The 224,347-nt window shown below is 65.1% G+C and carries 200 protein-coding genes, 1 tRNA gene, 1 other RNA gene and 3 pseudogenes (1 of these 205 cut by a window edge); 72 read left to right on the forward strand and 133 right to left on the reverse strand.

What is annotated here, in order from left to right:
* Positions 1-47: 47 nt before the first annotated feature.
* The 4 genes from bioB to NOG11_RS00020 all read right to left on the reverse strand — a co-directional run bounded on the left by bioB (position 48) and on the right by NOG11_RS00020 (position 6,553).
* Positions 48-1,013 carry a biotin synthase BioB gene (gene bioB, locus NOG11_RS00005; protein WP_256617565.1) on the reverse strand — a complete coding sequence of 322 codons (966 nt, stop codon included), beginning with the start codon at positions 1,011-1,013 and terminating at the stop codon, positions 48-50.
* 144 nt (positions 1,014-1,157) lie between these two features.
* The gene (locus NOG11_RS00010; RefSeq protein WP_256617566.1) at positions 1,158-2,267 is read right to left on the reverse strand and encodes a PQQ-dependent sugar dehydrogenase; all 1,110 of its coding nucleotides are present in this window, start codon (positions 2,265-2,267) and stop codon (positions 1,158-1,160) included.
* A 279-nt stretch (positions 2,268-2,546) separates the two neighbouring features.
* Positions 2,547-4,646, reverse strand: a complete 2,100-nt coding sequence (locus NOG11_RS00015; protein ID WP_256617567.1) for a S9 family peptidase — start codon at positions 4,644-4,646, stop codon at positions 2,547-2,549.
* 161 nt (positions 4,647-4,807) lie between these two features.
* Positions 4,808-6,553: a DUF4153 domain-containing protein gene (locus tag NOG11_RS00020; protein ID WP_256617568.1), complete on the reverse strand. Its 1,746-nt coding sequence runs from the start codon at positions 6,551-6,553 to the stop codon at positions 4,808-4,810.
* Between the two features lie 275 nt (positions 6,554-6,828).
* Here NOG11_RS00020 and NOG11_RS00025 point away from each other — a divergent pair, with 275 nt between their 5' ends.
* On the forward strand, positions 6,829-7,404 hold the full coding sequence (locus tag NOG11_RS00025; protein WP_256617569.1) for a DsbA family protein: 576 nt from the start codon (positions 6,829-6,831) through the stop codon (positions 7,402-7,404).
* Here the strand turns inward: NOG11_RS00025 and NOG11_RS00030 are convergent.
* The 4 genes from NOG11_RS00030 to NOG11_RS15060 are packed head-to-tail and all read right to left on the reverse strand — an operon-like array spanning position 7,401 to position 9,459.
* Positions 7,401-7,823, reverse strand: coding sequence for a Fur family transcriptional regulator (locus NOG11_RS00030; RefSeq protein ID WP_256617570.1), 423 nt, complete (start codon positions 7,821-7,823; stop codon positions 7,401-7,403). The genes NOG11_RS00025 and NOG11_RS00030 overlap by 4 nt on opposite strands.
* 1 nt (position 7,824) lies before the next feature.
* Positions 7,825-8,259 carry a GNAT family N-acetyltransferase gene (locus NOG11_RS00035; RefSeq protein ID WP_256617571.1) on the reverse strand — a complete coding sequence of 145 codons (435 nt, stop codon included), beginning with the start codon at positions 8,257-8,259 and terminating at the stop codon, positions 7,825-7,827.
* Complete coding sequence (gene tsaB, locus NOG11_RS00040; protein WP_256617572.1) at positions 8,256-8,864, reverse strand: tRNA (adenosine(37)-N6)-threonylcarbamoyltransferase complex dimerization subunit type 1 TsaB; 609 nt, start codon at positions 8,862-8,864, stop codon at positions 8,256-8,258. The genes NOG11_RS00035 and tsaB overlap by 4 nt, the downstream gene beginning before the upstream one ends.
* A gap of 10 nt (positions 8,865-8,874) precedes the next feature.
* Entirely contained in the window at positions 8,875-9,459 is a 585-nt protein-coding gene (locus NOG11_RS15060) for a NifU family protein (protein WP_370468186.1), read from the reverse strand.
* A 167-nt stretch (positions 9,460-9,626) separates the two neighbouring features.
* Between NOG11_RS15060 and NOG11_RS00055 the strand changes: the two genes are divergently transcribed.
* Together NOG11_RS00055 and NOG11_RS00060 are read left to right on the forward strand one after the other, a co-directional pair.
* Complete coding sequence (locus NOG11_RS00055) at positions 9,627-11,591, forward strand: coiled-coil domain-containing protein (RefSeq protein WP_256617573.1); 1,965 nt, start codon at positions 9,627-9,629, stop codon at positions 11,589-11,591.
* A gap of 76 nt (positions 11,592-11,667) precedes the next feature.
* Positions 11,668-13,986 carry an NADP-dependent malic enzyme gene (locus NOG11_RS00060; RefSeq protein WP_256617574.1) on the forward strand — a complete coding sequence of 773 codons (2,319 nt, stop codon included), beginning with the start codon at positions 11,668-11,670 and terminating at the stop codon, positions 13,984-13,986.
* Between the two features lie 17 nt (positions 13,987-14,003).
* Here the strand turns inward: NOG11_RS00060 and NOG11_RS00065 are convergent, their stop codons facing one another.
* Positions 14,004-14,861, reverse strand: coding sequence for a helix-turn-helix transcriptional regulator (locus NOG11_RS00065; protein ID WP_256617575.1), 858 nt, complete (start codon positions 14,859-14,861; stop codon positions 14,004-14,006).
* A gap of 192 nt (positions 14,862-15,053) precedes the next feature.
* Between NOG11_RS00065 and NOG11_RS00070 the strand changes: the two genes are divergently transcribed.
* Positions 15,054-15,695: a hypothetical protein gene (locus tag NOG11_RS00070; RefSeq protein ID WP_256617576.1), complete on the forward strand. Its 642-nt coding sequence runs from the start codon at positions 15,054-15,056 to the stop codon at positions 15,693-15,695.
* 294 nt (positions 15,696-15,989) lie between these two features.
* Here NOG11_RS00070 and NOG11_RS00075 read toward each other — a convergent pair whose 3' ends face one another.
* The 3 genes from NOG11_RS00075 to NOG11_RS00085 form a co-directional block, all read right to left on the reverse strand.
* Complete coding sequence (locus NOG11_RS00075) at positions 15,990-16,559, reverse strand: ActR/PrrA/RegA family redox response regulator transcription factor (RefSeq protein ID WP_256617577.1); 570 nt, start codon at positions 16,557-16,559, stop codon at positions 15,990-15,992.
* Positions 16,556-17,887, reverse strand: a complete 1,332-nt coding sequence (locus NOG11_RS00080) for an ActS/PrrB/RegB family redox-sensitive histidine kinase (protein WP_256617578.1) — start codon at positions 17,885-17,887, stop codon at positions 16,556-16,558. Before NOG11_RS00080 ends, NOG11_RS00075 begins: the two co-directional genes overlap by 4 nt.
* Positions 17,888-18,372: 485 nt before the next feature.
* The gene (locus NOG11_RS00085; protein ID WP_256617579.1) at positions 18,373-19,137 is read right to left on the reverse strand and encodes a class II aldolase/adducin family protein; all 765 of its coding nucleotides are present in this window, start codon (positions 19,135-19,137) and stop codon (positions 18,373-18,375) included.
* Positions 19,138-19,309: 172 nt separating this feature from the next.
* On the opposite strand from NOG11_RS00085, the gene ispH reads away from it, so the two are divergent.
* Both ispH and hpnH read left to right on the forward strand, forming a co-directional pair.
* Positions 19,310-20,281, forward strand: a complete 972-nt coding sequence (gene ispH / locus NOG11_RS00090; protein ID WP_256617580.1) for a 4-hydroxy-3-methylbut-2-enyl diphosphate reductase — start codon at positions 19,310-19,312, stop codon at positions 20,279-20,281.
* 47 nt (positions 20,282-20,328) lie between these two features.
* On the forward strand, positions 20,329-21,501 hold the full coding sequence (gene hpnH, locus NOG11_RS00095) for an adenosyl-hopene transferase HpnH (protein ID WP_256617581.1): 1,173 nt from the start codon (positions 20,329-20,331) through the stop codon (positions 21,499-21,501).
* 125 nt (positions 21,502-21,626) lie between these two features.
* On the opposite strand, the gene NOG11_RS00100 is transcribed toward hpnH, so the two are convergent.
* The 6 genes from NOG11_RS00100 to hpnC are packed head-to-tail and all read right to left on the reverse strand — an operon-like array spanning position 21,627 to position 28,398.
* Complete coding sequence (locus tag NOG11_RS00100; RefSeq protein ID WP_256617582.1) at positions 21,627-22,742, reverse strand: zinc-binding dehydrogenase; 1,116 nt, start codon at positions 22,740-22,742, stop codon at positions 21,627-21,629.
* 60 nt (positions 22,743-22,802) lie between these two features.
* The gene (locus NOG11_RS00105) at positions 22,803-23,447 is read right to left on the reverse strand and encodes a phosphorylase family protein (RefSeq protein WP_256617583.1); all 645 of its coding nucleotides are present in this window, start codon (positions 23,445-23,447) and stop codon (positions 22,803-22,805) included.
* Positions 23,447-25,375, reverse strand: coding sequence for a squalene--hopene cyclase (gene shc, locus NOG11_RS00110; protein WP_256617584.1), 1,929 nt, complete (start codon positions 25,373-25,375; stop codon positions 23,447-23,449). Before shc ends, NOG11_RS00105 begins: the two co-directional genes overlap by 1 nt.
* Before the next feature lie 7 nt (positions 25,376-25,382).
* The gene (gene hpnE, locus NOG11_RS00115; RefSeq protein ID WP_256617585.1) at positions 25,383-26,645 is read right to left on the reverse strand and encodes a hydroxysqualene dehydroxylase HpnE; all 1,263 of its coding nucleotides are present in this window, start codon (positions 26,643-26,645) and stop codon (positions 25,383-25,385) included.
* Entirely contained in the window at positions 26,645-27,538 is an 894-nt protein-coding gene (locus NOG11_RS00120) for a squalene/phytoene synthase family protein (protein WP_256617586.1), read from the reverse strand. Before NOG11_RS00120 ends, hpnE begins: the two co-directional genes overlap by 1 nt.
* A complete protein-coding gene (gene hpnC / locus NOG11_RS00125; protein WP_256617587.1) occupies positions 27,535-28,398 on the reverse strand; it encodes a squalene synthase HpnC in 864 nt (287 codons plus the stop codon). Before hpnC ends, NOG11_RS00120 begins: the two co-directional genes overlap by 4 nt.
* 89 nt (positions 28,399-28,487) lie before the next feature.
* Between hpnC and NOG11_RS00130 the strand changes: the two genes are divergently transcribed.
* Entirely contained in the window at positions 28,488-29,642 is a 1,155-nt protein-coding gene (locus NOG11_RS00130; RefSeq protein WP_256617588.1) for a glycosyltransferase, read from the forward strand.
* On the opposite strand, the gene NOG11_RS00135 is transcribed toward NOG11_RS00130, so the two are convergent.
* Genes NOG11_RS00135 through NOG11_RS00145 form a run of 3 tightly spaced genes read right to left on the reverse strand, consistent with a single transcriptional unit; the run spans position 29,624 to position 32,594 of the window.
* Positions 29,624-30,574 carry an NAD-dependent epimerase/dehydratase family protein gene (locus NOG11_RS00135; protein ID WP_256617589.1) on the reverse strand — a complete coding sequence of 317 codons (951 nt, stop codon included), beginning with the start codon at positions 30,572-30,574 and terminating at the stop codon, positions 29,624-29,626. The two genes, NOG11_RS00130 and NOG11_RS00135, sit on opposite strands and share 19 nt — an antisense overlap.
* Positions 30,571-31,521: an SMP-30/gluconolactonase/LRE family protein gene (locus NOG11_RS00140; RefSeq protein ID WP_256617590.1), complete on the reverse strand. Its 951-nt coding sequence runs from the start codon at positions 31,519-31,521 to the stop codon at positions 30,571-30,573. The genes NOG11_RS00135 and NOG11_RS00140 overlap by 4 nt, the downstream gene beginning before the upstream one ends.
* Entirely contained in the window at positions 31,518-32,594 is a 1,077-nt protein-coding gene (locus NOG11_RS00145) for a sulfotransferase family protein (RefSeq protein WP_256617591.1), read from the reverse strand. Before NOG11_RS00145 ends, NOG11_RS00140 begins: the two co-directional genes overlap by 4 nt.
* A gap of 230 nt (positions 32,595-32,824) precedes the next feature.
* On the opposite strand from NOG11_RS00145, the gene NOG11_RS00150 reads away from it, so the two are divergent.
* From NOG11_RS00150 to infB, 5 genes are all read left to right on the forward strand, one after another.
* Positions 32,825-33,556: an MlaA family lipoprotein gene (locus tag NOG11_RS00150; protein WP_256617592.1), complete on the forward strand. Its 732-nt coding sequence runs from the start codon at positions 32,825-32,827 to the stop codon at positions 33,554-33,556.
* A gap of 12 nt (positions 33,557-33,568) precedes the next feature.
* On the forward strand, positions 33,569-36,115 hold the full coding sequence (locus NOG11_RS00155) for an MMPL family transporter (RefSeq protein WP_256617593.1): 2,547 nt from the start codon (positions 33,569-33,571) through the stop codon (positions 36,113-36,115).
* Complete coding sequence (locus NOG11_RS00160) at positions 36,112-36,708, forward strand: MlaC/ttg2D family ABC transporter substrate-binding protein (protein ID WP_256617594.1); 597 nt, start codon at positions 36,112-36,114, stop codon at positions 36,706-36,708. Before NOG11_RS00155 ends, NOG11_RS00160 begins: the two co-directional genes overlap by 4 nt.
* 237 nt (positions 36,709-36,945) lie before the next feature.
* Positions 36,946-37,569 (forward strand): DUF448 domain-containing protein, encoded by a 624-nt coding sequence (locus tag NOG11_RS00165; protein ID WP_256617595.1) that lies wholly within the window; start codon positions 36,946-36,948, stop codon positions 37,567-37,569.
* A 194-nt stretch (positions 37,570-37,763) separates the two neighbouring features.
* On the forward strand, positions 37,764-40,376 hold the full coding sequence (gene infB, locus NOG11_RS00170) for a translation initiation factor IF-2 (RefSeq protein WP_256617596.1): 2,613 nt from the start codon (positions 37,764-37,766) through the stop codon (positions 40,374-40,376).
* 85 nt (positions 40,377-40,461) lie between these two features.
* On the opposite strand, the gene NOG11_RS00175 is transcribed toward infB, so the two are convergent.
* From NOG11_RS00175 to NOG11_RS00235, 13 genes are all read right to left on the reverse strand, one after another.
* On the reverse strand, positions 40,462-41,229 hold the full coding sequence (locus NOG11_RS00175) for a hypothetical protein (protein WP_256617597.1): 768 nt from the start codon (positions 41,227-41,229) through the stop codon (positions 40,462-40,464).
* Between the two features lie 97 nt (positions 41,230-41,326).
* On the reverse strand, positions 41,327-42,286 hold the full coding sequence (locus NOG11_RS00180; protein ID WP_256617598.1) for a glutathione S-transferase family protein: 960 nt from the start codon (positions 42,284-42,286) through the stop codon (positions 41,327-41,329).
* Positions 42,287-42,344: 58 nt separating this feature from the next.
* Positions 42,345-43,217, reverse strand: coding sequence for a class A beta-lactamase (gene bla, locus NOG11_RS00185; protein WP_256617599.1), 873 nt, complete (start codon positions 43,215-43,217; stop codon positions 42,345-42,347).
* A gap of 31 nt (positions 43,218-43,248) precedes the next feature.
* Positions 43,249-43,755 (reverse strand): ribosome maturation factor RimM, encoded by a 507-nt coding sequence (gene rimM, locus NOG11_RS00190; RefSeq protein ID WP_256617600.1) that lies wholly within the window; start codon positions 43,753-43,755, stop codon positions 43,249-43,251.
* Between the two features lie 9 nt (positions 43,756-43,764).
* Entirely contained in the window at positions 43,765-44,178 is a 414-nt protein-coding gene (gene rpsP, locus NOG11_RS00195; protein ID WP_256617601.1) for a 30S ribosomal protein S16, read from the reverse strand.
* 3 nt (positions 44,179-44,181) lie between these two features.
* Complete coding sequence (locus NOG11_RS00200) at positions 44,182-44,598, reverse strand: hypothetical protein (RefSeq protein ID WP_256617602.1); 417 nt, start codon at positions 44,596-44,598, stop codon at positions 44,182-44,184.
* Positions 44,595-46,073 (reverse strand): signal recognition particle protein, encoded by a 1,479-nt coding sequence (ffh, locus tag NOG11_RS00205; protein ID WP_256617603.1) that lies wholly within the window; start codon positions 46,071-46,073, stop codon positions 44,595-44,597. The genes NOG11_RS00200 and ffh overlap by 4 nt, the downstream gene beginning before the upstream one ends.
* 164 nt (positions 46,074-46,237) lie before the next feature.
* Positions 46,238-46,756, reverse strand: a complete 519-nt coding sequence (locus NOG11_RS00210) for a GNAT family N-acetyltransferase (RefSeq protein ID WP_256617604.1) — start codon at positions 46,754-46,756, stop codon at positions 46,238-46,240.
* Between the two features lie 5 nt (positions 46,757-46,761).
* Positions 46,762-47,223 carry a methyltransferase family protein gene (locus NOG11_RS00215; protein WP_256617605.1) on the reverse strand — a complete coding sequence of 154 codons (462 nt, stop codon included), beginning with the start codon at positions 47,221-47,223 and terminating at the stop codon, positions 46,762-46,764.
* Positions 47,216-47,707, reverse strand: coding sequence for an asparaginase domain-containing protein (locus NOG11_RS00220; RefSeq protein WP_256617606.1), 492 nt, complete (start codon positions 47,705-47,707; stop codon positions 47,216-47,218). Before NOG11_RS00220 ends, NOG11_RS00215 begins: the two co-directional genes overlap by 8 nt.
* On the reverse strand, positions 47,704-49,056 hold the full coding sequence (locus NOG11_RS00225) for a dicarboxylate/amino acid:cation symporter (protein WP_256617607.1): 1,353 nt from the start codon (positions 49,054-49,056) through the stop codon (positions 47,704-47,706). The genes NOG11_RS00220 and NOG11_RS00225 overlap by 4 nt, the downstream gene beginning before the upstream one ends.
* A gap of 213 nt (positions 49,057-49,269) precedes the next feature.
* Positions 49,270-51,366, reverse strand: coding sequence for a prolyl oligopeptidase family serine peptidase (locus NOG11_RS00230; RefSeq protein ID WP_256617608.1), 2,097 nt, complete (start codon positions 51,364-51,366; stop codon positions 49,270-49,272).
* A gap of 23 nt (positions 51,367-51,389) precedes the next feature.
* On the reverse strand, positions 51,390-51,920 hold the full coding sequence (locus tag NOG11_RS00235) for a CC0125/CC1285 family lipoprotein (protein ID WP_256617609.1): 531 nt from the start codon (positions 51,918-51,920) through the stop codon (positions 51,390-51,392).
* Between the two features lie 128 nt (positions 51,921-52,048).
* On the opposite strand from NOG11_RS00235, the gene hemH reads away from it, so the two are divergent.
* From hemH to NOG11_RS00250, 3 genes are all read left to right on the forward strand, one after another.
* Positions 52,049-53,071, forward strand: a complete 1,023-nt coding sequence (hemH, locus tag NOG11_RS00240) for a ferrochelatase (protein WP_370468205.1) — start codon at positions 52,049-52,051, stop codon at positions 53,069-53,071.
* The gene (locus NOG11_RS00245) at positions 53,059-53,973 is read left to right on the forward strand and encodes a histone deacetylase family protein (RefSeq protein WP_256617611.1); all 915 of its coding nucleotides are present in this window, start codon (positions 53,059-53,061) and stop codon (positions 53,971-53,973) included. Before hemH ends, NOG11_RS00245 begins: the two co-directional genes overlap by 13 nt.
* Positions 53,974-54,962: 989 nt before the next feature.
* On the forward strand, positions 54,963-55,133 hold the full coding sequence (locus NOG11_RS00250) for a hypothetical protein (protein ID WP_256617612.1): 171 nt from the start codon (positions 54,963-54,965) through the stop codon (positions 55,131-55,133).
* Positions 55,134-55,161: 28 nt separating this feature from the next.
* Here the strand turns inward: NOG11_RS00250 and NOG11_RS00255 are convergent, their stop codons facing one another.
* The 8 genes from NOG11_RS00255 to rho are packed head-to-tail and all read right to left on the reverse strand — an operon-like array spanning position 55,162 to position 63,206.
* Positions 55,162-56,196 carry a threonine aldolase family protein gene (locus NOG11_RS00255; RefSeq protein WP_256617613.1) on the reverse strand — a complete coding sequence of 345 codons (1,035 nt, stop codon included), beginning with the start codon at positions 56,194-56,196 and terminating at the stop codon, positions 55,162-55,164.
* Complete coding sequence (locus NOG11_RS00260) at positions 56,196-57,068, reverse strand: ParB/RepB/Spo0J family partition protein (protein WP_256617614.1); 873 nt, start codon at positions 57,066-57,068, stop codon at positions 56,196-56,198. The genes NOG11_RS00255 and NOG11_RS00260 overlap by 1 nt, the downstream gene beginning before the upstream one ends.
* A 1-nt stretch (position 57,069) precedes the next feature.
* Positions 57,070-57,855 carry a ParA family protein gene (locus NOG11_RS00265; protein ID WP_256617615.1) on the reverse strand — a complete coding sequence of 262 codons (786 nt, stop codon included), beginning with the start codon at positions 57,853-57,855 and terminating at the stop codon, positions 57,070-57,072.
* On the reverse strand, positions 57,852-58,481 hold the full coding sequence (gene rsmG / locus NOG11_RS00270) for a 16S rRNA (guanine(527)-N(7))-methyltransferase RsmG (protein ID WP_256617616.1): 630 nt from the start codon (positions 58,479-58,481) through the stop codon (positions 57,852-57,854). The genes NOG11_RS00265 and rsmG overlap by 4 nt, the downstream gene beginning before the upstream one ends.
* Positions 58,474-60,321 (reverse strand): tRNA uridine-5-carboxymethylaminomethyl(34) synthesis enzyme MnmG, encoded by a 1,848-nt coding sequence (gene mnmG / locus NOG11_RS00275; RefSeq protein ID WP_256617617.1) that lies wholly within the window; start codon positions 60,319-60,321, stop codon positions 58,474-58,476. The genes rsmG and mnmG overlap by 8 nt, the downstream gene beginning before the upstream one ends.
* A 9-nt stretch (positions 60,322-60,330) precedes the next feature.
* On the reverse strand, positions 60,331-61,617 hold the full coding sequence (gene mnmE / locus NOG11_RS00280; protein ID WP_256617618.1) for a tRNA uridine-5-carboxymethylaminomethyl(34) synthesis GTPase MnmE: 1,287 nt from the start codon (positions 61,615-61,617) through the stop codon (positions 60,331-60,333).
* The gene (locus NOG11_RS00285) at positions 61,614-61,856 is read right to left on the reverse strand and encodes a DUF6489 family protein (RefSeq protein WP_256617619.1); all 243 of its coding nucleotides are present in this window, start codon (positions 61,854-61,856) and stop codon (positions 61,614-61,616) included. Before NOG11_RS00285 ends, mnmE begins: the two co-directional genes overlap by 4 nt.
* A gap of 54 nt (positions 61,857-61,910) precedes the next feature.
* Complete coding sequence (gene rho / locus NOG11_RS00290) at positions 61,911-63,206, reverse strand: transcription termination factor Rho (protein WP_256617620.1); 1,296 nt, start codon at positions 63,204-63,206, stop codon at positions 61,911-61,913.
* Between the two features lie 56 nt (positions 63,207-63,262).
* Here rho and NOG11_RS00295 point away from each other — a divergent pair, with 56 nt between their 5' ends.
* Positions 63,263-63,385, forward strand: a complete 123-nt coding sequence (locus NOG11_RS00295) for a hypothetical protein (RefSeq protein ID WP_256617621.1) — start codon at positions 63,263-63,265, stop codon at positions 63,383-63,385.
* A gap of 126 nt (positions 63,386-63,511) precedes the next feature.
* On the opposite strand, the gene NOG11_RS00300 is transcribed toward NOG11_RS00295, so the two are convergent.
* The 3 genes from NOG11_RS00300 to hemE form a co-directional block, all read right to left on the reverse strand.
* The gene (locus tag NOG11_RS00300; RefSeq protein WP_256617622.1) at positions 63,512-65,551 is read right to left on the reverse strand and encodes a S9 family peptidase; all 2,040 of its coding nucleotides are present in this window, start codon (positions 65,549-65,551) and stop codon (positions 63,512-63,514) included.
* Positions 65,552-65,629: 78 nt separating this feature from the next.
* Positions 65,630-66,079 (reverse strand): protoporphyrinogen oxidase HemJ, encoded by a 450-nt coding sequence (gene hemJ, locus NOG11_RS00305; RefSeq protein ID WP_256617623.1) that lies wholly within the window; start codon positions 66,077-66,079, stop codon positions 65,630-65,632.
* 161 nt (positions 66,080-66,240) lie between these two features.
* Entirely contained in the window at positions 66,241-67,287 is a 1,047-nt protein-coding gene (gene hemE / locus NOG11_RS00310) for a uroporphyrinogen decarboxylase (protein ID WP_256617624.1), read from the reverse strand.
* Positions 67,288-67,583: 296 nt separating this feature from the next.
* Here hemE and NOG11_RS00315 point away from each other — a divergent pair, with 296 nt between their 5' ends.
* The 5 genes from NOG11_RS00315 to dnaQ are packed head-to-tail and all read left to right on the forward strand — an operon-like array spanning position 67,584 to position 71,183.
* On the forward strand, positions 67,584-68,447 hold the full coding sequence (locus NOG11_RS00315) for a pyruvate, water dikinase regulatory protein (RefSeq protein ID WP_256617625.1): 864 nt from the start codon (positions 67,584-67,586) through the stop codon (positions 68,445-68,447).
* On the forward strand, positions 68,444-69,037 hold the full coding sequence (locus tag NOG11_RS00320) for a Maf family protein (protein ID WP_256617626.1): 594 nt from the start codon (positions 68,444-68,446) through the stop codon (positions 69,035-69,037). Before NOG11_RS00315 ends, NOG11_RS00320 begins: the two co-directional genes overlap by 4 nt.
* Entirely contained in the window at positions 69,031-69,864 is an 834-nt protein-coding gene (aroE, locus tag NOG11_RS00325) for a shikimate dehydrogenase (protein ID WP_256617627.1), read from the forward strand. The genes NOG11_RS00320 and aroE overlap by 7 nt, the downstream gene beginning before the upstream one ends.
* Positions 69,861-70,457 (forward strand): dephospho-CoA kinase, encoded by a 597-nt coding sequence (gene coaE / locus NOG11_RS00330; protein WP_256617628.1) that lies wholly within the window; start codon positions 69,861-69,863, stop codon positions 70,455-70,457. The genes aroE and coaE overlap by 4 nt, the downstream gene beginning before the upstream one ends.
* A gap of 27 nt (positions 70,458-70,484) precedes the next feature.
* Positions 70,485-71,183 carry a DNA polymerase III subunit epsilon gene (gene dnaQ, locus NOG11_RS00335; RefSeq protein WP_256617629.1) on the forward strand — a complete coding sequence of 233 codons (699 nt, stop codon included), beginning with the start codon at positions 70,485-70,487 and terminating at the stop codon, positions 71,181-71,183.
* Between the two features lie 3 nt (positions 71,184-71,186).
* Here dnaQ and NOG11_RS00340 read toward each other — a convergent pair whose 3' ends face one another.
* From NOG11_RS00340 to NOG11_RS00385, 10 genes are all read right to left on the reverse strand, one after another.
* Positions 71,187-72,023, reverse strand: coding sequence for an ExeA family protein (locus NOG11_RS00340; RefSeq protein ID WP_256617630.1), 837 nt, complete (start codon positions 72,021-72,023; stop codon positions 71,187-71,189).
* 40 nt (positions 72,024-72,063) lie between these two features.
* Positions 72,064-74,442: a tetratricopeptide repeat protein gene (locus NOG11_RS00345; protein ID WP_256617631.1), complete on the reverse strand. Its 2,379-nt coding sequence runs from the start codon at positions 74,440-74,442 to the stop codon at positions 72,064-72,066.
* Positions 74,443-74,541: 99 nt separating this feature from the next.
* Positions 74,542-74,787, reverse strand: coding sequence for a DUF1674 domain-containing protein (locus NOG11_RS00350; protein ID WP_256617632.1), 246 nt, complete (start codon positions 74,785-74,787; stop codon positions 74,542-74,544).
* A 102-nt stretch (positions 74,788-74,889) separates the two neighbouring features.
* Positions 74,890-75,477, reverse strand: a complete 588-nt coding sequence (locus tag NOG11_RS00355) for a DUF4282 domain-containing protein (protein ID WP_256617633.1) — start codon at positions 75,475-75,477, stop codon at positions 74,890-74,892.
* 192 nt (positions 75,478-75,669) lie between these two features.
* Positions 75,670-78,468 (reverse strand): DNA polymerase I, encoded by a 2,799-nt coding sequence (polA, locus tag NOG11_RS00360; protein ID WP_256617634.1) that lies wholly within the window; start codon positions 78,466-78,468, stop codon positions 75,670-75,672.
* A gap of 61 nt (positions 78,469-78,529) precedes the next feature.
* A complete protein-coding gene (locus tag NOG11_RS00365; protein WP_256617635.1) occupies positions 78,530-78,913 on the reverse strand; it encodes a response regulator in 384 nt (127 codons plus the stop codon).
* The gene (locus NOG11_RS00370; protein WP_256617636.1) at positions 78,910-79,983 is read right to left on the reverse strand and encodes a PAS domain-containing protein; all 1,074 of its coding nucleotides are present in this window, start codon (positions 79,981-79,983) and stop codon (positions 78,910-78,912) included. Before NOG11_RS00370 ends, NOG11_RS00365 begins: the two co-directional genes overlap by 4 nt.
* A gap of 96 nt (positions 79,984-80,079) precedes the next feature.
* Positions 80,080-81,384 carry a polyhydroxyalkanoate depolymerase gene (locus tag NOG11_RS00375; protein ID WP_256617637.1) on the reverse strand — a complete coding sequence of 435 codons (1,305 nt, stop codon included), beginning with the start codon at positions 81,382-81,384 and terminating at the stop codon, positions 80,080-80,082.
* Between the two features lie 130 nt (positions 81,385-81,514).
* Positions 81,515-82,096, reverse strand: coding sequence for an SCO family protein (locus tag NOG11_RS00380; protein ID WP_256617638.1), 582 nt, complete (start codon positions 82,094-82,096; stop codon positions 81,515-81,517).
* A 390-nt stretch (positions 82,097-82,486) separates the two neighbouring features.
* Positions 82,487-83,647, reverse strand: a complete 1,161-nt coding sequence (locus NOG11_RS00385; RefSeq protein ID WP_256617639.1) for a spore photoproduct lyase family protein — start codon at positions 83,645-83,647, stop codon at positions 82,487-82,489.
* Between the two features lie 310 nt (positions 83,648-83,957).
* Between NOG11_RS00385 and NOG11_RS00390 the strand changes: the two genes are divergently transcribed.
* A complete protein-coding gene (locus tag NOG11_RS00390; protein ID WP_256617640.1) occupies positions 83,958-85,283 on the forward strand; it encodes a DEAD/DEAH box helicase in 1,326 nt (441 codons plus the stop codon).
* Positions 85,284-85,380: 97 nt separating this feature from the next.
* Here NOG11_RS00390 and NOG11_RS00395 read toward each other — a convergent pair.
* From NOG11_RS00395 to rimP, 6 genes and pseudogenes are all read right to left on the reverse strand, one after another.
* A pseudogene (locus NOG11_RS00395) lies at positions 85,381-86,156 on the reverse strand (IS5 family transposase).
* A gap of 157 nt (positions 86,157-86,313) precedes the next feature.
* On the reverse strand, positions 86,314-86,937 hold the full coding sequence (locus NOG11_RS00400; RefSeq protein WP_256617641.1) for a 2OG-Fe(II) oxygenase: 624 nt from the start codon (positions 86,935-86,937) through the stop codon (positions 86,314-86,316).
* On the reverse strand, positions 86,930-87,730 hold the full coding sequence (locus NOG11_RS00405) for a glycosyltransferase family 2 protein (protein ID WP_256617642.1): 801 nt from the start codon (positions 87,728-87,730) through the stop codon (positions 86,930-86,932). The genes NOG11_RS00400 and NOG11_RS00405 overlap by 8 nt, the downstream gene beginning before the upstream one ends.
* Before the next feature lie 44 nt (positions 87,731-87,774).
* Positions 87,775-90,291 carry an ATP-binding protein gene (locus tag NOG11_RS15065; RefSeq protein ID WP_256617643.1) on the reverse strand — a complete coding sequence of 839 codons (2,517 nt, stop codon included), beginning with the start codon at positions 90,289-90,291 and terminating at the stop codon, positions 87,775-87,777.
* Between the two features lie 185 nt (positions 90,292-90,476).
* Complete coding sequence (gene nusA, locus NOG11_RS00415; RefSeq protein WP_256617644.1) at positions 90,477-92,054, reverse strand: transcription termination factor NusA; 1,578 nt, start codon at positions 92,052-92,054, stop codon at positions 90,477-90,479.
* Between the two features lie 369 nt (positions 92,055-92,423).
* Positions 92,424-92,981, reverse strand: a complete 558-nt coding sequence (rimP, locus tag NOG11_RS00420) for a ribosome maturation factor RimP (RefSeq protein WP_256617645.1) — start codon at positions 92,979-92,981, stop codon at positions 92,424-92,426.
* A 128-nt stretch (positions 92,982-93,109) separates the two neighbouring features.
* Here rimP and NOG11_RS00425 point away from each other — a divergent pair, with 128 nt between their 5' ends.
* Positions 93,110-94,093 carry a glycosyltransferase family 2 protein gene (locus tag NOG11_RS00425; RefSeq protein WP_256617646.1) on the forward strand — a complete coding sequence of 328 codons (984 nt, stop codon included), beginning with the start codon at positions 93,110-93,112 and terminating at the stop codon, positions 94,091-94,093.
* On the forward strand, positions 94,090-96,072 hold the full coding sequence (locus NOG11_RS00430; RefSeq protein WP_256617647.1) for an AMP-binding protein: 1,983 nt from the start codon (positions 94,090-94,092) through the stop codon (positions 96,070-96,072). The genes NOG11_RS00425 and NOG11_RS00430 overlap by 4 nt, the downstream gene beginning before the upstream one ends.
* On the opposite strand, the gene trmB is transcribed toward NOG11_RS00430, so the two are convergent.
* The 3 genes from trmB to NOG11_RS00445 form a co-directional block, all read right to left on the reverse strand.
* Complete coding sequence (trmB, locus tag NOG11_RS00435) at positions 96,059-96,775, reverse strand: tRNA (guanosine(46)-N7)-methyltransferase TrmB (RefSeq protein ID WP_256617648.1); 717 nt, start codon at positions 96,773-96,775, stop codon at positions 96,059-96,061. The two genes, NOG11_RS00430 and trmB, sit on opposite strands and share 14 nt — an antisense overlap.
* A gap of 146 nt (positions 96,776-96,921) precedes the next feature.
* Positions 96,922-98,085, reverse strand: a complete 1,164-nt coding sequence (metK, locus tag NOG11_RS00440; RefSeq protein ID WP_256617649.1) for a methionine adenosyltransferase — start codon at positions 98,083-98,085, stop codon at positions 96,922-96,924.
* A 94-nt stretch (positions 98,086-98,179) separates the two neighbouring features.
* Positions 98,180-98,497: an ArsR/SmtB family transcription factor gene (locus NOG11_RS00445; protein WP_256617650.1), complete on the reverse strand. Its 318-nt coding sequence runs from the start codon at positions 98,495-98,497 to the stop codon at positions 98,180-98,182.
* A gap of 173 nt (positions 98,498-98,670) precedes the next feature.
* On the opposite strand from NOG11_RS00445, the gene NOG11_RS00450 reads away from it, so the two are divergent.
* The gene (locus NOG11_RS00450) at positions 98,671-99,666 is read left to right on the forward strand and encodes a zinc-dependent alcohol dehydrogenase family protein (protein WP_256617651.1); all 996 of its coding nucleotides are present in this window, start codon (positions 98,671-98,673) and stop codon (positions 99,664-99,666) included.
* Positions 99,667-99,871: 205 nt separating this feature from the next.
* On the opposite strand, the gene putA is transcribed toward NOG11_RS00450, so the two are convergent.
* From putA to ybeY, 5 genes are all read right to left on the reverse strand, one after another.
* Complete coding sequence (gene putA / locus NOG11_RS00455; protein WP_256617652.1) at positions 99,872-102,997, reverse strand: bifunctional proline dehydrogenase/L-glutamate gamma-semialdehyde dehydrogenase PutA; 3,126 nt, start codon at positions 102,995-102,997, stop codon at positions 99,872-99,874.
* Between the two features lie 227 nt (positions 102,998-103,224).
* A complete protein-coding gene (locus tag NOG11_RS00460) occupies positions 103,225-103,692 on the reverse strand; it encodes a helix-turn-helix domain-containing protein (RefSeq protein WP_256617653.1) in 468 nt (155 codons plus the stop codon).
* Between the two features lie 98 nt (positions 103,693-103,790).
* Positions 103,791-105,386 carry an apolipoprotein N-acyltransferase gene (gene lnt / locus NOG11_RS00465; protein ID WP_256617654.1) on the reverse strand — a complete coding sequence of 532 codons (1,596 nt, stop codon included), beginning with the start codon at positions 105,384-105,386 and terminating at the stop codon, positions 103,791-103,793.
* Positions 105,383-106,333 carry a hemolysin family protein gene (locus NOG11_RS00470; protein ID WP_256617655.1) on the reverse strand — a complete coding sequence of 317 codons (951 nt, stop codon included), beginning with the start codon at positions 106,331-106,333 and terminating at the stop codon, positions 105,383-105,385. Before NOG11_RS00470 ends, lnt begins: the two co-directional genes overlap by 4 nt.
* Before the next feature lie 48 nt (positions 106,334-106,381).
* On the reverse strand, positions 106,382-106,843 hold the full coding sequence (gene ybeY, locus NOG11_RS00475) for an rRNA maturation RNase YbeY (RefSeq protein WP_256617657.1): 462 nt from the start codon (positions 106,841-106,843) through the stop codon (positions 106,382-106,384).
* A gap of 104 nt (positions 106,844-106,947) precedes the next feature.
* Between ybeY and NOG11_RS00480 the strand changes: the two genes are divergently transcribed.
* Positions 106,948-108,063, forward strand: coding sequence for an NAD(P)-dependent alcohol dehydrogenase (locus NOG11_RS00480; RefSeq protein WP_305888824.1), 1,116 nt, complete (start codon positions 106,948-106,950; stop codon positions 108,061-108,063).
* Positions 108,064-108,076: 13 nt separating this feature from the next.
* Here the strand turns inward: NOG11_RS00480 and NOG11_RS00485 are convergent, their stop codons facing one another.
* The gene (locus tag NOG11_RS00485) at positions 108,077-109,045 is read right to left on the reverse strand and encodes a PhoH family protein (protein WP_256617658.1); all 969 of its coding nucleotides are present in this window, start codon (positions 109,043-109,045) and stop codon (positions 108,077-108,079) included.
* A 214-nt stretch (positions 109,046-109,259) separates the two neighbouring features.
* Between NOG11_RS00485 and NOG11_RS00490 the strand changes: the two genes are divergently transcribed.
* Positions 109,260-109,727, forward strand: a complete 468-nt coding sequence (locus NOG11_RS00490; protein ID WP_256617659.1) for a CreA family protein — start codon at positions 109,260-109,262, stop codon at positions 109,725-109,727.
* Position 109,728: 1 nt separating this feature from the next.
* Here the strand turns inward: NOG11_RS00490 and NOG11_RS15255 are convergent, their stop codons facing one another.
* The 4 genes from NOG11_RS15255 to NOG11_RS00505 all read right to left on the reverse strand — a co-directional run bounded on the left by NOG11_RS15255 (position 109,729) and on the right by NOG11_RS00505 (position 112,886).
* Entirely contained in the window at positions 109,729-110,094 is a 366-nt protein-coding gene (locus NOG11_RS15255; RefSeq protein WP_440590415.1) for a DUF7668 domain-containing protein, read from the reverse strand.
* Positions 110,095-110,103: 9 nt separating this feature from the next.
* Positions 110,104-110,754 (reverse strand): immunity protein Imm33 domain-containing protein, encoded by a 651-nt coding sequence (locus tag NOG11_RS00495; protein ID WP_370468187.1) that lies wholly within the window; start codon positions 110,752-110,754, stop codon positions 110,104-110,106.
* A gap of 7 nt (positions 110,755-110,761) precedes the next feature.
* Complete coding sequence (gene miaB / locus NOG11_RS00500; protein ID WP_256617661.1) at positions 110,762-112,066, reverse strand: tRNA (N6-isopentenyl adenosine(37)-C2)-methylthiotransferase MiaB; 1,305 nt, start codon at positions 112,064-112,066, stop codon at positions 110,762-110,764.
* 88 nt (positions 112,067-112,154) lie between these two features.
* Positions 112,155-112,886, reverse strand: a complete 732-nt coding sequence (locus NOG11_RS00505) for a TspO-related membrane protein (protein WP_256617662.1) — start codon at positions 112,884-112,886, stop codon at positions 112,155-112,157.
* 153 nt (positions 112,887-113,039) lie between these two features.
* On the opposite strand from NOG11_RS00505, the gene NOG11_RS00510 reads away from it, so the two are divergent.
* On the forward strand, positions 113,040-114,632 hold the full coding sequence (locus tag NOG11_RS00510) for a mechanosensitive ion channel family protein (protein ID WP_256617663.1): 1,593 nt from the start codon (positions 113,040-113,042) through the stop codon (positions 114,630-114,632).
* Positions 114,633-114,636: 4 nt separating this feature from the next.
* On the opposite strand, the gene nudC is transcribed toward NOG11_RS00510, so the two are convergent.
* The gene (gene nudC / locus NOG11_RS00515; RefSeq protein ID WP_256617664.1) at positions 114,637-115,548 is read right to left on the reverse strand and encodes an NAD(+) diphosphatase; all 912 of its coding nucleotides are present in this window, start codon (positions 115,546-115,548) and stop codon (positions 114,637-114,639) included.
* 150 nt (positions 115,549-115,698) lie between these two features.
* On the opposite strand from nudC, the gene NOG11_RS00520 reads away from it, so the two are divergent.
* The 8 genes from NOG11_RS00520 (at position 115,699) to NOG11_RS00555 (ending at position 119,859) form a co-directional block, all read left to right on the forward strand.
* Entirely contained in the window at positions 115,699-117,006 is a 1,308-nt protein-coding gene (locus NOG11_RS00520; RefSeq protein WP_256617665.1) for an alpha/beta fold hydrolase, read from the forward strand.
* A gap of 51 nt (positions 117,007-117,057) precedes the next feature.
* On the forward strand, positions 117,058-117,855 hold the full coding sequence (locus tag NOG11_RS00525; protein WP_256617666.1) for an alpha/beta hydrolase: 798 nt from the start codon (positions 117,058-117,060) through the stop codon (positions 117,853-117,855).
* Between the two features lie 56 nt (positions 117,856-117,911).
* Positions 117,912-118,008: signal recognition particle sRNA small type (gene ffs / locus NOG11_RS00530), an RNA gene on the forward strand.
* 120 nt (positions 118,009-118,128) lie between these two features.
* A complete protein-coding gene (locus NOG11_RS00535) occupies positions 118,129-118,413 on the forward strand; it encodes a SemiSWEET transporter (RefSeq protein ID WP_256617667.1) in 285 nt (94 codons plus the stop codon).
* A gap of 83 nt (positions 118,414-118,496) precedes the next feature.
* Entirely contained in the window at positions 118,497-118,895 is a 399-nt protein-coding gene (locus NOG11_RS00540) for a hypothetical protein (protein ID WP_256617668.1), read from the forward strand.
* Between the two features lie 11 nt (positions 118,896-118,906).
* The gene (locus NOG11_RS00545; RefSeq protein ID WP_256617669.1) at positions 118,907-119,308 is read left to right on the forward strand and encodes a hypothetical protein; all 402 of its coding nucleotides are present in this window, start codon (positions 118,907-118,909) and stop codon (positions 119,306-119,308) included.
* Entirely contained in the window at positions 119,305-119,535 is a 231-nt protein-coding gene (locus NOG11_RS00550; protein WP_370468188.1) for a helix-turn-helix transcriptional regulator, read from the forward strand. Before NOG11_RS00545 ends, NOG11_RS00550 begins: the two co-directional genes overlap by 4 nt.
* Positions 119,536-119,859: a hypothetical protein gene (locus tag NOG11_RS00555; RefSeq protein WP_256617670.1), complete on the forward strand. Its 324-nt coding sequence runs from the start codon at positions 119,536-119,538 to the stop codon at positions 119,857-119,859.
* Here NOG11_RS00555 and NOG11_RS00560 read toward each other — a convergent pair.
* Together NOG11_RS00560 and NOG11_RS00565 are read right to left on the reverse strand one after the other, a co-directional pair.
* Entirely contained in the window at positions 119,844-120,695 is an 852-nt protein-coding gene (locus NOG11_RS00560; RefSeq protein WP_256617671.1) for a hypothetical protein, read from the reverse strand. The two genes, NOG11_RS00555 and NOG11_RS00560, sit on opposite strands and share 16 nt — an antisense overlap.
* Positions 120,696-120,784: 89 nt before the next feature.
* Positions 120,785-121,357: a class I SAM-dependent methyltransferase gene (locus NOG11_RS00565; RefSeq protein WP_256617672.1), complete on the reverse strand. Its 573-nt coding sequence runs from the start codon at positions 121,355-121,357 to the stop codon at positions 120,785-120,787.
* 64 nt (positions 121,358-121,421) lie between these two features.
* On the opposite strand from NOG11_RS00565, the gene NOG11_RS00570 reads away from it, so the two are divergent.
* The 4 genes from NOG11_RS00570 (at position 121,422) to NOG11_RS00585 (ending at position 124,607) form a co-directional block, all read left to right on the forward strand.
* Positions 121,422-123,020: a DNA polymerase III subunit gamma/tau gene (locus tag NOG11_RS00570; RefSeq protein ID WP_256617673.1), complete on the forward strand. Its 1,599-nt coding sequence runs from the start codon at positions 121,422-121,424 to the stop codon at positions 123,018-123,020.
* A gap of 69 nt (positions 123,021-123,089) precedes the next feature.
* Positions 123,090-123,413 carry a YbaB/EbfC family nucleoid-associated protein gene (locus tag NOG11_RS00575; RefSeq protein ID WP_370468206.1) on the forward strand — a complete coding sequence of 108 codons (324 nt, stop codon included), beginning with the start codon at positions 123,090-123,092 and terminating at the stop codon, positions 123,411-123,413.
* 141 nt (positions 123,414-123,554) lie between these two features.
* Positions 123,555-124,160, forward strand: coding sequence for a recombination mediator RecR (gene recR / locus NOG11_RS00580; protein ID WP_256617675.1), 606 nt, complete (start codon positions 123,555-123,557; stop codon positions 124,158-124,160).
* 87 nt (positions 124,161-124,247) lie between these two features.
* Positions 124,248-124,607, forward strand: a complete 360-nt coding sequence (locus NOG11_RS00585) for a hypothetical protein (protein WP_256617676.1) — start codon at positions 124,248-124,250, stop codon at positions 124,605-124,607.
* Positions 124,608-124,677: 70 nt separating this feature from the next.
* Here the strand turns inward: NOG11_RS00585 and NOG11_RS00590 are convergent, their stop codons facing one another.
* Positions 124,678-125,004 carry a hypothetical protein gene (locus tag NOG11_RS00590; RefSeq protein WP_256617677.1) on the reverse strand — a complete coding sequence of 109 codons (327 nt, stop codon included), beginning with the start codon at positions 125,002-125,004 and terminating at the stop codon, positions 124,678-124,680.
* 1 nt (position 125,005) lies between these two features.
* On the reverse strand, positions 125,006-126,406 hold the full coding sequence (gene ahcY, locus NOG11_RS00595) for an adenosylhomocysteinase (RefSeq protein WP_256617678.1): 1,401 nt from the start codon (positions 126,404-126,406) through the stop codon (positions 125,006-125,008).
* 119 nt (positions 126,407-126,525) lie between these two features.
* Here ahcY and NOG11_RS00600 point away from each other — a divergent pair, with 119 nt between their 5' ends.
* A complete protein-coding gene (locus tag NOG11_RS00600; protein ID WP_256617679.1) occupies positions 126,526-127,116 on the forward strand; it encodes a G protein-coupled receptor family protein in 591 nt (196 codons plus the stop codon).
* A gap of 65 nt (positions 127,117-127,181) precedes the next feature.
* Positions 127,182-128,060 (forward strand): dienelactone hydrolase family protein, encoded by an 879-nt coding sequence (locus tag NOG11_RS00605; RefSeq protein WP_256617680.1) that lies wholly within the window; start codon positions 127,182-127,184, stop codon positions 128,058-128,060.
* On the opposite strand, the gene NOG11_RS00610 is transcribed toward NOG11_RS00605, so the two are convergent.
* The 5 genes from NOG11_RS00610 to NOG11_RS00630 are packed head-to-tail and all read right to left on the reverse strand — an operon-like array spanning position 128,053 to position 132,529.
* Positions 128,053-129,051 (reverse strand): FAD-dependent oxidoreductase, encoded by a 999-nt coding sequence (locus NOG11_RS00610; protein ID WP_256617681.1) that lies wholly within the window; start codon positions 129,049-129,051, stop codon positions 128,053-128,055. The genes NOG11_RS00605 and NOG11_RS00610 overlap by 8 nt on opposite strands.
* Entirely contained in the window at positions 129,048-129,941 is an 894-nt protein-coding gene (locus tag NOG11_RS00615; protein ID WP_256617682.1) for an SDR family oxidoreductase, read from the reverse strand. Before NOG11_RS00615 ends, NOG11_RS00610 begins: the two co-directional genes overlap by 4 nt.
* The gene (locus tag NOG11_RS00620) at positions 129,938-130,372 is read right to left on the reverse strand and encodes a low molecular weight protein-tyrosine-phosphatase (protein ID WP_256617683.1); all 435 of its coding nucleotides are present in this window, start codon (positions 130,370-130,372) and stop codon (positions 129,938-129,940) included. Before NOG11_RS00620 ends, NOG11_RS00615 begins: the two co-directional genes overlap by 4 nt.
* On the reverse strand, positions 130,369-130,749 hold the full coding sequence (locus tag NOG11_RS00625; protein ID WP_256617684.1) for a DUF1622 domain-containing protein: 381 nt from the start codon (positions 130,747-130,749) through the stop codon (positions 130,369-130,371). Before NOG11_RS00625 ends, NOG11_RS00620 begins: the two co-directional genes overlap by 4 nt.
* Positions 130,733-132,529: a DUF885 domain-containing protein gene (locus NOG11_RS00630; RefSeq protein ID WP_256617685.1), complete on the reverse strand. Its 1,797-nt coding sequence runs from the start codon at positions 132,527-132,529 to the stop codon at positions 130,733-130,735. The genes NOG11_RS00625 and NOG11_RS00630 overlap by 17 nt, the downstream gene beginning before the upstream one ends.
* Before the next feature lie 86 nt (positions 132,530-132,615).
* On the opposite strand from NOG11_RS00630, the gene NOG11_RS00635 reads away from it, so the two are divergent.
* Positions 132,616-134,820, forward strand: coding sequence for a primosomal protein N' (locus NOG11_RS00635; RefSeq protein WP_256617686.1), 2,205 nt, complete (start codon positions 132,616-132,618; stop codon positions 134,818-134,820).
* A 130-nt stretch (positions 134,821-134,950) separates the two neighbouring features.
* Here the strand turns inward: NOG11_RS00635 and NOG11_RS00640 are convergent, their stop codons facing one another.
* From NOG11_RS00640 to NOG11_RS00685, 10 genes are all read right to left on the reverse strand, one after another.
* On the reverse strand, positions 134,951-135,634 hold the full coding sequence (locus NOG11_RS00640; protein ID WP_256617687.1) for an SDR family oxidoreductase: 684 nt from the start codon (positions 135,632-135,634) through the stop codon (positions 134,951-134,953).
* 91 nt (positions 135,635-135,725) lie between these two features.
* The gene (locus NOG11_RS00645) at positions 135,726-136,916 is read right to left on the reverse strand and encodes an acetyl-CoA C-acyltransferase (RefSeq protein WP_256617688.1); all 1,191 of its coding nucleotides are present in this window, start codon (positions 136,914-136,916) and stop codon (positions 135,726-135,728) included.
* A 365-nt stretch (positions 136,917-137,281) separates the two neighbouring features.
* Positions 137,282-138,037 (reverse strand): Rho termination factor N-terminal domain-containing protein, encoded by a 756-nt coding sequence (locus tag NOG11_RS00650; protein ID WP_256617689.1) that lies wholly within the window; start codon positions 138,035-138,037, stop codon positions 137,282-137,284.
* A 58-nt stretch (positions 138,038-138,095) separates the two neighbouring features.
* A complete protein-coding gene (locus NOG11_RS00655) occupies positions 138,096-138,806 on the reverse strand; it encodes a HesA/MoeB/ThiF family protein (protein ID WP_256617690.1) in 711 nt (236 codons plus the stop codon).
* A 20-nt stretch (positions 138,807-138,826) separates the two neighbouring features.
* On the reverse strand, positions 138,827-139,282 hold the full coding sequence (gene dut / locus NOG11_RS00660; RefSeq protein ID WP_256617691.1) for a dUTP diphosphatase: 456 nt from the start codon (positions 139,280-139,282) through the stop codon (positions 138,827-138,829).
* A complete protein-coding gene (locus tag NOG11_RS00665; RefSeq protein WP_256617692.1) occupies positions 139,279-140,619 on the reverse strand; it encodes a bifunctional folylpolyglutamate synthase/dihydrofolate synthase in 1,341 nt (446 codons plus the stop codon). Before NOG11_RS00665 ends, dut begins: the two co-directional genes overlap by 4 nt.
* Positions 140,620-140,854: 235 nt before the next feature.
* Entirely contained in the window at positions 140,855-141,790 is a 936-nt protein-coding gene (gene accD / locus NOG11_RS00670; protein WP_256617693.1) for an acetyl-CoA carboxylase, carboxyltransferase subunit beta, read from the reverse strand.
* The gene (gene trpA, locus NOG11_RS00675) at positions 141,787-142,584 is read right to left on the reverse strand and encodes a tryptophan synthase subunit alpha (protein ID WP_256617694.1); all 798 of its coding nucleotides are present in this window, start codon (positions 142,582-142,584) and stop codon (positions 141,787-141,789) included. Before trpA ends, accD begins: the two co-directional genes overlap by 4 nt.
* A 79-nt stretch (positions 142,585-142,663) precedes the next feature.
* Positions 142,664-144,388: a choice-of-anchor X domain-containing protein gene (locus NOG11_RS00680; protein ID WP_256617695.1), complete on the reverse strand. Its 1,725-nt coding sequence runs from the start codon at positions 144,386-144,388 to the stop codon at positions 142,664-142,666.
* A gap of 95 nt (positions 144,389-144,483) precedes the next feature.
* Positions 144,484-146,835, reverse strand: a complete 2,352-nt coding sequence (locus NOG11_RS00685) for a zinc-dependent metalloprotease (protein ID WP_256617696.1) — start codon at positions 146,833-146,835, stop codon at positions 144,484-144,486.
* A 142-nt stretch (positions 146,836-146,977) separates the two neighbouring features.
* Here NOG11_RS00685 and NOG11_RS00690 point away from each other — a divergent pair, with 142 nt between their 5' ends.
* Positions 146,978-147,343: a hypothetical protein gene (locus NOG11_RS00690; protein WP_256617697.1), complete on the forward strand. Its 366-nt coding sequence runs from the start codon at positions 146,978-146,980 to the stop codon at positions 147,341-147,343.
* 132 nt (positions 147,344-147,475) lie between these two features.
* Here the strand turns inward: NOG11_RS00690 and trpB are convergent, their stop codons facing one another.
* The gene (trpB, locus tag NOG11_RS00695) at positions 147,476-148,726 is read right to left on the reverse strand and encodes a tryptophan synthase subunit beta (protein WP_256617698.1); all 1,251 of its coding nucleotides are present in this window, start codon (positions 148,724-148,726) and stop codon (positions 147,476-147,478) included.
* A 92-nt stretch (positions 148,727-148,818) separates the two neighbouring features.
* On the opposite strand from trpB, the gene NOG11_RS00700 reads away from it, so the two are divergent.
* Positions 148,819-149,223, forward strand: a complete 405-nt coding sequence (locus NOG11_RS00700) for a VOC family protein (RefSeq protein WP_256617699.1) — start codon at positions 148,819-148,821, stop codon at positions 149,221-149,223.
* Here NOG11_RS00700 and NOG11_RS00705 read toward each other — a convergent pair.
* From NOG11_RS00705 to ihfB, 3 genes are all read right to left on the reverse strand, one after another.
* Complete coding sequence (locus NOG11_RS00705; RefSeq protein ID WP_256617700.1) at positions 149,195-149,851, reverse strand: phosphoribosylanthranilate isomerase; 657 nt, start codon at positions 149,849-149,851, stop codon at positions 149,195-149,197. The genes NOG11_RS00700 and NOG11_RS00705 overlap by 29 nt on opposite strands.
* A complete protein-coding gene (locus tag NOG11_RS00710; RefSeq protein WP_256617701.1) occupies positions 149,851-150,189 on the reverse strand; it encodes a LapA family protein in 339 nt (112 codons plus the stop codon). Before NOG11_RS00710 ends, NOG11_RS00705 begins: the two co-directional genes overlap by 1 nt.
* Positions 150,190-150,261: 72 nt before the next feature.
* Positions 150,262-150,549, reverse strand: a complete 288-nt coding sequence (gene ihfB / locus NOG11_RS00715) for an integration host factor subunit beta (protein WP_256617702.1) — start codon at positions 150,547-150,549, stop codon at positions 150,262-150,264.
* A 445-nt stretch (positions 150,550-150,994) separates the two neighbouring features.
* Here ihfB and NOG11_RS00720 point away from each other — a divergent pair, with 445 nt between their 5' ends.
* Positions 150,995-151,744, forward strand: coding sequence for a class I SAM-dependent methyltransferase (locus tag NOG11_RS00720; protein ID WP_256617703.1), 750 nt, complete (start codon positions 150,995-150,997; stop codon positions 151,742-151,744).
* Positions 151,744-153,249, forward strand: a complete 1,506-nt coding sequence (gene ubiB / locus NOG11_RS00725) for a 2-polyprenylphenol 6-hydroxylase (protein WP_256617704.1) — start codon at positions 151,744-151,746, stop codon at positions 153,247-153,249. Before NOG11_RS00720 ends, ubiB begins: the two co-directional genes overlap by 1 nt.
* 149 nt (positions 153,250-153,398) lie before the next feature.
* On the opposite strand, the gene NOG11_RS00730 is transcribed toward ubiB, so the two are convergent.
* Positions 153,399-154,178 carry an outer membrane protein gene (locus NOG11_RS00730; RefSeq protein ID WP_256617705.1) on the reverse strand — a complete coding sequence of 260 codons (780 nt, stop codon included), beginning with the start codon at positions 154,176-154,178 and terminating at the stop codon, positions 153,399-153,401.
* Between the two features lie 218 nt (positions 154,179-154,396).
* On the opposite strand from NOG11_RS00730, the gene coaBC reads away from it, so the two are divergent.
* Both coaBC and NOG11_RS00740 read left to right on the forward strand, forming a co-directional pair.
* On the forward strand, positions 154,397-155,620 hold the full coding sequence (coaBC, locus tag NOG11_RS00735) for a bifunctional phosphopantothenoylcysteine decarboxylase/phosphopantothenate--cysteine ligase CoaBC (protein ID WP_256617706.1): 1,224 nt from the start codon (positions 154,397-154,399) through the stop codon (positions 155,618-155,620).
* A gap of 67 nt (positions 155,621-155,687) precedes the next feature.
* Positions 155,688-156,092, forward strand: a complete 405-nt coding sequence (locus NOG11_RS00740; protein ID WP_256617707.1) for a VOC family protein — start codon at positions 155,688-155,690, stop codon at positions 156,090-156,092.
* On the opposite strand, the gene NOG11_RS00745 is transcribed toward NOG11_RS00740, so the two are convergent.
* The 7 genes from NOG11_RS00745 to NOG11_RS00775 all read right to left on the reverse strand — a co-directional run bounded on the left by NOG11_RS00745 (position 156,089) and on the right by NOG11_RS00775 (position 163,481).
* The gene (locus NOG11_RS00745; RefSeq protein WP_256617708.1) at positions 156,089-157,219 is read right to left on the reverse strand and encodes an alkaline phosphatase D family protein; all 1,131 of its coding nucleotides are present in this window, start codon (positions 157,217-157,219) and stop codon (positions 156,089-156,091) included. The genes NOG11_RS00740 and NOG11_RS00745 overlap by 4 nt on opposite strands.
* Positions 157,220-157,248: 29 nt before the next feature.
* Positions 157,249-158,655: a M28 family peptidase gene (locus tag NOG11_RS00750; RefSeq protein ID WP_256617709.1), complete on the reverse strand. Its 1,407-nt coding sequence runs from the start codon at positions 158,653-158,655 to the stop codon at positions 157,249-157,251.
* A gap of 231 nt (positions 158,656-158,886) precedes the next feature.
* On the reverse strand, positions 158,887-159,723 hold the full coding sequence (locus NOG11_RS00755; RefSeq protein ID WP_256617710.1) for an alpha/beta hydrolase: 837 nt from the start codon (positions 159,721-159,723) through the stop codon (positions 158,887-158,889).
* A gap of 52 nt (positions 159,724-159,775) precedes the next feature.
* On the reverse strand, positions 159,776-159,931 hold the full coding sequence (locus NOG11_RS00760; RefSeq protein WP_256617711.1) for a hypothetical protein: 156 nt from the start codon (positions 159,929-159,931) through the stop codon (positions 159,776-159,778).
* 207 nt (positions 159,932-160,138) lie between these two features.
* Positions 160,139-160,714, reverse strand: a complete 576-nt coding sequence (locus NOG11_RS00765) for a GNAT family N-acetyltransferase (protein WP_256617712.1) — start codon at positions 160,712-160,714, stop codon at positions 160,139-160,141.
* A 254-nt stretch (positions 160,715-160,968) separates the two neighbouring features.
* The gene (mdh, locus tag NOG11_RS00770; RefSeq protein ID WP_256617713.1) at positions 160,969-161,931 is read right to left on the reverse strand and encodes a malate dehydrogenase; all 963 of its coding nucleotides are present in this window, start codon (positions 161,929-161,931) and stop codon (positions 160,969-160,971) included.
* Between the two features lie 251 nt (positions 161,932-162,182).
* On the reverse strand, positions 162,183-163,481 hold the full coding sequence (locus NOG11_RS00775) for a serine hydrolase domain-containing protein (RefSeq protein ID WP_256617714.1): 1,299 nt from the start codon (positions 163,479-163,481) through the stop codon (positions 162,183-162,185).
* A 182-nt stretch (positions 163,482-163,663) separates the two neighbouring features.
* Between NOG11_RS00775 and NOG11_RS00780 the strand changes: the two genes are divergently transcribed.
* Positions 163,664-163,825, forward strand: a complete 162-nt coding sequence (locus NOG11_RS00780) for a YqaE/Pmp3 family membrane protein (protein WP_256617715.1) — start codon at positions 163,664-163,666, stop codon at positions 163,823-163,825.
* Positions 163,826-163,829: 4 nt separating this feature from the next.
* Positions 163,830-164,264: a DUF4112 domain-containing protein gene (locus NOG11_RS00785; protein WP_256617716.1), complete on the forward strand. Its 435-nt coding sequence runs from the start codon at positions 163,830-163,832 to the stop codon at positions 164,262-164,264.
* Positions 164,265-164,349: 85 nt separating this feature from the next.
* Here the strand turns inward: NOG11_RS00785 and NOG11_RS00790 are convergent, their stop codons facing one another.
* On the reverse strand, positions 164,350-165,876 hold the full coding sequence (locus NOG11_RS00790) for an alanine/glycine:cation symporter family protein (protein WP_256617717.1): 1,527 nt from the start codon (positions 165,874-165,876) through the stop codon (positions 164,350-164,352).
* Between the two features lie 189 nt (positions 165,877-166,065).
* Here NOG11_RS00790 and NOG11_RS00795 point away from each other — a divergent pair, with 189 nt between their 5' ends.
* Positions 166,066-168,594 carry a DUF305 domain-containing protein gene (locus NOG11_RS00795; protein WP_256617718.1) on the forward strand — a complete coding sequence of 843 codons (2,529 nt, stop codon included), beginning with the start codon at positions 166,066-166,068 and terminating at the stop codon, positions 168,592-168,594.
* A 208-nt stretch (positions 168,595-168,802) separates the two neighbouring features.
* On the opposite strand, the gene zapE is transcribed toward NOG11_RS00795, so the two are convergent.
* A complete protein-coding gene (gene zapE, locus NOG11_RS00800; protein ID WP_256617719.1) occupies positions 168,803-169,936 on the reverse strand; it encodes a cell division protein ZapE in 1,134 nt (377 codons plus the stop codon).
* A 28-nt stretch (positions 169,937-169,964) separates the two neighbouring features.
* Here zapE and NOG11_RS00805 point away from each other — a divergent pair, with 28 nt between their 5' ends.
* The 3 genes from NOG11_RS00805 (at position 169,965) to NOG11_RS00815 (ending at position 173,041) form a co-directional block, all read left to right on the forward strand.
* Positions 169,965-170,942: a threonine ammonia-lyase gene (locus NOG11_RS00805; protein WP_256617720.1), complete on the forward strand. Its 978-nt coding sequence runs from the start codon at positions 169,965-169,967 to the stop codon at positions 170,940-170,942.
* Between the two features lie 88 nt (positions 170,943-171,030).
* Positions 171,031-171,657, forward strand: a complete 627-nt coding sequence (locus tag NOG11_RS00810; RefSeq protein ID WP_256617721.1) for an EipA family protein — start codon at positions 171,031-171,033, stop codon at positions 171,655-171,657.
* Between the two features lie 88 nt (positions 171,658-171,745).
* The gene (locus tag NOG11_RS00815) at positions 171,746-173,041 is read left to right on the forward strand and encodes a phosphoribosylglycinamide synthetase C domain-containing protein (RefSeq protein ID WP_256617722.1); all 1,296 of its coding nucleotides are present in this window, start codon (positions 171,746-171,748) and stop codon (positions 173,039-173,041) included.
* 858 nt (positions 173,042-173,899) lie between these two features.
* Here the strand turns inward: NOG11_RS00815 and NOG11_RS00820 are convergent.
* From NOG11_RS00820 to NOG11_RS00855, 8 genes are all read right to left on the reverse strand, one after another.
* A complete protein-coding gene (locus NOG11_RS00820; protein WP_256617723.1) occupies positions 173,900-174,721 on the reverse strand; it encodes a succinate dehydrogenase iron-sulfur subunit in 822 nt (273 codons plus the stop codon).
* A gap of 96 nt (positions 174,722-174,817) precedes the next feature.
* Positions 174,818-175,645, reverse strand: a complete 828-nt coding sequence (locus NOG11_RS00825) for a class I SAM-dependent methyltransferase (protein ID WP_256617724.1) — start codon at positions 175,643-175,645, stop codon at positions 174,818-174,820.
* Between the two features lie 5 nt (positions 175,646-175,650).
* Complete coding sequence (locus NOG11_RS00830) at positions 175,651-176,199, reverse strand: hypothetical protein (RefSeq protein ID WP_256617725.1); 549 nt, start codon at positions 176,197-176,199, stop codon at positions 175,651-175,653.
* Between the two features lie 66 nt (positions 176,200-176,265).
* Complete coding sequence (locus NOG11_RS00835; RefSeq protein WP_256617726.1) at positions 176,266-176,598, reverse strand: hypothetical protein; 333 nt, start codon at positions 176,596-176,598, stop codon at positions 176,266-176,268.
* Positions 176,599-176,693: 95 nt separating this feature from the next.
* A complete protein-coding gene (gene sdhA, locus NOG11_RS00840; protein WP_256617727.1) occupies positions 176,694-178,496 on the reverse strand; it encodes a succinate dehydrogenase flavoprotein subunit in 1,803 nt (600 codons plus the stop codon).
* A 19-nt stretch (positions 178,497-178,515) separates the two neighbouring features.
* Positions 178,516-178,854 carry a succinate dehydrogenase, hydrophobic membrane anchor protein gene (gene sdhD / locus NOG11_RS00845; protein WP_256617728.1) on the reverse strand — a complete coding sequence of 113 codons (339 nt, stop codon included), beginning with the start codon at positions 178,852-178,854 and terminating at the stop codon, positions 178,516-178,518.
* Positions 178,854-179,303: a succinate dehydrogenase, cytochrome b556 subunit gene (gene sdhC / locus NOG11_RS00850; RefSeq protein WP_256617729.1), complete on the reverse strand. Its 450-nt coding sequence runs from the start codon at positions 179,301-179,303 to the stop codon at positions 178,854-178,856. The genes sdhD and sdhC overlap by 1 nt, the downstream gene beginning before the upstream one ends.
* 102 nt (positions 179,304-179,405) lie before the next feature.
* Positions 179,406-180,602: a serine hydrolase domain-containing protein gene (locus NOG11_RS00855; protein ID WP_256617730.1), complete on the reverse strand. Its 1,197-nt coding sequence runs from the start codon at positions 180,600-180,602 to the stop codon at positions 179,406-179,408.
* Between the two features lie 170 nt (positions 180,603-180,772).
* Here NOG11_RS00855 and NOG11_RS00860 point away from each other — a divergent pair, with 170 nt between their 5' ends.
* Positions 180,773-181,282: a YbjN domain-containing protein gene (locus tag NOG11_RS00860; RefSeq protein WP_256617731.1), complete on the forward strand. Its 510-nt coding sequence runs from the start codon at positions 180,773-180,775 to the stop codon at positions 181,280-181,282.
* 33 nt (positions 181,283-181,315) lie between these two features.
* Here the strand turns inward: NOG11_RS00860 and typA are convergent, their stop codons facing one another.
* The 3 genes from typA to NOG11_RS00875 form a co-directional block, all read right to left on the reverse strand.
* A complete protein-coding gene (gene typA / locus NOG11_RS00865; RefSeq protein WP_256617732.1) occupies positions 181,316-183,160 on the reverse strand; it encodes a translational GTPase TypA in 1,845 nt (614 codons plus the stop codon).
* Between the two features lie 69 nt (positions 183,161-183,229).
* Positions 183,230-183,520 carry a DUF2188 domain-containing protein gene (locus NOG11_RS00870; protein ID WP_256617733.1) on the reverse strand — a complete coding sequence of 97 codons (291 nt, stop codon included), beginning with the start codon at positions 183,518-183,520 and terminating at the stop codon, positions 183,230-183,232.
* A 51-nt stretch (positions 183,521-183,571) separates the two neighbouring features.
* Positions 183,572-184,912: an alpha/beta hydrolase family protein gene (locus tag NOG11_RS00875; RefSeq protein ID WP_256617734.1), complete on the reverse strand. Its 1,341-nt coding sequence runs from the start codon at positions 184,910-184,912 to the stop codon at positions 183,572-183,574.
* A 105-nt stretch (positions 184,913-185,017) separates the two neighbouring features.
* Here NOG11_RS00875 and NOG11_RS00880 point away from each other — a divergent pair, with 105 nt between their 5' ends.
* The gene (locus NOG11_RS00880) at positions 185,018-185,479 is read left to right on the forward strand and encodes a DUF2721 domain-containing protein (RefSeq protein ID WP_256617735.1); all 462 of its coding nucleotides are present in this window, start codon (positions 185,018-185,020) and stop codon (positions 185,477-185,479) included.
* Between the two features lie 35 nt (positions 185,480-185,514).
* Positions 185,515-186,387 carry a KPN_02809 family neutral zinc metallopeptidase gene (gene ypfJ, locus NOG11_RS00885; protein WP_256617736.1) on the forward strand — a complete coding sequence of 291 codons (873 nt, stop codon included), beginning with the start codon at positions 185,515-185,517 and terminating at the stop codon, positions 186,385-186,387.
* A 485-nt stretch (positions 186,388-186,872) separates the two neighbouring features.
* Here the strand turns inward: ypfJ and NOG11_RS00890 are convergent, their stop codons facing one another.
* The gene (locus NOG11_RS00890) at positions 186,873-188,627 is read right to left on the reverse strand and encodes a M2 family metallopeptidase (RefSeq protein ID WP_370468207.1); all 1,755 of its coding nucleotides are present in this window, start codon (positions 188,625-188,627) and stop codon (positions 186,873-186,875) included.
* 155 nt (positions 188,628-188,782) lie between these two features.
* On the opposite strand from NOG11_RS00890, the gene NOG11_RS00895 reads away from it, so the two are divergent.
* From NOG11_RS00895 to NOG11_RS00920, 6 genes are all read left to right on the forward strand, one after another.
* Complete coding sequence (locus NOG11_RS00895) at positions 188,783-189,022, forward strand: FeoA family protein (protein ID WP_256617738.1); 240 nt, start codon at positions 188,783-188,785, stop codon at positions 189,020-189,022.
* Positions 189,019-190,821: a ferrous iron transport protein B gene (feoB, locus tag NOG11_RS00900; protein WP_256617739.1), complete on the forward strand. Its 1,803-nt coding sequence runs from the start codon at positions 189,019-189,021 to the stop codon at positions 190,819-190,821. The genes NOG11_RS00895 and feoB overlap by 4 nt, the downstream gene beginning before the upstream one ends.
* An 86-nt stretch (positions 190,822-190,907) precedes the next feature.
* Complete coding sequence (locus NOG11_RS00905; protein ID WP_256617740.1) at positions 190,908-191,432, forward strand: YfiR family protein; 525 nt, start codon at positions 190,908-190,910, stop codon at positions 191,430-191,432.
* The gene (locus tag NOG11_RS00910) at positions 191,429-193,813 is read left to right on the forward strand and encodes a response regulator (protein WP_256617741.1); all 2,385 of its coding nucleotides are present in this window, start codon (positions 191,429-191,431) and stop codon (positions 193,811-193,813) included. The genes NOG11_RS00905 and NOG11_RS00910 overlap by 4 nt, the downstream gene beginning before the upstream one ends.
* Positions 193,814-194,059: 246 nt before the next feature.
* Positions 194,060-195,418, forward strand: coding sequence for a CoA transferase (locus NOG11_RS00915; RefSeq protein WP_256617742.1), 1,359 nt, complete (start codon positions 194,060-194,062; stop codon positions 195,416-195,418).
* Positions 195,419-195,510: 92 nt separating this feature from the next.
* On the forward strand, positions 195,511-196,875 hold the full coding sequence (locus tag NOG11_RS00920) for an MATE family efflux transporter (protein ID WP_256617743.1): 1,365 nt from the start codon (positions 195,511-195,513) through the stop codon (positions 196,873-196,875).
* Positions 196,876-197,330: 455 nt separating this feature from the next.
* On the opposite strand, the gene edd is transcribed toward NOG11_RS00920, so the two are convergent.
* Genes edd through NOG11_RS00940 form a run of 4 tightly spaced genes read right to left on the reverse strand, consistent with a single transcriptional unit; the run spans position 197,331 to position 201,703 of the window.
* On the reverse strand, positions 197,331-199,112 hold the full coding sequence (edd, locus tag NOG11_RS00925) for a phosphogluconate dehydratase (RefSeq protein WP_256617744.1): 1,782 nt from the start codon (positions 199,110-199,112) through the stop codon (positions 197,331-197,333).
* 11 nt (positions 199,113-199,123) lie between these two features.
* On the reverse strand, positions 199,124-199,783 hold the full coding sequence (locus tag NOG11_RS00930; protein ID WP_256617745.1) for a 6-phosphogluconolactonase: 660 nt from the start codon (positions 199,781-199,783) through the stop codon (positions 199,124-199,126).
* Positions 199,776-201,224: a glucose-6-phosphate dehydrogenase gene (zwf, locus tag NOG11_RS00935; RefSeq protein WP_256617746.1), complete on the reverse strand. Its 1,449-nt coding sequence runs from the start codon at positions 201,222-201,224 to the stop codon at positions 199,776-199,778. Before zwf ends, NOG11_RS00930 begins: the two co-directional genes overlap by 8 nt.
* 11 nt (positions 201,225-201,235) lie before the next feature.
* Entirely contained in the window at positions 201,236-201,703 is a 468-nt protein-coding gene (locus NOG11_RS00940) for a CC0125/CC1285 family lipoprotein (RefSeq protein ID WP_256617747.1), read from the reverse strand.
* A 206-nt stretch (positions 201,704-201,909) separates the two neighbouring features.
* Here NOG11_RS00940 and NOG11_RS00945 point away from each other — a divergent pair.
* Positions 201,910-201,999 (forward strand) — tRNA-Ser (locus NOG11_RS00945).
* 377 nt (positions 202,000-202,376) lie between these two features.
* On the opposite strand, the gene NOG11_RS00950 is transcribed toward NOG11_RS00945, so the two are convergent.
* Together NOG11_RS00950 and NOG11_RS00955 are read right to left on the reverse strand one after the other, a co-directional pair.
* A complete protein-coding gene (locus NOG11_RS00950) occupies positions 202,377-202,691 on the reverse strand; it encodes a hypothetical protein (RefSeq protein WP_256617748.1) in 315 nt (104 codons plus the stop codon).
* Between the two features lie 11 nt (positions 202,692-202,702).
* A complete protein-coding gene (locus tag NOG11_RS00955) occupies positions 202,703-202,930 on the reverse strand; it encodes a hypothetical protein (protein WP_256617749.1) in 228 nt (75 codons plus the stop codon).
* Between the two features lie 1,582 nt (positions 202,931-204,512).
* Here NOG11_RS00955 and NOG11_RS00960 point away from each other — a divergent pair.
* A complete protein-coding gene (locus NOG11_RS00960; RefSeq protein WP_256617750.1) occupies positions 204,513-205,853 on the forward strand; it encodes a transposase in 1,341 nt (446 codons plus the stop codon).
* Between the two features lie 385 nt (positions 205,854-206,238).
* Here NOG11_RS00960 and NOG11_RS00965 read toward each other — a convergent pair whose 3' ends face one another.
* The 3 genes from NOG11_RS00965 to NOG11_RS00975 all read right to left on the reverse strand — a co-directional run bounded on the left by NOG11_RS00965 (position 206,239) and on the right by NOG11_RS00975 (position 211,880).
* Entirely contained in the window at positions 206,239-207,633 is a 1,395-nt protein-coding gene (locus NOG11_RS00965) for a sigma-54-dependent transcriptional regulator (RefSeq protein WP_256617751.1), read from the reverse strand.
* Entirely contained in the window at positions 207,630-210,344 is a 2,715-nt protein-coding gene (locus NOG11_RS00970; RefSeq protein ID WP_256617752.1) for a PAS domain S-box protein, read from the reverse strand. Before NOG11_RS00970 ends, NOG11_RS00965 begins: the two co-directional genes overlap by 4 nt.
* Positions 210,345-210,485: 141 nt before the next feature.
* A complete protein-coding gene (locus tag NOG11_RS00975; protein WP_502260776.1) occupies positions 210,486-211,880 on the reverse strand; it encodes a WecB/TagA/CpsF family glycosyltransferase in 1,395 nt (464 codons plus the stop codon).
* A gap of 417 nt (positions 211,881-212,297) precedes the next feature.
* Between NOG11_RS00975 and NOG11_RS00980 the strand changes: the two genes are divergently transcribed.
* From NOG11_RS00980 to NOG11_RS15070, 4 genes are read left to right on the forward strand one after another with little or no spacing between them, the layout of a single operon-like run.
* Entirely contained in the window at positions 212,298-213,566 is a 1,269-nt protein-coding gene (locus NOG11_RS00980; RefSeq protein WP_256617754.1) for an oligosaccharide flippase family protein, read from the forward strand.
* Between the two features lie 15 nt (positions 213,567-213,581).
* Positions 213,582-214,523 (forward strand): glycosyltransferase family 2 protein, encoded by a 942-nt coding sequence (locus NOG11_RS00985; protein WP_256617755.1) that lies wholly within the window; start codon positions 213,582-213,584, stop codon positions 214,521-214,523.
* Between the two features lie 18 nt (positions 214,524-214,541).
* Positions 214,542-215,540 (forward strand): glycosyltransferase family 2 protein, encoded by a 999-nt coding sequence (locus NOG11_RS00990; protein WP_256617756.1) that lies wholly within the window; start codon positions 214,542-214,544, stop codon positions 215,538-215,540.
* The gene (locus NOG11_RS15070; protein ID WP_256617757.1) at positions 215,537-216,511 is read left to right on the forward strand and encodes a glycosyltransferase family 4 protein; all 975 of its coding nucleotides are present in this window, start codon (positions 215,537-215,539) and stop codon (positions 216,509-216,511) included. The genes NOG11_RS00990 and NOG11_RS15070 overlap by 4 nt, the downstream gene beginning before the upstream one ends.
* A 6-nt stretch (positions 216,512-216,517) precedes the next feature.
* On the opposite strand, the gene NOG11_RS01000 is transcribed toward NOG11_RS15070, so the two are convergent.
* From NOG11_RS01000 to NOG11_RS01010, 3 genes are all read right to left on the reverse strand, one after another.
* Positions 216,518-217,702 (reverse strand): O-antigen ligase family protein, encoded by a 1,185-nt coding sequence (locus NOG11_RS01000; protein WP_256617758.1) that lies wholly within the window; start codon positions 217,700-217,702, stop codon positions 216,518-216,520.
* Between the two features lie 65 nt (positions 217,703-217,767).
* Positions 217,768-219,216, reverse strand: a complete 1,449-nt coding sequence (locus tag NOG11_RS01005; protein WP_256617759.1) for a GumC family protein — start codon at positions 219,214-219,216, stop codon at positions 217,768-217,770.
* Positions 219,216-220,478: a polysaccharide biosynthesis/export family protein gene (locus NOG11_RS01010; protein WP_256617760.1), complete on the reverse strand. Its 1,263-nt coding sequence runs from the start codon at positions 220,476-220,478 to the stop codon at positions 219,216-219,218. Before NOG11_RS01010 ends, NOG11_RS01005 begins: the two co-directional genes overlap by 1 nt.
* Positions 220,479-220,882: 404 nt before the next feature.
* Here NOG11_RS01010 and NOG11_RS01015 point away from each other — a divergent pair.
* Both NOG11_RS01015 and NOG11_RS01020 read left to right on the forward strand, forming a co-directional pair.
* Positions 220,883-221,598: pseudogene (locus tag NOG11_RS01015) on the forward strand (IS5 family transposase); the annotation flags it as partial.
* A 300-nt stretch (positions 221,599-221,898) separates the two neighbouring features.
* A pseudogene (locus NOG11_RS01020) lies at positions 221,899-223,316 on the forward strand (transposase).
* A 275-nt stretch (positions 223,317-223,591) separates the two neighbouring features.
* On the opposite strand, the gene NOG11_RS01025 reads toward NOG11_RS01020, so the two are convergent.
* Positions 223,592-224,347, reverse strand: partial view of a sensor histidine kinase gene (locus tag NOG11_RS01025; protein ID WP_256617761.1) — the 3' portion only. 327 nt of this gene lie beyond the right edge of the window; only the last 756 of its 1,083 coding nucleotides appear in the window; its start codon lies off the right edge, out of view; the stop codon is at positions 223,592-223,594.

A 224,347-nucleotide genomic window follows, 5' to 3' on the forward strand; every position in this document is an offset into this window, starting at 1 on the left:
CCATGGGTCCCGGATAGCGCTCACGCGCTTCCGGGATGACGGGGGGTTCAGCGTTTCGGTCTCAGGCCGAGTTTGGCAAAGAGGGCAGCGTCGCTCTTCGGTTCGGGGTTGGGGGTGGTGAGGAGCGCGTCGCCTACGAAGATGGAGTTGGCGCCTGCGAGGAAGGCCAATGCCTGGGTCTCCTCGGACATGGTCTCGCGGCCTGCGGAGAGGCGTACCACGCTCTCCGGCATGGTCAGCCTGCAGACGGCGATGGTGCGGACGAGCTCGATCGGCTCCACCGGCTCGCTCATCGAAAGCGGTGTACCTTCGATGGGGACGAGAGCGTTGATCGGTACGCTGCCCGGATGTTCGGGCAGGGTGGCGAGGGTATGGACGAAGCTGACCCGGTCCTCGCGAGTCTCGCCCAAACCTAGGATACCGCCGCAGCAGGTGGAGATGCCCGCTTCGCGCACCACCTCCAGCGTGTCGAGACGCTCGGCGAAGCTCCTTGTGGTGATCACTTTGCCGTAGTGCTCTTCGGAGGTGTCGATATTGTGGTTGTAGTAGTCGAGCCCCGCCTCTTTCAGCGCGCCAGCCTGTTCGGCCGTCAGCATACCGAGGGTCATGCAGGTCTCGAGCCCTAGATCCTTCACCCCCCGGATCATCGCCGCGATGGCGGGCAGGTCGCGGGGTTTGGGAGAGCGCCAGGCGGCACCCATGCAGAAGCGCGTGGCGCCGCCCTCTTTCGCCTTTCTCGCCTCGGCCAGAACCTCTTCGGTGGCCATCAGCTTGGAGGCCTTGAGCCCGGTGTCGAACTTGGCCGACTGGCTGCAGTAGCCGCAATCCTCGGGACAGCCGCCGGTTTTGATGGAGAGGAGCTGGGCGGCCTCGATCTCTTCCGGATCGAAGTGCTCTCGGTGGACCGTCTGGGCACGGAAGAGAAGTTCCGGGAAGGAGAGCGTGAAGAGGCTTGCGATCTCCTCACGGGTCCAGTCGTGGCGGAGGGCGGAGGGGGCTTGGTCGAGGGGCATGATCTACTCGCTACCTACGATACGGACGTCATCCCGGCCAGCGAGCCGGGACCCATGGACCGTTCTGGTGGTCCAGTTGCAGCCGATAGTCCATGGGTCCCGGATAAGTGCTGCGCACTTTCCGGGATGACGTCGGAAGAGAGTTCAGCCCTTCGGCGTCAGCTTCATGATCCGGCCTTCGCCGCGGTCGCCGCCGTCCTCGATGAGGTAGACCTCGCCTTCAGGCCCCTCGACCACGCCGCGGATGCGGGTGTTCATATCGAAGCGCTCGGCCTCGCAGATGTCGCGGCCGTCGAGCTCGCACTCCATCGTCACGCGGATGAGCGCCTTGGAAGACAGCCCGCCGATCAGCGCCGAGCCGGTCCAGTCGGAGAAGGCGTCGCCCTGGTAGATGACCAGCGAGGAGGGGCTGATGACCGGCGTCCACCACTCGTCCGGCGCGCGGAAGCCGTCGCCTTCGGAGTGGTCGGGGATCTCGCGGCCCGAATAGTGGTCGCCGTTGGAGACCGTGGGGTAGCCGTAGTTCTCGCCGCGCTCGATCTTCTGGAACTCGTCGCCGCCCTTGGGTCCCATCTCGACCTCCCAGAGCTGACCGTCGCCGTCGAAGGCGATGCCGAGGGGGTTGCGCATGCCGACGGTCCAGAACTGCTTGGCCACGCCCCCCTCATCGGCGAAGGGGTTGTCGTCCGGCACCGTGCCGTCGGGGCGGATGCGGATGATCTTGCCGAGGTTCATCTTCATGTTCTGGGCGGGGTTGAACTTCTGCCGCTCGCCCGAGCTGATGAAGAGGTACTCGCCGTCGGGGGTGAAGGCGAGGCGGTGGCCGTAATGGCCCTGGCCCGTCACTTTGGGGGTCTGTTGCCAGATCACCTCGTAGTCTTCCAGGGCGCCGGTCTCGAGGTTCAGGACACCCCGGCCCACGGCGGCGCCCTGACGGTTGCGGCGGCCGGGCTCGGCATAGGAGATATAGACCATGCCGTCGTTCTCGAAGTCGGGGCTCAGCATGATGTCGCCGAGGCCGCCTTGGCCGCCGAACTCGGCCTCCGGCACGCCGGAGATCTCCATCTCGGTTTCGCCCTCGGCGTTCACCACCAGGAGCTGGCCCGCCTTCTCGGTCACTAGCATGCGCCCGTCGGGCAGAAGCTGCATGGCCCACGGATGCTCCAGGTCGGCGATGGTCTCGATCTCGAAAGGATGCTCGGCGGGGGAGGGCTGGAGGACTAGCGCAGTGGTGATGAGAAGGCTGGTGAGCATGGGTGTCTCCTAGGGCTTTTGGGGGATGTAGGCGGCGGCGGCGGAGAAGCGAAGGGGAGAGGGCAGCGGCGCGGAGAGGTCCGCATTACAACCCTTTGCCATCGTCATCCCGGGCGCGTAGCCGGTTGAGCCGCAACACGGATCGACGGACCCATGGACCAACCATCGTAGAACGCACGGCGGTCGTTCTGCTGGCTATATCTTAGGCCATGGGTCCCGGATAGCCTTCGGCTTCCGGGATGACGACAGAACGGCGGTTTCGGCGCTTCATTGGAACGGTCAGATCCCCCTATCAGGCTCAGCCTCGGCCAATCCCAGGACATCCAGCGCAAAAGCATAGTCCGCCGCTCGCTCCTTGAGGCGCTCGAACCTGGCCGCCGAGCCGCCGTGCCCTGCGGTCATGTTCATGCGCAGGAGGAACGGGCCGCCGCTTGCCTTCTCGCGCAGGCGGGCGACCCATTTGGCGGGCTCCCAATAGGTGACGCGGTAGTCCGTGAGCCCCCCGGTGGCGAGCACCTGGGGATAGGTCTCGCCGGGGCGGATATTGTCGTAGGGGGAGTAGGCCTTGATGGTTTCGTAGGCTGCCTTGTCGGTGATCGGATCGCCCCACTCCTCCCATTCGGGCGGGGTGAGGGGGAGGTCGGCGTCCGAGATGGTGCTGAGCACGTCGATGAAGGGCACCGCGCCGATGACGCCTCCATAGAGGCCAGGGTCGAGGTTCATGGCGGCGCCGACGAGGAGACCGCCCGCCGATCCTCCGTAGGCGACGATGCGGCCGCGCTTGGTGATGCCGCGCTCGATCAGCGCCTCGGCGGCGTCGTTGAAGTCGCGGAAGGTGTTCTCTTTCTTGTCGAGCTTGCCAGCCAGGTACCATGGCCGCCCCTTAGCCGAGCCGCCCCTGATATGGGCCACCGCAAAGACCGCACCCCTGTCCACGAGGCTGAGGACGTGGGAGGAGAAGTCATCGTCCACATAGATGCCATAGGCGCCGTAGCCGTAGAGGACGACCGGCAGGTCGCCGTTCGGCTCGACATTCTTTCTACGAACGAGGACGACGGGCACCTCCTCGCCGTCCCTCGCCCTGGCCTCGATGCGCTCGACCACATAGGCGCCCGTGTTGTGTCCGGAGGGAATGGCCTGCGTCTTGCACAGCTCCCTGGTTCGCGCCTTCATGTCGTAGTCGAACACTTGCGCGGGCTGGTTGGGGCTCTCATAGGCGAAGCGGATCACATCGGTCTCGAACTCGCCCCAGCCCATGAGCGACAGCGCATAGGCCTCCTGCTCGAAGGTCAGCGCGTGCTCTTCGCTGTGGTCGTAGCGGGAGACCACGATGCGCGGCCTCGCGTCTTCCCTCTCCTCACGGACGATCCAGCCCTTGAAGAGGACGATGCCCGCCACATAGGTGCCGGGGCGGTGGGGCAGCCAGTCCTGCCAGTTGGCTTTGGAGGGGTCGCTTTCAGGCGCGCGGGCCACCTTGAAGTCGGTGGCATCGTCCGCATTGGTGTGGATGAAGAACTCGCCATTCGCGTGGTCTACATCATAGAGCACACCCGGCTGGCGCGGCTCCACCACGCTGGGCTCACCGGCTGGGTCGTCGAGACGTAGGATACGCTCTTCGGAGGTGTTGCCGTTGCCGATGCTGATGACGAGGTAGACGTCGGACGAGGTCTCGGAGATCGACAGGAACATGCCGTCATCCTCCTCCTCATTGACCAGCCGGTCCTGGGAGGTATCCGTACCGAGAACATGGTGCTTCACGCGCTTGGGCCGCTGGTTGTCGTCCCGCTCCACATAGAAGAAGCTCTTATCATCCTTGGCCCAGACCACCGAGCCGTCGGTGGAGGGGATGAGGTCGCCGAACTCCTTCTCACCGGAGAGGTCGCGCACACGGATGTCGTAGTACTCCGACCCCAGACGGTCGACTGCGTAGGCCATCAGCTTGTGGTCCCAGGAGACATCCACCCCGCCGATGGAGAAGAAGTCCTCGCCCTCCCCTTCCCTGTCACCGTCGAGAAGCACCTCCTCCTCGCCGCCGCCTGCAGGCTTGCGGCAGATGACGGGGTACTGACCGCCCTCGCGGAAGCGGTTGTAATAGGCGTAGGGGCCGTCCTTCATGGGGACGGAGCTGTCGTTCTCCTTGATCCGCCCGCGCATCTCTTCGAACAGCGCCGCCCGCAGGGCTTCGAGATGCTTCGTCCGGTCCTCGTAATAGGCGTTCTCGGCTTCGAGATGCTCGCGGACGTCGTCGCGCAAGAGGGTCGGATCGCGCAGGACCTCCTGCCAGTTGTCGTCGCGCATCCAGGCGTAGGGGTCCTGACGCTCCTCCCCGTGCTGGGTGATAGCGTGGGGGACTTTCTTCGGCTTGGGCGCGTCGGTCATCGGTACTCCTTGGGGGCAGGCGGGCCGCCTATGTGGCGGGGGCCGGGCGGGGGCGCAAGGAAGCGGCGTAGCGGCGTAGGGCGGTCAGCCTCAAAGGGATTGACCGCGAGCTGTAAGCGCAGTTCTTGGATACGCGGCCAACGGCTTTGCCGCTGACCGCCCTACGGTAGTGGGGCCGGAGCTACGGGTTCGTCCTCGACCAGAATCCAGCTGTCCTTGAACGAGGTGACCGGAAGCCCCGGTGCTTCCGGCACCTGCACTTGCCTGACCTCGTAGGTCATGCCTTCTGCAGCCAGACGCTCCGCGAAGGCGTGCCAGCCTACGGCGTTGGTCTTGAGCTCCGTGGTCTCACCATAGCTGTAGGTGCCGGTCAGATCTTCGTGGAAGGAAAGGAAGTAGTCCTCACGCCAGGCCCAGGTGACAAACACCCCCTCTTTCTGGACGGCGATGACCATCTGTTCGAACTCGCGGCGCCCCAGCGAGCGGGACAACGCATCCCTCATCGTCTTCGTCAGCGCCTCTGGGTTCGGGTAGATGGTAACAGCACCTGCCCTGATCGCCTGTTCGAGTTCGCTGGGGCTCTCGAATGCCGGATTGGGGGGAACGGGACGAGCCTCCGTTGGCTGTTGGATCGAGGAGGACAGCGTTGCCAGATCGGCGTTGCTGGCGACAACTCGTTCGAAGGCGGTGCTACCCGGCTCTCCCAGACGGTAGCGCAGATACCAAAGGTCCTCAGCGTCGGCCTTTTCGGGCGCTGCCAGTAGCAGCTGGGCCTGGGACTCTGCCGACCAGGTCAGCGGCTTGAAGAGCGGGGTCTGCAGGAACACTGCTACGCCCACCAGCATCAGGGACAGGACGATGTTCCCCATGCGCAGGACTCCCCACTGCCCTGCCAGCGCGGAGACGGCGTAGAGCGGTGCGTAGCCTGCAAGGATGCCCACCGCGACGATGGCAGCGATACGGTTGGGTGTCAGCCCCTCCGCGCCGATCCTGATCCAGAGGCCGTAGCCTGCGAGCGCCACCAGGAAGACCAGCATCAGACCGAGCGCCCTGGCCGCGGCTGTGGGCAGGGCCTTCACCGGCTCCCCCTCCTCAGCCACCACGGCGTTGATCATGACGATGGCGATGGCAGCGGTGACCGCCAGGGTGACCACGGGGCTCAGCCCCTCGATGATCGAGCCGAAGCCGCGCACCATGACCCCCGCCAGAAAGATCGCGGCGGCGGCGGCGAAGATGGGGCTGAGGGTTCGGATCAGGGCGAAGGAGATGCCCCGGAAGGCCAGCACCGCCTGCTCTCGCTGCCGCACGATGCAGGCGCCGGTCCCCAGAAGCGCTCCGAGGATGATCGCGTTGAACCATCCCGTTCCCAGAAGCTCGGTGAGAACATCGAGGCCGATGAAGTCGAACAGACCTGCGACCAGCCACGCCAAGAGGTAGCCGACCCCCATGAAGCCGAGGGAGATCGCCACGACCGCCGGGTTGTTCCAGGCCTCGGAGTAGAGCCTGCGATAGTCCGCCAGCCCTCCCCCGCCGGTGAACGCCTTGAGATAGGGGATGAGCACCCCAACCGTCCCAAAGGCGAGGAGAACCAGGAGGACCATACCGTCCTCGGAGCCAAGTTCCTGGTGCAGGCCCGTATAGAAGAGGCCGCCTATCAGCACGGCGACCGACAGCCCTACCAGCGCTGCGCGGGGCCAACGCCCCTCATAGACCGTCAGCATGTAGGTCCCGCCGCCGATCAGGATGGCCATCACCCCGGTGGTCGATAGGGGCATGTCGGTCAGCCTCAGGCCGATCCGATCACCGAACCACCAAGCCATCCAGCCGAAGAGCGCGCCCGGCAGGGTGAAAAGAAGCAGCACGGCCCGGCTGCTGGCGGGAACTGCGGTAGTGCTGGAGGACGCCATGACCCACTCCCTGTCCTAACGGACATGTTCGCATGGGGGAGCTGATTGGCAAGGAGAAAGATCGCCTAGTGGACACCGCGTTCGTCCAGCCGCTTCTGGCCGGTATGGCCGAAGATTTCGCAACGTGCGAGGCACTACCAACAGGGTAAGCTGCCCTTTGTGGCGGCGCTCAAACCTAGCAGAGACCTAGCCTTCAGTGGTATGGCCAGCAGTTCTGAGCTGTGTTCTGGCGTTGGATATGGAGGCGAGCTAGTCCTTCGGCAAAGGAGGCTTCCATGGCCGAACTGCGCGTCTATTTTCACTTCCGCAGCCCCTACTCCCGCATCGGGCTGCACCATATCGCCCGCGCCGGGCTGGAGAAGAAGCACGCGCTGTCGCTGCATGTCTTCACCGCGCCCGCAGGGGGTGCGGCGTTCCTCAACCCCACCGATAGCAAGCCGAAGCTGCGCTACATCATGGAGGACGCGCCTCGGATGACCATGCGGGCGGGGCTGCCCATCATGCCGCCGCTTCGTCCCGAGCCCGACTACGGCGCAGCGATTGCCGCCTTCCATGTCGCAAGAGAATACGGCGCGGGCCTGCCCTTCGCCCTGGCGGTCAGCGATGCGCGGTGGGGGAAGGCAGAGGACATCGCCGATCCCGATGTGCTGCAGACATGCGCTGCGCAGGCGGGGCTACCGAGCGGCGCCGACCTGACGGCTGCTCCGGCGGGCGCGATGGCGGCGGACGAAGCCGCTGTCGAACAGGACGGCGCCTTCGGTGTCCCCTTCGCGGTCCTCGACGAGGGCGGCAGCAAGCAGAAGTTCTGGGGTCAGGACCGCTTCGAGCTTCTGGTGGAGCTGGCGGGCTAGCTCTTCTCCTCGTCCAGCGGTACGCCGTAGAGCTCCAGCCGGTGGTCGACGAGGCGGAAGCCGTGCTCCCTCGCGATCTTCTCCTGCAGGCGCTCGATCTCCTCGTTGACGAACTCGATCACCTCGCCGGAGCGGACATTGATGAGGTGGTCGTGGTGCTCGGGCGTCGCCTCTTCGTAGCGGGAGCGGCCATGGCCGTCCTGGAAGTCATGGCGCTGCACCACGTCGTAGTCCTCTAGGAGGCGCATGGTGCGGTAGACGGTGGCGATGGAGATGCGGTCGTCGATCTCGGCGGCGCGGCGGTGGATCTCCTCCACGTCGGGGTGATCGTCCGCGCTGGAGATCACGCGGGTGATGACCCGGCGCTGATCCGTCATTCTCAGGCCCTTTTCGGCGCAGATCTTCTCGAGACGGTCCATGTCAGGTTCCTCCGCTGAGGCTGCGCCGCAGAACCGCCGCGTCCTCGCCATTGCCGTAGTAGCGGCGCCTCAGCCCGACCCGTTCGAAACCGAAGCGGTCGTAGAGCGCCAGTGCCGCCTTATTGGCGACGCTCACCTCCAGAAACAAGCTCTCAGCGCCGCTCGCCTTCGCCGCAGCCATCGCCCCGGTAAGAAGGCGGCTGCCAGTGCCCTGTCGCCTTCTGCCCGCTGCAATGGTCAGGATCTCCGCTTCGTCGCCGAGAAAGCGCACCACCACGAGGCCTAGAGCGGGCTCCCCCTCCACCAGCACCCTGTCGGCGGCGCTCTCTCCGGCGGAGCGAAAGAAGCCTTCGTCCCACCCCCCGCCGGGGAAGGCGGCGGCATGTATCCTAGCCAGAAGCGCCGCTTCGCCCGGCTGCATGGGGCGGATGGTCACGGCAGGAGAGCTCTGGCCGGCTTGGCGTCGGGCGCCCTGAGATAGAGGGTGCGCAAGGGGGCGGGCGTCTTCTTCCCAGTGAGGAAGAGGAGCGCTTCAGGCGGAATGAAGTCAGGGCCTTCAAAGGCAAGGCCAAGCGCAGGTCCGGCATTGCCGAGGCGCCGCGCTGCCCCCGCCAGGCTTGCGGCTGCCTCGTCGTAGCTCACGAGCTGCGGGTCGGCGATGGCCTCTCCCCTCCTGAAGAGCTGGCAGTAGACCTGGCCCCGCCGCGCGTCGATGGCGACGGCCCCCGTGCCGCCCCCCGCCTCCGCAAAGGCCTCGAGTGTGGTGAGGGGAACGGTCTCGGCGCCGCTGGCCATGGCGAGGCCCTTGGCGAAGGCGATGCCGACCCGCTGGCCCATGAAGGAGCCGGGACCTACCGTCACACCGATGCGTGAGAGCTGGGAGGCTTCCGCCCCTGCCTCGCGAAGCAGCCCAGCAAGTGCAGGCGCGATCCGCTCCGCATGGCCGACGCCGATCTCTTCCGACACCGAAACCATCTCTCCGGTATCTGTCTTCAGCCCGAGGGTCAGTCGGCTGAGGCAGGTGTCGATGGCGAGCAGCACGGGCGCCCGGTCAGGCGACGGCTTCGACGGCGTTCACCTCGGGCACGTAGTGCTTGAGGAGGTTCTCGATCCCGCTCTTGAGGGTCATGGTGGAGGACGGGCAGCCAGCACACGCCCCCTGCATGGTCAGGTAGACGATGCCGTCGCCGGGCTCGAAGCGGTGGAAGATGATATCGCCGCCGTCCTGGGCCACGGCGGGTCGCACGCGGGTGTCGAGAAGCTCGATGATCTGCTCGACGATCTCCCGCTCCTCGCCCTTATAGTCCTCGGGCGCAGTGGTCCCGGAGGCGGCCGCCGCCCGGCCCTGGTCGAGCACCGGGATGCCCGCCGCGAGGAAGTCGGCGATGGTGCCGAGGACGGCGGGCTTGATGTCGTCCCAGTCCACGGTCTGGTCCTTGGACACGGTAACGAAGCTGCCGCCCAGATAGACCGAGACCACCCCGTCCACGTCGAACAGGGCGGTGGCCAAAGGCGAGATTTTCGCGGCCCCCGGCGAGGGAAAGTCCATGCCGAGCTGCCCCTCGCCCAGCACGGGCTGATCAGGCAGGAACTTCAAGGACTGCGGGTTCGGCGTGTCTTCGGTGCGGATATGCATGGGGGTGAGATGGCTGCTCGCGCGGTGGAGTGCAAGCGGTGAACATGATGGTTGCGCCGCTCCCAGTTTGTTCACAACTTTGAGGTATGGAACCCGTTTCGCTGGTGCTCGGCTCTTTCCTCTCCGCTCTCTTCGCTATGCCGTGCCAAGGCGGGATGGATAGAGCGATGGCGCGTTTGAAACGCGGCGAGCTGGACCCCAACCACAATATCTTGCGCGCAGCGAGTTACGCCAGGTGGAATGCGAGCCTGCATCTTCTTCAGGCGCATTGGGATGAGTGCATAGAGTGGGCACGCGCCCAGGATCGTTACGGCGTCGTCAACACTGGCCGGTGGGAAGAAGGCCTGGCGGTACGAAAGCAGCTCAACAGACGAATGAGCCGGGTTCACGACAAGGATATGGCAGAGGCCATGGGGCTGGGCGACGGTCAGTATAAAGAAGTCCAGACGGCGATGCGCGATCTTCTGGCCGCCGAGAAGAGTGAGAAGGCTGATCCGCGGGAAGCCCTTACGATAGCGGCCCTTGACGAGCTTTCTTCATGGGCGGGTTGGGACCAGGTTCCCCCGCCTCTTAAGCGCGCTTTCAAGGCGGAGACCAACGGGTTCGCCGACGCGTTCCGCGCCAGTATCGGAGAGCTGCAAGCCACGAACGAAGCGCGGTGGAAGGCGTTTCAGAAGATACACGCTGCGCTCACCCGCGAGGAGATACTGGCCAACACGGAGCACGGGGTCGAGCAAAACGAAAAAATACTTGCCGAGCTCGGTGAGCTGCGTTCTGTACTCGAGGGGAAGATCAACGAGCTCCAGGCCAATGAGCAGCTGGTCAACACCTTCCTCGCTCGCATTCTTGACCGCCATGTCCCCAAAACGCTGTGGGCCGACGAGTTTGACAGTATCGTAGCACGCTGGCGCAGCGCCTCCCATGAATTGGTGGCACCAAGGAACCAAGCCGCGGAGTTTGAACAAGAGCGGCGCCGCGCCAAGGAGGCTCTCGACGGCGGTCAGCTCGAAGAGGCCGAGAATATTCTCGCCACCCTGCGGGCAGAACGGCGAGCCCGCCGCGAGGAAGAAAAAGCGCAGCAGCTCTTCGAGCAACAACAGCGCGAGGCCCGCTGGCGAGAGGAGCAGCAAGCCGATGCGGAGCTGCTGAAAGAACAGGCCGAGATCGTCGCTGTCACCGAGCCCATGCGCGGTGCTGCGCTACTGGAGGAGGCCGCCAGAGAACTGCCTGATGCGCCAAGCGAGTTGTGGGCCGATTGGCTTGAACAATCTGGTGACCTCGCAGGTCGGGAAGGTGAAATCTACGCCGTACCTGGAGCACTTGAAAAGAAAGTCGATCTATTAAGTGAGGTTGCAGGTTGGCGAGGCGCAGGTAGCGAATGGGCAAGGCTCAAGAACAAGCTCGGCAACGCCCTTCTGGTCATCGGCGAACGCGGCCATAACGATTCTCTCGTCCGTGCTGTAAAGGCTTATGATGAGGCACTTCTCGAACGCACTCGCGAGAGGACCCCTCTTGACTGGGCCACGATTAAGAACAATCTCGGCAGCGTCCTGTCGATCATGGCCGCGCGCGGAAATGACGACGCCCTACCTCGTGCCATAAAAGCCTTTGGTGAAGTCCTCCTCGAACGCACTCGCGATAGGGACCCCTTCAACTGGGCTGCGACAAAGAGCAATCTTGGCAACTCCCTGTCAATCCTAGGCGAGCGCGGCGATAGTGATGCACTCTGCCAAGCTATCGAAGCTTATGAGGATGCTCTTGTCGTATGGACACGCGATGAGGCCCCCCTTCGTTGGGCCACGGCCAAGCACAATATGGGAAGTGTATTTCGGGTCCTTGGTGAGCGCGGAGATGAAAACGCACTTCAACGCGCTGTCCGTGCTTACGAGGAAGTTCTACTCGAACGCACCCGCGATAAGGTCCCGCTTCAATGGGCTAAGACCAAAAGTAATCTCGGAAACGCCCTTCGGTTCATTGGTGAGCGGGGAGACAACGAGGCTCTTCGGGCAAGTCTTGTTTGTCACGATGAGGCGCTGGAGGAGCTGACTGCGGAACGGGCGCAAGCCTTGCATGACATGGCCACACGAAACCGTGCGAAGACCCTCGCTCTTATCAAAGAACGGGGTCTCTGACACCGCTCCCCGCCTTTTCCTCTTGATCCTACCTGCGCGACGTGGCTTTGCCTTAAGGAAAACCGGCGAGGTCCCCTTGGCTGACGATACCACAACCAAATTCACCGATGACGAAGCGCTCGATTTCCACTCCCGCGGCAAGCCGGGGAAGCTGGAGGTGACGCCGACCAAGCCCATGGCGACCCAGCGGGACCTGTCGCTCGCCTACTCGCCCGGCGTGGCGGTGCCGGTGAAGAAGATCGCCGAGGACCCCGACAGCGCCTACGACCTCACAGCTAGAGGCAACATGGTGGCGGTGATCTCCAACGGGACCGCGATCCTGGGGCTCGGCAATCTGGGCGCGCTGGCGTCGAAGCCGGTGATGGAGGGCAAGTCGGTGCTCTTCAAGCGCTTCGCCGATATCGACTCGATCGACCTCGAGGTGGATACGGAGGACCCCGACGCGTTCATCGACGCGGTGAAGCATCTCGGCCCCTCCTTCGGCGGCATCAATCTCGAGGACATTCAGGCCCCTGACAGCTTCTATATCGAGGAGCGCCTCAAGGAGCTGATGGACATCCCCGTCTTCCACGACGACCAGCATGGCACCGCCATCATCGCCGCCGCCGGGCTCCTCAATGCCTGCGACATCACCGGCAAGAGGATGCAGGACATCAAGGTCGCGGTCTCGGGCGCGGGCTCGTCGGCCTTGTCCGTGGTCAGCCTCTTCAAGACCCTCGGTGTGCGCCACGAGAACGTGCTGATGGCCGACCGCGGCGGCGTCCTCAGGGTGGGCCGGGACAAGCCGATGAACCAGTGGCAGTCCGCCCATGCGGTGGAGACCGACAAGGAGACCCTGACCCAGGCCATGGAGGGCGCGGACGTCGCCATCGGCCTCTCCGTGGGCGGAGCGTTCACGCCTGAGATGGTGCGGTCGATGGCGTCGAACCCGATCATTTTCGCCATGGCCAACCCCACGCCTGAGATTACCCCTGAACAAGTCGCCGAAGTGCGCGGCGACGTCATCATGGCGACGGGGCGTTCGGACTACCCCAACCAAGTGAACAACGTTCTGGGCTTTCCCTATATCTTCCGCGGCGCCCTCGATGTGCGTGCACGGACGATCAACGAGGAGATGAAGGCCGCCTGCGCCCGCGCCCTCGCCGACCTCGCCCGCCAGGACGTGCCCGACGAAGTCGCCAACGCCTATGGCACGCGCCTTCAGTACGGGCCGGGCTACATCATCCCGACGCCCTTCGATCCGCGGCTGATCTCCGCCATCCCCCCCGCCGTCGCCAAGGCCGCCTGCGACACGGGTGTTGCGAGGAAGCCGATCGAGGACTTCCCCGGCTACGAGAACAAGCTCGCCACGCGCCTCGATCCGTCTGCTGCGTTCCTTCAGAAGGTCTACGCCTCGGTCAGGTCGTCGGAGCCCAAGAAGCGCATCGTCTTCGCCGAGGGCGAGGAGGAGGTGGTGATCCGCGCCGCCCACCAGTTCCAGAGCCAGGGGCTCGGGCAGGCGATCCTGATCGGACGCGACGACAATGTCCGCCGCCAGATGACTTCGCTGGGCCTCTCCTCCCACCAGGACATGGAGATCTGGAACGCCCGCGAATCGGCACAGACACGCCTTTACACGGACTATCTCTACAAACGGCTTCAGCGCCAGGGCTATCTGGAGCGTGACTGCCGCCGTCTCGTCAACCAGGACCGCAACACCTTTGCCGCCTGCATGCTGGCCAGTGGTCACGCCGACGGCATGGTGACGGGGGTGACGAGGCACTACAATGTCGCTCTACGGAATGTCCGCTTCGCCCTCGACCCCAGGCCAGGCGAACGGGTAATCGGCATGTCGGTGATCCTGTCCAAGGGGCGGACGGTCTTCATGGCCGACACCTCGATCGCCGAGTACCCGACCTCGGAGGAGCTCGCCGACATCGCGGTCCAGTCCGCCCATGCGGTGCGCCAGCTCGGCTTCGAACCCAGGGTCGCCTTCACCAGCCACTCGAACTTCGGTAATCCTGATACGGAGCATATGCGCCGCATCTCTGACGCGGTGCGCATCCTCGACGAGCGGGTGGACACGGATTTCGAGTATGAGGGCGAGATGACACCGCGGATGGCGCTCAATGCCCGCCTGCGGAAGATCTACCCCTTCAGCAGGCTGACGGGGGACGCGAACCTCCTCATCACGCCGGGGCTGCATTCAGGTGGCATCGCCTCGAAACTGCTCGCCGAGATCGGCGGCGCGACGGTCATCGGCCCTGTCCTTATCGGCCTCTCCAAGCCCGTGCAGATCGTCCAGACGGGGGTGCAAGTGAACGACATCCTGACCCTCGCCGCCATCGCCGCCTACGAGCTCGACCAGGAGCACCGGGAGTGGGCGGCGGGCAGCGGCACACGGCCTGCGGTCTAGATAGGGGCGCCGCCGCGCTATTCGCGTAGGCTTGCGGCCCTTGATCTTGCCACGAACTGAAGGATCAGCTCGTCCTCGCTGGCGATGAACTCCTTCGGGGGCATGGCGAAGAACGCCTTCACCGCCCTGGCGAAGTGCGCCTGGTCGTAGAAGCCGGCGTCCTGCGCCAGGCGGGCGAGCACCTCCGGTCGTCCGTCTTGGACAGCCGCCGCCAGGCAGTTCATCTGCACGATACGCCGGTAGGTACGCGGAGGAATGCCCACGATCCTGCCGAAGGTCCGGCTGAGATGGCGCTCGCTGATGCCGGCCTCCTCTGCCACCTCGTCGATCCGCGCCGTCCCCTGGGACGCCTCGAGCCGGGAAAGCGCAAGCCGGACCGCATCGGGAGCTTCGAAGCGCTTTTCGCCGTGGGCCTGCCACCAGGAGGAGAAGATCGCCGCTGCGGCGCTCGGGTCCTCGTCACCGCTGAACGCCGCGGAAAGCTCACCGAACGCACCAGCGAAGTCAGGAGCCAGCTCTTGAGGGGGCAGAGCACGGTGGGTGGCCGCCGCACCTTCGATCCCAAAGCAGAGATAGGGAGCGAGGGGGTCGAGTTCGGCGAGGAAGTGCCGCAGCGGTCCCGAACTGCCCATGATCACGGTCTCCTCCGCGATCTGACCGGACAGATGAAGGCCGACCGCATCGAGGTCGAGCGTCCACCCCGCCACCCGAGCCCAAACCCTGCCGGAGATCACCGCTCCGAGATAGGGAAAGCCTGTGGGCAGCGCCCTCCCCTCGAACGTCCGGGCCTCGCTGTCACGGCCGTAAACGAGGCGCCGGACCAGGGAAGGCGTGCCTTGGGGCTCGTCGATCGTCTGGTAGATATTTGGATTCACTGCGTTTCCCCGAGACGAAGACTTGGAACACCGAAGCATGACGTGTCCGCTAGCTAAAATCCTACGCGAAGTTTAGCCGGTGGCCGAAATATACAAGCAGTTCGTCAAAACTTGGTTCAGCTTGGAAAGGGGCGATGCGGTGATTGCGCCGCGCCTTTTGTCTAAACCGGCTTTCTTCGGGGGAAGAGAAACATGAATTATTTCAGAACAGTACTGATCGCAGGAGCGATGGCTGCAACGGCAACTGGCAGCGCCTTGGCGGCGCCTGTCCAGTATCAGGGGATCACCTTCCCTGGCGGCATCAGCTCTTTTGCCGACCGGGTCGTCTCGACGGATACGGGCGAGCTCGCACCGACCAACACGTTCAACCTGATCGCCGACAACGCCATCGGCACGCCGGACAATTTCGCCCGGTCCCTAGGCCGGGGCGGCAACATCGTCCTTCAGTTCACGGACAACGCGCTGACGGGTTCGGGCGACGATGCCGAGGATCTCTTCGTCTTCGAAGTGGGTCCCGATATTGAGGACACGGAGGTCGAGATCAGCCAGGACGGCGTCAACTTCATCAGCGTGGGGCGGGTCTTCGGCTCCACCTCCCGGATCGACATCGACCCGTTCCTTGCGAGTGCAGGGCTCGATCCGTTTACGAAGTTCTTCTTCGTCAGGCTGACGGATGTCGCCAGCGAGGGTCAGCAGTTCGGCCAGTATGTCGGGGCCGATATCGACGCCCTCGGCGCCATCTCCTCGGTCGAGATCTCGCCCGTTCCGGTTCCGGCGGCAGCCCTTCTCTTCGGGCCGCTGGCAGCAGGCCTGTTCTGGCGCCGCAAAGGCTGAGGTTTCTCAGAACTTACGAATGAAGAGAAAGGCGGCTCGCCTCAGTGGGCCGCCTTTTTCGGTGGTGCGCCGGTTTGGACATCTGTGTGAAGACAAGCGCGGCACCCACCTCTCCCTCCGTGAGAGGTCGAAGGCTGTGTAGCAGGCTTCGGGTGAGGGCATTTTCGTACTAGCTCAATCAACTGCTCGCCCTCACTCGACATCGAAGATGTCGATCTCTCCCAAAGGAAGAGATGAAGGAGCGTGCGCCCTCAACGAGGACGCTTACAAACTATGCAACCGCGCTTCTTCCGTCTACTGAGGTGCGCGTTTCGCCAGGATGCGCTGGAGGGTTCGGCGATGCATGCCGAGCCGTCTCGCCGTTTCCGAGACGTTGTGGTTGCAGAGCTCGTAGACCCGCTGGATGTGCTCCCACCGGACCCGGTCGGCGGACATAGGGTTCTCGGGCGGCTCAGGCAGCGAGCCTGCCTTGGCGAGGAGCGCCTTCTCCACATCATCGGCATCGGCGGGCTTGGCGAGGTAGTCGATGGCGCCCGCCTTTACCGCCGCGACGGCCGTCGTGATGTTGCCGTAGCCGGTCAGGATCACCGCGCGGGCATCGGCGCGCTGCTCGTGCAGGAAATTGACGATGTCGATGCCGTCGCCGTCGTCGAGGCGCAGGTCCACCACGGCGAAGGCAGGCGCGCTCTGGCGGATCGCCGATTTCGCCTCGCTCACGCTCTCGGCCAGGGTGGGCTGGAAGCCGCGCTTCTCCATGGCTCGGCCGAGCCGGGTGCGGAAGGCCTGGTCGTCGTCCACGATCAGGCAGCTCACATCCTGGGGCAGGCCGCTTTGGGCGGGGGCGGCGGTGCTTGTCTCACTCATGTTGCGTAGGCCTCCACGGCGAAGTTCTTCTCGACTGATGTGGTCTTTTCCACCAGCTCGGCCAGCGGCCAGGACACCGAGACCCAGGCGCCTCGGGAGGCGCTGCGATTGCCCACCTCGACGAGCCCGCCGGTCCGCTCGAGCAGGGTCTTGGCGATGAAGAAGCCAAGCCCGAGCCCCCCCTTGCCGTCGTCCTTCTTAGCGGCGGGGCGCGGATAAGGTTTGCCGAGGCGGATCATGGTCTCATGGGGGATGCCGGGGCCGTCATCGAGCACCCGCACTCTGAGGTCGCGCTCGGACCAGCCCGCCTCTATGACCAGTTTGGAGGAGGCGTATTTGTGCGCGTTCTCGATCAGGTTGCGTAGGCCGTAGATGATCTCGGGTCGCCGCTGAAGCTTCTCCGGCAGAGGGCCGCTTTCGGTATCGAAACGGAACTCGATCTGCTTCGTGCTCTCGTCGAGAAAGGGCCTTGCCGCCTCGCGCAGCAGGGCGTCGAGGGAGATGGCGTTGTGCACGGCGTCCCCCGCCTCGCCGTTCTCGGACAAACGCCTGAGGATGCGCTGGCAGCGCTGGGTCTGGCTGATGAGGAGGCTGGCATCCTCCTTGAGGGGGCCTTCGGGCAGCTCCCGCTCCATCTCGCGGGCGGTGATCTGGATGGTGCCCAGCGGCGTGCCGAGCTCGTGGGCGGCGGCGGCGGCAAGGCCGTCGAGGGCGGTCAGACGCTCTTCCCGGCTGAGGGCGAGCTGCGCTGCGCCAAGCGCCTCGCCGAGCTTCTCCCGCTCCCGCGCCACCCGGTAGGCATAGGCCGAAGTGAAGGCGACGCCCATCACCAGCGCGGCCCACAGCCCCAGATTATAGACCTGCGGCACCTCGAAGCCGTCATCGGTGGTCCAGGGCAGCGGCGAGTGCCAGAGCGACAATACGGTGTAGCAGGCGATCACCAGGGCAATGACGACCGCCGCATAGGCCGCCCGCGCCGAGCTCGCCGCCAGCATAGCCTGCATGATCAGCCACAGGGCGAAGGGGTTCTGAATGCCGCCGGTGAAGAAGAGGATGACGCTGATCTGCAGCGTGTCGAAGGAGAGGTAGCCGACGATCTCCCGCTCGGTCAGCACCCGCGCCGGGCTGAAATTCAAGGTGGCGTAGAGGTTCACCGCCGCCCCGGCGGCGATCGCCACCAGCACCTGTGCCAAAGGCAGCTCGAAGCCGAAGCCGAACTTGACCACGGCGAGAACCACCACTTGGCCCAGAACGGCAAACCACCGAAGCCCCGTCAGCGTACCCTGCCGCAGGATCGAGGGATGATCGGAGAGAACGGGGCTCATCATGACAGACGCCTTAGGCTGCGTCAGCGGGACTTAGCACCGGAGGAAGGGAGGGCCAAAGGACGCGGTCCAGACTACCCCCGTAGGACGACCAGCAAAGCCGGCCGCGTGATGCTGGCGGGGGCGCTCGTGATGCGCGGCCAGCTTCGCTGTCCGCCCTACGGCGTTCGCCTCCATTTATCCTCGCTCCTTCCCCCGCCGTCATCCCGGCCGTAGCAAAGCGCGGAGCCGGGACCCATGGACGACCTTCCGTAACGAGGAGCGCCCATCCTTCGGTAGACTACCCTCAGGCCATGGGTCCCGGAAGCCTTCGGCTTCCGGGATGACGGAGGGACCAGGACCACCCCCGTAGGGCGGACAGGCCTGAAGGGCTTGGCCGCGTAATGCTGGCGATGGCGCTTGTGATGCGCGGCCAACGGCTGTGCCACTGTCCGCCCTACGGGTACGGTGAAGGTAGCCGTCTGCCGGCGTCTACCCTACGCCTCAACTTAGTCCCGGTAACCCGGCTGCTCGCGCTCCAGCTTGCGCATCAGGGCAGGCCAGATGAGGCTGTCGGCGGCCATCATGAGGCCGCCCTTGCCGATCATCTCGTTCTTGCCGATCACCTCGTCCTGGGTGGCGTAGAGGGGCTTGCCGGAGGACATGGTGGCGATCTGCATCGAGCAGGCGCGCTCCAGGAAGTACATGCGGGTGAAGGCCTGGGCCACCGTGCTGCCCACGGTCAGCGTGCCGTGGTTTCTGAGCAGCATCGTGCCCTTGTCGCCAAGGTCCGCCTGAAGGCGCGGGCGCTCGTCATGGTCGAAGGCGACGCCCTCATAGTCGTGATATGCGAGGTCGCCGATGATGAGCTGCGAGGTCTGGTTGAGGGGCAGGAGGCCCTCGGCCTGGGTCGCGACGGCCGTGCCGTCCACCGTGTGCAGGTGCATGACGCAGTTAGCGTCCTCGCGGTGCATGTGAACGGCGGAGTGGATGGTGAAGCCCGCCGGGTTCACGTCGTACTCGCTCTCCTCGACCTTGCCCCCGTCCATGTCGATCTTGACCAGCGAGCCGGCGGTGATCTCCTCGAAGAGCATGCCGTAGGGGTTGATGAGGAAGTGGTGCTCCGGTCCCGGCACGCGGGCGGAGAGGTGGGTGAAGACGAGGTCGTCCCAGCCGAACATCGCCACCAGACGGTAGGCGGCGGCAAGGTCGTTTCGGACCTGGCGCTCTTCGGGGGACATGGAGGAGGGGTGGGCCGTGGTCGTGGTGCTCATCGGGTTTCCTTCGCCTCGGGGGCCGCTTCTTCGCAGCTAGCCTAGCAGACTGGGGGCGCCCTGCCACAGGGGAGGATTTGATTCAGTTCCTGCTGAAACTTTCATTGCGCGCCTGCGAACATTGACGCAGCATCATAAGCTAATTTGTCGCAATCTGGGGGCGGAGGGAGCCTTGCAGGAAACGAAACGCGCATTGACCATTCACCACGCCAGCCCCCGCGGCTTCTGCGCCGGGGTCGAGAGGGCCGTGGAGATCGTCGAGCTGGCGCTGGAGCGCTACGGCCCGCCGGTCTATGTCCGCCACGAGATCGTCCACAACAAAAGGGTCTGCGACGAGCTTCGCGCCAAGGGCGCCCGCTTCGTCGAGGAGGTCTCCGAGGTGCCCAAGGGCGCAGTCGTGATCTTCTCCGCCCACGGTGTCGCCCGCCGGGTCGAGGATGAAGCTACCCTGCGCGAGCTACAGCCCATCGACGCCACCTGCCCCCTGGTCTCGAAGGTCCACCGCGAGGGCCAGCGCTACGCCGATCAAGGCTACGACGTGGTGCTGATCGGCCATCGCGGCCACCCTGAGATCACCGGCACCCTCGGCCGGATCGCAGGCCAGGTCTATGTGGTCGCCGACGAGGAGGAGGCCGAGGCGCTGAGCCCCGAACGCCCGGAACGCCTGGCCTACGTCACCCAGACCACGCTCAGCCTGACCGATACCCAAGGCACGATCGAGGTGCTGAAGCGCCGCTTTCCCCATATCATCGGGCCGAGCACCAAGGATATCTGCTACGCCTCCCAGAACCGGCAGAACGCGGTGAGCGAGCTTCTCTCCGACGTCGATCTTCTCCTCGTCGTCGGCGCGCAGAACAGCTCCAACTCCGCCCGCCTTAGGGAGATGGGCGAGGCGAAGGGCATTCCCTCCTACCTCATCGACGGGGCGGAGGATCTCGACCCCGCCTGGTTCGAGGGGGTAGAGCATGTGGGCCTGACCGCGGGCGCCTCCGCGCCTGCGATCTCCGTGAGAGAGGTGACGGCCCGCCTGGGTGAGTGGTTCTCCCTGACCGAGCGGACGCGGGTCACCGTGACCGAAACCACCCAGTTCAAGCTTCCGCCGGGTCTTGCATCTGCGAACAAGAACCCCCAACCCACTGTTTAAGATTTTCCCGGTACCGCCTGCAACAAGGTGCCGCCAAGGAGTAGCCGATGTCCGTTCCCGTCCGCCAGGCCGCCACCGTCGCTGCCTATATCGCCAAGCAGAAAATGCTCGGGCGCAAGCGCTACCCCCTGGTCCTGATGCTGGAGCCGCTGTTCCGCTGCAACCTCGCCTGCGCTGGCTGCGGCAAGATCGACTACCCCGCCCCCATTCTCAACCAGCGCCTCTCGCCTGAGCAGTGCTTCAAGGCGGTGGATGAATGCGGCGCGCCCATGGTGGCGATCCCCGGCGGCGAGCCCCTGATCCACAAGGAGATCGGCGAGATCGTCGCGGGGCTGGTCGAGCGCAAGAAGTTCGTCAGCCTCTGCACCAACGCGCTTCTTCTCGAGAAGAAACTCGACCTGTTCGAGCCCTCCCCCTACCTCTTCTTCTCCGTCCACCTCGACGGCCTGAAAGAGCATCACGACGACGCCGTGTGCCAGGAGGGCGTCTTCGAGAAGGCCGTCAAAGCCATCAAGACGGCCCAGGATAAAGGCTTCCAGGTCAACACCAACGCCACCATCTTCGACGGCTACCCGGTGGAGGAACTCGCCGACTATCTCGACGAATGCGCTAAGATGGGCGTCAACGTCACCATGTCGCCCGGCTTCGCCTATGAGCGTGCGCCGGACACGGAGAACTTCCTCAACCGTCAGAAGACGAAGAACTACTTCCGTGAGCTGTTCAAGATCCGCGATGAGCGCGGCTCCAAATGGACGCTCAGCCACTCCGACCTTTACCTAGACTTCCTCGCGGGCAATCAGGAGATGCGCTGCACCCCCTGGGGCATGCCGACCTACAATGTGTTCGGATGGCAGAAGCCTTGCTACCTTCTCGGCGAGGGCCATGTCGATACCTTCAGCGAGCTGATGGAAGAGACGGACTGGGACAGCTACGGGACAGGCGCCTATGAGAAGTGCGCCGACTGCATGGCCCATTGCGGCTACGAGCCGACGGCGGCCGACATGTCCTTCTCCAAGCCGTGGAAGCTTCTTCCCTTGATGGTGAACGGCATCAAGACCGAAGGACCGATGGCGCCCGAGATCGACCTGCGCGCCGCCCGCCCGGCCATCGACGTGCACGAGGAGATCGTCGCCGCGAAGATGGACGAGCTCGCCGCGGAGAAGCGCGCCAAGGAGGCGGCTCCCAAGGAGCGGGTGAACCTGATCGACAACGTGAAGTAGCGGGTGAACCTCTCCCTCGGGAGAGGTCCAAATCTACTGATTTGGGGAGAGGGGTTTGCGACCGCACCCCCCTCTCTCGACATCGAAGATGTCGATCTCTCCCAAGGGAGAGATATTTCCCCCTCTCAGAACGTCAGCAGGTACTTCGTACCTGTCGCCTTGGCGTTGCACTTCGCCATCGCCTCCGGCTCCAGAAGCTCGTCCATGGTCAGCTCGCCGGTATAGTGGCTGGCGAAGGTCGTGGTCAGCTCGGAGGCGACCCGCATCGCCATGGCCATGCGTTGCTCCTGGCTGATCGAGGCGAGGAAGTTCGTCAGCAGGAACCCACCTACGCCCCAGGCCATGCCGACCGAGGGCGGCACACGGACTTCCGACAGGTCGAGGCGACCATAAACATAGACCTGTTTGTGGACGGAGGAGCCGTAGCGGCTGTACTCGGTCATCTTCTTCTGCTGGCTGATCTCCATGGCGGTGATGATCTTGCCCGCAAGGTCGCCGCCGCCCACGGCATCGAAGCCGACCGTCGCGCCGGTGGCATCGCAGGCCGCCACCAGCTCCTTCATGAAGCTCTCTTCCTTCAGGTTCAGCGCATAGTCCGCACCAAGATCTTTCAGGATCGCCTGCTGCTTCGGCGAGCGGACGATGTTGATGAGGGGGAAGCCGTCCTTCTTGGCGATCCGCTGCAGCATCTGGCCCAGGTTCGAGGCGGCCGCCGTGTGTACGAGGGCAGGCGAGCCGTCACGCTTCATCACCTCGGTCATGGAGAGCGCCGTCATCGGGTTGACGAAGCTCGACGCGCCGTCGCGTGCGCTTGCGCTTTCGGGCAGCGGCATGACGAGCTGCATGGGAACAGAGCGGTACTCCGCATACATATCTCCGCCTGCAGCGGCGACGCGCTTGCCAATCATGCCTTCGGGCGCGCCCTCGCTGGCCGCGACCACCGTGCCCGCGCCCTCATTGCCGGCGCCGAGCTTCTGGCCAAGCCGTGTGCTGAGAAAGGCCTGCGCCTGTTCGGGCACGGGCATGCTGAGCGTGTCGCCTTCGCGTGCGCCCTCCTCCGGCACGGCGGGGCCGACCAGGAGGGCCAGGTCGGAGGGGTTCACCGGAGCGGCCTCGAGCTTGATGAGGAGCTCGCCGGGGCCGGGGCGGGGCGTGTCCACCTCTTCGATACGGAGTTCGAGCGCCCCGTCCTTGGTCGCTTCGGAGACGAGGCGGCGCATACGGGCTGGCGTGTCGGTCATGGGGTTTCCTTCCGTTGGTTGGGAAGGAGCTACGCCGCGAGAAGGGCGGTGGCTAGGTCGCTACTGCGGTCCGGTTTCTCCCGTCAGCGAGAGAACGATGTCACGCCCCGCCGAACGCAACGTCTCATGGCCGAGGGAAGCCTGCTGCCCGAGGCGCAGCATGGCAGGCAGGTCCTGGGGGCGGCGCAGCAGTCTCAGCACCGTGCGCCAGGTATCGACGTCGCCGTCCGGCGTCACCGCGCCGCGGGCAGCGGCGGGCAGCGACTGGCCCGCATCATCGGAGATCGCCCTGATCACGTAGAACGGCAGTCCTGCCTCTGAAGCCGCGCGGGCGGCGGCGTGGCTCTCCATGTCCACCGCATCGGCGCCCGAGGCCTCTTGCAAGCGCCTTTTGTGAGCTGCACTGACGACCAGCTCGTCCGAGCCTAGAAGCGTGCCCTCCTGGCCGGGAAGGGAGGCAGCCTCGAAGGCTTCCCCTGTTTCGGTGACCACGCGAGCAGGAAGGAAGAGCGCACCGGCCTGCAACCCCCTCGTGAGAGCCCCGGCCAGGCCGACCGAGACGACGGCTTCCGCCCCCTCCGCGATCAGGCGCCTCGTTCCCTCGTAAGCACGGGCCGTGTCTGCCCCCGAGATAGCGGCGCCTTGGCCTACCTTTCCCAGCGCAGCAGCTTCGGATCTCAGACCGCAGACGATCCCCAGGCGCACTACATGCCCCAGCCCTGGGCCGGGTGGTTGGCGCTCGCCATGCGGTCGTAGCGCGCCGTGGCCCAGAGGGGGAAGAAAGCGGCGTAGCCGTGATATTTAAGGTAGAAAACCTTGGGGAAGCCGGTGCCGGTGTAGAGGTCCTCTTCCCAGCGGGGGGTCTCTTCCTCACGCGGAGCGTTGCGCAGCCATTCGGCGGCCTTGGCGACCTCGTCGGAGGCGATCTCGCCGGCGGCCATCAGGCCCATCATCGCCCAGGCGGTCTGGGAGGCGGTGGAGGGCTGCTCGCCGCCGCGGCCTGCCGCTTCGTAGCTCTCCAGCCCCTCGCCGAAGCCGCCATCCGCGCGCTGCTGCCCCTTGAGCCAGGAGGCGGCCTTCCGCACCCAGGGTTCGGAGAGGTCCACATCGGCGCTCTCCAGGCAGACGAGCACGGACCAAGTGCCGTAGATGTAGTTCGACCCCCAGCGGCCGAACCAGGAGCCGTCCTCTTCCTGGTGGCGCTTCAGATACTCAACACCCAGGGCGATCTCTTTGGCGTAGAGGTCCTTGTCCACCTGGGACAGACATCCGACGCAGCGGGCGGTCACATCCACCGTGGGCGGATCGAGCAGCGCGCCGTGGTCGGCGAAGGGGATGGAGTTGAGGTAGAAGTGCTCGTTCTCCGGCTCGAAGGCCCCCCAGCCCCCAGAGGAGGACTGCATCCCGGCGATCCATTCACAGGCGCGGTCGATATTCTCTTTGTACTTCGGATCACCCTGCCGGTGCATAGCCATGGCGACGACGGCAGTGTCGTCCACATCGGGGTAGTCGGGGTTCTCGTACTGGAACGCCCAGCCGCCGGGGCGCACATGGGGGCGGCGGGAGATCCAGTCGCCTCGGTGCTCCAGGATCTGCTTGTCTGCCAGCCAGTCTAGCATCTTCTCCAGGCGTGGGTCCTGGGTCTCGCCTGCCTCGAGGAGGGCGTGGGCGGAGAGACCGGTGTCCCAGACCGGCGAGACGCAGGGCTGAAGATAGAGCTGGTCGCCGCGCCAGACCTTGAGGAGGTCGATCGAGCGGCGGGCGGTCTTCATCGCCTCGCTGTCAGGACTATAGCCGAGAACCTTCAGCATCATGACGGCGTTGGCCATGGCCGGGTAGATGGCACCCAGGCCGTCCTCGCCGTTGAGGTGCTCGAGGACGAACCGCTCCGCCTCCCGCAGGGGCGCCTCCCGAAGCTTTTCGGGCACGCGGGGCTCCACCGCATGCAGCACCTTGTCGAGCGCCAGAAAGAGCGAGCCGACCTTGGTGCCGCTGGGGTTCACCTGCCACTTCGTCTCCTGCTCCGGCGGCGTGACGAAAAGCTCCGTAAGCTGCGTGGAGCAGTCCTCCGCACGCGCCTTCTTCGCGTAGAGAACGAGTAGCGGGATCATCACCGTGCGCGACCAGTAGGCGATCTTGGAGATGTGGAAGGGAAACCATTTGGGCAGGCTCATTACCTCCACCGGGATGGCGGGGGTGCCGCGCCAGGGGATATGGCCAAAAAGCGCCAGCGCGTAGCGGGTGAAGACGTTGGCCCGTGCGGCCCCGCCCCTCGCCAGCACCCAGTCACGGGCACGGATCATCTCCGGCGTCTCCGGATCGACACCGCAAATCTTCAGCGCCCAATAGGCCTTCACCGTGGCGGAGAGATCGCCCGCGCCGCCGCGGAAGAGAGGCCAGGAGCCGTCCTCCTTCTGATCGTTCAGGAGGTAGCGCTTGATGCCCTCTTCTTCCTCCGGGTTCTTCTCACCCAGGAAGCGCAGAAGAAGGACGTATTCGGAGGGGATGGTGGCGTCGGCTTCGAGCTCGAAGACGATGTGGCCATCATCCTGCTGGAAGTCGAACAGGCGAGTGGTCTGCTCGGCGATCAGCTCACGGCGGGCCTGGGCTTGGTGGGCGGCGGAAGGGATCATGGGGTACTCACGCGGCAAGTTGGGCGGCGCGCTCGCCAGAGCGCACGGCGCCTTCGATGGTAGCGGGGAGGCCGGTATCGACGAAGTCGCCGGCCAGGAAGAGGTTGGATAGCTTCGTCCGCTGGGAAGGGCGACGGGCGGCATTGTCCGGCGTCTGAAGGAAGGTGGCGCGCTTCTCGCGCACGAGACGGGCGGCCTCGTAGGACGTATTCTCCGGCAGACCGAGGGCCGCGACGCTTTCACGCCACAGCCTGGTGAGGAGTGCCTTTTCTTTCTCGGTCGAGCCTTCGATATATTCCGCAGCGCTGACGGTGAGGCTGACGATGTCGCCCTTGAGGAAGATCCACTGGGTCAGCGATCTTGTCAGACCCAAGAGCTTCGGCTTGCCAGCCAAGGCGGACGGATCGGCGAGGCGGAAATGGGCGTTGAGGATGGATGCCGACTCGGACGGTGCCTGGGCGTCAGGCAGGATATCGGCCAAGCGGTGGGGCGGTAAGGCCAGAACCACGCGGTCCTCCCTACCCACCTTAATGGCGTCGCCGCGGACGAAATGGAGGGCGGTGACCCTGCCGTCTTCCTGCTCCAACCGGCTGAGAAGCCGCCCGTACTGAATATCGCCGCCTTTCTCTTTCAAGGCGGCCAATGCGGGCTCGATGAGGGCCGCGCCCAGGCCTTGGGGGGCGAACATGGGCCTCGCCAGCCGCCCGTCGCGCCAGGCTTCGAGCGCCGTGGCCCTGAGGAGCTTCGCGCTGGCGAGCCTTGGCGGAAGGTTCACCACCGCCACCGCCATGGGCTCCAGGAACCGCTCGGTGGCCAGGCCCTCCTCGCCGCAAAGCTCGGCCACGGTGTGCCGGTCACCGGCCAGAAGAAGCCGTCCTGCACGGAGCATCTCTGCCAGGCTCACCCCCTTGGGGCGCTTGTTCCTGTCGAAGATCCAGGTGGGCACGGGGCCGTCATTCATGACGACCTCCCAGCGCTCGCCGCTCTCCACGTCGTAGAACGGGAAGCGGGCCTCGGGCGCCTTCTCCAACGCATCCTCCGCACCCGCCCTTTTCAGATAGCGGGCGACGGAGCGGTTGCCGCTGAGCACCAGATGGTTGCCGTTGTCGATGGTGCAGCCGAGGCGGCTGTCGAAATAGCTGCGGCAGCGGCCACCTGCGTGCTGCGCGCCCTCATAGAGGGTGACGGCGCGTCCGCCCTCCACACTGGTGAGCGCTGCGGACAGACCGGCGAGACCGGCGCCGACGATATGGGTACGGCCCTTCTCCATCATGCGGCCTGGGGCGCACCCGGTCCGAAGAAGGCGTAGCGCAGGCCGCGCAGGAGTTTCTCTCGGCTCGATAGGAGCGGCGTGCCGGGGTTGAGCCTCCAGCCGCCCCGCTCCATGCGCAGGAGATAGCCTTCATAAGCGCCCATCATCATCAGTGCGGGGCGCAAGCTGGCACGGTCGTGCTCCCGCGCCAGAAGACGCGCCTCGTCGTAGAGGGCCTCGGCCTCGGCACCGAGGGTCTTTCTGATCGCGGGCAGCTTGGGGCTCGAGGACGCAGCGTTCGGCCGATGCGGAACGCCTTCAGCCTCAAGAAGCTCCGCGGGCAGATAGAGGCGACCGATCCCGGCATCCTCCTCTACATCGCGGATGATGTTGGTGAGCTGCAACGCGTCGCCGAGGCAGAGGGCGAAGCGGTCGGAGACCTCGCCCTTCCACGCGCCGAAGATGCGGATCGACAGCATACCCACCGTACCCGCCACCTGGCGGGTGTAGCGGGCGAGTTCGGTCCTGGTAGGCGCGACCACCGGGCCGTCGGCATCGGTCTGCATGCCGTCGATCAGCAGCAGAAACTCTTCCTTGGGCAGATCATAGGCCGCGACCGTCGGCAGCAGCGCTTGCCCTACGGCGGAGACCGGACGCCCTCGATAGAGAAGCTCGACCTCCTCCCGCCAGACCTCCAGCGCTGCGCGCTTCTCGCCAGGATCGGCGTCGCCGTCGGCGATGTCGTCCACCACCCGGCAGAAGGCGTAGACGGCGTGCATCGCCTCGCGCCTATCACGGCGCAAGATGCCCATGCCCGCCGCGAAGCTCGTGCCGGAGCTTTTGGTGATGGCGCGCACCTCTTCCTTGGCGTCACCTTCGAAGGGGCGTGGGAGGAGCTCGTCGGGGATCATGCTGCGCGCCTCTGCCCGAGGGCGCCTTCGGCGAGGCCCATCGCGCCGGCCGCGAGCATGTCCGCCTTGCTGAGCGCCACGCGTTCGGCCAGCGGGTCCTGCCGCGTCAGCCGCTCGGTCAGACGCTTGGCGAGGCGTAGGGTCACCGCGCTCTCGCTCGCCAGGCGGCGGCTCTTCAGCTCACGGACCAGGCGCTCGGCGGTCTCGTTGAGGTCGCGGCAGACATGGAGAAGCCGCATGCGGACATTGGTGAGGCCGTGGCTGCTTCGTTCGGCCAGCAGGTCATCGGTTGCCGCCCCCTCATCCGCCATCCAGTCCTGGGGCAGGTAGCAGCGGTCTATCTCGCGAAGGTCATCCTTCATGTCCTGCAAATGGTTGAGGATCTGAAGCGAGGTACACAGTGCATCGGAGGCAGGAAACAGCCGCCGGTCCTCGCCGTGGAGGTCGAGGAGAAACTGGCCCACGGGGTTGGCCGAGTTGCGGCAGTAGCCGAGGAGCTGGTCGAGGTTCTCATAGCGCGGCTTCTCCGCGTCCTGCTTGAAGGCCAGAAGGAGGTCGCTGCCGCGCTCGAGAGGAATGCCCGCTTTCAGCAGCGCCTCGCGCAGCCTTCGGGGGCGGCTCAGCCCCTCCGCCTCGCCGTGCAGCACCTGGCGGTAGGCTTCCAGGCGGCGCAGCTTCTCTTCGGCGGAGAGCTCGGGGTCGTCGCCGATATCGTCGGCTGCGCGGGCGAAGTCGTAATAGGCTTTCACCGCCGGGCGCAGGGGAGCGGCGATCAGGAACGAGCCTACGGGGAAGTTCTCGTCCCCCGCGCCCTTGCCGCTATCGGCATCCACCTCGCTGTCCTGATAGGTGACCTCCACCCTTCCCCTCTTTCGCGGCACGCACCACATGCTCTGGCAGTAATCGTCATAAGGCCGATAGGCCTGTGGGTCCACCAAGGGGTTCGTTCGTGCTGGCAGTTTCGTTACTCGCTCTTCTGGCCTGGCTGTACCTTCTGGTGTTCCGCGGCGGGTTCTGGCGTGCAGACCAAGTGCTGCCTGCCGCCCAGCCCCCCGAAAGCTTCCCCCCGGTGGCCGTCATCATCCCTGCCCGCGACGAGGCAGAGACCATCGCAAAGGTGGTCGGAGCGCACCAAAAGTCCGACTATCCGGGGGAGCTCAGGCTCTTCGTCTGCGATGACGGCTCCAGCGACGGCACCGGGGAGCTGGCGAGAGGCACGGAGGGTCCGCAGCAGGTGGAGGTCCTCTCCGTCCCGCCGCTGAAGGAGGGGTGGTCGGGCAAGCTCCACGCCCTCGACCATGGCGTAAAGGCCGCTACCGAGGCCATGCCGGAGGCGGGCTGGTACCTCTTCACCGATGCCGACATCAAGGCGGCACCTTCGCTTCTGACCAAGCTCGTGGCCGCCGGAGAGCGCTGCGATCTCTCGCTCGTTTCGGTCATGGCACGATTGGATGCGAGCGGTTTCTGGGGGCGGCTGCTGGTGCCCGCCTTCATCTATTTCTTCCAGAAGCTCTACCCCTTTCCGCTGGTCAACCAGGCCGGGGGCCGGGTCGCCGCGGCGGCGGGCGGCGTGGTGCTCATCAGGCCCGAGGCCCTGCGGGAGATCGGCGGGCTCGCCGCCATGCGCGATGCCCTGATCGACGACTGCACCCTGGCCGAGAAGGTGAAGAAGGCGGGCGCCAGGATCGGCCTCTACCTCTCCTCGGACTTCGCCGAAGCGGTGAGCCTGAGGCCTAATGACAGCTATGAGGTCATGGAGAAGATGGTGGCCCGCTCGGCCTATACCCAGCTTCGTTACAACCCGGTGCTTCTCTTGGGAACGCTGGTCGGCTTGGCGCTTCTCTACCTCGTGCCGCCGCTGGCCTTTCTGGGGCTGCCGTTCCACGGCAACGGCTCGGTGGCGCTCCTGGGCCTTCTTGCCTGGGGGGTGATGGTCGTCACCTATATCCCCACCCTCAAGCGCTACGGCATGAAGAGGCGCCAGGCGCTGGCCCTGCCGCTAGCAGCGCTCCTCTATGGCTGGTTCACTTGGCTGTCGGCGTGGCGGACTTGGCAGGGTCGCGGCGGGCAGTGGAAGGGCAGGAGCTACGCCTCGGCTGAGTGACCAAGAGAGGCGAGGGCGTCGGTGATGCTCTCCCCGAGCGGCCTGCGCCGGTAGCCGAGCTCCGCCTCCGCCCGCGCCGGAGAGAAGCAGGAAGAGAGTGCGGCCATCCTCACCCCGGCGGTCACGGCCTGGGGCTCCCTGCCGGTCAGCTTGCCGATCAGCTCCTCCACATGGGCGGCCATGAGCGCCGCGGCGGGTGGCGCCAGGATTTTCGGAGGCTTCTGCCCTGCCGCCTTTGCCACCTTCTGCGAGAAGGCGGCCAAGGTGAGGTCGTGACCGGTGAGAAGATAGTCCCTGGCCTCGCCGCCCTTCAGCAGCGCCGAGACCACCCCGGCGGCCACGTCGCGGACATCGGCCACGTCGATCCGGCCCTTCATCGTGCCCGGCAGCTCGCCGCGCGCGATGGCGCCGAGCATCCGCATGGGCGGCGTCTCCGCCCCGCCGCCCGGTCCGATAAGGGCCGAGGGACGCACCACGACCGCCTTGGGAAGGAGCTCGCGTAGAGCCGTCTCGGCAGCGCGTTTCGACTGGGCGTAGGGGCCGAACAGCGTGCCGGGTCTGGGCAGATCATCCTCGGCGACGACGGGCGGCAGGCCCTTGCCGCCATGGACCGTGTAGGAGCTGACATAGACGAAGCGCGCATCGTGCCGGGCGGCATGGCGAGCCGCCTGGACCGTGCCGCCCAGATTGACCCGCCTGAAGTCGCGAACGTCCCGCCGCCAAAGATGGGTCAGCGCCGCTGCGTGAATGACGGCATCCACCTTGCCTGCGGCTTCGAAGCTGGCCTCGTCCAGCACCGAGCCTTCGATGGAGAGGGATGCTGCCAGGGAAGGCTTGAGGTCGAGGCTCACCGCCTCGTGGCCCCCCTCCCCAAGCAGACGGCACACATGCTGGCCCAGAAACCCGGCCCCGCCGGTGACCAGCACCCTCATTCGCTCAAGTCGCAGGTGAGCAGCCGGTCACCGGCCACCGAGCCTGCGAACAGCACCGAGCCGTCGAGCACCGCCGCCGTGGCGCCTGGAAAGAGCTCGCCCGTTTCGTCCTCGAATAGAACTTCGCGGCGTCCCTTTCGAGGTTCGACGAGCATGATCAGGCTCGGCGCCCGCTCGCGGTGGCCGTAGCGGTAGAGCCCGAAGCGCCAGAGGCTCGGTTGGAGCGCTGCGACGATGCCCTCTTCGGAGGCGTTGAGGTTGTCCGGCGCGCCAGGCAGCTCCACAGGTTCGCCGCCGCCCAAGGGTACGAGGTGCTTCGCGCGCATGTCGGCGACCCATACCGCGCCGTCCTGGGGGGCGATCCCATTGGCGAGGCTCAACTTGTCCGCCGTCACCGGCAGACCCGGTGCGAGCTGCCTCACCGAAGCAGCCTTGCCGCCGAAGAGGCGCTGCCAGAAGCCGCCGCAGCCACCCCGGTCGATGGTGACGAAGCCTCCGCCCTTCCCATCGAAGGCCAGGTCGTTCGCCGCACAAAGGGGAAAAGCTTCTCCCTCGCCCACATCCTCAAACCGCTTGGTGCCGTCCGGCAGCACCGTCAGCAGCGCCGTGCCGCCGGGGGCCGAGCGGTCGATCACCGTGAAGCCGCCGCCCGGTCTCGCCGCGATGCCGTGGGGTTTGCTGCCTGGCGTAAGGTTTCTCGCGCTCCACCGCTCAGCGCGCGGCCAGGGCTTGTCGACGCGGTAGACCCCGCCTGTCTGGTCCTGCAGCCGGTCATAGGCGGAGACGAGCAGCCCCCTGCCGTCGGCGATCAGGGTGACGTCCTCCATTCCCGCCACAAGGGCGCCGCTCTCCTCGTCACGCAGCTCGACGGTGCGGCAGCTCTCCAGCGGAAAGCGCGCTTCGCTCAGAAGAAGGGCCGCGGTTAGGAGCAGACTGGGAAACATCATCCGGCAGGCTTCTCATAGCCCCAGCGCTCGAACCAGGGCGCCCAGGCCTCGGCGACCTTGGTGCCGACGGTCTTGGGCTTCTCGAAGCGGTTCTTCTGATAGCCCTCGATGGAGCCGAGATAGGCCTCGAAGCGTGGCCTCGCTTCCTCGAAACCGCCTAGCTCGAGTTCGTCATAGAGGCGGAGCACCGTGCCGATGGGGTTGGCGTTGAGGTCCGCATAGGCGATCTCGGTGAACTGCGGCGCCTTTAGCTCCTTCGTCTCCTCGGTCAGACGCCGCATCATCTCGTCATAGACGCGCAGCACCGTCCCCTCGATGTCCACGTGATCGTAGGGCTGGAGCGCCATCACCGGCAGCAGCTTCTCGTAGAAGTTCTTCATCGACAGGAAGACATCCACGGGGTTGCGGTGAAGGTGCACGAGCTTTGCGCCTGGAAAGAGCTTGAGGAGCTGCGCGGGCCGCGCCGTGTAGACCGGGTTCTTGATGAGGAGCTGCTTGCCTTCGAAGAGGCGGTCCAGCTTGCGCATGAAGAGGACGAAGGCCTCCTCCCAACCGGCGATGTCCTCCTCGCTGGCGCCCTCGAAGAAGAGCCCGCGATCCACCCACTCGTCAAAGCGCGAGGGGAAGTAGATGCCGTGGTAGAAGCTGAGCGGCGAGAGGTTGGCGAGGGCGATCTCGTCCTCCTGCGGGCTCGTCGGCGTGACGGGGATGTTGTCGATATAGCGGCTGTCCGGAAGCTGCTTATCCAGGAAGGGCTTCAGCCACTTACCTAGGGTCAGCATCTCGCCCGGCATCCCCGTCGCCACCGGCGGTACGTAGCCGAATTCGCCCAGGCTCATGATGTTGTAGAGATGGGTGGTGCCCGAGCGCCAGTGGCCGAGGAGGAAGACCGGGGGCTTCATCTCGGAAGCGGAACGGAGCCTGCCTTCCATGCCCTTCTCCAGGGCGCTGAAAGGCGCGCGCCCCGCCGCCGCCCCGAGGAGCGGCGCCTTCTTGGCGAGGGGCACATCCCCCGCCTCCCGCAACATCCGTCTGAGCAGGGGAAGGCTCGCGCCGCTTAAGGGATGGGGCATGAGGAGAAGTTCCGGACTGACAGGCCCCGCGCCTTACGGCGGAGAGGGCTGGCGGCCAAGCTGAACAGACTGGGCACAATGCGCGAAGAGTTCTTCGCGGGTTCTTGACAGCTCTTTGGCAGAGGCCGGGGTTCCAGAGGGCTCGTATCTGGCCCTATGGAACCTCGTTCCGCCAAATGGGTTATGGCGGTCACGGCGAGCCTCTGTACGGCTCAAGCATGGAGTTCTCGATGGCGCGTCTGATGCTCGTCCTTTTCGCTCTTCTGGCGGCGACCGCCTGCACCACCACGCCGCAGCGGCTGGAGGCAGCTCCCGCCATCATCGAGCCGAACGACCCCTTCGAGGACTACAACCGCCGCGCCCTGAAGGCCAACGCCGTGGTCGACGACCTCTATATCGAGCCCTTCGCCGACCTCTACCGCCTCGTCTTCCCCAAGCCCGTGCGGCGCTCGGCGGCGAACTTCACCGAGAACCTCATCACCCCGACCTTCGTGTTCAACGAGCTTCTGCAGCTCGACTTCGAGGATGCGGGGCACTCGACCGTGCGCTTCGCCATCAACTCGACCTTGGGTGTCGCAGGTCTCTTCGACCCGGCCACCGGGATGGGGTTCGAGAACCGGCCCGAGGATTTCAGCCAGACCTTGGGCAATTGGGGCGTGCCCGAGGGGCCTTACGTGGTGGCGCCCTTCGTCGGTCCCACCACGGTCCGGGGCATTTTCGGCTCGCTGGCGAGGCTCGGCCTGTCGCCCGCCACCCAGCTCTACCTGCCCGACGACCTGACCTTCAGGGCGAGCATGGTGGGCCAGCGCACCGCCGAGCGCCGGATCGAGAGCCATGAGACCCTGGAGCGGGTGTTCAGCGAAGAGGACGGCTATATCCTTCTGCGCTCGCTCTTCCTCCAGGAGCAGGCCGCCGCCCTTCACGAGGACGGCGACCCTTATGAGAACCTGCCGGACTTCTAAGGAAGAGCCCCGGTGCCCACCCTCTTTCTGGACGCCGCGCTGTGGCGGCTGATGGCTTTCGCCCGCAAGCGGCCCCTCCTCGTGGGGCTGTTCTGGGCGGCGCTGGCGGCGCTGTCGCTGTTCCAGGTCGCCACCCGCCTCTCGATCAACACCGACAGCTCGGACATGATCGACCCGAGCGCGCCCTTCCGGGTGGCGGCCACCAAGCTGAAAAGCGCCTTTCCCGACCTCGACGATCAGGTGGTGGTCCTTATCCGCTCCGGCACCGCCGACGAGGCCAAGGCGTTCACCGAGAGCTTGGCAGAGCGCCTGCGGGACGATGAGAACGTCGAGAGCCTGCTGGCGCCTCCTGCCGAGCCGTTCTTCCAGGAGAACGGGCTTCTCTTCCTCGAGACCACGGAGCTCGAAGACCTCCTCGCCCGCCTCACCAACGCGGCACCGCTGATCGAGCGCCTCGGCCCCGACCCGACGCTGGCGACCCTCTTCGACGCGCTGGCCGAGGCGGCGGAGCAGGACGGCGCCAGCGCCGACCCCGAAACCCTCGACGCGCTTTATGCCGGACTGACCGAGGTCTTCACCACGCAAGACACGGTGCTCTCCTGGGAGAAGCTCCTCTCCGTTGGCGAGGAGCCGGAGCCCGAGGTGCTCCTCACCATCGAGCCGGTGCTCGACTTCACCAAGCTCAAGCCTGCGCAAGGGGTGAAGACCGCGATCCTGGACGCCGCCGCCGCTGTGCGGTCGGAGGACGGGCTCGAGGCGGAGGTCCTGATCACCGGCGAGCCGATCCTGCGCACCGAGGAGCTCGAAGCGGTCTCCCAGGGCATCGGCTGGGCGCTGGCGCTGTCGGGCGTGCTGGTGGCGGTGCTCCTCGCCTTCGCTTTCAGATCCTTGCGGCTGGTGGCTGCCTGCCTCGTCACCATCGCGTTGTCGGTGATCCTGACCGCAGGGGTGGCCACCGCCCTCTTCGGTCAGCTCAACCTCATCTCCGTGGCCTTCGCGGTCCTGATGGTGGGCCTGGGGGCGGACTTCTCCATCCACCTTCTGATGCACTGGAAGGACGAGCGCGGGCTCGGCGCGAGCGAGCGGGCGGCGGGCTACAGGACCGCGCGCAAGATCGGCACGGCGCTGATGCTGACCGCGCCGACCACGGCGCTGGCCTTCTTCTCCTTCGCCCCCACCGAGTTCATCGGCATGAACCAGCTCGGCGTCATCGCCGGGCTCGGCGTGCTGCTCGCCTTCCTCATCGCCATGACCGTCCTGCCCGCCATGGTGCGGATCGGCGAGACGGTAAAACCCGTGGACCGGCTGCCCGAGGGGCTGATGAACAAGGTCATCAGGCCGCTCGGAATCGTGGTCGGGGCCTTGGGCATCGTCTCTCTCTTCCTTCTCCCCTATGCCCGCTTCGACGCCGATCCGATGGCACTGAGGGCCGTCAGCGCCCCCTCGGTCATCGCCTTTAATGAGATCGCCGATGACGAGGACGCCGCCCCCTACCGCCTCAGCGTGCTGGCGGAGTCCGAGGACGAGCTTCTCGCTCGCGCAGACGGCTTCTCGGATGCCGAGACCGTGTCCAGCACCCGTCACCTCTTCAGCTTCGTGCCTGAGGACCAGGACCTCAAGCTGACCTTGATCGACGCGGCCAGCGTCGGGCTCTCCTTCGCCCTCATCTCCGGCGGCGACCTCGGCCCGGACCTCGAGCCTGCCCTCGGCCGCCTTCTCGTCGCCCTGCGCGAGGAAGAGAGCGAGGCGGCCCGGACCTTCGAGACCGTCCTGCGCGAGCGGAGCCTACAGCAGCTCGAAAGCGCTGCCCCCCGCGTCTTCCGCTTCTGGCCGCGCCAGCGCGAGGCGCTGAACGCCCAGCTCCGCGCCGGTTTTGTGACCCGCGAGGACCTGCCAGACCCCCTCGCCGAGCGTTTCGTCACCGAAAGCGGTACCTACCGGCTGGAGATCCTGCCCGAGGGAGACGCCAGCGATCTCGCGGCCCGCCGGGATTTCGTCGATCAGGTCCTCTCCATCGCCCCCGATGCGGCGGGCTCGGCCAGGACCGCCCTCTCCGCAGGCGACGTGATCGAGGGCGCGATGGTCCAGGCCAGCCTCACCGCCGCGGTGCTGGTGAGCCTCTTGGTGCTCGTCGTGACCCGCTCGATCAAGGTTCTGGTCCTGCTTCTCATCCCGCTTCTTCTCGCCGGATCGCTGACCACGGCGACGGGCACGCTGTTCGGTTTGCCCTACAACTTCGCCAACGTGCTGGTGCTGCCCCTCATCATCGGCATCGGCATCGACAGCGGCATCCATCTGGCGCTGAGGGCCGAGAAGACCGGCGACCCGCTGGCCGGGGTGCGCGGGCCGACGGGGCGGGCCGTGGTCTATTCGGCGCTGACCACCATCGCCTCCTTCGGCAGCCTCATCGTTTCGGCCCACCGGGGCACCTCTTCCATGGGAGCGCTTCTCACGATTGGGATGCTGTGGGTGCTGGCGACGATGCTTTTCGTCTTACCGCCGCTGGCGCAGCTCCTATATGACCGGAAGAGATCACGCCTCGAAAGGACAAGTGCATGATCAGATCAGTTGCAGCAGCCGCCGCATCCCTCGCCTTCGCGGTCGGTACCGCCTTCGCCCAAGGGACCGACGGCGCCGAGAGCTTCGTCAAGGAGCTCGTCGCCGAGCTGAGAACCCAGGCCGAGACCCATGGCGAGGGCTCGAAGGAGGTGCGCGATGAGCTTCAGGCCAACCTTGCCGCCGAGGATATCGGCAAGTTCCTTCTCGCCGGAGACGCCGCGAAGGGCGCCAGCGAGGCCGAGCGGGGCCGCTATGACGAGCTCTTCCCGAGCTACATCGCCGCCGCCTATGCCGACGAGATCGGCCAGCTCACCGCCCGCGAGATCGAGGTGAAGCAGAGCCTCGAGCGCCGCCCCGGCGACTACATCGTGCAGTCCGTGCTGCGCGACAAGGAAGGCCGCGCCCGCGCCGACATCGACTGGCGCGTGCGGGAGAAGGACGGCGAGTACAAGCTTCTCGATGTCCTGGTCGAGCGCACCTCGCCCCTCATCACCCGCCGCCAGGCCTTCTCCTCACGCGTGAGAGACGGCGGCGTGGCGGGCCTTCTCACCCATATGGAAGAGGTGATCGCGGCCAGCGCTGCGGTGAACTGAGGCTACGGCCCACCCGCTTCCTTCCAGGGGTTACAAGCCCTAGCACTGGTTGATCGTAGACCTACGTCATCCCGGAAAGCCGTAAGGCTTATCCGGGACCCATGGACCGGTCCGCTATTGCTAGTCGATCCAGTTGGGCCATGGATCCCGGCTCTTCGCTTCGCTACGGCCGGGATGACGACAAGAAATACTATGTGCGGTTGCCTCACCTGAAGGGGAGGAGAACGCAGACGGACGATGATTGAAGACGCACCGACCTCCCCGCCCCTCGGCAAAACCCGTCACCAAGACCGGCGCTGCTCGGCCAGCGGCGATCCCCTTCCCCCCGGCTCTCCTGCCTTGCGCTTCGTGCACGCGCCGGACGGCACGCTGACCTTCGACCTCAAGGGCAAGCTGCCCGGCAGAGGCGCGTGGCTGACGGCGACCCGCGAGAGCCTTCTTTCGGCTCTCAAACGAGGCGGCTTCGCCCGCTCGCTCCGTGCCCAGGCTTCGCTTCCCGAGGGCCTGACCCCCGAAGACTACGCTGCCCGCGTCGAAGAGCAGCTCCAGCGCGACGCGCTCTCCCGCCTGGGCCTCTGCCGCAAGGCGGGCTCGCTGGTGATCGGCGCAGACCTCGTGCGCAAGGAGGCTGCGAAGGGCCTTGCCTACCTCTCCCCCTCCGATGCCAGTGAGGCGGAGACCACGAAGCTCGCCGCCTTCCTTGAAAAGGCGCACGGCGTCCCCCATCTCCCGCTTCCGCTGGCCCGTCACCCCCTCTCCATCGCCCTCGGGCAGGAAGGGGTGCACTTCCTTCTTCTGGAGGGCGGCCCGTCCAAGGGGGCGCTTTCGGCACTTATGCTCTGGCGCGGTTTCGCGGCCTAGACTGACAGGCCTGAGAGGAAGGGCCTTTTCGCTGCTGCAAAGGTGGACCAGGGGCGGCCCTTCGTTTATGGGGCAGCCCCGGCCTGATGCGACGAAGAGCGGCGCGGCTGGGCGCAGGCGGGCTGGGCGTGACCGGCACTCCGACCTTGTCGGCTAAGATTTCAAGGAGGCACCGGCCTCCGCCAAAGGATGGTATGAGCGACGATACGCAAGAAAAACCGAAGAGCACGCGCAAGCCGCTGAGCCTCAACCGGACAGAGACCGGTGCGGTGAAGCAGAGCTTCTCCCACGGCAGGACCAAGACGGTTCTGGTGGAGAAGAAGCGGCGTGCCGTGGCGCCTGGTGCGGCGGCCAAGAAGGCCGCTACCAAGGGGCCGAAGCTCGTCAAGCCCGCCGAGGGTAAGGCCGCCCAGGCCGCCAAGACCGCTGCCGCCGAGAAAGCGGCTGCTCCGGCCAAGAAGGGCAAGGTGCTGCGCCAGCTCTCCGATGCGGAGAAGAAGGCCCGCGCCGTCGCCCTCGCCAAGGCGAAGAAGGAGCAGGCCGAGCGCGCCAAGCGCGAGGAAGCCGAGCGGAAGGAGCGCGAGGCCCGTGAGGCCGAAGAGCGCGCCAAGCTCGAGGCTGCCCGCAAGGCTCAAGAGGAAGAAGAGAAGAAGCGCGCCGAAGAGGCCGAGGCCCGTAAGAAGGCCGAGGAAGAGGCCAAGAAGCTTCTCGAAGCCGAAGAGGCAGAGCGCAAGCGCCGCCAGGAGCTCAAGGCCAAGGGCATCTCCGATGCGTCCAAGGACGCCAAGGAGAAGGACCGCCGCGCGGACTTCGCCAAGGACGAGAACAACCCCCTCTCCGCCCTCGGTGGCCGCATCAAGCAGAAGCGGAACCAGGCTCCTGCCGACACACGCAGCCAGAAAGAGGCGCCCAAGCGCCGCTCCGGCCGCCTTACCATCTCCAAGGCGCTGGAAGACGACGAGCGGCAGCGCTCGCTCGCTTCGGTGCGCCGTGCCCGCGAGCGCGAGAAGGCCAACCGGGCCAAGCGCGGCGGCCAGCAGGCCCAGCAGAAGCGCGACGTGGTCATCCCCGACGTCATCACCGTGGCCGACCTCGCCCAGCGCATGGCCATGCGCTCGACGGACCTCATCAAGGAGCTGATGAAGCAGGGCCAGATGGTCACCGGCAACCAGACCCTCGATGCCGACACCGCCGAGATCATCGCCGAGGACCTGGGCCACACGGTCAAGCGGGTCTCCGAGGCCGATGTGGAGGAGGGCCTGATCGCCCCCGATACCGAGGACGCTGTCCTCGAGCCGCGTCCGCCGGTCGTGACCATCATGGGCCATGTCGACCACGGCAAGACCTCGCTCCTCGACGCGCTGCGCGGTGCCAATGTGGTGGACGGCGAGGCCGGCGGCATCACCCAACATATCGGCGCCTATCAGATCACCGATAAGAACAAGAACAAGATCACCTTCCTCGACACGCCGGGTCACGCGGCCTTCACGGCCATGCGGGCTCGCGGCGCGAACGTCACGGACATCGTCATCGTGGTGGTGGCCGCCGACGACTCGGTCATGCCGCAGACGGAGGAGGCGATCAGCCACGCCAAGGCCGCCGAAGTGCCGATGATCGTGGCGGTCAACAAGATCGACAAGCCCGGTGTCGACCCGAACAAGGTCAAGACCGACCTCCTCCAATACGAGGTCCAGGTCGAGAGCATGGGCGGCGAGATCCAGGATGTGGAGGTCTCGGCCCTCAAGAAGATCGGCCTCGACGAGCTGATCGAGCAGATCACGCTGCAGGCCGAGCTCCTCGAGCTCAAAGCCAACCGCGACCGCGCCGCCTACGGCACGGTGGTCGAGGCACAGCTCGACAAGGGCCGCGGCGCCGTGGCGACGCTGCTCGTCCAGGGCGGCAAGCTGAAGCGCGGCGACATCGTCGTGGTCGGCTCCGAATGGGGCAAGGTCCGCGCGCTCAACAACGACCAGGGCAAGCAGGTGAAGGAGGCTCTGCCCTCGCAGCCTGTGGAGATCCTGGGGCTCAACGGCGTGCCCGAGCCCGGCGACCAGTTCGCCGTGGTCGAGCACGAGGCGCGCGCCCGCGAGGTCGCCGAGTACCGCGCCCGCGTCAAACGCGAGAAGGCCAACGCGCAGAAGTCGGGCACCTCGCTCGAGCAGATGATGGCCCAGCTCCAGGACGCGGAGATCAAGGACCTCCCCGTCGTCATCAAGGGCGACGTGCAGGGCTCGGTCGAGGCGATCGTCGGCAGCCTCGACAAGATGGCCACCGACGAGGTTCGGGTGCGCGTCCTGCATACCGGTGTCGGCGCCGTCTCGGAGAGCGACGTCATCCTGGCCGAAGCCTCCGGCGCGCCGGTCATCGGCTTCAATGTCCGCGCCAACAAGCAGGCCCGCGACCAGGCCGAGAAATCAGGCACGGAGATCCGCTACTACTCGGTGATCTACGACCTGATCGACGACATCAAGGGCACCCTGTCCGGCATGCTCGACCCCGAGCTGCGCGAGACCTTCCTCGGCAATGCGGAGATCCTCGAGACCTTCATGGTGTCCAAAGTGGGCCGGGTTGCCGGCTGCCGGGTCACCGAAGGCATGGTCAAGCGCGGCGCCAAGGTCCGGCTCCTCCGCGACAACGTCGTCATCCACGAGGGCGAGCTCTCCCAGCTCAAGCGCTTCAAGGACGATGTGCAGGAGGTCCCCGCCGGTCAGGAGTGCGGCATGAGCTTTGCCAACTATGACGATCTCAAGGTCGGCGATGTGATCGAGTGCTTCGAGGTGGAGCGCATCGAGCGCACGCTGGACTGACGCTGACGACCTCTCGGTCGGAACAACGGAGACCCAGGACGCTCGTCCTGGGTTTTTTCGTTGGGCTCTGCATTCATGACCCTTGTTAGGGAAACGCGCATTCCAGCTCGGGCGGCGCAGCGTAGCTCGGCGGTATCCGCCCCTCGATCAGAACCGTTCCAGTGACGGGTCCGTAGGTCTCAATATTCACTTTCACCCCGTCGAAGCGTTTTTCGGACGGAAGACCGTTGTCCTGCCAGAGGTTTAGAATGGGGCCGAGGGTCGTTTCGCCTTGCACCCTGTAGTCCTGACGGATCGCCCAGAACTGCTGCCACTCGCTGAAGGGGAAGGTGAAGTGCCGGTAGACGCCGCCGTCGTGCCGGGTCGTCCCGATGAACTGCGCGCCGAAGAAGGAGGTGAGCTGCCCCTCGAGCATGTCCGGAGGGATCGCCGCCGTCTCGACCACATAGGTCTCGTACCAGCCCGCGGTCTCCTCCCCCGCTTCGGTGTTCCAGCCCACCGATATCTTCGGCCCCGCCCACCAGCGGCCCTCACCCTCAAGCTGCACGTCGTAGGAGAAACAGACCGACAGAGCGTCCGCGACCTCTACCACGGGGACGAGCGGCACGTCATCCCGCGCGATGGCGGTGTCGAGCCCCCCTTCCTCAGCCGTCTGCATCATCGTTAGAAGAAGGGTGCCGCCCGATAGGCTGCGCTCATGGCTACCCTCGAAATCCTCGCTGAGCCAGAGCGGCGCCACATAGACCCCATCGCCCGAAAGGCGGGCAGCTTGGTCGTTCGGAGCGAGCACCTCCGGTGCCGACTGGCAGGCAGAGGCTGCGAGGAAACCGATGACGGCCTTCGCCTCGCGCATGGACTCCCTCCTGAGACTTCTTTCGGGCTGTCTTCCAAATGACCTCCGAGAAGCCTCCGATGCAAGCTTACCGTCGGAAAGCCGCTGCCTATACGCTTCAGCCGAAGCCCAGATCAGGCCCTACGGGCACGATGCCGGTGGGGTTCACGCTGCGATGGCTCTCGTAATAGTGCCGCTTCGCGTGGCCCATATGGATGGTCTCTGCGATCTCCGGCTTGTTTGCGAGGCGCAGCGTGTAGCGGTGGAGGTTCGGCAGGTCCTTGATCCGCATACGGTTGCACTTGAAGTGGCTGTAATAGACCGCGTCGAAGCGGAGGAGCGTCGTCAGGAGGCGGATATCCGCCTCGGTCAGCCGGTTTCCGACGAGATAGTCCTGCCCTTCGAGCCGCTCTTCGAGCCAGGTGAGGGTATCGAAGAGAGGACTCACCTCCTTCTCGTAGACCTCCTGCTTGGTCGCGAAGCCCGCCTTGTAGACGCCGTTGTTCAAGGTCTCGTAGACGCGGTCGTTGACCTCGTCGATCTCGCCGCGAAGCTCCTGCGGGTAGGTGTCGAGCTCTACGCTCGTGAAAGCATCGAAGCTGCGGGTGAGGATGCGGATGATCTCCGAGCTCTCATTGTTGACGATGCGGCGCTCCTTCTTGTCCCATAGGACCGGCACCGTCGCCTTGCAGGAGGCGTTCGGATCGGAGATCTGGTAGAGCTGGTGCAGCGCCTCGACCCCCTCGTTCGGGTCGGGGATCACCCCCTCCCCCTCATGGAAGGTCCAGCCCTGCTCCAGCATCAGCCAGTGGGTGACGGAGACCGGCAGCACGTCGTGAAGCTTCTTCAGCGAGCGCAGGATGAGCGCCCGGTGCGCCCAGGGGCAGGCATAGGAGACGTAGAGATGGTAGCGCCCCTCCTCCGCCCGGACCGCATCCTGGCCATCGGGGCCGGGGCTTCCGTCGGGGGTGATCCAGCGGCGGAAGCTGCTCTCCTCGCGCTTGAACGCGCCGTCATCGTCGGCGAAACCCTTGCTGCCGCTAGAGTGCCACTCCCCGTCGATCAGTTTGCCGCCCATCCGTCTTTCTCCTCACCGTCGCACGGAAAGGGTACGGGAGGGCGGCGCAAAGGTTCCGTCAGCCTAGGCGGAAGGTCTCGCCAGCGAGCCTCCCCACCTCGGCATGAGCCTGGTCGGCGGCAGAACCTGGAAGGCTCGAAGCGTCGATATAGCAAGCGATGACCATGGGAGCGCGGCCTTCGGGCTCGATGAAGGCGATGTCGCCGTAAAGACCATTGAGGCTCGTGCCGGTTTTGTCGCCGGTGCGCGGCAGGTCGGGCAGCCCCGCCCGAAGACGCCTACCGCCTGTCCGGCAGTCGATCATCATGGCGCGCAGCTCACTGGACGCTGCCGCGCTAAGCGCACCGCCATAGAGCATCCGCTCCAGAAGCTGCGCCATGCCCCGCGGCGTCGTGGTGTCGCGCGGATCGCCCGCCGCGTTCTCGTTCAGCCCAGGTTCGATGCGGTCGAGGCGCGTGGTCGCTTCGATCCGGCGGACGCGCTCGGTGAAGCCTGCCGGTCCGCCGATGAGGTCCAGAAGGAGGTTCGCCGCCGTGTTGTCGCTCACCACCACCGCCGCTCGGCAGAGGCCCATCGCCGACATATGGCCCAGCCCTGCACTGAGCCTCGCCTCGACTTCAGGGGAGTAGCCGATCAGCTCGGTCTCCCCGATCGGGACCGACTGGTCCGGCGACAGGCCGCCATTGGCCATCTCGTCTAGGATGAGGCCTGCGAGGGGCGCCTTGAAGGTCGAGCACATGGCGAAGCGCTCGCCCGCCCGGTTGCTCAAGGTGAAGGGGTTGCTCGCCTGCGCGGCATAGACGCCTAGCCTGCCGCCGAGCGCCTTTTCGATGCCAGCGAGGCGTGCAGGGCTGGCCGCGCTTTGGCCGCCAACCAGCAGCGCGGCCAGGGCGGAGGTGAGAGCGGAGCGGCGGTTCAGCGAGGGAAACATGGGCGAAGTCTCGGCGTCGCCTCGAGGGTTTTCAATCCTCTTCCGGTACGACGGTCAGGAAGCCCTCCTCGATGTGAACGCCGGGCACAGCCTCCTTCGTGAAGGGCAGAAGAACGAGCCCGCCCGCTCCCTTGATCTCCATGACATCGCCCGCGCCGTAGTTCTGGACCGTCCGGACCTTGCCGAGACTGACGCCGTCCGGCGTCCGGGCCTCGAGACCGACGAGGTCCTCGATATAGAAGTCGTCATCGTCCTCCGTCGGCGGAAGGACATCGCGGGGCACGGATAGAAGCGCGCCCTTGAACGCATCGAGCAGCGCTTCGGGCGAAGAAAAACCCTCCGCCCGGCAAAGGAACATGGAGGGTTTGAGTGCCCTGACGAAGCTCGGTCTAAGGCTCTGACCGCCTGGCGCGGTCAGCTCGCCATACTCGAACACGTCTTCGGGCTCCTCGGTGTAGCTGCGCAGCTTGAACTCGCCGCGCACGCCGTGGGTGCCCGCGAACTGGGCCACCACCACCATGCGCGGCTCGCTCGGCATGAGGAGCGCTTACTCCGCCGCTTCTTCTGCGGGGGCTTCTTCCTCGGCCGGAGCGGCAGCAGCTTCGGCCTCGGCGGCCTTACGCGCCTCTTCCTTCTCGCGCTTCTCTTCGATGCGCTCCTTGGCTTTCTGGCCGGGCTCGCCCTTCTTGGGGTTGTTGCCGTGTTCCCACTTGATCACATCGGCAGCGCCCAAGAAGCGGGCCACACGCTCGGTGGGCTGAGCGCCTTTGTCGAGCCAGGACTTAGCGGCTTCAAGGTCGATCCGCACACGGTTCTCGTCATCCTTGGGCAGGAGGGGATTATAGGTGCCGATCTTCTCGATGAAGCGGCCGTCGCGCGGGTTGCGCGCGTCGGCGACGACGATGCGGTAGTAGGGGCGCTTCTTGGAACCACCGCGAGCGAGACGGATTTTCAGTGCCATGGGTTACTCCTTTTGGCCTTCGATGGAGACGCCGGAACCGCCATAGGTTCGTCCGTCTTCGGTACAGTTGACATAGACCGCCTCATCGGCCCCGTAGACCGCGAGACGTGCCGCGCGCCTGCGCAGCGGGTTTTCGGTCTCGCTCGGCAGCATGGAGAGGTAGACCTCCGAACCGCCGCCGCGCGAGCGCCTGATGTTGAGAAGAAGCTCCTCGCCGCCGACGGCAAAGGTCGCGCGGGAGCGTTTGCTGCCTCGGTCCTCGGAGGTCAGCTCGTAGCCATCCATGGCGCTGATCGTGCCTATGGCGCAGGCCGGGTCCACCTCTTCCAAAGAGAAGTTCACGGCACTGACGGGCTTGTTCTCCGACTGACAGGAGGCCGCGAGCATTGCCGTAGCGAGTATGCTGAACAAACGGATCATTTCTTTTTGGGGCCGCCTAAACCGGGAAGACCGCCTAGCCCCGGAAGACCTCCGCCAGCGCCGGGACCCCCAAGCCCAGGGAGGCCGCCGCCGGGCATGGCACCGCCCGGAGGCATGCCGCCGCCTGGGCCACCGAGAAGCTGGCCGAGCTGCTGCGCCATACCGCGCTTGCCGCCCTTGCCCATCTTCTTCATCAGCGTGCTCATGCCCTGATAGGATTTGAGCAGGCGGTTCACGTCCTGAACCTGCACGCCCGCGCCTGCCGCGACGCGCTTCTTGCGCGAGGCGTTCATCAGCTTGGGGTTCTTGCGCTCCTTCTTCGTCATGGAGCGGATGATCGCCTCCTGGCGGGCGAGCTCGTTATTGCCGAGGCCCTGCTCGGCGGCGTCCTTGAACTTGCCCATGCCGGGCATCATGCCCATGATGGCACCCATACCGCCCATCTTCCGCATCTGGACGAACTGGTCAGCGAGGTCGTCGAGGTCGAACTGACCCTTCGCCATCTTCTTGGCGGCGCGCTCGGCCTTCTCCTGATCGATCTCTGCGGAGGCTTTCTCGACTAGGCCGACAATGTCGCCCATGCCGAGGATGCGGCCCGCCATGCGCTCCGGATCGAAGGCGTCGAGGGCGTCGATCTTCTCGCCCACACCGGCGAACTTGATCGGCGCGCCGGTGACTTCCCGCATCGAGAGCGCCGCGCCGCCGCGTCCGTCGCCGTCGAGGCGGGTCAGCACCACGCCGGTGACCGGCATGCGCTCCTTGAAACGCTCCGCCGTCTGAACGGCGTCCTGGCCGGTGAGCGCGTCGAGCACCAGCAGCGTCTCCGCCGGATCGGTGGCTCGGTGAATGTCGCTGACCTCGGCCATGAGCTGCTCGTCGATCGACAGGCGGCCTGCCGTGTCCAGCATAACCACATCGAAGCCTTGGAGCCTCGCCGCCTCCATCGCGCGGTTGGCGATCTGAAGCGCCGACTGTCCGGCGACGATAGGGAGGGTCTTCACCCCCGCCTGCTCGCCGAGTACCTTGAGCTGCTCCATCGCCGCGGGGCGCCGCGTGTCGAGGGAGGCCATGAGGACCTTCTTCTTCTCGGTCTTCTGCAGGCGGAGCGCGATCTTCGCGGTGGAGGTCGTCTTACCCGAGCCCTGAAGGCCGACCATCAGCACCGGGACGGGCGCCGGACGGTTCAGGTTCAGCTCATGGTCGCCCTCGGACCCGCCGAGGGTCTCGACGAGGACGTCGTGGACGATCTTGACCACCTGCTGGCCAGGGGTGATGGATTTGAGGACCTCGCGCCCGACCGCGCGCTCCTTGACCTTGGCGACGAAGCTGCGGGCCACGGGCAGCGCCACGTCGGCCTCGATCAGCGCCACGCGCACCTCGCGCAGGGCCTCGGTCACGTCCTCTTCGGTGAGCGCACCTCGGCCGCGCAGCCGGTCAAAGACCCCGCCCAGGCGCTCGGAAAGCGTATCGAACATGACCCGTTACTCCCGCACAGCCCTCTTGCTCGACCGAGAGGGCGTTACCCCGTCGGAAGGAGCCCCCTGCCCCATCCCGTTGCCGGGGGTCGTGCAGGTAGACACGGTAGAAGACCGCTTGTCAGATTCTCAGAGGCGGGAGGTGGCGGCCGCTGGGGAAAAAGTCAAGGGGAGCGGCGCCAGGGGCGCTCGTCGCCCTCGACCAGGGCGTAAAGGGCGGTGTCGCGGACCCCGATATGGGTATGCCAGCGCTTGCGTAGGACCCCTTCGAGCGTGAAGCCGTGCCGTTCGAACAGCCTGCGCGAGGGAAGATTGTCCGGGTCGATATCGGCTTCCATCCGGCGCGGCGCATGAACTCGGTCTACATGGTCGACGGCCTGGCGGAGCGCCTCTCCTGCGAAGCCTCGTCCCTGGGCTGCGGGGCAGGTCATGACCCCGATCTGCCAGATGCCAAGCTCGTCGGGGTAGATGGTGACCCGGCCAAGGGCAGCGCCGTCCTCTCCTTCTGTTACGACCCAGTCGGTATCCGGCGCCTCCTTCACCCAGGCCGCAAGCTTGGCTTCGAGCTCCGCCTCGCTCTTCACCGCCGGGTCCGGAAGGTAGCGGCAGGCGCTGTCGTCACCGAACACGGCGAAGAGGGCGGCAGCGTCTCGGCCGGGGTCGGTGGGTCTGAGGCGGACCATTAGGTTTAGAAGAACAGCCAGCGCGGGGTGCGCTGCTTGAACTGTTCGTACTCCCAACCGAAGAGCTCCTTCAGTGCCCTCTCCTCGGGCACGATCTGCACGGCACTGATGATGCCGATGAAGACCGGGACGAGGAGGAGACCCAGCAGTGTCCAGAGGCCGATGGCCAGCCCGAGAAGCCCGAGCGCCATCCCCGCATACATGGGGTTGCGGGTGATGCGGTAGACGCCGTCCGTCACCAGCGCCGAGGTCTTGGTCGGGTCTTCGGGGCGGTAGGTGGTCTTCTCCTGGCCGAACTGGAAGAGCGCCGCCGCACCAAGAGCGATGCCCGCGGCGGCAAGCACCACGCCGAGCCCGATCTGCCACCAAGTGCTGGGCACGCTGCCGGGGAAGACCCGGTCGGCGAAGAAGATCAGGCCCGCGAAGATCGCGCACCAGACCGGCGGGATGAGGATGGGCTTAGACATCGAAACGCCCCAGTCGTTCGTTCTTCTTGAGCTCCTGCGCCTCGAAGATGCCGCCATTCATGACGCCGTAGACGCCGGGCGGCAGGGTCTGGGCGGCGATGATCGCGCCGCCGAGATTGAAGCTCGCATCGCTGACGAAAAGAGCATGGGGCCGCATGGCGCCGGTCAGGACCACGGTCTTGCCGAGGCCGCACTTCGCCAGATAGCGCGCCGTCTCCGCCATGGTGGAGGTGCCGTGGGTGACGACGACGCCTTCCTCCTCCGCCTTGCCGATCCGCTCACAGATGATGTTGCGGTAGGCGTCGGTCATCTCCAGGCTGTCGATCTGGAAGAGCTGCTCGACCTCGTGCTCGTAGCAGCGGGACTGCTGCAGGATGTCGGGCACCTGGCTGCGCCCTGCCCCGGCAAAGGCGATGGTCTCACGCCGCCAGTCATGGACCTTGTCCATGGTGCCCCCCGTCGTGAAGATGCGGACGGGCTTCATGCCGGGACTTTTTCTCTGGCAGGCTCGCCGCCCTTCAGAACGTCCTCGTCCAGCTCCTTCTCCCAGCGGGCGACGGTGGTGGCGACCGTGGCGTCGCCTGCCACATTGGTCAGGGTCCGCATCATGTCGAGGAGGCGGTCGAAGGGGAAGATGAGGGCGATGATGAGCACCGCCTGCTCGGAGGTGACGCCGAAGCTCGTCAGCACGGCGATGGCCAGGAAGAGGCTCGCCGATGGAATGCCCGCCGCGCCGATCGAGGCGGCGGTGGCTGTGACCGCAATGGCGACGATGTCGGGGCCGGTGAGAGCGATGCCGACGGCTTGGGCTGCGAAGAGCGAGACGATGCCGAGATAGATCGACGTGCCGTCCATGTTGATTGTCGCGCCGAGGGGAGCCACCGAGCCCGCCACCGCGCGGCCTACGCCGATATTCTTGGTCAGATTGCCGATGGTCACCGGCAGGGTCGCCGAGGAGCTGGCCGTGGAATAGGCCGTGGTCAGCGCATCGAGCATGCCGCGCAGGAACTTGAAGAAGTTGAGCCGCGCCAGGAGCGTGACCAGCCCTCCATAGACGATGAAGATGTGAAGCGCGCAGGCGATGTAGAGCGCGATGGCGAGCTTGCCGAGATTGACCAGCACGCCGAGCCCTTGCGTGCCCAAGACCCAGGACATGAGGGCGAAGACGCCGAAGGGGGCGAGCCACATGACCCCCTGGGTCAGGGTGATGACCACGTCGGCGGCGCTCTCCATCACCGCGCCGAAGGCCTTGCCCCGGTCGCCCGCCGCGAGGATCGCCAGACCAAGGACGATGGAAAAGAAGATGACTGCGAGGATGTCCTCCTGACCCATAGCGCGGACGACGTTGCGGGGGATGACATCGACGATCTGCTGCGCGGCGGTGCGCTGGGCTGCGCCCGCCGCCTCGTTGCGCTGGTTGATCTCCGCGACGACGCTCTCGTCGGTGGCGCCGACCGAGGCGTAGTCGACCCCCTCGCCTGGGTTGAAGATCATGGCCATCAGAATGCCGATGAAGACCGCGACCGTGGTCGTGCCCAGGTAGAGTGCGATGGTGCGAAGGCCAAGCGAGCCTAGCCGCTTGGGGTCGCCGAGGGCGATCATGCCCGTCGTCAGCGTGGTGACGATCAGCGGGATGATGAGCATGCGGATGAGGTTGATGAAGCCGTCGCCGATGGGCTTGGCCTGGCCCGCCGCCTCCCCGAAGAGAAGGCCGACCACGCCGCCAAGGACCAGTCCCGCCAGCACCCTTGCCCAGAGGGGCAGGCCCTTTCGCGCCAGGAAGAAGAGCAGCGCGAACGCCCCCAGAAGAACGCCCCAGAAGACTAGCGACATGTGATGGCCCCGCCTGATTGATGCTTTGCCGGGGAAAGTGCCGGGATGCGGGGCGGGGCGCAAGCTTGAGAGACCGTCATCCCGGAAGCCGAAGGCTATCCGGGACCCATGGCCTGAGCCTACTGATCAAGCCGAACGGCTGAGCCCACGACCACTGCCGGTCCGTGGGTCCCGGATAAGTGCTTCGCACTTTCCGGGATGACGACGAGAGAGCTACTCCCCCTCGTACCCGATCAAGCCGAGCTCACCAGCGAAATAGGCGTATTGCAGCGCCAGCCTCCTTGCCGCCTGATCCAGGTTCGCCGCGGCGCCGTGGCCGCCCTCGATGTTCTCGTAGTAGAGAAACTCGTGGCCGTACTCCTCCATCAGGCGCGCCATCTTGCGGGCGTGGCCCGGATGGACGCGGTCGTCCTTGGTGGAGGTGAAGAAGAACGGCCGGGGGTAGTCGGCGTCTTCAGCCAGGTTCTGATAGGGGCTGATCTTCTCCAGGAACGGACGTTCCTCGGGGTTGTCCGGGTCGCCATACTCGCCGACCCAGGACGCGCCAGCCAGGAGCTTGTCGTAGCGCAGCATGTCGAGGAGCGGCACGCCGATGCCGATGCCCTTGTAGAGGTCCGGCCGCTGGGTCATCGAGACGCCCATCAGCAGGCCGCCATTCGAGCCGCCCAGGATTCCGAGCTGCTCCTTCGTGGTGATGCCGCGCTCAATCAGATCCTCGGAGATCGCCTGGAAGTCATCGTAGATAAGCTGCCGCTTGCCCTTGAGGCCGGCCTGGTGCCAGGCGGGGCCGTACTCGCCGCCGCCGCGGATATTGGTGTTCACATAGACACCGCCGCGTTCGACCCAGAGCTTGCCCGCCGTGGCGCCATAGGTCGGCAGGATCGAGATCTCGAAACCGCCATAGCCGTACTGAACCGTGGGGGCCGGGCCGCTCTTGAGGGTCTCCTCCTTGGCGATCACCGTGTAGGGGATCTTGGTGCCGTCCGACGAGGTCGCCTCGTAGCGCTTCACCACCATACCGTCCGCATCGAAGAAGGCGGGAGACTGCCTGATCTCCTCAGGCTTACGATCCTTCACGAGATAGAAGGTGTCTGGCTGGATCGGGTTCTCATAGGTGGCGATGACCGTGCCCGTCTCGGGGTCCATGGTGCGCAGGCCCACCACGCCCCCCTCGGGCAGGCGGATGTCCCGCCCGCGCCACTTGCCGCGCCGCTTCTCGAAGCGGACCATGCGGCCCTCGATGTCGTCGAGCATGGAGACCACCACGTCGGACTTCGAGGTGGCGGCGCCCTGAATGGCGATCTTGTCCGTGCCCTCGGCGATGAGCTGCGCCTTTTCCATATCCTCGGAAAGAGCGATCAGCGCGCCGGTCTTGTAGGTCTCGCCGCCGAACTCCAGCGGCTCCTTCAGCTCGATGATGAAGTCACCATCGGCGAAGCCCGAGAGGCTGGCTTTCTTCGGAAGCGGCAGGCGGGAGACCTCGCCCTCATCAGACAGCAGCAGCCAGTTGTAGTCGTAGAAGGTCTCGCCGTGGAAGATGCCGCCCTTGTAGCGCTCACCGTCCCAGTAGCTGATGGGATAGGCCCAGATGTCCTCGGCGGGGACCTCGTTCACCTGTTTCGCTTCCGAAAGGGGCGTTCCGCGCTGCCAGACCTTGGTGATACGCGGATAGCCAGAGGCGGTCAGCGAACCCTCGCCGAAATCCGTGCCGACGAGCAACCTGTCCTGCCCGAGCCAGGCGACCGACGACTTGGCTTCGGGCAGCTCGAAACCGCCCTCGACGAAGCTCTTGCTCTCGATGTCGTACTCGCGAACCACGGCGGCGTCCGAGCCGCCGCGCGATAGGGTCAGAAGGCAGCGCGTGTAGTCCGGCGCCAGGCACTGGGAGCCCGCATAGACCCAGTTCTCGCCCTCCTCCTCGGCTAAAGCATCGAGGTCGAGAAGCGTCTCCCACTCTTGCGCGCCTTCGAGATAGTCCTCTTGGCTCATCCGGCGCCAGAGGCCGCGCACGGCGTCCTTGTCCTGCCAGAAATTATAGGCGTAGCCGCCGCGCAGCGCGACCGACGGCACCCGGTCGTCCGAGGTCAGGATGGCGTTCGCCTCGGCCAGCATGGCGTCATAGGCAGGGTGCGCTTCGAGTACCGCCAGCGAACGCTCGTTTTGGGAACGAACCCAGTCGAGGGCGCGCTCGCCCTCCACCTCTTCGAGCCACAGATAGGGGTCGTTCTTCATCACATCCACGTCGCTCTGGGCCGAGGCGGCACCGATGGAGAGCGCGGCGAAAGCTGCGCCCAGGAGGAGGTTCTTCATGGGGGTTCTCCCTGAGGTTTGCCCTACTTCTCGCGCCTCACGACGGCGCCGGAAAGGTTCTTCTGCACATCACGGGCGTCATAGGCGGTCAGATCGCCCTCGGGCTTGGGTCCGCGGCCTAGGACCACGAAGGCGATGGCGGTGTAGCGCTGGGTCTCGCGGATATCGACATCGTTGAAGCCGGGACCGAAGAAGCCAGGCCCGAAGCCGCGCGCGTAGTAGGGGAAGGGGCCGAAGCCGTAATAACCGAAGGCGCCGTAGCGGGGACCTAGATCCGTGACGCGGGTGCGCCGCTCGGTCTCGGTCTCGTCGCTGACCACGAAGAAGTGGTCGTAGCCGTTCTCCAGCGTGATCTCGGCGGCCCTTAGGAGCAGCGCCGTCTCCACCTGCTCGCGGGTGGTCAGCGAGTTGCCGCGGAAGGAGATGCGGTAGCGGTTGTCTTCGATCTTCTGGTCGGCGAAGCCGTAGCCCTGACCGTCGGCAGGCTCGAACGGCGTCGGTGTCGCGCAGGCGGCGAGGCCTGCGGTCAAAACGGCGGCAAGGAAGATTCTCATAAAGCTACTGCCCTTCACTAGACGTTCGCATCCCCCGCGATAGTTGATCGCGAGACGAAACACTACCGCAAGGAAACCCGTAGCACTACCGCGAGGGAACCTTTGCGAGATGAGGTTATGGTATGGATATGGTCACACCCCTCACCGCCGCGCCCCACGACCATCCGAACGTGGCGTATGGCCGCGTCGGGGTGCTGCTCATCAACCTAGGTACGCCGGAGGCGCTGACGGACCAGTCCGTGCGCAGCTATCTGGCCGAGTTTCTATCGGACCGGCGGGTCGTGGACTACCCGGCCATCCTCTGGCAGCCGGTCTTGAGGGGCATCATCCTCAATACTCGTCCTAAGAAGACCCGTGCCGCCTACGGCAAGATCTGGGACCAGGAGACGGATGAGAGCCCGCTGCGCCGCCATACCCGCGAGCAGGCGGAGAAGCTGCGTGCCGTCCTGCCGGACGGACTCGTGGTGGACTGGGCCATGCGCTACGGCGTGCCGGGGATCGCCGGGCGGTTGGACGGCATGGCGGAGGAGGGGTGCGACCGCATCCTCCTCGTGCCGCTCTACCCGCAATACTCGGCGACGACGACCGGGACGGCGAACGACGCCGCCTATCTCTGGGCGATGAAGCAGGCCTGGCAGCCGGCCCTTCGCACCATGCCCGCTTTTCACGACGATCCCGGCCTGATCGAAGCATTGGTAGGGACCTGCCGCGAGCACATACCCGAGGGCTGCGAGCGGATCATTCTCTCCTTCCACGGCCTGCCCCAGCGCTATTTCCGCGCGGGCGATCCCTATCACTGCCACTGCCAGAAGACTGCACGCCTGCTGCGCGAGGCGATGGGGTGGGACGATCAGTTCGCGCCGACGGCGTTCCAGTCGAAATTCGGGCCGGAGAAATGGCTCGAGCCCTCCACCGAGAGCCTGGTCAAGGCGGCTGGCGAAGAGGGCCTGAAGAAGATCGCCGTCATCACGCCCGGCTTCGTTTCCGACTGCATCGAGACCCTGGAAGAGGTCGGTATCGGCCTCGCCGAGACGTTCACAGAGCATGGCGGCGAAGAGCTGGCTGCCATCCCCTGCCTCAACGCCTCGGACGATTTCATCGAGGTGATGCGGAAGCTTATCCTCCGTGAGCTGTCGGGTTGGATTTCCTAAGAGTGGTCTTCTTCACCGCCCAGGACTTCAACCTCGACCTGCCCGAGGGGCACCGCTTTCCAGGGCACAAATACCGGCTGCTCGAAGAGAAGCTGATCCGCGATGGCACGCTGGCGCGGGAGGACTTACGCACTTCGCCGCTAGCAACCGACGAGGAGCTCCTCCGTGTCCACACGGAGGACTATCTCCGCTCCCTCGAAGACGGCAGCATCGAGCGCAAGGCCATGCGCCGGATCGGCTTTCCATGGTCCGAGCAGATCTCCCGAAGAGGCAGGCGCACCGTGGGCGGAGCGCTTGCAGCGGCGAGAGAGGCGCTTCGCACCGGCCTCTCCGGCCAGCTCGCGGGCGGCACCCACCACGCGCATCCCGGTTTCGGCTCGGGCTACTGCATCTTCAACGACCAAGCCGTGGTGGCGACGGTGCTCCTCGCCGAAGAGCTGTGCGACCGGATCGCCGTCATTGACCTTGACGTCCACCAGGGCGACGGCAACGCCGCCGTCCTGGCCGAACGGAAGGATGTCCTGATCCTCGACGTCTACGGAGAGAAGAACTTCCCCTTCCGCAAAGTCCCGGCCCATATCAACGTGCCGCTACCGGACCATACCGAAGATGCAGCCTTCCTCCGCGCCGTCGAAGAACATCTCGATGGCATCTGGGCCTTCCGCCCCGACCTCGTCCTCTACCAGGCAGGCGTCGATCCCCTCATCCACGACAAGCTAGGCCGCCTCGACATCACCTATGAAGGCCTGCGCGCCCGCGACGAGATGGTCCTCGACGGCTGCCGCCGAAGGGGCATCCCCTGCTCCATGGCCATCGGCGGCGGCTACGCGAACCCGATAGAGCCCACGGTCATCGCCTATGCAAATACCTACGAGGTGGCTCGCGATGTGTACGGATGGTGATGTGTCGGAAGAGCGTAGGGTGGACGCTGGCAGGCGGCCACCATTCCAGGTCGGTGAGCTTGGCAGGTAGCCGCCCTACGGCGTCTACCATACGGCGTTGGCGCCGGTTGCCGCGCAGCACAAATCCGCTTGGTGCGGATAGTTCATAGGAACGGGAACCTGCGCGCAGCGCTGCCGCAGCTTGGGTTCGTTGAGTGTGTGTCTGTGTTTTGGCATGAGGTCCTCCCAGTGCCCTACGCCGCGCGCAGTTTACGGCTGGCGGCTTCGCAGGGGCCGATCCGCAGCTCTTCCCTGCCCAGGGTCCAGTGCTTCGACGCCCAAACCAGCCGAAGCCTCCTGACAAGCGGCGCTACACCGCTCCCTACCCGCCTTGGGGAAGCAAGGGCCCCGCCCCGCATGGTTGCTGCGATAAAAGGACCATACAAGAGGGGGAGGGGGCGGGGATAGGTTGGGTACTGACCCGTAGGGTGGAACACGTAGCTTTCCGCCAGCAGCTAGCGACAGCGCACGGTCTACGCGAGTTGCATATCCACGGCCCAACGAAGCTGCTTTGGTAGAAGATCCTTTCGGGCGTAGTCGATTCGTAGGACCCGGCGGCGCTTAGGCTTCGGCTGTTTGCATGATCGGTGAAGGATCAAGGCTTTGAGCACCAGCAGATCGCCTGGGATAAGCTCAGGTGTGACCGAGATACTTTTTCGAGCTAGTGCACCTGCCGCCCCCGCCTCTACCCGACCGAGACAATGCGTAGCAGGGGCTAATTCCAGACCGCCATTGTCTTCTCCCTCTTTATCGAATGGTATACGAACGAAGAACATATCCTGCAAAAGCTCGAGCGGTGGTTCTGCATGCCAGAAAAGGCCTTGTCGGACCCAGTTACCAAAACCGCTACAGGGGGTCTTTTCAGCAAGGGCGACAACGCGGTCCTGGTGCCAAGGAACACCCCACGTCTTTTCTCTGCTCTTCTCAAATGCGATCACACGGACCGGTTCATGATCTGGGTAAAGAGCGCCGATCGCTGCCGCTGGACCGCCGACAAGGTGAAGATTACGGATCACTTCTCTAAAAGCGGTAAGCCTTTGGCCAGCCTGACTGGTCTGAAAGCAGACTTGCCGCAGTCGACACAACCACTCTTTGGACAATACACCGCGTTGGACGGCTAACCCCGTAGTTTCCAACCCTGCGGCAATGCTAGTCGAACTCACAAGACAGCAACTCAATCTGCTCCGCCGTCGTCTCCCAGCTCGTCACGAACCGCCGCGCCTTCCCCGCATACTGATCGTTCGGCTGGACCCAGTCGTAGAACTGCGCCCCAGCCGAGCGCAGCTTCTCTGCGGTCTCGTCCGGCATGGTGACGAAGAGCTCGTTGATCTGCGGCTCGCAGAGGATTTCTATGCCCCCCTGCCCTTCTAGTACCGTACGAAGTTCCGTACACCGCTCATGGGCCGTGCTGGCCAGCTTCAGCCAGAGGTCGTCCTCGAAATAGGCCAGCCACTGGGCCGAGAAGAAGCGCTGCTTCGAGGTGCCGAGGCCTGCGCGCTTGCAGCGGTAGGCGAGCTCCTCGGCGCGGGAGGTATCGAACACCACAACGGCCTCGGCCTGTAGGCAGCCGTTCTTGGTGGCCCCCATGCAGACGATGTCGATGCCCGCCTTCCAGGTCAGCTCGGCCGGGGTGGCCCCGCTGGCGTTGACGGCTCCGGCAAAGCGCGCGCCGTCCATATGAGCGGCCATGTCGTAGGATCGCGCCTTCTCCGTGAGCTGAACGATCTCTTCCGGTGTGTAGACTGTACCCCACTCGGTCGCTTGGGTCAGGGACAGGACTGAGGGCTTCACCCGGTGGGTCATCGGCGGGTCGTAGGGCGCCATGGCGGCCTCGATGCCTGAGGTCGTCAGCTTACCGAAGGAGCCGGCTGCCGGGATGACCTTGGCCCCGCCGGTGTAGAACTCCGGCGCGCCACACTCGTCGATCAGCACGTGGGCGTGCTCGTGGCAGACCACCCCGCCGTAAGAAGGCGTCAGCAGGCTGAGCGCGATGCCGTTGGCGGCCGAGCCGGTGGGGACGAAGGCCAGTGCCACCTCGTGCTCGAACAGCTCTTCGAACCGTTTGTGCACGTCCTGCGTCAGCGAATCATGGCCGTAGGCGGGGGCGAAACCCTCCCCCGCAGAGCGTATCGCGTCCCACACCTTCGGATGCACCCCGCCCCAATTGTCCGAGGTGAAGAGCATCAGATCGAGCTTCCCATCAGCCTACGGCAGAGATCGTCTAGCTGGTCGAGGTTCTGGTAGGAGAGCACCATCTTGCCTTGCCCCGTCTGGCCCTTGCGGGTGATGTCCACCTCGATACCGAGGCTCTCGCGGAGGTCCTGTTCGAGGGCACGGGTGTCGGCATCTTTAGTCGCTCGGGCGACGGCCTTCTTGACTTTATCCGCACCCGCTTTGTCTGGCTTGTCGGAGACGAGCCTCTCCGTCGCCCGGACCGAGAGATCGCCCGACACCACCTTCTGGGCCGCCGAGGACGGATCATCCGCCGAAAGGAGCGCCCGCGCATGACCCATGGAGAGCTCGCCGGCCATCACCATGGCGCGCACGTCGTCGGGCAGGCCGGTGAGGCGCAGCATGTTGGCCACATGGGAGCGCGACTTGCCTACAGCCTCCGCGATCTCCGCCGGTTTCTTGCCGTAGCGGTCGGCTAGGCGCTGATAGGCGTCCGCCTCCTCCATGGGGTTGAGGTCGACGCGCTGCACGTTCTCGATCAGCGCCAACTCGGCGGAGGTCCCCTCCTCCACCTCCTTGATCAGCACGGGAACCTTATGAAGGCCCGCCTTCTGCGCTGCCCGCCAGCGCCGCTCGCCTGCGATGATGGCGTAGCGGCCCTGACCCGCGGGACGGATCAGGATCGGTTGAAGAAGACCGCGCGCCGCGATCGAGTCGGCAAGGCTCTGCAGCTCTTCCTCCGCGAAGGCCTTTCGCGGCTGGTCCTTATCGGGCTCGATGTCCGACACATCGAGCTCCCGCACGCCGTCTCGTGCCGCGGGCGCGGCCGCCGGTGCGTCACCGAGGATCGCCTCCAGGCCTCGGCCCAGTCCCTTCTTCGCCATTCTAAGCTGCCCTCTCCCGGCCGATCACTTCGCTGGCTAGCTGCACGTAGGCCTGACTGCCGGCGCATTTGAGGTCGTAGAGAAGCGCCGGCTTGCCGTGAGACGGCGCCTCCGAGATGCGCACATTGCGCGGGATCGCGGTACGGTAGACCTTGTCGCCCAGATGCGCCCTCACATCGGCCTCGACGTCAGCGGACAGGTTGTTGCGCCTGTCATACATGGTCAGCACCACCCCCTGAAGCTCGAGCTCAGGGTTAAGCCGTGTACGGACTGTCTCGATGGTGCGCATGATCTGGGACAGCCCTTCGAGGGCGAAGAACTCGCACTGCAGCGGAATGAGAACCGCATCTGCAGCCGTCATCGCGCCAACGGTGAGGAGGCCCAAGGAGGGCGGGCAGTCGATCAGAACGTAGCTGACGGAGGGTTCGGCCTTCTCCAGATCATCTAGAGCGCCCCGCAGACGGAAATGGCGCTTGGGGTCCTCCAAAAGGTCGATATCCACCCCGGCCAGCTCCATCCCTGCCGGCGCGACACGAAGGCGCGGCACCGAGGTGGGGCTCAGGACATCCGCTAGCGAGCGTTCGCCGAGAAGAACGTCGTAGGTCGTTCCCTCTCTCGCACCGGGAGGTACGCCCAGACCCGTAGACGCGTTGCCCTGCGGATCCAAGTCCAAGATGATGACCTCTTCGCCAACCGCTGCGAGAGCCGTGGCGAGGTTGATCGCCGTCGTGGTCTTCCCGACGCCGCCCTTTTGATTAGCGACGGCTAGTACCCGCAGACTGCTCATGGCCTGGCCTCGATATTGCGTAGCACCAAGATGCTGGCTTCGGCATCGGTTTTGCTGTCGTGCCGCTCGAGATCAAATGACCAGTCTTCGGAAGCGGCGTCCAGCTCTACTTGTGCACGTCGCCCCTTCGGCGCAATCAATCTTCCTTCAGTTGCCAGAAGGGGGGCAGCCAGGCTGAGGAGAGCAGTGAGATTGGTCACGGCGCGTGCCGTGATGACATCGAACCTCTCATCACGGAAGGCCTGTTCCGCGCGAGCTGGTACTATTCGCGCCAGTGGAAGCTGCGCTTTTTCGGCGACCCTCGACAAAAACGCAGCCTTTTTCTGGACGCTGTCGCAAAAAGTGTAGCGCGCACCTTCTTCTTCCATGGTGAGGATGCGAAGAACCATCCCTGGGAACCCTGCCCCCGTGCCTAGGTCCAATAGCCGGTAGGGTGCCTTGGGAAGAAGGGGCAGCAACTGGGCACTATCGTGGTAGTGCCTGCTCCATCTGTCTTCCAACGTGCTTCTAGCGATCAGGTTGGTGTGGGCCGAGGTGGAAAGCAGCTCCTCGTCGTAGACCTGTAGGGCCTCTACCTGACGATCGGTCGCATTATGGAGGGCGGCAAAGCCCTCAAGATCACGCAACACGGTTCAAACTGCTCAAACGGAAGGCGATAAGGGTCATGGCGGCAGGGGTCATGCCTTCCAGCCTCTCTGCGGCTGCCAGGGTTTCGGGCTGAGCTTTGACGAGTTTTTCTGTCAGCTCAGCCGACAAGCCTGGAAGTTCCTCGTAGGGAAAACCCGCCGGTATGGGCGTTTGGGCGTGCTTCCGACGCAGTTCGATATCGCTTTGCTGCCGGTCCAGGAATCCTGCATATGTAGAATACGCCTCGAACCGCGCTTTCTCATCGTCAGCTAGGTCCGTGAGGAAAGGAAAGCTGTTCGCCACATCTTCCCAGCTATGGCCAGGAATAGCGAGAAGGTCGCTGGCACGTCGCCGCTTACCGTCTAGTTTTACCTGAAAACCATTAGCTTTAGCTTTTGTCGGGGAGAGGGTGGTGCTTTCGTTCTCTTCGAGAAATCGCTCCCATCGCTGCTGTTTCACGTGAAACAGGCGAGCTCTCTCCTCATCTACCAACTTCCAGTCAATGCCGACGGGAGTCAGGCGAATGTCAGCATTATCGGGACGCAGGGAAAGCCTGTACTCCGATCTTGAGGTGAACATGCGATAGGGCTCAGAGGCACCGTTCGTACGAAGGTCGTCAACAAGCACACCCATATAGCCCTGATGCCGCTCGATCACTACCGGATCAGTAGGCTCTGCGGCGTTAGCGCCCGCTATGAGACCCTGAGCGGCCGCTTCTTCATAGCCGGTGGTTCCGTTGATCTGCCCTGCCAGATAGAGACCGGGAAGGCTCGCCACTTCCAACGATGACGTCAGGGAACGGGGATCGACATAGTCGTACTCTACGGCGTAGCCAGGCTCGACAATCTCAGCCTGCTCCAACCCTTTGATGGTTCTAACGAACCTCTCCTGAACGTCCGTAGGAAGCGAGCTGGAGATGCCGTTGGGGTAGACGAGATCGCTCGTCAAACCCTCCGGCTCGAGGAAGATCTGATGGTTGGTCTTCTGGGGAAAGCGAACCACCTTGTCTTCGATCGAAGGGCAGTACCGTGGCCCCTTACCCGTGGTTTTGCCGCCATAGACAGCGGAGTCTGTCAGTCTCTCGCCGATAACCGCCAGGGTATGTTCGTTAGTCTCTGTAATCGCGCAGGCTAACTGCGGGACCTCGATCCTATTGGTCATATAGGAGAAAGGAACCGGAATAGGATCGGGCTGCTGCTGTTCCAAGCTGTCCCAGTCGATGGAAGACCTTCTCAACCGGGGGGGTGTACCTGTTTTAAGCCGTCCAAGGGGTAGATGAAGAGCTTCCAGGCGCTGACCGAGCTTGTTGGATGGCCTCTCTCCAATACGTCCCGCTTCATACCGCTCGTCACCTCGGTGAATGACGCCCCGCAGGAAAGTCCCAGTCGTAACGACAACAGCATCGGCAGCCATTTGGCCGCCATCGGCGAGTACGACGCCCACACACCGGCCCTCTGACAGCTGAAGATCGGCAACTTCGCCCTGCACGACGGTAATAGCCTGGTAATCGGCCAGTAGATGACTGATAGCCTGCTTGTAGAGCTGGCGGTCAGCCTGGGCGCGGGGACCTCGGACTGCTGGACCTCGAGAGGCGTTTAGCATCCGGAACTGAATGCCGGATCTGTCGATGGCTCTGGCCATCAGACCACCCAGAGCGTCGATCTCTCGGACTAGGTGGCCTTTTCCGATCCCGCCAATCGCAGGGTTGCAGGACATCTCACCGATCTTACCGCTGTCGATCGTAACGAGGTAGACTTTAGCACCTCGACGCGCAGCTGCAGCTGCCGCCTCCACGCCTGCATGGCCGCCACCTACCACGATCACAGTCCGCTGTTTCACGTGAAACACCTATTTCCCGATACAAAAACTAGAAAAGATATCGTCCAGCACCTCGTCCGGCGCAACCCTTCCTAGAAGGTACTCTAATTGTGCGGTCGCCTCCCGAAGAACTTCGCTCCCAAGTTCAGGTGCCGCAAGGGATGCAGCCTCAAAACTCTCTAACTGATTGAGAGCAGCGAGAAGCAGGCTCCGTTGCCGCTGGGTCGGAGCCAGTCCAGGCGAGGCTTTAGAAAGAAGAATCTGCTCGGTTCTATCACGTAGGCGAGCGATGGACTCCTCAGCCTGGATCGTCACGCCGCCTGCATCGAGCTGGTCGTCCTTCGTGATCACCGAAAGGTCGCCCGGCTGTTCGTAGTGATCGAACCAGGCTGCCTTCGAGCCTCCAAGAGGAGTGCAGAGGATCCGCAAGTCAGCTTGATCTGCAAGCTTCTTGGCGCGGCTGATGCCTTCGGCTTCGATCATGTCCTCCGTCTCTTCCCTGATGCCGGCGAGATCGTGAAAGGTGACCCGCAAGCCCCCAAGCTCCACCGTCGCCGACACCACATCGCGCGTCGTTCCAGGGATAGGAGACACAATCGAGCGCTCATCACGGATCAACGCGTTGAAAAGACTGGATTTACCGGCATTTGGTGGACCTAGAATCGCAACGGAAAGCCCCTCTGCCACCTTCTCCGCCGCACGACTTGCCTCGACCACCTGCGCGATGGAAGATGTCAGCTCACGAACGATCGGCAGGGCGCGCTGTTCGATCAGCTCCGGGACGTCCTCTTCGTCAGGAAAATCAACGGCGGCGTCGAGCTGAGCCATGGCCGCGATCAGTTGGCCGCGCCACTCTTCCGCCTTCTCGCGAAGAGCACCCCGGTAGCCAGCCATCGCCTGCTGGTGCTGAAGCGCAGTATCAGCCTCGAGGAGGTCCGCCAAACCTTCGACCTGGGTAAGATCCAGCTTGCCGTGCTCGAAGGCGCGCCAGGTGAAGGCTCCTGGCTGAGCTGGGACACCGCCTAGCTCGGCGATCGCCGAGCTGAGCTGCTCCTCGACGGCTAGCGAACCGTGGAGCTGGAGCTCTGCCACATCCTCACCGGTGAAGCTGTGCGGGCCGGGAAACCAGAGGGCGAGACCGTCGTCGATGAGCGAGCCGTCGCTGCGGCGGACGGCAACGCGCCTGGTCATACGGGGCTTGCCGGGCTTGCCGGTCAAGGCTGTGAGAATCCGTCCGGCTTCAGGTCCCGAGATGCGGTAGACCGCCACTCCGGCGCGTCCTGCACCGGACGCTTTGGCGAAAATGGTCGGTCTCAACCCTTGTCGGACGCGCTGGCGGCCTTGGCGAAGGCAGCCTGGAACGCCTCCATGGACTGACCGCCGGACATGATGGCCCGCTCCCAGAACTTCACCGGATCGGAGATCGTGTCGATCTGCTCCTTCATCTTCTCTTCGAGAGAAGTGGTCACGACCTTGTTGACCCCTGAAAGGTCCGGCAGGCCCATAAAGGCCCGCGCCTCGGCCGGTGTGCAGTCGATGTCGATGGTGATCTTCATGGGAAGGGCTGAAACCCTTCCCCGTCAGAAGTCAAGAAGCGGCCCACCCGCTACCTAGGTGTTCATGGAGTCGAAGAAGTCCTTGTTCGAACGCACCTGACGCAACTTTTCCAAGAGGAAGTCGATGGAATCCTGCGGGTTCATCGGCGAGAGGATACGGCGCAGAACGAAGATCTTGGCGAGCTCGTCCTTCGGAATGAGCCGGTCCTCGTTCCTGGTGCCGGACTTGGCGATGTCGATGGCGGGGAAGACGCGCTTGTCGGCGACTTTCCGGTCGAGGACGATCTCGGAGTTGCCGGTGCCCTTGAACTCTTCGAACACCACCTCGTCCATGCGTGAGCCGGTATCAATGAGGGCGGTGGCGATGATCGTCAGTGAGCCGCCTTCTTCGATGTTCCGGGCCGCGCCGAAGAAGCGCTTGGGCCGCTGGAGGGCATTGGCGTCGACGCCGCCGGTCAGCACTTTGCCCGAGCTCGGCACCGTAGCGTTGTAAGCACGCCCTAGGCGTGTGATCGAGTCGAGGAGGATCACCACGTCGCGCCCATGCTCGACCAGTCGTTTGGCCTTTTCGATCACCATTTCAGAGACTTGCACGTGGCGGGTGGCCGGCTCGTCAAAGGTGGAGCTGACCACCTCGCCGCGCACCGAGCGCTGCATGTCGGTGACCTCTTCGGGCCGCTCGTCGATGAGCAGCACGATGAGGTAGCACTCAGGGTGGTTGGCCGTGATGGCATGGGCGATGTTCTGCAGAAGGACGGTCTTACCGGTCCTCGGCGGCGCCACGATGAGCGAGCGCTGACCCTTGCCGATGGGGGCGACGATGTCGATCACCCGATTGGAGAGGTCCTTCTTCTCCTTACCCTTACCCCCGAGGCTCTCCTCGGTGATCACCTCCATATGGAGGCGCTCCTCAGGGTAGAGGGGGGTGAGGTTGTCGAAATGGACCTTGAGGCGGGCCTTCTCGGGCTCCTCGAAGTTGATCTCGTCGAGGCTGGTAAGGGCGAAGTAGCGCTCGCCCTCCTTAGGGCTCCTGATCTCGCCGGAGACCGTATCGCCGGTTTTGAGCGTGTGCTTCCGGATCATCTGCGGCGAGACGTAGATGTCGTCGGGACCAGCGAGGTAGTTGGCGTCCGCCGAGCGAAGGAAGCCGAAGCCGTCGGGCAGGATCTCGAGGACCCCCGAGCCCATGATCTCGACTTCCTCGTCGGCCAGCTCGCGCAGGATGGCGAAGAGGAGATCTTGCTTGCGCAGGGCGGAGGCGTTCTCGACGCCCACTTCCTCGGCGAAGCTGACGAGGTCCTGGGGCGTCTTCTCCTTGAGCTCGTCAAGGGTGATGCGGTCGGGGATCATGGGCGTATCCAGCGGGCAGGGGCGGCGGCAAAGCTGCGCCGCGATAGGAACTGTGCGTGGGAACCATCAGCGGCAAGGACTGCCGCCGGTCTGACGCTGAGGTAGGGGGGGAGGGGGCGCGCGTCAAGCCGGGGACAGGGGGAGACACCTGCATCCCCCTGCGCCTCACCACGGCGTAGGCGCAGCCGGAGACCGTGGTGCCCATCTCCGGCGCTTTGCGATATTGATAAGTTCAGGGAGATGGGCCCCACGGACAAGCCGTGGGGAAGCGTCTTAGAGGAAACGCGAGGAGATCAGCAGACGATCTACTCCCCGTCCTCCGCCTCGGGATCGTAGCGCTCGAACCAGGCCATGATGGCTTCGGTCTTGGCGAGGAGTTGGCTTGGGCGGTTGGCGATATAGTGGCTGGCGCCGGGGACGTGGATCATCATGGTGTCGACGCCCTGGAGCTTGAGGGCGGTGTAGAACTGCTCCGCCTCCCATTTCGGCGTGCGCCAGTCCTCGGTCCCCGCCATCAGCATAGTCGGGGTGGTGACATTGCCGACTTTCGACAGCGGCGAGAGCGACCAGTAGAGCTCCTGGTTCTCCCACGGCATCTCCTTCAGCCACTCGAACGCGCCGTAGGCGGAGAGGTCCGCCGAGAGAACTTCGGAGGTCCAGTTGATCACCGGCTTGATCGAGGCGGCCGCCGCGAAGCGGTCCGTGTTGCCTACGATCCATGCGGTCAACACGCCGCCGCCGGAGCCGCCGGTGACGAAGAGCCGGTCCTTGCTGACATAGTCCTCCTCGATGAGGTGGTCGACGACACTGATGAGGTCATCATAGTCCTTACCCGGATAGGCGAGGTCGATCTCCTGGGCGAACTCGGCGCCGTAGCCTGTCGATCCGCGGGGGTTGGTCCAGACGGTGACATAGCCCTCGGCGGCGTAGCGCTGGATCTCTGTCGACCAGAAATCGCCATACATGGTGTGGGGGCCGCCGTGTATCTCCAGGAGGAGAGGGTAGGAGCCGTCCGCTTCGAAGCCGGGGGGCAGCGCGATCCAGGCGTCGATCTCGTAGTCACCGACCGAGGAGGGCACCGAGACCTTCTCCATCGTCGGCATGGCGAGACCACCGAGAGCATCCTCGTTGAGCCGGGTCAGCACCTCCACATTGCCGCGCTTCATCACGGCGAGGTCCGCCGGACGGTTGGTCTTGCGGTGGGTGAAGGCCACGGTCCCCTCATTGGATACCGAGTAGCTGCCGGACGAGTAGGGGCGGCCCATACCCTCGTTTCCGACCTCGTCGGTCAGGGTCTCGATATCGCCGTCCTCCTTGATGCGGATGAGGCGCGTGATGCCCCGGTCGTCAGCCAAAGCGAGGAAACCGTTTCTCTGCGGAACGACGGAGCCCACCGAGCGGTCGTACTCCTCGGTCAGGTTCGTCCTGTTCGAGCCGTCCGCGCCCATGACGTAGAGCTCTGTCTGCTGATAGTTCTCGTCGCCGTCGGGGGTGAAGGTGTAGGCGATCCGCCCGCGCGGGGTCACCGCCGCCGAGCCCACGGCGCCGTTCGTCCCGGTCAAAGCCTCGGCCTCGCCGCCCTCCAGCTCGAAGGCGTAGAGGCGGGCGATCTGGGGCTGCAAATCGCGCTCCTCATCGGCGTTGCCGATACCGAGAAGCGTGTCCTCATCGAGCCAGACCGGGCCGTAAGCTCCGCCTTCGAGCTGCGAGACCTGCTTGGGCGTGCCGCCATCGAGTGGCACGACGAAGAGGTGGCGCTCGCCAGGCGTCAGATAGCCCATCCCGTCCGCCCTGAAGGTGAGGTCGGTATAGACCTCGATGGGGTCGGCCCACTCGGCGCCCTCGGGCTTCTTGGGCAGGGTGATCAGCTGCTGAGGCCCGTCCGGGACCAGCATGGAGAAGGCGATCCTGTCTCCCTCCGGCGACCAGACCGGGGTCGAGGCCCCCTCCTGCAGCTTGGCCACGGAGTAGGTCCGGTCGTCCTCGAGGATATGGACCTTGAGATCGGGCTTGCCGCCTTCGCGGCTCGACAGGAACGCGATGCGGGAGCCGTCGGGCGACCAGCGCGGGCTCGAGCCCATGCTGTCGCCGGAGAGAAGCGGACGGTGCTCGTCGCCCTCCAGATCGTAGAGCCAGAGCGCCGAGGTCAGCCGGTCCTTCTCGATATCCATGGCCCGGCGGACATAGACGACGGTGTTGCCATCCGGACTGATCTGCGGATCCGAGGCGACCTCCAGCTCGAAGACCGTCTCCATGGTGAAACGGGGCTGGTCTTCGTCCTGGGCAAAAGCCGCACTGGCGAGCAGCACCCCGCTCGCGGCCATCCATCCACACGTCTTGATCATTCGCTCCTCCGTTCATGCGCTCGGAGCAGGCCGTAGCGCATGGGTGGGGGCAGTCCGAAGGAGGAAAGGCAGCGAGCTCTAGTTCACCAGCGGCTTGAGGATCACCATCGCCACGATGATGGCGAGAAGGAGGAAGGGCACCTCGTTGATCATGCGCCAGAACTTCGCCGTGCGCGGCTTCTCCCCAGCAGCGAACTTCTTGCGCGAGGCGGCGTAGAAGCCGTGAACGCCGGACATCAGGATGACCGCGACGAACTTGATGAGGAACCAGCCGTCATCGTGCCAGCCGTAAGGCCCTGCGACCAGGAGAAGCCCGAACAGCCAGGTGGCGATCATGGCCGGGTTCATGATGAGCCTCAGGAGCTTCTCCTCCATCACCGTGAAGGTCCGCGCCGCCTCGCCGCCCGCTTCCGCCCCGTGGTGGTAGACGAAGAGCCGCGGCAGGTAGAGCATCCCCGCCATCCAGGCCGTGAAGCTGAGGATGTGGGCGATCTTGAACCAGGGGTAGAGGGTGGTGAGGAGAGCCATGATGGGCGCCTTAGAGTGAAGCGCGGGCCGGGGCTAGACGAGCTGCGCCGTCATCCCGGAAAGCCGTTAGGCTTATCCGGGACCCATGGACCGGACGCCTGCACATTTTTGAACCAGAAGGTCCATGGATCCCGGCTCTTCGGCCGGGATGACGGAGGAGCCTAGACCTCTCCCCGAACCACCTTCACCAGCTCCGCGACATGCTCGGGCGGTGTTTCGGGAACGAAACCATGCCCCAAATTGAAGATGTAGGGGGTGCCTTCATAGGCCTCGACGATACGCTCCGCCGCCTCCCGCATCGGCCTGCCGCCCTGGACCACGAGGAGGGGGTCGAGGCCGCCCTGGAGCACTGCGTGGGGCGCGAGCCGTTCCCTCGCCCAGGCGTAGGGGGTTTGCGTATCGAGGGCGAGGGCGTCGAAGCCGCCATCCTTCGCCACCTTCTCGTAGAGCGCGCCGCAGCCCTTGGGGAAGTAGAGGATGGGGACGTCCACCTTCTTCCGCACCCGCCGGGCGATCTCGCGGTTGGGCTCTAAGCAGAGGCGGTCGAAGAGGTCTTCGGACAGCCCCCCCGCCCAGCTATCGAAGAGCTTGAGAGCGTCGGCGCCTGCCTCGGCTTGGGCGATCAGGTACTCGGCGGTGGCGTCCACCAGCATGGCGGTGAGATCGTCCACCAGCTTCGGCTCGCGGAAGAGGAGCTGTCGGGCGGAGGAGGGGTCCTTGGTGCCCTGGCCGTTGATCATGTAGGTGGCCACGGTCCAGGGGGAGCCGGCGAAGCCGATCAGCGCCTTGTCGCCAGCCAGCTCGGCGCGGACCCGCCGGACGGTCTCATAGACGGGGGAGAGCTTCTCGGCGGCGCCCTCGGCGGTGAGGCTCTTCATCAGCTCGCCTGAGAGAAGGGGGGAGAGCCTCGGCCCCTCGCCTTTGACGAAGCGCACCTCCTGACCCATCGCGCCGGGGATAAGAAGGATATCGGCAAAGAGGATGGCCGCGTCCATACCGTAGCGGCGGATGGGCTGCAGCGTCACCTCGGCTGCGTCTTCGGGGGAGTGACAGAAGGAGACGAAGTCGGGATGCTTCGCCCGGACAGCCCGGTACTCCGGCAGGTAGCGCCCCGCCTGGCGCATGAACCACATGGGGGGTCTCTTCGGAGCCCTACCACGTAGGACCGAGAGGATGGGCTTATCGCCCTTAGAAATCCTAGAATCCAAAATCTTGAGTCCGAGTCTATTGCCGGGGGAAACTGTGGGTAAGCCCGAGCTAGGGCACTTGCCAACAGTTTTCACAAGGGCGCGGACACTCTGGACAGAAGTTTCCCACGGACGGACCGGACGGCTTATCCGAGTCGAGTCCGAGTTATCAGGATTCCGCGCCGGTCAGAACGAGGTAGGGCCGGGAAAACCTTTCCCCTGTGTAAACCATGGAGAAACTGCGAGAAAAGAGGATGACCCCAGGGACAACGCGCACTACCCTTCCTGGCAGACAAGTTACTAACAACCGGTAAACGATGGCCGCCCCCGCCTCCTCGAACGACCAGAAACAGCAGCGCCGGACCTTCTTCCACGTCCATCTCGTCTCCGACTCCACCGGCGAGACCCTCAGCACGCTGCTGAAATCGGTTGCTGCGCGGTTTCCCTCGGCCAAACCCCTCGAGCATGTGGCGTCCCTCGTCAGGAACCACACCCAGCTCGACAGCGTCTTGGCAAGGATCGAGCAGTCGCCCGGCCTCGTCATGTATACGGTGGTGGACCCCGGCATGAGGCGGCGGCTCGAGGTGAAATGCGCCGAACTGCAGGTCCCGGCGATCGCCTGCCTCGACCCCATCCTTAACGCGCTGGCCGACTATCTGGGGCTCGAACAGGCGAGCCAGGCCGGGATGCAGCACGAGCTCGACGAGGACTACTTCCGCAGGATCGGTGCTATCGACTTCACCCTGGCCCATGATGACGGCCAGAACACCTGGAACCTTGAGGCGGCGGACGTGGTGCTGGTGGGGGTGAGCCGCACCTCGAAGACGCCGACCTGCATGTATCTGGCCAACAAAGGCATCCGCGCCGCGAACGTGCCCCTGGTGCCGGGGGTCGATCCGCCGCCCGAGCTCGACAGCCTGCGAAGGCCCCTCGTGGTGGGGCTGACGGCGAACCCCGACCGGCTGTCGCAGATCAGGACCTCGCGGCTCTCCAATCTCGGCTCGGAAGACCGGGCGCAGAGCTATACCGACACGGACGGCGTGCGCGAGGAGGTCCGCAACGCCAAGCGCATGTTCGTGCGCAACGAGTGGCCGGTGATCGACGTCACCAAGCGCTCGGTGGAGGAGACGGCGGCGAAGATCCTCACCCTCCTCTCCATCCGCCGCGGAGGAGAGGGATGACCAAGCTGATCCTGGCTTCGGGCAGTGCCTCGCGGCGGTCGATCCTCAAGGGCGCGGGCGTTGCGTTCGAGGTGGTCAGGCCGGACACGGACGAGGCCGCGCTGAAAGCTGCCAACCCTGGGCTCGATCCGGCCGAGCTGGCCCTTATGCTGGCGGAGGCCAAGTGCCTCGACGTCGCCAAACAAGCCTCTGGTGATGCTGTGGTGGTGGGCTCGGACCAGGTGCTGGAGTTCGAAGGCCGTGCCTACGACAAGCCCGAAAGCCGGGAGGAGCTGCGGGACCGCCTGATGGCCATGGCCGGAAAGCCTCATTTTCTTCGAGGCGGGATGGTCGCGGCGAGAGGGGGCGAGGTGATCGAGCGCTCCTCATCTTCTGCGGAGCTGACCATGCGGCATTTCACGCAGCAGGAGCTCGACCTCTATCTCAGCGAAGCGCCGGACTGGATCTACGGGACGGTCGGCGGATACGGACTGGAAAGCTCAGGGGTGCGTCTTTTTGACCGCATCGAAGGGGATTACTTCTCTATCCTCGGTCTCGATCTTCTCTCACTCTTGCCGGTGCTTAGGCGGGAAGGAGTGCTGGCGTGGTGATACGAGCGGGGGTGATCGGCGATCCGGTTGCCCAGAGCCTGAGCCCCAGAATCTACAACCACTGGTTCGATGCGGTGGGCATGGCTGGGCGCTACGAGGCCGTGCACTGCGAAGCCGACCGCTTCGAGGAGACCGTACGCCGGCTGATGGCCGAAGGCTGGCAGGGCCTCAACGTCACCATCCCGCACAAGACCCGCGCCGCCGACCTCGCCGACTACCGCAACCCGGAGGTGGAGCAGATCGGGGCGGCGAACCTGCTTCTCTTCCGCGACGGCAAGATCATTGCCGACAATACCGACCGCCGCGGCTTCGCCCGCTCGAGGCTCAATCCTCAGTATGTACACTACCAGGCCACGCAAGGCAGGGCGCGCAAGGCTGTGGTTCTGGGCGCCGGGGGGGCCGCAGGGCCGATTGTCCTCGACCTCTGGGGTCTGCCGGAGATCGTGGTCACCAACCGTACCTTTCAGAAGGCGGAGCGCCTGGCCGACCGCTTCGACGAGCATGTGCGCTCGGTACGCTGGGAGGACCGCAACCTCGAGGTTCAAGGAGCGGACATCCTGGTCAACACGACCAGCCTGGGGATGAAGGGGCAGCCGCCCTTGGAGGTCGACCTCTCCGGCCTCAACCCCGGCGCGCTGGTCGTCGACATCGTCTACGCGCCGCTCAGGACGCAGCTTCTTCAGGAGGCGGAGAAGCTCGGCTTCTTCACGGCCAACGGGCTGACCATGCTGGTCTACCAGGCGGTCCCGAGCTTCAAGGCCTATACCGGCCTTCGCCCGCCCTCGCCGGAGAAGATCCTGCAGATCCTCACCCGCGAGCTGTCGTGATCCTCTGCGGCCTCACCGGCTCCATCGGCATGGGGAAGAGCACCACGCTGGCCATGTTCGAGGAGGAGGGCGCGGCGGTCTGGGACGCGGATGCCGCCGTTCATCGTCTTTATGCTGAGGGCGGGGCCGCTGTCCGGCCGGTGAGCGAGCGTTTTCCGGGGGTCCTCGGTGAGGATGGGGGCGTCGACCGAGCCGCGCTGGGAAAAGAGGTGCTGGGGAACAAGGAGGCGCTGGTCGAGCTCGAAGCCATCGTCCACCCGCTGGTGCGGCAGGATCAGGAGGCGTTTCTTGCCCAGGCGAGGGCCGACGTCGCTGTCCTCGACATCCCGCTCCTGGCCGAAACGTCGCAGGCGGAGCGCTTCGATGTCGTGGTCGTCGTCACCGCCGATGAGGAGGTGAGGCAGGAGCGTGTGCTGGCCCGACCCGGCATGACCGACGCGAAGCTAGGCGCCATCCTGGCGAGGCAGCTACCCGAAAGCGAACGGCTCAAGCTGGCCGACTACGTCGTCCGCACCGACCGGGGGCTCGAGGAAGCTAGGCAAGAAGTAAGGCGGATCATGCTCGCCCTTCGGGAGAAGAACCGGCTATCGTGACGGCGCGAACAGGGCTCTGAACGGTGTATGCGCCAGATCATCTTCGATACCGAAACCACCGGCTTCTCCCCCCAGGACGGCGACCGCCTGATCGAGATCGGCGCGGTCGAGATGATCGACGGCAACGTCACCGGTGAGACCTTCCACACCTATGTGAACCCCGACCGCGAGGTGCCGATCGAGGCCTACCGGGTGCACCAGATCTCGACGGAGTTCCTAAGGGACAAACCCCGCTTCCACGAGGACAGCGTCGGCCCGGCCTTCCTGCGCTTCATCGGCGATGCCGAGCTCGTGGCCCACAACGCGCCCTTCGATATGGGCTTCATCAATGCCGAGCTGGCATTGGCGGGGATGCCGGAGCTGACCAACAGCGTGCGCGATACCGTGCCGCTGGCCAGGCGCAAGTTTCCCGGTGCGCCCGCATCCCTCGACGCGCTCTGTCAGCGCTTCGGCATCTCCAAGGCGGAGCGGGAGGAGAAGGGCCACGGCGCGCTTCTCGACTCGGAGCTCCTGGCCAAGGTGTTCATCGAGCTGACTGGCGGGCGCCAGACCGCGCTCTTCGGCGCGGACGGCCGCGGCGGAAGCCAGGGTGCCGCGCGTTCGGGGGCACCGACCAGGCAGCGCGGCAAGGAGCTGCCGCCTCGGCTGACGGATGCGGAGAAGGAGGCCCACGCTGCCTTCATCGGTGAGCTCAAGACGCCGATCTGGGCCAAGGTCGCAGGCTAGCCGCTAGAGCCCGCTCGGCGGGTCCACCTTCAGGATGCCGTGCTGCTCACGGTCCTTCAGGACCCGCTTCACCGTGTCCTCATCGACGCCGTTCGCGCTGGCCGCAAAAGCGTAGACTAGGGAGGTGTCGGCCAGGATGTTGATCTGGCGCGGGATCCCCGAGGCCATGTCGTGGATGCGGTCCACGGCTTCGGCGGTGAAGAGGTCGCCGCTGCCCCCCGCCGCTGCCAGGCGAGACGAGATGTAGTCGCTAGTCTCGGCGCGGGTGAAGGCGCGCAGGTGGTAATGGCTGACCACGCGCTGCCTGAACTGGGCGAGTTGGGGCATGTTAAGAAGCGCGCCGAGCTCGGGCTGACCGAACAAAACGATCTGCAGCACCGGATGACCGCCCGACTGACGCTCGGCCAGGACGCGGATGCGCTCCAGAAGCTTGGCTTCGAGAAGCTGCGCCTCGTCGATGAAGAGGACGGCCTTGCGCCCCGCATTGCGGTTCTGGGCCAGGAACTTGTCGAGCTGCGAGAGGGACTGGCTCGGCTGGCTCCCCTTCGCTTCGATCCCGAAACCGTAGAGGATCCACGCCGCGACATCGCCGTTATAGCCGATGTCGCCGGTCAGGGCGCCGAAGCGGTTACCGTCCTTGTGACGCCGGGCGAGGTCGTGCAGCAGGGTGGTTTTCCCCGAGCCGATCTCGCCGGTGATCACCACCACGCCGTTGCCGGAGGTGAGGCCGTAGGCGAGCATGGTGCGCGCCATCTTGTGCCCGTCCGACCAGAACAGCATGTCCGGCTCGGGATGGCTGGCGAAGGGCTTCTTCTTCAGACCGAAATGCTTCTCGTACATGCGCTACCCCTTGCCGCTCCGACCTAGCTGACCCGTCCGCCTATTCCAGCTCGGAAAGAGCCTGGCGGATGGTGTCCTCGGTCACGACCTCGGTCTTGCCGGGTGCCTCCACGGCGGCCTCGAAGGCGTCGCGGGCGATGTCGGTCTGGCCGTTGGCGGCGGCGATGACCCCGCGGTGGTAGAGGATCTCGGCCTGCGGCTCTTCCGCCCGAGCGGCGATGTCGGAGTAGCGCTGCGCGCGCTCCAGGTCGCCGTTCTTGTAGTAGGCCCAGGCCAGGGTGTCGGCCAGGAAGGGCTGCTCGGTATCCTCGAAGCGCTTGGCGATCTCCAGCGCCCGTGAGGGGTCCTCGTCGAGATCGAGCATGAGGGCGGCGAGGTTGTTGGCCGTCAGATCGTTGAGCTGGTTCGCCTCGTAGAGGGGCATCAGCGCATCGAGGGCTTCGCGGCGGCGGTTCTCCTGGAGGAGGCGGTTGGAGAGCAGAACGCGAAGGCCCGAGGCGTTGCCCTGGCTTTCTTCGAGCCCGCGCCGAAGGGCCTCGTCGGCAGTTTCCGTATCGCCGGTCGCGGCGGCGGCGTTGTAGACGAGGACCCAGGACTGCTCACGCTCGGGGAAGCGCTCGGCGCCCTGCTGCGCCACTTCTAGGGCGGCTTCGGGATTGCCCTCGCGGGTCTCGTAGCCGGTCAGGATGGCGTAGGCCTCGGGCACGTCGCCTGCCTCGGCGACGCTTTCGAGATAGCTGCGCAGCTCGTCCTCGCGGCCCGTATCGGTCAGGGCCTGGGCGCGGATCTGCACGGTGGCGGCGTTGGCCTTGCCCTCGTCGGAGAGCTCTTCGAGGGCCTCGAGCGCTTCTTCGGGGCGCTGCTGCTGCAGGAGCGAGGTGGCCAGGACACGGCGGGCCACCTGGTCGTTTGCATCGGCGCGGATCAGCGAGCGGGCCACTACCTCGGCCTCTTCCGGGCGCTGCTGCGAGAGAAGCACGGCGGCGCTCTCGCGCTTCACCTGGGCGTCGGCGTTGGCGGTCTGGGCGTAGCGGAGAGTGAGGTCGGCGGCGTCTTCGGCCTTGTCGTTGCGCACCAGCATGCCGCGATAGGCCTGGAACAGCGCGGGCGAGAGGCCGAGACGGTCGATGGCCTGGGCGAGCTGTGCCTCACCGAACGAGACGCGGCCGTCGGCTTCGTAGGCGAGGCCGAGGAGGATCAGCGCCGCCTCGTTGTCGCGGTTATTGTTGAGGGCCACCCGCAGGGTCTCGATGGCGGGCTCGACCTCCTGGTTGGCGAGCTGGATCTTGCCCTTGAGGGTTAGCGCCTGGGAGTTGCCCTCGTCCTCGGCGAGGACGGCTTCGGCCTGTTCCAGCGCTTCCTCGCGGTCGCCGCGGGCAAAGGCCCGCTCGCCGATCTGGACCTTGGCGCGGGAGCGGTTCTCCTGGCTCTGATCCTCGTTGGAGGCGATGGTGCGGAGCTCTTCCTCGCAGCGCTCGGTCTCGCCGACCTCGCAAAGATAGGCAGGGATGGCGAAGACGAGGCCCGTATCCGGGTACTGGGCGACGAGCTCGCGCAGCTCGGTCTCGGCAGCCTCCTCACCCTCTTCGGCGCGGATGATGCCGATATAGCGGCCCACCGGCTGGTTCTTGTCCTCGAGAAGGGGGATGGCGGCGGCGAACTGCTCCTTCGCGCCCTCACGGTCGCGGCGAGCACGCAGCAGGAACTCGCCGTAGCGCTCGCGGTAGAAGCCGTTCTCGGGGCTCGTGGCGATGAGCTGCTGGAAGGTCTCGTCCATGCCGGTCACGTCCTGACGGCGCTGGGTCAGAAGCAGCTTGACCACCAGGAGCGGCTCGTTGTCCGGGGTCTGGGCGAGGCCTTCGTCGATGATCGACTGGGCGCGCTCGAAGTCCTCGTCACGGACATAGCGGGCGGCGAGGAGGTTGCGCACCTCGGCGTTTTCCGGGTCTTCGGCGAGCGCCGCTTCCAACGTCTCGCTGGCGCCGTCGAGATTGTTGTTCAGCACCTGTGCGGCGCCCTTGACGGTCAGCGCCTCGAGGTTGGCCGGGTCGATGGCGAGGGCCTGGTCGGCACGCTCCAGCGCGTCGTCGGGCTGGCCGGAGAGAAGGTTCAGGCGGGCGATCTTGGCGAGCGCATCAACGTTCTGGGGCTCCAGTGTGATGATCCGCTGAAGGAAACGAAGCTGGTCGCCGTAGCGCTCCTGCTCTTCTGCGATGAAGGCCGCGCCCTTGAGGGCCTCTAGGTTGTTGGGATCGTTCTGTAGCGCGTTCTGGAACTGCAGATAGGCGCGCTGCAGCTCGCCCTCCTCCAGATACTCCTGTGCGTTCTCGGTGAAGCGCTCGGCCTTCTCTTCGCCGCTTTCGCAGGCCACCAAGGCTAGGACGGCGACGGATGCGCCAAGCAGTTTCCAGGGTTTCATCGCGGCTTACCTTCTTCTTCCTGCCCTAAGCCCGCAGCCCTTGCGGCGGGGGGTGACCCCTTGGGGGTCTCAGCTAAAATTGCAAAAGATTTGTGAGGTTCAACTGAAATCGACCGCCCGGCCTTTCAGCTCCCAGTCGAGATAGCGGGTGGGTTCGGTGTCCCGGTCCGCGCCGCCCTTCTCCTTGGGCACATCGGCGCGTGCGTCGATGCGGTCGCGCCTGGCCTTCGCCTCGCGCAGCGCCTGTACCTCGACCTCCGTCAGCTTCCGCCCGTTCACCACGAGAGGGATGCCGTCGGAGGTCATCGGGATCGCTTCGGGTTGGTCCTGATCCGTTTCGGTCATGTTTTCCACGCGGCCCATGCCGCCAGCTACTGGCTGATCTGGCAAGCAATTAGCATGCCGCCGGCCATAGGCGAACCTCTCTGAGCCGCAGGTCGCCGATGACTAGCCCTTGGTCTCGTCGGGTTCGGCGGCGGGATCGACCGGCTTCGTCTCGGGCGAGGCGGGGGCCGTGTCCTCCGAGAGAGCGGCCGTCTTCCCGGCGGCCTTCTTCGTGCGCTTGCGAGGGGGGCGTTTCTTCGCCGCTTTTGTGGGCGTGGGGGGAGCGTCCGCCGCTTCCTCGTCGGCGGCCTCCGCCCGCTTCTCCGACGTGCTGCCCGCCGTGCGGCTCGGGGTGATCGGCGCGGTCATGGTCGGCGCGGCCCGCGGCGGGGTGACGGGGTTGAGGCCGGTGGAAATGGTGTCCGCCGAGCTCTCACCGCGCAAATTGTCGTCGATGGAGAGGATCGCGATGACGAGCTCCGCCCCTACCCGCAACAGCAGCAGCCGCACGAAGAAGTTCAGCGGGACGAGCACCAGGAAGGCCCAAAGGCTCGCCCAGAACTCGCCGTTGAACATGCCGATGAGCGCTGTGACGAGCTCGAACAGGGTGGTGATGACCAGGAGGAAGAGAAGAACGTAGTAGACGAACTTGACCAGCCCCCGGCCGAGATGGTCCTCGAAGCTCAGAAAACGTCCCACCAGCTCGCTCATCCCATGCCTCCATCGTTGGTTCCGAAGGCGCTAGCGTCTCTGACGCCGGGGCGGAAGCCTGCTCACGGGAAAGTAGCACCTGCGGTGCGGCATTGAGGTGCCACGTTCGTAGGGCGGATTGCATCAGCTACCAGCCGTGCCACCGTGTAGGATCGGAGGACGGCGGAAAGCTTCGCGTTCCGTCCTACGGGGTCAGTGGGCCTCTTCCCAGTTGGGGGCGGCGTTGGCCTCGACTTCCAAAGGAACAGAGAACTCGGCCGCGGGGGAGGGGGCGTCGCGCATGACCTCGGCCACCACCTCACATGTCCGCTCGGCCTCGGCCTCGGGGCATTCGAGCACCAGCTCGTCGTGGACCTGCAGCAGCATGCGGGCGGAGAGGCCCGCTTCCTCGAGGGCGCCGGGCACGCGGATCATGGCGCGCTTGACGATGTCGGCGGCGGTGCCCTGGATCGGCGCGTTGATGGCCTGGCGCTCGGCGAAGCTGCGCATATTGGGCTGTTTCGCATTGATGCCCTGGATATGGCTGCGCCTGCCGAAGACCGTCTCGGTGTAGCCGCACTCCTTGGCCGAGGCGATCGTCTCGTCCATGTAGCGGCGGATGCCTGGGAACTTGGCGAAGTAGCTCTTGATGTAGTCCGACGCCACACCGCGGTCGATGCCGAGGCGTGCGGACAGTCCGAAGGCGGAGATACCGTAGATGATGCCGAAATTGATGGTCTTGGCCGAGCGCCTTAGGTCAGGTGTCACCTCTTCCAGCGGCACTTCGAAGACTTCAGAGGCGGTGAGGGCGTGCACGTCAATCCCCTCCTGGAAGGCCCGCGCCAGCTCCGGCACATCGCCGATATGGGCGAGCAGCCTCAGCTCGATCTGAGAGTAGTCGGCGGAGACGAGGAGGTTGCCGGGCTCCGAGATGAAGGCCCGTCTGATCTTACGTCCCTCTTCGGTCCGTATAGGAATATTCTGGAGGTTGGGGTCGTTCGAGGAGAGCCGCCCCGTGCTGGTCGAGGCCAGGGAGAAGCTCGTATGCACACGGCCCGTCTCGGGGTGGATAGCGGCGACGAGGGCGTCGGTATAGGTGCTCTTCAGCTTCGACATTTGGCGCCAGCCGAGCACGGCCTTGGGCACCTCATGACCCTGCGCGGCCAGCTCATCGAGAAGCTCCGCGCCCGTGGCCCAGGCGCCGGTCTTGGTCTTCTTGCCGCCGGGCAGGCCGAGCTTGCCGAAGAGGACCTCGCCGATCTGCTTAGGGCTGCCGAGGTTGAACTTCTCGCCTGCCGCCTCATAAGCCTGGTCCTCGAACATGGCCATCTTCTGGGCGAACTCGGAGGAGAGGCGGGAGAGGACCTCGCGGTCCACCTTGATGCCCTCCTGCTCCATTTTGGCGATGACAGGGACCAGTGGCCGCTCCATCCGTTCGTAGACGGAGGTAACGCCCTCTTCGGTGAGCTTCTTCGACAAGACGATGGCGAGGCGCTGGGTCACGTCGGCGTCCTCGGCGGCGTAGCGGGTCGCGTCCTCGACCGCGATCTGGTCGAAGGTCTTCTTGGCCTTGCCCTTGCCGGCGACTTCCGCAAACGGAATGGTCTCGTGACCGAGATGGCGCTTGGAGAGCTCGTCCATGCCGTGGGAGGTCTCGCCGCACTCCGATGCGTAGGACATCAACATCGTGTCGCCCACGGGGAAAAGCTGCGCGCCGTGGCGGTTAAGGACCACGAGATCGAACTTGAGGTTCTGGCCGACCTTCAGGATCGAGGGGTCGGTGAAGATATCTTTCAGCGCCTCCAGCAAGTCGCCGGTATCAAGCTGCTTGACGCTCTCGGTCAAATCTAGGCCGTCCGTGCCGTGAAGGAGGGGGATGTAGCAGGCATCCCCCGGCGCGGCACAAAGCGAGATGCCGACCAGCCTCGCGCGCATGGCGTTGAGGCTGTCCGTCTCCGTATCGACGGCGAGGGTACCGTACTCATAGGCTCTGCCGATGAAGGCTTCGAGACCCTCCATCTCGGTGATGGTCTGGTAGTTCTTGGTGTCGATAGGCTGTTCGGCGGCCTTGGTGGGCGAAGCGGCCTCCGGCGCCTCGATCCCGCCTGCGTCGCGGATGCGCCTCGTTAGGGTCGAGAGCTCCATCTCGTTCAGGAAGTCGATCAGCTTCTGGTGGTCGAAGGGCGCGACGCCGAAGCCCTCGGCGTCGTCAAGACCCGGCACATCGATCCTCAGGGTGACGAGCTCCTTCGACACAAGTGCATCGTCCGCGTGGTTCTCCAGCATCTCCCGGCGCTTCTTCTGCTTGATCTCGGAGGCACGGCTCAAAAGCTCCTCCAGCGTTCCGTACTCGGTAAGAAGCTGGGCGGCGGTCTTCGGGCCGATACCGGGCACGCCGGGGACGTTGTCGGTGGAGTCGCCCATCAGCGCCTGAAGGTCGATCATCTTGTCGGGACCCACGCCGAACTTCTCCTCGACGTCCGCCGCCTCGATCACCTTGTTCTTCATGGGGTCGAACATGACCACCTTGTCCGTCACCAGCTGGGTCAGGTCCTTGTCCGAAGACACGATGACCACCTCCGCCCCCTTGGCCTCCGCAGCCCTCGCATAGGTGGCGATCAGATCGTCCGCCTCGAAACCTTCCTCCTCGAGGCAGGGCAGGCCGAAGGCGCGGGTGGCATCGCGGATGATCGGGAACTGCGGCACGAGGTCCTCGGGCGGCTCGCCCCGGTTGGCCTTGTAGTCCGCGTAGAGATCGTTGCGGAAGCTGTAGCTCGAATGGTCGAAGATGACCGCGAAATGGGTCGGCGTGCCGATATGCTCCACCGCGTCGTTGGAGGCGTCGGACAGGAGCTTCCACAGCATGTTGCAGAAGCCCGACACCGCTCCGATGGGCAGGCCGTCGGACTTGCGGGTCAGCGGCGGCAGGGCGTGGAAGGCGCGGAAGATATAGGCGGAGCCGTCCACGAGGTAGAGACGGCTGTCGGCGGTGAGAGGCGCGTTGAGGGGCATGAGACGCGCTTAGGCGCCGCTTGCGCCCGAGGGAAGCGGGCTTTGCCGAGGATGAAGGCTGCTAGAGAAGCGCGCTGGCTTCCGCGACGACCACCTCCGAGGGGGAGGGCTTCGGAATGATGACGCCGGAGAGGTCCCGCAACAGCTCCCCGCGCCGGTCGAGGTCGCCGGTGTGAAGAAGGAAGGGCACCCCTTGCCCGGTCAGCTCCTCCGCCACCGCGGCGCAGGTCCGGCCCTGACCGAGATTGACGTCCAGCACCGCTACATCGACCGCGGCGTTCTCGAGAAGCTTCAGCGCCTCGCTGCAGTTCGTGGCGGTCAGCACCTCGAACCCCTCCATCTCGAAGGTCATTTCGAGGTCGAGAAGAAGAAAGACCTCGTCATCCAGGAGAAGGACGCGGCGGGAGGCCCGGCTCGCGGGGCTCGTGTTCTGTGCCTCGTTCATGCCTGCTTCTCCGCGGATAGAGGAAGGACGAGCCGTGCATGAAGACCGCCGGGCAACCAGTCCCGGTGCAGCTTGCCGCGGGCCTTGCCGAGAATGGCGTCGACGATACCGAGGCCCGAACCGGTGGTGGGCGTGGCCCTGGCCCCCTGCTCCACGGCGTCTTCGTGCCAGTCGAGAAGGAGGGTCTCGACCCCGTCGGCCTCGGCCCAGTGCACGCGCACCGTTCCGCCGTCCTCCGACAGAGCGCCGTGCTTGATCGCGTTGGTCGTCAGCTCATGGAGCACGATGCCCAAGGTCGCGACGATCGAGGGATTACCCCGCATCCCGTTGCCTTCGAGGATCATCCGGTCCTTTTGCTGCGGGTAGCCCTCCAGGACCGAGCGGATCGCCGAGCCCACGTCGATCGAGCCGACCGAGGCCTCGTCCAGGGTCGGCTCGTAGGCGCGGCCGAGGGCCTGGATGCGGTCGTTGATCTTCTTGGCGGCGGTCTGGGCGCCCATTTCGCGACCGGTGATGGCGACGATACCGCCGATCACGGCGAACATGTTCTTCATGCGGTGGCTGAGCTCGCGCGCCAGGGTCTTCGCATGGGCCTCGTCCGAGCGGGCCGTGTGCACGTTGCTCACATCCCACTGGCTGCCGAAATAGTAGAGAAGCCGGCCGTCATCGCCGTAGATCGGGCCGAGATGCAGCGCGTTCCAGAAGGTCGTGCCGTCGCGCCGGTAGTTGAGAAGCTCGACGACGATGACCTCCTCCTTGTCGATGGCCTGCCTGATCGCCTTCACCTTTTCAGGATCCGTGCCAGGCCCCTGCAGGAAGCGGCAGTTCCGGCCGATGATCTCGTTCTCGCGGTAGCCGGTGAGCTCTCGGAACGCGCGGTTGGCGAAGATGATCGGCTCGTCCTGCTGGTTGGGATCGGTCAGGCAGACGGCCATGCGCGTCTGCGCCATGGCCTGCTCGAAGAGGATCTTGTTGGCGGGCTCGAACCGGTCCTCGGGACTGGTCCGGCCTCCTTGTCTGCCAAACGCCTTATGCGCCTGATCGTCATCGGCGTTGCGGCCGTCATCCATACGCGGCCACTCCCGAAGCCTTATACCTGCGAGGGAACCATGGCGCTCAAGGCGGAGTGCTGCAATGTCACAGGCCGCAAGATGACGTGAGTGATCTTAAGCGACGTCCTCGACCAGGCGCAGCTCGAAGCCTCGCAGGAACTCGCGCTCCTCGGCCGCGTCGAAGCGGTCGGCGACGAAGCTGGCGAGGCGCGGCTGGATCTCCTCGCGCCAGCGCTTGCCGTTGAAGACCCCGTAATGGCCCGCGCCCTTCTGGACGTAGTCGAGGCGGTCCTTCTTCGGGATCGAGGTGCAGATGTCGTGGGCGGCCTGGGTCTGGCCGATGCCGGAGATGTCGTCGAGCTCGCCCTCCACGGTGAAGAGAGCGATGTCCTTGATCTTGCCGGGGTCCACGATCTTGCCGTGGTGGGTGAAGAGCCCGCGCGGCAGGAGGTACTCCTGGAACACGTCATGGATGGTCTGCAGGTAGAACTCCGAGGTCATGTCGCAGACCGAGAGGTACTCGTCGTAGAACACCTCGTGCTTCTTCGCGGCGAAGTCGTTCCCCTGGACGATGTTCTGGTAGTAGTCGAAGGTGGCGTTCACGTGCCGCTCGATATTCATCGACATGAAGCTGGTGAGCTGCAGGAAGCCCGGATAGACCGAGCGCGTCATGCCGGCATAGGGCGCGGGCACGGTCTGGATCATGTTCTCCTCGAACCACTCGAAGGCCTTCTGCTCGGCCAGAAGGTTCGTCACCGTGGGCGATTTCCGCGCGTCGATGGGCGAGCCCATGAAGGTCATGGTGCGCGGGCGGGCGGGGTTGTCCTCCTCCGCCATCACGGCGCAGGCTGCCAGAAGCGGCGGCCCCGGCTGGCAAACGGCCATGGCATGGGCGCCGGGGCCGATCGCTTCGAAGAACTCGATCAGGTAGTCGATATAGGTGTTGAGGTCGAAACGGCCGTAGAGAACGGGCACGTCGCGCGCGTCGGTCCAGTCGGTGATGAAGACCTCATGGCCTGGCAGCATCGCCTCCACCGTGCCGCGCAGCAGCGTGGCATGGTGGCCGGACATGGGGGCTGCGATCAGCATGCGAGGCTGGGGCTCGATGCCGGGCACGGCGGCCAGGGTCTCGGGGTCGCGGCGGAAGCGCAGGAGGCGGCCGAAGGGCTTCTCGAGCACGGTCTCCACCGTGACCGGGACCTCGTGCCCGTCGATGACGGTGAAGGGCAGGCGCCATTCGGGCTTAGTGTAGCGCCGCGTCGCCATCTCGAAGACGTTATGTCCGGCCAGTGCGGACTTGGCGAGCACGCTCTCGCGCAGCGGGTTGGCCGGGTGGTCGAGCATCGCCGCGGTGAACTTGGCCGTCTGCCGCACCGGGGCCATCATTTGCTGGGCGGCTTCGAACGCTGAGTAGATCATCTCGTACCTCATTCCTGCGCAGGCGATGTGCAACGCAACACCAGCTAACAGGATTTAGCAAGAAAGGTTACTGTCGCGTTTCATCGTAGCACGATGGTTTCTTCGCAGCCGCAGCGAGAACGTTGCGTGCTCAGAGATGAACTCTTATCCGGGAAGCCAGGGTTTCCGGTGGGACGTCGTCGCGGAAGGCCTTGATCGGGTTGCCTTCCTTGTCGGTGAGGAAGAACATGGACTGGTGGTCCATGGTGTAGCCCGCAGCGCTTCCTTCGAGGGGCGCCTTGGCTGCGAAGACGCGCATGCTGTCACGCGCGTTCGCGACAGCGTCCTCCTCACCCGTGAGACCGAGGATGCGCTGGTCGAAGGCGAGGTGGTTCCGGAGGCGCTCCGGCGTGTCCCGCTCGGGGTCGACGGTGATGAAGAGGGGCTGGAGCTTGTCCGCGTCGCCCCCCAGCTCGTCCAGCGTGGCGGTCATGACGCCGAGAGCGGCGGGGCAGACATCGGGGCAGCTCGTGAAGCCGAAATAGATCAGCATCGGTTCGCCCTCGAAACGTTCATCGGTGGCAGGCTCGCCATGGTGGTCGACCAAGTCGAACTCCGCCTCGAAGGCTTCGTTGAGCTGGATCTCGCCGGCGGCGGGGACGTCGCTTTCCGCGCAGGCGAGAAGCAGGAAGGGAAGGGCAAGCGCGGCGCCGAAGCGGAAGGGGGAGGCCATGGCTCGCATGTAGGGGATGGGCGGTGCGGCGCAAGATAGGGTGCAGCACGTGCCTTGACTTGGCGAAGGCAGGCCGCCGGAACCACCGTTTTCATGGGAGAGGTAAGCTTCGGCTTTCGTATCGTTTGCGGACAGGCCGAAACGTAAGCACCAGTGGCCGCTCCCCCTCAGCCTGCCGGCAGCTCCCCCTCGCCACTGCCGTGGCCTTCTCCGTCTACATTCGGTCCCCAGGACCGAATATTTTGCCTACGGCAAACCGACTACGAAGAGGGGGAGCGAATGTGCGAGTCAGCGCCTCTGCCTGCTTCCCTCCCCTACGCAGTGGGGGAGGTGCCCGAAGGGCGGAGGGGGCAGCTTGGGTTCGTAAAGAGACAAGCGCCTTCTCAATACTCAGGTCCAGTAGAGGAGCTGCGCGTTCGGCAGGTGCTCGGCGACGGCGCTGGCGAACCAGGCCTTCATCTCACCCATCAGCTCCTTCGGGTAGACATATTTGACGCCGCCGAACTTGTTGCGCTTCTGGGCCCGGACGGCGGGGTCCATCTCCAGCTTGGTGGCGGGGTACCAGCCCATCAGCACCTCGCGGCTGCCTGGGGTGAAGCGGTGGGTGATGAGCTCGGCGGTGACGTCGGCATCCTGGGGAAGCTCGGCTGCCGCCTTACGGAACAGGTCCCCGTAAGCCTCGGGCCAGTCCTGGATGGGCATAATGGGGGCGATGGTAAGGCCAACGGGGTAGCCTGCCCTCGCCAGCCTGCCCATGGCGTGTAGCCGATCCTGCAGCGGCGCGGTTCCGCCTTCGAAACGTCTGGTGATCGCTTCGGCATTGACCGAGAAGCGGACCCTGGTTCGGCCCCCGTGATCGAGGGCGAGCAGCGGCTCCACCTCGGCGTATTTGGTGGTGAAGCGCAGGCCCGCCTCCGCGCCCTCCCGGTTCCAGGAGGCGAAGTGCTCGATGGTGCGCGAGAGGCTTCCGGTCAGGTGCTCGATGCCGAGGGGGTCGGTGTAGCAGGAGGCTTCGAAGGTGGTGCCCTCATGGGAGCGAGCGTCCGAGCGGCTGGTGATCCGGCCCTGCCCGAGATAGCTCGGCAGCACGGAGAGGATCTCATCCAGATTGGCATAGGCGCGGGTCACCGGCGGCCCCTGCAGCGAGCCCGCCAGGTAGCAGTATTGGCAGTGGGCCGGACAGCCGACGGCGAGGTCCAGGCGAAAGTCCGCCGAAGGCGGGATCGGCTGCAGCTTGAGCGCGGAGGGCGGCGCGTTGACGATGGCCAGCGTGCTCTTGGCCCGGCGGTAGGTCTCGACCTCGGTCTCGCCGCGCAGGCCCCTCACTTGGTCTCCCTTGAGGTGGATGATCTCAGCACCGAGCGCTGCGCCTCGCTCGGCGGCATGCTTCGCGATCTCGGAACCGGCGGCAGAACGGGTGACCAGAATACGCTTGGGTACCCAAAGCCTTTGCTTTCCGTTCGGGCGCTCTTCGAAGAGCTTCACCGGGGAGAGGCGGGGCGCATCCTGGCGAGAGGGCGCGAGGTGAGGGGCGGCGGGGGCTTGAACCATGCTGGCCTAACCCGTCCGGCCGAGGAAACGTTGCCGAAACACACATGTGACTAAAGGGAAGGATGGGCGCTCTTGCTTTGTGCGCTGCAGCAGAGCATAGGGGGTTCAGCTTGCACCCGTCGAGGCGGGAGGCGGCGGCCGCGTGATGCGCGGCGTTTCCTGCGGGAGGCGCTGCGAGCCCCACCGATGCGAGACGACAGACATCAAGCGCCCTTCGCTCATGCAGGGTCGCTCCCGAAACCAAGCGGCGGCAATGTGAGCTGCCCGGTGGGAGCGCCGTCCTTGCGCCCTGCCTCATCCGAAAGACTTCATGACCAATTTCGACACCCTTGGCCTCGCCGAGCCCATCCTTCGCGCCGTCAAGGCCGAGGGCTACGAGACCCCCACCAAGATCCAGGCCCAGGCCATCCCGGCGCTGATGGACGACCGCGACCTTCTCGGCATCGCCCAGACCGGCACCGGCAAGACGGCCGCCTTCACCCTTCCCACTCTCCATTATCTGCAGGAGGAGCGTCAGAAGCTCGTCCCCAAGACCCCCCGCGTTCTGGTTCTCGCGCCTACCCGTGAGCTCGCTCTTCAGATCGCCGAAAGCTTCGAGACCTACGCCAAGTTCCTGCGTGTCCGCGTGCAGACCGTCTTCGGCGGGGTGAAGATCGGCGGGCAGATCCGTGCGCTGAAGGCCGGGGTGGATGTTCTCGTCGCGACGCCTGGGCGCCTCGTGGACCTTCAGGGTCAGGGCGCGGTGGACCTTTCGGAGCTCGAAATCCTCATCTTCGACGAGGCGGACCAGATGCTCGACCTCGGCTTCGTCCACGACCTGCGCAAGATCATGGCCAAGGTCCCCGACGACCGCCAGACCATGCTGTTCTCCGCCACCATGCCGAAGAGCATCGAGGCGCTGGCCAAGGACTACCTCTTCGAGCCCGTGAAGGTCTCTGTCGCGCCCGAGAGCACCACGGCTGAGCGGGTCGAGCAGAAGGCGCTCTATGTCGAGAAGGAGCACAAGCCCAAGGTGCTCGCGGAGCTTCTGAAGGAGCCCGGCGTCAACCGCGCACTGGTCTTCACGCGGACCAAGCATGGTGCCGACGCGGTGGTGAAGAAGCTCGCCCAGCACGGCGTCGAGGCGAAGGCCATCCACGGCAACAAATCACAGCCCCAGAGGGTGAAGGCACTGGCCGCGTTCAAGGACGGCTCCTGCCCGGTCCTCGTCGCCACCGACATCGCCGCCCGCGGCATCGATGTGGACGGGGTCAGCCATGTGGTGAACTTCGAGATGCCCAACGTGGCCGAGCAGTATGTCCACCGCATCGGGCGCACGGCCCGCGCGGGCAGGGCGGGGCTCGCCTACTCGCTGGTGGCCGAGGACGAGCTCTACTACCTGCGCGATGTCGAGAAGACCATCCGCATGAAGATCAAGACGGCCGATGCGCCGGACGGTCTGGAAGGGCTGCTATCGGACGAGCCCGATCCTTCGGTTCGCCCCGTGAAACCCAAGGGCCCCGCGGGCCGGGGCCAGCAGCCGTCCCGCCGGGGCGGGGGCGGCGGTCAGCGCCGTCAGGGCCAGCAGACCCAGGCCAAGAAACCGGGCGGCGGCTCGCGGCGTCCTCGGCGGAGGAAGAGCGCGGCGGCGAGCTGAGTTTTCCACCGAGATCCGTTCACGACGCTTTCCCACGGCGTAGGCGAAGCCGAAGACCGCGGGACCCAACTCCGAACAGTGCTGCTAGGGCCCGGACTCATAACCAGTAACTGACGGTAGCGGCGAGGGCGACGGCTGAGGCGAAGGTATCGGCCCTGCGGTCGTAGCGTGTGGCGATGCGACGGAAGTCCTTGAGCCTGCCGAACATCCTCTCGACGGCATTTCTGTTGCGGTAGAGCGCCTTGGAGAAGCCGGGTTTGTAGCGTCGGTTCGACTTGGGCGGGATGTTCGGCGCAGCGCCCGCGGCTTCGATCTGTGCTCTGACCTTGTTGCTATCGTAGCCCTTGTCGCCGAGGACGACGTTCACGCCCTCTGGCATCAGCGTGAGAAGGTTCTCGGCAGCAACACAGTCGGGCACCTGTCCGCCGGTCAGCAAGAACCGGATGGGGCGGCAGAAGCGGTCGGTGATGGCGTGGATCTTCGTTGTCCGCCCGCCGCGGCTGCGCCCAATCGCCTGTTCCTTCTCCCCCCTTTAGCGCCAGCAGCAGAGCGGTGCGCTCTCACCGCGGAGCTATCGATCAGCGCCTGAGAAGGCGGGCCGCCCTCGTCAGCCAAAGCCTCGAAGATGCGAACCCGTCAAACGTATACGTTTGACCCCTTCTCGGCCCAGCGTCGCCAGCGGTTATAGAGGGTCTTCCGGGGGCCATAATCGGGCGGTGCGTCCGCCCACCGGCAACCCGACTTCAGCACATGCACAATGCCCGAGATCACCCGCCGGTCATCGACCCGCGCCACCCCGCGGACCTTGTCAGGCAGCAGTGGACGGAGCTTCTCGAACTGATCCTCGCTCAGCCAAAACAGGTTCTCCCACATCACCGGTCTCCCTTCGAAAACCGTGAATCACCATCCGCCTCCGCTCTCAAGGATATTAATGGGTCCGGAGCCTAGATGAACTCGTAGGAGTTGGGTCCCACGGACAAGCCGTGGGAAGGCGTCTATGAAGGAAGCCGAGCTTAGGTAAGAATTCAGCTCACCTGATCCGCTCAAAGAGCTTCTTCAGCTTGAGCTGCAGCCCGCCGCGCTGCTCTTTTCTTGCTAGCTCCTCCTCGGAGGTCAGGAACGTCGTCTGGATGACGTAGCGCTCTCCGGCGAAGGGGGGGTGGCCGTGCCAGCTCGTCTCGGACCTTGCGAAGGCGAAGACATTGCCAGCTAACGGCTCTACCTCCTCGGCGTAGTCGTCCATGTCGTGCTCGCCGTTGAGGGCACGGATGGCGCCGCCCTCCGATTTGTCCCAGCCGTCGTTGAGGTAGACCAGCATGGTGCAGATCTTCGAGACGCTGTCGTTGTGGATGCGGCCATCGCCGATCTTGGAGTGCTTGCGCACGGTGATCATGCGGGGCTTGCCGATGAGGTCGAGGTTCAGCTTCTCCGACAAGACCTCGGCAAGCTCCGGGGACTGAAGGTCCGCGATCAGCTCGGCGAACTTGCCGGAAGCTTCGAGCTGGCTGAGCGGCAGGTAACCGGTCTTGGTGATCGCCGGGTAGTCGCGCCGGACCTCGCCTGCCTCCTCACTGGTGAGGGCGGCTTCGGCGACGATATAGGTGAAGGGTTCGGTCCGTGTACGGGCGGCTCTCAGGGCTCCAAAATCAAGCATTCAGCGGCTCCTTCGCTTCGGCCTCGGCGGCCAGGTGGCGCTCATAGAGCTTCACATCCTTTAGCCAGCGGCCATAGGCGATCGTCATCGAGAAGGCGAATCCGTAGACGCCCCTACGGAAGAGGCCTTTCAGCAAGTAGCGCTTCAGAAAATAGACCGGGAAGGCGAAGAGGATTCGCAGAGCGAGCTGACCCTTGGGCTTGAGCGGCACGTTCGCGGCACGTCTCGTCATGTTGCGCTCCTGTTTTTTCACCAGGTCGCCAATGTCCGAGAACATGTAGTGCAGCATGTGGCCGCCGAGGCGCGGGCTCGTCTTCTTGGAGTGTTCGAGCTGGTCCCAGGCGGCATGGTCGGGGATGCGGATGCGGCGACGGTCGTAGAGCTTGTTCTTGACGATGATGTCCGTGCCCCACCAGGGCTCGCCGAAGGGGACGGCGTGGACCTGGCGCAGGCCGTAGACGGGGGCCTCGGGTTCGGCGCCGTCTTTGAAGAGCTCACGGATCGAGGCGGCCATCTCCTCGGTGATGACCTCGTCGGCGTCGAGATCGAGGAGCCAGTCGTGCGCGCACAGGTCCTCGGCGGCCCGTTTCTGGCCGCCATTGCCGCGCCAGGGGACGTGGTGGACCTTGGCGCCTGCCGCTTCGGCGATGGCGACCGTGTCGTCGGTGGAGCCTGAATCCACCACCACCACCTCGCTGACGCCCTTCTTCGCGGCGCGGACGACATTGCCGATGCGGCGCGCCTCGTTCTTGGTGCGGATATAGGCCGAGACGGGGGGTAGAGGCTCCTTCATGGCGCGGTCTGTTACCCAAGGCGGCGGCCCTGGCAAGACGAGCTTCAGTAGGGCCGCCTCGGCTGGCTCGTTGGGGCCGCACTTTCGCCGCCCTCAAGACCGCAGCAGCGCAGAAGCTCCTTGGTCAGGGCGGAGCGGCTGACCGGCTTGGCCACATGGGCGTTGGCGCCAGCCGCCAGGCTCTCCTCCACATGCTCGCGCATGGCGTTGGCGGTGAGGGCGAGGATCGGGATGGTGCGCCCCTTCTCGCCTGCCTCGCCCGCCCTGATCCGGCGCATGGCCTCGAGGCCGTCCATCACCGGCATGCGCAGATCCATCAGCACCGCGTCGAACTCGCCGGTCGCCAGCGTGTCGATGGCCTCGCGTCCGTTGCCGGTCATGGTGAGGTGGACGCCGAGGGGGCGGCAGATAGCAGCCAGGACCTGGCGGTTCACCTCGAGATCCTCGGCCACGAGAAGCTTCATCCCGGCGATGCTGCCGGTGCCCTCCTCCGTGCGGACGGGAAGCGGCGTCGGCACCGCAGCGGTCTGCCCCAGGGAGGCGGCGCTGCCGCTGATCGTCAGGACGAACACCGCGCCCTGGCCCTCTTCGGATTCGAGATAGAGCTCGCCGCCCAGGATATGCGCCAGCTCGCGCGAGATGGCGAGGCCGAGCCCCGTGCCGCCGAAGCGCCTGGTGGTGGAGTTCTCCGCCTGCTCGAACTTGTTGAAGATGGCGGCCTGCATGGCCCTGGGCACGCCGGGGCCGGTATCGGTCACGGCCACGCGCAGCCGGTCGCCGCTGAGGGACTTCGCGCTGACCCGGACGAAGCCCTGCTCGGTGAACTTGATGGCGTTGGAGACGAGGTTGGAGAGGATCTGGCGCAGGCGCAGCGGATCGGTGGTGATCGTCCCCGGCTCGAGGTCCTCGGTATCCTTCAGAAGCTCGATGCCCTTGCGGTCGGCGGCTTCCTGGTAGAGGCCGCAGACCTCGTCGAGCAGGGTCAGGGGATCGACGGGGAGGGGCTCGAGCGTGAGCTTGCCGGCCTCGATCTTGGAGATGTCGAGGATGTCGTCGATGAGGGCGAGGAGCGAGCCGCCCGAGCGCTGCATCACGTCGAGATAGCCGCGCTGCTCGTCGTCGAGCTCGGTCCGCGCCAACGCCTCGGACATGCCGATCACCCCGTTCATTGGGGTCCTGATCTCGTGGCTCATCGTAGCCAGGAAGGCGGTCTTGGCGTCGTTCGCAGTCTCCGCCTCGCGCTTGGCCTGGTCGAGCTCGGCGGTGCGTTCCGCGACGCGCTGCTCCAGGTTCTCCACCAGGTTCTGCACGCGCTCGTCGCGCTCCATGAGGGCGTGGGCGAGGGTGCCGATCTCGTCGGAGCGGCCGGTGTGGCGCTTGAGGTTGTTGCCCGCGCTGATCGCCCGCTGGCTGTCGCCTGCGAGCTGGCGAAGGGGCCTTGCCACCATCCGCAGCGTGGCGAAGCCGATGGTCAGGAGAAGAAGGACCGCCGTCAGGCCCGCCGCTGCCGCAGCGCTCAGCGCGGCCTTGGTCGCAGCGCCCGCCACGATGCTCATGGGCTGCACGGCCACGAGCCGCCAGTCGGGGCCGTCGATCGTGGCGTAGGTCACGAGGACGCCGGTCTCCTCGTGGCGGAAGGCGCCGCTTTCGGCCGTCATCCGGCCGAGAAGCCCCTCGACGTCCTCGCGGCTCGCCATGGCCTGGACGTCCTCGGGCAGCCCGCCCGTATCGAGGTCGGAATGGGCGAGGAGCCCGTAGCGGCGGCTCATCAGCATGAAGCGGTGGTTCTGATCCGCCCCGGCCTCGACGGTGACGTTCATCCAGCCGGTCAGCGGCAAGGTCACGCCGAAGGAGCCCAGATGGTTGCCCTCGGCGTCGTCGATGGGGATCTGGCAGCTCGAGGTCAGCGTCGTCTTGGCGCCGTCCACCTCGTAGACCATGGGGTTGAGGCGCCCGCAGCGCATGTCCCGCTCCGGCGCCTCGGCCACGCTCGCCAGGGAGAAGACCTCCTGCTGGGAGAAGTCGAAATCGGGGGGCAGGTCCCGCCGGTAGGGCATGAGCTGGTCGGGCCGGTCGGGGGCGAAGACCACCACGTCGCCCTCCAGGCTAAAGAACCAGAGGTTCGGGACCTGGCCGTGAAGGGCGGGGCCGAAGCGGTTGATGACCTCGAAGGAGGCCATGACCAGCCGTCTCCGCTCACCGGTCAGCTCACCCGCCCGCGGAAAGTAGCCCGCCGTGCCCCAGAGCGCGTTGCCGTAGGGATCAGGCACCCCCTCATAGAGGGCGGAGGTGCTGCGCCTCGTGCCGTCGCCGAAGGGGGGGAAGTGGGTTTCGAAGCGCTCCCAGCTCGCCTCGGGGTCGAGGCGGTTCTGCACCTTGTCGTGGTAGCTTCGGATCTCGCCGAAGGCGGTGTCAAGGTTCTCGAAGGTGGTGCGCTGGCGCTCGGCGCGGGAGAGCGTGGTCTGGAGGAGGCGCTCGGTCCAGTACTCCTCCACCTCGGCCCTGGTCAGCATGTAGACCGAGACGGAGAGGAGCACGCTGACGGCGATAGCGGCAAGCACCGCTACCCCCAACAGGTGACCGATCAGGGTGTTCCGTAACCCCAAGTTGCAAGCCCCGCCTGACGACAAGGCCGTACATTAGCGCTGTGAGCTTTGCAGAAGGGCTGAAAGGCAACTGACAATTTTACCGTTCCGGCGGATCGGCTGCGCGGCGGCAGCCGATCTTTCGTTGCCGTACCAGAAGCTTAGGCCTCTACGGCTTCCTCCTCGCCTTCCTCCTCTTCGTCCCAGCCCATGCGGTGGCGGGCCTCGGCGATGAGGGCTTCGGCGGCGTCGGGTTTCATGCGGAACTTCTCCAGCATGCCCTCATAGTGCTTCTTCTCGCCGTCGACCCGCTCGGTCCAGCCGGTGAGGTCGTCGGCGACGCAGCCCGCGAGATCCTCGGCGGATTTCACGCCTTCCTCGGCGAGGGCGATGATCATTTTGAGGTCGAGCTGCTCGAACTCGAGAAGGTCGTCCTGCACGCCCATTTCGATCCGCTTAGCATCGAGTTCCTGGCGCTCCTTCTCCAGATACTCCTGGGCACGAGCCTGGAGTTCTTCGGCGGTTTCGTCGTCGAAACCTTCGATCAGGGCGATCTCGTCAAGCTCGACATAGGCGATCTCCTCGACCCGCGCGAAGCCTTCGGCGACGAGAAGGTTGGCGATCATGTCGTCCACGTCGAGGACTTCCATGAAGAGCTTGGAACGCTCGGCATACTCCTTCTGGCGCTTCTCGCTCTCCTCCTCCTCGGTCATGATGTCGATCTCATAGCCGGTGAGCTGGCTGGCGAGGCGGACATTCTGGCCTCTACGGCCGATGGCAAGCGAAAGCTGCTCGTCGGGGACGACCACCTCGATGCGCTCCAGCTCCTCATCCAGCACCACCTTGGCGACCTCGGCGGGGGCCAGGGCGTTGACGACGAAGGTGGCGGTGTCTTCCGACCAAGGCACGATGTCGATCTTCTCGCCGGCGAGCTCGCCGACCACGGCCTGAACGCGGCTGCCCCTCATGCCGACGCAGGCACCGACGGGGTCGATGGAGCTGTCGTTGGAGTAGACGCCGATCTTAGCGCGGCTGCCTGCGTCGCGGGCGACGGCCTTGATCTCGATGACGCCGTCATAGACCTCGGGCACCTCCTGCTCGAAGAGCTTGGCCATGAATTGGGGGTGGGTGCGCGAGAGGAAGATCTGCGGTCCGCGCGGCTCTCTACGGACATCGGCAATATAGGCGCGCACCCTATCCCCTTGTCTGAGGGGCTCGCGGGGGATCTGCTGGTCACGGCGGATGACCGCCTCGCCCTTGCCGAGGTCCACAATGACATGGCCGTATTCGAGCCGCTTGATGATGCCGGAGATGATCTCGCCGACGCGGTCCTTGTAGTCCTCATACTGGTTGTCGCGCTCGGCATCGCGCATGCGCTGGGTGATGGTCTGCTTGGCGGAGAGCGCCGCGACACGGCCGAAATCCACCGGCGGCAGGGGATCGGAGAGGAAGTCGCCGATCTCCGCTTCGGGGTTCGAGCGCTGCGCCGCCTTGAGGGTGATCTCGGTCGAGTCGTTCTCGACGCTCTCCACCACCTCCATCAGCCGCCAAAGCCGCTGTTCGCCGGTCTTGGGGTCGATCTCGACGCGGATGTTGGTCTCCTGGCCGTAGCGGGACTTGGCCGCGCGGCTAAGGGCGTCCTCCATGGCGTCGATGACGATGTCCATGTCGATGGACTTCTCCATCGCCACCGCGCGGGCGATCTGCATGAGTTCGAGTTTGTTGGCTGTGACGGCCATGGGGTTAGTCTCCCTTCGGCGCGGGGGTCACCGCGGCTTTGTTCTTTACGCTGTCGAGATCGGATAGGCCGGTGCACCATTCGCGCCAGGCCAGTTGTTCTTTGGTGGGGGCGTCTTCGTAAGTGCCCTGTTGTTTGTAAGTGCAGTAGCAGCGTTGGTCGTCTTCGTCCCAAACCCCGCCTGCGCTGCTGCAATCGCCCGCCGCATCAGCACTGCAGCTAGCAACAAATGCCGTCATCCCGGCCGTAGCGAAGCGGAGAGCCGGGACCCATGGACCTGCCGCTGCAACTCTTGAGGCGGTCGGGCCATGGGTCCCGGATAAGCCTACGGCTTTCCGGGATGACGTGGGAAGACGGAGAGGGAAATTCATCACATTCCGCCGCGCTGGGGGCCGTCGCGGTTCTCGGACCACTCGGCGTCGCCCTCTTTTAGCGCCGCCTTGGACCTTCGCAGGCTCTCGGCGATCAGCTCGTCGGTCATGAGGAGCTTGGCGCTTTTAATCAGGCCGAAGGGCACCACCGCCGTCTCGTCCTCGCCCTCGATGTCGAAGAGCACGTCGCCCTCCTCGACGCCGGCGAGGTGGCCGCGGAAGCGTTTCTGATCCTCCACTGCCTGGGTCAGTTCTATTTTGGCCGCGAAACCTTCCCAGCGTTCGAAGTCCTTCAGCCGGGTGAGAGGCCGGTCGATGCCGGGGGAGGAAACCTCCAGCGTGTAGGCGCCCTCCACCGGGTCGGTCTCTTCGAGCACGACGGAGATAGCGCGCGACAGCTCTGCGCAGTCCTCGGCGCTCATCGTGCCGTCGGGGCGCTCGGCCATCACCTGCAGGGTCTTCTCGCGGGCGCCGGTCGTTCTGATGCGCACCGTCTCGAAGCCAGCCGCCTCGATGACGGGGGTGAGAAGCTCGGTGATCGCGCCGTCTTCTGCCATATGGCTATCCTACTCCCGATCAGGGCAACAAAAAAGCGGCCCCGCGGGGCCGCTCTCGAATGGTTTCGAAAACTGTTTCTTGTAGATAGGAGGCACGAAGCCCCCTGTCACCCCCGAATGTGAGTCCTATGCGTTCCGTCACGGTCATCATCGTCAACTACCGCGCGGCGGAGCTGATCCCGCCGACCCTGAAGAGACTATCGGCGGTAAGGCAGAACGGCTCCTACGGTGTGGATGTGGTCATCGTCGACAACGCCTCGGCGGACGGCTCGGTGGAGCTGCTGCGGCATGCCGTGCAGGAACTCGGCGCAGAAGGCTGGGTCGAACTTCTGCCAGCTGAGCGCAACACTGGTTTTGCAGGCGGTAACAACGAGGGCTTAAGGGCTGTCTACACTAGAGAAGAACAACCCGATGCGGTCTTCTTTTTGAACCCCGACACGCTGCTCGAGATGGACTGCCTCGAGAAGCTGGCTGACACCCTCTTCGCAGAAGAGAGCATAGGAATAGTTGGCGCACGGATCGAGAACGAGACAGGTGACGAGCGCGCGTCGACTTTCGCTTTTCCGTCGCTTGTCGGTGAGCTGACGACCAGTTTGCCGATGGTCTCCTATCTCGGTTCAGCCTCGACCTACAAACGCCCATCCATCGGTAAGCTGGCCTATGAGGTCGAGTGGGTCTCGGGCGCAGCGTTCATGGTTCGCCGAGAGGCACTTACCGATGTCGCTTTCATGGACGACCGCTTCTTTCTCTATTTTGAGGAGATCGACTTTCAGCTTGCGATCCGGAAGGCGGGCTGGACCATTCTGCACAACCCGGCAGCCCGCTGCATGCACTATGCCGGGGTTTCGACGGGGGTCAGAGGCGGGCGAGCCGTCGACAAGCCCATGCCCCGCTACTGGTATGAAAGCTGGCGGCACTACTTCGTCTCCAACCATGGCAGACCCTACGCAGTCGGGGCGGCAGCCGCCAAGCTGGCGGGATTGATGGTTCGCTATGTGGTGCAAGCACTTCGCAGAGAAGATAGGAAGGGGCGTGTGGGGATGATCCCTTTCGCCAGGCATTGCCTAATCGGTGCCGTCTCGGAGCCGGCCCCTGAAAGGAACAACCCGTGAGGCCCCGTGTCGGCATCGTAGCGGAGAACTCGCTGAACTATGTTCGCGGTCTCGGCGAGATCGTCGGTGAGGGAAAGATCGCCGTTCCCCTGCGCGCGCTAGACGATGCCGAACGCATCGAAGCTGCCGGGGTGACGGAGGTGAGAAGCTTTCTACCCGGATCTAGCAAGCTCCCGATCTTTCCCGAGACCGGTGATGAACCTGCGCTCATCAGCTTCACTTCTGGTACGGAGGGTAAGCCCAAGGCTGTTTTGATTTCAGCGGCGGCCCTTGCGAACACCGTGGACAGGCTGATCGAGGTCAGCGGGATCGAAGGCGAGGTCTGCGAGTATGTCGGGGTACCGGTCTACCACTCGTTCGGGTTTGGCAGGTGCAGGGTTCTCGCCAAGATCGGAGGGACGGCCCGCCTGGCGGAGAACGGCTTCGATCCGGAAGAGCTCGCAGCGCTGCTTTCGGCAGGTGAGGTCGATGCGTTCTCCGCGGTTCCCAGCCAGTTGCGCATGCTGCTCAAACGGAAGGCAGCTTTCGAAGGTTGCGGGAGCAGGGTCCGCTTCATCGAGATCGGCTCGCAGTTCATGGCGGCCGAAGAGAAGGAGGCCGTCCGGTCCCTTTTTCCTAACGCCTCCATCACCCAGCACTACGGCCTCACCGAAGCATCACGTAGCACCTTCCTTCGCATCGACAAAGCCGGAGAAGCCGTTCTCGGGAGCGTCGGGAAACCGCAGGCGGGCACCGATGTGCGGATATGCAAGGGCGGCAGGATCGAGCTTCACGGACCGCACCTGGCCACGGGCCTCCTTGTGGGAGAGGAGATCGTTCCGCTAGCGGATGAGAAAGGGTGGCTGAGGACCTCCGACCTCGGCAGGATCGAAGAAGGCTACCTTTATTTCGAAGGACGGGCAGACGACCTCATCAACTGCGGCGGCAAGAAGGTCTCACCCGAAGCCGTCGAGGCGAGGCTCGCCTCCGAGTACGGCCTATCCGGCGGCTTCGCTCTCGGTCGTCTTCCCGACCCGGTCTACGGCGAGGGGATCCTCCTCGTTCGCGAGGAGAAGGGACCGCCGTTGCCAGAGCTTCTCACCGCAACGCAGCACGTGCTGACCGAAGAGGGGCTCGCTGCTTCCGGGGTCTTGCGGACCGCAGAGACGGACGAACTGCCGCGCACACCCACCGGGAAGATCCGCAGAAGAGAGCTGGCGAGCCTTGCCGCCCCTGCGCCGCTCGAGGCTGACCCGATCGCTGCTATCTTAGGCAATGACTACGAGGAGACCGGCCTCAGCGCCAGCGAGGCGGAGATCGACAGTCTACAGACGCTCAACCTCGCTATGCTGATCGAGGAGCGGGTGGGAAGCCTGCCCCCGGACTGGCGCAGCAGGCCGGTCAGCGCGCTTTTGGAAGGCTCCGCAACGGCGGCGGCGGATAGCGAGCCGATCAATGACGGAGCTGACAACCGCAACCCGCAGGACATCTCCTTCTGGGCGTTGGTGCGGGAGGATCTCGATACGAACGACGGCTCGCTCCGCTCCTATGGTTTTTGGGCGCTGTTCTGGCACCGGTTCGGCAACTGGCGCATGTCGATGAAAACGAAGATATTCCGTGTACCTCTAACGCTCATCTATCTCGTCATGAACGTCATGGTGAACGTGATCTGCGGGATCAAGCTCGACTACACGGTCAATGTGGGCCGCCGCGTCAAGATCGAGCATTTCGGCGGCATGATGCTCGGTGCGCGGCGTATCGGCAATGATGTGACCATCCGACAGAACACCACCTTCGGTGTGGGACGCCTGTCCGACCTCAAGGGCAAGCCGATCATCGAGGACGGCGTCAATCTGGGCGCGGGTGTGGTGGTCGCTGGCAGGGTGCGCATAGGACGACACAGCGTGATCGGCCCGAATTGCGTGGTCATGGAGGACATCCCGCCCTACTCTCACGTCGAGCCGCCGAAACCGACGGTCTCCCGGCTCAATCCCGCCTGAACGTCAGAAACGTCACCGGGCGGCCCTCGCGCTCACCCTTCTCCATGTAGCGGGTCTTCGGCCAGTCCTCGCCTCCCTCGGTCCAGTCCGCCTCGCGCTCGGCGGTCCAGACGAGGCCCGAGGCGTCGCCGCCTGCCATCTGCCAGTGCATCATCGTCCAGCGGATATAGTCGGCGATGTCTGAGCTGATGCGCAGCTCGCCGCCTGGCTTCAGAAGGCGCCTAGCCTCAGAGAGGAAGTTCTGGCTGACCATGCGGCGCTTGTGGTGGCGTTTCTTGGGCCAGGGGTCGGGCTGGAGAAGGAAGAGGCGGTCCAAGGAGGCATCAGGAAGCGCCGCAAGGGCGGGGCGGGCGTCACCTTCCAGGACGCGGACGTTCTTAAGCTCCTGCTCCTCGACCTGAATCAGGAGTTTCGCGACGCCGTTGATGAAGGGTTCGGCGCCGAAACAGAGGGCTTCGGGATGGCGCTCGGCCTGGAAGGCGAGGTGCTCACCGCCGCCGAAGCCGATCTCAAAATAGACCGGACCCTGATGACCAGCTACCATCTCTGCCGCGCTGTTCTGATCGAAAGAGAGCTTCGGAAGCAGCTCTTGGACCAGCTTTGCCTGACGCTGCTTGAGGGGTCTGTCCTGGTTTCTGCCGAACAGGCGGCCACCCACCGCCTCACGGCGGTCAGTAGGCGGACGGTAGGTGTTGTCGGGCATGGCGGTTCTGCTGTCTTCGGCCGGCCTACTGAAGGTAGGCGGTCATCAACAAAAGGAGGCAGGGGAGAGAGAAGGGCAGTCGCCGTAAGCCCTCACCCCACATCGAAGATGGGGACCTCTCCCGAAGGGAGAGGTGTAGGAATGGTCTAGAACGCTCGCTTCAGCTCTTCGGCGAGGTCGGTCTTCTCCCAGGAGAAGCCGCCATCTTCTTCCGGTGTACGACCGAAATGTCCGTAGGCAGCGGTGCGCTCGTAGATCGGCCTGTTGAGGCCGAGATGGGTGCGGATGCCGCGGGGGGAGAGGTTCATGATGTCGAGAAGCTTGTTTTCGAGCTCCAGCTCGGCCACCTCGCCCGTGCCGGCGAAGTCCACGAACAAAGACAGCGGCTTGGCGACGCCGATCGCGTAGCTCACCTGGATCAGGCAGGAGCGCGCCAGCCCTGCGGCCACCACGTTCTTGGCGAGGTAGCGGCAGGCATAGGCAGCCGAGCGGTCAACCTTGGTCGGGTCCTTGCCCGAGAACGCGCCGCCGCCGTGCGGCGCTGCGCCGCCATAGGTGTCGACGATGATCTTGCGGCCCGTGAGGCCTGCGTCGCCATCGGGTCCTCCGATCACGAACTTGCCCGTGGGGTTCACGTAGAACTCCTCCTCCGGGCACATCCAACCTTCGGGCAGGGCGCGCTCGACGTAAGGCCTGACCAGCTCGCGCATGTCCGCCTGGCTGAGGCCGTCCTGATGCTGGGTGGAGACAACGACGGAGGTGGTGCCGACCGGGCGGCCGTTCTCGTAGCGAACCGTCACCTGGCTCTTGGCATCGGGCAGGAGGCGCGTCTCGCCGCCGTGGCGCGCCTCGGCCAGAGCGCCGACAATGGCGTGGGAGAAGGCGATGGGGGCGGGCATCAGGCTCTCGGTCTCGTCGGTGGCGAAGCCGAACATGATGCCCTGGTCGCCCGCGCCCTCGTCCTTGTCCGCACCGGCATCGACGCCCTGTGCGATCTCGGCGGACTGGCCGTGGACGTGACACTCGATCTCGGCGTCCTTCCAGTGGAAGCCGTCCTGCTCGTAGCCGATGGCCTTCACGGCGCCGCGGGCGGTCTCGATCAGCTCTTCCTTGTCGATGGGCTCTTCGGTCCGGGTCTCCCCGGCCAGCACCACCCGGTTGGTGGTGGTGAGCGTCTCGACAGCCACACGGGCTTCAGGCTCGCGGGCGAGATGCAGGTCAACGATGGCGTCGGAGATGCGGTCGGCGACCTTGTCGGGGTGGCCCTCGGAGACGCTTTCCGAGGTGAAGATGTAGTTCTGGCGGGCCATCGGAGCCTCCGAGATGACGATATAAAGAAATCCTTATGTCGTCACGGAAGCGGGAGGGCAAGGGGTCGCAGTCCTCCTGACCCGTGAAAGCCCGTTAGGGGCTCTCGCGCCGGTATTGCTCCAGGACGTTGCCGAGAAGGCCCGGAAAGCGAGCGTCGAGCTCCTCCCGGCGCAGGCTGTTGATGCGCGAAGTGCCGCGGCCCTCCTGCCTGATGATTCCGGCCTCCCTGAGAATGCGCCAGTGGTGGCTCATGGTGCTCTTCGGGATGGCGGTCTCGAAGGCGCGGCAGGGCAGCCCGTCCTCCTCCGCCGCCAGAGCGACGATGGAGAGACGGACAGGGTCGCTCAGCGCGTGGAGGACGGCGGCGAGGGGCACGTCCTCGATCTTCGGATGGGTGATGGGCGCAGGCATGGCCTCGTCCCTACCGCAAGGAAGCGAGGAGAAGAAACCCTCAGACCGCTACGAGGGGAACCCTCTCCGTCTGTAACCCCCGACCCAGGAGCTGCGAATAAAGCTTGCAAGCTGGCGATCAACAGCATTAGTTCGAAAAATCCGTACAAACGAACATGCTAAGGAGGTTTGTGATGAAGGCCTACAGATTACGCGGTACGGGATCGGACCGGACACTGGTGCTGGAGGATCGATCCGCACCGTTACCCAAGCCCGGCTATGTCAGGGTCCGGGTCAGGGCAGCATCCTTCAACTATCGCGACTTGCTGGTGCTGGACGGCGGATACGCCCGGAACGATCTCGACGACGTCGTTCCCCTCTCCGACGGGGCGGGGGAGATATCTGCCCTAGGTGACGGTGTGAGCGGCTGGAATGTCGGTGACCGAGTAGTCATCAACTTCATGGCTCACTGGTCCGGCGGACCGATCGATGACAGGGCACTGAACTCAAGTCTCGGCGGCGGGGTGGACGGTGTCCTGGCCGAGGAAGTCTGCGTTCCTGCTCATGCGCTCGTAGCGCTACCCGATGGGTTGGGTTTCGCGGAAGCGGCAAGTCTTCCCTGCGCGGCGGTGACCGCCTGGCACGGCCTTCGGCGCTGCGGCGTGAAGGCAGGGGACAAGGTGCTGCTGCTCGGCACGGGCGGGGTCAGTGTCTTCGCGCTCCAGTTCGCCAAGGCGATGGGGGCGGAGGTGACGATCACCAGCTCCTCGGAGGAGAAACTGGCGATGATGAAAGAACTGGGTGCGGACCATGTGGTCAACTACAGGACGCACCCCGAATGGGACGAGGTGGTCCGTGAGCTGACCGGCGGGGTGGACGCCGTCGTCGAGACCGGCGGTTCGGGAACCCTCGCCCGCTCCATGGCGGCATGTAGACCCGGCGGGCAGATCGCGCTGATCGGCGTTCTGACTAGCGACACCCCGGACGTGACGCCCATTCTCCTCAACGCACTTACCGTTCATGGCATCTATGTGGGCTCGACGGAGATGCTACGCGAGGTGGTCGAAGCCGTCCACGTGAACCGTATCGAGCCGGTGATCGACCGGCGCTTCGCGTTCAGTGATGCGGAGGCGGCCTATGTGTACCTGCGCAGCGGGCAGCATGTGGGCAAGGTGGTGATCGAGGTTTGAGGATATGAACTGGGCTTACCTCTCCCGCTAGCGGGAGAGGTCAAAGGCTGCACCAGCAGGCTTTGGGTGAGGGGATTGGCGAAGCCGTTCTGCTGCGCTTGCTATTAAGACCTGCGCGTCGAACCCCCTCACCCTCGGTCCCTCTCCCGCAGGCGGGAGAGGGAGGCGCTAGATGAAATGGGGGCACTAACAGTCTACGGCTCGGTTACTCCGCATCCGTCATGGCGATCAGCGAGGCGTTACCCCCCGCCGCCGCCGTGTTGGTGGAGATCACCCGCTCCTCGGCGAAGCGGAGGAGGTAGTGCGGCCCGCCCGCCTTAGGGCCGGTGCCGGAGAGGCCCATGCCGCCGAAGGGCTGGCTGCCGACGATGGCGCCGATCTGGTTGCGGTTGACATAGACATTGCCCGCAGGCGCCTTACCCGCAATGCGCTCGGCGGTCTCGGTGATCCTGGTGTGGAGGCCGAAGGTCAGTCCGTAGCCGGAGGAGCCCACCTCGCGAAGCACGTCCTCGCTGCGGCCCGCCTTGTAGGTCTTGACGTGGAGGACGGGGCCGAAGACCTCCTCTTGTAGAGCTTCATCCTGATCCAGACGGATGATGGTCGGGGGGAAGAACGTCCCCTCTTCGGGCGCTTCGCCCTGCCAGTGCACCCCCCCGCGCCGCTCGACATAGTCGGCTAGGCGCCGCCTTGCGGTCTCGTCGATGATCGGGCCGATATCGGTGGTCATCTCGGCGGGGTTGCCAAGCTTCATGGTGCGCGCCGCCCCCTCGATCATGCGCAGCATGCCTTCGGCTACGTCCTCCTGTATGTAGAGCACACGGAGGGCCGAGCAGCGCTGGCCCGCCGATTGGAAGGCCGAGGCGACGACATCGTCGGTGACCTGCTCGGGGAGGGCGGTGGCGTCCACCAGCATGGCGTTCACCCCGCCGGTCTCGGCGATGAGGGGAAGGATGGCGCCGTCACGTTCGGCGAGCTGGCGCTGGATCGCCTTGGCCGTACCGGTGGAGCCGGTGAAGACCACCCCTGCGATCTGCGGCTGGTCGAGGATCGCCCGGCCGACCTCGCCGCCGCCAAGGACAAGCTGCACGGCCCCCTTGGGAACGCCCGCTTCGATCAGAAGACGGACGGCCTCGTGAGCGATCATCGGCGTCTGCTCGGCGGGTTTGGCGACCACCGTGTTGCCTGCCGCCAAAGCCGCCGTCACTTGCCCCAGGAAGATCGCCAGCGGGAAGTTCCAAGGCGCGATGGCGACGAAGACGCCGCGGCCTTCGAGGCGGAGCTGGTTCTCCTCGCCTACGGGGCCGGGCAGGGGGTGGGGGACGAAGAGGCGCTTGGCCTCGGAGGCGTAGAAGCGGCAGAAATCCACCGCCTCGCGGATCTCCGCGATGCCGTCCTCGAGGTTCTTGCCGGCCTCCCTCGCAAGGATAGCCATCAGCCGGTCGCGGTTCACCTCCAGAAGGTCGGCCATGCGCTCCAGCGCTCTGGCTCTTCCCTCCGCAGGCAGAGCGTTCCACTCGTGGTGGGCCGCTACCGCCTCCTTGACGGCTGCTGCTGCGATCTCCTCGTCAGCCTCGTGAAGGGTGGCGATGGTCTCGCCCGTGCTCGGGCTGATCAGGGGGCGGTTGTTCTCGCTGCGTGCCTCCTCGCCGGAGACGAGAGAGGTGAGCTCCGGCGTGCCGAGCTTCGCGCCCTCCGCCTCCATGCCGTTCAGAAGAGCGCCGAGGGCGGCCTCGTCTCCGAAGGAGAGCCCCACTGAGTTGCGCCGTGGTCCGAAGATATCGGTGGGTCTCTTGATGCCGCTGTGGCGGAAGCCGCCCAACCTTCTCAGCCGTGCCCTAGGCTGCTCCAACAGGAAGTCGTCGGAGAGGTTCTCGTCATGGACCTGGCTAACGAAGGAGCTGTTGGCGCCGTTCTCCAGCAGCCTGCGGACGAGATAGGCGAGAAGGTCGCGGTGGCCGCCCACGGGGGCGTAGACGCGGCAGGGGAACTTCTCAGCGCCCCGTATGGTCGAAATGCCATCCTCCGTCACCTGCTCGTAGAGGCTCTCCCCCATGCCGTGGAGGCGCTGAAACTCGAAATCCTTGGGCGCATTCTCCGTATGCGCGATCTCAATGATGGTGGCGACGGTCAGCGCGTTGTGGGTGGCGAACTGGGGGTAGAGGCGGGGAGCGGCTTCGAGAAGCTTCGCGGCGCACGCCACGTAGGAGAGATCGGTGGCGGCCTTCCGTGTGAAGACGGGAAAGTCCTCGAGCCCCTCCTGCTGCGCCAGCTTGATCTCCGTATCCCAGTAGGCGCCCTTGACCAGGCGTACCATCAGACGGTCATCATGGGCTTCGGCGAGCTTGGCCGCCCACTCGCAGACCGCCATGGCCCGCTTCTGATAGGCCTGGACGGCGAGGCCGAAGCCGCCCCATCCGCGTAAGGACGGGTCGGCGAAGACATCGGCGATGAGGTCCAAGGACATATCGAGGCGCTCGGCCTCTTCGGCATCGACGGTCAGGTTGAGGTTGGCGTCCTTCGCCGCACGAGCGATCTCGATGAGCTTCGGTGTCAGGGCCTTCAGCGCCTCGTCCCGGTGGCGCGGATGGTAGATGGGGGAGAGGGCCGAGACCTTGACCGAGATGCCGCGCATCATCGGCTCGTCGGAGGGCTTGGCAGCCTTCTTGATGGCGGCGATCGCGTCCATATAGGCGCGGAAGTAGCGCTCGGCGTCTTGCTCCGTACGCGCCCCTTCGCCCAGCATGTCGTAGGAGAAGCGGTAGCCGTTCTTCTCCTCTTTCCTGGCCCGGCGCAGCGCCTCCTCGATGGTCTGTCCCAGGACGAACTGGTGGCCGAGATAGCCCATGGCCTGGCGCACCCCGGTTCTGACGGTGGGGGTGCCGAGGCGTTTGACGAGGCCCTGGACGGTGTTCTGCGGCGTCTCGCCGGGCCTGATCACCTTGTTGGTGAGGCCGAGCCCCCAGGCGGCGGCGGCCACGAACATGCTGTCGGACTTGTGCTCCTGCTGGTCCCAGTCACCGGCGGCGATCTTGTCCTCGATGAGGCGGTCCTGGGTGCCCGCATCGGGCACGCGGAGCAGCGCCTCGGCCATCACCATGAGGGCCAGCCCCTCCTTGGTCGAGAGGCCGTATTCGCGCAGGAAGGCGTCGAGATTGGCTCCGCCGCGGGTTCTCTGGCGGATGCCGGTGATGAGCTGGGAGGCGGTTCTGGCGGCTTTGTCGTGGACGAGATCGGCGATGCTGGCGGACAGCATCAGCCGCGGAACCACCACCTCGTCGGCCTCGGCATAGGGCTCGTTGAAGCCGTGGTGCTCGCTCGTCTGGTCCAGCATGGGCCGTCTCCTTCACTCAAGTCGGCCTCGGCCCTAACGCGCCCCTTCCGGCGGTAGCAAGCGAAGTGAGCGTCGGAGGGATCACAGCCCCGATTGGTCGAGTGCACAGGCACGGACCCGTGCACTCAAAAGCGAGTCGAATCAGGGCTCTTTCGATCACGGGGGAGGCTTCGAAGAGCGAGCGAGCGCGGCCTTTCAGCCTCGCTCTGAAGAGGTGAGGGCGGCGTCTAGTGCTCGCCTTCGTCGCCGAGCGCCTTGACGAGGTCGAGGACCCGGCGACGCACCTGATAGTCCTTGATCTTGGAGAAGGCCCGGCAGAGCTGCATGCCTTCGGGGGTGGAGAGAGTGGCGAGGAAGTCGCCGCGCTCGTCCTTGGCCTCGGCGCCCCCGAACTTGCGCTGGGTCTCGGCGAAACCGATCAGCGTCTCCGGGCCGTCACCGTAATCGTCGTAGAAGAACTGGACCGGGACCGAAAGGATCCGCGCGATCTCGTAGAGACGGCTGGCACCGATCCGGTTCACGCCCTTCTCGTACTTCTGCACCTGCTGGAAAGTGAGGCCCAGCTCCTCGCCGAGCTTGTCCTGGCTGATGCCCTGCATCATCCGGCGAAGGCGGACCCGCGAGCCCACATGGACGTCGATGGGGTGAGGCGCGCGCTTGTTCTCTGGGGAGCGGCCGTTCGTGGTGGCAACCATACTACTCTATCCCTACCCTGCCTTGGCGGCCCGAACTGCAATCTTACATTGCAGAGATGCCCAGACAACCATCATGACGATCAGGCTTAAAACCGGCATTAACCCTGCTGCACCGGTGAGACATGCTTACGCCCCTGGGTCACTACCGGAACCGCGATAATTGTTAAAAACAGGACAAGACCGATCTCGCCTACCCTCATATAGAGGGTGGGGGGGAGCGCTTCGGGCAGGGCGGCGGTGATCACGCCGGGCTCGTAGAGGGGCAGGCGGTAGAGCACCTCACCCCTCGGACCGATCAGCGCCGAGATGCCTGTATTGGCCGAACGGGCGATGGGCAGACCGGTCTCGACCGCCCTCATCCTGGCGATGTCGAGGTGCTGCTTCGGCCCGGCATCGTCGCCGAACCAGCCGTCATTGGTGACGATGACCAGCCAGTCGGGGCGCTCTCCCTTGGGGTAGAGGCGGCCTGGGAAGATGTCCTCGTAGCAGATGAGGGGCGAGAAGGGGGCCTGCCCCACCTCGATCCGCGCAAGGCCCGGCCCGGCGGTGAAGCCGCCGCCCCCTGCAGGCGAGAGGCTCTCAATGCCGAGCGCCTCGAAGACCGAGTAGAAGGGCAGGGTCTCGGCAAAGGGGACGAGGCGGTGCTTGTCGTAGCTCGCTGCAAGCCCGCCGCCCTCGCCCGCCGGGCCGAAGACCTGAAGGCTGTTGCCGTAGCCGTCATCGCCGATCTCGCGGATCGTGCCGCTGACCACCAGGGTATCGGCAGGCAGCCTTGCGGTGAGGATCAGCGGAAAGTCCGACACCTCCTCCAGGAAGGGAAAGGCGTTCTCAGGCCAGATCGCGTAGGTCTGGACATTGGGCGCTTCCTCCGCGGCGCGGGTGGTCATCTCGAGGCTCTGGCGCAGGGAGGTGAGGCGCTTTTGCGGATCGAGCTTGTCCCGCTGCGCGAGGTTGGGCTGGACCACGGCCACCCGCACATCGTCCCTACGCGGTACTTCGCCAGACTTGACGGCGCCATAGGCGAGGATGAGCACCAAGGCGCTGCCCCCTCCGATGGCGAAGCGCTTGGCGTGGCCGGGATAGAGGACCACGGCTGCAGGCATCAGGGCCAGGAGGGTCAGTACACCGCCATAGGCGTAGGGGCCGACGATACTCAGCGGCTGCAGCAGCCAGTCATGGGCTGCGGTGCTCTGCGCTAGGGCGTTCCAGGGGAAGCCCGTGAGGATATGTCCGCGCAGAAAATCCGCACCCGTCAGGCCGATGGTGAGGGGGAGGAGACTTGCGGGACCTGTCAGACTGAGCCGTAGGCGGAGCTCGGCGTGAAAGATCGCCGCTGCGCCGAAGAACGCGCCAAGAAAGATGAAGAGAGGCGGCAGAACGAAGGGGATCATCCACCCGAACTCGTCCGCCTGCACCAGAAAGGCGTTGGCCACCCAGGAGATCGACAGGGTGAAGAAGAGCGTGCCGAACGCGGTGCCGGTGAGAAACGCGGCACGCCTCGGCCTCTCCTGGGTCAGCGCCCCTTCGAGCAGCAGCGCCAGACCAGGCAGGGCAATGAACAGGACGGGGAACAGCCGCAGCGGCGCGAAGGCCGTCGCCAAGAGCGCTCCGAACCCAGCCGCCGCCAGGTAGCGCCGCCACCCTGTCAGCTCACGGATGGATACTGTCCTCCGGCGCAACTCCTGCAGCGTCACTTGGCGTCGCTGCCCGGCGGTTCAGCAAGCCTGATCAGCACACGTCGCACCAGGCGCGGATCGGCATCGACGATCTCGAATTCGTGGCCTTCGGGGTGGGAGATGACCTCGCCGCGAAGGGGCACGCGCCCCGCCAGCGAGAAGACCAGGCCGCCGAGCGTGTCGGCCTCCTCGTCCTCGAGCCTGAAGTCCACGCCGATCTTCTCAGCCAGCAGTTCGAGCTCGGCGCGGGCATCACAGTCCCAGCGCCCGCCGGGGGTCTGGCGCAGGCGCATCTCCTCGGCGTCGTCGTGCTCGTCGCGGATATCGCCGACGATCTCCTCGATCAGATCCTCGATGGTGACGAGACCGTCCGTACCCCCGAACTCGTCGATGACCAGGGCCATGTGGATGCGCTGCGCCTGCATGCGCAGAAGAAGGTCGGCCACGGGCATGGAGGGCGGCGCGTAGAGAAGCTTCCGCGTGAGATCCTTGATCGCGGGCATCTCCTCCGCGCCGTGATCCTTGGCCACTACCAAGACCACGTCCTTGATGTGGACGAAGCCGACGGGGTCGTCGAGATCGCCCCGGTAGACCGGCAGGCGCGAGTGACCAGCCTCGGCGAACTGGCCGAGGGACTCCTGGATGGAGGTCTCGATCTCGATGCCGATGATGTCGGCGCGGGGGATGGCCACGTCACCGACGCGGACGCTTTCGAGCGCCACGACGCGCTCGATCATCTGCCGCTCGGCGGCGCTGAGCTGGCGGTCCTTGCCGTTCGTCCCGGTGAGAGGCTCCATGGCCGGGCCGTTCTTGCGGCCGAACAGGGATTGGAAAAGAGAGGGGCTCCTTGAGGAGGGCGGTGTCTCCGCCTCCTGGCCCTCGAAAGATCGTCCCTCGGAAGGCTCGCTGGTCTCCTGCGCCTTTTCGGCGGGGGAGGGGGGGGACGGCGGTGCGCCGTCGGGCATGGCTAGCTCCATCATATCGTTCGGGCCGGTCGGCCCCTACCTTGCGCCTCACCCATAGGGATCGGCGATACCGAGCCTTGCGAGGATACGGCGCTCCGCCGCCTCCATGGCCTCGGCTTCTTCATCTTCCAAGTGATCATAACCCAAGAGATGCAAAAGACCATGAACGAGAAGATGAGCCGTATGGTTCTCCGGGCTGATGGCTTTCTCCTCGGCCTCCCTCAGGCAGGTTTCAAGAGCGAGGGCCAGGTCTCCGAGGGGCTGCGCCTCCTCTGGCAAACCGGGCAGGGGCTCTGCGGGAAAGGACAGCACATTGGTCGGCTTGTCCTTGCCGCGGAAGTCGCGGTTGAGGGCGCGGACCTCTTCATCGGTGGTCAGGAGGACCGAGACGGGCTTGGTCAGCTCGTTGTGCTCTACGGTGAGGGCGACGGCCTCCAAGCATGAGGAGGCTAGCTCGGCAGACAGGAAGGATGCCCAGCCTTTGTCCTCGATGATCAGTTCCAATACCATAGGCGGCCCCCTGTGCGATGCAGAACGCCTTCGCAAGCCCGGCTTCGGAACGTCCCCGGCCCGGCGGGCGTTGCCTTTGCGAGCTCAGACCAAGGAGAAGCCCCATGCACGTCATCGGATACGGCACCACCGAAGCCAGCGCCGAGCTGGTCCCCCTCAGCTTCGAGCGCCCCGACATGCGCGCGGGCGAGGTGGAGATCGAGATCACCCATTGCGGGGTCTGCCACTCGGACCTTCACCAGGCCCGCGACGACTGGGGCAACACGGTCTGGCCCTGCGTGCCCGGCCACGAGGTCGTCGGCCTGGTCACCCGCGTCGGCGACGGCGTGACCAAGTTCAAGGAGGGCGACCGGGTCGGCGTCGGCTGCATGGTCAACTCCTGCCAGGCTTGCGGGCCGTGCGAGCAGGGCGACGAGCAGTACTGCGAGGGCCCCAAGAGCGCGACCCTCACCTATAACGGCCCCAAGAAGCCCGACGGCAGCAACACTTACGGCGGCTACTCCACCGGCATCGTGGTGCGCGAGGAGTTCGTGCTGCACATCCCCGAGGCGATCGACCCGGCCGAGGCGGCGCCGATCCTCTGCGCTGGCATCACCACCTACAACCCGATGAAGCATTTTGGCCTGAAGGAGGGTCAAACCCTCGGCGTCGCGGGCATTGGCGGGCTCGGCCATATGGCGGTGCAGCTCGGCAAGAGCTTCGGCGCCAAGGTGGTGGCGCTCACCACCACCGAGGCGAAGCGCTCCGACATCCTCGAGCTCGGCGCCGACGAGGTGGTGGTGATGAGCGACGAGGAGGCGGTGAAGAACGCGGCCCAGAGCCTCGATCTGATGATCGACACCATCCCCTACCCGCACGACCTCAACGACTACATCCCGCTGATGAAGCCCAACACCACGCTCTGCGTCGTCGGCAACATCATCGAGTTCCCCAGCTTCGATCCGGCCCAGATGATCTTCAACCGCGTCGCGGTCTCAGGTTCCCTGATCGGCGGCGTGGCGATGACCCAGGAGGTCCTCGACCGCTGCGCCGAGCACGGCATCAGGCCGCTGATCGAGAAGATCGACATCGACGAGGTCTCATCGGCCTTCGGGCGCATGCAGGAGGAGGATGTCCGCTTCCGCCACGTCATCGACATGGCGGGCCTCAAGTCGCGCATGAATGATGTCGACGCCAAGAAGATCGACCCGCCGGCCCGCGGGGAGGTGGTGGGCCGCTGAAACCCATGACAGCCTACGCCCCCGGCACCCTCAGCGTGTCGCGGGCGTCATAGGCGCGGACGATCTCGCCGACGAGCCTGTGCCTGACCACGTCGTCGCCGGTGAAGCGGGTGACGGCGACGCCCTCGATCTCGGTCAGAAGCGACAGGGCGTCGGCGAGGCCCGACTGGCGCGCGTCGAGCAGGTCGGTCTGGGAGGGGTCGCCGGTGATCGCCATGCGCGAGTTCTCGCCGAAGCGGGTGAGGAACATCTTCATCTGGGCGATGGTCGCGTTCTGGGCTTCGTCGAGGATGATCGCCGCGCGCGACAGGGTCCGCCCGCGCATGAAGGCCAGGGGCGCGATCTCGATCTCGCCTGCTGCGATCTTCCGGTCCACGAAATCGGCGTGCAGCACGTCGTAGAGCGCGTCGTAGAGGGGGCGGAGATAGGGATCGACCTTCTCCTTCATGTCGCCGGGCAGGAAGCCGATGCGCTCGCCTGCCTCGACGGCGGGGCGGGAGAGGATGACCCGCTCCACCTGACCTGAGACCAGCATGGAGGCGGCGTTGGCGACCGCGAGGTACGTCTTGCCGGTGCCCGCCGGTCCGACGCCGAAGACGAGCTCATCCCCGGCTAGCTGCTTCAGGAACTGACCTTGCGCGGTGGAGCGCGGCGCAATCGTGCGGCGGGGCAGGACCAGGGTTTGGTCGCGCACCATCTCCTTGGCCTTCCTCGGGGCGGGAGAGTTTTCGATCCTCAAAAGACCCTCAACATCCGCCCGGTTCACCGGCTTGCCGTTCTCCAGCCGGATATAGAGCTGCTCCATCACGGCGCGGGCCTGGGTGCGGGCATGCTCGCCGCCGGTCAGGGTGATCTCGTTCGAGCGCGCGTCGATGCGCACGCCGAGAGCGTTCTCGATGAGCACGAGGTGGCTGTCCGTGGGACCGCATAGGTCACGCACGAGCTTGGCATCGTCGAAGAGGAGGGTTTCGCTGTCGGTCAAGGAAGTGCCTGGTTGATGAGTGGGGGAGGTAGGCTTCCTGGTTCATGAAAACCACCCCCGTCATCCCGGAAGCTCGCAGAGCTATCCGGGATCCATGGCCTATGGTTTCTCCAAAGCACAACGGTAGCGCGCGTCGCGGGCTCAATCCATGGGTCCCGGATACCCTTCGGGTTCCGGGATGACGGCGGGAGCGAGCGTCCCTACCTCCCTCACCATGAAACGCACCCTCCTAGCCCTGCCCGCCCTCCTCGCAGCCTGCGGCAACCCCGAGACGGAGGTCGGCGAGATCAAGAACGACCTCTACGGCAACGAGATCAAGGTCGAGGCCCTGGCCGATCCCAAGGTTGCGGGCGTGACCTGCCACATCACCTATTTCGACCGCGGCGTCCTCGACCGGGCAAGCAAGGGCAACTGGTTCGAGGACCCCTCCAACAGCTCCATCGCCTGCCGCCAGACCGGCCCCATCGTCATCGGCGACATCGACAGGAGCCGCTCAGGCGAGCCGGTCTTCCGCCAGCAGCGCTCGGTCATCTTCAAGGCCATCGTGGTCAGGCGCGTCTACGACGAGGCGTCCAACACCCTGATGTACATCGCCTATAGCAGAAGGCCGACCGAGGGCTCGTCGAAGATGTCGCTCAGCACCGTGGCGCTCTACGGAGCGGATGTGAGGTGGGAGGAGTAAGCTAAGGAACGTATATCATCCCCGGCTCAAACTCGTATGCTCCGTTTAGTTCGAGAACACTGACGTGAAGGACGAGATCGGTTACTGCACCGGCTACATTGGTCAGGTCTAGCAGCACTTCCCAATGCGCGCCGTTCCAAACGTGGATGGAGGAGAGCCATGAGGCGTCCCTCAGCTCTCCGATCATATCAGGGTAGGCACTTATATTTGCGGATGAGATATCCAAAATGTCGCTCGATGGCTGCCTAAAAGCGGGACCGCTCGGTTGCCTGCCAAACACCATGTCGTCCGCGAGCTGCTTGAGTTGTGGCCGCCACATAGTGGGGACAGGGAGCTCCCGAGCTACAACCTTCGATGGCAGGAGCATAGAGTCCCGCTAGTCGCCTTCCCTGACAAAATTACCACTCATCCAATCACGGATAAATCTACTTCCGGTTCCCTCTTCAATAAGATGTAACCAGCTATCGTCTTTGTTCAGTACTATGCCTAATGCGACATAGCACGCTTTGCGAGCCTCGACTTCCTCGTCGGTGAGGCCGCGCCAATCTCCCCTAATTTTCCATCCACTGTCGGGGTATCTGTCGCTAGGTTGGCCCATATACGGCTGTTCACGGTAGACGAAGTGAACCTTGGCGGAGCCGTCGAGGACACACTGATCAACGAGGCACCGCTCAAAGTAGCGCTTGCGTGGGAAGCGAAAGCTCTGATCACGTTCTTTATCAGCAAACTGGATGTCGATGACGTTCCAATCGGAGAATTGCACGGGATCTCCAAGCGATACAGAAACAAGTTTGTCTGGGATGTTGTCGAGTTCACCTGACAAAGAGCTTCCTTCACGAGCAGTGACGCGAACCCACATTCGTTCCGCTGGCACGTTGCCGTCATCGGCCGTCGGCAGAAACGTAAGCTTTACGTGGTCTCCTACTCCTACCTGTTCAAGCCGCCTCGGGTCGGGGAGAAAGAAAGTGTAGGGACTGCTTTCCTGAGTGGGGCGTGGATCATCTATCATGTGAGCGCTAGTTGTCATGGGTTTGCTAGCCCAGCACACCCCGCAAACTGTTCACCCCGCGCCCCTCGATCCGCACGTCCACAATCTCCCCGATGCGCGAGGCGTCGGCCTCTAGGAACACCGACTGCAGGTAGGGCGACTTGCCGATGACTTGGCCGTGCTGGCGACCTGGTTTCTCCAGCAGCACGGGCAGGACCTTGCCCACCTGCGCCTCGTCGAACGCCGCGCGCTGCTCATTCAGCAGGGCCTGGAGGCGTTGCAGCCGCTCGCTCTTCACCTCTTCGGCGACCTGTTTGGCCATGGTGGCGCCGGGGGTGCCTGGGCGGCGGGAGTATTTGAAGCTGAAGCAGCTCGCGTAATCCACCTCGCGGGTGAGCTGCATCGTCTCCTCGAAGGCCGCCTCGTCCTCGCCGGGGAAGCCGACGATCATGTCGCCGGAGATGGCGATGTCGGGGCGGGCCTGCCTGACCTTCTCGATCTGCCTCAGATAGCTCTCCGCCGTGTGCCCCCGGTTCATGGCCCTGAGGATACGGTCGCTGCCCGACTGCACCGGCAGGTGCAGATAGGGCATCAGCTTGGGCTCCTCGCCAAAGGCTTCGATCAGCCCGTCATCCATGTCGCGCGGGTGGGAGGTGGTGAAGCGAATGCGCTCGATGCCGTCGATCTGCGCGAGGTGTCGGCAAAGCTCGCCTAGGCCCCAATTTTCGGCGGAAGCGCCCACGGGCGCTGCGCCGTGCCAGGCATTGACGTTCTGGCCCAGAAGCGTGACCTCGCGCACGCCCACTTGCGCGAGCTGGCGCACCTCCAGCGTGATCGCATCGGCGGAGCGGCTGACCTCCACGCCCCTGGTATAGGGCACCACGCAGAAGGTGCAGAACTTGTCGCAGCCCTCCTGCACGGTGACGAAGGCGGAGGGGCCGCCAGGCTCGCGGGGTTCGGCCAAGCGGTCGAACTTCTCCTCCACCGCGAAGTCGGTGAACAGGGTCTCGCCGCTCTCGCGGGCGGAGCGGGCAACGATCTCGGGCAGTTTGTGATAGCTCTGGGGGCCGATGACGAAGTCGATCTCGGGCGCCCGCGCCTGCATCTCCGCGCCCTCGGCTTGGGCGACGCAGCCAGCGACCGCGATGGTGGCGCCGCCCGCCTTCACCTCGCGCAGGCGGCCGATCTCGGAGTAGACCTTCTCGGCGGCCTTCTCGCGGATATGGCAGGTGTTGAGGATGACGAGATCGGCATCGGCGGGCGTCTCGGTCACCTCGTAGCCCAGGGGTTTGAGAAGCCCGCTCATCCGCTCGCTGTCATAGACGTTCATCTGACAGCCCCAGGTCTTCACATGAAGCTTCCTGGGCGCAGGCGAGGAGGGCGGGGATATGTCTCGGGTCTTGCTCACCGGCGGCCCATAGCATCCGCGTGAGCCGCTGTCAGCGCGGACGAGATGGCCGTTTGGTTCGGATCATGGCGAGGAGGATCAGCCCCGCGCCGAGTATCAGCAGGGCGAAGGCCGCAGGAGGCAGGCGGCCTGCCATCCCGATGCCGAAAAGACCCCAGAGGATCGGTAGGGTATAGGCCCAGGCACCGATCCACCTGACCAGGAAGGGCGCGATGGTGGTGAAGCCGATCAGGATGATGAGGTCAGGCAGCAAGCCGTCCTGAGGTGCCAAGCCTTCGGCCCGCAACAAGATCGACAGCCCGGCCGCGCTGGCCACCGTGACCCATCCCGCGAGAGCGGGAAGGGAGACGAGGGCCGCCCCGTCCCAAAGGCTTGCGGGGGTTACACGGCGGCCCGCCAGGGTTGCAGCCAGGGCAAAGGCGAGGATCAGCTCGAGCAGCACGAAGCTCTCCCAGCCGGGACCCAAAGCGGGCTGGACGATGCCGAACAGGCCGTTGCCGATCATCGCGGGGAGGATCAGCCAGCCTGCCCTGGCCCAACCAGGCTCTTCCCGGCGCGGGAAATGCACCACGGCGAAGATGGTGAGCAGCGAGAACAGCATGCCCCAGATCGCGAACGCCCATCCGGCCGGCACCAGCGCGGTGCGGAAGGGCTCGACCGCCTCGCCGACGCTTCGCTCCGCCCCGAAGAGCCCGGGGGCGAAGTTCGCGGCGAGCTGGAAGGCCGCCGCCAGGAGGAGAAGGACCGCACGCAGGAGGTTCATCGCCGGGAGTTAGGCGAGGAGTTCCTTCCTGCAACCCGATCGGTTGCGAAACGGCGGCGGCGTCTAAGGGGCGCTCGCTGCCTTGTTAGCTGCCAAGTCCGGCGGCGCTGCGCTAGGAACCTTGGGTCAGGACGAAAGACGGGGCGCGTTGTGTTGCAGGAAACTCAAAACGAGCAGGAGACCGAAGAGGGCGCAACCATCTCCGTCGACGAGGTGGAGGTCACGCTTTCCGACGAGCAGCTCGACGCGCTGATCGAGGCCCGCGAGGCCGAGCGGGCCGCGGAAGCCGAGCCGCCTGCAGAGGGCGTGGTCGAGGCCATCAACGACGAGGCTTCCGAGCTTCAGGATGAGGCCGTTGAGGCTGTCGAGGAGATCACCGAGGAGGGTTCGGCCCTCGCCGAGCTGATCGACAGCGAGCAGGTGCGCGCCTGGCTCGGCGATCTGGTGCTGTGGTCGCGGACCGAGCTTCTCACCTGGAACAGCCTGATCCAGCTCGGCCTCGTCTTCGGTGCGCTGATCCCGGCGATCCTGTTCGGTCCGAAGCTGAAGGAGTTCATCCTTCGCTACCTCTCCAAATGGCTGCCCAGCGGCCTGCCCCAGCGCCTCGGCATCGCGCTCGCGACGCTGGCGACGCCCATCGGCGCGTTCTTGTGGATGACGATCTTCAAGGAGATACTATCCAACGGCTTTAACGCCAACGACCAGTTCATCGATGCGGCCCAGTCGCTCCTCGCCGCCTGGATCGTGGTCAGGCTCATCACCCTGGCCATCCGCTCGCCTTTCTGGTCGAGGGTCGCCTTCTATGTCGCCTGGCCGATCGCGGTGCTCGATGCCTTCGGCGTTCTGGGCGACGTCTTCGAGTGGATGAAGACCGTCAGCCTGACCATCGCGCCGGAGACCGAAGAGCGGACCGCGGTCGCCCTCACGCTCTTCGACGTACTGCGGGCGGCGCTGATCTTCGCGGTCTTCCTGCAGCTCGCCAAGCTCTTCTCCTCGATCATCGTGGGGCAGGTGGAGAAGACCGACGAGCTGAACCCGTCGCTCAAGGCGCTGATCTCCAAGGTCATCAACTTCCTGGTGCCCATCGTCGCTCTGGTGCTGGCGCTGCAGGTGATCGGCTTCAACCTGGCCAGCCTCGCGATCTTCTCGGGCGCCATCGGTCTCGGCATTGGCCTCGGCCTTCAGAAGATCATCGGCAACTTCCTGGCCGGCTTCACGCTTCTAGCGGACAAGTCGATCAAGCCGGGTGACACGGTGGAGGTGGGCGACACCTTCGGCTGGATCACCGAGATGAAGAGCCGCTACGTCTCGATCAGGACGAGGGACGGTACCGAACACCTGATCCCCAACGCCGACTTCATCGAGAACGGCGTCGTCAACTGGTCCCACCACGACAAATCCGTGCGCTGCCACGCGCCTTTCGGTGTGGCCTACGCCACCAAGGACATGCGCCGCATCCAGCAGATCGCCATCGAGGCGGCGCTCAAGACCCCCCGCGTCCAGGAGAGCCCGAAGCCGGTCTGCAACCTCACCGGCTTCGGCGACAACTCGGTGGATTTCGACCTGAGGTTCTGGATCGTCGATCCGCCGAACGGCATCGCCAATGTCCGCTCGGAGATCTACCTCAAGATCTGGGAGAAGTTCGCCGAGGAGGGCATCGAGATCCCGTTCCCGCAGCGCGACCTGCACCTCAAGAGCTCCGACGTGGCGCTGATGCCGAAGGACCTGCCGATGGCGGCGGAGTAGGGGTCTACGCCCTCACCCCTGCGACCCAGTCCTTCATCAGATGGTGGGCGATGGCCATGGGCGGCGGGGCCATGATCTCGTGGCGACCGTCGAGGATCGCGGCGACCTCTTCCCTGGTGAACCAACGTGCCTCCTCGATCTCGGTGGGGTCGATGGTCAGCTCCTTGCCCTCCACCTCGGCCAGGAACCCCATCATCAGCGATGAGGGGAAGGGCCAGGGCTGGCTGTAGCGATAGGCGATCTTGCTGACCGTCAGGCCGGCCTCCTCGTAAAGCTCCCGCGCGCCGCACTGCTCCAGGGTCTCGCCGGGCTCGAGATAGCCGGCGAACGCGCTCATGAAGCCGGGCGGGAAGTGCGGGCCTCGGCCCAGGCACACCTCCTCGCCTCTGTAGGGCAGCACGATCGCCACCGGATCGGTCCTGGGGAAGTGCTCGGTGCCGGTGCGAAGGTTCACCCGCTTGAAACCGCCCTCGCGAGGCTCGGTCCGGTCGCCGTCCTGGGTGCAGTGGATGTTGCGGAGGTTCCAGTTCAGGAGCCACACCGCCTGCCCGGCGATGGATAGCTCTTCGGCCGGCAGATAGGGCCCCGCCGCCCGCAGGCTGGCATAGGTGCCGATATCGCTCAGCGGCGCGTCCGGCGCGCCCGAGGCATCCACCGCAAAGACCGGCTCGCCCTTCCAGAGGCCCAGAAAGACTAGCTCGCGGCTCACCGGCAGCGCCCGCAGGGCGTCCATGCCCAGCCACTGGATGACGGAGTCGGCCGGGCGCCGCTCGGTGAGCACCTCGCCGCGATAGACCAGCATCAGCCTCGCGCCGGGGCGGCGGCGTTGGCTCTCCACCCACGCCTCGTCCTTGCGCCGGACACCGGCCCGGTCGAGGGGGTTCTGGCAGAAGGCGTTGGGGTTGTCGTGCAGCATGGATGGGCGGCCCCCTCGGAATGCGTTCGTGATGGTCTGCCCCCGGACGGCGATGCGGCGCAAGGACAAAGCAGAGACAGCTTGGCACAGCTTTCTGGAAAGACGCTTAAAACGAAGGTATGACCGCTCAAAACAAGGGGGGAGGACCCTATGCGCCGGGTCATTATCATCGTCGTTCTGGGTCTTCTGGCCTTACTGACCGCCGGTATGGCCTTCCTCTACGAGCCCGATACCGACCGGGAGGAGATGATCGCCCTTTACGGCGGTGAGCAGGCGCGATGGGCACCGGTGGAGGGGCATCAGGACTACCGCGTGCACTACCGGGTGTCGGGACCGGAGGATGCGCCGGTCCTGGTGCTCATCCACGGTACGGCCGCGAGCCTTCATACCTGGGCGCCGCTCAGGGAGCGCCTCGACCAGGACTACCGGGTCATCGCGTATGACCAGCCCGGCCACGGCCTGACCGGCCCCCACCCGGAGCGCGACTACACCTTCGCCGGCATGAGGGAGGGCCTCGATGCGGTTCTGAAGGCCACCAATACGACCGAGGCCGTGCTGATCGGCAACTCCATGGGCGGCTGGGTCGCCTGGCGGATGGCGCTCGACGAGCCCGAGCTGGTCAAGGGCCTCGTCCTCATCGACCCGGCGGGCGTTCCCGTCGAGGAGGAGAGCGAGGGCAATATCGGCTTCACCATCGCCCAGTCCTCTCTCGGGCGGGCCTTGATGAAGAAGATCACCCCCCGCTCCCTGATCGAGAGCTCGGTCAAGCAGACCGTGGCCGATGAGAACATGGTCACGCCCGAGATGGTGGACCGCTACCACGACCTCCTCCGCTTCCCCGGCAACCGAGAGGCGGCGGGCGACCAGTTCATCAGCCCCCGCCAGGACCTCTCCGGCAGGCTGGGCGAGATCAATGCGCCGACGCTGATCCTCTGGGGCGAGGAAGACCGGCTGATCCCCGTCGCTGCCGGGCGGGTCTTCGAACGCGACATCCCGGGTGCCGAGCTGATCGTCTATGAGGGCGTAGGTCACCTGCCCATGGAAGAGGCGCCGGACCGCACGGCGGAGGACATCAGCGGCTTCCTCGCTAGGCTGGAGAAGTCCGCCCCCTCCCTCGCCGAGCGCCTGGCAGGCGAGTGGCTGCTGGTCAGCCTCGACGGCGAGGAACCTCTTCGCGGCGACAACGGCCGCATCGCAGGCGCCACTTTCACCGAGGAGCGCGTGGGCGGCAGCGCCGGATGCAATGGCGGCGGGGCGGCTATCCTCTCCTGGACCGAGAACGGCTACGCCACCGACGGCGTCTTCGTCGCAACCAAGATGCTCTGCGCGAACCTGATGCCCCAGGAGGAGCTTCTCTTCGCTATCCTCAACCACGGCGCCGTCCGTTTTGAAGGCGAAACGCTCGTGATGACTGGTCCGAACGGGACGGAAGCGCGCTTCGAGCGGGCGGATGAGTAGACCTGTAGACCCGTCCTCCGCCAGCCTGGTGTGCGAGCGAGGTGGCATGTCGTGCTGCGCAAGCTGATCGGCAGGCATATCGACGACTACTTCCGGCGGACTTATGAAGAGGTGGCGCCTCCCGATCGCACGGAAATCTTCGGAGAAGCCGCGGGGCAGTCGCTGCAAGTCCTGATCTACGAACCGCCTAGCGGATCGAAGGAAGTGGCCCGGCTTTCGCTTCACCACGGCGGGGCGTGGCACCATGGAAACCCCTGGCAGCTTTCCGCGATCGCCAGGGACCTGTCTGCACGAGGGGTCGAGGTCTATCTGCCGGAGTACCGAACAGCGTCGAGGGACGGTACTTCCGTGCTGGACGCGGTAGGAGACGCCGAGCTGTTATACCGTTGGCTGACGGCGCGGGCGGGAGAGACACCGCTCTTCCTAGGCGGCGCCAGCGCGGGAGCGGCGCTCGCTGTCCGAGCGCTCGGGCACGGCCCCCATGTTGCCGGGCTCGTACTGATCAACCCCGCGCTCAACCTGGGGGCAGCTCGGCTTCGCCTTGCCTATCACCTGCTCGAGCAGCCGCCTTCATTGTCCCTCGAAGCTTTCGCGTCGATCGACCCAGCAGAAAGCTGCCGGCAGGGCCTTCCCCCTATGCTCCTCATGCACGGCACCCGCGATGTTCTGGTGCCTTTCGGGCATATCGAAGACTTCGCCGATAAGGTTCGCTCTGCGGGTAAGAGCTGCGAGCTCGTCCGCTTTGCGGGCTACGGCCATGGTTTTGCCAACGAAGCCCTCTTCCCGCGGGCTCACCGGAAGGTCGTCCAGACCATCGAACGGTTCGTCCACAAGCAGGTTTCACGCTGAAGCGGCCTGCCACGAAAGCCCTTGCACTCCACCCCCGCCCGCGCAATATCCCCCTCAGGAGAGCCGCGCGGACGTAGTCCTCGCCAACCCGGTCAGGTCCGGAAGGAAGCAGCCGTAACGAGTTTCGCTGCGGGTCGTGTCGGCTTTCCGCCTTCTTCGCTGGAAGACCCTGGCCGATGCGATGGTTGCGCAGGCTGCTGGGGCTTTTCAGGGAACAGCCGCTTCAAGAACAGCCACGAACACGCTCCCAGGTTTTCCGGAGAACCATCGGCCATGCATGAACTGTGGATCAGCTCCGTCGGGGCTTTCCTGACCACGGCAGCCTTCCTACCCCAGGCGGTGCTCACCATCAGGACGCGGGACACATCGGGCATCTCACTGGTGACCTACCTCATGCTGGTGATCGGCGTCAGCTTCTGGCTGGTCTACGGCCTGATGATCATGGCCTGGCCGATCATCATCGCCAACGCGGTCACTCTGGTGACAGGCGGCACCATCCTGACCCTCAAGATCCTCGGTATGCGCAAAGGGGACGCTCACTCACCGCCTGGTGAGTAGAAAACCGCACTCCATGTAAAAAATACTTGCATCTCGTTCGGTATTGCCAACATTATAGGCGAGGTCGAACGGGAGAGTGACCCATGGTGGCAAGGGAGAAGGTGGCGCTGGCGGTGCTTGTTGCGCTGCTTGTCAGCGGTGTGTGGTTCGCGCGTCTGGTCGCGAGCCGCGGTCTCGGGGCCGATCTGGCGCCGCAGATGCTGACCATGCTGCTGGTCTTCATCGTCGTCACCGCCGTCTGCGCCGCGTTGATCGCTCTTCTGGGGCCGAAGGCGCGGCAGGTGGATGAGCGGGACGGCAGGGTCGCGCTCACCGCGCAGAGCCTTCGCGGCTTCCTCTACCTCGCCCTCAGCTTCGCGGTGCTCGGCATCGCCATCGGGCGCGGCGAGCACGCCCTCGCCAACGCGATGCTGCTGGCCGTTCTTTCCATCGAGGTCGTCAGCGGCCTCGTCATGCTCGCCCTATACCGCCGCAACGCCTGAAGGAGGCTTCCATGTCGTTCAAAGAGAAGAGTATCTGGGTCATGCTGCTGGCCATGCTGATCACCGTGGCCACCTACGGCCTCGACCGCGTCGATAGCGGCCTCGCCCAGGGCAGCGTGACGGGGATCGCTGCCGCGGTGATCGGCTTCGTGGTGCTGGCCGCCATCGGTCACGGCGTGGTGGCGGCCACCTCGCGCGGCGATGGCGACCGTACAGACGAGCGCGACCGGGAGGTCGACCGCAAGACCGACATGATCGGCGACGGCGCCCTCTCGGCGGTGGTCATCGGCATCCTCGCCTACGGCATGATCCAGGGCGACTGGCTCCTGGCTCACATCGCCTTTTTCGGCCTGTTCGGCGCCGCGATGCTGAAGATGGTGTCCATGGTGGTGCTCTACCGGATGGCCTCGTGAAGAAGCCTTCGCGCCTTCAGAACCGGGTGCGGGAGCTGCGCTTTTTCGCAGGCGAAATGACCCAAGGGGCGCTGGCCGAGAAGGTCGGCGTCACCCGCCAGACCATCGCCGCCATCGAGAAGAACAAGTACGCGCCCTCCCTCGAGACGGCGTTCCTGATCGCCGAGGCCTTCGCCGTGCCGATCACCGACGTGTTCAGCTATCCGCCGGAGGGGGAGGGGGAGTAGATGCTCCGATGGTTTCTCTTGGTGTTCGGATGGGCATCCTTCGTGGGCAGCGTCACCGACGGCATCATTTTGGCTCAGCACCTGGTGCTGGTGGCGCTCGGTCAGGCGGAGCTGATGACTTCCGTCGGCGAGCATATCAGAACCCACCTGCCGTTCCTGAGCTGGATGTTCCCCTTTGCCGACCTCGTCCTGCCGGAAGGCTGGGCACCGTGGATCTTCGGCCTGCCGGCAGTGGTCTACTTCCCCCCGCGCATCCTGTTCAGCGTGGTGACGGGCGGCTGGGCGCTACGGGCGGCGAGGCGGCTAGGTCAGCGGTCCGCTTGAGCCCTGCGCCTGGAGAGCAGGAGGCCGAAGCCCCCGGCCCCGAACCACAGGGCTGCAGGAAGGGGCACTTCGGCGCTCACATCGCTGCCGGTGTAGTCGAAGCCGCCAGCCGAGAGGGCCGTGGCGCCGTCGGGCAGCATGAGCTGCCAGGTATAGTCGAACATCGCGGTGCCATTGCCGATTGCCGAAGCGCCGCGCGCTCCGCCCACCGCCGTACCGGCATAGAAGTACTGGAAGGTGAAGTCGGTCGAGCCAGGACCGAAATCGATCAGGATGGGATCGAGCTCCAGGTTGGTGTTGTTGCCGGTGCTGTTCTCCTGCACGGCAAAGCGCCTCTCCGGCGAGGGCTGGGTCGGGCCGCCGCCGACGATGAAGGTGAAGCTCACCGCGCCGCTGGAGTCCGCACTGGTGCCGGTCACCGAATGCGACCCCGTGAACACCAGCATGGCTTGGCCGGCGGCGGTGCTGGAGATCGTCACTTCATCCTGGAACAGGCCCTGCTGGAAGGAGGAGCTCGCTAGGTAGACGCGGTTGCTCTGCGGGGTGGCGTTGGCTTCCGCGCTGAGGCCGAAGGACAGGCCGGTAGCCCCGGTATCGATGAAGGTGGTGGCGACGAGATCCGCGCCATAGGCGTTGGGCGTGTTCGGCACCACATCGACGCGGCAGGAAACGCCCCCGGTCTGCTCGGTGAAGCCCGTGCTCTGACTGCGGGCGGGGACACTCGGAACACAGCTATTGTTGCGCGGCCCGACCGAGAAGGTGGCAGCCTCGGCAGCAAGCGGCATGGCGGTAGCAGCGGCCAGCGCGAGCGCTGGAACGACCCGTTTGAGCGGCACGGAAAACCTCCCTCTCGATCCCTCGCGCTCAGCTTTAAGAATATCTTAACCTTAGAGCAAGCGGCCATATCAGCGGCGAGCAGCGGCCCTTACAGCTTGGCAGCTTCGATATAGGCGTTATCGTTTCGGTCTCGAACCTGGCTCGCCTCGTCCATTCCCTCAGCAGTGAGAATATCGCGGTAAGCGGGGAACCCCAGCGAACGGGACACCCTCCCGGTCTGAAGGTCGTTCCATTGGCACGCCTGTTCAGGGGCCGAGAAGAGGAGCCTGCCTTGGGGCTTCAGGGCACCGGTCAGACGCTGGAGCACCAGCCGCTGCGTCTCCTCACCAAGTAAGAACACCAAGCCGACGGCCAGGATGCCGCCGTAACGCTTGCCGAAGAAGCTGCTGTCTTCCGCCGGTTCGCAGGCGATGGGGACATCTGGGAAGCGCGCCTCGAACGCGGCCGCCATGCGCGGGGAGGCGTCGATGGCGAAGACGTCGAGGCTCTCCTCCAGGAGCACCCTGGTCAAGGGCTCGCCGTGGCCGCAAGCGACATCGAGGACCGAGGCGCCCTTCGGCAGCGATCTGGCCCAGCGCCGGACGACATCCGCGCCTGCATCCGAGCGGAGGTGCATGAACTCCTCCGCCGCTTCGTCCCAGCCGTTCGACCTATCCTCCAAGCTCTTCTCCCCAGGGCTCAGCTTCGCTCTTTCAACGGGGGCGCGGCAGGGTTAAGGCCCTCCGGTGACCACAACGCCCCCCGACGACTACCAGGTTCTGGCCAGGAAATACCGGCCTTCCTCCTTCGATGACCTCCTCGGTCACGAGGTCATGGTGCGCACCTTGCGCCACGCCTTCGAGGCGGACCGCATCGCCCATGCCTTCATCCTCACCGGGGTGCGCGGGGTGGGCAAGACCACCACCGCGCGCATCATGGCGCGAGCGCTGAACTACGAGACGGACGAGGTGGATCGCCCCACCGTCGATATGAAGGAGGAGGGCAAGCACTGTAGAGCTATCGCGGAGGGCCGCCATCCTGACGTCATCGAAATGGACGCCGCCTCGCGCACCGGGGTCGATGACATCCGCGAGCTGATTGAGGGCGTGCGCTATGCCCCCACCGTCGCCCGCTACAAGGTCTATATCGTGGACGAGGTCCACATGCTGACCAAGAACGCCTTCAACGCTTTCCTTAAGACCCTCGAAGAGCCGCCGCCCCATGTGAAGTTCATCTTCGCCACCACCGAGATCAGGAAGGTGCCGATCACGGTGCTTTCCCGCTGCCAGCGCTTCGACCTCAAGCGCTTCGACGGTGAGACGCTGGCGGGGTATCTGGGCGAGATCGCCGATAAAGAAGGGGTGGCCGCCGAGGAAGGCGCGCTGCGTATCCTAGGCCGGGCGGCGCAAGGTTCGGTGCGGGACGGGCTGTCGCTCCTCGACCAGGCGATCCTGAGCCGCGAGGGCGAGACCATCGAGGCGGAGGCTGTGCGCCGCATGATCGGGCTGGCCGACCGCAGCGCCACCTGGCCGCTGTTCACGCAGGTCCTGAAGGGTGAGACGGATGAGGCGCTGGCTTCGTTTCGTCACCAATATGATTACGGCGCCGACCCGGCGGAGGTGCTGCGCGACCTTCTGGAGGTCTGCCATCTTGCCACCCGCGTGAAGGCGGCTGGCAAGGACGCAGCCAGGAAGGGCGCTGGCGGGCCAAGCGATGCCGAGGCGGCGGTGGCTCTCGCCGAGCAGCTCTCGGTCCCTGCGCTGACCCGCGCCTGGTCGCTACTGATGAAGGCGCTGGAGGAGACGCGGAGCGCGCCTGACCCGGCGGCTGCAACCGAGATTGGGCTGATCCGCTTGGCTTATGCCTCGGCCCTGCCGACCCCGGCGGAGGTGCTGAGCCGCGCCTCTCTACCAGCCGGGGAGGAGAGGGAGGGCGCGGACCCTAGGAGGGCGGCGCCCGAGCCGCCTGTTCCGCAAGCACAAAAGGCTGCCGACCGGCCCCAGACCCTGGCCGAGATCGCGGCCCTGGCGAGCGCCAATAACGACCTCATCCTGCGCGAGGAGATCGAGCGCTTCGTCCGACTGATTTCGCTGAAGGGCACCAAGCTGACCGCGGCGCTGGCTGAAGGCGCCCAGGAGGGGCTTTTGGGCAAGCTGCAAGCGGCCCTGATCGGCTGGACCGGCGAGCCCTGGGACGTGGAGCGCGGCGACCCCGGCGCTGCCGAGCCGACCCTGAAGGAGGCCCGCGCCCGCGCCATCGAGGAGCACCCGCTGGTCAAGGAGGCGCTCAAGGTCTTCCCCGGCGCAACCATCGCGAAAGTCAGGCCGTTAGGCTCGAAAGAATAAGTGGGCGTCTTGCGGACGCAAAACCGGCATCCACTTTTGCTGCAAGACGCCCGAGGAGTAGAAACGATGATGAAGAACTTCGCCGACATGATGAAGCAGGCCCAGGGCCTGCAGAAGCAGATGCAGGAGGCCCAGGAGAGCCTCGCCGCGCTGGAGGCCGAAGGCATCGCGGGCGGCGGCCTCGTCCGGGTGCAGATGACCGGTAAGGGCTATATGCGGAAAGTGCAGATCGACCCGAAGATGTTCTCTGAGGACGACCGCGAGGTGCTCGAGGACCTCATCACCGCCGCCGTCAACGACGCCAAGGCGAAGCTCGAAGAGGCGTCTGCGGAGAAGATGAAGGAGATGACCGCCGGGCTGCCCCTGCCGCCGGGCATGAAGCTGCCTTTTTAGTCGTCATCCCGGCCGTAGCCCGAAGGGCGAAGAGCCGGGACCCATGGACCAAACCTATGACCACCGTCCCTCTTCATCCGTACTCGATGGGCCATGGGTCCCGGATAAGCCTGGCGGCTTTCCGGGATGACGGTGTTGGGGATGCCTAGAACCACCGCCGGTCCCGAGCTCGACCATCTCATCAGCCTCCTCTCGCGGCTCCCAGGCTACGGCCCGCGCTCGGCCACCCGCGCGGCGCTCCATATGCTGAGGAAGCGCGAGCAGGTGATGAAGCCCCTTGCCGCGGCCCTGGAACGAGTGGCCGAGACGGTGAAGCCCTGTACCGTCTGCGGCAACTGGGACGCCCAAGACCCCTGCTCGATCTGTTCGGATGAGGGGCGCGACCGCTCGGTGATCTGCGTGGTGCAGGACGTCTCGGATGTCTGGGCGCTGGAGCGGGCGCGGGCGCATAACGGGCTCTACCACGTGCTCGGCGGGCTGATCTCGCCGCTGGACGGGGTGGGGCCGGAGGACCTTAGGATGCGCGAGCTCTCGGCGCGCAGCTCCGAGCCGAACGTGCTCGAGATCATCATGGCACTGCCCGCCACGGTCGATGGTCAAACCACGGCGCACTACGCCTCGGAGATGCTGGAGGGCCGCGGGGTGACCATCACCGGCATGGCCAGGGGCGTGCCGGTGGGCGGCGAGCTCGATGTGCTGGACGAAGGAACCTTGGCTGCTGCACTAAAAGCCAGGCGGCCGGTGTAAGCGTAGGGCGGAACGCAAAGCTTTCCGCCTGCAACGATAGCGCCCTTGAACGGCGGATGGCTTCGCAATCCGCCCTACGGAGGAAACATGAAAGCCTACTTTGCCCTCTTGTCCGCTTTTGCTTCCCTCGTCGCCACAGCCTTCGCTGGCGAGGTCGAGATCGTCGGTGTCGAGATCGACCACCTGCGTGAGCAAAGCTTCCGCGTCTCCGTCACCCTCCGCCATGATGACGAGGGTTGGGGTCACTACGCCGATAAGTGGGAAGTGTTGAACGCCGATGGCGAGAAGCTCGGCGAGCGGGTCCTCGCCCATCCCCATGTGGATGAGCAGCCCTTCACCCGGTCGACCACCATGACCATTCCTGAGGGTGTGGAGGAGGTGACCATCCGTGCACGGGACAGCGTGCATGGCTGGGCGGAAGAAACGGTGACAAAGGAAGTGCCGTAGGGCGGGCGGCGAAGCCGACCGCGCTGCTACGGTAAGAAACTGGCTCGCGGCCGGCTCCAACGCCCGCCTACTAGGCCTTAGGGTCGAATGGAACGAACCGAATGTCGTAGGCGTGGTTGGTTTCTGTGGGAGGGATGGAAGGGTCAGTTCGGTAGAAATCAATCTTACCGTCCAGAGCAAACCCTACTTCTGTGCTGACGCTTCGGAATAGGTCGAAGGCGGTGTCGTCGTCCTCTGCCCACATTCGCATCGACGTGACTGCCGGACCCAGTGGAGGTTCAAAGCCATGCTTCTGCTCCAGTACTGCACCTGCGGCCATCAACGTATAGTGCGTAAGCGGTGTTTTGAGCCGACCGTAGCGGAGTTTGAGTTTCCAGTCGGTCGGCTCATTAGTCATTCTAGTACCGGTAGTCTTCGCCCTTGAAGGGGCCGTTCTTCTGCACGCCGATATAGTCCGCCTGCTCCTGGCTCAGCTCGCTGAGGTTCGCGCCGACATGGGCGAGATGGAGGCTGGCGACTTTCTCGTCGAGGTGCTTCGGTAGGACATAGACCTGGTTCTTGTACTTACCGTCGTCATTGTTCGCGAAGAGCTCGATCTGGGCCAGGGTCTGGTTGGTGAAGCTGGCCGACATGACGAAGCTGGGGTGCCCTGTCGCGTTGCCTAGGTTCACGAGGCGGCCTTGGCTGAGGAGGATGATCCGCTTCTCATCGGTCAGGTGCACCATGTCCACCTGGTCCTTGATATTCGTCCACGGATAGTTCTTCAGCGCATCGACTTGGATCTCGTTGTCGAAATGGCCGATATTGCAGATGATGGCCATGTCCTTGGCCTCGCGCATATGGTCAGCTGTCAGAACGTCTTTGTTGCCCGTGGCGGTGACCACGATGTCCGAGCGGGGCATGGCCTGCTCCATGGTGACGACCTCGTAGCCGTCCATGGCCGCCTGGAGGGCGCAGATGGGGTCGACCTCGGTCACCATGACCCGGCAGCCCGCGCCGCGAAGGGACGCAGCCGAGCCCTTGCCGACATCGCCGTAGCCCGCGACGGTGGCGACCTTGCCGGCCATCATGACGTCGGTGCCCCGGCGGATGGCGTCGACCAGCGATTCCTTGCAGCCGTACTTGTTGTCGAATTTCGACTTGGTGACCGAGTCGTTCACGTTGATCGCGGGGAAGGGGAGGGTGCCTTCCTTCGCACGCTGATAGAGGCGCATGACGCCGGTGGTGGTTTCCTCGGTGACGCCTTTGATCGAGGCTTTGACCTTGGAGTAGAAGCCGGGGTCGCGCTCTAGGCGGCGCTTGATCGTGGCGAAGAAGGCCTCCTCTTCCTCGTTGGAGGGGTTTTCAAGCACGGAAGGATCGCTCTCGGCCTGGCTGCCGATCAGGATCAGCATGGTGGCGTCGCCGCCATCGTCGAGGATCATGTTGGCATAGGAGCCGTCCGGCCACTCCCAGATCCGATCGCAGAAGTCCCAGTACTCCTCCAGCGTCTCGCCCTTATGGGCGAAGACCGGCGTCCCCGACGCGGCGATGGCGGCGGCGGCATGATCCTGGGTGGAGAAGATGTTGCAGCTCACCCAGCGCACCTCGGCGCCGAGGGCCTCGAGGGTACGGATCAGCACTGCCGTCTGGATGGTCATGTGCAAGGAACCCGCGATGCGCGCGCCCTTGAGCGGCTTCGATTGGCCGTATTCGGCGCGGGTCGCCATCAGGCCGGGCATCTCGTGCTCGGCGATGGCGATCTCCTTCTCACCGAACTCGGCAAGGCTGATGTCTTTGACGGCGTAGTCCTGGGCCATGGGTCCTCCTGATCATCCTGGCCGGGGCGGTAGCAGGGCAGGGAGGGGATATAAAGCTTTCTTTATATCGCTCTGGCTCCTACCACACCATTCGAGGGCACGGAAAGGAAGATCGCCGGATGCGCAAAGACCGGAACCGAGGAAAGAACCAGGATGAGTTCGAGAGGTTCCTTGATCCAGGGGAATTGATTCTATGGCGTGGCGAAGCAGGAAGTGGTGTGGCCTTCTCGCCCTTCGATGCCTTTCTCATTCCGTTCGCGCTTGTTTGGACCTCTGTGCCCCTATCCATGATTGGGTTGACCTCGACTGGCATGGCGTCACAGTCGAACGACATTGATGCCTTCTTTATACCCTTTACTATCGTTCCTCTTCTGTTCGTAATATTCGGATGTTATCTCCTGTTTGGTCGCTTTCTTATTGATATGAGGAGGCGATCCAAAACTTCGTATGCTTTGACGAATGATCGAGCTCTTATTTTTAAACCGGGAGGTTCCCTCGAGGCTAGAGCCATTAATCCTTCTACTGAGCTAACATTGAAAACTGGTCGAAAAGGTTCGTTGACCTTTGGTTCCTCCACCTTAAACTTCTTCGATCCAATGGCTCAAATTGCTATGTTGACTGGGCAGAAGGCAGGGTTTGTTTTCGAGCGGATTGATGACGCCGAAAAGGTCTACCGTCTAGTGAGAAACCTTCAGAAAGAACAGCAATAGCTTTCGTCTGCTGGTCGTCCTTACCGACGGGCCTACAATCAACGGGCGACCTTAGGAGCAGATCCATGAACAACAGCGCCTTTCTGCCATCGGCAGCCTACCGCCTCTACGACCGCTACTGCCACGGTGAGATCGACCGGAGAGCCTTCTTCGATGGGCTCGGCCGGGTGGCGGGGGGCGCTGCAGCCGCCTCGGCCATGGCGGCGGCGCTTCTGCCGAACTACGCCCTGGCGCAGCAGGTCAAACCCGACGACCCCCGCATCAGGACCGAGCGCTTCTCCTACGACTCGCCTGACGGCGCCGGGAAGATGCAGGGGCTCCTGGCGCGTCCGAAGGAGGTGATCGAGGTCCCGGCCGTCCTGGTCGTGCACGAGAACCGCGGGCTCAACCCTTACGTCGAGGACGTGGCGCGCAGGCTCGCGCTGGAGGGGTATGTGGCGCTGGCCCCCGACGCTCTGTTCCCGCTAGGCGGCTATCCGGGCAATGACGATGACGGCCGCGCCATGCAGCGCGAGCGGGACCGCGCCGAGATGGTGGCGGACTTCCGCGCCGGTGCCCTCGCCGTGAGGGGCCACGAGCAGTCGACCGGTAAGCTCGGCGCGGTGGGTTTCTGCTTTGGCGGTTATGTGGTGAACGAGCTTGCCGTGACCATGCCTGAGCTCGATGCCGCCGTGCCCTATTACGGCGGCTGGCCAGAAGCATCGCAGGCGGAGGATCTGTCGGCGGCGCTGATGGTGCAGCTCGCGGGCCTCGACGACCGTGTGAATGCGGGCTGGCCTCCTTACGAGGAAGCGCTGCTCGAAGCGGGCAAGAGCTACTCCGCCCATATCTATGAGGGTGTGAACCACGGCTTCCACAACGACTCGACCAGCCGCTACGACGAAGAAGCCGCTGAGCTTTCCTGGGAGAGGACGCTGGCCTTCTTCAAGGAGCAGCTCAGCTAGGCAGCACTTTGGAGGCGATCGCGAAGGCCTCTTCGTACTCTTCTTGCGAGGGGGTCTCGTCATCCACCCCCTCGCCCCAGCCGTCGCCGCCGCGCTTTTGTAGCAAGGTGGTGTCGGCGCGGCGGTAGGCCGTGATCCCTTGATAAGAGATGGCGACGGGCGGCGCATGACGGCGGGACATCCAGGCGATCTGCCCACGGACGGGGATCAGGCTCTCGTCGCCGAACAGCGCCTTGGCGCCGTAGCCCGCTGCGTTAACGACGATGGGCTGGGGTAGGCTTTCCAGCTCCTGCCTGTCGCGGAAGCGGCGAATGGAGAGCTGCCCGCCCGCCGCCTCGAACTGCGCCCTGATGGCCTGAACGTAACCGGGAATGTCGAAGCCGAGACGCTGGGTACGGACGGCGTAGCGGGCACGCAGGCCAAGCTCTGCAGTGCTGACCTCGCGCGGGGCGGGTGTCAGCTCTTCCAGGCGCCGTTCCAGCGGGCCTAGCCGCGCCGACGGTGCGTCGTCGTCCAGCTCGAAACGGGCGGTCATCGCGGCCATGCCGGTGAAGCGCAGGTGACGGCGATAGGCCGTCCGTGCCCACCCCTCCCACCTAGCGGCGAAGCCTTCGTCTCGGCGCATGGTCAATCGGCTGTCGGGCGTCCAGAAGCCGGTGGCGAAGGCAGACCGGGTGCGGAGGGGCGGCTCGGCGGTGTAGATGGTGACATGGCACCCTGCTTCTTGCAGCGTGAGCGCGGTCGTCAGTCCGATGGCGCCCGCACCGATGACGGCGACGGGCGCTGCCTCGCCCACCAGACGCCGCACTTCCTCCGCACACCCCCAGGAAAGCGACCAGCCTGCTCCCCCATGGCCGTAATGGTGGATCAGGCGTTTGGAGCCAAGCGCCTCCTCTTCGATGCGAGGACCGTCGGGCCGGTAGGGGCGGATGCAGACCGTTATCCGCTTAAGACGGTCAGGTGCGAAATCCGCTGCCCTGAGGTCGATCACCGCCTGCGCATCTCGGCGATAGCGCGCAATCCCTCGCGATAGGTAGGGTAGGTCAGCGTACCCACCAGCTCACGAAGCCGACCGTTCCCGAGCCGCTTGCTCTCCGCGTAGAAGCTCCTTGCCATGGGCGATAGCTCCTCTTCGATGTCCTCGAAGCGCTGAAGGGGCGGTGGTTCGATACCGAGCAGCTCGGCGGCGAAGGTGATCGGATCGGCCGGGGGCGAGGGCTCGTCATCGGCGAAGTTGACGATCGCGGGCGGGTTCTCCGCTTCGGCCAAGGCATACAGCCCCCTGACGATATCGTCCCGGTGGATACGGTTGAAGACGTGGCCCGGCTTTTCCAGCCGCCTCGTCAGTCCTGCCCTTGCGCCCGTGGTGTCGCCCGAAAGGCTGTCCACCGCGCTACGCCCCGGCCCGTAGATACCCGCCAATCGGCAGAGGGTGAGGGTGGCGCCGTTCTCTTCGGCAAAATCGGCCCACGTCCTCTCAGCGGCGAGCCGGGCCTTGCCCCGCTCCGTTCCGGGACGGCACTCCATCTCCTCATCGACCCAACCGCCGCCGTGGTCGCCGTAAACGCCGGAGGAGGAGAGATAGAGGATTTGAGGCGCTCTGATGAAAGGGCGAGGCCCGAACCCTTGGAGCGCGTGAAGAGCGGGGCATCCGTCGTCACCGGGCGGTGTGCTGACGACCAGAAGGTCCGCCTCTTCGATCCTGTCGCGGGGCAGGTTGCCGCCCGCTCCCCAGACCAGGGGGCTGACGCCGGTGCCTGCGATCTGCATGGCTTTTGAAGGCGAGCGGGTGGTGCCCGCAACGTTGCAGCCTGCAGAGGCCAGCTTCGCGGCGAAGGGGGCCGCAGTGTAGCCGAGCCCGAGGACGAGAACGTCGGTCATGTCGCGAGCTGCGAGAGGATGCGGTCCGAGGCTTCCTCCAGAAGGTCGAGCACGTGTTCGAACCCGTCCTCGCCGCCGTAATAGGGGTCGGGGACATCCTGGTCCATCAGCTTGGAGACCCAGGCTGTCCAGCCCGGCAGGCGCAGCTCTTCGATGTCCGCGAGGTTGCTGTCGTCCATGGCGTAGATGGCGTCGAAGTCGAAACCGTCACCGTCGGAGAACTGCCGCGCCCGCAAGGTTGAGAGGTCGTAGCCGCGCTTTTTTGCAGCGGCCACCATGCGGGGGTCAGACGGCCCGCCCACATGCCAGCCGCCTGTTCCGGCGCTGTCCACCTCTATGTTGAGGCCCCGAGATGCGGCGCGGGCCCGGAACACACCTTCCGCGGCGGGGGAGCGGCAGATGTTTCCCAGGCAGACGAACAGCACCTTCATGCAGCGGCGCCCTCTTCGCTTGGCTCGGCGTCCATCTGCAGCTCCTCCAGCTCACGGTTGAGGAAGAAGGAGATCAAAGTACGCACGGCCACGACGATGGCGAGCACGATGACGTCCTCCAGGGTGCGGTTGACGATGGTGAAGAGGATGTCGGCCACGATCATGAACTCGAGGCCAGCGAGGATATAGGTGCCGAGCCGCAACCTCGCCTCGGCGAAGGCGGAGGAGACGCGGCGCTTGCCCATCACCCCTCGGTTCAGAATGGTCCACAGGAAGAGCGCCGCGCCCGAGATAAGGAGCAGCGCCGCAATCGCCTCGATGACGAAGCCCGCCGCCTGAAACAGAAAGGCCGCGAACGCCTCAGCCTCTTCCAGCATTCTCCTGCTCCTCTTCGATGAAGCGTTCGATCTCTTCCTCGAGGATACTGAGGGGCAGGGCGCCGTTGGCGAGCACGGCGTCGTGGAAGCGGCGCACATCGAAGCTCTCGCCCAGCTCGCTCTCGGCACGCTCGCGCAGCTCCCTGATCTTCAGCTCACCGATCTTGTAGGCCAGCGCCTGACCGGGCCAGGTGATGTAGCGGTCCACCTCGCGGGTGATGTTGTTCTCGCTGAGGCCGGTGTTCTCCAGCATGTAGTCGATCGCCTCCTGCCGCGACCAGCCCTTGGCGTGCATGCCCGTATCCACCACCAGGCGGCAGGCCCGCCACATCTCGTAGGAGAGCCGCCCGAAATCGGTCTCCGGCGCGTCGTAGAAACCGGTCTCGAGCCCGAGCCGCTCTGAGTAGAGCCCCCACCCCTCGGTAAAGGCGGTGAAGCCGCCGAAGCGCCGGAACTCCGGCAGGTCCAGCTCCTGGGTGAGGGCGACTTGGAGGTGATGGCCGGGCACGGCCTCGTGCAGGGTCAGAGCCTCGAGCTCGTAAAGGGGTCTCGTCTCCAGCTTGGTGGTGTTGAGCCAGTAGGTCCCCCCCCGCGTGCCGTCGGCGGCGGGGCCGGAGTAGTAGGCCGTGGTCGTCCCCTCGGCCACATCCAGCGGGATGGGCTGGATGTCGTAGGGCATACGCGGGAGGACCGTGAAGAGCTCCACCAGCTTGCCGTCCATCTTCTTGGCGATGACGGAGGCAGCCGCCAGGCGTTCTTCCGCGGTCTCAGGGTAGAACTTGGGATCGGTGCGCAGGTACTGCTGGAAGCTGGCGAGGTCCGCAAAGCCGGCCTCGCCTGCGACCTCCTCCATCTCCGCGCGAATGCGGGCGACCTCGGACAGCCCCACCTCGTGCACCTCGTCCGGGGTCATGTCGGTGGTCGTGTAGCTGCGGGTGCGGTAGGCGTAAAAGTCCTCGCCGCCGGGAAAGCTCGACGCGCCGACATCCTGGCGGCAGGCGGGCCGGTAGGTCCCCTCATAGAAGGCGGCGAAGCGCTGGAAGGCGGGCAGCACCCCTTCCTCGATCAGGCGGGCGGCGCTCTCCCGGTCGGCATCGGTGGCGCGGTCCGAGGTCGTGAGCGGGGCGTAGAAGGCCGACTCCTCGGGCGTGCCGACGAGGTGGGTGCGGTAGGTCCGCTCATGCCCCTCCATCGCCTTGCAGGGCTGGGTCCAGCCTTCATCCACCGCTTCGGACAGGCGGGCGATCACCGCGTCCATCGCATCCGGCATGGCGTCGAGACGGGCGAGGTAGCTGTCGATATCCTCCCGCCGCCTGAGGCTCGCCCGCTCCGCCAGCCTGACGAAGCCGAGATGCGGCGCGGAGTAGGTGGTGATGGTGAGGTAGCGCCCGCCGGTTTGCGACGACTCGATCTCGTCCTCGAGCTCGGTCATGAGGAGGCGGCGGTTGAGGTCCTCCTCCGGCGCGAGGTTTCCCCCCTCCAGCTCGTTTAGCCTCGCCAGCAGTGCCCGGCGCGCTTCCACCCCCTCGGCATAGGCCTCCAAGGAGGCGTCGGGCAGGCGGCCCCGCCCGCTCGCCTCGCCAAGCTGCTCTGCCAGCACGGGGTTCTCCTCCAGGACCAGCGCCCAGTGGTCCTCCATGATCGAGGCGAGGCTGTCTTCCTCCTGCTGGCCTTCCGGCTGGCTCGCTTGATTGGTGGCGACTTGCGCGCGGGGGGCGGCCTGGTCGGAACAGGCGGTGATGAGAAGGAGAGCGAGGGAGCTGAGGGCGATGTTCTTCATCAGCGGACTGTAACGGTTTTTCGCTTCCCTTCGGAAGGGCTGTTCTGCAAATGTACTCGCCTAATTGCAGTTCATCGGGGCATGACGTGGCACAGCAGGCGCAGCTACTGGCGGAGGTGGCACCCGTGATGCGGGTCAAGGTGCTGCTGCCCCTGCCCATGGGGGCAGGCTACGACTATGCCGTACCGGAGGATCTGAGCCTCACCCCAGGCGATATCGTCAGCGTGCCCCTCGGCCCGCGCGAGGTGACCGGCGTCGTCTGGCCAGGCGGCGCGGACGGCAAGGTCCCCGATGAGAAGCTGAAACCAGTCAAGCGCCAGTTCTCCGTGCCCCGCCTGTCGCCGCAGCTGATGGATTTCGTCGACTGGGTGGCGAGCTACTACATGGTGCCCAAGGGCGCCGTCCTGCGCATGGTGCTGCGGCGCGAGCAGGGGCTGGCCGATGTCAAAGGCAAGACCGGCTTTCGCCGCTGCGCCGTACCGCCCCATGTCAAACTGACGGCCAAGCGCAAGGCGGTTCTGGAGGCGGCAGGCGACCGGGCGCTCTCCGCCCGTGAGCTGGCCGAGGCGGCAGGGGTGACCGACGGCGTGGTGCGCTCCCTGGCCGAGGCGGGGGCGCTGGAGCCGGTGATGTTCGACCCCGACCCGCCTTTCGGCGCGCCTGATCCTGATGCGGGGCGTAAGGAGCTTTCCCAGCAGCAGGAGGCGGGCGCCGCCGAGCTGCGTGCCCTGGTCCGCGATGGGCAGGGCACAGCGCTTCTCGACGGGGTGACGGGCTCGGGCAAGACCGAGGTCTATTTCGAGGCTGTGGCCGAAGCCCTGCGCGCCGACCCGGAAGCGCAGGTTCTGGTCATGCTGCCCGAGATCGCGCTGACCCTTCCCTTCCTCAAACGCTTGGAAGAGCGCTTCGGTACGCCGCCCGCCCACTGGCACTCGGACGTCTCCTCTGCAGGCAGACGGCGTGTGTGGAAGCGGGTGCTCGACGGCTCGGCAAGGCTCGTGGTGGGGGCGCGCTCGGCGCTGTTCCTGCCCTGGCAGAAGCTCAAGCTCATCGTCATCGACGAGGAGCACGACCAAGCCTACAAGCAGCAGGACGGCATCCTCTACCACGCCCGCGACATGGCCGTGGCCATGGGGGCGAGGCAGGGGTTTCCGGTGGTGCTCGCTTCAGCGACGCCGTCGCTGGAGACCGTGCACAATTGCGAGCTAGGCCGCTACAGCCGGGTACGCCTGCCCAGCCGCTATGGTCCCGCTGTGTTGCCCGATGTCGAGGTGCTCGACCTGCGCGCTGTTCCTCCGGAGGCGAACCGTTGGCTGGCTGAGCCTGCAGTAGCGGAAATCACCGAGACGCTGATTCGCGGCAAGCAGGTGCTCCTCTATCTCAACCGGCGCGGCTATGCCCCGGTGACGATCTGCAGGCGTTGCGGTGAGCGGATGACCGCGCCGGACAGCGACACTTGGCTGGTGGAGCATCGGTACACGAACCGTCTTATCTGTCACCAGACCGGCTTCTCCATGCCCAAGCCGGAGGCCTGTCCGCATTGCCAGGCGAAGGACACGCTGGCGCCGTGTGGCCCCGGTGTGGAGCGGGTGGCGGAGGAAGCCAAGGAGCGATGGCCCGACAAGGTGGTGGAGATCTTCTCCTCCGACACCGTCGAGGCGCCAGGTTCAGCGAAAGCGCTCTTGGAACGGATGACCGCAGGCGAAATTGATATTCTGGTGGCGACCCAAGCCGCAGCCAAGGGGCACAACTTCCCTGGACTGACGTTAGTCGTCGGGGTGGACGCCGACCTCGGCCTATCCGGCGGCGACCTCCGCGCGGCAGAGCGGACCTACCAGGTGCTCTCGCAAGTCTCGGGCCGGGCGGGTCGGGCGAAGGACAAGGGCCGGGTGCTCTTGCAAAGCTACCAGCCGGACCACTCGGTGAACCTGGCGCTCACCAGCGGCGACCGGGACGCTTTCTTCGGCGCGGAGCTCCACTGCCGCGACGAGATCGGCATGCCTCCCTTCGGGCGGCTGGCATCGGTCATTCTGTCAGCGGAGGACGAGCGAAAGCTCCTAGAAGAGGCCCGCGCTCTGGCCTCCCACGTACCGCATGCCGAGGGGATCGAAGTCTGGGGCCCCGCCCCCGCCCCCTTCTACCGCCTGCGCGGTATCTACCGCCAGCGCTTCCTCATCAGGGGGCGGAAGAAGTCGAACCTGCAGGCTTTTGCCAGCGACTGGCTGGCTGGTGTGAAGGGGACGAGCGCGGTTCGGCGCGTGGTGGATATCGATCCGTATAACTTTTTCTAGACGTTGCGTAGCCCTCTCAGCCTGTCGGCAGCTCCCCCACCCGTGGGGGAGCGAAGTAGGACCAACCCTTCAACCTGCGCCCCTCCCCCATCACATGGGTAGGTGCCCGTAGGGCGGAGGGGGCTGCTGCCTACCAAGGCAGGTCCTCACCGCTGAAGCTCGTGAACGTCGCTTTGTCGCTCGGCTTCAGCCCCTCGATCACCTTGGCCAAACCCTTGGCGCTCTCCTCCGGCGAGATGTTGCCGTTCGGCCCGCCCATATCGGTCCGTACCCAACCGGGATGCAGCGTGCCGACAGCGATGCCCTCGCCCTTCAGCTCGGCAGCAGCGCAGGTCATGGCCATATTGAGAGCCGTCTTCGAGACCCGGTAGGCCACAGCGCCTTGCGAGGCGTCGGCGATCGAGCCCATCTTGGACGTGATGGCGACGAGCTTCTTTCCTTCGGACCTGCGCGCATGGGGCAGGAAGGCCCGTAGCGTCTCGACCGTGCCCGTAAGGTTCACCTCCAGCGTGCGCGAGAGGTTCTCGGCACTGACCTTCTCAAAGCTCTGATCCTCGTCGGGCAGGCCGTAGATGCCAGCATTGGCGATGACGATGTCGATCGGTTCGCTGATCTCCTTAGCCAGTTCGCCAAGGCGCCCGTGATCGGTGGTGTCGAGCTGGTGGATATGGACGCTGCCCGCGATGCCGCTCAGCTCACGCGCTTCCGAAGGGGTGCGGCAGCAGGCGTGAACCGTCGCGCCTTCCCCGGCGTAGTGACGGGTGAGTTCCAAGCCGATGCCTCTATTGGCGCCGGTGATCAGTACAGTGGTCATGGAATGGTCCTCGTAGGGCGGCTCGCGCAGCGTACGGCCGTGTTAGAGTGAGATGTAAGAAGGCGGCACGCTGCGCGAGCCGCCCTACGGGCTACAGCATCTCCACCGCGACAGCGGCCGCTTCACCGCCGCCGATGCAGATGCCCGCCGCGCCGCGCTTGAAGCCGCGGTACTTCAGCGCGTTGACGAGACCGGAGACGATCCGTGCGCCGCTGGCGCCGATGGGGTGGCCGAGGGCGCAGGCGCCGCCATGGACGTTCATGCGGTCATGCTCGATGCCGAGCTCCTCCATCGCCGCCATGGGCACCACGGCGAAGGCCTCGTTGACCTCGAACAGGTCGTAGTCGGACTGCCGGTGTCCTTCTGCGTCGAAGAGTTTCTGTAGCGCGCCGACGGGGGCTGTGGTGAACCAGGCGGGTTCCTGGGCGTGCGACGTCATCGCGGTGATCTTCGCCAGTGGCGAGAGGCCCCTGGCATCTGCCTCGCTCTTCCGCATCAGGACCACCGCTGCGGCGCCGTCGGAGATGGAGGAGGCATTGGCCGCCGTCACCGTACCGCCCTCGCGGCGAAAGGCAGGCTTCAAGGAGGGGATCTTCTCCCGCCGCGCCTTAAACGGCTGCTCGTCCTTATCATAGGTTGCCGAGCCGGAGCGGCTTTCGATGGTCACGGGGACGATCTCGTCCCGGAAGGCTTCTTCGGAGGCGGCGAGCGCCCGATCGAGGGAAGCGATGGCGTACTCGTCCTGCGCCTCGCGGGAGAACTCGTACTTGTCCGCGCACAGCTCCGCGAAACTGCCCATCAGCCCGCCCTCATAGGCGTCTTCGAGACCGTCGAAGAACATGTGGTCGATGACCTGGCCGTGGCCCATCCGGTAGCCCGAGCGCGCCTTAGGCAGAAGATAGGGGGCGTTCGACATGGACTCCATGCCGCCTGCCACGCCGATCTTCACCGATCCGGCGGCGATGGCTTGCGCCATCTGCATGATGGTCTTCATGCCCGAGCCGCACATCTTGTTGATGGTGGTGCAGGGCACGGATTTGGGCAGGCCACCATGGATTGCAGCCTGGCGGGCGGGGGCTTGCCCCTGACCTGCGGGCAGGACGCAGCCCATGAGCACTTCCTCGATATCGTCGGGCTTGATACCCGCCCGCTTCACTGCACCGCGTATTGCAGCAGCGCCCAGCTTAGCGGCGGGCAGGTCGGACATCTCCCCTTGAAGACCGCCCATGGGCGTGCGCGCGTGGGAGACAAGAACGATGGGGTCATCGGTGGGAAGAAGCATGGGGCACTCCGCTCAGGCTGGCTCGGCTGTTGCCGACCCCCTAGCGGAAATGATGACGCCCGGTCACCCGCGGTCGTCAGGCGCTCCGGGTCGTGATCGGCTCGCGAGACCAAGACAGACAAGCAGGGCAGCAATCAGCGGCCAGACAGGGGCCGATGCGGTCTCGGCGGCAGGGCTTTGGACAGCCGCCGCTGCCGTTTCCGCAGCCTGAAAGAGCACGATTGAGCTTTCGATCATGCACTGCACATAGCAGGAAATCGCCTGCATGAAGAGCCCCTTTCTCTCAATATCTCGCGACTGCGAAGAAGGCGGACGAGAAGGAACATGCAAAGGGCGCGCCACCGCCCTTCGCGCGTTCGCAGGGTCTAGCTCACCGCCTCGGCCAGCTCGCCCTTGTCCATCTTCGAGCGGCCCTCGACATCCTGCTCCTTGGCTTTCTCGTACAGCTCCTCTTTCGTGTAGTCCGAAAGATTGCTGCTGCTTTGTTTGTTGAGCGCCTCGATCAGCTCGTCCTTGGACATGTCGGACCGGCCGTCGATGTCCTGGTCCTGAGCCATGTCGTAGAGCTCCTCCTTGGTTTTGCCCTGAAGGGCGTTCTCGCTGCCCTTCTTGCGGCCGTTCTCGTCGGTGGCGTCCTCGATGGCGTCCAGAAGCTCGTCCTTGGTCATGGAGGAGCGTCCCTCGATCTCGAGGTCCTCGGCCCGCTCCATCAGCATCTCCTTGGTCGGGCCGCCGTCTTTGATCTTGGAGACCTTCTCCTTCACGTCGTCGGGCTGGTCCACATACTGGCCGTCGCCGTTCTTTTTCTTCTTGGTGGAGCGGGCGTACTCGTCCTCGGTGAGGAGCATGCGCACTTTTTTGGGCAGGTAGCGCTCGCCGGTCTCGCCGCTTTCTCCGCCGGACTTGGTGCCCCAGTCCTCCTCGGTCCACTCGTGAAGGTCCGTCTCGTCCTGGTCGGGGCCGTCATCCTCGTAGCCGCCGCCGCGCTTTTTGTACTTCTGCACGGCAAGCTGCGCCTTGCGCGCCGACCACTGGCCCGGATCGCCGCCCTTGTCTGATTCTTTCACCTCCTCCTTGACCTCTTCCCAGAGTTCGGGGTCGGTTTTCTTGGCTTCGGCCATGATGTGTCTCCTCTCACCCTCGCCAACGGGGAGGAGAGGGTGCCTGTTCCAGCGGCGCTCAGCCGCAGACGGGGCAGCCAGGGTCGCGCTCGATCGTGACCTGGCGCATGGAGGGAGGCCGCAGCTCGGCGATGGTGAGAAGGCAGTTCGGTCCCGCATCGCCTACCAGGAAGCGGATCGCCTCCGCCGCTGCCAGGCTGCCGACCAGTCCCACCACCGGGCCGAGCACTCCGTCGCGGTCGCATACGCCGTCCTCCGCAGCCCCCTCGGGCACGAAGCAAGCGTAGCAGGGACCGGGCCGGCCGAAACGGCCGACATAGCCGGAGAAGCGGGAGGCGGCGGAGGAGATGAGCGGTATGTCCGCTTCTAGGGCAGCGCGGTTGATGATATGCCGGGCGGCGATCCTGTCGGTGCCTTCTATGACCAGGTCTGCGCCTTTGAGCAGGCTACGCGGCGTTTCAGGGCCGAACATCTCCGGGTGGGGGCGGATGTCGATCTCGCTGTTGACGGCACGCAGCCGCTCGGCCGCTGCCTCGGCCTTGGGTCTTCCAATGTCAGCCTCGGTGTAGAGGGTTTGGCGCTGAAGGTTCGACAGCTCCACCCGGTCGCCATCGACCACGGTGATCCGGCCCACCCCCGCCCCTGCGATATAGCTAAGGATCGGGCAGCCAAGCCCACCGGCGCCGATCACCACCACCTGGGCGGCAGCAAGAGCCTTCTGGCCCTGACCGCCCACCTCAGGCAGCAGAACATGATGCTTGTAGCGCATGGAAGGGGTTTGCCCCGTCCTCAGGCTCCAGTCGAGCCGAAGCCGCCCTCGCCGCGCAGCGACTCCGGAAGGGGTTCATTCCGCTCCTCGAACAATGCGCGTAAGTAAGGAGCGATCACCATCTGGGCGACCCGCATGCCGCGGGTCACGGTGAAGGTCTCCTGGCCGAGATTGACCAGCGGCACCTTCAGCTCGCCGCGATAGTCGCTGTCCACCGTGCCGGGCGCGTTGATGACGGTGACGCCGTGCTTGGAGGAGAGGCCGGAGCGCGGGCGCACCTGGGCCTCGGTGCCGGGGGCGAGAGCGATCTGCAAACCCGTGGGCACGAGCGCGCGCTGGCCCGGCTGCAGGACGAGGTCCTCATCCACGGCGGCGCGGAGGTCGCAGCCTGCCGAGCCCTCCGTTTCGTAGGAGGGGAGGTCTAGGCCCTCGGCATGAGGCAAGCGGCGGATGAGAACGGGGGTGTCTTGGATCATCCGTTCTTCTTGAGCACTTCGCCCGCGAGATAAAGACTGCCGCAGATGAGAACCCTCGGCTGCCCCTCGCCGGAGCGGCCGAAGGCGTCGGCGGCGAAGGTGAGAGCCTCCTCGACCGACCCCATGGGCTTGGCGGAGAGGCCTGCTTCTTCGGCCTGCTTGGCGAGAACCTCAGGAGAGGCCGCGGCCTTAGTGTCGGCCTTCACCGTCAGCACGAGGGAGGCAAGCCCCTCGAAAGCAGAGAGGAAGCCGCCCGCGTCCTTGTTCTTCTGCATCCCCACGACCAGGACCAGGGGTCGCGGCGCGCGCTCTTCGAGGTCGGCCAGCGCCCGCGCCAGCGCCCGCCCGGCATGGGGGTTGTGGCCGCCGTCGAGCCAGAGCTCGCCGGGATCGCCTGCGTGCTTGGTGACCAAGGCGGTGAGCGGCCCCGGCTTCAGGCGCTGTAGGCGAGCGGGCCACTCCGCCGCCTCGATCCCCATGGCGATGAGCTCCTCGGCGGGGGCGAGCCCGGCGGCCTTGAGCGCCGCCACGGCCAGGGCTGCGTTATCGATCTGGTGGCTGCCCTGAAGCCTCGGGAGCGGCAGGTCGGAGAGGCCCTGCTCGTCCTCATAGGTGAAGCCGCCGCCCTCGCGTGCCACCTGCCAGTCCTCGCCCAAGATGTGCTGATCGGCGCCCAGCGCCAAAGCGCGGCTGCGCAGCACCTCCATGACTTCGGGGCGCTGGCTGCCGGTGACCATGACCGAGCCCGGCTTGATGATGCCCGCCTTCTCGAAGGCGATCTCCTCCAGGGTTTCGCCAAGCCAGTCCTGGTGGTCGAGGCCGATGGGGGTGATGACCGTGGCCCTGGGGGCGGTGACGACATTGGTCGCGTCTAGCCTGCCACCGAGGCCTGTCTCCAGAAGCACCACATCGCCGGGTGTCTCGGCGAAGGCTAGGAAAGCCGCGGCCGTTGCGGCCTCGAAATAGGTCAGCGGCAAGTCGCCTGCGGCTGCCTCGCAGCGCCCTAGGACCAAGGCCAGCTCCTCATCGGTGATTTCCTGACCGGCCAGGGTGATGCGCTCGTTGAAGCGGACGAGATGGGGGGAGGTGTAGGTGTGAACCCTCAGGCCGCCTGCCGCGAGGATCGTGCGCATGAAGGCGAGGGTCGAGCCCTTGCCGTTGGTGCCGGCCACATGGATCACCGGGGGCAGCTTGTCCTGCGGGTCGCCGAGCCGCTGAAGCGCCGCGCGGATGCGATCAAGGCCGAGAATGATCTCGGCGGGATTGGTGTTCTCGAAGCGGGTGAGGAGGCGTTCGACCTCTGCCCTGGCGCCGGTCTGGGTCATGGGTTCGTTCACAGCCTATCTCTCCCGCGCGTGGGATAGGTCGACATCTTCGATTTCGGGTGAGGGGATCGGCGAAGCCGTAGCGTCTGTGACTTGCTGCTGCCGCAGCCTTCTCCGGTTCGAAAAGGTCCCCCGGACCTTTTCGTTTGCTACGCAAACCACCTCCGAAGCCCCCTCACCCTCGGTCCCTCTCCCGTGAACGGCAGAGGGAGGCGATAGAGGCACCCGTTTCGCCCTAATCCCCAACCTACTCAGCAGCTTCAGGCAGCTCGGCTACAGCCTCGTCCTCGACCGAAGCCTCGCCCTCGTCGTCATTGGCCGCTTCGATCACCGCCTCGGGCGCCATCAGCACGCTCAGGATGGCGCCGAGCTCCGCGGTCATCTGGCGGCGGTCGGTGACCCGGTCCACCATCCCCTTCTCGCGCAGGTACTCGGACTTCTGGAAGTCCTCGGGCAGCTTCTCGCGGATGGTCTGCTCGATCACCCGAGGGCCTGCGAAGCCGATGAGGGCGCCCGGTTCGGCCAGGTGGATATCGCCCAGCATGGCGTAGCTCGCCGTGACCCCGCCGGTGGTGGGGTTGGTGAGGACCACGATATAGGGCAGCCCCGCCTCGCGCAGCTTCTGCACCGCGATGGTCGAGCGCGGCATTTGCATCAGGGAGAGAATGCCCTCCTGCATGCGCGCGCCGCCCGATGCGGTGACGACGATCAGCGCAGCGCGGGCCTCCACGGCGGCGTCGGCCGCGGCGAGAAGCCCCTCGCCAATGGCCGTGCCCATGGAGCCGCCCATGAAGCGGAAGTTCTGCACGGCTACGACCGCCGCGCGCTCCCCGATCCGGCCCCGGCCCACCAGCAGCGCATCGCGCTCGCCCGTGCGCTTGCGGTAGTCCTTGAGCCGCGCGACATAGGGCTTGGTGTCCCTGAACTTGAGCGGATCGTCGGCGGTATGGGGCAGCTCGATGCGCTCCCACTTCTCACCCAGAAGGCTGTTCAGCCGGGCACCAGCGGGTAGCGGGTGATGGAAGCCGCAGGAGGGGCAGACCATCTCTTCGGCCTCTAAGTCCTTGCCGTAGGTCATCTGCTCGCAGGACGGGCACTTCGTCCACAAGGCGTCGGACTTGTCGTCTTGCTGCCGAAACATCTTCTTGATGCCCGGAGGGGTGATGTCGTCGAGCCAGCTCATGAAACGCTCCCTTCGCCGTGGACGGCGGCGGCGATCTCCCGCGCCAGATCCAATGTGGCCTCGTGCCCCCTTACCGCAAGCGTCTTAACCAGCGCTGAGCCGACGACCACGGCATCGGCATGTTGCGCCGCAGCACGGGCTGAGACCGCATCCTTGATGCCGAAACCGGCCGCAATGGGCAAGCTGGTGCGTTCCCTGAGCCGCGCAATGGCCTCGCCAAGCTCGTCATCGGCGGCCGAGCGGTCGCCCGTCACCCCGGCCACGGCCACGTAGTAGAGAAAGCCCGAAGCGCGCTCGAGCACGGCGTCGATCCTGTCCTCGCGGGTGGTGGGGGTGGCGAGGCGGATCATCGAAAGACCCGCCTTATGAGCCATCATGTCGAGCCCGCTGCTCTCCTCGGGGGGCAGGTCCACGACGATCAGCCCATCGGCGCCCGCTTCGACGGCATCGCTGGCGAAGTCCGGCCCGTATTGCAGCACCGGGTTGGCGTAGCCCATCAGGATCACGGGCGTCTCATGCCCCGCCTGCCTGAAGCGGCGCACCATCTCCATCGTCTTCTTGAGGGTCTGCCCGCCAGCCAGCGCCCGCTGCCCCGCCTCGGCGATGACCGGACCGTCGGCCATGGGGTCGGTGAAGGGAAAGCCCACCTCGATCACGTCCGCCCCGGCGCCCGGCAAGGCATGAAGAAGCCCCTCGGAGGCTTCGAGGTCGGGATCGCCGCCCATGATGAAGGGAATGAAGGCACGGCGGCCTTCGGCGCGGAGCCGGTCGAAGGTAGGGGTCAGTCTGGTCACGGGCGCTCCATGGATAAAGAGCGCGGGACTTGCAAGCCGCCGCCCTCCTCAAACTGAGAAGGGCGGGTCGGCGCTGCGCTCACTCTACGGGCGGAAAGACCACATCCGTATAGTCGATGGTGACCGTGCTGAGGCCGCTGGTGGCGTAGTGCCAGGTGTAGTCCCTCGGTCCCGCCTTCACCTTGTCCGAGCTCGCCCAGTCCCTGTAGAACATGGTGTTCAGCGTGATCTCGGCTTCGGTATGCTGCCGGTCCGAGATGTTCAGGATGCCCATCTTGATATTGGTGGGGTCCCATTCGTCGCGAAGGCTGCGGCGCTCGCCGTGCTTGGCGATGAAGTCGGCCACGGTGAACTCGATCGCATCAGGGGCGTAGACCTCGTCCGTATCGCAGACCATCGTATCACCTTCCGCCTTGCACTCGTCGGGCAGGTTCAAGGTGGGAAGGGCGTGGTAGACTTCCGTGCTGTCCGCGGCGTCGAGGAGTCCCATCATGTAGAGGAAGATCTCTGACCAGCGTCCGTCCTCATCGTCCACGGGGGCGAGGCGGAATACATCTTCAGTGGAAGTTGCTTCGAGATCGACTGAGTACTTCGTCGTTTCAGGAGGGAAGCGGACGACGATCTCCTTCAGGTCTCCGTCACCCCTGTACCACATCGGCCCCTGCAGCGTGCCGTCGGTGGTGTTCTGCCCTTCGATGTGGACACCGTCGCCGAAGTTCCAGGCGCCATCTTCCGTGGACGGGAAGTTTCTTGTTTCGATGCCCAGCAGAGCATGACCGATCTCGTGGGTCATGCCGCCTTCGAAGGTGTGAGCGGCGAAGTTGACGCCCATCAGTTCGGGGTGGGCCGCACCGTCAACCATGACATGGAAATTGTTCTTCACCCCGGTCTCGAGACCGATGTTCTCGACCCAGTCGTTGGCTCTCGCGTAGTTCGCGCCAGCGAAAGGCTGGCTGGTGTCGCGGGTCTGGATAGTGAACAGGTCGAAGACGTTACCGGCAATGCCCCAAGCGTAGAGATAGGGCGTGCCCCGGTCCGGGTTCGAGAGCTCCCAGAACGCCTCGGTGCGCACGGCGTACTCGTCGCCGATGGAGAGGAAGAAACCGGCGTCGTTCATCCGCACGCCGTCCATCACGTCACGCACCTCGACCGTGCCTCTCAGGGCGGGGTTCAGGAAGGTCGTGTGGTCGCGCCTGACCCAGTCCTCGACCAGCGTGAAGCGGGCTTCGAGGCAGGAGGCGGTGAAGACGCCGTCCCCCGCCGTCAGGTCGCCGTTCGTTCCGTCGTCATAGAGGTAGGGGTCGATATCGCCGCCCATGTCTTTCATGGGAAAGCCCTGGCCGAACTCGGACACACGCATGCGCGATGCCCCTGAACCGTCGCGGCGGTAGTAGGTGAAGGTCTCGTCCATGAAAATCGTACCGGGCTCCGTCAGACGGACGGCATCCGTGTGGCTGTCGATCATCGCTTGGGTGGTCAAGGCGTGGCTGGGAGAAACGTTCTCACCGAGCAAGCACGAGCCCACCCGCGAAGGCTCCCACGCTTTGTCGAAGGTGGTGTCCTCGGCATTGACGACAGGCAGAATACCGGGGTTGGCGAAGACCGCGCCTTCAGCGGCGGATGCCGGGGGAGTCGGATCGGGCTCGGGTTCAGGCGTCGGCTCCGGAGCTGGCGTCGGATCGGACGGCGCAGGCGCTGAGGGCTGCGGGGTCGATTGGCTTCCCCCACCGCCGCCGCCGCAGCCGGCCAACAGAAACGCGACAGCGCTTGCCGACAGCGCGGCCTTTACAGGAAAACTGGTCATGATCGTACTGCCCCTTACCGCCGTACTCACGGCGCTGTGACGTTAGATCACAACGGTTAGGCGGCAGCAAGATGGATGCACCGGCTTGGACAAGGCTAATGGGTTGAGCCGATAGGGCTTCCCGGCGGGATGACCGGCTCTTCGGGCACGCGGCTGCGGCTCATGGCGGGGGCTTGGAGGTGGCTCTCGATCTCAGCGGCGAGGAAGGCCGATTGGGCGTCCGGCCTTCGGTCGAGGAACGCTGCCAAGCTCCGCAGCGCCGATTGCAGCTCGGCACGGACCGCCGTCGAGAGGCCGTCCCCATCCGCTGTAATGAGCGCCGCCACCAGCCGCGCCTCGACGAGGCGGGCGAGGGCCTCCTCCTGCCCGTTAGTGCTCTCGGCGTTCAGCGTGCGGCGGATGAGGGTGTCCAGCACTTCCGCCACCGACGGGTTGTCGCTCCGCCGTGCGTGGAACTGCGCGAGCCGCTCCAGCCTCGCCGGTGCCAAGATGGCGCCGAGGGTGATGTCGGCGGAGGCCTCGGCGGCGCTCATCAGGTCGAAGACCGCGCCGGTCTCGCTGCCGAACTGCTCCCTCGCGGAAGCGAAGGGCATGGCTCCTGCGCCCGGCGGAAGCTGAGCGAGGAGGTCTTCGCTGACGGCTAGGAAGGAGGGCGTCAGGGTACGCATAACCGCATCTAGCGCTTCTCGCTGCTGTTCGGCGGGTACGACCTCAACCGGCGTAGGGTCGCCGCCTGCCTGTCCGTAGGCGAAGCTTGCCCCGCCGATGGATTTGGCGGCGGCGGCGGTCTGGTAGCGGTGGTAGAGATAGATCGGCACCAGCACCTGGCGAAGGCGGTCGGCGGCCTGACCCTCGGCCACACGGTCCTCACCGAAATTCTCGAGGGCAATGCGGCGCACCTCAATCACATTAGCAAGCTCCGCCACCGGATCATTGCCGTTGTCCCAGACGGCGGCTTGGGGATGAGCCGTACCCGCGCCCCTGCCATGGCCGTCCTGGATGAAGGGCAGGCCCTTCTCGCGTGCCTCCTCGATCAGCGTAACGGCATCCTCCCCGCCATAGAGCCAGCGCACGGTGAGTTTGTCCCACTCGCCGAGGCCGGTGTCATAGACCTGGCTGAAGTCGAGCTCGCCGTTCCGTGCGATGACGAAAGGCGCAGGGTAGTCCATGACTGAAGAGCGATCGGCAGTGCTGGCCGCGAAGTTGTGGCCGAAGCCGAGGGCGTGGCCGACCTCATGGGCCGCAAGCTGACGAATGCGGGCGAGGCTCATCTCGGTGGGGTCGTCCGCGTTGCCGCTGCCCGTGGCGCCTGTGCCTGCCAGCCCTTCGAAGATCATCCGGTCCTGGCGCACGCGCTGGGAGCCTAAGATGACGTTGCCCTTCAGCATCTCGCCGGTGCGGGGGTCCGCCACGGCGCCGCCATAGGACCAGCCGCGGGTCTGCCGGTGCACCCAGCGGATCACGTTGTAGCGGATGTCGCTGGGATGAATGCCCTCGGGCAGCTCCTCGACGCGGTACATATCGGGTAGACCCGCCGCCTCGAAACCCTCCGCCCACCAACCGGCGCCTTCGATGAGGGCGGACTTGACCGGTTCGGGCGCGCCTCGGTCCACATAGAAGACGATGGGTTCGCCCTCTTCAATGCGGTGGCGCAGGGCGAAGGCGCGGGGGACCTCTTCGTTCAGGGGTGCGGAGTAGTCGTAAACCACCGCCTCGAACGTACCGAAGCGAGCATCCGCAGGCTTCATCTCGTAGCCCTCACCCGGTAGCCTCGCGAGGGTGTGGTGGAGGGTCAGGGTGACGGCCTTGGCATAGGGTGCGGTACGCTGAATCTCCGTCTGTGGCTCGTTGCCTGAGAAAGTCAGCTCGACGTCGATCTCGGTGTTGTCGTCGAAGCCCAGAACCGAGCCCTGGGAAAGCATGGAGCGCTCCTTGTCGAGGCTGAAGCCGTCCAGCACCTCGCCGATGCCAAGAAGGTCGGAGAGGAAGAGATCGGTCACATCGACCCTGACCCCGTTATCGGTCACCTCTTCGGCGGTCTTGGAGAAGAGGATTGAGCGGCCGAAGCTCTCTTCCACTGCGCGGCGCTCGTCCTCGTTCTCGGCACTGGCGCGGAAGGCGCTGTTCTCCGCCTCCACGGTCACGCGGCTACCGTTCGTCCGGAAGCGGATCACCCGGCCCCGCTCCCCGAAGCCCCGGTCGAGGCCGATAGGGTTCGACCCCAGCCCAGCGGTCAGGGACATGGCGTGGATGGCGCGCAGGTTCACCCCGTTCTCGTCCGCAGGCGGCAGGGTCGCGATCAGCCTGCCGTCCTCGGTCAGCTCCAGGGGGAGGAAGCCGGAGACGCTCTCGGCGATCTCCGTTTCGTCGTCCTGGTTCTCGGGCGTATCGGCGCCGCTGCAGGCCATCAGCATCGCGGCAGCGCTTATGAGAAGTAGGTTGCGCATGGTGGTCATCCCCTCGTCCCGGCCACGCTACGCAAGGCGGGGAGGGGCGACAAGGCTGCGTTCCACCAATCGCCATGGAGGATAAAGCTTATCGGGACTGAACATATGACGGCGGGAGGGCGGTCCGGTTAGGCTACGTTTCATGGAGATACTTACCCGCATCGCATGGGCCGCTCTCGCCCTTCTGCACCTCGCTCCCGCTGCCGTTCTGTTCATCCCCTCGATGGTAAGCAGGCTCTACGGCGCCGATCCATCAGGGGATGTGGGCGTGCTCCTGGTCCATCGCGGGGCGCTGTTCCTGGCGGTGGTGCTGGTATCGCTACTCGCCGTCTTCGACCCTAGCGCGAGACGCGCTGCCAGTCTGGTTGCGGCAGTCAGTATGCTGGGTTTTATAGTGGTCTATGCGAGAGCGGGAATGCCTGAGGGCGCGCTGGCCAAAATCGCTGTAGCCGACGCTATGGGTTTGGTCCCGCTGGCGCTGGTTCTGTGGACGGCTTGGAGGGGGTAGGTCTTTTGCTCCGTCTTCCCATGGTCGCGTAGCGATCCGTGAGACCCATCTCCTAAAGAGTGTTCCAGGTGGGCCGTTCGGAGTTGGGTCCCACGGACAAGCCGTGGGAAGGCGTCTCAAAAGAAGACGAGCCTAGACCTCGACCCCCAGCGCCGCTGCGACGGTGAACACGTCCTTGTCCCCCCGGCCGCACATATTGAGGAGGAGGATCTGGTCCTCGTCCATCTCCGCGGCGGTATCGAGGGCGCGGGCGAGGGCGTGGCTTGGCTCAAGCGCGGGGATGATGCCCTCCAGCTTGGCGCAGAGTTGGAAGCAGGCGAGCGCCTCTTCATCCGTGGCCGACACGTATTCGACGCGGCCACTCTCATGCAGCCAGGAGTGCTCTGGGCCGATGCCTGGGTAGTCGAGCCCTGCCGAGATCGAGTGGGCGTCGTCGATCTGTCCGTGCTCGTCCTGAAGAAGATAGGTCTTGTTGCCGTGGAGGACGCCGGGTTTGCCGCCGGTGAGGGAGGCTGCGTGTTCCGAAGTGTTCAGACCCTTGCCAGCCGCCTCGACGCCGATGAGGCGTACGCTCTCATCGTCGAGGAAGGGATGGAAGAGGCCGATGGCGTTGGAGCCGCCGCCGATGCACGCCATGGCGACATCGGGCAGGCGGCCTTCCGCCTTCATCATCTGGGCTTTGGCCTCGTCGCCGATCACGGATTGGAAGTCGCGCACCATCATGGGGTAGGGGTGTGGGCCAGCCGCCGTGCCGATCACATAGAACGTGTCCGCCACATTGGTGACCCAGTCGCGCAGCGCCTCGTTCATGGCGTCCTTCAGCGTACCCTTGCCGGAGGTGGCGGGCACGATCTCGGCGCCGAGGAGCTTCATGCGGAAGACGTTGGGCTTTTGCCGCTCGATATCCTCGGCGCCCATATAGACGACGCAGGGCAGGCCCATCAGAGCACAGACGGTCGCCGTGGCGACGCCGTGCTGGCCCGCGCCGGTCTCGGCGATGATGCGGGTACGGCCCATGCGCTTAGCCAGCAGTACCTGACCGACGCAGTTGTTGATCTTATGCGCGCCGGTATGGTTCAGCTCGTCGCGCTTTAGGTAGATCTTGGCGCCCTTACCCTTGGGTGCGGACGCTCTGACATGCTCGGTCAGGCGGCCCGCATAGGTCAGGGGCGAGGGGCGGCCCACATACTCCGCCAAAAGACGATCGAGCTCTTCTCGGAACGAGGGGTCGGCCTTCGCTTCCTCATAGGAGCGGCCCAGCTCCAGGATCAGCGGCATGAGCGTTTCGGCGACGTAGCGTCCGCCGAACTGGCCGAAATGGCCGGTCTCGTCCGGTCCCTGGCGGTAGCTGTTGAGGGCGGCTTGGCGTGCGTCGTCGGGCATGGCGGTCTCCGTAGAGAGGCGCTGTAGCGAGCTGTTGCCTTCTTGGAAACACCTGCAAGATGGGGCCATTCTCCACACCTCGAAGGGCAGCTATGACCTCGCAGTACCTCTCCAACATCGCCCTCGTTGTCAGGGACTACGATGAGGCCATCGCCTACTACACCGGAAAGCTAGGCTTCGAACTTCTTGAGGATACGAGGCTGTCGGCGACCAAGCGTTGGGTCAGGGTTGCGCCGCCCGGCGGAGCCCAGACGGCACTCCTTCTCGCCAAGGCCTCAAGCCCTGAGCAGGAGGAAGCCATCGGACGCCAGACCGGGGGGCGGGTGTTCCTCTTTTTGGAGACCGACGATTTCGAGCGCGACTACCGGCGCTATCACGAGGCCGGCGTGGCTTTCGTGGAGAAGCCGCGCGGGGAGGAGTACGGCCGGGTGGTTGTTTTCGAGGACCTCTACGGCAACCGCTGGGACCTCATCGGGCGGCGCGGGCGGCCTGGGTGAAGGCGGCGATCAGTTCCGCATCCTTGACGCCCTTCTCCCGCTCCACCCCGGACGAGACATCCACCCCGGCAAAGCTTGGATGCTTCTGCATCCGGCTCACGGCCTTACCGACATTGCCCGGCGTCAGGCCGCCTCCGAGCAGGAACTTACGCTCGCCCCTATACCCGTCCAGCAAGCCCCAGTCGAAGGCCTGGCCGTGACCGCCCTGCTGCGCTGAGCCGTCAGGCGGCTTGGCGTCGAAGAGCAGGGCACTGCCCGAGCGCCCATCCGCTGCCTCAGCCTCTTTCGCCTCCGAAACGGCCACGGCGCGCAAAACCGGTAGGCCGATCTCCGCTTCGACCCGCTCGGCAAAGGCGTCGTCCTCCTGCCCGTGGAGCTGCACCCGGTCGAGACCCACGGCCTGGTGGGTAGCGGCGACCTCCTCGAACGCGTTGTCCGCGAAGAGGCCCACCACCTCGGCCCGACCGAAGAGGACGTCCCGCACCTGCCGCGCCTCCCGCAGAGAGACATGGCGCGGGCTCTGACGGGCAAAGACGAGTCCGCCTAGCTGCGCGCCTGCCTCCACGGCAGCGTTCGCGTCCTCCGGCCTGCGAAGGCCGCAGATCTTGATCAGCAGCGGCTGGGCCATCAGCGAAGGGCGGGGAGGGTGGTGCCGCGGCGTCCGGTAGCAGGCGTATCGCCTGCCTGCTTCGCCTCGCGCTCCAGCTCGGCAATGCGGCGGCGCTGCTTGCGCGATTTGCGCCGTGTCTTGCCCATGGAGATCCACATGCCCATCGCCCCCAGGATGAAGCCGATGAACAGCGTTCCGGAAAGGGCCATCCAAAGGGGCGCGGTAACCGATGCCGCGGGGTCCTCGAGCGAGAGAGGGTCGAAGCTGACCGTGACCGGCATCCTGTTCGCGAACAGGAAGGCGACCAGCAGAACGGACAGCAGGAACAAGAAGAGGTTGGTGATGAACCGCGACATGCCCGCTATGTGGCCGGGTTGCAGGTCAAAGGAAAGGTGGCTTGTTGCGTCATCTGCACCGGCGCAGCCTGACTAGCGGTCGTCCTCGTTCAGGCGCTCGCGAATCTCCTTGCCGGCCTTGAAGAAGGGCACCCACTTCTCCTCCACATCGACGGCATCGCCGGTGCGGGGGTTGCGCCCCTGCCTAGCCTCGCGGTGGCGGACGGAGAAGGCGCCGAAGCCGCGCAGCTCCACGCGGTCGCCGCTTGCCAGCGCCTCGGTGATCTCTTCGAAGATGACGCCCACGGCCTGTTCGACATCCTTGGCGAAAAGGTGCGGGTTCTCGTCGGCGAGTTTCTGGATGAGCTCAGACTTGATCACGCTTGCGCTCCGGCGGGTCTGCGTTCCTCTTGCGGAGACCGAGGGACGAGGCGGCTAAACTTAGGATAACTTCTGAAGCACGTTCGTAGCCCACCGGTCAACGGCCCGGCGAGCGGTACTGTCCACTGTCGAGAAGCTGTGAACCACGAGAATACTGAGCTGTAAGGACCCTCATCGTGAGCGGATAGGTCCTGTACGTGGTTTTGTGCACGGAGTCCAACCGGTTCCGAAACGATATCTTTGCGACGTCGTGCCGCACAATCCCATGGTGGTATAAAGGCGAGGTCAGGAAAGAAGCGAGAGATCTCGCTTGAACGTGATGCCGGGGATGCCGCCCGGCGCTGACCTGCCGCATCGGAAAACCACCGTCTGGCCGGGAAAAGAGCGAGACGCCGCGGGGCTTCTGAACTAACTGCCTTCGAGAAAAAGCATCGCAAGGGGTTCCATGCCGCAGGAGAAGACCGTCCCGTTCGGCCAGCGCGACGTCGCACCGGAGGAGAAAGCGCCGCTCGTCGGCGAGGTCTTCCGCTCGGTGGCCACCAGCTACGACGTCATGAACGATCTCATGTCGGGCGGGATGCACCGTGTGTGGAAGTCCGTCACCATCGACCGCATGAACCCCCAGCCGGGTCACCATCTGATCGACGTAGCGGGCGGGACCGGCGACATCGCAGGCAGCTTTCTGGACCGGGCGAGCCTGCGCGAGCCTCGGGGGCGTAAGCCGGCCGACGCGGTGGTCTGCGACATCAACCACGCGATGCTCAAAGCCGGGGCCGGGCGCTCTCCTGCCGCGCGCATCTGCGGGGATGCCGAGAGGCTGCCCTTCGCGGACCGTCTCTTCTCCCACTACTCGATCGGCTTCGGCATCCGCAACGTAACGGACAGGGCGGCGGCCTTGCGCGAGGCGCACCGGGTACTGGGGTATGGCGGCAGGCTCTTCGTGCTCGAGTTCAGCCAGCCCCCCCAGGACGGCTTCCGTACCCTCTACGACCGCTACTCGGACGTGGTGATCCCGCGCTTGGGAGAAGCCGTCGCCGGTGATCGGGAGAGCTACCAGTATCTCGTGGACTCCATCCGCCGCTTCCCCGGACCGGAAGCCCTTGCCCGCGAGATCGAGGAGGCGGGCTTCCGCCGGGTCCGGTTCGAGCGCTTCACCGGGGGGATCGCGGTCCTCCATATGGCCGCCAAGATCTGATGCTCCGGACCCTACGGAACTTCCTCCGCCTCCTCGGCGCGGGCTTCGTCCTGGCGCGGCACGATGCGCTGATCCCGCGCGAGTTCGATCACCAGGTGCCCCCTGGGGTGCGGCTCTTCGGCTGGCTGACCAGGATCGGTACGCGGACGAAAGGGCGAAGGCCAGGACAGCGCCTCGCCGATGCCCTGGCGGGACAGGGACCGGCCTACGTGAAGTTCGGCCAGCTCCTGGCGACCAGGCCGGACATTGTCGGCGCTGAGATCGCGGGCGACCTCGGCAGGCTTCAGGACAGGATGCCCCCCTTCCCCCTAAACGAGGCCAGGGAGGAGATCAGCCGTACCTTGATGCGGCCGGTGGACGAGCTGTTCCAGTCCCTGTCCGAGCCCGTGGCCGCCGCCTCCATCGCGCAGGTCCATCAGGGGGTGACGACGGACGGCAGGAAGGTGGCAGTCAAGGTGCTCCGCCCACGTATCGAACGCAAGGCCAAGCGCGAGTTCGAGGTCTTGGCCCTCGGTGCGCGCATCGTGGAGGCCGTCGTGCCCGCCTCGCGGAGGCTCGAGCCGCGCAAGTTCATCGAGACCCTGAGGCACAGCTCCGAACTCGAGCTCGATCTGCGGCTCGAAGGGGGCTCCGCCTCGGAGCTGAAGGAGAACCTGCGTGGTTTCTCCGGCGTGGTGGTGCCAGAGGTCGACTGGCAGCGGACGGCGCGCCGCGTCCTGACCACCGAGTGGGTGGAGGGGGTGCCGGTCTCGGACCCAGAGAGCCTTGCCCGAACGACGGCGGACCGGCGGGCGCTGGCGGTGACGGCCATGCGCTGCTTCCTCACCCAGGCTCTGGACCACGGCTTCTTCCACGCCGACATGCATCAGGGGAACCTGTTCGTGGACGGGCAGGGGAGGCTGGTCCTCGTCGACTTCGGGATCATGGGCCGCCTCGACCGGCGGGCGCGCCGCGCCTTTGCCGAGATCATCTACGGTTTCATCAGCCGCGACTACATGCGCGCGGCCAAAGCCCATTTCGACGCGGGCTACGTGCCCGAGCACTTCAACGTCGAGGCCTTCGCCACGGCGCTCAGGGCCGTGGGCGAGCCGATCTTCGGCAAGAAGGCGGACGAGCTTGACATGTCGCGCGTGCTGCAGCAGCTCTTCGACGTCACCGACGTCTTCGACATGCATCTGAGGCCCGAGCTGGTGCTCCTGCAGCGGACCATGGTGGTGGTGGAGGGGGTGGCGCGGGTCCTCGACCCCGAGATCGACCTCTGGGACACCGCAGAGCCCATCGTCCGCGACTACGTGAAAAGAGAGGTCGGCGCGAGGGCCATCCGTGAGCAGATCAAGGAGAACGGCGCTTCGGCGGCCAAGCTGTTCGAGCACTTCCCCGAGTTCGCCGACGCGGCGAGCCGGCTCGCTTCCGATCTCAGCGAGGGCGGCATCAGCCTGTCCGACGACACGATCGTCAGGCTGGCCAGGGCGCTCAAGGGCAAGCCCCTGGATCAGCAGCGCTAGAGCCAATTCCGATCGAATTGTCTCTAGGTTCTTTTCGGTGGTCGCACTTTCTAACGCCCAACCGGTATCCACTTGGTCGGAAAGTGCTCTAGCGCATAAAAAAGCGGCGCCGCGAGGGCGTCGCTCTCTTCATCACTTCGAAGCGGAACTTAGAAGGAGACGCGGTAGCCGATCTCGGCGATGAACTGATCGACATCGACGTCGAGATCGCTGTCGAGGCCGAGCGTGCCGCCGGTGGAGACCTCAGCGGTCTGAGCACCGCGGTAGCGGAAGCCGGCGTGAAGGACGCGGGTATCGGTCAGGTCGTAGTCCACACCGAGCATGGCCTGGTAGGCGAAGTTCACCTCGTCATCGTCGACGAAGTCGAGACCGGACGGATCGTACTCGACATTGATGCGCATGACGCCAATGCCGACGCCGACATAGGGGTGCACGCGCTCGTTCGGCACGGTGATGTCGTAGTAGCTGTTCACCATGGCGGCGATGGTAGTCACTTCGCCTTGGGCATCCTCGAGGACGCGGCCGATGGTTACGCCGACTTCGTCTTCCGCGCCGAGCAGCGCGCCGACATCGAGGCCGGACAGGTCTGCGCCGAGAGCCTGAAGGTCGTCATGGTCCTGGACGTCGTTGCGCGAGTAGCTGAACTCGAGCTCGGAGCGGAACGGGCCGTAGCTCGTGGTCTTGCCGATGGCGAGCGAGAAGAAGCCGCCGATCTCGAAGTCGCTTTCGAAGCGGTAGGCCGCGTCGCTGGTCAGGGTGCCTTGGTCGAGGCCCAGAACGAAGTTCTCGTTCACGTCGCCCGAGTTCGAGCTGTCGCCCATGAACACGGCGCCCACGTTACCCTGGATATAGTAGTCCTGAGCCTGCGCGGTAGAACCAGCGACCAGGGCCGCGCCCGCGACCGTTGCGAGCATCACATATTTCGGCATCTTGTCCTCCTCAAACGCCCCCTGCCGGGTTACGGGCGCTGCAAAACCTTGCGCCCATCAACCGGCGCACCACGGATAAAGCCTTCAACGTTGCGCATTCAAGACAGTTCCCGCAACTGATCTGCGGAATCAGGCGAATTAGGCAAAAAGGCAACAGAGGAGCGCAGCATGGTTACCGCGCCAGCGTTGCCTTTCATGCCGGTGGAGATGGTAAACGGATGCAGGAGCGAGAGCAGCCCATAGGCGCTGAACGCCGCGTACTTCTTGTGGTTGGCGGGGGTATCGCCGCCTACAAGGCGCTGGAGCTGGCGCGCGAACTCGGCAAGCGGGGCGTGCAGGTGACGCCGCTCTTAACCAAAGGGGGGGCTGAATTTATCACCCCACTGTCGCTTTCAGGTCTCACTGGAAACAAGTGCTACACCGACCTCTTCTCCCTCACCGACGAGGTCGAGATGGGCCATATCGAGCTCTCGCGCTCCGCCGATCTCGTTCTGGTTGCACCGGCCACGGCCAATATCCTCGCCAAGGCCGCTGGCGGGATCGCCGACGACCTCGCCACCACCATGCTCCTCGCCACCGACAAGCCGGTGATGTTCGCCCCGGCCATGAACGTGAAGATGTGGGAGCACGCCGCGACAAGGCGCAACATCGCCCAGCTCAAGGAAGACGGCTGCCGCTTCGTCGGCCCCGACGAGGGCGCCATGGCCTGCGGCGAGTGGGGGGAGGGGCGCTTCGCCGAGCCCTCCGTCATCGCCGACGCCGCCGAGAAGCTGCTGCCTGCGCCGGGTGGTCCCTTGCGCGGCAAGAGGATCGTCATCACCGCCGGCCCCACCCACGAGCCCCTCGATCCCGTCCGCTTCATCGGCAACCGCTCCTCGGGCAAGCAGGGCTACGCCATCGCCGCCGCCTGCCGCCGGGCGGGGGCGGAGGTGACGGTGGTCAGCGGCCCCGTCTCGCTCCCCGCCCCCTCCGGCTGCGAGATGGTGCGGGTCGAGACCGCGCGTCAGATGCTCGCTGCCTGCGAGGAGCTGATGCCCTCCGACGTCTTCATCGCCTGCGCCGCGGTGGCCGACTACCGCCCGGCCCTTGAGACCAAGCACAAGGTCAAAAAGGAGCGCGGCGGGCTGACGGCCATCGACCTGATCGAGAACCCCGACATCCTGCGCGAGATCGCCTCCAGATCCGCGAACCGCCCTGGACTGGTCATCGGTTTCGCCGCCGAGACGGACGACGTTCTCGGCCACGCCGAGAGCAAGATGAAGCGAAAGGGCTGCGACTGGATCGTGGCCAACGACGTCTCGCCGGGGCGCCCCGCCATGGGCGGCGATCAGAACGAGGTGACGGTGCTCGGCTTCGAAGGCGACAAGACCCTGCCTCTGATGAGCAAGGATGCGCTCGGCGACATGCTGGCGGCGATGATCGGCCGGGCGCTCGGCGGCTAGGCTGCTGTTTCTCAGCCTTGTGCCCGCCCCCCTCCGTCGTCCAGCCTGACGGAAAAGGGAGAGCGACATGGCAAGGATCGTCGGACTAGGCGGGGTCTTCTACAAGGCGAAGGACCCCGAAGCACGAAAGGCCTGGTACCGGAAGCATCTCGGCCTCCATGGCGGCGACGGCTATCCCGGCGTGGAGATGCGCTGGCGCCGCCCCGACGCCCCTGACCACCAGGAGATGTCGCTCGTCTCCTTCTTCCCGACCGACACGGACTATCTCGGCGACAAAGGCCACCCCTTCATGCTGAACTTCGTCGTCGAGGACATTGAGGGCTTCGCAAGCAAGCTGAAGGCGGAGGGTGTCGAGGTCAGCGACATCGTCGACGAGGGCTACGGCAAGTTCGCCTGGTTCAGCGACCCCGACGGCATCAAGATTGAGATCTGGGAGCCCGCCCAGCCCATGCCGGATCTGCCTACGCCCTAGAAAGCGATTTGCTTCACCCTTAAGGCTTCACCGGACATGCCGCGTACGGAGAGGCGGACCGTGCTCGCCTGCCAGTCGATCTCCATCTCGCCGAAGTTCTCGACATAGACGGGCAGCCCCTGCCGGTAGGGACCGGGCTCATGGGCGGTCTCGCCGCGCCGCGTGCGACCGGCGCTCTGCGGTGCGTTCAGCGAGGACGCCGTCATCTCGTGCAGGGTGAAGGGCAGCACATCCTCACGGGCGTAGAGCCCGCCTAGGTGACGGTCGCCGGAGACGGCGACGATGTTGGTAGCGCCGCTCTCTTCGATGATGCCGTAGAGCCTCTCGCGGGCGCCGGGGAGGGTCCGCCACGCCTCCCAGCCGTGCCCCTCGGCGAGGATCTGGATCGAGCTGACCAGCACACGGAGGTCGGCGGGCTCGCGCAGCACCTCGGCCAGCCAGGCCTCCTGTACCGCGCCAAGCATCTGCGCACCCGGATCGTCCTTGGGCAGGTAGCGCTCCTTCCCCGGCGCGCCCCGCTCGTCGGTGGCGAGGAGGTCGTCGCGGAAGTAGCGTGTATCGAGGAGGATGATCTGCACACGCTGACCTTCGGGACCATAGGTCTTGGCCGTGTAGACCCCCTCGCGCGAGCGCCGCTCGTCATTCGGGTCGATGTCCCAGGCCCGCATGTAGATGTCTTCGGCAACCTCCTTACGCGGGTAGCTGCCGCCCTGATCGTTGAGGCCGTAATCGTGATCGTCCCAGACCGTCAGCATGGGCACGGTCTTGCGAAGCGCGGTGAACTCCTCATGCTGACCGAGCGTGTTGTAAGCCTCGACCAGCTCGGTCATCCTCGCATCACCTAGGTCGCGCACATCGCCGTAGACATTGTCGCCCAGCATCACAGCGAGATCAGGCTGCTGCTCCGCCATCGCAGCCAGAATAGGCGCGGGCTCCTTCTGACGCAGGCAGGAGCCGAACACGATCCGGCTCATCGGCGCGCTCTCCGGCGCTGCCAGCAGCGCCATGGGCTCGACCCTCTCCCATGGCGCCCTCTCGCGCGTGTCGATTTCGAGATCGACATCGCCGCGCACGACGCAGGCGGAGAGAAGGGGCAGGAGGGCGGCGGCGGCAAGGAGGCGTGTCATGCCGCCCGCCCTAGCTCTCCTTTATGACACTATTCCGACGCTTGCGGCTGGGCTTGCGCCCGGAAGCCGCCGGGCGTGTTGGCCGCCATCCAGGTGAAGGCAGCGTAGACCGCGACGTTCTGGGCCAGCTCGTCCTCGTCGATCTTGTCCAACGTGTCGTCAGCGGTGTGGTGGAGGTCGAAATAGTCCCAGCCGTTCTGGCGCAAGGTCACCACCGGCACGCCTGCCGCGGCCAGAGGTGAGACGTCTGGTCCGCCGCTCGCCTGGTTGTTGCCGAGCGCCACACCAGCGCGGGCCAGCACACGGATCATCTGCTGACGGAGCGGCAGCTTGTCCTCGCCGAAGCGCGTATCCATCTGCCAGATCTCGCGGGCGCCGAAGTCGCTCTCGGCAGCCATGGCGTGAAGCGGCAGCTCGTCCCGGTGCGCCTCGGCATAGGCGCGGGCGCCTAGAAGGCCCACCTCCTCCGCCCCCCAATAGACGAGGCGGATGGTGCGAAGCGGCTTCTCGCCGGTCTCGCTGACATGGTCGAGGATCAGCTTGGCCGCCCCCGTGGTGATGCCCACGCCTGCGCCGTCGTCGATGGCGCCGGTGCCGAGGTCCCAGCTATCGAGGTGCCCGCCGATGACGACGATCTCGTCCGTCTGCCCCTTGATCTCGGCGATGACATTGCCCGAGGTGACCTCGCGCTTGGTCTTGACGCCGATGTCCAGGCTCACCGTGACCGGCCCCAGCTCCATGGCGCGGGCCAGTTGCTCCGCATCGGGAAAGCTGAGCGCCGCCGCCGGGATCTTCGCGTCTTCATCTGCATAGCGCATGGCGCCGGTATGGGGGAAGCGGTGCCGGTCCGTGCCCACCGAGCGGATCAGCGCCGCCGCCGCGCCCCTTTTCGCTCCCTCATTGGCGGCGCCCGAACGCTTGCGCACCGCGACGCCGTAGCCCGAGCCGTCCTGGGTACGGGTCATGCCCTCGTCCACGAAGACGATCTTGCCGCGGAGCGAGCCGTCCATCGGCGCTTCGATCAGATCGTCGAGGCTTTCGAAGCGCACCACCTCGCCTGACACCCCGCCGCGCCCCGTGCCGATGGAGCCGCCGAGCGCTGTGATCTCCAGCTCCTGAGGGAAGGGCGTCTCGATGGCCGCGTATTCGTAGCTGCGTTCCCAATAGGGCATGGTAAAGGTCTCGGTACGGACGTTCGAGAAGCCGAGTTCCTCGAGGTAGCCCTCAGCCCATTCGCGTGCCCGTTCCTCGGCCTCCGAACCGCCGAGCCTCGCCCCCACGCGGGTGGTGAGCTGTTTGACGGTCTCATAGCCGACGCTGTCCTCCATCCCCGCTTCGAGCAGCGCCTCGGCCTCTTCGCGCACCTCGTCCGGAATGGTCTGCGCCTGGGCAGCGGTAAGGCAGAGGGCGGAGGCGGCGAGGAGCAAACGTTTCATGGGAGAGGTGTCCGCGTCTGAGGGGCCGGGGTCAAGGGTTCCTCTGAACCACCGCTATCGCGGACAAAAGTATTACGACAGAGGCTATAGCGTCATCCCGGCCGTAGCGAAGCGGAGAGCCGGGACCCATGGACCTTCATTCCGCAACCCATGACGGTCCAGTTCATAGATCCCGGATAAGCCTGACGGCTTTCCAGGATGACGGAGGTTGAGAACCTCCGAACATACCCCTCACTCGCCTTCGAAAAACGCCTTCATATCTGCGACCACCGGCGCTTTCTTCGTGAGCGGCACGGCAACGATGATCTCGATATGGTCGATGCCGTCATAGACCACCGATCTTGTGCGGATGCCCTGCTCCGACAGCAGTGCCTCCATTCTAGCGGCGTTGCGCGGATGGACCACCTCGTCATCGGCGCCGTGCAGGAAGAGCATGGGCGGGGTATCGGCGGTGACGCGGTTCACCGGCTGGGTCGCTTCGAGGTCCTTCGCACTGCCGAAGGCTGCCTTGGTGACCCTCCCATCGAGGGGCAGGAAGTCGTAAGGCCCCGCCAGCCCCGCCACGGCGTCGATAATCGCCGGGCTCTTGCCCTCCGCTTCCAGAAACTCCGGCGCCGCGGCCACCTGCACCGCGTTATAGGCGCCCGCGGAGTGGCCCGCGAGGAACAGGCGCTCGGGGTCGCCGCCCCAGCGCCCAGCGTTCTCGTGCACGAAGGCGACGGCCTTGGCGGTGTCGGCCATGAACGCGTCATAATCGTGCTCCGGCGCTAGGCGGTAATTGATGACGGCGGTCACATAGCCCTCGGCAGCGAACCTTCGCCCCAGCCAGGGGTAGTCGTCCTTGCTGCCGGTCTCCCAGGAGCCGCCATGGATGAAGACGAGGACCGGGTGGGGGCCTTCCGCCGACGGTGTGTAGACATCGAGCCTTTGCCTTTCGAGCCCGCCGTAAGCGATGTCACGCTCCACCTCCCACTGGCCGCGCAGCTTGGGCGCGTAGGCGTCGAGGAGCTGCGGCCCCGAACAGGCGGTGAGGAACAGGGCTAGGGCGGGGAGAAGTGAAAGACGCATGAGGGAACCCTGGCCGCTGATGCCCGCCGCTGCAAGGGCGCGGCAGGCCTTCCTACCGCGGTGCGTTCCGGCCGATGAAGAGCTGCCACAGAAGCGCCGCCAGCGGCAAGGCGGCGAGGCTGGCCACGACGTCCAAGGGGTCGACCGTCCGTTCCGGGATCAGTACCTGAAGCGCCTCATAGCCCACCGCGCCGAGGCCCACCCACATGGCGTTGGCGAGGGGCTGCTTGGACCTGAAGCCCAGGAAGAAACAGCAGAAGCCGAAGGCGTAGAAGAAGCTCGGGCTCCAGGCGTCGAAGGCGAAGAGGGTGAACGGACTATCCGGCTCAGCAGGCCGGACGATCTCCTGAACCCCCGCCGCTGCGAGCCAGGACAGCCGCCACGAGGAAACCGGGGCGTATCCACCGCAAGACCTTCACCGCGCTGCCAAGGCGGAGCGCGCCGTGGCCCAGATGTCGATATGGCCGATCGGAGGAAGATTGAATGTCTCGGTCGTCTTCTCACTGCCGAGCTTCTTCGCCACACGCTGGGACGCCGCGTTGGTAGGCGCAATAGTGTGAACGACCTGGCGAAGCCCAGGATACCGTTCAAATGTCCAACGGCAGGCTGCGAGGGCTGCCTCTACCGCATAACCCCTTCGCCCTCGGCGAGGGTGGATGGTCCAGCCGATCTCGAGCCCTGGCCACCCGTAGGGCTGCCAAGGACCGACGCGACCTATGAGAAGCCCGGTGCTTTTCTCGACCACCGCCATGAAGCTGTGACCGACGAGGTCCCAATGGCCTTCAATCATGGCGATATGCCTCGCCGAGTCGGCCAATGTAGCGGGGCCGGGGATCAGCGTCCGCTCCACGGCGGGCTGGTTCATCATCTCGTGGTAGGCGGGGGTGTCGGAAAGCCGGAACCGCCGCAGGATCAAGCGCTCCGTACGCGATACTTCCGCACCGGGGGCGGGACGATACTGCCGAGAGACCGGTTTGTCTGCGCTGTTCATAGTACTGGCTTACACCAGTTCAAGCCGATGCGCACTGCTCCCCCTCAGCCTACCGGCAGCTCCCCCTCGGGGAGGGGGAGCGAGATAGAGGGTAGGCGCTGGTTTGGTTTTCCTCCCCCGCCACTGCCGTGGCCTTCTTCGCTTAGATTTGGTCCCCCGGACCAAATCTTCCACCTAGGGTGAACCAGCTACGAAGTGGGGGAGGTGCCCGAAGGGCGGAGGGGGCAGCGGCAACGCCCCATAAGACAAACCCCTTACTTCAGGCTCGGGTCAATCTTCTGACAAGCCTCGACCAGGTCCTCGACCGCGGCCACCGAGTTGTCGAACATCTGCTTCTCCTCATCGGTGAACTCGATCTCGAGAATGCGCTCGGCGCCTTCGGAGCCGATGACGATCGGCACACCGACATAGCGGTCCTTCACGCCGAACTCACCGTCGAGATAGGCTGCACACGGCACCACCACCTTCTTGTCGCGCAGATAGCTCTCGGCCATCTGGATGGCGGAGGCGGCGGGCGCGTAGTAGGCTGAGCCGGTCTTCAGCAGGCCAACGATCTCGCCGCCGCCCTTGCGGGTGCGGTCGACGATGGCGTCGATCTTCTCCTGAGTGGACCAGCCGAGCTTGACCATGTCGGGCAGGGGGACGCCCGCGATGGTCGAGTAGCGGGTCGAGGGCACCATGGTGTCGCCGTGACCACCGAGGACGAAGGCGGTGACGCTCTCGACACTGACGTTGAATTCTTCGGCCAGGAACATGCGGAACCGCGAGCTGTCCAGAATGCCCGCCATGCCGACGACCTTGTTCGTCGGCAGGCCCGAGAACTTCTGCAGCGCCCAGACCATCGCGTCGAGGGGGTTGGTGATGCAGATGACGAAGGCGTTCGGTGCGTGCTTGGCGATGCCCTCGCCCACGGCCTTCATCACCTTGAGGTTGATCTCGACGAGGTCGTCGCGGCTCATGCCGGGCTTGCGGGGCACACCGGCGGTGACGATGCACACATCGGCGCCTGCGATGTCGGCATAGTCCTGTGTGCCTTTCAGGCGGCTGTCATAGCCGTCCACGGGGGCCGACTGGGCGATGTCGAGCGCCTTGCCCTCGGGGATGCCCTCGGCGATGTCGAACAGGACGACGTCGCCGAGCTCCTTTTGCGCGGCGAGATGGGCGAGCGTGCCGCCGATCATGCCGGAGCCGATCAGGGCGATCTTGTTGCGGGCCATGGGAATACTCCTCTGGGTCAGGGTTGATCTCGTGGCGCCGCACCTAACCGGGCGTGCGCCGCGCCGCAACAAGACGGGGCGGTAGAGGCAAAGTCTATCGGATCGCGGCCATTCATCCCGGAAGCGCGCCAGCGCTATCCGGGACCCATGGCCTATAGATGGTCACAGGAGCAACGGCAGCACATGTCGCTTCGAGTGGTCCATGGATCCGTTGATCCGCGTTGCGGCTCAACCGAGGCCGGGATGACGGATTAGAGCCGCTCGCCCCGCCAGGCCACGCCTTGCCAGTCCATGAGCAACACGATCTCGCCGCTCTCCTGCCGCACAAACGTGAAACTCTCCGGGGAGGCCGGGTCGGCGAAGAACACCGTCTCGCTCTCCGCCTGAAGCTCACCGGCGAGCTGGCCGTTCTGGTAGACCGCCAGCCCATCCTCGGTCGCCTCGACCCGCAGCTTCAGACCGCCCGCCTCGGCGAAGAGGTAGGTGCCCTCGTACTGCTTTCGCAGCTCGAACGGCACGGACACCGCCGTTCGCGAGACCGTCTCGATCAGCTCGTAGGGTTCACCGTCCACCAGCGCCCGGAGGTCCTTCGTCATCCGCCCGAAGGCGACCTCGTCGTAGTTGGCGAGGAACACCACCCCGTTCAGGGTCTTGCGGTCGACCTCGCCCCAGGCCCGCTTGCCGGTCGAGCCGCCAGCATGGGCGATCATGCCCTCATCATTGGCGAGCTCCCCGGCGAAAGGGCCGCTGGCGGCGAAGAGGAGGAAGCGGTGGATGTCCTCGGCGGTCGCGAACAGGATCGCCGTTTTGAAGTCGCCATCGTCTTCCGTGTAGGGCACCTCCATGATCTCGCCGTCCTCGAGCTCGTGACCCGAGGCGAAGGCCGTGAGGTTGTCTCTGCCCGAGTAGAAGCGGGCACCCGCCCCCGCCATCCCGGCGGGCTCGAAGATCGCCTTCTCGACATGCCGGACGAAGCTCTCCCCCGTCACCTCGCCAATGATGAGGTAGAGAAGCTGGTAGCCCACATTGGAGTAGCGGCTGTCCGTGCCGGGCTCGAACTCCAACGCCTCGCCGCGGATCGCCCAGAGGATGTCCGCCGGGCTCATCTCGGTGGAGGGCTTGGACAGGTAGGAGAACTCGCGCGGGAAGCCGGAGGTGTTGTCCATCAGGTGCTGGATAGTGATCCGGTCGCCCTGGGGAACGCCGCTCACATAGCGGCTGACGGGAGCATTCCGGTCGATCTTTCCCTCCGACTCGAGCTGCAGGACGGCGAGCTTGGCCACCAGCTTGGAGAAGGAGCGCATGTCGAACTGGCTCGCCATGGTCACCGGCATGGAGGCGGGGACCTCGCCGGGGACGGTGTAGGCGCCCTCATGGAACACCTCGCCGCCGCGCGACAGCATGACCGTGCCGTTGAAGGCGCCGTGCTCAGCCGCAGCGCTGAGATAAGCGTCGGCCTCGGTATCGAAGGGGGCGGGCTTGCTATCCGGTGCGGCGGCGCAGGCGGCGAGGGTTGCAGCGAAGGCGAGGCCGAGAACGGCAGGTCTCATCTGAACTCCGTGTCATTTTTTGTTATGACCGACACTTTGGACGCCGCGCCGCTCTTTTGAAGGGGCGTTGAGCGCAAATCCGCTCAAACGAAGCGGTTTTCCCACGCGCTTGCGAATTGCGCTTCGGAACGAAGCCTGCGGCCGCCCCGTTCCTACGCCAGCTAACCCCATAGGAGGCAAACATGGCCGATCTACTTCGTATCATCCTCTCGATCCTCATCCCGCCGCTCGGCGTCGCGCTGCAAGTCGGCTTGGGCGCGCAGTTCTGGATCAATGTCGTCCTGACGCTGCTCGGCTACATCCCCGGCGTCATCCACGCGATCTACATCATCCTGACCCGCTAGTCCGGTGCTCAAGGGCAAGGTGAAGACCGGCCCCGACAGGGGCCGCCGAGGCCGGAACCCTGCCGAACCCGAGGTGCTGCCGCCCGAAGTGGCACGCCTCGACCGGCTGGCCGACCTCATGGACAGCCGGTTCAGCTTTCTCGGCATCCGTTTCGGTCTCGACAGCATTCTCGGCCTGATCCCAGGGGTGGGTGACGCCGCCGCCTTAGGGATGTCGGGCTACCTCATCGCCGAAGCTGCCCGCGCTGGGGCCAGCAAGGGCACGCTCGTCAAGATGGCAATGAACAGCGGCGTCGATGCTGTGATCGGCTCCGTGCCCCTTATCGGCGACGCCTTCGACGTGGTCTTCAAGGCCAACCGCCGCAACGTCGCCCTCGTCCGCCGCGAGATGCTCCGCCGCCACGAAGAGCGGCTGGACGGCGAAGTCAGCATTGGTTGATCAAGCCGTAGGGCGGCTCGCGGAGCGTGCCGCCTTTGCCAGCTCCAACCGTTCAGGCGGCACGCTGCGCAAGCCGCCCTACGCTCTACCCCTTACCAAGCGGCGTCGCCTCCTCCGAAGCCTCCTGCGCCGCAGCCATGGCTTCAGCCTTGGTGCCGTTCTTTTTGGCTTCGAAATAGTCCTTGGTCATTTTGAAGATCACCGGGCTGAGCACGATCAGCGCGATCAGGTTCGGCGCCGCCATGAGGCCCGTCAGCGTGTCGGCGATGAGCCAGAACAGGTTGACGATGTTCGCCACGCTGCCCTCGAAGGCGATCGAGAGCGCGCCCAGAAACACCACCACGATCCAGGAGATGCGGAAGGGCAGCACCGATTTCTCCGAGAAGAGATAGGCGCAGCAGCGCTCGCCGTAGTAGCTCCAGCCGAGAATGGTGGTGAAGCCGAAGACCACGAGGCCCAAGGTCACGATATGGCGCCCGATGCCCGTCAGGGTGGCGTCGAAGGCGGCGATGGTCAGCGGCGCGCCGGTGTCGCATCCCGCCGGCTGGCCGTCTGCCTGGAAGACCTCTAGGGTCAGGGTAGAGGGCAGGCACCCGTCTCCCACCACGCCCGAGGTGAGGATGATGAGCGCCGTGATGGTGCAGACGATCAGCGTGTCGATCACCGTGCCCAGCATGGCGATGATGCCCTGGTTCACCGGGTCCGAGTTCTTCGCCGCCGCGTGGGCGATGGGGGCCGAGCCCTGGCCCGCCTCGTTGGAGAAGATGCCGCGCGCCACGCCCTTCTGCATGGCCAGCATCAGAAGCCCGATGGAGATGCCTGTGCCCGCCGCGTCGATGCCGAAGGCGCGGGAGAAGATGCGCGCGAAGGCCGTCGGCACCTGGTCGGCATTGAGCAGCACCACGATGAGCCCCGCGCCTAAGTAAGCGATGGCCATGATCGGCACGAGCTTCGAGGCCACGCCCGCGATCCGCTTCACCCCGCCGAGGATCACCGCCGCAGCGCCCGCTGCTAGAAGGATCGCCATGATGACCGGCATCGCGCCGTAGATCGCGCCCTCCTCGCCGCCGCCGTAAGTGGCCCGCACGGCGTCGGAGATCGACTGCGATTGGATCAGCGCGCCCGTGCCCCAGGAGGCCAGAACGCCGAAGACGGCAAAGGTACCGCCTAGCCATACCCAGCCCGAGCCCATACCGTTCTTGATGTAGTACATCGGCCCGCCGACATAGTTGCCGTTGGCGTCCTTCTCCCGGTAGCGCAGAGCCAGCACGCCTTCGGAGAACTTGGTGGCCATACCGACGATGGCCGTGACCCACATCCAGAAGACCGCACCCGGCCCGCCAATGGCGATGGCGGCGGCGACCCCTGCGATATTACCGGTGCCAATGGTCGAGGAGAGCGCCGTCATCAGCGCGGCGAAGGGGCTGACATCCCCCGCGCTCGCCCCCTCGCGCTTACGGAACAGCTCGGAGAAGGCGTAGCCGAGCTTCCTCACCGGCATGAACCGGAGCCCCACCGTCAGGAAGATCCCCGTCAGAAGAAGGAGGGGAAGAAGGAAAAACTGGCTCCAGACAAAGCCGTTCGCGGCTCTGATCAGACCTTCAAAGTCCATAGGGGAATACTCCGGGGGGTACGTCTCTGCCTCAAGGGCCGGACGCTAGGGATGGCCGGGGCATCTGTCCACTAACGCGTGCTGCGACGCACGGTAGTGCCCTTGGGCGACCCGGCCGCTGCCGCTGCCGTTTGAACTGAAGGGCTCCGAGCGGTAACCTCCGGTCAAACCTTGCTTGAGGAGCAGCCCTTGTCCGTCATCATTCATCTTCGCCTTGCCTCCGTGAGCCTTCTGGCCCTCACCGCCGCCGCCCATGCCCAGGACGCCCCCATCGTCCAGCCGGGCGCTCCTGGCGAGGACGCGCGCGAGCTCTCCGCGGACGAGGCGGTGAAGGTCGCCTCCTCCAGCTACACCGAGGCGGATGTCCGCTTCATGCAGGACATGATCCCGCATCACGGCCAGGCTCTGGAGATGGCTGTCCTCGCGCCCGACCGGACCAATAACGAGGAGGTCCTCGACATCGCCGAGCGTATCCGCACCGGCCAGGAGGGTGAGATCACCTTCATGCAGGGGTGGCTTCGCGAGCGCGGCGAGGATGCCCCCGGCGCAATGAGCGCCCATGACGGCCACATGGAGGGCATGGACCACTCCGCCCACGGCATGGACGGCGATCAGCCCGGCCATATGACCGAGATGGCCATGTCGCACGCAGCCATGGGCATGGCGACGCCGGAGCAGATGAAGGAGCTCGAAGCCTCCGAAGGGACCGACTTCGACCGGCTGTTCCTCACCCTGATGATCCCCCACCACCAGGGCGCGATCCGTATGGTCGACCAGCTTCTCAGCCAAGCGGGCTCGGCCTACGACCCGCGCCTCTACGAGTACGTCTCGGACATCAAGGCTGACCAGTCCGCCGAAATCCGTCAGATGAACGCCATGCTCTCGGGCCTCTCCGAGGACGACCGCGTGGGTCTCGAACCCGGCTTCCGCGATGCGGGCGAGGCGTCCATGAACATGAAGCTCGTGGCGAACCTGCCCAAGCCGCGCGGCTTCTTCGACCCCGAGAACCCCTCGGGCCTGCCGCCGAAGATCGAGCCCGAAACCGAAGAGACGCCTGCTGACGAAGAGGCGGAGGAAGCCGAAGAGGACGAGGACGGCGAGCCCGTCCGCACCGCTGAGGACAACGAAGATAGCAAGACCCAGTGGGGCGAGCGCTGGCCGCTTCTCTCCTTCTGGAACACCGACATGGCCTTCTCCGGCGACATGCTGGTGGCCGGTAACTATCACGGCTTCAACATCTACAAGCTCGACGAGGAGGGCATGCCGAGCCTTCAGTCCTCCGTGGTCTGCCCAGGCGGCCAGGGCGACGTTTCCGTGGTCGGCGAGCTTCTCATCATGTCCGTCGAGCAGACCCGAGGGCGCAAGGATTGCGGCCTCCAGGGCATCCAGGAGGATGTCAGCGAGGATCGCTTCCGCGGCCTTCGCATCTTCGACATCTCCGACCCGAAAGCACCGAAGCAGGTGGGTCAGGTCCAGACCTGCCGCGGCTCCCACACCCACTCCGTGGTCTCGGCGGACCGTAGGCGGATCGTCGTCTACAACTCCGGCACCTCCTCCGTGCGTGACGGCGAGGAGCTGGAGGGCTGCACGGCGGGCATGCCCGGCAACCAGGATACGGCGCTCTTCTCGATCGACGTGATCGAGATCCCCGTGCGCAGGCCGTCCCGTGCACGGATCACCTCCTCTCCCCGCGTCTTCGCAGGCGAGGACGGCAGGGTCGCGGGCCTATGGGAGGGCGGTGACCACGGCGAGGGCACCCAGCGCACCTCGGTCACCAACCAGTGCCACGACATCACCGTCTTCCCCGAGCTTCAGCTCGCGGCGGGCGCGTGCTCGGGCAACGGCATCATCCTCGATATCTCCGACCCGCTGAACCCCAAAAGGATCGATGACGTCACCGATCCGGGCTTTGCCTACTGGCACTCGGCCACCTTCAACAATGACGGTACGAAGGTTCTGTTCACAGACGAATGGGGCGGGGGCACCCAGCCGCGCTGCCGGGCGTCCGACCCCATGACCTGGGGCGCCGATGCCATCTACGAGATCAAGGACGGCAAGCTCGAATTCCAGTCCTACTACAAGATCGACGCCCCGCAGTCGGATCAGGAGAACTGCGTCGCCCATAACGGCTCGATTATCCCCGTGCCCGGACGCGACCTCTTCGCCCAGGCCTGGTACCAGGGCGGGCTCTCCATCGTCGACTTCACGGATGCTGCGAAGCCGCAGGAGATCGGCTATTTCGACCGTGGTCCCATCCACGACGAGCGCATGGTGATCGGCGGCTACTGGTCGACCTACTACTATGACGGTAAGATCTACGGTACCGAGATTATCCGTGGTCTCGATGTTTTGGAGCTGACCCCCAGCGAGCACCTGTCGGAGAACGAGATCGCCGCCGCCAAGCTCGCCGTCGAGCGCGACGCCTTCAACCCGCAGGACCAGCACCCGGTCGAGTGGCCCGCCCACCCGGTCGTGGCCCACGCCTATCTCGACCAGCTCGAACGCTCCGGCGACATGGACGAGGAGGCCTCCGCCCCCTTACGCGCCGCGCTCGACCAGTCCGCCTCCGTCATGTCTCAGGACAAGAGCGACGGCGACCTGGCGTCGGAACTGGCCGAACTCGCCGAGGGCATCGAGGCGAAAGGCGAGGGCATGACCGCCAAGCGCATGGCCGCGCTGAAAGAGACCATGGAGGGCATCGCGGCGGAGCTGCGGTAACCCACAACCGTCATCCCGGAAAGCCGTCAGGCTTATCCGGGACCCATGGACCCACGCGTTGTGATGGACGCTACGTTTGGTCCATGGGTCCCGGCTCTCCGCTTCGCTGCGGCCGGGATGACGTCTGCTATATAAGGTAGGGCGGCTCGCGTAGCGTGCCGCCGTTCAGGGCTCGGACGGTTGCAGGCGGCACGCTATGCGCGCGCCCCTACGCATCCTCATCCGCCCGGTGCTCTTCCTTCAGATACCCCTCGCTGCGCATCTCATAGAGCCTAGACGCCGTGCGCTCGAACTCGAAGGCCAGTTTGCCGTCCGTATAAAGCTCATCGGGCTCGGCCGCCGCCGAGCAGACCAGCTTGCAGCGGTGGTCATAGAGCGCATCGATCAGCGTACGGAAACGAGAAGCGGCATCCGCATTCTCCGGCGTGAGCTTTGGGATGTTGTCGAGAAAGACCGCGCCGTAGCGCCGCGACAGCGCCAGATAGTCCGGCGCCCCCAACGGCCGCTCGCAGAGCTCAGCGAAACTCGCCCGCGCCGTATCTCCCGCGGCCTGCGGTATCGTCAGCTTCCGTCCGCCCACCGACAGATCATAGGGCTTCGGCTCCTTACCCATGAGCTGGCTGGCGAAGGTCTTGTCCATGCACGCCTCCGCCTCCGGCCCGAGCGGCGAGAAATAGACGCCCAGCCGTTTGAGCCCGGCCAGCCGGTAGTCCTCCGCCGCGACGATCTCATGCACGGTGAGGGTGCTCTCGATCAGCTTGATGAAAGGCTCGAACAGCTCACGGTTGATGCCGTTCTTGTAGAGCTCCGAGGGCGCACGGTTCGAAGTGACCACGAGATTGCCGCCGCGTTCGAAATAGGCCTCGAAGAGTCGCCCCAGAAGCATGGCGTCGGCGATGTCGGTCACCTGCATCTCGTCGAGGCAGAGAAGCTCCGCCCCCTGAAAGACGTGCTTCGCCGCATGGGGGATGGGATCGTCGAGCTCCGCCCGCCTAGCCCTTGCCGGATGGCGCCGCCGCTCACGGTCATCCATGCCGCGCCAGTCGCGGATGAAGCTGTGCATCTCCTCCATGAAGACATGATAGTGCCGCCGCCGCGTGGGCAGGTCGGGCGCCAGCCTGGCGAAGAGGTCCATCAGCAGCGTCTTACCCGCCCCCACCCCGCCGTAAAGATAGAGCCCTCCCGCCTCGCGCGGGTTCTGCCAGGGCAGGCGGCGGCCGTTCTCGGCGCGCAAGCCATCTTCCAGACGGCCCAGCGCTTCGGCCGCCTCGGCTTGGGCCGGGTCGGCGCGCAGCTCGCCCCTCTCCACCAGCTCTTCATATGTACTCAGCGTGTGCGACATGGTCCGCTTCGGGTTATGGGAAGCCAAGATGACTGACAATTCCGAACTCTCCCTTTTAATGATCGAAGAGGCCCACCGGCTGATCGCGCCGCACATCCTCCGCACCCCGCTCCTGCGCGCCGACGCCCTGGACGAGGCGGCGGGGGGCCGGGTCTATTGCAAGGCCGAGTGCCTGCAGCTCACCGGCTCCTTCAAGCTGCGCGGCGCCCTCAACCATCTTCTTTCGCTGACCGAGGAGGAAAGACACAAAGGCGTCGTCGCCTACTCCTCCGGCAACCATGCCCAGGGGGTGGCGAGGGCCGCCAAGATCGCGGGCGCCCCCGCCGCCATCGTCATGCCCGCCGATGCGCCGCTCGCCAAAAGAGAGCGCACCGCCAGGGACGGGGCGGAGGTCATCCTCTACGACCGCGAGACCGAGAGCCGCGAGGAGATCGGCGCGAAGCTGGCAGCGGAACGAGGCGCCAAACTCGTGCCCCCCTACGACCATCCCCTCACCATGGCGGGCCAGGGTACGGCTGGGCTCGAGCTTGCCGAAGACATCCCCGACGCCCCCGACCAGGTGCTCATCTGCTGCTCCGGCGGGGGCCTCGCCGCAGGCATCGGCACCGCCGTCCGGGCGAGCTACCCCAATGCCGAGATCATCACCGTCGAGCCGGAAGGTTTCGGCGACATGGCCGCCACCCTCGAAAGCGGTGAGCGCCGCCGCAATCCGGCGAAGGGCGGCTCGATCTGCGACGCGCTCCTGGTCGAAACCCCCGGCGAGCTGACGCTCCCTGTCCTCCAGACCCTAGGCGCCCGCGGCGTCACCGTCACCGACGACGACGCCCTGGCCGCCATGGCCTTCGCCATGCGCGAGCTGCGCGTCGTCCTCGAGCCCGGCGGCGCGGTGGCCCTCGCCGCAGTCCTCTCCGGCAAGGTCCAGACCAAGGGCAGGACAACCGCCCTCATTCTCTCCGGCGGCAACGCCGATCCCGAACTCCTCCTGCAGGCGCTCAAGAGCAATTGAGACCTGCAACAGAGAGGAACCTTCTAGGAGGTGTTCGTTAGCCTTGTAGCAATAGGCGCAGCGCGTCTCGCTGGCCGAAGGATAGAACATGCTCAACAGAACCAACGGTCTGGCGCTCAGCGCCGCCGCCCTCGCCATCGCGGCCTGCTCCAGCATCGGCAACGAGCCCACCGCCTCCACCGCTTCCAGCGACGTGGTCCGGCCCGAGGTCAGCTCCGACTTCGAGTACCCGACCTACAAGCGCGAAACCATCATCGACGAGGCCGAGAACGCCTTCGGCCAGTTCTCCGCCGAACTCGCCGAAGTGGTAGACGGCATCTTCAACCGCCGCGGCGGCGGCCCCCAGGCCTTCATCGCCGGTGAGGAAGTCGGCGGCGCCATCGGCGTCGGCCTCACCTACGGTAAGGGCATGCTGTACCGCCCCAACCAAGAGCCGATCGAGGTCTTTTGGCAAGGCCCGTCCCTCGGTTTCGACCTCGGCGGTGACGCCTCCAAGGTCTTCATCCCGGTCTACGATCTCGGCCCGACCGAGAACCTCTACCGGCGCTATCCCGGCGGCGGCGGCAACGTCTACTTCGTCGGCGGCGTCGGCGGCGAGGCCATGACCCAGAAGGGCGTGACCGTCGTCCCCATCCGCTCCGGCATCGGCGCCCGCGCCGGCGTCTCGGTGGAGTACATCAAGTTCACCCAAGAGCGGGACGTGAACCCGTTCTAAGAGCCTTCGGCTCTGCGAACTGCAGGAAAGGGGCCTGTTGTCAGGCCCCTTTTTGCTAGGTGCCAATATCATTCATCTAGGGCAGGCCATGACCACCAAACGCAACTACCTCTTCGTCTCCACCGACGGCCTCCATGTGGACTGCGCCTGGCGCATCCAGCGTGAAGGACACGAGGTTCGCTACTGCATTCAGAACCAGGCCGAAGCCGATATTGGCGACGGCTTCGTGCCCAAGGTCGATGACTGGCGCGAGCATACGGACTGGGCCGATGTGATCGTTTTCGACGACGTGCTCGGCGAGGGGGAAAAGGCAGCCGCCCTACGCGCCGAGGGCCACGCGGTCATCGGCGGCACGCCCTACACGGACCGTCTCGAAGACGACCGCAGCTTCGGCCAGGACGAGCTGAAGAAGGCGGGGGTGAACATCCTTCCCTATAAGGAGTTCACGGACTTCGACAGCGCCATCGCCCATGTCCGCCAGCATCCCAAGCGCTACGTCATCAAGCCTTCCGGCGAGGCACAGAACATCAAGCGGCTGCTCTTCGTGGGTATGGAGGAGGACGGCTCCGATGTCGTCCGTGTGTTGGAGGCCTATAAGCGTGTCTGGTCGGAGACCATCAAGGTCTTCCAGCTCCAGCAACAGGTGACCGGCGTCGAGGTCGCGGTGGGCGGCTTCTTCAACGGCTCCGAGTTCATGGAGCCGATCAACATCAATTTCGAGCACAAGAAGCTCCTGCCCGGCAATGTCGGCCCCGCCACCGGCGAGATGGGCACCTCGATGTTCTGGACGCCGCCCAACCGCCTCTACCGCGAGACCCTGGCCAAGATGGCGCCGAAGCTCAAAGAAGAGGGCTTCGTCGGCTATATGGACGTCAACTGCATCGTCAACGGCCACGGCATCTACCCGCTCGAGTTCACCGCCCGCTTCGGCTACCCCACCATCCAGATCATGTCCGACGGCCTGAACATGCCGCTGGCGGACCTCTTCCATCAGATGGCCGCCGGCAGCGAGAAGAAGTTCAAGGCGAAGAAGGGCTTCCAGGTCGGCGTCCGCCTCGTCGTCCCGCCCTACCCCTTCAAGGATAAAGAGACCTTCGAGAGCTACTCGAAGGGCGCCGCCATCGTCTTCAAGCGTCCGCAAACGGAAGGCATCCACATCCACGACGTCCGCCGGGTCAATGATGAGTGGCTGGTCACCGGCGGGGCAGGGCTAGCGCTCGTCGTCTCAGGCCTCGGCCCCACCATGAAGGACGCCCAGAAACAAGCCTACGGCCGTATCAAGAACATCCTGATACCGAACATGTACTTCCGCGACGACATCGGCGACCGCTGGGCCGACGACAGCGACCGCCTGCACACATGGGGGTATCTGCGGGAGGTGTAGCCCGCACGGCGGAACGCGAAGCTTTCCGCCGTTCGGCGCAGTACCCAGGCACGGCGGCACGCTGCGCGAGCCGCCCTACGGTTTCATCTCTTCCCTCCGAGGTACAAGGCCCCTCTTTTGCGCCTTCCCATGGTCGCGCAGCGATCCATGGGACCCATCACCCGACGGACTAAGCCGTACTCAAACGGCAGGAGATGGGTCCCACGGTCTACGCTTCGCTACGCCGTGGGAAAGCGGATGAAGAAACCGCTGCCCGTAGGGCGGCTCCCGGAAGCGTGCCGCCAATCCTAGGCGGACTGCCTCAAGGCCGATCACCTTCGGTGTTCCGCCCTACGGATGTGGTGGCGAACTTATCCCCGCCCTCTCCCCGTCGCGTATGTTCCTCTTGTCGCAGCAGACGTTCGGGGCGGGAGGCGCCATCCTACTCGGCTTGCTGCCTTGGTGGGGCTTCGGGGCGGGTGGTCCTGGGGGCGGCGCAGCAGATGCTCGTCCGCTTACCGTCTGCCCGCAAGCTGGACCCGAGCAGGGCGAGCTAAGGATTGGCCCCTGTTCAGAGCCTTACCAAGCGGGCGCGCGGCGTTGGGGAATGGGCTCCCCTCAGGCCAAAGCACCTTTCACAGTTACACACCCACGCGGCGGCCGCGCCGCGCGCCGGGTCCCCGTTCCGATGAACTGTCCGCGACAAGCGGATGGTTGTGTTGCCCAGCCTCCTACCGCCGTCATCCCGGCCGAAGAGCCGGGACCCATGGACCAGTCAGCTCTGACAAACGCAACGGACCGAACGGCACGCACCGCCGGTCCATGGATCCCGGATCGCGCTGGCGCGCTTCCGGGATGACGGGGGAAGGAGATGACCTCCTAAGCCACCCTCTCGCCGCGCCGCGCCACCAGCATCGCCTTGATCTCGGAGATCGCTTTGGCCGGGTTCAGCCCCTTAGGGCAGACCTGGACGCAGTTCATGATGGTGTGGCAGCGGTAGAGCTTGAAGGTGTCGTCGAGCTGGGCGAGGCGCTCGTCGGTGCGATCGTCGCGGCTGTCCTTGATCCACCGGTGGGCCTGGAGGAGGGCCGCCGGGCCGAGATACTCCTCGTCTTCGGCTCCGCCCTCCTTATTGCCGTTCCACCAGTAGGAGGGGCAGGCCGTCGAGCAGGAAGCACACAGAATGCACTCGTAGAGGCCGTCCAGCTCCTCGCGGTCCTCCTGGCTCTGCAGGTGCTCTTCCTCGGGGATGTCGTCAGCCTGAAGGAAGGGCTGGATCGAGGCGTGCTGCTCGTAGAACTTGGTGAGGTCGGTGACGAGGTCCTTGACCACCGGCATGTGCGGCAGGGGGTAGATGTTGATGTCGCCGCGCCCGAGCTCATCGAGCCCCGTGGTGCAGGCGAGGCCGTTCTTGCCGTTGATGTTGAAGGCGCAGGAGCCGCAGACGCCCTCGCGGCAGGAACGCCGGAAGGCCACCGTGGGGTCGAGCTCGGATTTGATCTTGATGAGGAGGTCCAGCACCATGGAGATGCCCTTGGTGTCGACCTCATAGCTGTCCACCCGCGGGTTCTCGCCGGTATCGGGGTCGTAGCGGTAGATCTTTACCGTCCGTAGCGCCGCATCCTCGCCGGTCTTCTCGGTCCGATAGGACTTGCCGTCCTGTTTGATCTTCGAGTTACGCGGAAGAGTGAGTTCGACCATGGGGGAGAGGGGCTCCGGTAGATGCGGCGTGCTTGTCGCTCAGGCAGGTAAAGGCTTTGCTGCCGGGATGCAAAGGGCGAATCGGCGCGGGGGGCCTCAGTCGCGAAGGGCGATCACCCGCATCCCCGGCTTGGTGTGGAAGGGGAGGAAGTGCCTACCGAAGCCCGTCCGCTTCAGAAGCGCGCCCATCCCGGCCTTGGTAAAGAGATGGATGTGCTCCGGCGGCTTCACCGAGTGCCAGTCGAGAAGCGCCTTCGGCCGCCTGAAATGCCCGGCATCCGGCGTCGTGAGGTAGAGAACGCCCTTCGGGGCCAGCCGCTCACGGCAGAGCGTAAGGAAGCCTTCGGGGTCCGGCACATGCTCGATCACCTCGGCGCCGTAGATCATCTCGAAGGGCTCCGTGACAGGGACGTCCTGCAGCATGCCCTTATGGAAGCAGATCTCGGGGTAGAGCTCTTGCCCCTTGGCCACCGCATCGGGGTCGATCTCGACGGCATGGGCCTCGAACCCCTTGCGCCGCGCAGCCTCCGCCGCGGTGCCGATCGAGGCCCCGACCTCCAGGAAGCGGCGCTTCGGCCCGTTCGGCTTGGGGCTCAGCGGGGTGAGGAGCCGCAGCCGTTTGCGGGCGCGGGCCACCTTCTTCTCCGCCTTGGCCATGAAGCCGGAGGTCGCGTGATAGGCGGTATAGAACCGAGCGAGCTGGTCGTCGCTGGGCAGCGGGTACATGCTGACCGAGCCGCATGAGCTGCAGGACAGAAGCTCCGGTCTGTCCTCCGCCACGCCGCAGCTCCGGCCTGCCTCGAGGCGCATAGGGCCGTCGGGGCGGCGCGAAAGGCTCTCCTCCCACGCCTCCCAGCTCGCCGCCAACTCGCGCTCGAGGCTTCGGCAGAGGGGGCAGGGGGGATAGCCGGGCTCGCTCGTCACCGCCTTCAGTCCCTGAGCCGGACCCTGATCGTCCTGCCCAGGGGTTCGATCTCCATCCGCCTTCCGCCAAGGGCGGCCCGCTTGATGGTCACCCGCTGGACGCGGTCGCGTCGGCTTTCGGAGATGGTCGTGCTGTCACTGTCGAGCTGGTCCCAGATCTCACCGTTATCGAGGCGCACCGTCAGCTTGCCTCGCGTACCGAAGCGCAGCTCGGTCACGACCGCATCATAGGGGAAGCTGGGCTTGGCCGCGCGAGAAGCGTCTCTCGCTTGCTGCCTGGCTCTGGCCAGTTCAGCCTCTGCGGCCCTGGCCCTCTCATCCGCGGCTTCGGCTGCACGGCGCGCCTGGTCGAGCTCGGCGGACCGAGCGGGCGGGGGCGCTACCACCTTCGCGGCAGGAGCGGGAGCGGCCACCTGACGCCGCCCCTTATCCTCGCGTCCCGCGGCATCGAAGCAGCGCAACCGTTCCAGGCTGTCCTCCACATCGACACAGGCTCGGTAGGCATCCACCGGTGCGGTCTGCAGTGCGACGGCGGCAATCAATAGAGACAGCATGACTTGTCCTCGTTCCCCAATAGCTCGCTACAGTCTGGACGAGAACCGACCGGACCGCAAAGCGGTTCAGCGGCGGAAGGCCAGGGTAAGGACGGCAGAGACCAGGAGCCTGATCACCGCCGTCACCAGGAGAAAGGTCACCGTGGCAGGCATCAGCTTGGTGTCGCGGTAGGTCTCGATGAGGAGAACGGCGTCGTCCTGCCCCCGAAACCAGGTGAGAAGGAGGCTGGCCAGGGAGGTGAGGGCCGAGTGGACCGGACCGGCGGCAAGCTCGGCGGTCTTCCACACCGTGGAGCCTGCAAAGGCCAGGTCGATTGCGATGACGGTCAGGGTCACGGCAAAGGTCAGCGCGCCTAGAAGGAAGCCGTTCACGCCGCAGCGCCTGTCGATAAGTGTCATGCTGTCCCCCTTTGCCGCTCAGGACAGGAGGACAGCTTGAAAAGAAGAGCGGCGCAAGCCCGAAGTCTGACTAGGCTCAGCGATGGCGATGGGGGTCAGTACACCCGCTTCTTGGGCTCGATATAGCTGATCTCGTTCGAGAGGGTCCAGGTGTGGACCGGCCGGTAGTCGATGTCGCTCTCGCCATCTTCGAACCAGGCGATGGTGTGCTTCATCCAGTTCTCGTCGTCGCGCTCGGGGAAGTCCTCGCGGGCATGGGCCCCGCGGCTCTCCTCCCGGTTGGCGGCGCTGTCGATCGTGACGATGGCCTGAGCGATGAGGTTGTCGTATTCCAGCGTCTCCACGAGGTCTGTGTTCCACACCATGGTGCGGTCGGTGACGGAGATGTCCTCCGTGCCGCGATAGACTTCGCGGATCTTGCCCTGGCCCTCTTTGAGGGTTTCGCCGGTGCGGAAGACGGCAGCGTCGTTCTGCATCACCTTCTGCATCTGCAGGCGCAGCTCCGCCGTGCCGGTGGAGCCTTCGGCGTAGCGGAAGCGGTCGAGACGGCTGAGCGCCTTCTCCTCCGAGGTGTTGCGCAGCTCGGGAACCGCCGTGGACGGATCGACGATCTCCTTGCAGCGAAGGCCCGCCGCGCGCCCGAAGACCACGAGGTCGATGAGGCTGTTCGAGCCCAGACGGTTCGCGCCGTGCACGGAGACGCAGCCCGCCTCGCCGATGGCCATGAGGCCGGGCACGACCGAGTCCGCGTTGCCGTCCACCTTGGTCAGCACCTCGCCATGATAGTTGGTGGGGATGCCGCCCATATTGTAGTGGACGGTGGGGATGACCGGGATCGGCTCTTTGGTGACGTCCGCCCCGGCGAAGATCTTCGCCGTCTCGGAGATGCCGGGCAAACGCTCGGCCAGGGTCTCCGCCGGGATGTGGTTGAGGTTGAGGTGGATGTGGTCGCCGTCCGAGCCGACGCCCCGTCCCTCGCGGATCTCCATGGTCATGGCCCGGCTGACCACGTCGCGGGAAGCGAGATCCTTCGCCGACGGAGCATAGCGCTCCATGAAGCGCTCGCCTTCGGAGTTGGTGAGGTAGCCGCCCTCGCCGCGCGCACCCTCCGTGATCAGACAGCCCGCGCCGTAGATGCCGGTGGGGTGGAACTGCACGAACTCCATGTCCTGCAGCGGCAGGCCCGCGCGCAGCACCATGGCGTTGCCGTCACCGGTGCAGGTATGAGCCGAGGTGGCCGAGAAATAGGCCCGTCCGTAGCCGCCGGTGGCGAGGATCGTCATCTTAGCGCGGAAGCGGTGGATCGCGCCGTCGGCGAGGTTCCAGGCGAGAATGCCCTTGCACTCGCCGTCTTCCATCAGAAGGTCGAGGGCGAAGTACTCGATGAAGAACTGCGCCTGCTGGCGCACCGCCTGGCCGTAGAGCGTGTGCAGGATGGCGTGGCCTGTCCGGTCGGCGGCGGCGCAGGTGCGCTGCACGGGACCTTCGCCGTAGTTCTTGGTCATGCCGCCGAAGGCGCGCTGGTAGATCTTGCCCTCTTCGGTGCGGCTGAAGGGCACGCCCCAGTGCTCGAGCTCGTACACGGCAGCGGGAGCGTTCTTGCAGAGATACTCGATCGAGTCCTGATCGCCCAGCCAGTCCGACCCCTTGACGGTGTCGTACATGTGCCAGCGCCAGTCGTCCTCGCCCATATTGCCGAGCGATGCCGAGATGCCGCCCTGGGCCGCCACTGTATGGCTCCGTGTGGGGAAGACCTTGGTCACGCACGCCGTCTTCAGCCCCGCCTCTGCCGCGCCGAGGGTGGCGCGGAGGCCCGAGCCCCCAGCGCCCACCACGACGACGTCGTAGGCATGGTCGATGATCTCGTAGGACTTCTTCGGCGTGTAGGTCGTGGACATACGGGCGTTCCTGAATGCTCTAGGCGATGAGGGTGATGGCGATGACCGATCCGACGCCCAATATCCCAATGAGGAGGGCGTAGACCGAGTTCAGCGTATGGGTCAGGGACCGGGTCCCCTTCTTGTGCAGGTAGTCATCGATGATGTCGCCAATGCCGATGGACATGTGCAGCGGCACCGAGATGAACCATGCGACCAATAGCGCCGCGATCCACCAGGTGGAGAAGGCGGCCAAGGCCTCTTCGCGGGTGGAGCCAATCATGGTGATCGCGAAGATCACCAGGAAGATCGTCAGCGGCACCTGGATCATGGCGGTCATGCGCTGGCGGGCGAAATGCTTGGTGGCGGAGCTGGCCATCAGTTGGCTCCTCCCAGGGTGAAACCGGCGAAGAAGATGATGGCGGTGAGGACGGGGGCGAGAAGGAAAACCGCCCAGCCTGAGTTGCTGCTGGCGGCACGGGAGATACCCTTACCGGCATCGAAACCGAGATAACGCAGCCCGTTCAGCATGTGGAACATGACCGAGAGGGTGAAACCGGCGAGGATCACCAGCCCGAACCACGAGCCGAGAAAGCCGGTCACGGCATCGTAGAAGCTCTCGGAGATCGCCGCCGACGCCACCCACAGCACCAGAAGCGCCATCCCGGCAGCGTTCGCACCGCCGGTGATGCGCTGCGTGATCGACGCGGCCATGGTCACGGTGAACTTCCACACCTGAAGGTGCGGCGACATCGGCGCGTTCTGGCCGGGAATGAAACTTACCTGGCGGACGGCGTCCTCAGGGGCTCGGGCTGCGGTATCGGACATAGCTTCTCCAGCGCGTTTGCTACCCAATGCCCCAACATGGTGCAAAGCGGCAAGTCCGCGCGGCGGCGGGATAGGAGAAAGTCGTGGAGGAGGGGTGAAGGTTCAGCGCGCCGTCTCACCCAAAGGAGGCATCGGCAGACCCATCCGCTCCTCGACCAGTCCGCGGTAGTAGTCCGCCAACAAAGGCTCGTCGCCGATGGCCTCGATGATCCTGGTCATGGCTGGCCATCCATTGGCGCCGTTGACGAAGATCACCGCCCCCCGGCCCGTATCGGGAGAGACATAGACGAAGGCGTTCTCCCCGAGGTCCGAGCCGGAATGGCTGAGCACCGCATGATCGTCCCAGGAGAAGCTGTGCCAGCCCGCGCTGTGCCCGTAGCTGTCCGGGCAGCGTAGCCAGTCGAACGATGCGCACCGATAGACCGGGTCGCTGTCGAGACTGCCTCGTACGAGCGTACGGACCTCCCAATCCGTACTCAGTGCCGAGCTCTTCTCGGAGAGGGCGGCGATCAGCTTGGCGAAAGCCGGAACGGTCACGACGAGGTCGTCCGCCGCGCTGTTCGCGTCCCCCGCCGCAAGACCAGGATTGGTCGCGGCAATCGTCGTCCACTCACCTTCAGCAGTCATGGGCACGCTCATCCGCCCCTTGGCCCAATCAGGCACGACGCCGAGCGAGATGTCCTCGATCCCAAGAGGCTCGAGCACCTCCTCGCGGGCCAGCCGCGCGAGAGGCTTGCCGGTCTTCGCTTCTGCGTAGCGGGCGACCAGTTCGATACCGGCGCCCGAATAGCTCGTCTTCGTGCCAGGGTCATGGTCGAAGGCCAGCTTTCCGTCTTCGTAGCGGTAGGCCCAGTTGAGAAGACCACCCCGGTGCGCCAGCAACATACGGGGCGTCAGAAGCTCGTAGCGCTCGTCCTGGGACAGGTCGGGATGGCTCACATAGGGCGAGATGGGTTCGTCGAGATCAATCTCCCCTGCCTCGTGAAGGGAGAGCATGGTCTCGGCCGTGAGGACCTTTGCGACGGATGCGACGTTGAAGGCGGTCTTCTCGGTGACGGGCGTGCCGGGCGCCTGCTCGCCGTAATATCCCTGCCAGACCAGATTGCCGTTCTCGACGACAGCGATGCCGATCCCAGCCACGCCTTGCGCTTCGATGAGGCCGGGGACGAGCCGGTCCAGAACGGCCCCGTCGAAGGCGGGCTCACCACCCCTTTCGGTTCCTCGTGCGGCGCCGTCCTGATCCTCGCCCGCCGTGCAACCGAGGAGAAGAGCGATCATCGACAGAGCTTGCAATCTCATTCGTTGTTTCCAGTCGCCAAGGGTCACGACCGCTACACCAACCCCGCTCCGCATGGTCAATTACCCGAAGCTCGTTTCACCCCCCGGCCAGACTGGAAAGTTCGATGGACAGGCAAGCCTGCCCTTGCCATGCTGGCGCCCTCAGGGGTCACCGGAAGGGCAGTCGCATCATGTTCAGGCTCGCAGCCGCGGGGGCGGCGCTTTCACTTCTTCTCACAGCATCGGCAGCGGCGCAGGACCTCCGCCCGGTCACCGAGAACATGACCGCCGCCGATATCGAGCGCGTGCTTAAGGAAGCAGGTCTCAACCCGACGATGACCGAGGATGCCGCAACGGGCGCGCCGGTGGCGACGGGCAATGCCGACGGGGTGATCTTCGTCCTGCGCGCCGTGGACTGCGCAGGCACGCCCCAACGCTGCCAGCAGCTCGTCCTCTTCGCCAATTTCGAGCTGCGCCGCGACATCACCGAGCGCGACTTCCGCGTGGTCAACGGCTTCAACGACAGCGCCGCCAACGGCCGCGCCTATGTCCTGGAAGGCGCGGGCCAGGTGGGGGTCGACTACGTCATCGACCTCACCGGCGGGGTCACCGCCGAGCACATTCAGGGGCGCCTCGGCAAGTGGCCGGAGATCATCGGCACCTTCCGTGAGCAGATGGTGGGTGCTTATACGGGGGTGTGACGCTGTCCTCCCCTGATAGGGGGAGAAGGCTTCCTAAGCCGCATCCTCTTTCGCACGCCTCTTGCGCATATGCGGCTCGAGCTCTCTCTTCCGCAGGCGGATGGTCTTGGGCGTGACCTCGACCAGCTCGTCATCGCCGATATAGCTGATGGCGGCCTCTAAGCTCAGCTTGCGCGGCGGAGTGAGGCGGACGGCGTCGTCCTTACCGGCGGCGCGGATATTGGTGAGCTGCTTAGCCTTGAGGGGGTTCACGTCGAGGTCGTCGGGCTTGGCGTTCTCGCCGATGATCATGCCTTTGTAGACCTTCTCGCCGGGCGAGATGAACATGATGCCGCGCTCTTCAAGGTTCCAAAGGGCGTAGGGCACCGCCTCGCCGTCGCCGTTGGAGATGAGGGCGCCCTGACGACGCGCCTCGATCTGACCCTTATACGGAGCATGTTCGAGATAGGCGCGGTTGACGACGCCGGTGCCGCGCGTGTCGGTGAGGAACTCCGAGTGGTAGCCGATGAGCGCGCGGGCCGGGGCGTGAAGGATGATCCTGGTCTTGCCGCCGCCTGAGGGCTTCATCTCGACAAGCTCGGCCTTTCTTTGGGTCAGCTTCTCGATGACGACGCCCGTATGCTCCTCATCGACGTCGATGGTGACCTCCTCGATGGGCTCGAGGGTCCGTCCGTTCTCGTCCTTTCGCGTCACCACGCGGGGTCTGGAGACGGCGAGTTCGAAGCCCTCGCGGCGCATGTTCTCGAGAAGGACGCCGAGCTGCAGTTCGCCGCGGCCAGCGACCTCATAGGCGTCGCCGCCCTCGGTCTCGGAGACCTGGATCGCGACATCGCCCTCGGCTTGGCGGAAGAGGCGTTCGCGGATGACCCGGCTCTGCACCTTGTCACCCTCGCGGCCAGCCAGCGGGCTGTCGTTCGGCGCCACACGGATCGAAAGGGTCGGCGGGTCGATGGGCTGGGCGGGAAGCGCGTCGTTCACGGAGAGATCGCAGAGCGTATCGGCGACGGATGCCTTCTGGAAACCGGCCAGGGCCACGATGTCGCCAGGCTGCGCCTCGTCGATGGGCTGGCGAGCGAGGCCGCGGAAGGCTAGCACCTTGGTGATCCGTACGCGCTCGATCTCCGAGCCGTCCGCGTCGAGCGCCTTGAGGGTCATGCCGGGCTTGACGCTGCCCTGGTTGACCCGCCCCGTCAGGATACGGCCGAGGAAGTTGTCGGCCTCAAGGGTGGTCGCCAGCATCTGGAACGGCTTCGTGCCAGCGTCGTCGGCGACTGGGGGCGGGGGGACGTGAGCGACGATGCGCTCGAACATCGGCGTCAGGTCCTGGCGCGCGCCGTGCTCTTCCTCATCGGCCCAGCCGTCGCGGCCGGAGGCGTAGAGGACGGGAAAGTCGAGCTGCTCGTCCGAAGCGCCGAGCGCCGCGAAGAGATCGAAGGCGGCATCGAGCGCCGCATCAGGCTCCGCCTGCGGACGGTCCACCTTGTTGAGGCAGACGATGGGGCGGAGGCCCAGCGCAAGGGCTTTCGACAGCACGAACTTGGTTTGGGGCATCGGCCCCTCGGCGGCGTCGATCAGCAGCACGCAGCCATCGACCATGGAGAGGATGCGCTCCACCTCGCCGCCGAAATCGGCGTGGCCGGGGGTGTCGACGATATTGATGCGGACGGGCTCGCCCCCCTTGTCCCAGAGGACGGAGGTAGCCTTGGCGAGGATGGTGATGCCGCGCTCACGCTCGATGTCGCCCGAGTCCATGGCCCGCTCGGCCATCTCCTGGTGCGCTTCGACGGTGCCGGACTGGCGCAGCATCTCGTCCACGAGGGTGGTCTTGCCGTGGTCGACATGCGCGATGATCGCAATATTGCGGAGTTGTTCGGTCATGGCCGGGCCAGTGACCGCTTTTTGTGCACTGCGCAAGAAAAAGCTTGGAGAGGCTTAGCGCTCCGCAGCTCAGTCCCGCTTGAAGGCCGAGCCGATCCGGTTGAGGACCATCTTCGGCGCGGCGGCTACGCGGCCCAGCGTGCTTCCTGCGCTCGGCTCGGGCGGCGCCTCGTTGGAGAGGATCTGGCCGTCCTCGCCGTGGAGGATCAGGCGCACGCCGTTGCGGCCCGCCATCTCGCGGCCGCGCTTCATCGCGTCCTTACAGCGGTCGAAATGCGCCGAGGCGCGAGAGGCGCCGGCCCGTTTGACGTCCCAGCCCGCCTCGTCGCTGCCGGTGATGTGGTAGTTTCCGTCGCTCATGCCGCACCTCCTTACCGGGCTGAAACGGTCAGAGGCGAGCGATGGTTCCCTTTAGGGCATGAAGCCGTGCTCGGTGAGGAAGAGGATCGTGGCGGTCAGGAAGGCAGGCTCGACGGTATCGGTCTTGAGGAACGCGCCGCCGCCGGGCAGCGCGGCGCGCTGATCGCCATGTTCGAGCGTATGGCCGATACCCGGCACGACGATGGTCCGCAGCGTTCCTCCAGCCTCTTCGATAGCGTTCAGTGCTTCCAGGTTCTCGCGCAGCGGAACGATCGGGTCATCCGCTCCGAAGACAGCCAGGTAGGGGACGCTTTCGAGCTCTGACAACAAGGCCGAGGGGTCGTAGCGGAAGCGGCGCAGGAAAAGCCCGTCCATCTCGCCGGGAGAGGAGGGCAGGTCGTCGTTTGCGAACATGCCGGCGTACCACCCCTCCGCCTCGGCCTGCTCCCTGATGGCGGCAAGCCGTTCATAGGCTGCGTCGTCGCCGAGCCGGGGGTCGGTGAGGATGCGGACCGCCTCCTCGGCAAGCGCTGCGGTCTGTGGAGGAAGGCCGTTCGCCTTGGCATAGGGGCGGGCGGAGCCGAGCTGCTGCTGTCTGATCGAGGTGGCGGGGCCTATCCAGGTGATGAGGAAGGCGGGCTTGGGGCCTCGGCCAGCCAGGCGCTTCTCCGTCAAACCTTGCGCGGTCCAGGCTCCTGCCGAGATGCCGCGAAGACCGATACGCGCAGCATCCGTCCGGCGGTGGCGGGCGAGGGCGAGGAACGCGGCTTCGGCGTCGGCCACGGTGCTCTCATGGCTCGCCTCTTCGCAGGTGCCGCCGCTCTCGCCAGCACCGCGTTTGTCGAAGGTGATCGCCGACATGCCGCGCAGAGCGTACTGCTTCGCCTCGCCCAAGGAGCGCGTGCCGCAGCCTCGCCCGTGAAGAAGCACGATGCCCGCGCTTGCCTTCACGCGGGAGGGAAGAACGACCGTGCCGGAGAACTCGGTGCCGTCTCGGCTGGTGAAGCGCACCTCCTCAAGCTCAATGGCCAGGGGCGGCGGGGGCGGGACCGGCTTGAGATGCACCCGGACGCTGCCTTCGTCGCGCGCCACCTCGCCGACGAGCTGGCCGAAGCGGGGGTCCCGCTGCAGCACGGCGTCGCCGCCATAGAACCCTTCGATGACGATGCCTTCTTCGGTCACGCGCACGAGGTCGGCGGAGGGCTCGTACCAGAGCCATTCGGGGAAGCGGGAGACGGCGGTGACAGCCTCGCCGTCCGCCCTCACCTCCATCTCGACCACGATCGGCGTGCCGTCCTGGATGATCGCGCCGGTATAGTGTCCTGCCAGGGGGCGTGCACCCTCCGTCTGGAGCGTCAGCAGCGCGGCCAGCGCGGCGATCATCATCGACATGGCTTCTCCCTCTCCGCGCCAGGGAAGAGATCGCCGCGGGCAGGGTCAAGCCGAGGACGCAGCGCTTCTTGACCGCTACCTCCAAGCCAGCGCAGGGACCTTTCCATGGAGAACCTCCCCATCGCCGAGGCCATCAGGTTGGCCGTGGCGCCGATCTTCCTTCTGGCGGGGATCGGTGCGCTCCTCAACGTCATGACCGCGCGGCTCGGGCGGGTGGTGGACCGCGCCCGGCTTCTCGAAGGCATGATCGAGGCGGGGGAGGAGGCCGACCTCCTCATGCGCCACCAGGTCGAGTTGGCGGTGCTGGGCAGCCGGATCAGGGCCGCCAACCGGGCGATCTACACCACCTCGATCTCGGCGCTCTTCGTCTGCTTCGTGGTCGCGCTGCTCTTCGTGGAGGAGCTGACCTCCAGCATTCCCGTGGCGGCGGAGGCCATTGCGGCGCTCTTCATCCTGACCATGGCGTTCCTCACCCTGGGGCTCGCTTTCTTCCTGCGCGAGATCGCTGTGGCCTCGCGTTCGCTGCAGGTGCGTTCAGAGCTTTTGGGGGAGCAACGTTTGCGCTGAAGGAGTGTTCGCGAGGCGATCTTAGGGAGAGTTCCATGCGCTTTGACGATTTCGGCCAGTCCGACAATATCCGCAACCGGCGCGGCGAGGGGGGATCGAGCCTCGGCGGGGCGGGGCTGGTGGGTCTCTTCTACCTGTTCCGTATGGTGTTCAGCCGGTTCGGCATCATCGGCGTGGTGGTCCTAGGCGCGGGCCTCTTCTTTCTGTCGGGGACGGGACTCAGCCCGCTCGGCTCGAACTCCTCCGGCTCGCACGAGGCCGCAACGTCCGAGTACGATCAGCTCGTCGGCGCGGTGCTCCTCTCCACCGAGAACGTCTTCAACGACGTGTTCCAGGAGGAGGGGCTTGGCGACTATCCCGAGCCGATCCTCAACCTCTTCGCCGGCCGGATCACGACGAGGGGCTGCGGCGGCGCGACCTCGGCGGTGGGGCCGTTCTACTGCCCGGCGGACAGCCAGGTCTATATCGACACGAGCTTCTTCGACGAGCTGTCCCAGCGTTTCGGCGCGCCGGGCGACTTCGCCCAGGCCTATGTCATCGCCCATGAGGTCGGCCACCATATCCAGAACGTCACCGGCATCTCCGACCAGGTGCGCTCCGCCCAGCAGCGGGCCAGGGGCGACGCCGAGCGCAACGAGTACTCCGTGCGCCTGGAGCTGATGGCGGACTGCCTCGCGGGCGTGTGGGCGGGGCGGACGCAGATCCAGCTCGAGCAGGGCGACATCGAGGAGGCTCTGCGCGCCGCCGCCGCCATCGGCGACGACACGCTGCAGCGGAGATCGTCAGGCCGCGTCGTGCCCGACAGCTTCACCCACGGCACGAGCGAGCAGCGCCAGCGCTGGTTCGCCACGGGCTATCAGGCACGGGACATGTCGGCCTGTGATACGCTGAATACGGATCGGTTGTAGGGAGCGCATGGACACAGAGCACGCGAAGTACTGTCTGGAAGGAACAACCTGCCTACCAGACAACTTCGAGCCTTGCTGCGACATTTTCGCTGGTCATACGGCGACTTGCGCCTTCGACCTTCGATACGAGTGGTGGGGCGCGGCGAAAGGCTGGTACATCCGTATCGCGGACGATGCCGGAGGAGGGGGGATCACAATCGCCTGGTGTCCCCACTGCGGCACCCCCCTTTCCTGAGCGCCTACGGACGAAGAAAGCGGTCATCTCGGGGCCGCGTAGCAGAGCTCGAGATCCAGAATCGAAGCGGTTTGATGACGAGATGGTCCCAAAAAGACCGAACCTGACCGATGATGGATTCCGGGCTCACCCTCCGGGTGCCCCGGAATGACTTCGACTTAGACCGCCTGTAGGGCGGAACGCGCAGCGATCCGCCACTTCAGTGGGTAAGGTTGCTAGGCGGATCACCTACGGTGTTCCGCCCTACGTTTTACCAGCCGCAGCTTCTGTCCTCGTTCTGCTCGCCCAGATAGTCCATCAGCGGGCGGAAATACTCGACCATGGCCGAGGCGTCCATCTCGCGGGTGCCGGTGAACTCTTCGAGGCTGTCCTGCCAGGGCTGTGAATTGCCCTTCTCCAGCATCGCGTTGAACTTAGCGCCAACCTCCCCGTTGCCGTAGAAGGAGCAGCGGTGAAGCGGGCCTTCCCAACCGGCCTGGTCGCAGGCGGCCTTGTAGAACTGGAACTGCAAGATGCGGGCGAGGAAGTAGCGCATGTAGGGCGTGTTGCCCGGAATGTGGTATTTCGAGCCCGGATCGAAGGCGTCGGCAGGACGATCGTTGGGCGGACGAATACCCTGGTACTCTTCGCGCAGCGCCCACCAGCCCTCGTTCCACTGATCGGGCTGAAGCTCACCGGAGAAGACCTGCCAGCGCCATTTGTCGACCAGGAGGCCGAAGGGTAGGAAGGCCGCGCCGTCGAGCGCCTTCTGCATCAGGATGGGAAGGTCCGCGTCCTCCGAAGGAAGCTCGTCCAGAAGCCCCACCTGCTGCAGATAGGCAGGGGTGATGGAGAGGGCCACCATGTCACCGATGGCTTCGTGGAAGCCGTCGTTCGGGTCGTTTCTGAACAGATAGTCCTGACCCGCATAGGCGCGCTGGTAGATGTTGTGACCGAGCTCATGGTGCATGGTCTGGAAGTCGTCGGCGTTGACCTCCGTACACATCTTGATGCGGATATCCTCCTCGCTGTCGAGGTTCCAGGCCGAGGCGTGACAGACCACTTCGCGGTCGGCGGGCTTGGTGATCTGGCTGCGCTCCCAGAAGGTCTCGGGCAGGTCGTCGAAACCGAGCGAAGTGAAGAAGCCCTCCGCCGTCTCGGCGATCTTCAAGGGCGTGTAGTCCTGAGCTTCCAGAAGTGCGCCGATATCGACACCCTCAGCCTCGAGACCTTCAGGCTTGACGAGGTCGTAGATCGAACCCCAGCTCTGTGCCCACATATTGCCGAGGAGATCGGCGCGGATCGGCTGGTCGAGGGGCACGACCTCGTCGCCATACTCCTCGTTGAGCTCGTATTTCACCGCGCAGTGAACATTCTCGTAGAGCGGCTTCACCTGGTCCCAGAGGCGGTCGACCTCGGCGGCGAACTCGTCCGGGTCCATATCGTAGTTCGAGCGCCACATCTGTCCGAGGTCGTCATAGCCGAGTTCTTTCGCGCCCTCATTGGCGATCTCGACCATGCGGACATAGTCCTCCTTCATGGGCTTCGACTGCTCGCGCCACTTGGTCCAGACCTCCTCGAGCTTGGCCGGATCGCGCAGCTCGCGCATCAGGGTCTCGGTGCGGTTCTGGGGGACGGTCTCGCCCTCGAACTCGATCGTGCCCGTCGAGTAGGTGTTGCCCAAGCGCGTGGTGATCTCGGCCAGCTCCGACGCCGCGCCGTCGGCGCTTGGGGCGGGGAGGGTGATCGACTGCTTGAGGATATCCAGCTTGCGGCGAAGTTCGGGCGAGAGGTCGAGGCGGTCGTAGCGCTTCGCCTCGTTGGCCCACTCGACGGCCTTCTCGGTCGAGCGGGCGCTGGCTTTCGCCTCCAGCCAGCTCGTATCGTAGGTGATGTTGGTGGCGCGGGCCCAGGCGATGCGGGCGCCCTCCTCGTCCATCGCCTTCTTCTCTTCTTCCACCTTGGCGATGAAGGCCTCGGCGTTCTTCTTCGTGGCGCGCTGGGCAGCGGCGTCGAGGGGAAGCATCAACGCGGTGCCAAGGAGCAGCGCGGCGGTCAGTTTCTTATGCAATTCAGGACTCCCATGGGCGTTTCCAGCCCGTGATGTAGCAGTATGGAACTCCCTTGCCACCTTAGAGACACGCAATTGCAAACGCCTCGCAATTGTGGAAGTGAGGCGGGATGCAGGCCTTCTTCCCCCTCAGCCAGTCCAAGCTTCGCGCCCCGGCACGGATCGTCTCGTTCCGAGGTGACGAAGCGCTCACAGCGCAGCTTCAGGAGCAGGGCTTTGCGACCGGCGAGACGGTGGAGGTACAGAGCCGCGGCCTGTTCGGCGGCTCGCCGCTGGCGGTACGGCTTGGAAGGACGGTGATCGCGCTGCGCAAGTCCGAGGCCGACGCGCTGATGGTGGAGCCGGTATGAGCCCCCTCGACACCGCGCCTCCGGTCGAAGCGGACGAGAAGACGGTCGCCCTGGTCGGCCCGCCCAATGTGGGCAAGTCCACCCTCTTCAACGGCCTCACCGGTGGCCGGGCCAAGATCGGCAACTATCCCGGCGTCACCGTGGAGTTCGCCGAGGGTCAGCTCGGCGAGGCGCGGATCATTGACCTGCCGGGCATCGCCAGCCTGACGCCCAGGGGCGCGGACAGCCGCGTGACCCTCGATGTCATTGGCGGGCGTTCGGAAGCGCTTCCCAGGCCCGACATGCTGGTCATCGTGCTCGATGCGGGACAGCTTCGCCGCCAGATGCCCTTCGCGCGGGAGGTCCTGGCCCTCGGCATTCCCAGCATCGTGGCGCTCAACATGTCCGACCTCGCTATGAGGGACGGCTTCGTCTTCGATACGGGAGCATTGAGTACGGCCTTGGGCGTGCCCGTCTTCGCCACCACCGCCCCCCGCAAGGCCGGGCGCACGGCCATCGGCGAGGCGATCGAGCTCGGCCGTGCGGCCATCTCAAAATCTGACCTTGCCCCGGCGAAGGAGCTCACCGAGCTCGCGGTCACCGCCGAACCGGCGGAGACGAAGGCCGGCGCCGCCGACCGCATCCTCCTGCACCCGGTCGCAGGTCTGGCGATCCTCACCGCCGTGCTCTTCCTCGTCTTTCAGTCGGTCTTCGCCTTTGCCGCCTGGCCTATGGAGCAGATCGAGGCGGGCGCCGCTGCGCTGGCTGGCCTGGTGGAGGCTGCCGTGCCGGAGGGCTGGCTGCAGAGCCTCCTCGTGGACGGTATCATCGCCGGGGTCGGCAGCGTGGTGATCTTCCTGCCGCAGATCCTCATCCTCTTCTTCTTCCTCCTGGTCTTGGAGATGTCCGGCTACATGGCGAGGGCCGCCTTCCTCACCGATGAGCTGATGCGCCGGGCGGGGCTATCGGGCAGGGCGGTGATCCCGCTTCTCTCCAGCTTCGCCTGCGCCATCCCCGGCATGATGGCCGCGCGGACCATGGAGGGGGAGCGTGACCGCCTGGTCACCATCCTGGTCGCGCCGCTCATGACCTGCTCGGCCAGGCTTCCGGTCTATGCGGTGCTCATCGCCGCCTTCGTGCCCGCCACCAAGACCGGACCCCTCAGCACCCAAGGGCTGGTCCTCTTCGGGCTCTACCTCGCAGCAGTCGTTAGCGGTCTCGTGGTCGCGCTGGCGCTCAAGAAGTTCGTGGCTCCGGGCGCGAGGCAGACCCTCATCATGGAGCTGCCCTCCTACAAATGGCCGCAGCCTCAGGACCTCGCCCTCGGCCTTTGGCGCCGGTCGGTGGTCTTCCTCCGCCGGGCGGGCACGATCATCTTCACCGTTTCGGTCGTCCTCTGGTTCCTCATCAGCTATCCCGGCGACACGCTGCGCGAGAGCTTCGCCGGCCGTTTGGGCGGCCTGATCGAGCCTCTCTTCAAGCCCATCGGCTTCACCCTGGAGATGGTCATCGCCCTCGTGCCCGGCCTCGCCGCCCGCGAGGTCGCCGTGGGCGCGCTCGGCACGGTCTACGCCGTTCAGAACGCCGAGGAGAACGAGGCGGGGCTTGCCGCGGTGCTTCAGAACGAGTGGAGCCTGGCTGCGGCCCTCGCCTTCCTCGCCTGGTATGTCTTCGCGCCGCAGTGCATCTCGACCATCGCCGTGGCCCGGCGCGAGACCAACTCGTGGAAGTGGACCTGGTTCATGGTCGGCTACCTTTTCGCGCTGGCCTATCTCGCCGCAGGTATCACCTACTGGACCGCCAGGGTGTTCGGCGCCTGATCATGCTTAACAGAACCCTTATTGCTCCTTAGGCAAAGCTTTATCGCCTTAGGCTAGAAGCGCTCTCAGGGAAGAGAATTGAGAGCATGTTGGGTCAACGGGCGAGAAGGCTGGTTGCAGCCATGGGGCTAGGCGTCGTGTTGCCGGGCTCCGCCGCGGCGGGGCAGGGCGCCTCGCACGACCACGCGCGCATGCTCGTCAACCTCGCACGCTTCGCCGAGTGGCCCGAAGAGAGGGACTACGGCAGCACCTTCCGCATCTGCCTGCGCGACGACGACCCGGCCATCACCGCGTTCTCCTCCGTCGCTGGTCAAGAGGTGCGTGGGCTGACGGTCAGCCTGCATACATTGGCGCCAAGCGCCATGGGCTCGCGGCCCTGCCATGCGGTCTATTTCTCCGCTGGCCTCGCGGATAAGGAGGCGGTCGCCAGCCTCGGACACGAGCCGGTGCTGACGGTCTCGCCGTCTTCGGGCTTCACCGCCATGGGCGGGATGATCGAGCTTCAGACCGGCGGCATCACGCCCACCATCGTGGTCAGCGCCGATGTCATCCGCGACCATCCGCTCAGGATCAGCGCGCAGCTCCTCTCCATGGCAGAGGTGCTGCCGTGATCCCGCCCCTCGCCAGCAAGCTGCCGATCTACTGGAAGATCACCTTCTCCATCATGACGACCACCGTCCTGGTGCTGATGGCATCCTATGCGGGCTTCGTCGTGCTGGAGACCGAGACCTTCCGGCGCGAACTGCTCAAGGACCGCCGGGGCTTCGCGGAGGTCACCGCCACCAATATCGCCGCCGCCGTCACCTTTGACGACCGCCGCGCCATGGAGGCCAATCTCGGTGCCCTGGCGGGGGTGTCGGACATCCAGTCCGCCTTCGTTCTGGGTAAGGACGGCTCGGTCAAGGCGAGCTATGTCAGCCCGACCCTGCCGCTCGGCCAGGACCGCCAGCCGGTGGAGCTGCCCATCGACAAAAGCCTCGGCGCGAGCCTCAAGGGGGCGTTCGCGATCCAGACCCCGGTGATCACGGACGAGGAAACCATCGGTGCCCTGCAGGTCCGGGTCTCCAGCGAGCGGCTGGTCTCCCGCATCGAACGCTACAAGCGCCTCGGCATCGCGGTTCTTCTCTTCGCCCTCGCCATCTCATGGGTGCTGGCGCGCATGGTGGCGAGCTTCGTCACCATCCCGATCAGCAAGATGAACAGCGCCATCGGGCAGGTGCGCGGCGAGCGGGACTACGACCAGCGGGTGGAGAAGCGCTCCGAGGACGAACTCGGGCGGCTGACCGAGAACTTCAACGCCATGCTGTCGGAGATATCCCAGCGCGACCAGACGCTCGAAGAGACCGTCCGCGAACGGACCGAGCAGCTCTTCGTCACCACCGAGAAGGCCAAGGCGGCGAGCCGGGCCAAGTCCGAGTTCCTGGCCAATATGAGCCACGAGATCAGAACGCCGATGAACGGCATGATCGGCATGACCGAGATGCTGCTCAAAACCGACATGACCGCCTCCCAGCGGGACCTTGCCAACGTCATCATGTCCTCGGGCGTGAGCCTCGTCACCATCATCAACGACATCCTCGACTTCTCCAAGATCGAGGCGGGCAAGTTCGAGCTGATCAGCGCGCCCTTCAACCTCAGGGAGGCCATTGATGACGTGGTATCCCTTGTCGCAGGCACCACCGAGGAGAAGGACCTCGAGCTGATCGTCCGCTACCAGCCCGACCTGCCCGAGAGCTTCATCGGCGATGGCGGGCGCATCCGCCAGGTCATCACCAACCTCCTTGGCAACGCCGTCAAGTTCACTGAAGACGGGACCGTCCGTGTAGATATCACCGGCGCCGAACGCCTGGGCAAGGTAGACCTTCACTGTGAGGTCTCCGACACCGGCATCGGCATCGCCAAGGACAAGCTGAGCCGCATTTTCGAGAAGTTCGAGCAGGCTGACGGGTCCTCCGTACGCCGCTATGAGGGCACGGGGCTGGGCCTTTCCATCTCGAAGTCCATCGTGGAGCTCGCAGGCGGTCGCATCGGCGCGACCAGCGAGGAGGGGCAGGGCTCGACCTTCTATTTCGACCTGCAGCTTCCCGCAGAGCCGAGCGGCGTCGAGATCAACATGCCCAAGGGCGCAATGAGCGGCCTCAAAGTGCTGGTCATCGACCATAAGGATCAGACCCGCCAGGTGCTGGACGAGCTGATCGAGAGCTGGGGCGCCATGGTGCAGAGCGCCCCCAACGCCAAGCGGGCGCTCGAGCTTCTGGACAGGGGCCGCGGGCCGGACATCATCATCGCCGACCACGATTTGCCTGACCTCCCCGGCGAGAAGCTGCGTGAGCTGGTCAGGGGCAATGAGAAGATCAGCGACAAGCCGCTCATCGTCCTGGCGGCCCCCTCCCAGATCGGTCAGCCCACGAAGGATGACGGCATGACCGCCTTCGTCTCCAAGCCCTACCGTATCGAGCCGCTGGTCCGCGCCGTGACCGAGGCGATGGTGGCGGCGGGTGCCGAACAGACCAAGCGCCTTCTCGATGCAGGCCGCGTCGACGAGGACGGCAAGGCCCAGGTTCCCGGTCGTCCGCAGGCGGAAGAAGTAGAGGAAACCAAGGCCGAAGGCGTCAAGCTCCTCATCGCTGAGGACAACAAGGTGAACCAGATGGTGGTCACCTCCATGCTCTCCTCCATGGGCTTCGACATCGTCCTCGCCGAGAACGGCAAGCAGGCGGTGGAGGCTTTCAAGGAGCAGCAGTTCGCCCTCGTCATCATGGACGTCTCCATGCCGGAGATGGACGGGCTTGAGGCGACCCAGGCCATCCGAGCCTATGAACGCTCGACAAGCTTCAGACGTGTACCGATCATCGCCGCTACCGCCCATGCGATGGAGGAGGACAAGAAGCGCTGCCGCGAGGCAGGCATGGACGACTACATCGCCAAGCCGCTACGCCAGGACGCTCTCGTCGCGAAGATCCGCCAGTGGATCGCGGAGGACGCGGCCTAGGGGCTGCAGGGGTCCTCATCTCTCCCTAGGGAGAGATCGACATCTTCGATGTCGAGTGAGGGCGAATAGTGAACTGAGCTAAGCACAAAGAACGCTCTCACCCGAAGCCTGCTACGCAGCCTTCGATCTCTCCCGGAGGGAGAGGTGAGCGCAAAGGAAGAGGCTGAAGGAAAACGGTTCGACCCACTCTTCATTCGCTCACGGACTCCATTGCTTTTCCGCGATGTCCTGTGGAAGCTTCGTGTCATGCAACACAACGACATCGCCGCTGAGATCGCCAAGGGCCTCGAAGCGCCAGGCGGGCTGGAGATCGACCTCGTCTCCAGGCCGGATGCCCAGGAACTGCCTTCTGCCTTTCCCGTATCGGACCTGGCTTTCGCCAGTGTAAGCGCTGCTGGTTCTGCGCTCTCCAAGTTCTGCGAAGAGGCCTTGGCGAGGCCGTATGCCCATGCTGTCGACCCGAGCCTGGTCGATGGCTGGTTCGGCATGACTTTGCGCGCGAAGGGGTGGGAGATCCCCTCCGCCTTCGATGCGATTACCGGCGACTACCGTGCGGGGGATGGCTGGATCAGGCTGCATACCATTGCGGACCACCACCGCGCTGGTGCTCTGCGGGTCCTTGACTGCGAGGCTGACCGGGAGGCGGTGGCTAGCGCGGTATCGGGCTGGGAAGCGGGCGAGCTGGAAGCGGCGATCCAGGCCGAAGGCGGTGCTGCAGCAGCGATGCGGGGCCTCGATGCGTGGCGCAGCCATCCAGCAGGGATGGCCGTTGCCGCAGAGCCGCTGGTGCGTTGGGCGGGGAGGCCAGCGCAAAGGGGTGCAAACCTTCCGCACAACCCGGTCCGCCCGCTCGAGGGACTGAAAGTCCTCGACTGCACCAGGGTCCTGGCCGGTCCCGTCTCGACCAGGTTCCTGGCCGCCTGGGGCGCTTCGGTCCTGCGGATCGACCCGCCGAGCTGGGAGGAGCCGGGTCTGGTGCCCGAGGTCTGCGTCGGGAAGAGGTGCGCCGGGCTGGACCTGCGCCGGGATCAGGACCGCGCGCGCTTCACAGGGCTTCTGCGCGAAGCGGACCTGTTCGTTCACGGCTACCGGCCCGGTGCTATCGAGGGGCTCGGCTTCGGTGAGGAGGCGCGGCGCAGCCTCAACCCGGACCTCATGGAGGTGTCCTTGTCGGCCTACGGGCATAGCGGCCCCTGGGCAGGGCGGCGCGGCTTCGACAGCCTGGTGCAGATGAGCTGCGGCATTGCCGAGCACGGTATGAGGGCGGCAGGGAGCGAGAAGCCCTTTCCGCTGCCGGTCCAGGCCCTGGACCACGCAACGGGCTATCTGATGGCGGCGGCGGCGCTGCAGGCCTTGCGGGCGAGGCGGCAGGGCACGATCCTCACCGCCAAACTCTCCCTGGCGCGTACCGCCTGCCTGCTGACGCCCTTCGCGAGGTCCGAAATCACGGGAGAGGGGCACGGTGCCCTTCCGACCGTCGATGAACCTACGTTCTGGGGCGCTGCCGAGAGGCTGCGTTTCCCTGTATCGCTGAATGGCGCAGAACCCTCTTGGCCGGTGGAGGCAGGGCCGCTCCGCCGCCACGAACCCGCCTTCTCCCCTTGACCTCAAGGCTGTCTTGCGCAGCCCGGCGGTTGGGGCCTTGGGGCTTCCCGCCTACATCAGCGACCTAGCGCCACGCAGAAGCGGAGACAGCCTTGCCCCAACGTGACCTGACCGAAGGCAAGGTATCCCTCCATCTCGCACGGCTCGGCCTGCCGATGGTCCTCGGCGTCGCCGGGGTGATCTCGGTGAGCATCGCCGACACCTACTTCCTCGGCCAGCTCGGCACCGAGGAGCTGGCGGCGATCAGCTTCACCTTCCCCATCGTGCTGACCGTGACTAGCCTCGGTATCGGGCTAGGCGCGGGCGCGACCTCGGTCCTCAGCCGCGCCATCGGCAGCGGCGCGGGGTCCGAGGCCAAGCGGCTAGCGACGGACAGCGTGGTGATCGCGGCCCTTCTGTCGGCACTGGTCTGCGGCGCGGGGTTCCTCTTGGCGCGGCCTCTCTTCTCCCTGATCGGGGCGGAGGGGGAAGTGCTCGGCATGATCGTCGGTTATATGCGCATCTGGTTCGTAGGCGCGCCGTTCCTCATCCTCCCCATCGTCCTTCAGGGCCTGATCAGGGCGAACGGCGACAGCGTGGCGCCAAGCCTGATCATGGTCGGCGGGGCGGCGGTGAACGTGGCGCTGGATCCGCTGCTCATCTTCGGCGTCGGCCCCATCCCCTCCCTCGGCGTCGAGGGCGCGGGCTGGGCCACGTTGGGGGCGAGGGCGGTGATGATGATCGCCGCGTTCTGGGTGGCGACAAGGCGGGACCACCTTCTGACGAGAGCGCTGCCCAGCTCCAGCGAGTTCGCAAGCTCGGCCAGGAAGGTGCTGAAGGTCGGCGTGCCCGCGGCGGGCAGCAACGCGATCAACCCGGTCTCGATCAGCATCGTGACGGCTATCCTCGCCACCTACGACCACCAGACGGTGGCAGCCTTCGGTGTGGCGAGCCGCATCGAGACCTTCGCCACCATCCCCATGCTGGCCCTCTCCAGCGCCATCGGCCCGGTGACGGGGCAGAACTGGGGCAAGGGCGAGCGGGCGAGAAGCCGAAGGGCCGTGCGCGACAGCTTCTTCTTCGTCGTCTTGTGCGGTCTGGGTTTGGGAGGAGCGTTCTTCTTTCTCGGCGGGCCGATGGCGGCGCTGTTCTCGGACGACACGGTGGTGCAGAACCTCGCCCGCGGCTACCTCGCCATCGTCGGGCTGACCCTGGGCGGATACGGCATCGTCATCACGGCGAGCGCGGCGCTCAACTCCGTCGACAAGGCGGTGACGGGGCTTTTGGTCACCATGCTGAGGAGCTTCGTCCTCTACGTGCCTCTCGCTTACGGCGCCTCGATCCTGTGGCCCTCCTGGGTGGTGTTCGCGGGCATTGCGCTGTCCAATATGAGCGCGGGTGTGGTTGTCTGGTTCTGGACCTTCCGCGCCATGCGGGACCGGGGGCGGACGGGTGAAGCCGTACTGCAGGCGGCTTGAAGTGTTACCTGTCGCAAACGAGTACCCGTTCGCCCGCTTACCCTTTCGTCCGTCTCTTTCTGGCGCTCACCACGGCGAAGACCGTGGTGCCCAGCTCCTGCTGGTGCGTTCTCGTTCTGCCTTCAGGTGATGGGTCCCACGGTCTTCGCTGCGCTGCGCCGTGGGAAACCGGTGGGGGAGGTGGTTCAGCACTCATAGCTGCCGCTAGGCAGTTGTTGCAAAGAAGCGGGGAGAAGTTCGTAGGGCGGACGCAGGTAGGCGGGCACCTTTCCCACGACCCAACCGTCGCAAGGTGGCCGCTGCTCGCGTCCACCCTACTACTGGCGGCCGGTCCCCCCGCCCTGATAGGAGGAGGGAGAAGGTAGAGAACAAACCTCTCTCGCCAAGAACGCGAGCGAAGCGCAGCGAAGTCGAGCCGGCGCTCAAGTAGCGAGCGCGAGCGAGCGGTAGCGCCACTAAAACAAAGTACACGCCCCTTCATTGGCGGGGCTGACGGCCGCTCTTAGAGGGGCAAACATCTCGCGGCCTAGGCCGTCATGGCTGTTGACGCGGTGCTGGGCGGCTTCGCGGTTTTCGAGGTCGTCGGTTTCTACCGTCAGCGTACCGGCTTCGGCGTCCAAGGTCACGATGTCCCCGTCGCGCACCTTGGCGATGGGGCCGCCGCGCAGGGCTTCGGGGGTGACGTGGATGGCGGCGGGGGTCTTGCCGCTGGCGCCCGACATGCGGCCATCGGTGACGAGGGCCACCTTGAAGCCCTTGTCTTGGAGGACCGCCATGGGGGGCGAGAGCTTGTGCAGCTCCGGCATGCCGTTGGCGGCAGGGCCTTGGAACCTCAGTACAGCGACGAAGTCGCGCTCGAGCTTGCCTGCCTTGAAGAGGTCGAGGAACTCCTCCTGCGTGTCGAAGACGATGGCTGGGGCCTTGACGTGGCGGTGCTGGGGATCGACGGCGGAGGTCTTGATGACCGACTGGCCTAGGCTTCCTTCGAGAAGTTTGAGGCCCCCTTGCGCCGCGAAAGGGTTGCTCGCGGGGCGGAGGATGTCCTCGTTAAGGCTCTTCGTAGGGCCATCGCGCCAGACCACCTCGTCGCCCTTGAGGAAAGGCTCTTTGGTATAGTCCTCCATACCGTGGCCCACGGCGGTGACGACATCCGTGGCCAGAAGACCCGCTTCGAGGAGCTCGCGGGTGACGAAGGCCATGCCGCCCGCCGCGTGGAAGTGGTTAACGTCGGCCGAGCCGTTGGGGTAGACCCGCGCCAGAAGCGGCGTGATCTTGGAGAGATCGGCAAAATCTTCCCAGGTCACGATCACCCCTGCCGCTCGCGCCATGGCGACGATGTGCAGCGTGTGGTTGGTCGAGCCGCCGGTGGCGAGGAGCCCGACGATGGCGTTGACGATGCTTCCCGCGCTGACGATATCGGCAAGGCGGTGCTCGGTCCCCATCTCGAGGACGCGCCTCGTGGCCGCTTCGGTGAGAGCCTGGCGAAGCGGGGTGCCCGGATTGACGAAAGCGGCGCCGGGGATGTGAAGACCCATCATCTCCATCATCATCTGGTTGGAGTTGGCGGTGCCGTAGAAGGTACAGGTCCCCTGGCTGTGGTAGGAGGCCATCTCGCCTTCGAGGAGCTCCTCACGTCCGATCTTGCCCTGCGCGTAGAGGCCGCGGATGCGCGCCTTCTCCTTGTTGGGCAGGCCCGAGGTCATCGGCCCCGCCGGGATCATGAGGATGGGCAGGTGGCCGAAGCTCAGTGCACCGATGAGGAGGCCGGGGATAATCTTGTCGCAGACGCCGAGGCACACGGCAGCGTCGAACATGTCGTGGGTCAGGGCGATGCCCGTGGCCATGGCGATGACGTCGCGGCTGAAGAGCGAGAGCTCCATGCCGTCCTGGCCTTGGGTGACGCCGTCGCACATGGCGGGGGTGCCGCCTGCGACCTGAGCCGTGCCGCCTGCCTTGCGCGCGGCCTCCTTGATCTGGTCGGGATAGTCCTTGAACGGCGCATGGGCCGAGAGCATGTCGTTATAGGCGGTGACGATGCCGATATTCTTGCCGCCCGTCCTGATGCGGAGCTTGTCGCCTGCTTCCGCGGCGGCGAAGCCGTGGGCGAGGTTGCCGCAGGAGAGGCCGTCGCGCCGTGGGCGCCCTGCCATGGCGTCGCACTTCTGGATATAGGCGGCGCGGGCCTCCCGGCTGCGCTCTTCGATGCGGCGGGTTATGTCCTGAACGGTGTGGGTCATGGCGGGTCCTCCTATGGAGCCCAGTAGGTGACGAGCTGCGCCGGTTCGGCAGCCAGGAGCGCGCTGATCGGGTGCTCCCGCGGGGTGGAGCGCTTGGCCTCCTCGAAGACCTCGCGCTTGTCCTCCCCGGTGATGAGAAGAAGAATGCTGCGCCCACGGAGGATGGCCGGTAGCGACATGGTCAGGCGCTCATAGGGTGCATTGTCGGGTAAGGGGTCCGGGGCCACATGCATGACGTCGGGCGCGTCCCCCGACAGCACCTCCTCCAGGTTCGGAAGCTGCGGGAAGATCGAGGCGAAGTGCCCGTCGCCGCCCATGCCGAGAAGGATGAGGTCCTGGATGGGCAGGTCCCGCCCCGCTTCCGGCGCCCTGAACCGTGCATGACGTCCCGCGTTCTGAAGGAGGGTGCTCTCCACGAGAGCCTGGTTGGAGTTCGTGCGGTCTTCCGAAGGGGTCAGACGCTCATCGGCGAGGGTGACGACGACCTTCTCCCAATCCACGCTCTCCTTCGTGGACAGAGCTTCGTAGACAGGACCGGGCGTGGAGCCGCCCGATAGCGCCATATGCGCCTCGCTACGCTCGACGATCGCTGCACGGAGGGTGGAGGCGATCAGCTCGCCAGCGGCGCGCTGCAGCGTCTTGCGGTCGTCGAAGGTTCGAAGCTCACTCATACCAGCTATCCCCGTTACGTTCGGTCAGGACGTGCTTGGCTGACGGACCGGCGCTTCCGGCGCGGTAGCCCTTCGGCTCCATGCCGCGCTCTCGCCAGGCATCGGCGATGCTGTCGATCCAGCGCCAAGCGGCCTCCTGCTCATCCCTCTGCACAAAGAGGGAGGGGTTGTCGAGAAGCGCGTCGAGGATGAGCTGCTCATAGGCGATGCGCCGCCTCGCGCCGTTGTTGCGCTCCACCAGGGATAGGTTGAGGGGCAGCTCCTCCAGCGGCATGCCCTCGGCGGAGAGGCCGGGCTGCTTGTTCATGATCTGCAGGGTGATGCGTTCCTCAGGCTGCAGAACGATGTGAAGCTCGTTCTCGCTGACGCCCTGGCCGAAGATGGAGTGGGGCAGGGGGCGGAAGGCGATGACAACTTGCGTCTTGCGCTCCGCCATGCGCTTGCCCGTCTCGAGATAGAAGGGAACGCCGGCCCAGCGCCAGTTCTGGATCTCGGCGGCGACGGCGACATAGGTCTCCGTGCCGCTATCAGGGTTCTCGACGTCGTGGCGGTAGCTCGGCGCCTGACCGCCATTGGGGCAGAAGCCCTCACTATACTGTCCGCGTACGGTCTTCGACTCGACATTGTCCTTGGTGATCGGTGCCAGCGACTTGAGCACCTTCACCTTCTCGTTGCGGATCGCCTCGGCGGAGAGGCTGGAGGGGGGCTCCATGGCGACGAGGCAGAGGAGCTGCAGAAGATGGTTCTGCATCATGTCGCGCATCGCGCCGTACTCGTCATAGTAGCCGCCGCGGCCCTCGGCGCCGACCGTCTCGGAGATCGAGATCTGCACGCTCTTGATGGTCTCGGAGTTCCAAAGCGGCTCGAAGATGCGGTTGGCGAAGCGCAGGGCGACGAGGTTCTGCACCGTCTCTTTGCCCAAGTAGTGGTCGATACGGAAGGTCCGCTCCTCCGAGAACGCCTTCGCTACCGTGTCGTTGATCTCGATGTTTGATTCGAGGTCGTAGCCGATGGGCTTCTCCACCACGCAGCGGTTCGGCGCGTCGGCGAGGCCGTGGCTCTTGAGCCCGCGGCACACCTCACCGAAGATCGAGGGAGAGGTGGAGAGGTAGTAGACGACCTCCTTCCCGCAGCCGCCCTCGTGGATGATGCGGGAGAGCTCGTCATACCCCTCCGGTGTCGTGACATCGAGGCTGAGATAGAAGACCCGCTCCAGGAACGGCGTGAGATCGTGGTCGATCTCCTTGCCGCCGCGCTCCCTCACCGAGGCCTCGACATCGGCGCGGAACTCCTCGTGGCTACGCGGCGAGCGGGCGCAGGCGATGATGCGCAGGTGATCGGGCAGGAACCCTTCCTGGTGCAAGTGGTAGAGCGAGGGGAACAGCATGCGCTTGGCAAGGTCCCCGGTGGCACCGAAGAGGACGAAAGTGTCGGCCGTCATCGCCTTTCTCCCTAGCTGCCGAGGTTGGACAGAACGGCGGCGGCGTCGTAGCTGCGCGGATCGTCGGGCTTGGCGCCGTTGCCCATGACGATCTCGAGCCTCGCCGTCGCGCTCTCGCTGCCGCTCCCGCCCAAGGGGACGCTGACCCCGAGCCCTACGCCCGAGCGCCTGCCCCCGGTGCTGCCGCCGATCCCGACAGAGGAGCGCGGCGAGGCGCTGCGCTCCCGGTCGACATTGCGGGCGGTCACGGTGAAGTGGTCGAAGCCCTTCTGCCGGGTCAGCTCGGCGGCGCGGCGCAGGGCGCCGTCCTCGGCCTCGATGGGGCTCTTGGCCTTGTAGCTGACGCGGTAGCGCGTGGTCTCGATGGCCTGCTCGCGATAGCCGAAGCCCGACCCTTCGGCAGGGCCGTAGGCAGGGGTTCCGGCGCATCCGGCGGCGAGAAAGACAAGGGCGGCGGCGGCCATCTGATGGTGCTTCATAGCTCTTGTGTTAAGGCGAGACGGGCGGGCCGCCAAGCAGCACCTGCAACAAGGCCGCGCGAGCGGTTTTCCCCTTGCCAAGCCCCGCCCCCCTGGTCTATTCGCCCGCCCCTACGCAAGAGGCGCCGACGTGGTCGCCCCCCGCGCCCCGGCGCGGCCAGCTCTCGACCGAAGAGCGAGACCACGCCCCCCGCGCCGCTCGCGATGGAGAGGTGCCGGAGTGGTCGAACGGGGCGGTCTCGAAAACCGTTGAGCGTGCAAGCGTTCCGAGGGTTCGAATCCCTCTCTCTCCGCCATTTTGGCTCGATAAACGCCTGGATTTACTTCGAAAATCGCCTGCTAGTATCCATCTCTATCAGCCCAATCCCCCACACAACCCCCCAGGACGTTACGGTAGGCTTTGGGGTCAGATGTTGTCTTATGACCGCGTGTGACCCCCGGCAGCGTGCTGCCAGGGGTCTTTTTGGTGGTCAGGAGCGTTGGCTCTCCACCCAGGTTTCGAGGTCGCGCCGCCACCACATCAGGCGGCGGCATCCTGGCACCTGTGCCCTGTCCGGGAAGGCTTCCTTCCGCATCCATCGGTAGACGGTTGGTTTCGAGGGCCTGAAGCCCAAGAAGCCTTCCAGCTCTTCGTACGTGACGAACGCAGGTCGAGGTTTGAACGTCGGCATCGTCATTCCGCGTCCTCCGTCACGAAGGGGATCGTGCGCCCGCTTTTCTCTTGGTGCTCGAGGACCCTCGCTATCCAATCCGTGAAGCTCGCATCTGTCCATAGCATGGGGCTCATGGAGACGGGTGCCGGGAAGTTGTTTGTCTCGATGAGAAACAAAAGCACTTCTTTTGGGCACCTCAGACCCCTGTTCACCATGTCGGCGTAGGACACATGCCCTTCAGGCTTCGACCCCAGGTCCGGATGATGGCTGGACAGGAGAGGCAGCATGCTCTCGTAGCGGAAGTCCGTGCCGTCGTGGTGAGAGCGGTCTACCAAACTCAGCCTCCTCATGCCTCGCCCGCCCCGTGAGCACGACCCGCAATACCGTCCGGCGGGGCGAGGGTTAGCCTTCGCCATGCTGAGAGACGGGCTTGCGTCCATCCTGCTGGGTCGAGCTGCTCAGGCAGGGGGAAGAGCCCCATTCTGACCAGCGCGGTGACCTCGCTCGCGGTGAGCGGCAGGCCGATACTCTTCTCCAGATCGGCGATACCGACCATCTTCACTTCTTCTGACATGGATGCATGTCTCCTTAGGTTTTGGATCGGCACGCAGAGGAGCGGGCTTGCGCGCATGGGCAGGCGGGAAAACGTGTGTGAAGAGGACGCCTCGGCCCGAGCGCATGGGTAGATCCGCGCGCTATGAAGGGACCGCCGGTGCTCGGCATCTGGTGTAGAAGAAGGCGTTCGCGGAAAAACGCAGCCTAGTAAGCGCACGGATAAACCCCGCACGTCTCTCCAAGCAGGTCCTTCAGGAACTGCGTGTATTTGGCCTGCCGCTACCTTTCGGCTGCGGCACCAAAGAGGCGTACTCGTCCATGCTGCTGCGCATTGCGAACGCAGCGGCACGAAGAGTGCCGGTAGTCGTCTGCCCGAGTCTGTGCCCGAGCTTGTTATGCCGGACCTTTTTGGCAGCCGTCTGAGGCAGCCTCATGCCCGTATGCCCCACTCACCGGAGGGGCGCAGTCGAAATGATCGAAGGCCTGGTGGCCCGGTTACCGGGACAAGAACGCGCCCGTCCGAACGATTGTAACCTTTTTGCACCCACCCTGCCGTCGGCAGAGCTTACGTGTACAAAACCGAATACCGGACGCAGCCGAATGGACACCGAGCGTCTTGCGACCCTTCTCGGTCAGGTGCCTCATCGCCAGCTGCCGCAGCAACCAACTACCAAGACTGCCGCAGCGGCCCTGGATGGAGAAAGACTGCGCCAGAACCTTTTGGGACGTCAAACCGAAAATGCGCCTTCCGGATCACATCGTGTCGAGCTGTGTCAGTTGCTCTTCCTAAGGAAGATTGGGCCATGAAAAGGCTTAGAACGCGGCGACAACGCCGCCGCACCGGTACTGGCCCAACCTCGCGAGGCACGCGCGGCCCTCTTCCAACTTCAAAAGGGAAAGGCGAAAGGAAAGGGATGAAGAGGAAAGGCCCTTATCTAGAAAAGGGGAAAGGGCACGCACGAGGGCGCGACCCGGTTCAGGAGCCCATCAGCGAGATGGTACAGAAGACCCGCTATCGTCCGTTCGCTGAAGCAGCTTCGACAACCCTTGTCACTGAAGCAAACCCTGCCAGACGGTTCGGTTGCGACAGCTGCATCGCTCCGATGCCCTTTCGCGCGCACGCGCCGCTTCTTTCTGCCCCTGGGGCAGCCCTTTCGGGATTGGCCTCTTGCCGTTCCAACCCTTAACTTGCCCTTCGGCCTTTCGGGGCAGGCCGATAGATCAGCTAGAGGCCGCAGATTGGGCGCTACAACGGTATGTTCGCAACCGTCTGGATTAGAGAGCAGCGACACTCATCCGAAACATGATGGCGAGCCGGAAATGACCCCCGGGCTGTTCCTCATTCCGATTGAGTCAGCGTTTGCGTTGCCGAAGATATATCCCAACGCAAACGCTGATTTGGAGATCGAAGTGACTACTTGTCAGGCTGCCCCGCTTGAGAGGGACAATATCTCGAAAGCGCTAGCCAAGTCCCACTCTCCGCACTTGGGTTGTCGTTGTGTGTGACTATGTCACGAAATATCCGATGCCGTTGAAAAAGGAGCGTGCGAGCGGCCCCGAACAGTGATTCACTTCATCAGTTGACGGAGGGAACGTTCGGCATGATGGGTAAGCTCGATGGCGGCGAGGAGAAGCTGTTTTATGCCTTCTCGCTCGAAGATGCGGTTCCTCAGGATCATCTCCTTCGTCGGATCGACCGGTTCCTGGACCTGAGCGAGCTGCGCCCCTTCTACAGCTCGATTGGAAGGCCGTCGGTCGATCCCGAGTTGATGGTGAGGATGCTCCTCGTTGGGTATTGCTTCGGCATCCGGTCGGAGCGGCGTCTCTGCGAGGAGGTGCATCTCAACCTCGCTTACCGCTGGTTCTGTCGCCTCGGGCTTGAAGACCGGGTACCTGACCACTCGACCTTCTCGAAAGCGCGCCATGGCCGGTTTCGCGAAGCAGGTCTGTTCCGATCCCTCTTCGAAGCCACGGTACGCCGCTGCATGGCTGACGGTTTGGTCGGCGGGGAAGGCTTCGCGACCGACGCTTCCTTGATACATGCCGACGCGAGCAAGAACCGATCTGCTTGGAAAGGTGAGGCTGTCGACTGGGAGGATCCACAGATCGCCAGCCGTCCGGTTGTCGAGTATCTCGATGCATTAGATGACGGGCCCAAGGTCACAGAGAAGAAACGTGTCTCACTGACCGATCCTGCAGCGCAGTGGACCTGTGCTCATGGCGGGCCAGCGCACTTCGCCTGGGCAACGAACTACCTCGTCGACGTCCAGGCGTCGGTCATCGTGGACGTCGAAGCGAGCCCTGCGGTGAGACCAGCCGAGGTCGCTGCCTCCCGCCGGATGGTGGACAGGACCGAGGAGCGGTTCGGTCTCAAACCGAAGCGTCTCATGGGGGACAAGGCTTACGGCAGTGCCGAGATGCTGTCGTGGATGGTGAAGGAGAAAGGCATCGAGCCGCATGTTGCGCTGTTCGCGCAGCCAGATCGGAAGAAAGCCGATGGCGTTGGCCGTGGCGACTTCACCTATGATCCCGAAGAAGATGCGTACACGTGCCCAGCTGGCAAGAAGCTCAAACGGTTCCGCCGAGAAGCGCGAGCGAAGAAAGCGAAGCCGCCGCCGGATCAGGTCTACCGCTACTATGCCCTGAAGGCCGACTGCGACGCTTGCCCGCTCAAACCAAAATGCTGCCCGAACCTACCGATGCGCAAGCTGCCACGCTCGATCCACGAAGACGCCCGCGACAAAGTGAGAGAACTACAGCGTACGGAGGCTTACGAGGTCTCCCAGCGGGACCGAAAGAAGGTCGAGATGGCCTTCGCCCACCTCGAACAGAACCTCGGCTTCCGCAGGCTGCGGCTTCGCGGTCCGACCGGCGCTCAGGACGAGTTCCTTCTCGCAGCCGCAGTCCAAAACCTTCGGAAGCTAGCGTGCAGAGTAGCGTAGTGGCCGACCGACCTGGCTGAGGTCATGATCTGGTAACGGACCCAGCCGAGAAGAGGCCTCAACGGAGGCTACCAGCGCGACGGCGAAATCGCCGAGGGGCATCAATCGCGCCTGGCGCCGACTTCTTCAACGGCATCATCCAATTGCAGACATCGGCCAATAGACAATAGCGACGCTACCTAGTTTCTGATCCGGCCAACGAGCGAACAGCAGCAGAAAAGCTCTGAATCCTCAGTGGGCCGGGAAGGCGATGCGAGACGTACTGGAACTCGCTCGGTCTGGCGTCTCTTTTCGTAGAGCGGCATGGCAAAACAGTGATGGCATCAAATTGACACAAAGTGCCCGCTGCTAGCCCGCAATACCTCGCTTTCGGCGACGCTGCAGGTCAGCCCGCCCAGGCGGTCCGTTTTCTGTAGATCGTCGAAGGGTTGATCTCCAACAGCCTAGCAGCTTCCTGAATATTTCCTTCCGTGACGGCGAGAGCGCGTTCGATGGCGCGGCGCTCGATCACATGGAGCGGTTCGACGACTGCGGTAGCCTCTTTCGCAGACGGTGCGGCGAAGGGAGCGGAGGGATCACCGACACCATCGAGCCGAAGCGCTGCCGACAAGTCTTCCGCCGTCACGAGAGAACCGCCCGTCGCAGTAAGGATCATCGTTCGCCTGACGGTGTTCAGCAGCTCACGCACGTTCCCCGGCCAGGTATGCGAGGCCAGCATCGCGCGAGCGCCCTCGTCGAAGCCCGTGTGCGCCCCGCCCGTCTCCTTGGAGAAGCGCCGAAGAAATTCCTCCGCCAAGAGAATGATGTCGGACCCTCGCTCTCGGAGGGGAGGCATTACGACCGGTACGACGTTGAGGCGGAAATAAAGATCCTCGCGAAGTCTGCCCTCGGCGATCGCATGCTTTGGATCGCGGTTGGTAGCTGCTATGATGCGGATGTCGGCGCGACGTTCCTTCGATTCGCCGACGCGCATATAGGTGCCAGACTGAAGAAGCCTCAGGATCTTCGCCTGAAGCCCGATCTCCATCTCCCCTAGCTCGTCAAGGAAGAGTGTGCCACCATGGGCGCGTTCCGCTGCACCCTCGCGGTCGGCGACCGCTCCGGTGAAGGCGCCTTTGACATGGCCGAAGACCTCGCTTTCGAGCATGTTCGGCGAGATCGCGGCGCAGTTCAGGATGACCATCGGCCTGCCGCTGCGAGCCGAGTTCTGGTGGATCGCCTCGGCCGCGAGCTCTTTACCCGTACCGCTCTCGCCGGTGATGAGGACGCTGGCGTCGGTCGGAGCTGCAGCCTCGATGATCCGCTGGACGGCCTTCATCGGTAGCGAGCTTCCGAGCATTGCGGACGAAGAGGTGGCGGCTTCGGGGCGCGTCGCTGGATTGGCTGGCGCGGACCCCGACCTGTTCGGCTTCTCGCCGGTGCGCACCCACACCTGCTCGAGGGCGGCAATCATCTTCGGCCCGCTGAACGGTTTGACGAGAAAGTCGCTCGCGCCCTCCCGCATCGCCTCGACGGCGGTGCCCATGGAGCCGTTGGCGGTGATCGCGATCACAGGAACGTCGCGACCTTCCTTTTGCAGCCAGCGGAGGAGCTTGAGGCCACTACCATCGGGCAGGTGGAGGTCGAGAAGAACTGCATGGGGCTCCGCGCGCTCGATCTCGTCGATACCCGCCGCGCAGGTTTCGACCACGACAGTCTCCATCCCGGCACGACGAAGGAAGCCGTCATAGGTTCGCGCCATGGAGGGGCTGTCTTCGATGATGAGGACGGTCGTCTTCATGATGCGGCCCTCCTCGAATGATCGGCAACGGCCTTCTCTGTCTCTTCGATGAGGGTGACGAGACCGGGAAGGCGCCTCATCACCTCGCTCGCGCGTCCCTCTTTGGAGAGGCCGTCGAGCTCCGCTGCCAGGGTCTGAAGAGGAAGCGCTCCGACATTGGCGGCTGAGCTCTTGAGCGAGTGGATCTGGCGGAAGATGTCGTCCTGCTTATCCATCGACGCCTCTCGCAACGTCGCCTTGTAGGCCGCGAGCTCGCCGAGGAACATTTCGAGGACTTCGGCGAAGAGGTCCAGGTCATCGTCCCATTCGTTGACGGAGGTGTCCGGAGTCAGAAGGTCTCGGGTCATCGAAGATGTCCTTGCTGTGCTTGCGCGGATGACGGCGTCGATCAGCTCGTCGATCGCGATGGGCTTGCTGACATAGCCACTCATGCCAGCCTCAAGGCATCGTTCCTTGTCGCCGCGGAGGGCGTGGGCAGTAAGGGCGATGATCGGAAGATGGAGAAACGATCCGCCCCGCGCGCGGATTTCCCTCGTGGCCTCGAGGCCGTCCATCTCCGGCATCGAGACGTCCATCAGAACGATGTCGTAGTCGCGCTCGGTCGTCATACGGAGAGCCTCGACGCCGTCCCGAGCCCGATCGACCGTCGCGCCGTGACGCTCCAGTCGACGCGATACGACGAGCGCGTTCGTGTTGCTGTCCTCGGCGAGCAGGATCGAGAACCCGTTGAGCGGCACGATGCCGTTTTTCTCAGCCGGATCGCTGTTCGCCGAGGGATGCTCTAAAACGGCCGCTGAAGCGGGAACGACCACGGAGAAGCGTGATCCCACACCCGGCTGGCTCGCCGCCGAGATCGTCCCGCCCATAACGGTGATCAGGTCGCGGCAGATCGTCAGGCCAAGGCCCGCGCCGCCGTAACGTCGGCTCAAGCCGGTATGGGCTTGAGTGAAGCGATCGAAGAGCTTCGGGAGGACGTCCTCGGAGATACCGATGCCCTGGTCAACGACGTCGAAGGCGAGAGACTGGGCCTTCAGATCGTAGTCGATCTCGACACGGACGCGGCCCGAGGGCGTGAACTTGACGGCGTTCGAGAGGAGGTTGGTCAGGATCTGGCGCAGGCGTGCACCATCTCCCTCCACGGCCTCGGGGGTCTCGGGTGCGATCTCGACATCGACTGTGACCTGGCGGTCCGCGAACGTTGCCAGGATCACGGATATTGACTGATCGACGAAATCACGTGTTCGGATGGGTTTCTTGTCGATGTCGATCTCGCCTGCCTCGATCCGGGACAGGTCGAGAAGGTCCGAGAGAAGCGTCAGAAGGGAGTCGGCAGATGCGGCCGCCTGTTCGAGATACTGGGTCTGGACGTCCGTGAGCCTCGTTTCGCCCATAAGGTCGAGAAGGCCGATCACGCCGTTGAGGGGCGTACGCATCTCGTGGGACATAGAAGCCAAGAAGTGCGTCTTCGCGACATTGGCCGCCTCCGCCGCTTCCTTGGCTTCGGTTAGGGCGAGGTTCGCCTCGGCGACTTTCGTGATGTCCTGGACGGTGCCGACGATCCGGTAAGGACGACCGCTTGTGCTCTTCAGGCATTCGAACCGGGTTTCAACGGTTCGGACGGAACCGTCGCGCAGAACGATCCGGTGGGTGATGTCCGCGTCCTGCCCTTCGTTTACCGCATCGATAACGCATCTCTCGATGGTATCTGTGTCATCGGGATGCAGATATGGCCTCAGGCTATCGGTGGTCGGCACTCCTTCGGACGGGTCGATGCCGAAAATCGAGTACGTCGCAGGCGACCAGTAAAACATACCCGTCTTGATCTCCCACTCGAAGCTGCCGAGTTGGGCGAGACGCTGTGCGTGGGCGAGGAGCTTTTCGTAGCGATCACGCTCCGCCTCGTGTTGCTTGCGCTCGGAAATATCGCGCACCACACCATGCACGAGAGGTCCTCCGCTGGTCTCGACCTGCCTAGCGGAGAGCTCCGCGGCGAACGGTTTGCCATCAGCGTTCAGAAACTCCGTTTCGATACTGACTTCACGGCCTTCTACGACGTCCGCGAGCGCTTCTTTTGCATGAGCTAGCGCCGTTTCGGGGTGCAGCGAGCGAACATGCAGACCGATCGCATGTTCGCGGGATAGGCCGAGGAGGCTGCTAGCCTTGCTGTTCAGATCGACGATCGTGCCATCGACTGTATGCACGATGATGGCGTCGGTCGAGAGTTCGAACAGGTTCTGATACTTGTTCTTCGAGGCGCGGACTTCTTTTTCAGCCTCCAGACGAAGGCTGATGTCCCGGAGATAGGCCGTGAAGTAGTGTTCGCCGCAGCACTCGACCGGCGTGATCGCCAGCTCGACGGGGATCTCGTTTCCGTCCGCACACAGCGCTTCAATTTCGATCCGTTTACCGATGACAGGGCCGTCACCGGTCTCCTTGAAGCGCTCCATCCCGGCGATGTGCATCTGGCGGAAACGCTCCGGCACCAGAACATGGGCAAGGTTCTTGCCGATGACATCGGCGCGCCGATAGCCGAAGGTTGAGCAAGCGGCGGGGTTGAACTCGATGATGGAACCGTCGCCGTCGATGATGACGACGCAATCGAGTGCCTGGTCGATCACGGCGTTTCTGAGGGCGATCTGGAGCTCGCTTTCATCGTTTATCATGTCCTCGCCTCGCCTCATCGTGCTCTCCCGCAGGTCATCCATCGCCATGTCACGCTCCCTCGTATTGAGCTTCATGATTCAGATGCCGTGCCGGGCAGCAGACACCGAAAAGTCTGGGTTTTCGTTTGCGCGGCTTGCAAATTGCGACGAAACGGGAAGGCAATTTGCAAGACAGAGGCGGGCCGGCTCTCAAAACGCCCCCCTTGCCGTCAGCACCGCCCAAGGGGTGCGGAGCAAGATCGAGAGGTCGGTCAGAAGATCGCGTTCCCGCACATACTGAAGGTCGAGACGCACCTGCTCCTTGAACCCGAGCGATGCGCGCCCTCCGATCTGCCAGAAGCAGGTGAGCCCGGGCTTGACCGAAAGCCGCTTCCAGGCGTCACCTTCATACCTGATCACCTCGTCCGGCAGGGGCGGGCGCGGGCCCACCAGCGCCATGTTGCCAGCCAGGACGTTGAGGAGCTGCGGCAGCTCGTCGATCGAGAAGCGCCGGATGAACCGTCCGACCGGGGTGATGCGGGGGTCGTCCTCCACCTTGAATGTCACGCCGCCAGCGCCGTGGTGGTTGAGGGCTGCGACCTCGCCCCGCTTGGCCTCCGCGTCAGCGACCATCGAGCGGAGCTTCAGCATTAGGAACATGCGCCCGCCCTTGCCGACCCGCTCCTGTTTGAAGAAGATCGGCCCCGGACTGGTCAGCTTCACCGCCGCCATCGCAGGCAGTAGGACCGGCGCCGTCAGGACGAGCGCTGTACCCGCGCCGACCAGATCAAGGCAGCGCTGTAATTTGTTGTGCACGGAGCGTAAATGGCTTCGGAGGCCGTCCGTCAGGGCATGGCCGAGATAGACCGGATTGCCCAAGATGTAGCGTCGCCACATGCGGGCGGGTTCTTGAATGAGGCGCCAGGTCCATTCGAGACCTGCGGACCTAAGAACGCGGGGCGCGCGCGAGACCCGCTCGGCCATGAAGTCGAAGAGGCCTCCCACTGCGAAGACGAGGGGAGCGTCGATGCTATTCGCGTAGCGGTCGATCCACAGTTCTTGCCTGGGAACACCCATGGCGACGAGGACGATATCGGCTCCCGAACGGTTGATGGTATTGACGATGTTGCGAGAGGCGTAGTCCTTGAAATAGCCGCTGTGTGTACCGACGACCTCTATATGGGGCCAGGACCGGCTGATGGCGGCGGCGACATCCTCTGACACGCCTTCCGCCCCGCCGAGAAGGAAGACGCGCTGCCGCGTGCCCCGAAGGCTGGCGAAGAGCGCGGGCAGCAAGTCCGTTCCGTTGAGATTGGCTACGAACCGTCGGCCCTTCGCCTTGGCCGCAAGCGCCACGCCGGAGCCGTCGGGGAGGAGCATGTCGGCCCTTCTGAGCGCAGTGGCGTAGTAGGGGTTCTCCCTGACGACGTTGAAGCAATGGGCGTTCATGAACATCACGCGCGTGCACTGACGGTCATTGAGGCGTTGCTGCAGCATCGACAGCGCCTTCGATCTTGACAGGTTCAGGACACCCAGCCCTTTGAGCTCGATGGGCGTTTCGTTTCTATCGATTTGGTCAACGGGTGTTCTCTGTATCTCGGTCATTGCTTCTCCTCCCTTAGGGTCGAAGAGAGTAGTGCAGGCAGAGTGCCGGTCGCCGGATATCTCAATAAGAAAGGAAAAACAGAAGGATAACGGATCAGCTAGATCGTCTGTCGGCAGAATGCAATCGAATTGTGTTCAATTTGAATGGAATCTTACAAGGACTGAACGCATCGCTATTGCGACCCTATACTGACGAATCAGTTGGCGGAGCATATCCCTTGCGGCAACGACGGCAAGGTATGTGCAGTCTGCATGGCAATTTCAGACGGAAGGGCTGGCAATCCGCGTGACGCAGCCATCGTTGGGGGGGTCTGTAGTCCTTCAAGCATCTGAAGTATAAAGAGAAAAAAGGTTTTTGTTTCCGGACAGCTCTCGGCACGAAGGCTGCGATTGATCCCCCAACGAAGGATCGGTCCCATGCTGCTCACAAGGACACTAGGAAGACATCTGAGCGCGCTCGCCTCGCAGCGCATCGTCCGCAACCTGGCCTGGCTTGCGGGAGGCGACCTGCTCACCCGGGCCGTCCGTATCGGGTCCATCGCCATCGTGGCGCGGCTGATAGATCCCGATGCCTTCGGTCTCGCGGCACTTCTGCTGTCGAGCCATGAACTCGTCAAGGTCGGTGCCCAGATCGGCACCGGACAGTCGATCATCCGCGCGAAAGCCGATGACCTCGAGGCGGTGGCCGAGACCTGCTGGCGGCTCAACTGGATGATATGCACCGCCCTAGCCCTCGTGCAGATCGCCGTCGCCGTTGCCATAGGCGCGGTTGCGAGCGACTGGTCCATCACCTTGCTCGGGACAGCGCTCGCTGCGGTTTTCATCGGGATGCCTGTCGGCCTCGTCCATGTCTATCTTGGTCTGCGGGCCGAGCGCGCCGATGCGGTGGCCAAGATAGCCGCCGCGCAGAACATGGCGGACGCGGTCCTGACGGTGGCCTTGGCCCTCGCGGGGGCAGGGGTATGGGCGCTCGTGCTGCCCAAGGCGCTGACCCTGCCAATCTGGCTCGTCGGCGTGAGGCGGATCGTCTCCTGGCGGCCGGAAGCGTCGGTCACCCCGGCCCCTTGGCGTCCGATCTTGCACTTTGGTCTGCCGATCCTCGGCTCGGAAGCTCTCGTCGCGGCGAGGAACCACCTCGACAAGCCTCTCATCGGTCTGTTTCTCGGAATCGACGCGCTCGGCGTCTGGTATCTTGCGACCTCGGCAGGCACTGGTCTGGCACAAGCTGTCTCGTCCGCCTTCTCCTTCGTCCTCATGCCCTTTCTGTGTAAGGACGAGGGTGGCGAGAACCGCACGGCACGCTTCGATCGTTTCGTCCGCATCGCTCTTCCCGTTCTGACACTGGTGTTCATCGCCCAGGCTTTCGCCGCGCCGGTCTACGTTCCGCTGATCTTCGGCCATCGTTGGTCCGAGGCTGCGGCCATCGTTGCAGTTCTTTGCCTCTCAGGCGGACCGCGGCTCCTTTGGGACGGCGTGGTTCAGCTTGCCCGCAGCGAAGGACGGAGCGGTATCGAGTTCAGCAGTAACCTGCTCACCGGTTTCCTCTCCTTCGCAGGCCTGACGATTGGAGCGCAGCACGACCTCCTCAACGCTGCTCTTGCGATGGTGATGGTAACCGCCGCAGCCCAGATCGGTTTGTCGCTCTGCATACGGTTCATCACTCTCAGGAATCCGACCCCCTCATGAGAAAGGAACGCCGCCGTGCTTGAAGACCCTCTCTTCAGTGTCGTCATCCCCTCCTACCGCTCGGCATCCATGGTTGGGGAGGCGGTGAGATCAGCGCTCGCTCAGGATGCCCGATCGCTCGAAGTGATAGTCGTCGATGACGGCTCTCCAACCGAAGACGCTCAAGCGGCGGAAGCGGCAGGGGAGGGCGACCCTTGCCTTCGGATCATCGTTCAGCACAACATGGGGGTGTCGGCGGCGAGGAACACGGGGATCAGGACGGCGAGGGGGCGCTTCATCGCCTTCCTCGACGCGGACGACGTCCTCCTTCCGGGTGCTTTGTCCGCTCATCTTGCAGCGTTTGAAGAGCACCCGGAGCTAGCGCTGTCCTTCGGCCGCGTGCGTTTTTGGGATCCGGCCTTCGGCGAAAAGGGGCGCCAAAGCGCTCGCTGCTTCTCCCTCAGCCTACCGCGTATTCTCGGTGACAATCAGGTGTGTACCGCATCAAACATGGTCGTTCGGACCGAAGACGCCCGCCAGATCAACGGGTTCGACGAGGCGCTGCGGCGGGCCGAGGACCAGGACTTTCTCGCGCGGCTCTATCTTGGCGGATATCGCACCCGCGGGCTCGACCGTCTGACGCTCAACTACCGCACCGTCTCCGGCGGCCTGTCGTCCGACCTCGACCTTTTTGCCGCCGACTGGCGAAAAGCCGTCGAGAAGGCTCGCCTCCTGGCGCCGGGAGATGTTGCGCTCGCCGAACCTGAGATCGAGGCGCGCTTTGCGAGATACGCGGTACGGCGTCGGTTGCGCCTCGGGACATCGGGGGCAAGGGATCTCAGCCTTCTCGCTGGCCATCTCGTCAAGGCCCCCGGGCTTCTCCTCAAAGAGCCTCGCCGTTGCTTCTCGACGTTCATCGGCGCCGCTGCCGCGCCCCTTTTCCGTCACCCGCATCTGACGCGGGTTCTTTCACGCTAGAAAGTAGGAGACTTTGCCATGACCACGAACTCCACAAGCCCGACGGTCTCAGTCATCATGCCGGTCTACGGGGCTGAGCTGACGGTTGCCGAAGCGGTCCTGTCCGTTCTCGATCAGTCCTACCTGGATTTCGAGCTCATCATCGTCGATGACGGCTCGAAGGATTCTAGCATCGACATCTGCGCGACCTTCGATGACGGACGTCTACGGATCGTAAGACAGGCCAACCGCGGTCTTGCGGGCGCGCGCAACACCGGAATCCGTCACGCGCGAGGCCGTTTCATCGCGCTCATCGACGCGGACGACAGCTGGCACCCGGACAAGCTGAGAAACCACGTCATCCACCTCGAAGCGTCGCCTTCGGTCGGTGTGAGCTACGCCGGGTCCAACCTGATGGACGAGAGGGGGGAGTGCCTTGGCGTTCATCAGCGTCCACGCCTCACCTCGGTCAGGCGACGCGATATCTTCCTCCGTAACCCCATCGGGAACGGTTCGGCACCGGTCATTCGGCGTGAGGTCTTCGACGCGATCGCCTATATCGACCCCATTCACGGGGAGCGCGCCTTTTTTGACGAGAGGTTTCGTCAGTCCGAGGACATCGAGTGCTGGATCCGCATCGCGCTCTCGACGCCCTGGCGGTTTGAAGGGCTTCCCGGCCGCCTGACCAACTATCGCCTCAATGCCGCGGGGCTCTCGGCGGACACGGCCAAGCAGCTAGAGAGCTGGGAGCGCATGGCGGACAAGGTCGCCTACGCCGACCCCACTTTCTTCCGCCGGTGGGGGCGCATGGCGCGTGGGTTCCAGCTCCGCTATCTCGCGCGCCGCGCCGTCCAGACCGGCGACGAGGCGGAAGCCCTTCGCCTTTGCAAGGAGGCCCTTAGTGAGGCTCCGCAGCTTTTTCTCCGTGAGCCGAGGAAGACGATCTCGACCGTGGCGGCAGCCGGCTTCCTCGCCCTGGCGCCTGGAGCCCTTCGCAACCTCGTTCGTCGTCGCCTCTTCGGCAGGGCGGCGTCGTGATTAAGGTCGCCCATCTCCTCGACGATAACCGAGTGGGCGGTGTCGTCCAGCATCTCAAGCTGTTCCGTCACGAACGGCTGCTAGAAGTCGCTGAATCGACTGTGGTGCCTGTCGATACATCGAAGCCTGGAGTGCGGATCGGCGCCGACATAATGGTCCTTCATCTGACAATGAGCTGGAGAAAGCTGCCCTTCCTCCTCGGCCTTCGTCTTTCGAACCCCCGTGCCTTTATCATCCTCGAAGAACATAGCTACACGGAAGGCTTCGAGCGTCACTGCGTACGGACGGCCAGGCGGTTCCGGCTGATGCTCCGCCTCGCCTACCGGCTGGTCGACCGCGTGGTGGCGGTCAGCGAAGCCCAGGGCGGGTGGATGGCGCGTCTGGGCCTAGTACCCCCGCGAAAGCTCAGCGTGATCCCTATGGCGCGGGAGACGGACAGCTTCGAGAGCCTGCCTTCGCCGTGGGCCCGTGGCCCGATCAGGCTCGGTCTTCTTGGCCGGTTCGCCCCGCAGAAGGGAATCGACCACGCCATCCGCGCCGTGCGGGGCCTCTCCGGGATAGAACTCGTCATCGGCGGCTACGGCCCGATGGAGGACGAGCTGAGGACCCTTGCCGAGGGCGCACCGAACATCACCTTTGCCGGGAAAGTCGAGGACCCCCGAAGCTTCATCGGGAGCATCGATGCCCTTCTCATGACCTCCCGCTACGAGGCGTTCGGCCTGACCGGTCTTGAAGCCCGGGCGGCGGGCCGGCCTCTCATCGCCTACGAGGTGGATGGCCTTGCGGACCAGCTCGCGGCAGGCGGCGGCATCGCGGTGCCGGCTGGTGACGAGGCGGCAATGCGCGAGACGCTGGAGCGCCTGACAGCCGACGACATCGAGCGCCTGATCCCGGCCGCCCGCTGCGGTGCTCATGAGTGCTACGACAAACAGGTGGAAGCCTGGCGGGAGCTTCTCGGCACCTGCCGGTAGGTTTTCTCAATGGCTCTCGCCGCTAACCGACCGCTGAAGCAGCATCCCGTCCCTGAACGCGATCCCCATAAGTGTCAGGCCCGGCCAGTAGAGATAGGCCAGCATCTCCATGTTCTCGCCAAAGCTGAAGAAGATCATCAGGAGGAGGCAGGCGAGCGCGGCCCTAGCGGACTTGAGCGCAGATGAGAGGACCGAGAGTTCGAGGAGGCTCCAGACGACGGGGACGAGGAAGGCGAAGAAGCCCACGAGGCCCTTCACGAAAATTAGGCCGTACCAGGAGTGATGGCTACCGATGGGCATGTACTCGACATAGTGCGGTCCTGGCTCGACCACCCCGTGTCCCCAGATCGGGTTCTCCTCGAGCCCCCGCTCCCGGGCGATCCGGTTGAGCGCGCCGCGCACCCGGCTCGAATCGGCGCGGGCCGAGGTAAAGCTGCCGATGGCTGCGTCGGCGATCCGTAGAAGGACCGGAGCGAGGATACCTGCGGCAAGGCTTGCGACGCTCGCCGCTAGGAACGTCGTCGGGCGGAGGATCCGGCTCACTGCCCAGGCTGCCGGGTAGATGAAAAGGAGGCTCAGCATCGCCATGCGCGACTGGCAGAGAACAACAATGGAGAGGGCCGCGGCGACGCCTACTGCTTTCCAGAACCGGTTCCGCTCCTCCATGGCACTGATGAACAGGAGGTTCGCGATGAGACCTGCCGCCGGAGCCCACGGCGCGAGAAACTGCCAGCGCGCAAGGCCGCTGTCAGGAGCCATCGAGTAGAGGTAGACGGTGAAGACCTCCGGTCCGGGTCCTCCGATCACCTTGAGGGGAGAGACGAACAGCGCCTCGGGAAGACCGGCGAGGGGCGCGAGGACAAACAGCGGAAGTAGGACGAGCGTCTGTAGAGAGAAGTAGCCGCAGGCGCGGAAGATCGTCTCGGCACGGATGTGGAGGCAGGCACCTACCAGAGGAAAAAGCGCGAGCAGAGCCCAGCCCTTGGCCCAGCCGATGGTCGACTTGATCGTCTTTGCAAGGCCGAGGTCGTTGCCAAAATGCCCGGCGAAGAGCGCGACGAGCATGACAATCATCGAGGCGATCCACACCCAGACACCGAAGGGTACGGAATGGGGCCTCTTCGAGGGGGAGAGCGCGGGTGCGAAGTAGCTGCGGATGCAGAGAAGCGCGAGGAGAAGGTAGCCCACCATCGGACCGAGGACGTAGAACGCACCGACAGCATATGCGGGCCAGCTAAGGGCCCAGCCCCAGAGCGTCAGACTGTCTTCAAGATGACCCGCAGAACGGGGAGCCTGATCCATAGGAGTACCAGCATGAAGGTCCAAAGTATCGAGGCCGCTAACGCACCAGCGAGGGCAAGCTTCGGCATCGGGGCGGAGGGGCGGGTCGGCAGGGACGGGGCTTCGAGCACCTGAACCAGGGGGTAGGACTGGAAGACATCTGTCTTCGAGGTGTCGATACGGGCGAGGGCGGAGGAGAAGACCGCCTCCGCGATCAGGTGATCCCTTTCCAGATCATCGAGCCGCGCCGCGACGGGCTTCAGGTTTTCGACGCGCAGAACAGCGGTTTCGATCTGCCAGGTGAGCTCCGAGATCCGGGCCGCGATGGCACCCCTGCGGGCCGAAGTCTCGACAAGATCCCTCATCAGCGCGCCCCGCTCCGCTGCTGCCGCGTGCTGGAAGAGGGGTACGAGGGCATCATCGCCAAGCCCGGTCAGAAGGCGGCCCCGTTCTATGAGGGCGGCGATCAGGGATGCGGCCGTGCGCTCGGCCTTTCGAAGCTCGGGGTGGTTGTCGCCAAAGCGAAGAGAGAGCGCGGCGATGTCGCTACGCTCGGTCGCGAGGCGGTTCATCAGTTCTTTGGCTTCTGGGTCGGTGAAGATAGTGAAGGCCTGCACCGCTAAGGCTTCATCAATGCCGAGAAGAGAAGCCAGAGTCGTAATCCGGCCAACCGCCTCGGCCAGCATAGCCTTCTGCCGCTCGACCTCTGCCCGAAGGCCCTCCAGCTCGCCAACGATATCCCTATACTGATCGATAGACACGATCCCTGAAGCGCTCTGCGTTGAGAGGATCGCCGTCCGGGTCCGCGTCAGGCCCTCGCGGAACTCGGCGATGTGCCGTTGGTAGACGTCCTCGCGTATCGCCATCTCGCCTCGGCGAAGCTCTTCGAGCTCCAAGAGGAAGGCATCGAGGAGGGCTGCCGCATAACGCTCGGCGTCGGCGGGATCGGCTCCGGACAGCTTGATCATCATAAGCTGGGTTTGATCGACGAGCTTGATGGAGGGGTCGGGGAACGCCTCGACCTTCATGTCGAGGTTCGCTGCCGCGCGGCCTAGCACGCGCCGGGAGGTAATGATCCGCTTGTAATTTTCGGTGGGGCTGAGCGATGCCTGGGAAAAAGGCGATGCCGTCATCGACGATGCCTGTCCGATCTCGCTCAGGTTGATCGAGCTTCCCGCACCGGCTCCTGGCATGATGAGCGTCATATCGCTCGTGTAGCTTTTCGGCGTGAAGAATGCGTAGGCGATGGCGAGCCCGAAAATCAAAAGCGAGCCGAGAAGTCCAAGGCCAACATAGCGCCAGCCGCGTCCCTCGGGGTCGAAGCCGGAGATCGCCTTGCGGACAAGACCTTTGCCAGCGTGTCGAGCTTGGAAGAGGTCGGCCTGGCGCGGGCGAAATATAGAGCTGATCTTCTGCAAAACCATCACTCTGCCGCCTCCAAAAGCCCGACAGTGAGAAGGCTTGGGCCGGCCAGCTCACCGATCATGGCCAGGACATCGCGGACGTTCGTGGCGACGGAGTTGTAGCAGGCGATGGCGTCCCCGGGGAGGAGGGTGGGATTGAACTCGGCCCGGTCGGGCCGCCTGACGAGGTCCTCGACGGCACGCTGAATCACGACGCTCTCGCCGGTGATGGGATCGGTAGTCGCGAGGATGGCGAAGCGGCCGGCATTCGTCACCTGGGTCCCGCCGACGCAGTTCGCCGAGAAGAGAGCCTGGAGGAGCGTCGTCCCGTAGGGCAGGCTTGTTGAGTGCTGACCGATCGCGGATGGGCCATTAGCTCTGGCAGGGGAGGACAGGTTCGAAAGAAAGACTCTTACCCCCGGCGGTGTGATCGGGCTTGGCTGCGCGAGGCCAGCATCGAAGCAGCCTCGGCTCGGCACCACGACCCTGTCGCCCGACATCAGGAAAGGATCGTGCCGTCCATTTCCGGCTAGGGCGTCAGAAAGGTCGACCTTGCGCTCCTGGCCCTCGCGCATGATCACGATGCCCGAAAGGTCTGCATCCGGACGGATACCCCCCGCCGCCCTTAAGGCAGCTGACAGCCTCCGTTGGATTGCGTGGTCACCCGATGCCTCGACCTTGTCTGACTGAAGAGCCTCCGCAGGCAAATCGTTGACGGTGACCGGGCCAGGAATGAATACCGCACCGTCAACCACGACATCGACCGGCGCCCACGCTCCGACAGTTAGCGAGACTGAAGAATAGCCTTGCTTGTAAATCCGTTCTCCGACGAGAGCGTTCTCAACTGCATCTTCCGCTGAAGCGATACTGCGCCCGGCAACGCCGATCGGTGCCATATGGCGCAGGCTGATCGTGCCGTCGCTCGCGACAACGACGGGGCCTGAAAAAAGAGTGTCATCTTCGACATTCAGCTGGAGAAGATCACCTGGCGCTAGGCGGGGGTCGCCGAGCTGGTTGTGATTGCGACCAAACGGAAGAGCTGCGACTGCTTCAGGAAGTCCTTGTACTTTGCATCCATGTGTGTTCTCCACCCCTGCCCATCCGAAAGGCAGTCGCCGCGCGCGGTAATCGGAGCGCCATTCAGCCATATAGGCGGAGGAAACCTCGCTCTCCTCAAACCCGTTCTTGGGCACCACCGACGCGGCGCAGCTGCAAATCATTGAGAGTCCGAGGAGGCGGACGCCGAGCTGGATGGTGCTAGAGAGAATGATTTTGAAGGACATGCACCCTGGACTGCATGATCAAGGCCGGTTTCTGATTTTCGTAAGAGTATGAAATCGAGGAACAATTTCATACGCTGGACAATCTCAGCTGTGGTACGCGATGCCAAATGCGAGAAAGCTGTGGACAAATGCGGCTCAAAGATACGGAACCGACATCCGAACGCAGCGGATTACTGAAGGCTTCTGTTTCGAAGCATCACCAGACGCATAATGCACCGTTGATGATTAATCAGAGTGTGCTGGACAACTGATGGGGAAAGGTCAAACGAGAGGAAGGGAATCCCATGACCTCCTGGTTTGCACCGAAACGCTCTGCGCCCGTACGGAAAGTCGTTCAGCAGCCGGCGTCCGGCTGATTCCTGGGGGTGTCGAAACCTATGGAGTCTGCCATGTAGACGCAAGCTATCCGAGCGCAGCATAACCCCTGCGGCCTGCGCTACCAGACCGACCTGACCGATGCGGAGTAGGGCTTGGTGAGGCCTCTCCTGCCAGAGGATTCGCCCCTCAGCGGGCCGCGCAAGTAGCCGCTTCGCGCGCTGCTGAACGCGTTCGCCGCTGCGCGCCTCACTCTACGTTCTTCAGGCGGGCTGCCCCTGGCGGCTGGTTCCGAACGACTTCCCACCTTGGAGCACGGTCTGGAACTGGTTCCGCGCTCTTCGCGATGGCGGGGCTTCGTCCGCATGGGCCGCGCTCTTCTGGTCCTGGATCGCGAGCGGGAGGGACGCGAAACAAGCCCGTCGGCCGCCGTCATGGACAGCCAGCCCATCAAGACCAGCGAAGTAGGCGGGCCACGGGGCTAGGACGGGCCGAAGAAGGTCACGGGTCGCGAGCGGCACGCTTCGGTCGATATGGACGGGAGGCTACTCATCGCGCAGGTTGGACCCGCAAGTCGGCAGGATCGAGGTGCCGTTAGCCCACAGATGACGGCCCCCCGATTGCGCTTCCCCCTCGTCCGCGTGATTTTCGCCGACGCGGGCTAACAAAAGCCGCGGGCCGCTGAAGCCCGCTAAGTGCCGCTCGAGATCGTCTAAGGTGTGCCGGGCCAGTGTACCTTCGTCGTTCAGCCCGCCGGTGGGTTGTGACACGCACCTTCGCGTGGCTCTGCAGAAACCGACGCTTCTAGAAGGACGCCGCCGCCACCGTCCTCCTCGTCAGACGATTCGGACGCTCAATGTAATTCTTGTACAGACTATCAGTACAAAAAATATACGATCCGCTCACAGACGGCCCTACACTCATCAGCTTGACGAGCTCACCGCGTCATGATCTTCAGATGAGACGGGGTGATTGGAAAGTCTGTGATGTCTTCTTTTGCGCCGAGACCGTAGTTCGGTGAATCGCCGATTGTGTTGAATAAGTCGCTCTGTCCGTAGACCGAACAGTGATTCTGTTGTCTCGTGGCTAACCGGGGGACGCGGCGATGATGGGGGATCGGCTGAGCGGACAGGAGAGCCTATTCTACGACTTCTCGCTCGATCGGTTCGTGCCGGAGGGACACTTGCTGCGGCAGGTGGACCGGTTCGTCGACCTCGAAGGCGTCCGCTCAAAGCTCAAGCCCTTCTACAGCGAGATGGGGCGGCCGTCCGTCTGCCCGGAGCTGATGGTGCGAATGCTGCTCTGCGGCTACCTGTTCGGCATCCGCTCCGAGCGCCGGCTCTGCGAGGAGGTGCACCTCAACCTCGCCTACAGGTGGTTTTGCAGGCTTGGGCTGGACGGACAGATCCCGGACCACACGGGCCTTCTCGAAGGCGCGGCACGGCCGGTTCCGCGACAGCGATCTCTTCCGGTAGCTCTTCGATGAGGTCGTCGAGCGCTGCATTACCGAAGGGCTCGTCGGCGGCGAGGCGTTCACCGTCGATGGCAGCCTGATCAAGGCGGACGCGGATCGGCGGAAGGGACCGCACGGGAAGTATGGTCTGCCGCCTGGCAAGACGAGCCGCGCGATCGAGGAGTACCTGGCCACGCTCGACGACGCGGCCTTCGGCGCGGCGAGCGATGTGGTCCCGCCGCACCTGTCGGAGACGGAGCCAGCGGCGCGCTACACGAGCGCGCACAGGGGACCGGGCTACTACGCCTACAGCTGCAACTACTTGATCGACAACGAGCACGCCGTAATCGTTGATGCCCTGGCAGGCAGCACCGTCCGGCAGGCGGAGGCGATCACTGCGAAGCGCATGCTCGAGCGAGCCGAGGAGCGGCATGGCCTCTACCCCGAACGGCTCTGCGCGGATATAGGCTACGGCTCGGCAGAGATGCTCGGCTGGTTGGTCGAGGGTGAGGCGGAAGAGCAAACGTGGAAGGACCCGCGTTTGTCCGCCGAACGGGATCGAGCCGCATATCCCGGTCCATCAGACCGGCAGGCGGGCCGAAGGCATGCTGGGCCGAGAAGACTTCCACTATGATGCCGGTCGCGGCTGCTACGTCTGCCCAGCGGGCAAGGAACTACGCGCCTACCGTCACGGCTCACGCGCTGCGAAGGGCAAACCGAGCCCAGAGGACTTCTGGAAGTACCGTGCTTCCAAGCACGACTGCGACCCGTGCCTGCTGAAGCCGCGCTGCTGTCCGAACAAGCCCAACCGAACCCTCGTGATCCACGTCCATGAAGGCGCTCGCGACATGGCGAGGGCCATCGCCAAGACCGACCAGTAGCGCCGCTCACGCCGCGAGAGGAAGAAGGCCGAGATGCTCTTCGCCCACCTCAAGCGCATCCTAAAGATGGGCCAGCTCCGCCTGCGCGGCCCAACCGGCGCCCAGGACGAGTTTACCCTCGCCGCCCTCGCACAGAACCTCCGGAAGCTGGCGAAGCTGAGGCTCATCGCACCAAGCACCGTCCACTGAGGCGGGGAAGCGGGGCTGGCCCGCATGCCCGTTCGTGACCGTTAAGCCACTGCCGATCCAAACCCCGACTTCTTCAACACAATCGGCAGAAAAGCGTCGGTTCGTTTCGAAATTTCAAACTCAGACACTACCTAGGCATGAAGTTTGAGGCGCCGCGCCAGGCAATCGAGCTGGTTCGATTCTGGATCTCGGGCTCCGTTCCGCGGCCCCGAGATGACAGTGCTCGGTACCACGCGACTGTCCTGCCTCAGGGGGAGAGGTGAACACGGTCCGCCTCAGGCGGGGTGGGGTGGTTCGGGGAGGTTGAGGGGGAAGCTGAAGGCGGCCTTGTAGCCGCCGTGCTTCTTGTCCGTGCCGATCTCCACCGTGGCGTGGCCCTGGGTGGAGAGGTTCATGATCAGGGCCTGGCCGATGCCCTTCTTGGCGGAGTTGGTCTGGCTCGGCGGAAGGCCGGGGCCGTTGTCGCGGTAGTGGATGTCGAGCTTGCTGCCGCTCACCTCCAGAGTGAGGAAGATGGCGGGCTCCTCCACCTCGGCGAAGGCGTGCTTCATGGAGTTGAGGATCAGCTCGTTCACCGCCAGCGCGATGGGGACGGCGCGGTCCACGCTCATCACCGCCGTGCCCTTGGCGCGGACCTTCAGGGCCACGTCGTGTTCGACGGCGAGGGCCTGGACGTTGGCCTGGGCCTGCTCGGCGAGGAAGGAGACCACCTCGATCTCCGTATGCCCGCCGGTCTGGTAGAGCCTGCCGTGAATGTCGCTCAGGACGCCGACCCTGGCCGAGAGATCGCCGAAGACGGATTTGGCGTCCTCCCCCTCCAGCTTCTTCGCCTGCAGCCGCAGCAGGGCCGAGACGATGGCGAGGTTGTTCTTCACCCGGTGGTTCACCTCGTAGAGAAGCGTGTCCTTCATCTTCAGGGCGTCTTCGAGGGCCTTCTGGGTGGCGAAGTCCTCGGTGCGGTCCGACACGGTAAGGACGGCGCCGAGCTGGGTGCCGTCCTCTCCCAGAACGGGGCGGGCGGTGCCGACCGC

It is taken from the genome of Parvularcula maris (assembly GCF_024505085.1).
Lineage (GTDB): Bacteria > Pseudomonadota > Alphaproteobacteria > Caulobacterales > Parvularculaceae > Parvularcula > Parvularcula maris.

Excerpts from the sequence above, each read along its gene's own strand:
- bioB (WP_256617565.1), bottom strand. The coding sequence starts at position 1,013 with ATGCCCCTCGACCAAGCCCCCTCCGCCCTCCGCCACGACTGGACCCGT.
- NOG11_RS00010 (WP_256617566.1), bottom strand. The coding sequence starts at position 2,267 with ATGCTCACCAGCCTTCTCATCACCACTGCGCTAGTCCTCCAGCCCTCC.
- NOG11_RS00015 (WP_256617567.1), bottom strand. The coding sequence starts at position 4,646 with ATGACCGACGCGCCCAAGCCGAAGAAAGTCCCCCACGCTATCACCCAG.
- NOG11_RS00020 (WP_256617568.1), bottom strand. The coding sequence starts at position 6,553 with ATGGCGTCCTCCAGCACTACCGCAGTTCCCGCCAGCAGCCGGGCCGTG.
- NOG11_RS00025 (WP_256617569.1), top strand. The coding sequence starts at position 6,829 with ATGGCCGAACTGCGCGTCTATTTTCACTTCCGCAGCCCCTACTCCCGC.
- NOG11_RS00030 (WP_256617570.1), bottom strand. The coding sequence starts at position 7,823 with ATGGACCGTCTCGAGAAGATCTGCGCCGAAAAGGGCCTGAGAATGACG.
- NOG11_RS15060 (WP_370468186.1), bottom strand. The coding sequence starts at position 9,459 with ATGCATATCCGCACCGAAGACACGCCGAACCCGCAGTCCTTGAAGTTC.
- NOG11_RS00055 (WP_256617573.1), top strand. The coding sequence starts at position 9,627 with ATGGCGCGTTTGAAACGCGGCGAGCTGGACCCCAACCACAATATCTTG.
- NOG11_RS00070 (WP_256617576.1), top strand. The coding sequence starts at position 15,054 with ATGAATTATTTCAGAACAGTACTGATCGCAGGAGCGATGGCTGCAACG.
- NOG11_RS00075 (WP_256617577.1), bottom strand. The coding sequence starts at position 16,559 with ATGAGTGAGACAAGCACCGCCGCCCCCGCCCAAAGCGGCCTGCCCCAG.
- NOG11_RS00080 (WP_256617578.1), bottom strand. The coding sequence starts at position 17,887 with ATGATGAGCCCCGTTCTCTCCGATCATCCCTCGATCCTGCGGCAGGGT.
- NOG11_RS00085 (WP_256617579.1), bottom strand. The coding sequence starts at position 19,137 with ATGAGCACCACGACCACGGCCCACCCCTCCTCCATGTCCCCCGAAGAG.
- hpnH (WP_256617581.1), top strand. The coding sequence starts at position 20,329 with ATGTCCGTTCCCGTCCGCCAGGCCGCCACCGTCGCTGCCTATATCGCC.
- NOG11_RS00100 (WP_256617582.1), bottom strand. The coding sequence starts at position 22,742 with ATGACCGACACGCCAGCCCGTATGCGCCGCCTCGTCTCCGAAGCGACC.
- shc (WP_256617584.1), bottom strand. The coding sequence starts at position 25,375 with ATGATCCCTTCCGCCGCCCACCAAGCCCAGGCCCGCCGTGAGCTGATC.
- hpnE (WP_256617585.1), bottom strand. The coding sequence starts at position 26,645 with ATGGAGAAGGGCCGTACCCATATCGTCGGCGCCGGTCTCGCCGGTCTG.
- NOG11_RS00120 (WP_256617586.1), bottom strand. The coding sequence starts at position 27,538 with ATGATCCCCGACGAGCTCCTCCCACGCCCCTTCGAAGGTGACGCCAAG.
- NOG11_RS00135 (WP_256617589.1), bottom strand. The coding sequence starts at position 30,574 with ATGAGGGTGCTGGTCACCGGCGGGGCCGGGTTTCTGGGCCAGCATGTG.
- NOG11_RS00140 (WP_256617590.1), bottom strand. The coding sequence starts at position 31,521 with ATGATGTTTCCCAGTCTGCTCCTAACCGCGGCCCTTCTTCTGAGCGAA.
- NOG11_RS00145 (WP_256617591.1), bottom strand. The coding sequence starts at position 32,594 with ATGCCCCATCCCTTAAGCGGCGCGAGCCTTCCCCTGCTCAGACGGATG.
- NOG11_RS00150 (WP_256617592.1), top strand. The coding sequence starts at position 32,825 with ATGGCGCGTCTGATGCTCGTCCTTTTCGCTCTTCTGGCGGCGACCGCC.
- NOG11_RS00160 (WP_256617594.1), top strand. The coding sequence starts at position 36,112 with ATGATCAGATCAGTTGCAGCAGCCGCCGCATCCCTCGCCTTCGCGGTC.
- NOG11_RS00165 (WP_256617595.1), top strand. The coding sequence starts at position 36,946 with ATGATTGAAGACGCACCGACCTCCCCGCCCCTCGGCAAAACCCGTCAC.
- infB (WP_256617596.1), top strand. The coding sequence starts at position 37,764 with ATGAGCGACGATACGCAAGAAAAACCGAAGAGCACGCGCAAGCCGCTG.
- NOG11_RS00175 (WP_256617597.1), bottom strand. The coding sequence starts at position 41,229 with ATGCGCGAGGCGAAGGCCGTCATCGGTTTCCTCGCAGCCTCTGCCTGC.
- NOG11_RS00180 (WP_256617598.1), bottom strand. The coding sequence starts at position 42,286 with ATGGGCGGCAAACTGATCGACGGGGAGTGGCACTCTAGCGGCAGCAAG.
- bla (WP_256617599.1), bottom strand. The coding sequence starts at position 43,217 with ATGTTTCCCTCGCTGAACCGCCGCTCCGCTCTCACCTCCGCCCTGGCC.
- rimM (WP_256617600.1), bottom strand. The coding sequence starts at position 43,755 with ATGCCGAGCGAGCCGCGCATGGTGGTGGTGGCCCAGTTCGCGGGCACC.
- rpsP (WP_256617601.1), bottom strand. The coding sequence starts at position 44,178 with ATGGCACTGAAAATCCGTCTCGCTCGCGGTGGTTCCAAGAAGCGCCCC.
- NOG11_RS00200 (WP_256617602.1), bottom strand. The coding sequence starts at position 44,598 with ATGATCCGTTTGTTCAGCATACTCGCTACGGCAATGCTCGCGGCCTCC.
- ffh (WP_256617603.1), bottom strand. The coding sequence starts at position 46,073 with ATGTTCGATACGCTTTCCGAGCGCCTGGGCGGGGTCTTTGACCGGCTG.
- NOG11_RS00210 (WP_256617604.1), bottom strand. The coding sequence starts at position 46,756 with ATGGTCCGCCTCAGACCCACCGACCCCGGCCGAGACGCTGCCGCCCTC.
- NOG11_RS00215 (WP_256617605.1), bottom strand. The coding sequence starts at position 47,223 with ATGTCTAAGCCCATCCTCATCCCGCCGGTCTGGTGCGCGATCTTCGCG.
- NOG11_RS00220 (WP_256617606.1), bottom strand. The coding sequence starts at position 47,707 with ATGAAGCCCGTCCGCATCTTCACGACGGGGGGCACCATGGACAAGGTC.
- NOG11_RS00225 (WP_256617607.1), bottom strand. The coding sequence starts at position 49,056 with ATGTCGCTAGTCTTCTGGGGCGTTCTTCTGGGGGCGTTCGCGCTGCTC.
- NOG11_RS00230 (WP_256617608.1), bottom strand. The coding sequence starts at position 51,366 with ATGAAGAACCTCCTCCTGGGCGCAGCTTTCGCCGCGCTCTCCATCGGT.
- NOG11_RS00235 (WP_256617609.1), bottom strand. The coding sequence starts at position 51,920 with ATGAGAATCTTCCTTGCCGCCGTTTTGACCGCAGGCCTCGCCGCCTGC.
- hemH (WP_370468205.1), top strand. The coding sequence starts at position 52,049 with ATGGTCACACCCCTCACCGCCGCGCCCCACGACCATCCGAACGTGGCG.
- NOG11_RS00250 (WP_256617612.1), top strand. The coding sequence starts at position 54,963 with ATGATCTGGGTAAAGAGCGCCGATCGCTGCCGCTGGACCGCCGACAAG.
- NOG11_RS00255 (WP_256617613.1), bottom strand. The coding sequence starts at position 56,196 with ATGCTCTTCACCTCGGACAATTGGGGCGGGGTGCATCCGAAGGTGTGG.
- NOG11_RS00260 (WP_256617614.1), bottom strand. The coding sequence starts at position 57,068 with ATGGCGAAGAAGGGACTGGGCCGAGGCCTGGAGGCGATCCTCGGTGAC.
- NOG11_RS00265 (WP_256617615.1), bottom strand. The coding sequence starts at position 57,855 with ATGAGCAGTCTGCGGGTACTAGCCGTCGCTAATCAAAAGGGCGGCGTC.
- NOG11_RS00285 (WP_256617619.1), bottom strand. The coding sequence starts at position 61,856 with ATGAAGATCACCATCGACATCGACTGCACACCGGCCGAGGCGCGGGCC.
- rho (WP_256617620.1), bottom strand. The coding sequence starts at position 63,206 with ATGATCCCCGACCGCATCACCCTTGACGAGCTCAAGGAGAAGACGCCC.
- NOG11_RS00300 (WP_256617622.1), bottom strand. The coding sequence starts at position 65,551 with ATGATCAAGACGTGTGGATGGATGGCCGCGAGCGGGGTGCTGCTCGCC.
- hemJ (WP_256617623.1), bottom strand. The coding sequence starts at position 66,079 with ATGGCTCTCCTCACCACCCTCTACCCCTGGTTCAAGATCGCCCACATC.
- NOG11_RS00315 (WP_256617625.1), top strand. The coding sequence starts at position 67,584 with ATGGCCGCCCCCGCCTCCTCGAACGACCAGAAACAGCAGCGCCGGACC.
- NOG11_RS00320 (WP_256617626.1), top strand. The coding sequence starts at position 68,444 with ATGACCAAGCTGATCCTGGCTTCGGGCAGTGCCTCGCGGCGGTCGATC.
- dnaQ (WP_256617629.1), top strand. The coding sequence starts at position 70,485 with ATGCGCCAGATCATCTTCGATACCGAAACCACCGGCTTCTCCCCCCAG.
- NOG11_RS00340 (WP_256617630.1), bottom strand. The coding sequence starts at position 72,023 with ATGTACGAGAAGCATTTCGGTCTGAAGAAGAAGCCCTTCGCCAGCCAT.
- NOG11_RS00345 (WP_256617631.1), bottom strand. The coding sequence starts at position 74,442 with ATGAAACCCTGGAAACTGCTTGGCGCATCCGTCGCCGTCCTAGCCTTG.
- NOG11_RS00350 (WP_256617632.1), bottom strand. The coding sequence starts at position 74,787 with ATGACCGAAACGGATCAGGACCAACCCGAAGCGATCCCGATGACCTCC.
- NOG11_RS00355 (WP_256617633.1), bottom strand. The coding sequence starts at position 75,477 with ATGAGCGAGCTGGTGGGACGTTTTCTGAGCTTCGAGGACCATCTCGGC.
- polA (WP_256617634.1), bottom strand. The coding sequence starts at position 78,468 with ATGCCCCTCAACGCGCCTCTCACCGCCGACAGCCGTCTCTACCTCGTG.
- NOG11_RS00365 (WP_256617635.1), bottom strand. The coding sequence starts at position 78,913 with ATGAACGAGGCACAGAACACGAGCCCCGCGAGCCGGGCCTCCCGCCGC.
- NOG11_RS00370 (WP_256617636.1), bottom strand. The coding sequence starts at position 79,983 with ATGGATGACGGCCGCAACGCCGATGACGATCAGGCGCATAAGGCGTTT.
- NOG11_RS00375 (WP_256617637.1), bottom strand. The coding sequence starts at position 81,384 with ATGATCTACTCAGCGTTCGAAGCCGCCCAGCAAATGATGGCCCCGGTG.
- NOG11_RS00380 (WP_256617638.1), bottom strand. The coding sequence starts at position 82,096 with ATGGCCTCCCCCTTCCGCTTCGGCGCCGCGCTTGCCCTTCCCTTCCTG.
- NOG11_RS00385 (WP_256617639.1), bottom strand. The coding sequence starts at position 83,647 with ATGGTTCAAGCCCCCGCCGCCCCTCACCTCGCGCCCTCTCGCCAGGAT.
- NOG11_RS00390 (WP_256617640.1), top strand. The coding sequence starts at position 83,958 with ATGACCAATTTCGACACCCTTGGCCTCGCCGAGCCCATCCTTCGCGCC.
- NOG11_RS00400 (WP_256617641.1), bottom strand. The coding sequence starts at position 86,937 with ATGCTTGATTTTGGAGCCCTGAGAGCCGCCCGTACACGGACCGAACCC.
- NOG11_RS00405 (WP_256617642.1), bottom strand. The coding sequence starts at position 87,730 with ATGAAGGAGCCTCTACCCCCCGTCTCGGCCTATATCCGCACCAAGAAC.
- nusA (WP_256617644.1), bottom strand. The coding sequence starts at position 92,054 with ATGGCCGTCACAGCCAACAAACTCGAACTCATGCAGATCGCCCGCGCG.
- rimP (WP_256617645.1), bottom strand. The coding sequence starts at position 92,981 with ATGGCAGAAGACGGCGCGATCACCGAGCTTCTCACCCCCGTCATCGAG.
- NOG11_RS00425 (WP_256617646.1), top strand. The coding sequence starts at position 93,110 with ATGCGTTCCGTCACGGTCATCATCGTCAACTACCGCGCGGCGGAGCTG.
- trmB (WP_256617648.1), bottom strand. The coding sequence starts at position 96,775 with ATGCCCGACAACACCTACCGTCCGCCTACTGACCGCCGTGAGGCGGTG.
- metK (WP_256617649.1), bottom strand. The coding sequence starts at position 98,085 with ATGGCCCGCCAGAACTACATCTTCACCTCGGAAAGCGTCTCCGAGGGC.
- NOG11_RS00445 (WP_256617650.1), bottom strand. The coding sequence starts at position 98,497 with ATGCCTGCGCCCATCACCCATCCGAAGATCGAGGACGTGCCCCTCGCC.
- NOG11_RS00450 (WP_256617651.1), top strand. The coding sequence starts at position 98,671 with ATGAAGGCCTACAGATTACGCGGTACGGGATCGGACCGGACACTGGTG.
- putA (WP_256617652.1), bottom strand. The coding sequence starts at position 102,997 with ATGCTGGACCAGACGAGCGAGCACCACGGCTTCAACGAGCCCTATGCC.
- NOG11_RS00460 (WP_256617653.1), bottom strand. The coding sequence starts at position 103,692 with ATGGTTGCCACCACGAACGGCCGCTCCCCAGAGAACAAGCGCGCGCCT.
- NOG11_RS00470 (WP_256617655.1), bottom strand. The coding sequence starts at position 106,333 with ATGCCCGACGGCGCACCGCCGTCCCCCCCCTCCCCCGCCGAAAAGGCG.
- ybeY (WP_256617657.1), bottom strand. The coding sequence starts at position 106,843 with ATGGTATTGGAACTGATCATCGAGGACAAAGGCTGGGCATCCTTCCTG.
- NOG11_RS00480 (WP_305888824.1), top strand. The coding sequence starts at position 106,948 with ATGCACGTCATCGGATACGGCACCACCGAAGCCAGCGCCGAGCTGGTC.
- NOG11_RS00490 (WP_256617659.1), top strand. The coding sequence starts at position 109,260 with ATGAAACGCACCCTCCTAGCCCTGCCCGCCCTCCTCGCAGCCTGCGGC.
- NOG11_RS15255 (WP_440590415.1), bottom strand. The coding sequence starts at position 110,094 with ATGCTCCTGCCATCGAAGGTTGTAGCTCGGGAGCTCCCTGTCCCCACT.
- NOG11_RS00495 (WP_370468187.1), bottom strand. The coding sequence starts at position 110,754 with ATGACAACTAGCGCTCACATGATAGATGATCCACGCCCCACTCAGGAA.
- NOG11_RS00505 (WP_256617662.1), bottom strand. The coding sequence starts at position 112,886 with ATGAACCTCCTGCGTGCGGTCCTTCTCCTCCTGGCGGCGGCCTTCCAG.
- nudC (WP_256617664.1), bottom strand. The coding sequence starts at position 115,548 with ATGCTGCACGACAACCCCAACGCCTTCTGCCAGAACCCCCTCGACCGG.
- NOG11_RS00520 (WP_256617665.1), top strand. The coding sequence starts at position 115,699 with ATGCGCCGGGTCATTATCATCGTCGTTCTGGGTCTTCTGGCCTTACTG.
- NOG11_RS00535 (WP_256617667.1), top strand. The coding sequence starts at position 118,129 with ATGCATGAACTGTGGATCAGCTCCGTCGGGGCTTTCCTGACCACGGCA.
- NOG11_RS00540 (WP_256617668.1), top strand. The coding sequence starts at position 118,497 with ATGGTGGCAAGGGAGAAGGTGGCGCTGGCGGTGCTTGTTGCGCTGCTT.
- NOG11_RS00545 (WP_256617669.1), top strand. The coding sequence starts at position 118,907 with ATGTCGTTCAAAGAGAAGAGTATCTGGGTCATGCTGCTGGCCATGCTG.
- NOG11_RS00555 (WP_256617670.1), top strand. The coding sequence starts at position 119,536 with ATGCTCCGATGGTTTCTCTTGGTGTTCGGATGGGCATCCTTCGTGGGC.
- NOG11_RS00575 (WP_370468206.1), top strand. The coding sequence starts at position 123,090 with ATGAAGAACTTCGCCGACATGATGAAGCAGGCCCAGGGCCTGCAGAAG.
- recR (WP_256617675.1), top strand. The coding sequence starts at position 123,555 with ATGCCTAGAACCACCGCCGGTCCCGAGCTCGACCATCTCATCAGCCTC.
- NOG11_RS00585 (WP_256617676.1), top strand. The coding sequence starts at position 124,248 with ATGAAAGCCTACTTTGCCCTCTTGTCCGCTTTTGCTTCCCTCGTCGCC.
- NOG11_RS00590 (WP_256617677.1), bottom strand. The coding sequence starts at position 125,004 with ATGACTAATGAGCCGACCGACTGGAAACTCAAACTCCGCTACGGTCGG.
- ahcY (WP_256617678.1), bottom strand. The coding sequence starts at position 126,406 with ATGGCCCAGGACTACGCCGTCAAAGACATCAGCCTTGCCGAGTTCGGT.
- NOG11_RS00600 (WP_256617679.1), top strand. The coding sequence starts at position 126,526 with ATGCGCAAAGACCGGAACCGAGGAAAGAACCAGGATGAGTTCGAGAGG.
- NOG11_RS00605 (WP_256617680.1), top strand. The coding sequence starts at position 127,182 with ATGAACAACAGCGCCTTTCTGCCATCGGCAGCCTACCGCCTCTACGAC.
- NOG11_RS00615 (WP_256617682.1), bottom strand. The coding sequence starts at position 129,941 with ATGACCGACGTTCTCGTCCTCGGGCTCGGCTACACTGCGGCCCCCTTC.
- NOG11_RS00620 (WP_256617683.1), bottom strand. The coding sequence starts at position 130,372 with ATGAAGGTGCTGTTCGTCTGCCTGGGAAACATCTGCCGCTCCCCCGCC.
- NOG11_RS00625 (WP_256617684.1), bottom strand. The coding sequence starts at position 130,749 with ATGCTGGAAGAGGCTGAGGCGTTCGCGGCCTTTCTGTTTCAGGCGGCG.
- NOG11_RS00630 (WP_256617685.1), bottom strand. The coding sequence starts at position 132,529 with ATGAAGAACATCGCCCTCAGCTCCCTCGCTCTCCTTCTCATCACCGCC.
- NOG11_RS00640 (WP_256617687.1), bottom strand. The coding sequence starts at position 135,634 with ATGACCACTGTACTGATCACCGGCGCCAATAGAGGCATCGGCTTGGAA.
- NOG11_RS00645 (WP_256617688.1), bottom strand. The coding sequence starts at position 136,916 with ATGCTTCTTCCCACCGATGACCCCATCGTTCTTGTCTCCCACGCGCGC.
- NOG11_RS00650 (WP_256617689.1), bottom strand. The coding sequence starts at position 138,037 with ATGGCCGAAGCCAAGAAAACCGACCCCGAACTCTGGGAAGAGGTCAAG.
- NOG11_RS00655 (WP_256617690.1), bottom strand. The coding sequence starts at position 138,806 with ATGCGCTACAAGCATCATGTTCTGCTGCCTGAGGTGGGCGGTCAGGGC.
- dut (WP_256617691.1), bottom strand. The coding sequence starts at position 139,282 with ATGATCCAAGACACCCCCGTTCTCATCCGCCGCTTGCCTCATGCCGAG.
- accD (WP_256617693.1), bottom strand. The coding sequence starts at position 141,790 with ATGAGCTGGCTCGACGACATCACCCCTCCGGGCATCAAGAAGATGTTT.
- NOG11_RS00680 (WP_256617695.1), bottom strand. The coding sequence starts at position 144,388 with ATGACCAGTTTTCCTGTAAAGGCCGCGCTGTCGGCAAGCGCTGTCGCG.
- NOG11_RS00685 (WP_256617696.1), bottom strand. The coding sequence starts at position 146,835 with ATGCGCAACCTACTTCTCATAAGCGCTGCCGCGATGCTGATGGCCTGC.
- NOG11_RS00690 (WP_256617697.1), top strand. The coding sequence starts at position 146,978 with ATGGAGATACTTACCCGCATCGCATGGGCCGCTCTCGCCCTTCTGCAC.
- trpB (WP_256617698.1), bottom strand. The coding sequence starts at position 148,726 with ATGCCCGACGACGCACGCCAAGCCGCCCTCAACAGCTACCGCCAGGGA.
- NOG11_RS00700 (WP_256617699.1), top strand. The coding sequence starts at position 148,819 with ATGACCTCGCAGTACCTCTCCAACATCGCCCTCGTTGTCAGGGACTAC.
- NOG11_RS00705 (WP_256617700.1), bottom strand. The coding sequence starts at position 149,851 with ATGGCCCAGCCGCTGCTGATCAAGATCTGCGGCCTTCGCAGGCCGGAG.
- NOG11_RS00710 (WP_256617701.1), bottom strand. The coding sequence starts at position 150,189 with ATGTCGCGGTTCATCACCAACCTCTTCTTGTTCCTGCTGTCCGTTCTG.
- NOG11_RS00720 (WP_256617703.1), top strand. The coding sequence starts at position 150,995 with ATGCCGCAGGAGAAGACCGTCCCGTTCGGCCAGCGCGACGTCGCACCG.
- ubiB (WP_256617704.1), top strand. The coding sequence starts at position 151,744 with ATGCTCCGGACCCTACGGAACTTCCTCCGCCTCCTCGGCGCGGGCTTC.
- NOG11_RS00730 (WP_256617705.1), bottom strand. The coding sequence starts at position 154,178 with ATGCCGAAATATGTGATGCTCGCAACGGTCGCGGGCGCGGCCCTGGTC.
- coaBC (WP_256617706.1), top strand. The coding sequence starts at position 154,397 with ATGCAGGAGCGAGAGCAGCCCATAGGCGCTGAACGCCGCGTACTTCTT.
- NOG11_RS00740 (WP_256617707.1), top strand. The coding sequence starts at position 155,688 with ATGGCAAGGATCGTCGGACTAGGCGGGGTCTTCTACAAGGCGAAGGAC.
- NOG11_RS00745 (WP_256617708.1), bottom strand. The coding sequence starts at position 157,219 with ATGACACGCCTCCTTGCCGCCGCCGCCCTCCTGCCCCTTCTCTCCGCC.
- NOG11_RS00750 (WP_256617709.1), bottom strand. The coding sequence starts at position 158,655 with ATGAAACGTTTGCTCCTCGCCGCCTCCGCCCTCTGCCTTACCGCTGCC.
- NOG11_RS00755 (WP_256617710.1), bottom strand. The coding sequence starts at position 159,723 with ATGCGTCTTTCACTTCTCCCCGCCCTAGCCCTGTTCCTCACCGCCTGT.
- NOG11_RS00760 (WP_256617711.1), bottom strand. The coding sequence starts at position 159,931 with ATGTGGGTGGGCCTCGGCGCGGTGGGCTATGAGGCGCTTCAGGTACTG.
- NOG11_RS00765 (WP_256617712.1), bottom strand. The coding sequence starts at position 160,714 with ATGAACAGCGCAGACAAACCGGTCTCTCGGCAGTATCGTCCCGCCCCC.
- mdh (WP_256617713.1), bottom strand. The coding sequence starts at position 161,931 with ATGGCCCGCAACAAGATCGCCCTGATCGGCTCCGGCATGATCGGCGGC.
- NOG11_RS00775 (WP_256617714.1), bottom strand. The coding sequence starts at position 163,481 with ATGAGACCTGCCGTTCTCGGCCTCGCCTTCGCTGCAACCCTCGCCGCC.
- NOG11_RS00780 (WP_256617715.1), top strand. The coding sequence starts at position 163,664 with ATGGCCGATCTACTTCGTATCATCCTCTCGATCCTCATCCCGCCGCTC.
- NOG11_RS00790 (WP_256617717.1), bottom strand. The coding sequence starts at position 165,876 with ATGGACTTTGAAGGTCTGATCAGAGCCGCGAACGGCTTTGTCTGGAGC.
- zapE (WP_256617719.1), bottom strand. The coding sequence starts at position 169,936 with ATGTCGCACACGCTGAGTACATATGAAGAGCTGGTGGAGAGGGGCGAG.
- NOG11_RS00805 (WP_256617720.1), top strand. The coding sequence starts at position 169,965 with ATGACTGACAATTCCGAACTCTCCCTTTTAATGATCGAAGAGGCCCAC.
- NOG11_RS00810 (WP_256617721.1), top strand. The coding sequence starts at position 171,031 with ATGCTCAACAGAACCAACGGTCTGGCGCTCAGCGCCGCCGCCCTCGCC.
- NOG11_RS00815 (WP_256617722.1), top strand. The coding sequence starts at position 171,746 with ATGACCACCAAACGCAACTACCTCTTCGTCTCCACCGACGGCCTCCAT.
- NOG11_RS00820 (WP_256617723.1), bottom strand. The coding sequence starts at position 174,721 with ATGGTCGAACTCACTCTTCCGCGTAACTCGAAGATCAAACAGGACGGC.
- NOG11_RS00830 (WP_256617725.1), bottom strand. The coding sequence starts at position 176,199 with ATGCTGTCTCTATTGATTGCCGCCGTCGCACTGCAGACCGCACCGGTG.
- NOG11_RS00835 (WP_256617726.1), bottom strand. The coding sequence starts at position 176,598 with ATGACACTTATCGACAGGCGCTGCGGCGTGAACGGCTTCCTTCTAGGC.
- sdhA (WP_256617727.1), bottom strand. The coding sequence starts at position 178,496 with ATGTCCACGACCTACACGCCGAAGAAGTCCTACGAGATCATCGACCAT.
- sdhD (WP_256617728.1), bottom strand. The coding sequence starts at position 178,854 with ATGGCCAGCTCCGCCACCAAGCATTTCGCCCGCCAGCGCATGACCGCC.
- sdhC (WP_256617729.1), bottom strand. The coding sequence starts at position 179,303 with ATGTCCGATACCGCAGCCCGAGCCCCTGAGGACGCCGTCCGCCAGGTA.
- NOG11_RS00855 (WP_256617730.1), bottom strand. The coding sequence starts at position 180,602 with ATGAGATTGCAAGCTCTGTCGATGATCGCTCTTCTCCTCGGTTGCACG.
- NOG11_RS00860 (WP_256617731.1), top strand. The coding sequence starts at position 180,773 with ATGTTCAGGCTCGCAGCCGCGGGGGCGGCGCTTTCACTTCTTCTCACA.
- typA (WP_256617732.1), bottom strand. The coding sequence starts at position 183,160 with ATGACCGAACAACTCCGCAATATTGCGATCATCGCGCATGTCGACCAC.
- NOG11_RS00870 (WP_256617733.1), bottom strand. The coding sequence starts at position 183,520 with ATGAGCGACGGAAACTACCACATCACCGGCAGCGACGAGGCGGGCTGG.
- NOG11_RS00875 (WP_256617734.1), bottom strand. The coding sequence starts at position 184,912 with ATGTCGATGATGATCGCCGCGCTGGCCGCGCTGCTGACGCTCCAGACG.
- NOG11_RS00880 (WP_256617735.1), top strand. The coding sequence starts at position 185,018 with ATGGAGAACCTCCCCATCGCCGAGGCCATCAGGTTGGCCGTGGCGCCG.
- ypfJ (WP_256617736.1), top strand. The coding sequence starts at position 185,515 with ATGCGCTTTGACGATTTCGGCCAGTCCGACAATATCCGCAACCGGCGC.
- NOG11_RS00890 (WP_370468207.1), bottom strand. The coding sequence starts at position 188,627 with ATGCTTCCCCTCGACGCCGCTGCCCAGCGCGCCACGAAGAAGAACGCC.
- NOG11_RS00895 (WP_256617738.1), top strand. The coding sequence starts at position 188,783 with ATGCAGGCCTTCTTCCCCCTCAGCCAGTCCAAGCTTCGCGCCCCGGCA.
- feoB (WP_256617739.1), top strand. The coding sequence starts at position 189,019 with ATGAGCCCCCTCGACACCGCGCCTCCGGTCGAAGCGGACGAGAAGACG.
- NOG11_RS00905 (WP_256617740.1), top strand. The coding sequence starts at position 190,908 with ATGTTGGGTCAACGGGCGAGAAGGCTGGTTGCAGCCATGGGGCTAGGC.
- NOG11_RS00915 (WP_256617742.1), top strand. The coding sequence starts at position 194,060 with ATGCAACACAACGACATCGCCGCTGAGATCGCCAAGGGCCTCGAAGCG.
- edd (WP_256617744.1), bottom strand. The coding sequence starts at position 199,112 with ATGACCCACACCGTTCAGGACATAACCCGCCGCATCGAAGAGCGCAGC.
- NOG11_RS00930 (WP_256617745.1), bottom strand. The coding sequence starts at position 199,783 with ATGAGTGAGCTTCGAACCTTCGACGACCGCAAGACGCTGCAGCGCGCC.
- zwf (WP_256617746.1), bottom strand. The coding sequence starts at position 201,224 with ATGACGGCCGACACTTTCGTCCTCTTCGGTGCCACCGGGGACCTTGCC.
- NOG11_RS00940 (WP_256617747.1), bottom strand. The coding sequence starts at position 201,703 with ATGAAGCACCATCAGATGGCCGCCGCCGCCCTTGTCTTTCTCGCCGCC.
- NOG11_RS00955 (WP_256617749.1), bottom strand. The coding sequence starts at position 202,930 with ATGTCAGAAGAAGTGAAGATGGTCGGTATCGCCGATCTGGAGAAGAGT.
- NOG11_RS00960 (WP_256617750.1), top strand. The coding sequence starts at position 204,513 with ATGATGGGTAAGCTCGATGGCGGCGAGGAGAAGCTGTTTTATGCCTTC.
- NOG11_RS00965 (WP_256617751.1), bottom strand. The coding sequence starts at position 207,633 with ATGAAGACGACCGTCCTCATCATCGAAGACAGCCCCTCCATGGCGCGA.
- NOG11_RS00970 (WP_256617752.1), bottom strand. The coding sequence starts at position 210,344 with ATGGCGATGGATGACCTGCGGGAGAGCACGATGAGGCGAGGCGAGGAC.
- NOG11_RS00975 (WP_502260776.1), bottom strand. The coding sequence starts at position 211,880 with ATGACCGAGATACAGAGAACACCCGTTGACCAAATCGATAGAAACGAA.
- NOG11_RS00980 (WP_256617754.1), top strand. The coding sequence starts at position 212,298 with ATGCTGCTCACAAGGACACTAGGAAGACATCTGAGCGCGCTCGCCTCG.
- NOG11_RS00990 (WP_256617756.1), top strand. The coding sequence starts at position 214,542 with ATGACCACGAACTCCACAAGCCCGACGGTCTCAGTCATCATGCCGGTC.
- NOG11_RS01000 (WP_256617758.1), bottom strand. The coding sequence starts at position 217,702 with ATGGTGGGCTACCTTCTCCTCGCGCTTCTCTGCATCCGCAGCTACTTC.
- NOG11_RS01005 (WP_256617759.1), bottom strand. The coding sequence starts at position 219,216 with ATGGTTTTGCAGAAGATCAGCTCTATATTTCGCCCGCGCCAGGCCGAC.
- NOG11_RS01010 (WP_256617760.1), bottom strand. The coding sequence starts at position 220,478 with ATGTCCTTCAAAATCATTCTCTCTAGCACCATCCAGCTCGGCGTCCGC.